Raw genomic sequence first — 228,738 nt, forward strand, 5'->3', positions numbered from 1 at the left:
AAGGGCAGCTACTACGGCGGCACCGTGTCCGGCCCGGTCTTCGCCAAGGTGATGGAAGGTGCGCTGCGCCTGCTCGACGTGCCGCCGGACAATATCGGCCGCTGGTATGTCGGCGGTCCGCTGCAGAGCCCGGACGGACTGGTCGGCAGCAAGCCGCCGGTGGATGCGCCGATCGACGATGCGCCCGTGGACGAGGACACGCCATGAACACCGGCCACCTCGACCAGTTGTTGCTGGGTATCGCCGACGCGCAACTGGCAGCGATGCCGGAAGTCGCGCGCATGACGGTCTCCGGCCTGAGTCTGGATTCGCGCAGTGTGCAGCGCGGTGACGCGTTCTTCGCGCTGCATGGAACCCGCGCCCATGGCATCAGCTTTGCGCCTGCCGCCGTGCAGCGCGGCGCGCGCATCGTGCTGGCCGAGGCCCCGGCGACAGGCGAATCGCTTGCCCCGCTTGCGGGGGAAGCTGGCGAAGGCGGAAGGGGTGAGTTGCCGCAGGCAGTCGGCGAGGTGCCGGTGCTGTGGATCGACGACCTGCACGCGCAGGTCGGCGAGATCGCCGCGCGCTTCCACCAGCGACCCAGCGAGTCGCTGCGTCTGATCGGCGTGACCGGCACCAACGGCAAGACGTCGTGCGTGCAGCTGCTGGCCCAGGCGCTGACCCTGCTGGGTCATCGCGCCGCCTCGATCGGCACGCTCGGCGCCGGGGTGCACGGCCAGCTGCATGAGGGCGAGCGCACCACCCCCGACGCGATCAGCGTGCAGGCGCAGCTGGCGGCGTTCCGCGACGACCGCGTCAGCCATGTCGCGATGGAGGTTTCTTCGCACGCGCTGGTGCAGGGGCGCGTGGCCGCGGTCGACTTCGAAGTGGCGGCGTTCACCAACCTCACCCGCGACCACCTCGACTATCACGGCAGCATGGAAGCCTACGGCGCCGCCAAGGCCATGCTGTTCGCGTGGCCGGGACTGCGCAGCGCGGTAATCAACATCGACGACGCGTTCGGCCGCGAGCTGACGAGTCAGCTGTCCGACGGTTTGCAGTTGCTGCGCTTCAGTGCGACCGGCGACGACGAGGCGGAAGTTGCCGCCAGCGACATCGTCACCTCGGCCGAAGGTCTGGCCTTCCATCTGCGGACCCCGTGGGGCAGCCGCGTGATCCGCAGCCAGCTGATCGGTCGTTTCAACGTGGCCAACCTGCTGGCCGTGGTTGCCAGCCTCGGCGCGCTGGGCGAACCGTTCGCGCGCATCGTCGAGGTGGCCGCCCAGCTGCAGCCGGTGAACGGCCGGATGAGCCGGATCGGCGGCGTGCACGGCCAGCCGCTGGTGGTGGTCGACTACGCGCACACCCCGGATGCGCTGGAGCAGGCGCTGAATGCCGTGCGCACCCACTGCGCCGGCAAGCTGATCTGCGTGTTCGGTTGCGGCGGCGAGCGCGACGCCGGCAAGCGTCCGTTGATGGGCGAGATCGCCGCCAGGCTGGCCGACGTGGCCATCGTCACCGACGACAACCCGCGCGGCGAAGACGGCGATGCCATCGTGGCGCAGATCGTGGCCGGCATGACTGCCGCGCCGGCGATGGCGGTCGAGCGCGATCGCGCGGTGGCGATCGCCGATGCGCTGGCGCTGGCCCGGCCGGGCGACGCGGTGCTGATCGCCGGCAAGGGACACGAGACCTATCAGGACGGCGCAACCGGCAAGCATCCGTTCGACGACCTGCTGGTGGCCCGTGCGGCGCTGGAGCAATGTCAACGGGAGCAGCGCGCATGATGGCGCTCGCCACCATTGCCGTGTGGACCGGCGGCCGCCTGCTCGCGGGTGATGCCGAGGTCACCGGCGTGGCCATCGATACGCGCAAGCTCAAGCCCGGCGACCTGTTCGTCGCGATCAAGGGCGAGCGAGCCGATGGCCATGACTACCTGGCCGAGGCTGCCGCGCGCGGCGCGGTGGCCGCGATGGTCACGCGCAAGGTCGACAGCGACTTGCCCCAGGTGCTGGTCAACGATGCAGGACTGGCGCTGGGCGACCTGGCCAGCGCGGTGCGTGCCCAGCGCGACGTGCGCGTGGTCGGCATCACCGGCTCCAACGGCAAGACCACGGTGAAGACCCTGGTCGCCTCGATCCTGTCGCGGCACGGCCGCACCCATGTCAGCGGCGGCAACTACAACAACGAACTGGGCCTGCCGCTGAGCCTGCTGGCGATGCCGGCCGACACCGAATACGCGGTGTTCGAGATGGGCGCAGGCAAGCCTGGCGACATCGCGTATCTGGCTGCCATCGCACGGCCCGATATCGGCCTCGTCACGCTCATCGCGCCGGCGCATCTTGCGCGCATGGGCAGCATCGAGGGCGTGGCCGAAACCAAGGGGGCGCTGTATCAGGCCCTGCCGGTGGACGGCACCGCGATCATCAATGCTGACGACGCGTTCGCCAGCTTCTTCGGCGGCCTGGCCGGTTCGCGCCAGGTGCTGCGTTTCGGCCTGGAGCACAAGGCCGACGTGGGCGCCGACATCATCGAGCAGCGCGTGGACGGTTCGCGCTTCGTGCTGAGCACGCCCCGGGGCGACGCCGAGGTGGCGCTGGCGCTGCCCGGTCGGCACAACATCGCCAACGCGTTGGCCGCGGCCGCGGTGGCGCTGGCGCTCGACGTGCCGCTGGACACCATCGTCGCCGGACTGGAGCAGGCCTCCGGCGTGGCCGGTCGCCTGCGTCGCGTGGTGGCTGCCGGCGGCTGGACCGTGATCGACGACAGCTACAACGCGAACCCCGGTTCGATGGCGGCGGCGATCGACACGCTGCTGCTGGCCGGCGGCGAGCGCTGGCTGGTGCTGGGCGACATGGCCGAACTGGGCGCCGACGCGCGCGCGCTGCATGCAGGCATCGGCGCGATGGCGCGCGAGCGCGGCGTCGAGCGTCTGTTTGCGGTGGGCCCGTTCGGTACGGCGACGGTCGAAGCCTTCGGCGCCGGCGCCACGCACTTCGACGACAAGGCGGCGCTGATCGCCGCGCTGCAGGCGCAGCTGCATGCGGGCGTCACCTGCCTGGTCAAGGGTTCGCGTTCGGCCGGCATGGAGCAGGTTGTGGCCGCCATCGACGGTGGCGCAGAAAAGAAGGGGGAGGCATTCCATGCTGCTTGAGCTGGCCGACTGGATGGCACGGCATTTCACCGCGCTGCACCTGTTCCAGTACATCACCTTCCGCACCATCATGGCCGCGCTCACCGCGCTGGCGATGTCGCTGCTGTGCGGGCCGTGGCTGATCAACCGGCTGGCTGCGCTGAAGGCGGGCCAGGTGGTGCGCAGCGACGGGCCGCAGACGCACCTGGTCAAGGCCGGCACGCCGACCATGGGCGGCGTGATGATCCTGCTGTCGGTCACCGTGGCCACCTTGCTGTGGGCCGACCTGCACAACCGCTACGTGTGGGTGGTGCTGGCGGTGCTGCTGAGCTTCGGTGCGATCGGTTTCTACGACGATTACCGCAAGCTGGTGCTGAAGGACAGCCGCGGCCTGGCCAGTCGCTGGAAGTATTTCTGGCAGTCGGTGTTCGGGCTGGGTGCGGCGCTGTTCCTCTACTACACCGCACCCCATGCCGCCGCGGCCGGGCCGGTGGCGGAAACGGCGTTGTACCTGCCGCTGTTCAAGCACGTGGTGCTGCCGCTGGGCGTGTTCTTCATCGCCATCACCTATTTCATGATCGTGGGCTTCTCCAACGCGGTGAACCTCACCGACGGACTGGATGGCCTGGCGATCATGCCGACCGTGCTGGTCTCCGGCGCGCTGGGCGTGTTCGCCTATCTCGCCGGCAACAAGGTGTTCTCCGAATACCTGGGGATTCCGTCGATTCCGGGCGCCGGCGAGCTGGCGATCTTCACCGGCGCGCTGGCCGGCGCGGGACTGGGTTTCCTGTGGTTCAACACGTACCCGGCGCAGGTGTTCATGGGTGACGTGGGCGCGCTGGCGATGGGCGCGGCGCTCGGCTGCGTCGCGGTGATCGTGCGCCAGGAGATCGTGCTGCTGGTGATGGGCGGCGTGTTCGTGATGGAAACCGCCTCGGTGATGATCCAGGTCGCCAGCTTCAAGCTCACCGGCAAACGCGTGTTCCGGATGGCGCCGATCCACCATCACTTCGAATTGAAGGGCTGGCCCGAGCCCCGCGTGATCGTGCGCTTCTGGATCATCAGCGTCGTGCTGGTGCTGATCGGCCTCGCCACGTTGAAGGTACGGTGATGATGAAAGCCGGGAATCGGGCATCGGGAATCGGGAATCGGAAGGGCGTGCGTCTGTGCGCTTTTGCCCATTCCTTATTTCCCATTCCCTATTCCCGTGCCTCCAAAGGAGGCACCCATGTTTGACGCCTCGCAAGCCAGACGCCGGACCGGGCCGCGCGGCAGCTACGACCTGTGGCTGCTGGTCGCGCTGGTCGGGCTGGCCAGCGTGGGCGTGGTGATGGTGACGTCCAGTTCGATCGCGGTGGCGGACAGCCAGCACATCGGCGCGTTCTATTTCCTGAAGAAGCACCTGCTGTTCCTCAGCCTGGGCCTGTTCGCGGCGGCGCTGGCCATGCGCACCGAACTGAAGCTGCTGGAGAAATATGCGTTCCCGCTGCTGGCGCTGGCCTTCCTGATGCTGTTGGCGGTGTTCGTGCCGCACTTCGGCATGCGCATCAACGGCGCGCGGCGCTGGCTCAACCTGCTGGTGACCACGTTCCAGCCGGTCGAGGCGGTAAAGCTGATCCTGGTGATCTACGTGGCCAGCTATCTGGTGCGCCACCGCGACAGCGTGGAGACGAAGTTCCTCGGCCTGTTCAAGCCGGTGCTGGTGGCTGGCCTGATCGTGCTGCTGCTGCTGGCGCAGCCGGACTTCGGCTCGGCCACGCTGGTGATCGCGGTGACCATCGCGATGGTCTGGCTGGGTGGCGCGCGGCCGATCTTCCTGTTCCTGATGGGTCTGCCGCTGATGCCGCTGCTTTATATCGCGGCGACCGGCGAGAGCTACCGCATGAAGCGGCTGACCTCGTTCATGGACCCGTGGAAGGATCCGTTCAACGACGGCTTCCAGCTGACCCAGTCGCTGATGGCGATCGGTCGCGGCGAGTGGACCGGCGTGGGCCTGGGTTCCAGCGTGCTGAAGCTGTCCTACCTGCCCGAAGCGCATACCGATTTCATCTTCGCAGTGATCGGCGAGGAGCTGGGCCTGGCCGGCGTGATCCTGGTGATCAGCCTGTTCGGACTGGCGGTGGGCCGCGGCCTGTACATCGGCCTGAAAGGCGTCGAGGTGGGCCAGCGCTTCGCCGGCTACGTCGCGTTCGGCATCTCGCTGATGCTGGCGATGCAGGCCTTCGTGTCGGTCGGCGTGAACCTCGGTGCGTTGCCGACCAAGGGACTGACCCTGCCGCTGATCAGCTACGGCGGATCGTCGATGGCGCTGACCTGCGCCATGGCCGGTGTGCTGCTGCGCGCCACCTACGAGATCAACCGCGCGCTGGACGCGCGGCAGATGGCCACCCGGATGCCGGCAGCCGTCGCTGCCGTCGACGCGAGCGCCGCGGCGAAGCCGCGCGAGGCGGTGGCAGCATGACCGCGCAGCGTCCCGTGCTGATCATGGCCGGCGGCACCGGCGGCCATATCTTCCCCGGACTGGCGGTGGCCGAATGCCTGCGGGCGCAGGGCGTGCCGGTGGTGTGGCTGGGTGCGGACGGCGGGATGGAAACGAACGTGGTGCCGGCGCAGCGGATCGAGCTGCACACGGTGGCCGTCGGCGGTCTGCGCGGCAAGGGTTGGAAGACCCGGTTGCTGGCGCCGCTGATGCTGTTGCGTTCGCTGCTTGCTTCGCTGGCCGTACTGCGCCGGGTCAATCCGCGCAGCGTGCTGTCGATGGGTGGTTACGTGGCCGGCCCCGGCGGCGTGGCTGCCTGGCTGTTGCGCCGACCGTTGCTGGTGCACGAGCAGAATCGGGTGGCCGGCTTCACCAATCGCAAGCTGGCCGCGCTGGCGAAGCGCGTGCTGGCCGGTTTCGCCGATGCCTTGCCGCAGGCCGAATGGGTCGGCAATCCGGTGCGCGACGCGATCGCCGCGCTGCCGCCGCCGGCGCAGCGCATGGCCGGGCGCGAGGGCAGGCCGCGCCTGCTGGTGCTGGGCGGCAGTCTGGGTGCGCGCGCACTGAATCTCGCGCTGCCGCAGGCGCTGGCCCTGCTGACGGCGGAGCAACGGCCTGAGGTGCTGCACCAGTGCGGCAACCGCGGTCTGGACGAGGCCCGCGCCGCGTATGCGAAGGCCGGCGTCGAGGCGCAGGTGGTGCCGTTCATCGACGACATGGCGACCAGCTACGGCCGCGCCGACCTGGCCGTCTGCCGCGCCGGCGCGCTGACCCTGGCCGAGCTGGCTGCGGCCGGACTGGGCGCGGTGCTGGTGCCGTTCCCGTACGCGGTGGACGACCACCAGACGCGCAACGGTGAAGTGCTGGTGGCGGCCGGAGCCGCCGAACTGATGCAGGAGAACGAGCTGGACGTACAGATTCTGGCGCAGCGACTGGAGTCGCTGCTGGGTGACCGCAGCCGCCTGCTGGCGATGGCCGAGGCCGCGCGCACGCTGGCGAAACCCGACGCGGCGCAGGTCATCGCCCGCGCATGCCTGGAGGTGGCCGCATGACGCCGCGCCGCCTGCATGCGCACGAAGATCCGATGAGCACGTTCCGCCGGGTGCACTTCATCGGCATCGGCGGCGTCGGCATGAGCGGCATCGCCGAGGTGCTGCACAACCTGGGTTACGCGGTGTCCGGCTCCGATCGGGCCAACTCGCCGACGGCACAACGGCTGCAGCAGCTGGGCATCGTGGTGCACGTGGGCCATGCGGTGGAAAACATCGGCGACGCCGACGTGGTGGTGACATCCAGCGCGATCAAGCAGGACAACCCCGAGCTGGTCGCCGCCCGTGCCGGCCGCATCCCGGTGATCCCCCGCGCGGAAATGCTGGGCGAACTGATGCGTTTCCGCCGCGGCGTGGCGATCGCCGGCACCCACGGCAAGACCACCACCACCAGCCTCACCGCCAGCGTGCTGGCCGAGGCCGGTTACGACCCGACCTTCGTGATCGGTGGCCAGCTCAACGCGGCCGGCGCCAATGCGCGGCTGGGCACCGGCCAGTACCTGGTGGCGGAAGCGGACGAATCGGACGGCTCGTTCCTGATGCTGTCGCCGGTGATCGCGGCGGTGACCAACATCGACGCCGATCACCTGGAGAACTACCACGGCGACTTCGCCGAGGTGAAGCAGGCGTTCGACGACTTCCTGCACCGGCTGCCGTTCTACGGCCTGGCCGTGCTGTGCGTGGACGACCCGGAAGTGGCGGTGCTGGCGAAGTCCACCACGCGGCGGGTGATGACCTACGGCATCGACAGCGCGGACGCCGACGTGCGCGCGCTGAAGGTGAGCCAGCACGGCTTCGAGATGCACTTCGACCTGCAACTGCCGGGGCGCGACGAGGTGCTGCCGGTGAAGCTCAATCTGCCGGGTCGGCACAACGTGCTCAATGCGCTGGCCGCGGCGGCGATCGGCTGGCAGCTCGGCGTCGAGGCTGATGCGCTGGCCCGTGCGCTGGAGAATTTCCAGGGCGTCGGCCGGCGTTTCCACCGGCGCGGGGAACTCGCGCTGGACCACGGCAGCGTGCTGCTGGTGGACGACTACGGCCACCACCCCCGCGAACTGGCCGCGGTGTTCGCCGCCGCCCGCGGCGGCTGGCCCGATCGGCGCCTGGTGGTGGGTTTCCAGCCGCACCGCTACAGCCGCACACGCGACCTGCTGGACGACTTCGCCAACGTGCTGGCCGAGGCCGACGTGCTGGTGCTGACCGATGTCTATCCCGCCGGCGAAGCGCCGATCGCCGGCGCCGACGGTCGCGCCCTGGCGCGCGCCGTGCGGGCGCGCGGCAAGGTCGATCCGGTGCTGGTCGAGCATCCGCGTGATCTGAAAGAGAGCCTGCCGGCGCTGCTGCGCGATGGCGACCTGCTGCTGCTGCTCGGCGCGGGCGACATCGGCGCGGCGGCGGTGGAGCTGGCCCAAGCGGGCAACCTGAGGACAAGCAAGTGAGCATGATGATCAAGGACCCTGCCCAGTTCGGACGCGTCGCCGTGGTGATGGGCGGCAGCTCGGCCGAGCGCGAGGTGTCGCTGGATTCCGGCCGCAACGTGCTCGATGCACTGCGCGCGCGCGGCATCGATGCCCATGCCATCGACGGCATCCCGGCTCTGCTCGATGCGTTGCGCGCCGGGCACTTCGCCCGGGTGTTCAACATCCTGCATGGCCAGCACGGCGGTGGCGAGGATGGCGTGCTGCAGGGCGCGCTGGAATCGCTCAACGTGCCGTACACGGGTTCCGGCGTGCTCGGTTCGGCACTGTCGATGGACAAGACCCGCTCCAAGCGCGTGTGGCAATCGCTGGGCCTGCCGACGCCGAAGTTCGTGGCACTGCCGCGCGGCGCCGACGTGCATGCGGCGGCGAAACAGGTCGGCTTTCCGCTGATCGTGAAGCCGGCCTGTGAAGGTTCCAGCGTGGGCGTCACCCGCGTGTTCGACGAATCCCAACTGGACCAGGCGGTGGAGCTGGCCGCGAAGTATCCCGGCGACCTGCTGATGGAAACCCTGATCGAGGGTGACGAACTGACCGTCGCGATCCTCGGGCGCCAGGTGCTGCCGTCCATCCACATCGTGCCAAAGGGCGCGTTCTACGACTACAACGCGAAGTACATCGCCGAAGACACCTTGTACCTGTGCCCCGGCCAGGAAGGCGAGGCCGAGGCGGAACTGCGCGCGCTGGCGCTGCAGGCGTTCGACGCGCTGGGCTGCGCCGGCTGGGGTCGGGTCGACGTGATGCGCGATCGCGTCGGTCGCAACTGGCTGCTGGAAGTGAACACCGCGCCGGGCATGACCTCGCATTCGCTGGTGCCGAAGGCCGCCGCGGTGGACGGCATCGACTACCAGGAGCTGTGCTGGCGCGTGCTGGAAACCAGTTTCCGGGAGGGCCTGTGAAGGGAGCCGTCCGCCTCGTCGCCTGGTGCTTGGCCATCGCCCTGGTCGCGCTGCCGATCGTCGGCGTGCTGCGCGGCTGGTTTGCGGCCGGGCGCTGGCCGGTGACCCGGTTGACGGTGCAGGCCGAGTTCAAGCACGTCAGCGAAAGCGACCTGCGCGCCGCGGTGCGGCCGCGGCTGGGCAAGGGCTTCTTCGCGCTGGATCTGGACGCGGTGCAGAAAGCCGTGGCCGCGCTGCCGTGGGTGGAATCGGTCGAGGCGCGCAAGCGCTGGCCCGACACGCTGCAGTTGCGCATCTACGAACGCCAGCCGTTCGCGCGCTGGAACGACAGGCAGCTGATCAGCCGCCAGGGCCTGGTGTTCGATGCGCCCGGCATGAATGACCTCGGCGACCTGCCGGAGCTGCATGGCCCGGATGCCAGGCTGGCCGAGGTGGTGAGCTTCTACGCCGAGACGCAGAAGGCCTTCGCCGGCACGCACCTGCGCATCACCGGCGTGGCGCTGACCGAGCGCGGCAGCTGGAGCATCGGCACCGCTGGCGGTGCGCAGATCGTGATCGGCGATCGCGAGCAGGCGGGTCGTCGCCTGCGCCGTTTCCTCGACGTCTATCCGCAACTGATCGCCGGACACACCGACGGTTTTGCCTACGCCGACCTTCGCTACACCAACGGATTCGCCGTGCGCTGGCCCGATGCGGCCGCCGCCAACGCTGGGGGTTCGCCTCGCACATGAGCATTTCTCTATGAAGCCGCGCAACGACAAGCAACTGGTGGTGGGGCTCGACATCGGCACCTCGAAAGTGGTGGCGATCGTGGGCGAGTACGAGCCGGGCGAGCCGATCACCGTGATCGGCATCGGCACCCACGTCTCGCGCGGCATGAAGCGCGGCTCGGTGGTCGACATCGAATCGACCGTGCACTCGATCCAGCGCGCGGTGGAGGAAGCCGAGCTGATGGCCGGCTGCGACATCCGTTCGGTCTACGCCTCGATTTCCGGCAGCCACCTGGAAACCCGCAACTCGCACGGCAACGCGGCGATCCGCGACCGCGAGGTCACCGCGGCTGACTTGGAGCAGGTGCTGGAGGCGGCCAGCGCAGTGGCGATCCCGGCCGATCGCAAGGTGCTCTACAAGGAGTCGCAGGAATACCGCATCGACGGCCAGGACGGCATCCGTGCTCCGGTCGGCATGAGCGGCGTGCGGCTGGAGGCCAACGTGCACCTGGTCACCGGCGCGGCCGCGGCGGTGCAGAACATCTCCAAGTGCATCCAGCGCTGCGGCCTCACCGTCGACGAACTGGTGCCGTCGGCGCTGGCCAGCGCCAAGGCGGTGCTCACCGACGACGAGCGCGAGCTGGGCGTGTGCCTGGTCGACATCGGCGCCGGCACCACCGACATCGCGATCTACACCCAGGGCTCGATCCGCTACACCGCCTCGCTGCCGGTCGGCGGTGACCAGGTCACCAGCGACATCGCCTACGGCGTGCACACGCCGACCGCCCACGCGGAGGAGATCAAGATCAAGTACGCCTGCGCCCAGACCGGGCTGGCGCACGCGGAGGAAACCATCCAGGTGCCCAGCGTGGGCGATCGCCCGCCGCGCCGGCTCGCGCGGCAGTCGCTGGCGCAGAGCGTGCAGGCGCGCTACGAGGAAATCTTCGAGATGGTGCAGGACCAGCTGCGCCGCTCCGGCTACGAGAGCCTGGTCGCGGCCGGCGTGGTGCTGACCGGCGGCGCCTCGAAGATGGAAGGCGCGCTGGAGCTGGCCGAGGAGATCTTCCACAAGATGGTGCGCATCGGCGTGCCGCAGCAGATCGACGGCCTCGGCGAAGTGGTTTCCAGTCCGCTGCACGCCACCGGCGTGGGCCTGCTGCTGCACGGTGCGCGGGCAGGCGGCATGCGCGTGGGCGGGCCGGTCGGCGGCAGCGTCGGTGGCCTGGTCGGAAAAGTGCGTGGCTGGCTGACCCGGAATTTCTGAAAACACGGTTGCGGATGACGCAGGACGCGTCATCCAGGGTGGAGGGACATCCACCCATCACCATGGACCGACAGGAGTCGTCATCCATGGTTAAAACGACAACAACTCTACGGAGGACGGGAAATGTTTGAACTGATCGATAAACTCGCACCCAATGCAGTCATCAAGGTGATCGGCGTGGGCGGCGGCGGTGGCAATGCCGTGGCGCACATGCTCAACGCCAACATCGAAGGCGTCGACTTCGTCGTCGCCAACACCGACGCCCAGGCGATGACCAGCTGCGGCTCGCGTACCCACCTGCAGCTCGGTGGCAACGTGACCAAAGGTCTCGGCGCCGGCGCGAACCCCGAGGTCGGCCGGCAGGCCGCGCTGGAGGATCGCGAACGGATCGAGGCGATGCTGGAAGGCGCCGACATGGTGTTCATCACCGCCGGCATGGGCGGCGGCACCGGTACCGGCGCCGCGCCGGTGGTGGCGCAGCTGGCCAAGGAGAAGGGCATCCTGACCGTGGCCGTGGTCACCAAACCGTTCCCGTTCGAGGGCCGCCGGCGCATGCAGGTCGCCCTGAAGGGCATCGAGGACCTGTCCCAGCACGTCGACTCGCTGATCACCGTGCCGAACGAGAAGCTGCTCAGCGTGCTCGGCCGCGAGGTCACCCTGCTCAATGCGTTCAAGGCCGCCAACGACGTGCTGCAGGGCGCCGTGCAGGGCATCGCCGACCTGATCACGGCCCCGGGCCTGATCAACGTCGACTTTGCCGACGTGCGCACCGTGATGTCGGAGATGGGCCTGGCGATGATGGGCTCGGGCACCGCCCGCGGCGACGATCGCGCCCAGGCCGCGGCCGAGGCGGCGATCAAGAACCCGCTGCTGGAAGACGTCAACCTCAACGGCGCCTGCGGCATCCTGGTCAACGTCACCGCCGGCCCGAACCTCACCATGCGCGAGTTCGACGAGATCGGCCGCATCATCCACGACTTCGCCAGCGAAGACGCCACCGTGGTGATGGGCACCTCGCTCGACCCGGAAATGAAGGACGACGTGCGTGTCACCGTGGTCGCCACCGGCCTCAACCGGGCGATGGCCTCGCGCCAGCAGCCGCCGATCCGCATGGTGGAAACCAGCCAGCAGGTGCAGATGCGTCCGCGCCCGGTGGTTCTGCGCACCGGCACCGGCAATGAGGTGGTCGACTATGCCCAGCCGGACGTGGTGCATTCGAACCAGGGCAGGACGGAATCCTCGGCACCGGCGAAGCATGCCGAGCCCGGCTTCGACTACCTGGACATTCCGGCGTTCCTGCGCCGCCAGGCTGACTGAAGAGGTGACTTCCGGCAGGCTGACTTCCGACAGGTTCAAACTGTCCGGGGAGATGCGAAAGTATTGAACAAATCCGCGTTGGGCCGGTCACTGCAGGACTCACCGGACTCGTCGCCTGCCGATGGCAGGGCGGCGGATCCGGGTGTCCCGGCCGGTACACGCAGGTCTGGGCACGCTGCCGATAGTGCGCCGTGATACCGCAACAAGACTGTGCATCAGGACGATGCACGGCCTGTCACCAGGGCTTTGCCGTGATGGCCGGTCCGATGTCCCGTGCCGGATTCCCGTCCCAGGCACGGGGCGTCGTGTCGTCGTCGTTCTCCTCGGGAAATCAGATGGATACCCGTCGCTTCAGGGATGAAGGAACCATGAAGGCATAATCAGACTGTACGGTACGGTTTGCTTTTACCACAGGTTAAAACTGTGTTAGCATCCGCCCCTGATTGGCTGCTGCCTACACAGGTACCAACAAAAATGATCAAGCAGCGTACCCTCAAGAACATCATCCGGGCGACCGGTGTCGGCCTGCATACCGGCGACAAGGTCTACATGACCTTGCGTCCCGCAGCGCCCAATACCGGCATCGTGTTTCGACGAACGGATCTCGATCCGCCGGTCGACATCCGCGCGCGCGAGGATCATGTCGGCGACACCCGCCTGTCGACCACCCTGGTCAATGGCGACGTGCGCGTCTCCACGGTCGAGCATCTGCTGTCGGCGATGGCCGGACTGGGCATCGACAATGCCTATGTCGACCTGTCCGCGCCGGAAGTGCCGATCATGGACGGCAGCGCCGGTCCCTTCGTGTTCCTGCTGCAGTCCGCCGGCATCGAAGAGCAGAATGTGGCCAAGCGCTTCATCCGCATCAAGAAGCCGGTGAAGGTGCAGGAAGGCGACAAGTGGGCCAGCTTCGAGCCGTTCGAAGGCTTCAAGGTGGGCTTCTCGATCGACTTCAACCATCCGATCATCAGCCAGCGCACCTCGCGTGCCGAGATCGACTTCTCCACCACCTCCTTCGTCAAGGAAGTGAGCCGCGCCCGCACGTTCGGCTTCATGCGCGACATCGAGATGCTGCGCGAACACAACCTGGCGCTGGGCGGCTCGATGGACAACGCCGTGGTGCTGGACGATTACCGCGTGCTCAACGAGGACGGCCTGCGTTACGAGGACGAGTTCGTCAAGCACAAGATCCTCGATGCGATCGGCGACCTGTACCTCCTCGGCCACAGCCTGATCGGCGCGTATCACGCGCACAAGTCGGGTCATGAGCTGAACAACAAGCTGCTGCGCACGCTGATGGCCGATGCCTCGGCGTGGGAAGAGGTCAGCTACCAGGACGATCCGGCCACCTCGCCGATCTCCTACGCTCATCCCGCCCAAGCGATCTGAGCCGACGCCGCGGCAGCGGCGCTCCTGTCAAGACGAATGGCCGTGTCTCGCGACACGGCCGTTTTTTGTGATGGGCGTCACATTTTATTCGCGGGCCGCTTCACGCCCCGACGACATCCCGGCTTATTCCTTAACAAAGTGCATGCTATAAACCTCACACCGAATTGACGGACGACGACTTCAGTCCGCGTCGGCAACAGGGGAATCAGCGGTTTCGGCGAAGGACGCCAGCTCAAGGAACAGTGCCCGCAATTCGGGGTCTGTGAATGACGCGGCGGCCGCCACGAGGTGGGCGGCGGCGGCAGGCGAAAGCGGTTTTGACCGATCCGGTGGCGTTGCGGCCGGTGGTTGGGGGACCACTTTCACGGTGACTGAACTGGCGCGCGTGCCGATGGCATGTGCGGCGGCAAGGATCTGTGTCTGCATCAAGCGCAGGCGCGATGCCCAGCCCGGTGAAGACGCCAGGAAGACGAGGCGGTCGTGGCGCAGGTTGGCGAATCTCACCTGCTCGCGCAACGGCGATGGCAACGTCTGGCGCAATGCGCGATCCAGCGCTTCCAGCGACTCGGCCTTCTGGGCCAGGGTCGCGAAGGAGCCGCAATCGACAAGTGACTTCGGTCCGTTGTCGCGGCGGCGGGAAGTGGCCGGGGTAACGCGTTGCATGGTGCCGGAAATCGATCTTGGAAAGACATGCAAATCATACTCGTATCACGTGCCCGGAAATTGCCGCAAACCCTTGACCTGGCGAACCGGCGCCTGCGCTGGAAGCTCTTCGCCGTGGCTTCGGTGGCGGTGCTGGCCTGCATGAGCGCCGGCGTGGCGCTGGCCCTGCTGGTGGCCAGTCCGCGGGATCGTTCGTTGGCCGAGATCCACGCCTTGCAGCAGGAGATCGGGCAACAGAAGGTCCAGTTGGGCACCGTGCGCGAGGACGCCCGACGCGGGCTGGACGCGCTGGCCGTGAAGCTGGGTCAGCTGCAGGCCCAGTCGACCCGCCTGAACGCGCTGGGCGAACGCCTGGCCGAGGTCGGCAAGCTGGACAGCGGCGAGTTCAACTTCGACCAGCAACCCGCGGTGGGTGGTGTCGAGGATGCCAGCGGCACGGCATACGCGCTGCCGCCCTCGCTGGACAGCGGCATCAACCAGCTGGCCGGCCAGTTCGATCGCCAGCAGGCCCAGTTGTCGGCGTTGCAGAGCCTGCTGCTGGACGCCAAGATCGAATCGAATCTGAAACCCACCGGCATGCCGGTGCCCGGCTACATCTCCTCGTACTTCGGCGTGCGTGCCGACCCGTTCGATGGCCATTCGGCGCGACACACCGGCATCGACATCTCGACGCCCCTGGGTACCGCCGTGCACACCGTGGCCGAAGGCATGGTGACCTTTGCCGGCGTGCGCAGCGGCTATGGCAAGGTGATCGAGATCGACCACGGCAACGGCTACATGACCCGCTACGCCCACAACAGCGCGCTGGAAGCCCGTCCGGGCCAGCACGTGCAGGTCGGCGACGTGATCGCCAGGGCCGGCTCCACCGGTCGCTCCACCGGCTCGCACGTGCATTTCGAAGTCTGGTACGACGGCCGCGTGGTCAACCCGCTGGCCTTCGTGCGCAATCACCGCTGAGTCTTTTCCGGCGGTTCCCGCCACTTGAATCGGGCGCCCGCCGGCGCCATTCAGGATGGCGGGTGCGGCATCCGCTGCTGCCCGCATCCCCTCCAGTCCGGCCTGACGGGCAGTGCCGAGCGGGCATGTAGTAACATGCCCGATTGGCCCGCGCCTGTGGCGGGCGTTTCAACTCTCCAACCCGGAAAATCGATGTTCAATCGTGCCCTGACGAGCCTGTTTGGTAGCCGCAACGAACGCGTGCTGCGCCAGATGTCCAAGAGCGTCAACCGCATCAATGCGCTGGAGCCGGAGTTCGAGAAACTGAGCGACGACGAGCTCCGCGGCAAGACCGACGAGTTCAAGCAGCGCGTCGCCGCCGGTGAATCGCTGGACAAGCTGCTGCCGGAAGCTTTCGCGGTGGTGCGCGAGGCGGCCAAGCGCACGCTGGGCATGCGCCATTACGACGTGCAGATGATCGGCGGCATGGTGCTGCACCAGGGCAAGATCGCCGAGATGCGCACCGGCGAAGGCAAGACCCTGGTCGGCACGCTGCCGGTGTACCTCAATGCGCTGGCCGGCATGGGCGTGCACGTGGTCACCGTCAACGACTACCTGGCACGGCGCGACTCGGCCCAGATGGGCAAGCTGTACAACTTCCTCGGCCTGGCCGTGGACGTCGTGTATCCGGGCATGGACCACGCCGACAAGTACGCCGCCTACCGCGCCGACATCACCTACGGCACCAACAACGAATTCGGTTTCGACTACCTGCGCGACAACATGGCGCTGAGCAAGGAGCAGCGCTACCAGCGCGGCCTGCATTACGCCATCGTCGACGAAGTCGACTCAATCCTGATCGACGAGGCGCGCACGCCGCTGATCATTTCCGGCCCGGCCGAGGACTCCCCGCAGCTGTACCTGGCGGTGAACAGGATCGTGCCGCAGATGATCCGGCAGGCCGAAGAGAACGGCAGCGGTGACTATTGGGTCGACGAGAAGCAGAAGCAGGTCCACTTGTCCGAAGAGGGCATGCAGCACGCCGACGAGCTGCTGCGCGCGGCCGGCGTGATCGACCAGGACAGCGGCCTGTACGACTCCAAGAACCTGGCGGTAGTGCACCACCTCAACGCCGCGCTGCGCGCCAACGGCATCTACCAGCGCGACGTGGACTACATCGTGCGCGACGGCGAGGTGATCATCGTCGACGAATTCACCGGCCGTACGCTGGCCGGCCGGCGCTGGTCCGACGGCCTGCACCAGGCGGTCGAGGCGAAGGAAGGCGTGCCGATCCAGCGCGAGAACCAGACGCTGGCCACGGTGACGTTCCAGAACCTGTTCCGCATGTACAAGAAGCTGGCCGGCATGACCGGCACGGCCGACACCGAGGCGTTCGAGTTCCAGAGCATCTACGGCCTGGAGGTGGTGGTGATCCCCACCCACAAGCCGATGATCCGCAAGGATAACCCGGACATGATCTTCCTGTCGCAGACGCCGAAGTACAACTCGGTGATCGAGGACATCAAGGATTGCCACAAGCGCGGCCAGCCGGTACTGGTCGGCACCACCTCGATCGAGGTGTCCGAGCTGCTGTCCGGGCTGCTCAACAAGGCCGGCGTGACGCACGAAGTGCTGAACGCCAAGCAGCACGAGCGCGAAGCGCACATCGTGGCTCAGGCCGGTGCGCCGGGGCAGGTCACCATCGCCACCAACATGGCCGGTCGCGGTACCGACATCGTGCTTGGCGGCAGCCTCGAGGCTGCGCTGGCGGGCTTGCCGGAAGGCGCCAGCGAAGTCGATCGTGCCCGCGTCAAGGCCGAATGGAAGAAGCTGCACGAGCAGGTGCTCGCCGCCGGCGGCTTGCACATCATCGGCACCGAACGCCACGAATCGCGGCGCATCGACAACCAGCTGCGTGGCCGTTCCGGCCGCCAGGGCGACCCGGGTTCCTCTCGCTTCTACCTGTCGCTGGAAGACAACCTGCTGCGCATCTTCGGCGGCGAAGGCCTGGTGCGCTGGATGAAGCGCTTCGGCATGAAGGACGACGACGCGCTGGAAGATCGCATGATCAGCCGGCAGATCGAGAAGGCGCAGCGCAAGGTCGAGCAACACAACTTCGACATCCGCAAGCACCTGCTGGAATTCGACGACGTCGCCAACGACCAGCGCAAGGTGATCTATCGCCAGCGCGACGAGTTGCTGGATGGCGAGGAAGTGCAGGCGACCGTTGCCGACATCCGCGAGGACGTGGTGCAGTCGATGGTGCGTGCCTACGTGCCGGACGAGAGCATCGACGACCAGTGGGACCTGGCTGGGCTGGATCGCGAGCTGGAAAGCGAACTGGGCCTGTCGCTCGACCTGAAGTCGTGGATCGAGCAGCAGCACGAGGTTGACGCGAAGATGATCCTCGAGCACGTCCGTGGCGCGGTGAACGAGCTGTTCCAGGCCAAGGAAGCGCAGATCGGTGCCGAAACCATGCGCCAGCTCGAGAAGCACATCATGCTGACCGTGGTGGACAACGCCTGGAAGGATCACCTGGCCAGCATGGATTACCTGCGCCAGGGCATCTACTTGGTGGGCTACGCGCAGCAGGACCCGAAGCAGGCGTTCAAGCGCGAGTCGTTCAAGCTGTTCTCCGGCATGCTCGAACGGATCAAGGGCGAAGTGATCCAGATGCTGGCGCGCATCCGTATCCGCAGCGAGGAGGAAGTGGCGGCGATGGAGGCCGAGCAGCAGCGTCTGGCTGACCGCCTGCAGCAGCAGATGCTGGCCACGGGCGGCGGCGCGCCGCCGGCCGGTGCCTTCGGCGGCGACTCTGCTGACGATTCCGCCGTCGGTGCCGGAATCCGCATGGCGCCGCAGGCGGATGGCCCCAAGGTCGGTCGCAACGAACCCTGCCCCTGTGGCTCGGGCAAGAAGTACAAGCACTGCCACGGCCAGCTCGCCTGAGCTGCCGCGACAGTCCCCATGAAAAACCCCGCCGCGGCGGGGTTTTTTCTTGGCTGGAGGCGGTCGCGAATCAGTCCTCGCCGCCGGGTGGGCGCTTCCGGTGCGGTTCCGCGTCGACCGTGATGTAGCGGGGTTCGTCGCCGTCCAGCTGCAGCGCGGTGAGTTGTCCGCCCCAGACGCAGCCGGTGTCGATCGCGTGCACGCCCAGTCCGGCGAAGCGACCCAGTGCCGACCAGTGACCGCAGACGATGCGGGTATCGCGCTTGCGCATGCCGGGCACCGAGAACCAAGGATACAGGCCCGGCTTCTGCGTGCCGGGAACGCCCTTGGCATCGAAGTCGATGCGGCCGTTGACGTCGCAATAGCGCATCCGGGTGGTGGTGTTGATGGTGGCGCGCTGGCGATCCAGTCCCTGCAGGCGCGCCGACCACACCGCCGGCCGATTGCCGAACAGGTTGCGCAGCAGGCGCGGGTGACGCGGGCTGGACAGTTCGCGCTCCACGTCCTGGGCGGCCCGCAATGCCTGGCGCAAGGTCCACATCGGGGCCAGCCCGGCATGCACCATGGTCCAGTTGAGCCGTTCATCGTGGTGCACCAGCTTCTGCGAGCGCAGCCATTCGAACAGTACGGGCGCGTCGTCGGCGAACAGCACTTCGCGCAACTCGGGATTGACCCGCGCCTGCGCGTCCGGGCGGCGCTGCGAGATCGCCAGCAGGCTGAGGTCGTGGTTGCCCAGGGTGATGATGCTGGACTCGCGCAGGCCGTGAATCAGCCGCAGCGTGTCCAGCGACTGCCCGCCGCGGTTGACCAGGTCGCCGCAGAACCACAGTTGGTCCTGCGCCGGATCGAAGCGCAGCTTTTCCAGCAGGCGTTGCAATTCGGGATAGCAGCCCTGCACGTCGCCGATTGCGTACGTCGCCATGTCAGTCCTTGACCATCAATGCAGCGTACGCGGAATGGACAGGGTGAAAGTCGGGATCGGCGCCTCGAATTCCGTGCCGTCGTCGGCGAGCATCTGGTAGCTGCCGCCCATGGTGCCCACCGGCGTTTCCAGCACCGCGCCGGAGGTGTATTCGAAATCGTCGCCCGGGCGCATCCACGGCTGTTCACCGACCACGCCTTCACCGCTGACTTCCTCGACCTTGCCGTTGGCGTCGGTGATCATCCAGCGTCGGGCGAGCAGGCGTGCCGGCATCGCGCCGGCATTGCGCAGGGTGATGGTGTAGGCGAAAACGTAGCGATTGTCACCCGGCTTGGACTGGTCCGGAACAAAGCGGGTCTGGACCTGCACGTCGATCGTGTAGGAAGGTTTTTCAGTCATGTCGCGATTGTACGGCCTGCCGCCGTGATTGGGTGGCGTTGCCTCGGGTGAGTCGATCAGCGATCGCCGTAGACCTTGGCCAGGCGCACGAAATCCGCCGGCGCCAGCGTCTCGGCGCGGGCGCGCGGATCGACGTCGGCGCGGCGGATCGCATCGGCATCGAGCAACTGCGCCAGGGCATTGGACAAGGTCTTGCGGCGTTGTCCGAACGCCGCCTTGACCACGCTGTAGACGTGTTCGGGTCGCGCATCGTGCAGCTCTTCCGCAGGCAGCGGCAGCAGGCGTACCACCGCCGAGTCCACCTTCGGTGGCGGCCGGAACGCTTCCGGCGGCACCTCGAACAACGGCTCCACGCGGCACACCAGCTGCAGCATCACCGACAGTCGTCCATACGTCTTGCTGCCGGGCTCGGCCGCCATGCGGTCGACCACTTCCTTCTGCAGCATGAAGTGCATGTCCTGGATGGCGGCGGCATGTTCCACGCAGTGGAACAGGATCGGGCTGGAGATGTAGTAGGGCAGGTTGCCGGCGATGCGCAGACGGGAGACGCCGTGGCTGTGCGCCATCGCGGTGAAGTCCACCTTGAGCACGTCGGCATGGACGATGTGCAATTCACCCGCGCTGGCGGCGCGGGCCTGCAGGCCGGGGATCAGGTCGGTGTCCAGTTCGATCGCGGTAAGCCTGCGGGCAGCGGCGAGCAACGGCAGGGTCAGCGCTCCCTCGCCCGGCCCGATCTCGACCACGAAATCCTCGGCGCGCGGCTTGATCGCGCTGACGATGCGATCGATATAGCGACCGTCGTGCAGGAAGTGCTGGCCGAAGCTTTTCTTGGGGCGCGCGTTCATCAGGCGGATGCTTCCGGGGAAAGTGGCCCCTCGCCGCGCTCTTCGCCACGCGGGGAAGCGGAGGGACGAGCGGCGCTGCGCGCCACCAGTTCCATCGCCATCTTCGCCGCGGCGATCAGGCTGGACGGGTCGGCCCTGCCGCTGCCGGCCAGATCCAGCGCGGTGCCGTGGTCGACGGAGGTGCGGATGAACGGCAGGCCGAGGGTGAGGTTGACAGTGCGGTCGAACGCTTCGCTCTTCAGCACCGGCAGCGCCTGGTCGTGATACATCGCCAGCACCGCGTCATAGCCCTGGCGTTGCGCCGGCACGAACGCGGTGTCGGCCGGCAGCGGCCCGATCAGTCGCATGCCTTCGCGGCGCAAGGCGTCGATCACGGGGATCAGCGTGTCGATCTCCTCGTGGCCGAGGTGGCCGGCTTCGCCCGCATGCGGGTTGAGGCCGAGCACGGCGATGCGCGGCGAGGCCAGGCCGAATTTCGTCTGCAACTCCGCATGCACGATGCGCAGCGTGCGGGTGAGCGTGGCCGGCGTGATCGCGGCAGGCACGGCCGCCAGCGGCAGATGGGTGGTTGCCAGCGCCACCCGCAGTTCCGGGCTGGCCAGCATCATCACCACGTCGGCCTGGGCGCGCTCGGCAAAGAACTCGGTGTGTCCGCTGAAGCGGATGCCGGCGTCGTTGATCGAGGCCTTCTGCAGCGGCGCGGTGACCACGGCGGCATAGCGCCCCGCCATGCAGCCGTCTGCCGCTTCGCCAAGCGTGTCCAGCACGTGGCGGGCGTTGCGTGGATCGGGTCGACCCGGCACTTCGTCGACCGCCAGCGGCACATGCCGCACGCGCAATGTGCCGGGTTGGCGTTCGGTGGCGTCCGAACCATCGTCATCGATCAGCGTGATCGGGACCGCGCAGCGCAAGGCCGCACGCCGCAGCAGGCTGCTGTCGGTGATGGCGACGAGGTTGGCCGGCAGGGACGTGGCGGCCAGCCGGATCAGCAGTTCGGGGCCGATGCCTGCCGGCTCTCCGGCGGTGACCGCGAGCCGGGGCAACGGCACGGCGTCCAACTGCGCTTACGGCGACTTGGCGGACTGGTCGTCCGCGCTGCGCAGCTCGGGTACCAGCACGTTGATGTAGGCGTTGGAACGCAGGTCACGCAGATAGTCTTCGTATGTCTGCTCGGACTTGCGGGTACCGATCGCCTGGCGTGCCTGGTCGCGGGCGAGCTGTACGGTCTGGTCGCTTTGGCGCTCACCCAGTTTCTGCAGGATGTGCCAGCCAGCCTGGCTCTGGAACGGCTTGGACACTTCGTTGTCTTTCAACTGGTCCAGCTGGTTGGCGATGGTCTTGCCCCAGGCCTCCTTGGGGAACCAGCCCATGTCGCCGCCGACGTTGGCCGACGTATCGTCCTTCGAGTATTCCTTTGCCAGGGTGGCGAAGTCCTCGTGCTTGTCGACGATGCGCTGGTACAGGTCGCGGGCCTTCTGCTCGGCCTGCTCCGGCGTCACCAGCTCGCTGGGGCGGATCAGGATCTGCCGGGCATGCAGTTCGGTGACCATCTTGCGGCTGCTGTCGCGCTGACCAACGAGCTTGAGGATGTGGAAGCCGGTCGGGCCGCGCAGGGCGGGACTGACGTCACCCGGCTTCATCGTGGCGATGGAATCGGCAAACGCGGGCGGAATCTCGTCCAGCCGGCGCCAGCCAAGGTCGCCGCCCTCCAGCGCGTCCGATGCGTCGGAATAACGGATCGCAGCTGCGTTGAAATCCATGCCGCCCTTGATCGCGGCCAGTGCCGCCCCGGCCTTGGCCTGGCTGGCCTGGATGGCCGCGGCGTCACCGCCGGCCGGAATGCTGATCTGGATATGCGCCAAGTGCACTTCGCCGGACTTGTAGGTCGGGCTGCTGAGCAGGTTGTCGATCTCGCTGTCGCTGATCGTGACCGCGTCCTGCACCACGTTCTGGTGCAGTCGCTGCACGGTGATCTGGTCGCCGATCTGCTCGCGGAAGGCCGCGAAGCTGCTGCCGCTGCGTTCGACCTCGGTACGCAACTGGTCGATGCTGAGATTGTTCTGCTGCGCCACGCCCTGAATGGCCTGGTCGATGTCGGCGTCGGACACGCGAATGCCCTGATCCTGTGCTTTCTGGATCTGCAGCCGCATCAGCACCAGCCGGTTGAGCACCTGCTGCTGCAGCACGTTCATCGGCGGCAGTTGCTCGGTGTGGCCGGCATACTGCTGCTGCACCGAGAGCACGGCGTCGTTCAGCTGGCTCTGCAGGATCACGTCGTCGTTGACGACGGCCACGATCCGGTCCAGCGGCTCGCTGGCCGGGGCTCCCGGGGTCAGCAACTGGGCGTGAGCGGGCAGGATGATCGCAAGCGCGAGCAGGAGGGATGCGAAGGTTTGCTTCATCAGTGGAAAGCCTGGTCGCCGCAGCGATTGTGTTTATTGATAGCCGAGAATATCACGGCGCAGCAGGGGGTCGATCTGGCCACCGGTGGAACCCAGGCCCTTGAACACCACTTCGAACATCACCGCGTTGTCCCGCCGATCGAGCCTGCCGGCCGTCGCGATCGGGCCAAAACCGTAATACGCCTGGTTGACGTAGCTGCGCCCGACCAGGCGCAGCGACACGCAGCAGCTGTCGTATTCCACGCCGGCCAGCGCGTCGATGCTCTGGCGATCCTTCACCGAATACGTCCACGCGCCCACCAGCCGCCAGCGCTCGGACACCGGGTAGACCACGGAGGCGTTGTATTGTTCCAGCAGCCCGCGACGGTAGCGGTAGGAGAAGTTGAAGATGCCGTCCGTGCCGATCCGGCGCTGCAGTTCCAGCACCCCCATGTCGGTGAGCCGGCTGTTCGGGCTCCACTGGTACGAGCTGGCGAGGCGCCAGCGGTCATTCAGGCGGATGTCGAGCTGGGCCACGTAGTCCGAGCGGGTCCAGTCGGTGGGGGGCACCACGCTGTTCTGGCCATTCGGCAGCTGTACCCGTTGCGGGCTGAAGTAGTGGATCTGGCCAAGACTGGCGGACAGCCGCTCCACGCCGCCCTCGTCGAGCAGGCGCGTGGTGAGGGCCGCGGTGAGGTTGTTCGCATCCATCTGCCGGTCGGCACCGGAGAAGCGGTTCGGCGAGAACAGCTGCCAGTAGTCGAACGTCATCGCGTTGGTGTTGAACAGCGGCAGGTTGTCCTGGTTGCGATACGGCACGTACAGGTAGTACAGCCGCGGCTCCAGGGTCTGCGTATAGCTGTTGCCGAACAGCGAGGCAGCCCGATCGAACACCAGCCCCGAGTCCAGACTGACCACCGGCAGCGAGCGGCTCGGCGACTTGTCGGTGAACGGCGTGCCGACGCCGCTGCCCAGCAGGCCGGCATAACCGTAATCCTGGTAATCGCCGTCGAGCTGGTAGGCGGTGTAGCGCCAGGCCACCTTCGGCCGCACGAACCAGGCCGAGCTGCCGAAGTCGGCAGCGAGATAGGGATAGAGATCCTCGCGCTGGCCCTCGACATAACCGGTCTTGCGGAAGGCGACTGCCTCGCTGTCCAGGCCGAGCTCCAGCCAGCGCGACAGCGGCACGTCCATGCTGAAACGGGCGTAGGGTAGTTGCCGGTACGGCAGGCCACGGTCGGTGATGAACGGATTGACGTTCTGGTAGATCGTGCCGCCGACCGAGGCGTCCCACCACTTGCCGGAACCCACCAGGGCGGCGTTGGAGGACAGTGTATAGATCGCGCTGTGACTCAGGCTGTCGCCGAAGTCATACAGGTAGCTGGCGTCCGAGGCGTGGTTGTACGAGCTGACGAACTGCCAGCCCTTCCACAATTGCGTGCGATCGGAGAACTGCACCAGATAGCGTGAATCACCCCGGGTGTCGGCCAGCCCGTCGCTCTCGCCGTGATCCCTGGGCACGTACTGCGCGTTGAGCTGGCCGGTGCTGCCGGGCACCAGGTAGCGGAACTCGCCACCCAGCATCGCGCCCCGCGAGCTGTAGTAGCGCGGGTCGAGCGTGGCGTCGTAGTTCGGCGCCAGGTTGAGGTAGTACGGCGTGCTGATTTCGTAGCCGGAGCGTCCGCTGTGGCCGATGGTCGGATACAGGAAGCCGCTCTTGCGCCGGTCATCGATCGGAAAGCTGAAATACGGCAGATATAGGAACGGCACCTTGCCCACGCGCATGGTGGCGTTGCGCGCCACGCCGACGCCGTTGACCTTGTCGATGGTGATCGACTTGGCGCGGAATTCCCACACGTGATGACCCACGTCGCAGGTGGAATAGGTGGCCTGCGAATAGCGCGTGTGCTGCGCGTCCAGCATCTGGCCCTGGCTGGCGGTACCGTTGCCGCGCGCGTCGAGCATCTGGTAGCGCACGTCGTTGGCGACGCCGTGGCTGGCCTCGGTGTTGCCGCGCATGTGCGAGGCGGCCAGCAGCTGTCCCGCGTCCTGATAGCGCACGTTGCCGTTCGCGTCGTAATCGGTGCTGCCGTTGTTGTAGTCGATGCGGTCGGCGCGCAACAACTGGTCGGCGCGCTCCAGCCGCACGTCGCCGCTCAGGTGGTAGACCGACTGGTTGGAGCTGTCCACGTGACGTGCCTGCACCTGGGTCGGGCTGGTGTCGCGCAGGCTGCTGTCCCGCATCAGGCTGGGGTCGTAGAACTCCAGCAGGGCATTCGGGCGGCACATCGCGTAGTTGAGCGGACGCGGGGCGCAGTGGAACGAGCCCAGCGGACAGGCCAGGTCGGCCGCTCCGGATGCATCGCTGGTGGCCGGGCTCTGGCTGCTGCTGGCGTCGGCCTGACCGCCGATCAGGGCGAGTGCGGCGGCAACCGCCAACAGGCGGCGTGGAGGTAGCTTGCGCGTCACGGGAAATCTGCCGGCTTCGAAGGCTCGTTAAGCTAACAGAAAGCCCCCCTCGGCGGCAGATGCTGACGTTGCCGGAAGCGGTCGGGATTCAGCGTGTGAAGGTCGGCCATCGGGATGGTGGAGGCTTTCAATCCATCAGCGCTGCGACGTGTGCACTGCTGCTGGCAGCCAGCGCCGCCAGGTCATAGCCGCCTTCCAGCGAGGAAACCAGCCGCCCGCCGGCATGCGTGTCGGCCAGCGCGACCAGTCGCTCGGTGATCCAGGCATAGTCCTCGCTGCCCAGCCGGATGTCGGCCAGCGGATCGTTGCGATGGGCGTCGAAGCCGGCCGAGATCAGCACCAACTGCGGCTTGAACGCATGCAGTCGTGGCAGCAGCACGCCGTCCCACAGTTCGCGGAATTCGTGCGAGCCGGCGCCGGGCGAAAGCGTGCCGTTGACGATGTTGCCGACGCCGCGCTCGTCCTCGTAACCACTGTCCGGATACAGCGGCGACTGGTGGCTGGAGGCGAACAGCACGCGCGGCTCGCGCTCGAAGATGTCCTGGCTGCCGTTGCCGTGGTGCACGTCGAAATCGGCGATCGCCACCCGTTTCAGCTTGTGCGCGGCCAGCGCGTGGGCCGCGCCCACCGCGATGTTGTTGAACAGGCAGAAGCCCATCGAGCGGTCGGCGGTAGCGTGATGGCCCGGCGGGCGCACCGCGCAGAACGCGCGCCGGGTCGTGCCGCCCAGCACAGCGTCGACCGCCGCCACCACCGCGCCGGCCGCGCGCAACGCGGCCTCGGTCGAGCCGGCGCCCATCACCGTGTCCTGGTCCAGCGCCAGCATTTCGCCGGGCGGCGGGCCGGCCAGGATTTCCGCGACGTGGGCGGCACCATGCACGCGCAGCAGCTGTTCACGGGTGACCGGCGGTGCCTCGATGCGATCGAGCGCGGCGAAGCGGTCATGGTCCAGCGCCTGCAACACCGCGCGCAGCCGCGACGGCCGCTCGACGTGGCCCGGGCCGGGGTCGTGCTGCAGGCAGGCGGGGTGCGTGTACAGCCGCAGCATGCGGCAATTCAGGCGGACGGCTTGGGCTTGCGCCGACGCTCGTGCTGCCACAGCACTTCGCCGTGGCCGCTGGCACGCGCCAGCACGCGCGAGATCACGAACAGCAGGTCGGACAGCCGGTTCAGGTAGCGCTGCGGCTGGCTGCGGACCTCTTCCACCCGGGCCAGCGCGATCACCTCGCGCTCGGCGCGGCGGCACACCGTGCGCGCCAGATGGCCGCAGGCCGCGGCCATGCCGCCGCCGGGCAGGATGAATTCCTTCAGCGGCGGCAGCGGTTCGTTGAGTTCATCCAGGATCGACTCCAGCCGGCTGATGTCGCTGTCCTCGACCATCGCCATGCCGGGAATGCACAACTCGCCACCCAGATCGAACAGGTCGTGCTGCACCTGGGTCAGCGCCTCGCGCACCTCGTCGGTGACGCCTTCGGCGGCCAGCAGCATGCCGATCGTGCTGTTGAGTTCGTCCACCGTGCCGTAGGCGGTGACCCGCTGCGAATCCTTGCCGACCCGCGAACCGTCGCCGAGGCCGGTGGAGCCGTCATCGCCGGTGCGGGTGTAGATCTTCGAAAGACGGTTGCCCATGCGGGGAGATCAGTGGCTCAGGCCGGTCCGGTCCGACTGGCGCAGCGTGCGCGCCAGCAGCGTCACGCCCACGTGCAGCACGGCACCGATGCCGACATACAAGGCGGTGGTGGCCAGGAACGGCAGGTCCCAGTCGCCCAGGTTGGCGAACCAGCTGCCGAAGCTGCGCGGCAGCGGCACGCTGTGGCTGAGCCAATAGAAGCTGCCGTTGGAAATCAGGTAGCAAAGCGTTTCGCTGACCATCAGCGACACCGCGGCCAGGCCGAGCGTGGTCAGGCTCAGGCCGGACTGGTGGCGGGCCAGCCAGCTGCCGCCCATCCACAGCGCGGCGAAATACACCGGCATGAACCAGTACGCCGGCGATACGCAGTAGTGGCTCCAGAAATCGAGCCCGCTGCTGGTGATCGCGAAAAAGTCGACCAGTACCGCGGTGGCGATCAGCAGCGGGAAGGCCCAGCGGGCGGAGCCGCGCAGCCAGAAACCGGCCAGGAAGAAGACGCCCCACGAGGCGTCGGGCAGCGCGCCGAAATGATGCAGGCGGGTAGCCACCATCACCAGGGCCAGCAGCAGGAAGATGCCGATGCGTTGGTTCTGCGTCTTGGCCATGGGGGACTCCGTGTAGGCGACTGGACAGACCGCTAGTCTAGCCGAACGTGCTGCGCCGCAGACAGCACCTGCGGGTATCATCGACCAATGGATGTCTCCGAAATTTCCTCCGGCAGCGAAACCGGCGTGCTGATCATCGGCGGCGGCCTGGTCGGCGCCAGCCTGGCGATCGCGCTGGATGCGGCCGGCATCGCCGCCACCCTGGTCGAGACGGCGGCGCCGCGCGCCGACGCGCAGCCCAGCTACGACGAACGCAACCTCGCGCTGGCCAGGGCCACCGTCAACGGGCTCGACGCGATCGGCGTCTGGCGTCACGCCGCCGCCCGCGCCACGCCGATCCGGCACATCCGGGTCAGTCGCGCCGGCGAGTTCGGCAGCGCCCGCATCGACGCCGACAAGCAAGGCGTCGATGCGCTGGGCTGGACCCTGCCGGCACGCGAGCTGGGCATGGCCCTGCTGCGACGGCTCGACGAATGCACCCGGCTGACCCGGCTCGCTCCCGCGACCCTGTCCGCGCTGGAGCCGTTGGCCGATGGCTGGCGCGCCCACATCGACATGGCAGACGGTCCGCGCAACATCGACACGCCGCTGCTGGTCGGCGCCGACGGCTCGCATTCATTCGTGCGCGCCCGGCTCGGCATCGAGGCCGAGCATCACGATTACCTGCAAAGCCTGTTCGTGTGCACGGTCACGCCCGAACGCGAGCACGCGAACCGCGCCTTCGAGCGTTTTTCCGATGACGGCCCGATCGCGTTGCTGCCGCTGGCCGAGCGCCGCTGCGGATTGGTGCTCACCGTTTCGGCGGACGAAGCCGACGCGGTGGCCGCGCTGGACGATGCCGGCTTCCTCGACCTGGCCCAGCGTCGCTTCGGCTGGCGGCTGGGTCGCCTGACGCGGCCGGGCAAGCGCCATCCTTACGCGATCCATCGCGTGGCCGCCACGCAGCTCGTCGCGCCGCATGCGGTGCTGGTCGGCAATGCCGCGCAGACCGTGCATCCGATCGGCGCGCAAGGTTTCAACCTGGGCTTGCGCGACGCGTTGACCCTGGCCGAGCTGGTGACGGCGGCGACCGATCCGGGCGATTCCGCCCTGCTTGCGGCCTACGCGGCGCGGCGCGCACCGGATCGCGAGGGCACCATGGCGATGAGCCACGGCCTGGTCCGGCTCGCCTGCCTGGAGCAACCGCTGCTGGCGCCGTTGCGCTCGCTGGCGCTGCTGGCCTGCGACCGACTGCCGCCGTTGCAACGGGCGCTGGCGCGGCGCGGCATGGGTTTTCGCGGTGAGCCGCCACGGGCGGTGCTGGAGCGCCTGCCATGAATGCATCGGTCCAGGAAACGACGTCTCGGCGTCGTCCACCCACGCTGGACGTGGCGGTGGTCGGCGGCGGCATGGCCGGTGCCGCCACGGCGCTGGCGCTGGCCCGCGCAGGCTTCGGTACGGCCCTGCTGGAGGCGCGCGCGCCGGCGGCGTGGGATGCGCAGGCCGAGGTGGACCTGCGCGTGGTCGGGCTGGCGCCGTCCTCGGTGGCCCTGCTGGATGATCTGGACGTCTGGACGTCCATTCGCGAAGCGCGCGCGGCGCCGTACGTCCACATGCACGTCTGGGACGCGGAAAGCGGTGCGACGATCGACTTCGACGCCGCCAGCGAAGGACGCGACCTGCTCGGCCATATCGTCGAGAACTCGCTGGTGCAGTGGACGCTGTGGCAGGCCCTGCAGTCGGCCGGCGTACGCGTGATGTGCCCTGCCGAGGTGACGGCGTTCGAGGCGCGCGAGGATCGCATCCAACTGGAGTTGGCCGGTGGGGACACCCTGTCGGCGGCCCTGCTGGTGGCCGCCGATGGCGCTGCTTCGCCGCTGCGCCGGCTCGCCGGCATCGGCACCCGTGGCCGCGATTACGCGCAGCGCGCGGTGGTGGCGCACGTGACGACGGAACGACCGCACCAGGCCACCGCGTGGCAGCGTTTCCTGCCCGGCGGCCCGCTGGCCCTGTTGCCGTTGGCCGACGGTCGCAGCTCGATCGTGTGGTCGCTGCCGGAAGCCGAGGCCCGGCGGGTGCTGGCGCTGGACGAGCCCGCGTTCCTCGATGAACTGGGCGTGGCCAGCGACTTCCGGCTGGGCCGGATCATCGCCAGCACGCCGCGCGCCGGATTCCCGCTGAAACTGCAGCTGGCCGAACGCTACCAGGCCGAGCGCCTCGTGCTGCTCGGCGATGCGGCGCACACGGTGCATCCGCTGGCCGGGCAGGGCGTGAACCTGGGCCTGCGCGACGTGGCCGAACTGCGCGACGTGCTGGTCGACGCCCGCGCCGCCGGTCGCGACATCGGCGCGGTTCACGTGTTGCGCCGCTACGCACGCCGCCGGCGCAGCGCCGACACGCTGGACGCGCTGGGCTTCGACGCACTGGCGCGGGTCTATGCGTGGCAATCGCCGGCGCTGGTGGCCGCGCGAGGACTCGGCGTGCGTGTGCTGGATCGCCTTGCGCCGTTGAAGCGGCGACTTTCGGAACACGCTGCCGGGTATTGAAACCTTGCTCCTCCCCCTGCTCGCAGGGGAGGGGTCAATCAACCCGCGTCAATCAACCCACGCCAATCAACCCACGGAGAATCATCATGCGCATCTCCCGACTCTGCTGCCTGCTGGTGCTTGCCGGTTCGAGCTTCGCCCTGCAGGCGAAGATGGTGCATCGTCCGGTGGAGTGGACCCAGGACGGCACCCGCTTCCACAGCGTGCTGGTGTACGACGATGCCTCGACCGCGCAGCGGCCAGGCCTGGTGATGGTGCCGAACTGGTACGGCATCAACGATGTGGCCGTAAAGAAGGCCGAAATGATCGCCGGCAGGGACTACGTGATCCTGCTCACCGACATGTACGGCGCCAGCGTGCGCCCCCAGGTGGGCAATGCGGCGCAGGCGCAGGCCGCGGTGAAGCCGCTGTACGGCGACCGCGCGCTGATGCGCAAGCGGATCAACGTGGCGCTGGACCAGTTGAAGGCGCAGGCGGCGAGCGCACCGATCGACCTGAAGAAGCTGGGTGCGATCGGTTTCTGCTTCGGCGGTTCGGCCGTGCTCGACCTGGCCCGCAGCGGTGCCGATGTCGCCGCGGTGGTGTCGTTCCACGGCGGGCTGGACACCGACAACCCGGCGCTGGCGAAGAACATCAAGGCCCGCGTGCTGGCGATGAACGGCGCCGACGACAAGGGCACCATGCCGGACGCGGACAAGTTCATGGAGGAGATGCGCATGAGCCCGGCCGACTGGCAGTTCGTGGTGATCGGCCACGCCGTGCACTGCTTCACCGAGGTCGGCGAGAACTCGCCCGGCTGCCGCTACGACGAACGCGCCGCCACCCGCAGCTACCGCCTGATGCATGACTGGCTGCGCACCGCGTTCGCGGGCACGCCGTAGGGGTTTCTGGCGCTTGCTGAAAGACCTTTGGAGCGGAAAGCATCAGGAGCCAGAGCTTTCGTCTGCCTACGGCAGCCGAGCCACCTTTCTCTGAGTGGCCAGAGAAACGTGGTCCAAAGAGAGGCCACCCCGCTTCCGCGCCTTGCGGACATCCTGTCCGCAAGGTTCGCGGTCGGGTTACGGGGTTTGTCGACAGGGCATCCTGCCCTGACGCCAAACTGACCGGCATCCATGCCGGTCACCCTTCGGGCTGATCCTCCACCCGCCCGCCGCTGCAGNTTGTCGACAGGGCATCCTGCCCTGACGCCAAACTGACCGGCATCCATGCCGGTCACCCTTCGGGCTGATCCTCCACCCGCCCGCCGCTGCAGAGGGGCCCCGGGTAGAGCAGCGGGCCATCGTGGCCCGCACTTTTCAGAAGAGCCGGATCAAGAGCAGAGCTGCGGCGACCCGGAGCTTTTGCTTTTGCTTTTCAGCTTCATCACCGAGTGCGGGCCACGATGGCCCGCTGCTCTACCGGGTCCCTTGTGCGGCGGTGAGGCGGGGTCGACAGGCCGCGCAGCGGGCGTTGCCAGGGATGGCAACGCCTTTTCGCGCGGGCAGGAGCCCGCTCGAAAAGCCCGGCCCCGGCTCACGGACTTGTTGGGCAGGATGCCCAACAAGCGCCAAGCGGGGTGGCCTTCTCTTTTGGTTACTTTTCTCTTGGCCACGCAAGAGAAAAGTGACTCGGTCGCCGAAGGCGATCGACCGCTCTGCACTTGAGCTTCTCTTTCAAGTCATGGGGGGTTCAACTGCAGCACACACCGTGCGCGGCACCTCAATCCGCGCGCTCGTGTACCGCTTCCATCGTCAACGCGGCCAGCTGGCGCAGGCGGTTGCCGCCGGCGTCGGCGAGCAGTTCCTTGAGGCGGGCGCCCGCATCGTCCTGGTCCAGGCTGTGCCGCTCAGCCAGCGAGGCCGCCAGCGCGCGGCCCATCGAGTCGAAGATCAGCGCGTAGGCGAACGCGTGCAGCACGCCACCGCCCAGCGTGCCCAGGCCGGGGAACGCCTTCAGCGCGTTGCCGGCCACGGCCAGCACGATCGAGCTGCCGCTGCGCAGGGTGAGCTTCGCCTGCTGCACGAAATCCTCGATCTGCACCTCGCTGACTTTCACGCCGTAGAGTTCGGCCAGCGCGCGGGTGAGGCCGGTGGCCAGCACGCCCTGGATCACCAGGTCGCTGCCCGGCGCCACCGCGGCCAGCGCGCCGACGATGGCGCGGCGCGCGTACTTGCGCACGATGCGCTCGGCGGCTTCGGCCCGGGTCTGTGCTTCGAGCATGCCGGTGCGCTGGTGCAGGCCGGCCAGTACGGCGTTCTCGCGCAGGTCTTCCAGGCCCTCGGCACCCGGTGCGGTGAGCCGGGCCAGTGCCTGCAGCAGCGGTTCGATCGCCGGCTTGCGCTGGCGTTCCACCGACTCGGTGCTGCCATCGGCCAGCTGGCGCTGGTAGCACTCGCTGCCGCCGGCGCTGATCGCCAGTACCGTGCTGGCGATGCCGCTCGCATGCCGGCGCAGGCGCTCCAGCAACATCTCCCGCTCGGCGTCGCTCCACTGGTCGGCCTTGTTCAATACCAGCAGCAGGGGTTTGCCGAAATCGGCGAGCCAGCGCAGTTCGTCGGCCTGGCCCCGGTTGAGGTCGCCGGCGCACAGGTAGATCACCGCGTGCGCCCGCAGCGCCTCTTCGCGAGCCAGCGTTTCGTGCGTCTCGCCGCCGCTTTCGCGGCTGCCCGGCACGTCGGCCAGCACCAGGCTGCGACCGTCGTCGAGCGTGCCGTCGTAGTGGCCCACGGCGCGGGTGGTGCCGCCGCGCGCGTCGCTGGCGACCTGCGCCTGCGGGGCCAGCGCGCGGATCAGGCTGGATTTGCCGGTGGAGATTTCGCCGAACAGCGCCACGTAGACGCGTGCGCTGGCGCGGCGGCGATCGAGTTCGCCCAGTTCGGACGCCAGCGCGCCGGTATCCGCGCCGTGCTGGCGCAACTGGCCGATGCGCTGTTCCAGGCTGCCGCGATCGGGTACCGGCAGCGGCCGGCGCTTGCGCCGGGGACGCAGCAGCCACCACAGCACGCTGAGGCTCGCGGCGGCGAACACCAGCAACACGCCGCCCAGGGTCCACTGCAGCCAGGTCGGCAGCTCGAGGAAACGCTGGGCCAGCGCCAGCGCACGTTCGGCGGCGGCGAACAGCAGCCACAGCAGTGCGGCCAGGGTCAGGGCGGTGAACAGCAATCGCAGGCGTCGTGACATGGGGACATTCTAGCCAGCTTGCGTTCGCGCGCCGGCGGGAGCTTCGGCTCGCGCTGGCAGCCCGGTTTTGGCACTATCGGACGGGGCGATCGGGTCGTTGATGGCGCCGGCATGTTGCCGTGCGACTTCGCCAAGGGGAATTATGGGGAGCGGAACGAGATGGTTGGCCAGGATGGCGCTGGCGCTCGCCTGGTTGCTGTCCGGGCTGGCGGCAGCCGCGGTCGCCCCGTCGGCGGCCGCGGGGGCGCGCCCGTCCGATCCGCTGCCGACGCCGCAGTTCCGCCGCTATCAGACCTCCGATGGACTGCCGGGCAGCACGGTGTATGCGGTGGCGCAGGATCACCAGGGCGCGATGTGGTTTGGCGTCGGCGTCGACCTGGTGCGTTTCGACGGCGTGGACTTCCGCGTGTTCGGCCACCACTCGGATGATCCGGCCTCGCTGCCCGAAGGTACGGTGTACAGCCTGTTCGTCGACCGCGCCGGTGAGCTGTGGGTGGGCGGCTTCGGTTCGGGACTGAACCGCTACCGGCGCGACACCGCCGACTTTGCGCATTGGCGGCACGATCCGGCCGACCCGCGCAGCCTGGCCAGCGACAACGTCTGGTCGACGACGCAGACCGTGGATGGCACGCTGTGGGTGGCTACCGATGCCGGACTGGACCGGATGCTTCCCGATGGCCGGCATTTCGAGCATGTCGGCAATCCGCTGGAGAAGGACCCCGCCACAGGATTCGGTGCCGTGCGCGCCCTGCTGGCGCGGCCGGACGGAAGCTTGTGGATCGGTTCCAGCCAGGGCCTGTTCGTGCGCGGGGCGGATGGCCGCGTGCGCCAGGTGACGATCGATCCGCACCTGCAGAATCTCAAGATCTGGCGCATCCAGGCCGATGGCGACGACGTGCGCATCGCCGTGCGTGGCGGTCTGCTGCGAATGGATGCCAGCGGCGCGGCGATGCTGTACCAGCCCGCGCAGATCCCCGCCACCGACGTGTACAGCAGCACGCTGGACCAGGCGGGCAACCTGTGGATCAGCACGCGCAGCGGGCTCTATCTGGACGACGGCCGGGCGCAGATCCACGCCATCGCCGGCCAGCCCTTGCTGCTGGGCAGCCTGCCGGCGCAGCAGGTATGGCAGTCGCTGTGCGACAGCGAAGGCGGGCTGTGGTTCGTGATGGGCGATGGCGGCATTGCCTACCTGGCGCCGGGCTGGAACCAGTTCACCCGCTTCACCCACGTGCCGGATGATCCGCACAGCCTGCGCGACAACATGGCGTCGTCGGTGCTGGCTGGCGCGGATGGCTGGTTATGGGTGGGCGGACACGAACTGGTCGACCAGCTCGACCCGGTCACCGGCGACGTGCGTCACGTGGTCTCGGGCCTGCAGGGCAACGTGCTGGACATGGTGGAGGACGCGCGCCAGCGGCTGTGGATCGTCAGCGAAGGCGGCGTCTATCGCTATGCCGGCGGCAAGTTGCAGCAGGTGGATCTGGCTGCCGCGGGCGCCACCCATCCGCGTCGCGTGGCCGTGGGGCCGGACCAGCGCATGTACCTGGTGTCCAATCGGGATGGCCTGTTCCGCATCGATCCGGACACCATGGCGGTCGATCCGCAGCCGGTGGCGCCCGCCGACGAAACCGGCTTCGTCGGCAACCGGCTGACCCGCTGGAACAGCCTGGGCTGGTACGTCGACAAGGGCACGCTGCTGCGCTGGCAGGCGGCTGCCGGCAAGCTCGAACCGGTCGCCGGCCTGTCGGACGAAGGTTATGTCTACGCGCTCGAGGTCACCGCCGATGGGTTCTGGGCAGCGCGCAACAAGATGTTCGAGCGCTACCGGCTGGACGGCGACAAGGTGGTGCGCGAACAGCTGGTGCCGATTCCGCCGAGCTGGCCGTCGATGGTGCTGATCGCCCTGCACGTCGACCACGAAGGACGTTTCTGGCTGTTCTGCAAGAACGGCCTGTGGCGGTTCGACCCGGCCAGCGGCGAGCTGAAATCCTTCGGCCTGCGCAATGGCCTGGTCAATGGCGAGGTGCGCGGCGACTCGCCGGCGATGATGCCCGACGGCACCATCTACGTGGCCAGCCTGGGTGGCGTGTTCGGTTTCCAGCCGGACCGCGTGCCTGCCATCGCCGGCCCGGCGGGCGTGGTGATCACCGCGGCCAGCGTGCGCCGCGACGGCGCGATCCATGAGCTGCCGATCCAGGCGGCGCCGATCCAGCTTGCCTGGAGCGACCGCGAGCTGCGCTTCGAGGCGCGCTCCAGTTCGTACGTGGACCCGGGTGCCAATCGCTATCGTTTCCGCTTGCGGGGGTTCGACCGCAACTGGGTCGACACCGGCAACCACGGCGAGCGCGAGTTCGCCGGCCTGGGCGCGGGCGACTACACGCTGGAAGTGCAGGCCGCCGGCGCCAATGGGCGCTGGGCCGACCTGCAGCAGCCGCTGCGCATCCACGTCGAAGCGCCGCCGTGGCAGCGCTGGTGGGCGTGGCTGGCCTACCTGTTGCTGCTGGCGGTCCTGGTCGGCGTGATCCTGCGCGGTTGGCGCCGGCGCCTGGCGCAGCGTCATCACATGCAATTGGTCGACCAGCAGCGGCAGATGGCCGAGGCGGCCAGCGCGGCGAAGACCCAGTTCCTGGCTACGCTGAGCCACGAGATCCGCACGCCGATGACCGGCGTGATGGGCATGGCCGAACTGCTGCTGAGCACGCCGCTCAACCCGCTGCAGCACGACTACACCCAAGCCATGCAGCGCTCCGGCACGATGCTGCTGAAGCTGCTCAACGACGCGCTGGACCTGGCCCGCATCGAGGCCGGCCGGCTGGAGCTGGAGCCGGTGGCGTTCGAACCGCGGCAGCTGCTGGAAGAGGTGGCGCAACTGGAGCAGGGGCTGGCGCATGCGCGGGGCCTGCGCTTCGTGCTGGACGCCGCCGCCGACCTGCCGCCGCAGTTGCTCGGCGATGCGCTGCGGATCAAGCAGGTGCTGCTGAACCTGGCCAACAACGCGCTGAAATTCACCGAGCAGGGCAGCGTCACCCTGCGTGCGCAACGGATCGATGGCGGCCTGCAATTCAGCATCATCGACACCGGCCCGGGCATTCCCGAGGCGAGCCAGGCGCGCCTGTTCCAGCGCTTCGAGCAGGTCGAGGGTCCGCAGCGCCGGGCGGGCAGCGGTCTGGGCCTGGCGATCTGTCGCGAGCTGGTGGACATGATGGGCGGCAGCATCGAGCTGGAATCGCGGCTCGCCCACGGCAGCACGTTCCGCGTGCGGCTGCCGCTGGCCGAGCCGCCGGCGCCGCTGCCCACGGCGGTACCGTCTTCCGACCGGTGCTACCGCCTGCTGCTGGTGGAGGACGACACCATCGTGGCGGCGGTGATCCGCGGCCTGCTGGAACGCGAACGGCACGCGGTGGTGCACGTGGTGAACGGCCTGGCCGCGCTGGCCGAACTGGCCCAGTCCAGCTTCGATGCCGTGTTGCTGGATCTGGACCTGCCGGGCGTGGACGGTTTCCAGATCGCCCGGTTGATCCGCCAGCGCGAACACCGGCAACAGCACCTGCCGATCATTGCGGTCACCGCGCGCTCGGGCAACAAGGACGAGGCGATGGCCCGCGACGCGGGCATGGACGGTTTCCTGCACAAGCCGCTGACCGGCGAGCAGTTGAGCCAGGCGCTGGCGCGGGTGATCGGATTGACGTCGACCGCCCCCGTTGTGCCGCAGGAGACGGACTGATGCTGGCGGCCGCCTTGCTGGGCATGGCGCTGGCCCTGGGCGCGGCGGTGCCCGGCACGCCGGAGGTCGCCGCGGCCGTCGCGCCCGTGGCGAACCTGCCGGTGAACGGACTGTTGCCTACGCCGCAATTCCGCCGCTACGCCACTACCGACGGCCTGCCCAGCAGCAGCGTGTACGCCGTGGTGCAGGATCGCGACGGCGCGATCTGGTTCGGCACCAAGGGCGGCATCGCCCGTTACGACGGCGTCGACTTCAAGGTGTTCCGGCACGCCGTCGACGACCCCGGTTCGCTGTATGACAACGGCATCGCCAGCCTGCTGTTCGATCGCGACGGCACGCTGTGGGCGGCCGGTCTGGAGGCGGGGCTGAACCGCTACGACGCCGCCAGCGGCCACTTCACGCATTGGGGCAACGATCCGCATGATCCAGCCAGCCTCAGCAGCGACAAGGTCTGGTCGATGGTTGCCGACGCCGACGGCAACCTGTGGATCGGCACGGTGCGGGGGCTGGACCGCATGCGGCCGGATCATCGCGGTTTCGAGCACGTGACCAATCCCCTGCTGGGCACCGACCCGGCCGCGTTCGGCCTGGTCGCTGCGCTCTACGTTGACGCCCGCCAGCAGTTGTGGATCGGCAGCAGCCGCGGCCTGTTCCGTCGCGACATCGCCGGCAGCATGCATCGGGTTTCGCAGGCCGGCACGGCCTTGCCGATCGATGCCTGGCATATCGATGGCGACGCCGGCGAGATCCGCGTCGAAAGCACCCATGGCCTGCTGCTGGTGGGCAGCGACGACGTGGCGCGCCCGCTGGCCAGCGCAGGCGCACCCGACGGCAACGTGTTCGCCAGCGCCCGTGACCGCAGCGGGCGCCTGTGGATCGGCACCCAGCACGGACTGTTCGTGCAGATGCAGCCGTCGGCGCCGATGCTGGCGGTGACCGACCAGCCGGTGCTGCACGGCGACCTGCCCGGCACCTGGGTGTGGTCGATGCTGGTCGACCACGAGGGCGGGCTGTGGGTGACGATGCTGGACGGCGGCGTGGGCTACCTCGCGCCCGGCTGGAACGACACCAGCCGCTTCACCCATATTCCGGACGACCCGACCAGCCTGCGCGATTCGATCGTCACGGCGATGGCGCGCGGACACGATGGTCGTGTCTGGGTCGGCGAACGCTCCGGCCGCGTGGACAAGCTCGATCCGCACACCGGCAAGGTCGAGCATGTGCTGTCCGGTCTTGGCGGCGACGTGCTGGGCATGACCCAGGACCCGCAGGAGCGCCTGTGGATCGCGGTGCGTGGCGCACTCTATCGCGACACCCTCGGCCAGCCGCCGCAGCGCATCGACCCGGAAGGCCACTGGCTCAAGCATCCGCTGGAAGTGGAGCCCGGCCCGGATGGGCGCATGTACGCGCGCACGTTCGGCGAAGGTCTGTTCCGCATCGATCAGGACACCCTGGCGGTGACCCGGGTGGCGATGGACCAGCCGAACCAGCGCGTCTTGTGGGGCAGCCAGCTCACCCTGCATGGCGGCTACTTCTGGTACGCCAGCGATGGCGGCATGTTGCGCATGAGCCCCGATCGCGACCGCTTCGAGGTGATCCCCGGGGTCACCAACGACCGGGCGGTGAACGCGTTCGATTTCGACGACGGCGGCATCTGGATGGTTCGCCCCGAAGCTCTCGAACACTATCACTACCGGGACGACGCACTGGTGCTCGATCGCACCGTCGACGCCTCGCAGGGCTGGCCGTCCATCAACGTGGTCGACCTGCAGATCGATGCCATGCAGCGGATCTGGATGCTCGGTCACGACGGCTTGTGGCGGTTCGATCCGCGCACCGGCCGGTTCCGTTCATTCGGCCTGCAGAACGGCCTGGCCAACGGCGAATTCTCCCGCGGCTACGCCGTCATGCCCGACGGCAACCTGTATGCGCCGACGCTGGGCGGCGTGGCCGGCTTCAACCCCGACCGCATCCGTGACGACACCACCGTGTCACCGCTGGCGGTCACCCAGGTCAGCGTGCGTCGCGACGGCAAGCTGCAGCCACTGGCGCCGCAGCAGCAGACGATAACCCTGGGCTGGAAGGATCGCGGCCTGAACGTCGCGACGCGGCTTTTCTCCTACGTCGATCCGGCGGCGAACCACTATCGGTTCCGCCTGCGTGGTTTCGACAGCACATGGATCGACAACGGCAACCACGGCGAGCGTGAGTTCACCGGACTCGGCGCGGGCGACTACACGCTGGAAGTGCAGGCCGCCGGCGCCAACGGCCAGTGGGTGCACCTGGCTCATCCGCTGCAGATCCAGGTACAGGCACCGCCCTGGCAGCGCTGGTGGGCGTGGCTGGGTTACGTGCTGATCGCGTTGTTGGGCATCTGGTTCGGCCTGTGGATCTGGCGGCGCCGTCTGGCGCGACGACACCACGTGGCGATGGTGGAGCAGCAGCGGCAGATGGCCGAGGCCGCCAGCGCGGCGAAGAGCCAGTTCCTGGCCACGCTGAGTCACGAGATCCGCACGCCGATGACCGGCGTGATGGGCATGGCCGAACTGCTGCTGAGTACGCCGCTCAACCCGTTGCAGCACGACTACACCCAGGCCATGCAACGCTCCGGCGGTATGCTGCTGAAGCTGCTCAACGATGCGCTGGACCTCGCCCGCATCGAGGCCGGCCGGCTCGAACTGGAACCCTCGCCATTCGATCCGCGCCAGCTGCTTTCCGAAGTGGCGCAGCTGGAGCAGGGCCTGGCCCACGCGAAGGGCCTGCGCTTCGTCCTGGAGATGTCCGACGACCTGCCGGCGCAATGGCTGGGCGATGCGCTGCGCATCAAGCAGGTGCTGCTGAACCTGGCCAACAATGCGCTGAAGTTCACCGAGCATGGCGAAGTGATCCTGCGCGCGCGGCGATCCGCCGACGGCCTGCTGTGCAGCGTCAGCGACACCGGCCCGGGCATTTCCGAGGCCAGCCAGGCGCGGCTGTTCCAGCGCTTCGAGCAGGCCGACAGTCCGCAGCGCCGGGTCGGCAGCGGGCTGGGCCTGGCGATCTGTCGCGAACTGGTCGACATGATGGGCGGCTCGATCGAACTGGAGTCGCAGCTCGGTCATGGCAGCACCTTCCATGTGCACATGCCGCTGGCCGAGCCGGCGGTGGCGATGCCGGTGGACGAGTTCGCCAGCGGCCGGCACTACCGCCTGCTGCTGGTGGAGGACGATCCGATCGTGGCCACGGTGATCTGCGGCCTGCTGGAACGCGAAGGCCACAAGGTCAAGCACGTCGGCAACGGCCTGGCGGCGCTGGGCGAACTGGCCCATGCGCCGTTCGACGCCGCGTTGCTGGATCTGGACCTGCCGGGCGTGGACGGTTTCCAGATCGCCCGGCTGATCCGCCAGCGCGAGCACGCGGGCCAGCACCTGCCGCTGCTGGCGGTCACCGCCCGTTCGGGCAACGGCGACGAGGCGAAGGCGCGCGAGTCGGGCATGGACGGGTTCCTGCGCAAGCCGGTCAGCGGCGAGCAGCTGATCACGGCGTTGGCGCGCGTGGTGCCGGGCACCGTGGCCAGCGAGGAATTGCCCGCCTGAACTACATGTCGTGCTTGCGCACCTCGAAGCCGAGGCGCTGGTATTCGCGCCAGCGCGCCCGCGAACCCTCGCGCGCGTCCGGGTCGGCGGCCACCACTTCCAGCACGCGCTGGTAGTTGCCGGGGGCGCAGGCCTCGCGCAGGTTGATCACCAGCGGACGGTCCGCCGTGTCCACGCCCGGCGGCACGATCAGCACGGCGGTGTGTTCGTCGTCGTCATCGCCGGCCAGCTGGTGCGGGATCATCGCGTCGTCGTCGAATGCCCACAGCAACTCGTCGAGTTCCTCGGCTTCGCTGAAATCGCGGGTGAGGATCAGCGTGGGCTGCTGCGCCGCGAACGCCTTCTTCGCCAGCTCGCAGGCCAGCAACAGCGGCTGTTCGCGGAAGCGCGGCTTGTCGATCAGGTAGAAGTCGGCACGCATGGAAGCCGGGAATCGGGAATGGGGAGTCGGGAATAGTAAAGGCAAAAGCCGCGCTGCGTTCCTGGCTTTTCCGATTCCCTATTCTCGATTCCCTATTCCCTGTCCAGCAGCCACTGCGCCAGCAGCGCCACCGGGCGGCCGGTGGCCAGGCCCTTGCGGCCTTCGTCCCAGGCGGTGCCGGCGATGTCCAGGTGGGCCCAGCGCTGGCCGTCGGTGAAGCGCGACAGGAAGCAGGCGGCGGTGATCGCACCGGCGCTCTTGCCGCCGATGTTGGCGACGTCGGCGAAGCCGGAGTCGAGCTGGGCCTGGTAGTCGTCCCACAGCGGCAGGCGCCAGGCGCGGTCGAGCGTCTCCTCGCCGGCGGCGAGCAGTTCGGCGGCGAGGTCGTCGTGTTTGCTCATCAGGCCGCTGGCGTGCTTGCCCAGCGCGATCACGCAGGCGCCGGTGAGCGTGGCTGCATCGATCAGCGCCTGCGGCTGGTACGTCTGCGCGGTGTACGTCAGCGCGTCGCACAGGATCAGCCGGCCTTCGGCGTCGGTGTTGAGCACTTCGATGGTGAGCCCGGACAGGCTGGTCAGCACGTCGCTGGGGCGGTAGCTGTCGCCGTCGGGCATGTTCTCCACGGCCGGCACCACGCAGACCAGGTTGAGCTTCAGGCCCATCTTCACCGCGGCCACGAACGCGCCCAGCACGCCGGCGGCGCCGCCCATGTCGAACTTCATCTCTTCCATGCCGGCGCCGGGCTTCAGGCTGATGCCGCCGGAGTCGAAGGTGACGCCCTTGCCGACGAAGGCATACGGCTTGTCGCCGTCGTTGCCGCCCTTGTATTCCAGCGCGATCAGGCGCGGCTTGTTGACCGAGCCGCGGCCCACGGCGAGCAGCGAGCCGAAGCCCAGCTTCTCCATCGCCACTTCGTCGAGCACGGTGCAGCTGACCTTGTCGTGGCCGTCGGCGAAGGCCTGCGCCTGCGCCGCGATGTGGGCCGGGTTGCAGATGTTCGGCGGCAGGTTGGCCAGCTCGCGGGCGAAGCGCACGCCCTCGGCGATCGCCACGGCCTGCGCCAGTCCGCTGGCCGCTTCGTCGCCGCCGGCGAAGGTCAGCCGGGCCAGTTCGACCTGCTTGCTCCGGTCGCGGGGCTTGAAGGTGGCGGTGTAGCGATAGGCCGCGTAGTCGCTGGCCAGCGCCGCGATGCGCACGCGCCACGCGCTGTCGCGGCCGGGCACGTCGACACCGCTGAGGCAGGAGACGGCATCGGCCACCGGCAGCCGACCCAGTGCGCGCGCAGCCTCGATGTTCACCTTCTGGTAGCGCGCCGCGTCGAACGACTTCTGCGCACCCAGGCCGACCACCAGCACGCGCCGTGCGGCGATGCCGGCCGGCGCGAACAACATCGTGGTCGAGCCGGCCTTGCCGCTGATGTCGCCGCTTTCGATCTGGCGCCTGATGGCGCCGCCGCTGGCGTCGTCCAGCTGGGCAGCCGCGCTGGTCAGCACGCCCTGTTCGTACACGCCGACCATCACGCAGGCACTGTCGACGGTGGCGGGGGCGATGCTGGCGAGGCTGAACTGAAGTGTCATCGGAGGGTTCCTGCATGAGCCCGGCAATGGCCGGACAGGCTAGACTTGCGGTTTGCCGGCGCTGCTGCCGGGCCGGTTCAAGCGGACAAGTTTATCGCATGCTGAGCATCCTCGACCGCTATTTCCTGCGCGAGCTGGCGCAGACCGTGGCCGCCACCGTGGTGGTGCTGCTGGTGATCGTGGCCGGCAGTGCGTTCGCCCGCGTGCTGCAGCAGGTCGCCAACGGCAGCTTCCCCGCCAGCGTGATGTTCCAGGTGCTGGGCCTGCGCACGCTCGACGGCCTCACCAACATGATGCCGCTGGCCAGCTTCATCGGCATCCTGCTCGGTCTCGGGCGGATGTATCGCGAAAGCGAGATGCACGTGCTGTCGTCGTCGGGCATGGGGCCGCGCGGGCTGCTGCGGCCGGTGCTGATCCTGGGCGCCGTGCTGGTCGCGATCACCGCCGTGGTCTCGCTGTGGGTGGGACCGTGGGCCGTGCGCACCAGCGACGCGATGGTCGCCGCGGCGAACCGTTCGGTGATTGCCGCCGGCCTCGATGCGGGACGCTTCACCGAACTGCCCGGCAAGGGCGGCATCATCTTCGTCGACACCCTCAGCCGCGACGGCAGCAAGCTGGGCCGTACCTTCGTGGCGACCCAGAGCGACAGCAAGGACGGCCCGGCGCATCTGAAACTGGTCAGCGCCACCAGCGGCGAGCTGTACCAGGAGAGCAACGGCGACGGCCGCTTCATCGCCTTCAAGGACGGCTGGCAATACGACATCCCGCTGGGCGCCAACAACTGGCGGCAGATGCAGTACCAGCGCAACGACACCTCGCTGTCCGAGGTGCGGGCCGACGAGGATGACGATCCCGCGCATTCCAAGAGCAGTTGGGCGCTGTTCCAGTCCGATGATCCGGACGATCGCGCCGAATTCGCCTGGCGCGCCAACGCGCCGCCGCTGACCCTGGTGCTGCTGCTGCTGGCGCTGCCGCTGTCGCGGCAGAGTCCGCGTGAACCGAGGTACGGCCGGCTGCTGCTGGCGGTGGTCACGTTCTACCTCTACTACACCTTGCTGGCGCTGGGCCGCGCCCAGATCGGCAAGGACCACTGGCACAACCAGGCGCCGCTGTGGGCCCTGCACGCGCTGGTGCTGGGCATGGCCGGCTGGATGCTGTGGAAACAGTATTCCCCGCGCAAGCTGCGGACGCCGCCCACCGGTGTGGCGGCATGAGCGTGTTCAACATCAAGCGGGTCGACCGCCTGGTCGCGCTGAGCGTGCTCGGCTCGATGCTGATGGTGTGGCTGGTGCTGACCGGTTTCGACGCGGTCACCCAGCTGCTGCGCCAGCTCGGCAACGTGGGCAAGCACGGCTATACGCTGAGCAATGCGATTGCCTACGTGCTGGTGACATTCCCGCGCCGTGCCTACGAGATGTTCGGCAATGCCGCGCTGATCGGCGGCCTGTTGGGCCTGGGCGGCCTGGCCGGCACCGGCGAACTCACCGCCTTGCGCGCCGCCGGAATGTCGCGGTTGCGCATCGCCGGTTCGGCGGTGGGCGTGGTCGCGGTGCTGATCGTGGGCGTGGTGATCATGGGCGAGACGCTGGCGCCGTGGGGCGACCAGCAGGCACAGGTGATGCAGGCACGGATGAAGTCCGGCAACCTCGGCATGACCACCAGCAGCGGACTGTGGGCGCGCGACGGCGATGACGTGATCAATGCGCGCGGCACCTCGCTGAAGCAGCGTGACGGCTTGGCCACCGTGCAGCTCAGCGACGTGCGCATCTTCAACTTCAGCAAGGACGGCCAGCTGCATCGCTTCACCTGGGCCAGGACCGCCCAGCACGACGGCAGGCAGTGGATGCTGCACGACGTGCGCATCACCACGCTGGACGAGGCCGGTACGCATGCCGGTACCGAGGCGGAGTTGCCGTGGAAGTCCACGCTGAATCCGCAGGTGCTGGCGCAGTCGGTGATCCAGCCGCAGTACCTGTCGATGCGCGACCTGCGCCGCAACATGGATTACCTGGAAGGCAACGGGCAGAGTCCCGGCAGCTACGCGGTGGCGTTCTGGGGACGCGCGCTGTATCCGCTCAACGTGCTGGTGCTGGTGTTGTGCGCGATGCCGTTCGCGTTCGGGTCGCTGCGTTCGGGCGGCCTCGGCAAGCGCATGTTCATCGGCATCCTGCTCGCGCTGGGCTGGTATTTCCTGCAGCAGGCGATGGTGAACTTCGGCACGGTCTACGGCATGCCGCCGCTGCTGGCCAACCTGCTGCCGGCGGTGATCCTGGTGCTCGTCGCCTGGTTGTACTTCCGGCGACGGGTCTGATCGCCGCAGCTGTTTTTCCCCGGCAATGTGACCGCGTTCTCAGCATCGTCGACCCGCAAGCCCCCACTATCGAATGGACGCCGAAGCAACACCCGCCGCGCGTCATCGCAGGGCGGAAGCTGCTTGCTTCCGCCATCACCAACTCTCGGGGGGGAGTCATGTCTAAGCCTTTCTGGCACAAGGATGCCTGCGGATTCTGGTTGATCGCCTGTATTCAGCTGAGTGCTTCGGCCGGCTGGGCGATGGTGCATTACCAGCTGCTGCAGTAGTCGGATCAACTTGCCGGCGATGCCGGATCGGGCCAAGCTGTCGGCTTTGCCGACAGCAGGGGTGAGCCGTGGAATGGGTTGATCTGCGCAGCGATACGGTGACGCGGCCGACGGCCGCGATGCGCGAAGCGATGCTCGGCGCCGAGGTCGGCGACGACGTCTACGGCGAAGATCCCACCGTCAACGCGCTGCAGCGGCGGCTGGCCGATGAGCTCGGTTTCGACGCCGGCCTGTTCGTGCCCAGCGGCACGCAATCCAACCTGCTGGCCCTGCTGGCGCATTGCGAGCGCGGCGACGAATACCTGGTCGGCATGGACGCGCATACCTACAAGTTCGAGGGCGGCGGCGCCGCGGTGCTGGGCTCGATCCAGCCGCAGCCGATCGTGCACGCCGACGACGGCACGTTGCCGCTGGCGCGCATCGAGGCGGCGATCAAGCCGGTCGATCCGCACTTCGCGCGAACCCGCCTGCTGGCGCTGGAAAACACCTGGCACGGCCGCACATTGCCGCTGGATTACCTGGTTGCCGCGCACGACGTGGCGCGCTCGCATGGCCTCGGCCTGCACCTCGATGGCGCACGCCTGTTCAACGCCGCCGTGGCGTGCGGCGTGCCGGCGCGCGAGATCGCGCGGCATTTCGACACCGTCTCGATCTGCCTGTCGAAAGGCCTCGGCGCGCCGGTGGGTTCGGTGCTGGTCGGCTCGCACGCCCTGATCGACAAGGCGCGCCGCTGGCGCAAGGTCACCGGCGGCGGCTGGCGCCAGGCCGGCATGCTCGCCGCAGCGGGCATGCACGCGCTGGATCATCATGTGGCGCGGCTGGCGCAGGATCATCATCGCGCCGAATATCTGGCCGGCCGCCTGCGTGAGGTCGCTGGCATTGACCTGCTGGGCCAGTACACCAACATGGTATTCATCGACGTGCCGGCCGAACGCCTGCGCGATCTGGACGTCCATTTGCACGCGGCCGGCATCCGCATCAGCATCGGCTACCTGCCCACGCTGCGCCTGGTGACGCATCTGGATGTCGACGATGACGGCATCGAACGCACGGCAACCGCGTTCCGCGAGTTTTTCGCGCGGCATTGATTGTCCGCTTCTCGTCGGCTTGCTGAGCAGGCCGCTTTTGCCTGCCCTTGCGCATCAGAACGAAAAGCTTTCGTCTGCCTGCGGCAGCCGAGCCACCTTTCTCTGAGTGGCCAGAGAAACGTGGCCCAAAGAGAGGCCACCCCGCTTCCGCGCTTTCCGGGCATCCTGCCCGGAAAGTCCGCGAGCCGGGGCCGGGCTTTTCGAACGGACATCCTGTCCGTGCGAAAAGGAGCCGACATCCCTGTCGGCTCCCGCTGCGCGGCCTGTCGACCCCGCCTCGCCGCTGCAGAGGGGCCCCGGGTAGAGCAGCGGGCCATCGTGGCCCGCACTTTTCAGAAGAGCCGGATCAAGAGCAAAGCGGCGACCCGGAGCTTTGCTTTTGCTTTTCAGCTTCATCACCGAGTGCGCGCTGGGAGCGCGCTGCTCTACCCGGGGCCCCTATGGCGCGGCGGGCGGGCGGAGGAAAGGCCCCGCAGGGGTGGCTGGCAGGGATGCCGGCCAGTTCGACGTCAGTCCAGGGATGGACTGTCGGCGAACCCCCGGAGCCCGTCCGCGCACCCGCAGGGCAGGATGCCCGGAGGGCGCGCCATCGGGGTGGCCTTTCTCTTGGGTTACTTTCTCTTTGGCCACGCAAAGAGAAAGTGACTCGGTCGCCGAAGGCGATCGACCGCTCTGCACTTGAGCGCTTGCTTCTAAGCGCATCGGGGCAAACGCGAGAAAAGAATTTGCCCTCCGAAGGAGGACGAAAACCCATCACTCTGAAAGCAACGAAACGCGCCGCGCAGCGGATAACCCGCCAGCGCTACTTCGCCACCTGATCAAACTTGCGGATGAAATCCCGCACCTGCGGGTACACCGTTTCGCGCCAGCGGCGGCCGCTGAAGATGCCGTAGTGGCCAGCGCCTTCGATCACCCGGTGGGCGCGGCGTTTGGCCGGGATGCTGCTGCACAGATCGTGCGCCGCTTCGGTCTGGCCCAGGCCGGAGATGTCGTCCAGCTCGCCCTCGATGGTGAGCAGGGCGCTGCGCCTGATCGCCGAGGGATCGACCCGTTCGCCGGCCACGTCCCACAGGCCGCGCGGCAGCAGGAACTGTTGGAACACCTTCTCGATGGTGTCGAGGTAGAACGCCGCCGGCATGTCCAGCACGGCGTTGTACTCGTCGTAGAACTTGCGGTGCGCTTCGGCATCGTCCTGGTCGCCGCGCAGCAGGTCCTGGTAGAAATCCCAGTGCGAGGTCATGTGGCGGCCGGGATTCATCGCGATGAAGCCGGCGTGCTGCAGGAAGCCGGGATAGACCTCGCGTCCGCGGCCGGGGTAATTCGGCGGCACGGTGTGGATCACGTTGCCCTTGAACCATGACAGCGGTCGCTGGGTGGCCAGGTTGTCGACGCTGGTGGGGCTGCGCCGGGGGTCGATCGGGCCGCCCATCATGGTCAGGCTGCGCGGGGTGTCCTCGCCGCGTGCGGCCATCAGCGACACCGCCGCCAGCACCGGCACGGTGGGCTGGCAGACCGAGATCACATGCACGCTGGAGGCGCCGATGTGACGGATGAAGTCCTCCACACAGGCGACATAGTCGTCCAGCCCGAACGTGCCTTCGGCGGCCGGCACCATGCGTGCGTCGACCCAGTCGGTGATGTACACCTTGTGGTCGCGCAGCAGGGTGCGCACGGTGTCGCGCAGCAGCGTGGAGTGATGGCCGGACAGCGGAGCCACCACCAGCACCACCGGATCGTTCTTCATCTTCTCGATGGTCGACGGATCGTCGCTGAAACGCTTGAAGCGCTTGAGCTGGCAGAACGGCTTGGCCAGCGCGACCCGCTCGATCACCGCGATCTCGTGGTCATGCGCGGTGACGCTGTGGATGCCGAACTCCGGCTTCTCGTAATCCTTGCCCAGCCGGTGCATCAGCTCGTAACCGGCGGCCAGCCGCTGCGCGCCCGGCACCTGGGCGAACGGGCTGCTGGTGTCGTTGAGCATGTTCGCGCTGGCCTGCGCGAAGTGGCTCAGCGGGCCGAGGAACGCGCGTTGCCATTCGTGGATCTGATAGAGCATCGAAGGGGGATTGCCGGAACGAAAGCCGCCATCTTAGCGCCGTTTTGGCGGTGCGTGTTGCGATGCCGCAGCGGCGGCTCCCAATCCAATCAGTGGCTTGGCGCTGCCGCTGGCCGATACGTGCAGCGCAGCAGCACCTCGTCGACGCCATCGGTATCGCCCAGTCCCGCGTGCCATCGCAGCGGTTTCTGGAAGCGCAGCCCGATCGGCATGAAGACCCGGTTGTACCACCACATCGCGCGTTCGCGCTGGTGCGTGAGGTACCACTGGCCCAGCGCCAGCAGGCGTGAGGAGCCTGGTTGCATGCCGTAGACCGCGCTTTGTTCCAGGACGAAACCGTGGGTAGCCAGCCGGACCAGGATTTCCGTCGGTTCGTAGCGCCGGTAATGGCCCACGAACTCGTCGAAGGCGGTCCACGCCTGCGGATGCAGCGGCACCGACAGCAGCACGCTGGCGCCCGGTGCGGCGACGCGGGCCAGTTCGGCCAGCGCGCCGTCGTCATCGGCGACGTGTTCGAGGATGTCGAGCGCGCAGATCAGGTCGAAACTGGCGTCGGCGCAGGGCAGCTGGCCGATCATCCCGTGGATGGCGTTGCCGCCGCCGGCGCGCAGCCGGCGCAGCGCGGCGTGGCTGAGATCGACGAAACAGGTGCCGGCCAGCGGCAGTCGCGGGCGCAGGCCCGGCGCCACTTCCAGCCGGCGCGGCGCGGCGTCGGCCAGCTCGCGCGACAGCGGCCAGGTATTGAAACGTTCCGGCCCGATCAGCCTGGCCGCGGACCACAGCGATTCGTAGAAGCCGCGGTTGATGCGGACCAGGTCGGCATCGCTGCGGCTGGTGTCGGCTTGGCTTCGGGTCATCGGCGGATTGAACCTTTCCCGGGCTGAGCAAGGCGTGAAGCCGGACGCTGCTGCCTCAATCGAGCCGACGCACTTCGGTGCCGGCCGCAAAATCGTGCACGGCGCGCCGGCGGCGATCGAACAGCGCCACGGCAAACCAGCCTGCCCACACCACCAGCAGCGTCCACAGCGTGGTGCGCAGGCCGAACGCGGGCGCCAGCAGCAGCAGCACCATCGGCGCGCCGGCCACCAGCAGGCGGATCACCGCCTGCTGCAGGGTCACCGTGCCGCCATCGTCGCGGGTCACCCGGATGCGCCACGGGCGCATGCCCACGGTCTGCCCGCCGCGCCGCCACGAGCTGATGAAGTACGCCGCCACCACCAGGCCCTGCAGGCACTGGTACCAGAGCGGCACCACGGTTCTCGCGCCGGTGGTGATCAGCTTGCCGCCGGTGGCGAGCTGGCACAGCAGGCCCACCACCATCACGATCGCCACCACGATCAGCAGGTCGTAGACCAGCGCCAGCAGGCGGCGCCACAGCGGGCAGGGAGCGGGGGTGGCGGTGGAATCTGCGGGCATCGTGTCCGGTCGCTTGCGTCGGGCGCGCGCAATGGCCAGCATCGTGCGCATGGAGAAGGAAATGATCCGCGACAGTATCGCCGAAGCCGACCGCCGCAGCATCGCTGCGTTCGTCGAGCGGGTGTGGTCGGAGGACGGCCTGGCCGATCGCACGCTGGAAGCGTATCGGCGCGACCTGGAATCGCTGGCCGCATGGCTGGCCAGCCACGGTCGCGAGCTGGCCACGGCGCGACGCGAGGACATTTCCGCCTATCACGGCAGCCAGGCGGTGGCGGTGCGATCGCTGGCGCGGCGGCAGTCGGCGTTCCGCCGCTACTACGCGTTCCGGGTCCGCAACGAGCCTGGCTTCGCCGATCCCACCTTGCTGATCGAACGTCCGAAACTGCCGCGCAGCCTGCCCAAGGCGCTGGCCGAGCGCGAGATCGACGGCCTGCTGCAGGCGCCGGACAGCTCCACCATGCTGGGCCTGCGCGATCGCGCGATGCTGGAACTGATGTACGCCTCCGGCCTGCGCGTATCCGAGCTGGTCGAATTGCCGCTGGCCGCGCTGAACCCGCGCCAGGGCGTGCTGCGGGTGACCGGCAAGGGCGGCAAGGACCGCCTGGTGCCGGTCGGCGAAGAGGCGCTGGCACACATCGGCAAGTACCTGGCCGATGTCCGTCCGGCACTGGCGAAGGGGCGACAGCCCGCGGCGCTGTTCCTCAGCCAGCGCGGCGAGGGCATGACCCGGCAGATGTTCTGGACCCTGGTGAAGCGCTACGCGCTGCGCATCGGCATCAACCCGAAACGCATCTCGCCCCACGTGCTGCGCCACTCCTTCGCCACCCACCTGCTCAACCACGGCGCCGACCTGCGCGCCCTGCAGATGCTGCTGGGCCACAGCTCGCTCAGCACCACCCAGATCTACACACTGGTGGCGAAGGAGGGGTTGAAGCGGCTGCATGCGCAGCATCACCCGCGGGGGTGATGGCGGGGTGGGTGAGAGGCCCTGGTCGGTAGGGTGCAATGGCGGCGCGCCGGCGTGGCTGGCTGCCGGGAAAATCCCGGCTCAACCCCGGCCCTGGCATTCCGTCGCACATCCCCGGACGAGCCCTCGGCCTGTGCGAGAATGGGCGATACCGTCGATCCCCGCGACGGATCGATGAACGAGGCTGGTGATGCTGAAGAATCTTGTGTTGGCGCTGTGCCTGGGTGGTCTTTCGCTGAGTGCCTGCGCCGTGCAGAACGAGCCGGCGGCGGCCGCCACCGCCGCGGTGACGCCGGCCGTGCGCGACATGGTGCAGAAGGCGATCCGCAGTCTGGCGCCGAACATCAACGTGGACGTGATCGAGCCGGCGCCGATGCCGGGCTTCTACCAGGTGATCGCCTCGGGCCAGATGCTCTACATCAGCGCCGATGGCAAGTACATGATGCACGGCGACCTGATCGACCTGGGCCGCAAGCAGAATGCCAGCGACGACGCCTGGGCGCGCTTCCGCAAGGCCGAGCTGGCCAAGGTGCCGGAATCCGAGCGCATCGTCTATGCGCCGGCCAACCCGAAGTACACGATCTCCGTGTTCACCGACGTCAATTGCGGCTTCTGCCGTGCGCTGCATGAACACATCGCGGACTTCAACAAGGAAGGCATCGCGGTGGAATACCTGGCCTGGCCGCGCGAAGGCCTGGTGACCACGGCCGGTGGCCCCACGCCGACCTATACCGAAATGGTGTCGGTGTGGTGCGCCAAGGATCGCAAGGCCGCGTTCACCGCGGCCAAGCAGGGGCGCCCGCCCGCGCCGACGACCTGCGTCAACCCGGTCAAGGACCAGTTCAACCTGGGCGTGAGGCTGGGTGTCAACGGCACCCCGGCGATCTACGGCCCGGACGGCCGCACCCTGGGCGGCTACGTGACGCCCGAACAGTTGCTGCAGGCGTTGAAGCAGGGCGGCTGATACTCGCCTTGCCCCCTCCTCTGCAAGACAGGGAGGAGCGAATCTGTGATTCCCTGCCTTGCTCCCTCCCTTGCGCAGCAGGGGAGGGCTGGGGTGGGGTGCTCTTTGCGGCAGGATCAAGAGCGACCCCCTCCCAACCTCCCCCTGCTAGCAGGGGAAGGGGCGAATGTGTCTTCGGCGTAGCCGAAGACGGCTTTAGCTGGAAGGGGTGTCTTCGGCGTAGCCGAAGACGGCTTGAGCTAGAATGGGCAATTCCCTCGCATAGCTTCGTTCCCCGCATGATCGCACTCGACGGGCAGAACGCCCTCTCGCCGTTCCGCCTCGAACGCCTCAATGCCCACCTTGATGCCCTGCATCATGGCGTGCGCGTGCAGGCGTCGTGGTTCGTCCATTTCATCGATGCCGACACCGCGCCCGCCGGCGAGCTGCGCCAGCGGCTGCTGGCCGTGCTGGAGGCGAAGGACGCCGCGCCGGAGCCGGCCACGCTGTGGGTGGTGCCGCGGCTGGGCACGATTTCGCCGTGGTCGAGCAAGGCCACCGACATCCTGCATGGCGCCGGTTTCGACGTGCCTGGCTTCAAACTGCGTCGGGTGGAACGGGGGCAGGCCTGGCTGGTCGCCGGGCTGCCACCAGAGGACGCGCCGGATCACGCCGCGATCCTGGCGGTGCTGCATGACGCGATGACGCAGTCGGTGCTGACCCGCATCGACGACGCGCAGGGCCTGTTCCTGGCCGGGACGCCCGGCGACCTGGTGCACGTCACGCTCGGTGCCGATCCGCAGGCGGCGCTGGCCGAGGCGAACCGGCGGCTGGGCCTGGCGCTGGCCGACGACGAGATCGAGTACCTGGTCGATCGCTACGCCGAGCTGGGTCGCGATCCCACCGACGCCGAACTTTTCATGTTTGCCCAGGCCAACTCCGAGCATTGCCGGCACAAGGTGTTCAACGCCAGCTGGACGGTGGATGGCGAGGAACAGGACAAGAGCCTGTTCGGCATGATCAAGCACACCCATCAGCAGTCGCCCGCGCATACGCTGTCCGCCTATTCGGACAACGCCGCGGTGATCGAAGGCAGCACCGGCCGCCGCTTCTTCGCCGATCCGGCTGATCGCGTGTGGCGCGGTCACGAGGAACGCATCGACTTCGCGATCAAGGTGGAAACGCACAACCATCCCACCGCGATCGCGCCCTGGCCCGGTGCCGCCACCGGCGCCGGTGGCGAGATCCGCGACGAGGGCGCGACCGGCCGCGGCGGCAAGCCGAAGGCCGGCCTCACCGGTTTTTCGGTTTCCGACCTGCGCATTCCCGGCCATCCGCAGCCGTGGGAAGTGCAGCGGCCGCTGCCGCCGCGCATGGCCAGCGCGTTCGAGATCATGCGCGACGGCCCGCTGGGCGCGGCCGCGTTCAACAACGAGTTTGGCCGTCCCTGTCTGGGCGGCTATTTCCGCAGCTATGAAGCCGAGCTGCCCGGCCAGCCCGGCTTCCGCCGCGGCTACGACAAGCCGATCATGCTTGCCGGTGGCCTGGCCAACCTGCGCGCGGGCCACGTGCTGAAGCGCCCGGTGCAGCCGGGCAACAAGGTGATCGTGCTGGGCGGCCCGGCGATGCTGATCGGCCTGGGCGGCGGCGCGGCCTCTTCGGTGGCCGGCGGCGCATCGAGCGCGGAGCTGGACTTCGCCTCGGTGCAGCGCGACAACGCCGAGATGGAGCGGCGCTGCCAGGAAGTGATCGACGCCTGCTGCGCCCGCGGCGACGCCAACCCGATCGTCAGCGTGCATGACGTGGGCGCCGGCGGCCTGTCCAACGCGATCCCCGAGCTGCTCAACGATGCCAGCGTCGGCGGCGTGATCGACCTGTCGAAGATCCCCTGCGACGACCCCTCGCTGTCGCCGATGCAGGTGTGGAGCAACGAGTCGCAGGAACGCTACGTGCTCGCCATCGCGCCGGAGAACCTCGCGGAATTCGAGGCCATGTGCCAGCGCGAACGCTGCCCGTACGCCGTCGTCGGTGACGCCACTGCCGAGCGCCAGCTGGTGCTGACCGATCCGCGGCGCGAGCTGACCGTGATCGATCTGCCGATGGACGTGCTGTTCGGCAAGCCGCCGCGGATGCATCGCGATGCGAAGCGGGTCAAGCCGCGCGTCGACCTGGTGCCGGACCTGTCCGGCGTGGGCATGGACGAGGCCCTGTTGCGCGTGTTGCGCCTGCCCACCGTGGGCAGCAAGAGCTTCCTGATCAACATCGGCGACCGCACCGTCGGCGGCCTCAATCATCGTGACCCGATGGTCGGTCCGTGGCAGGTGCCGGTGGCCGATTGCGCGGTGACCATGGCCGACTTCGACGGCTACTCCGGCGAGGCGATGGCGATGGCCGAACGCGCGCCGGTGGCCGTGTTGAACAGCGCCGATGCGGCGCGGCTGGCGGTGGGCGAGGCGATCACCAACCTCGCCGCCGCGTCGATCGCCAACCTCGGCGACATTCGCCTGTCGGCGAACTGGATGGCCGCGGTGAATCATCCGGGCGAAGACGCCGCGCTGTTCGACGCGGTCAAGGCAGTGGGCATGGAACTGTGCCCGGCGCTGGACATCTCGATCCCGGTGGGCAAGGACTCGCTGTCGATGCAGACCGTGTGGCACGACGGCCAGACCGACCAGCGCACGGTGTCGCCGGTGTCGCTGGTGATCACCGGCTTCGCCCGCGTCACCGACGTGCGCCGCACGCTCACGCCGCAACTGCGGCTGGATCGCGGCCATTCGGAATTGTGGCTGATCGATCTGGGCGCGGGCCGCGATCGCCTCGGCGGTTCCTGCCTGACCCAGGTGTTCAACCGTTCCGGTGGCGTGCCGCCGGACCTGGATGATCCGAAACGCCTCAAGGCATTGTTCGAGCTGATCCAGGAAGCGAACGCCGCCGGCATTCTGCTGGCCTATCACGACCGTTCCGACGGTGGCGTCATCACCACCCTGATGGAGATGGCCTTCGCCGGCCACTGCGGCCTGGAAATCCATCTGGACGGCTGGGCCGAGGCGACCCTGCGCGCGCTGTTCAACGAGGAGCTCGGCGCGGTGGTGCAAGTGGCCGAGGCCAACCGCGAGGCGTTCGAGGCGCTGCTGGTGAAGTACGGCCTGGCCGGCATCAGCTATCGCATCGGGCGGCCCAAGGAAAAGCTGGGCATCAAGCTGTTCCTCGGCGGCGACACCCTGTTCAAGTGGAACTGGAGCACGCTGTTCAAGGCGTGGAACGAGACCAGTCACGCGATGCAGCGCCAGCGCGACAACCCGCAAAGCGCGGACGCCGAGCTCGAATGGCGGATGGACGATGCCGATCCGGGCATCAGCCCGAAGCTCGGCTTCGATCCGGCGCAGAACGTGGCAGCGCCGTTCATCGCCAGCGGCGAGCGTCCGCGCATCGCGATCCTGCGCGAGCAGGGCGTCAACGGCCAGGTGGAAATGTCGGCGGCTTTCACCCGCGCCGGCTTCGACGCGGTGGACGTGCACATGTCCGACCTGGCCAGCGGGCGGGTGAAGCTGGCGGACTTCCGCGGCTTCGCGGCCTGCGGCGGTTTCTCCTACGGCGACGTGCTCGGTGCCGGTCGCGGCTGGGCCACCTCGATCCTCTACAACGAGATGCTGCGCGAGCAGTTCAGCGCGTTCTTCGCCGACCCGACCAAGTTCGCGCTGGGCGTGTGCAACGGTTGCCAGATGCTGTCGCAGCTGAAGGAGATCATCCCCGGCGCCCAGCACTGGCCGAAGTTCCTGCGCAACGCGTCGGAACAGTACGAGTCGCGCCTGGTCACGCTGGAGATCCTCGACACGCCGAGCCTGTTCTTCAAGGGCATGGCCGGTTCGCGGATTCCGGTGGCGGTGGCGCACGGCGAAGGCCGGGTCAGTTTCCCGCACGCCTGCAGTCCGTCCAAGTCGAACGGCGCGGTGCGCTTCGTCGACAACCGCGGCAAGCCGACCGAGAGCTTCCCGCTCAACACCAACGGTTCGCCCGGTGGCCTGGCCGGCTTCACCGCCGCCGATGGCCGCGTGACGATCATGATGCCGCACCCCGAGCGCGTGTTCCGCACGGCACAGCTGAGCTGGCATCCGGACGGCTGGGGCGAGGATTCCCCGTGGATGCGCATGTTCCGCAACGCGCGCGCGTGGTGCGGCTGAACCTCCTGCGGTTGACGAGGCGCTGAGCGATGGCCCGGCGCCGCTGGCCCGCGTCGCGTGCGTTGCTGTCGGTCGCGGCATGGATGGCGTTGCTGGCGGTGTTGCCGTGGTGGCTGGGCCTGCCGTTGCTGCTGTCGCTCGCCGCCTCGACGGTGTTGCTGCAACATCGCCTGACCGGTACGCACGCCGCGATGATCCGTCGCGCGTTGCGCTGGGGACTGCCCGGCATGTTGTTCGCGCTGCAGCGCAGCCTGGGTGGCGACGTGCTGGCCTGGGGCGCGGCCCTGCTCGGCGCACTGGCCGGCTACACCCTGCTGGCGGGGCTCGAGGCCTGGCTCGATCGCGAGCTGCGGCGTGCGCCGCCGGCGCCGCCATCGCCCGAATGGCCGGAACTGGCGCTGGCGCCCAGCGGACCGCCGGCGCGGATCATCGAGTTGCAGCCGGTGCGCTGGCAGGCCGTCGTCGATCGTCCCTCCGATCCGCTGGGCGGCAACGTGGTGTGCAGCGATGGCCACTGCCGGCTCGCCACCGGCGAGTGCATCGATGACGTGGGCGACGCGATCGCCTTCAGCGTGTCCGGTCGCTGGCTGGTGGCGCGCCTGCGCGACGAACGCTCGCTGCTGTTGTGGGATCGCCAGCGCGATCGGCGATACCGGTTGCGGCGCTGGCAACTGGCTGGCTGGGACGGCGAGCAGCCCTGGCTGAGCCGCGGCGACGACGCGATGCCACTGGCCTTGCCCGCCGTGCTCGGCAGGGACGACGACGAAGGCTGAGGTCGGAGTCGCGCGATGTCGACGCTTCGAGGTTTTACGTTCACGCGTCACCGCGCATACTTGCCGAATGGATACCCCTGCATTCCATCGCTCGCCGTTCACGCTGCCGCTCAGCGTGGTCGTGGTATCCGCCGACAGCGGTCCGGCCCTGCGCGAATGCGTGCGCAGCATCCTGGCCAGTTCGCAGGCGCTGGAGCTGCTGCTGATCGACAACGATTCGCACGACGGCGTGCCCGAGGCGATCGAGCGCGCCCATGCGCACGACAACCGGCTCAAGGTGATCTACAACCACCGCAACCTCGGCTTCGGCCCCGCGGTGAACCTCGCCTCGCAACAGGCGCAGGGCGATGCGCTGCTGGTGCTCAATCCCGACTGCATGCTGCGCGACGGCGACCTGCAGCGACTGGTCGGCCTGCTGGCCGGCAAGCCGAAGGTGGGGCTGATCGGCGCGGTGGTCTGTGATGCCGAGGGTCGCGCCGATCCGGCGTCCTGGCGGCGTGATCCGCTGCTGCAGCGCTCGCTCAACAGCCTGCTCAACCGGGCCGGCGAGAAGGTCAACGTGGACGAGGAGATCCCGCCCCGGCTGATCGAGGCCGAAGCGGTGTCCGGCGCGCTGATGCTGATGCCGCGCGCGCTGTTCCGCCGCATGGGCGGTTTCGACGAAGACTACTTCCTGCACTGCGAGGACCTGGACCTGTGCCGGCGCGTGCGCGACATCGGCTACCAGGTGCTGCTGGCCGGCGACATCCGGATACACCACGGCAAGGGCAGCTCCAGCCGGCACCGTCCGGTGTTCGTCAGCCGGCACAAGCACCGGGGCATGTGGCAGTGGTTCCGCAAGCACGACCCGGCGGCCGACAACCGGCTGGTTTCGGTGACCGTGTGGCTGGGTATCTGGACCCACTTCCTGCTGCAGATTCCCGGGCAGCTGTGGCGGTTGCTGCTGCTGAAGGCCCGCCGCCGGCCGCCGCCGGTCGACAACGAGTAGGCCGCGACACCGCGCGTCGGTTGCGCTAACTTGCCCGCCTCACTGCCCGGCCGCCTTCCCGATGTCCGTCTCCCACCGCCGCCTCACCACGCTGGCCACGCTCGGCCTCATCGCGATGACCGCCGTGTGGGGCTCGACCTTCGTGCTGATCAAGGACGTGGTCGGGCGCATGCCGGTGGCGGACTTCCTGGCCGTGCGTTTCGCCATCGCCGCGGCGGCGATGCTGGTGCTGTTCGCCCGGCCGGTGTGGCGGCTGGGTCGACGCCAGGTGCTGCGCGGCCTGCTGCTGGGCCTGGTCTACGGTTGCGGCCAGCTGCTGCAGACCTGGGGCCTGTCGCTGATCGCGCCAAGTGTAAGCGGCTTTGCCACCGGCATGTATGTGGTGTTCACGCCGATCCTGGCGATGCTGCTGCTGGGCCAGCGCATGGCCGGCATCGTGTGGCTGGCGGTGGCGTTGTCCACGCTGGGCCTTGGCCTGCTGTCGTTGAACGGCGTGGCGGTGGATCTCGGCGTGTGGCTGACCCTGGCCTCGGCCGCGCTGTACGCGCTGCATATCGTGCTGCTCGGCCAGTGGTCGCGACCGGGCGAGGCGTTCGGCCTGTCGGCGGTGCAGATGGTCGCGATCGCGGTGGTCTGCCTGCTCGCCACCGCGCCGCACGGGCCGGTGCTGCCACCCGATCGCGGCGCGTGGCTGGCCATCCTGTACATGGCGCTGATCGCCGGCGCCGGCGCGATGCTGATGCAGACCTGGGCGCAGTCGCACCTGCCGGCTGCCCGCGCCGCGATCGTGATGACCACCGAGCCGGTGTTCGCCGCCGCGTTCGCGGTGTTGCTGGGTGTCGACGCGCTCAGCTGGCGCATGGCCGTCGGCGGCGGGCTGATCCTGGCCGCGATGTACCTGGTGGAGCTGATGCCGCGGCGGCAGGGCGAGGCGCTGCCAGCCGAGGCGGTCCATCACGAGGTGTGAGGGGTGGTTGGATCGGGCCGATCACAGCGTCTTGGTATTTTTGGATCAGGAGCGTTTCGTCCACCTTCGGTGGCCGAGTTACTTCTCTTGAATCGCCAAGAGAAGTAACCAAGAGAAGGCGACCCTCCTCGGCGCTTGCCGGGCTGCGCCCGGCAAGTCCGTGAGTCGCGGCCGGGCTTTTCGACAGGACTCCTGTCCTGGCGAAAAGGCGCCGGCATCCATGCCGACGCCCCTGCGGGCCTTTCGTCCGCGACTCACCGCCTCACAAGGGGGTGATCAGAGCAAGAGCAACAAGCGATGCCACAAGCTCTTTGTCTGACGAGTGTTCGCTGCTGATCAACCAATTTACCTGCCTCCGCTCCTTTTTCCAGTTGGCTTCTGCCGTGTGTTCGTCGACACTTCCGACGACGATTCGATGAACGGGCATGTCACCCGCCAGGGTGCGGTAAGGTGCCAAGACAGTGCCACCGATCATCAGCGGCTGCGGGGAGATCGCCGCGGGCTCCTTGGTCGCCGGTTGTTCACGCGCAAGAGGCGACAGCGCATGCCCATTTCTTTTGCGTTCGATGGGGACGACGTGATGTGGACTCAGCAGTTCGTGAGTCCAGCGGTCTATTTGGACACGTTTGCCATTCGGGCGATCTCCGAGAGTGACGAACTGTCAATGCGGTTTGCCCAAGGCATCCGGGGCCGAAACGGAACCTGGCTCCTGGCGGCCCTTTCCATGGGTGAGTTCGCCCGCTTCGCTGATCCCCGTCATGTCGACCGAGCCGAGTGGTTGCTGGCGCAAGTGGTTCCCTACATTTACCTCTGCCTGTCCGAGCCGGTTGCGGCACGGGCGGCGACGGGAGAAACCACCACAGCGGCGCGACCACTTCCACCAGCCGACCACCGCAATATGGACTTCTTTTCTCGCCGTTGGGCTCAAGCCCAATCCTTCCAGGAAACGTTCCGAGGGATGTTTCAAATAGTCCATGAGAATCGAGACAAGATGGTGGAAACCTTGGACGAGGTTGCATCAACGCTTGTAGCCTCGTTGGGCATCTACCGCCAAAGGGAGCCTTACCGGCGTAAGGCCAAGGCCGCTCGACTAGACGACGGACGCACGCGGCAGCAGATCATTTCGGGCGAATTGTTGCGAGAGCTCATCCTCGATACCAACGCGCCGATCACCAACAACGAGGCGTTGGATTTGATGCACGCGGTGGATGCAGTGGACTGCTGCGACCTGGTGCTTCTGGACAAGGCTTGGGAGCGCAGGGCGAAGGCATTGCATAAACGTATCGCTGAGACGAATACCGATATGCCGATCGCGCAATGCTTCTCCATGAGAAACGGTGGCATCGAGGAGTTCTTGGCCGCGCTTGAGCGCTGGCCAGTATCGTCCCCGTTACCCACCCATTTGGCCTAATGGAGCTCAAGCAAAAGGCGACGGAGGCAATTGAATTGGCTGATCGACTGCCGGCGCTCGCCAGACGAAGCGCCTTTCCCTTCGGCTGTTGCAATTGATCTTGGTCTTCACCCCCTTGTGAGGCGGTGAGTCGTGGCCGACAGGCCCGAAGGGGGATCGGCACGATGCCGATCCCTTTTCGGCAGCACAGGGATGTGCTGTCGAAAAGCCCGGCCGCGACTCACGGACTTGCCGGGTGCAACCCGGCAAGCGCCGAGGAGGGTCGCCTTCTCTTGGTTACTTCTCTTGGCGACTCAAGAGAAGTAACTCGTCCTCCGCAGGAGGTCGAAACGCTTCTATTCGAATCAAACAATGAAACATTTGTCGGGCAGTACTAAAGAACTGCCTGGCCAGATCGCCGTACTACCTCCGCGGCTGCCGCGCGATGCGCACCAGGTAGATGATGATCACCACGTTGCCGAGCAGGGTGGCCAGCTTCAGCCAGCCGAAGTGGTACAGCGTTTCGTACAGTTCCAGCGGAATCAGCGAGCCGGTGGCGATCACGGTGAACCATTCGGCCCAGTGCTTGCCCAGCCACAGGCCCACGCCCTCGATCGCGAACAGCACCGCGTAGCCCAGCGCCACCGCGCCGACCGCCACGAACCTGCTGGGGCCGAAATCCTGCAGCACCTCCACCAGCTTCCAGCGCAGGCCATTGCTGTCGGCCAGCGAAAGATGCTCCAGCCAGTGCACCAGCCGGTCGAAATTCTGCTCGTGGTAGAAATGGAAGGCGGCCATCGCCACCAGCAGCAGGCAGACGGTCTTGACCATCTCGTAGATGGCGATGATGCGCAGGCCGGCGTGATGCTGTGACGGCGTGGCGGAAGGCGAGGGATGCTTGCGTGGGAACATGGAGGCCAGGCGGTACAGGCAATCCGCCCATTGTCCTCGCCTGGGCCGGGATCGCCAGTGCGCTTTGGCACGGCGATCACCGGAGCATCAGGATTGCGGCGGAATCAGCAGCAGCGCCCGCCGCCACCCTTGTAGCGGGCTTCCTGCCGTTCGCGGAAGAACTCGCCGTAGCTGGGCACCTTGCGCTCGGGATGATGCTCGCGCAGATGCTTCACGTAGACGTCGTAGTCGGGCACGCCGCAGCACAGGCGGGCGGTTTGCACCGCCCACTTGCGCACGGACCGGAAGGTCGCGTTCATCTCAGCCGGCCACGCTGGTCAGCGCCACGTACGGTTCCTCGTGCGCGGTCGGGTGATTCGCCTTCCAGCCCCTGACCAGCGCGCGCAGGCAGAACGCCACCATCGCCACGATCAGCAGCATGAACAGGCCGGTCAGCGCCATGTCCACGTAGTTGTTGGTGACGATCTGCTGCATCTCGGCCGGGCTCTTCGCCGGAGCCAGCAACTGGCCCTGCTGCATCGCGGCCGAATACTTGTTGGCGGCGGCGGTGAAGCTGATCGGGCCGCTGAGTTTCTGCCAGCCCGCGGTGAGCGTGCAGATGATCAGCCAGATCGCGGGGATGCCCGGCACCCACACGTAGCGCTCGCGCTTCAGTTTCACCACCACCACGGTGGCCAGCATCAGCGCGATCGCGGCCAGCATCTGGTTGGCGATGCCGAACAGCGGCCACAAGGTGTTGATGCCGCCCAGCGGATCGACCGCACCCTGGTACAGGAAGTAGCCCCAGATGAACACGCAGATCGCGGTGGCCAGCAGGTTGCCGGTCCACGAGTCGGTTTCCTGCAGCGGCTTGTGGATCAGGCCGGCGATCTCCTGGATCATGAAGCGGCCCACGCGAGTACCGGCGTCCACCGTGGTGAGGATGAACAGCGCCTCGAACAGGATGGCGTAGTGGTACCAGAACGCCATCATGCCGCCGCCGGGGATGATGTTGTGCAGCAGCTGGGCCATGCCCACGGCCAGCGTGGGTGCGCCGCCGGCGCGGCTGAGGATGCTGTTCTCGCCGATGTTCTTTGCCGTCTGGATCAATTCGTCCGGGGTCACCACGAAGCCCCACTGGCTGATCGTGGTGGCGGCGTCCTGCACGGTGGTGCCGATGATCGCGCCTGGCGCGTTCATCGCGAAGTAAACGCCCGGGTGCAGCGAGGCGGCGGCGACCAGCGCCATGATCGCCACGAACGCCTCCATCAGCATGCCGCCGTAGCCGACCATGCGCGCCTGGCTTTCGTTGGCCAGCAGCTTGGGCGTGGTGCCCGAGGCGATGATCGAGTGCCAGCCCGATACCGCGCCGCAGGCAATCGTGATGAACAGGAACGGGAACAGGTTGCCGGCGAACACCGGGCCGCTGCCGTCGATGAAACGCGTCACCGCCGGCATCTGCAGCATCGGCGCGGACAGGAAGATCGCCAGCGCCAGCAGCGCGATGGTGCCGATCTTGAGGAAGGTGGACAGATAATCGCGCGGCGCCAGCAGCAGCCACACCGGCAGCACCGAGGCGCAGAAACCGTAGCCGATCAGCCACCAGGCCAGCGCCTTGGCGTCGAAGTCGAACAGCGGCGCCAACGTGGCCGACTCGGCCACGAAGCGGCCGGCCCAGATCGACGCCAGCAGCAACAGCAGGCCGATGATCGACACTTCGAGAATCCTTCCCGGCCGGAACCAGCGCAGATAGACGCCCATCAGCAACGCGATCGGAATGGTGGCGGCCACGGTGAAGGTGCCCCACGGGCTGTGCGTGAGCGCCTTGACCACCACCAGGGCCAGCACCGCCAGCACGATCATCATCAGCACCAGCACGCCGATCATCGCCACCAGGCCGGGTACCGGGCCCAGTTCCTCGCGCAACATGTGGCCCAGCGAGCGGGCATCGCGGCGCAGCGACAGGCCGAGGATCATGAAGTCCTGCACCGCGCCGGCAAATACCACGCCGAACAGGATCCACAAGGTGCCGGGCAGGTAACCCATCTGCGCGGCCAGCACCGGACCCACCAGTGGACCGGCGCCGGCGATGGCGGCGAAGTGGTGGCCGAACACCACCCATTTGTCGGTGGGCACGTAGTCGAGGCCGTCATTGCGCAGCACCGAGGGTGGCGCGCGGGTCGGGTCCAGCTTCAGCACCGAGTGCTCGACGAACTTGCCGTAGAAGCGGTAGCCGATCACGAAGATCGCGATCGATGCGGCGACCAGCCAGATCGCGTTGATAGGCTCGCCTCGTCGCAGCGCCACCACGCCCAGGCAGAACGCACCCACGATGGCGATGGCGACCCACAATATCTTGCTGGCCGGGCTGGGCTTGGGCATGACGGTGGCTTGCATGGCTGGGCTCTCCTCGGTGGTCGTCCAAGGGTCTGCCCGTCGGGCGGCGGGGTCAATCCCAAAACCCGCAAAGCGGCATTAGCCATTGGTCGAATGGCGCGGCGAAGCCGGTCACGCCATGGGCGGCACGGCAGGGCTACACTGGCCGTCCTGCCGACCACAAAGGAATTCGTCATGCGTATCGCCATTCGCCACGGCGTGCTCGGACTGGCTCTCGCCGCAGCGGTGGTGCCGCTGACGGCGATGGGATCCGGCCAGTTCAAGGACCTTCTGAACAAGGTCAAGCAGTCGACGCACACCTCGAACTCGTCGCAGCTGGGCAGCAACCTGCCGAGCAGCGACATCGCCGCCGGCCTCAAGGAAGCGCTGGCCAAGGGCACCACCAATGCGATCAACAGCCTGGGCCGCGACGGTGGCTTCTGGAACAACAACAAGGTGCGCATCCCGTTGCCGGGCAAGCTCGAACAAGCCGGCAAGCTGGCCCGTCAGTTGGGGCAGGGCGCCAAGGTCGACGCGTTCGAGCTGAGCATGAACCGCGCGGCGGAGAAGGCGGTACCGCAGGTGGCGCAGATCTTCGGCGACGCGATCCGCAAGATGACGCTGAGCGACGCGCGCGGCATCCTCACCGGCGGCGACCACGCAGCCACCGACTTCTTCCGTCGCGTCGCCGGCGACGCGCTGACCGCGCGCATCCACCCGATCGTGGCCAACGCCACGGACAGCGTCGGCGTCACCCAGAAGTACAAGTCGTTCACCTCCGGTGGCACAGGTGGCGAGCTGGGCGGGCTGCTCGGTTCGCTCGGTGGCGGCAAGTCGAACAAGGGTGGCAATGCACTGAACCTGGACGATTACGTCACGACGAAAACCCTGGACGGCCTGTTCACCACCATCGGCGAACAGGAACAGTCGATACGGCACAACCCCGGCGCGCGCACCACCGACCTGCTGAAGAAGGTCTTCGGCGGCTGAAGCCGCTTGCGGCTTCAGCAAATCGGTACGGGCTTTGCCTGGCTTTTTGCTATTGAAGCATCGGCATCGCCGCTTGCATCGACATCGCATCGACCACAAATCATCCAGTAACAGCGTTCAAGGCGAGGCTCCCATGATTCGCGAAATCCTGAAAATGGGCGATCCGCGCCTGCTGCGCGTCGCGCCGATCGTGCCCGCCGCGATGATCGGCACGGCCGAACTCGATGCGCTGATCGTCGACATGTTCGACACCATGCATGCCGCCGACGGTGTGGGGCTGGCCGCGCCGCAGATCGGTGTCGACCTGCAGCTGGTGATCTTCGGTTTCGACAACAACGAACGCTACCCCGAGGCGCCGGCGGTGCCGCGCACGATCCTGCTCAATCCGGTGATCACGCCGTTGTCGCAGGACATGGAGGAAGGGTGGGAAGGCTGCCTGTCGGTGCCGGGCCTGCGTGGCGCGGTGAACCGCTACAGCCTGATCCGTTACCAGGGCGTCGACCCCCAGGGCGAACGCATCGACCGCCGTGCCGAAGGCTTCCACGCCCGCGTGGTGCAGCATGAATGCGACCACCTGATCGGTCGGCTGTATCCGTCGCGCATCACCGACTTCAGCCGCTTCGGCTACACCGACGTGCTGTTCCCCGGGCAGGAGCTGGGAGACGACTGATGAGAGCCATCTGGAACGACGCCGTGCTGGCCGAAACCGACGATACCGTCGTGGTCGAAGGCAATCACTACTTTCCCGCTGCGTCGTTGCAGCATGAATACTTTCGCGAGAGCGATCATCACAGCGTCTGCCCCTGGAAGGGCACGGCCAGCTACTACGACGTGATCGTCGGTGACGCGGTCAATGCGCAGGCCGCATGGTACTACCCGAACCCGAAGGAAGCCGCCGCGCAGATCGCGGGGCGCGTCGCCTTCTGGAAAGGGATACGCGTCATCGACTGAGGTGCAGTTGCCGAGGCCTCGGCGCTCGTCGATGATGCGGCATCGTCTCGATGCGGCTTCATCCATGCAGACCGTGCCAGCCTCTTCCGGAAACGCCGTCGCGGCGACCGGCGCCCGCAACCCCGGCATCGACCTGTTGCGCGGGCTGGCGATCGTTCTGGTGGTGCTCAACCACCTGGGCTTGCGCATTCCGTTGAAGCAGAGTGCGCTGGCCGACGTGCTGCCGGCATGGTTGCTGAGCCGCCTGAACTACAACGGCTACGAGGCCGTGTTCGTGTTCTTCGTGATTTCCGGCTTCCTGATCGCGGGCAATGCGTTGCGCCGCTGGGGCAGCCTGGAGCGGATCGACCTGCGCGCGTTCTACACGCGGCGCTTCGCCCGCATCGTGCCCTGCCTGCTGGCGCTGATCTTGGTGCTCAGCGTGCTGCACCTGCTGGGCCTGCAGGATTACGTGATCCATCGCGAGGGCCAGTCGCTGCCGCGGGCGATCTTCGCCGCGCTCGGCCTGCATCTGAATTGGTACGAAGGCCGGACCGGTTACCTGCCCGGCAACTGGGACGTGCTGTGGTCGTTGTCGATCGAGGAAGTGTTCTACATCGGCTTCCCGCTGGTCTGCCTGGCGACGCGCCGGCGTGGGGTGCTGGTGCTGTTGCTGAGCGTACTGGCGCTGTCGATGCCGTGGACGCATGCCGCCTTGCGCGGCAACGAGATCTGGCAGGAGAAGGCGTACCTGCCCGGCATGTCGGCGATCGCCATCGGTGTGCTGGGTGCGCTGCTGGCAGCGCATTGGCGTTTGCCGCCACGGCGCACCAGCGGGTTGCTGGGCTGGCTCGGCGCGGTCGGCCTGATCGCGGCAACGATCTTCGGGGCCGCGATGTGGCACCTGCTTCGCGACGGGTACATGCTGCTGTTGGCGGTGTCGGCGCTGTGCCTGCTGCTGGCCTGCGAGCAGCGCCAGCAGCGCGGCCCGTGGCAACCGTGGCGCGGGCTGGACTGGCTGCGTTCGTGGGGGCGGCTCAGTTACGAGATCTATCTGAGCCACATGTTCGTGGTGTTCGCCGTGGTGCGGATTTTCCGGTTGACTGGCGACGATCCGCGTTGGGGGTGCCTGTGGTACCTGCTGGCGTTGCCGTCATGCTGGCTGCTTGGCAAGGCGGTGGAGCGCTGGCTGTCGCTGCCGTGTGAACGCTGGTTGCGTGCACGGCTGCTGCACCCACACGCGGCTGCAGGCGCCCCGGTGGCGATGGCGGTCGACTGAGCACTTGTCGGACGCCGGCATGCGAACTTCATGATCCGGGCCGCGCCAAGCTGGCGTCATGCGGCGTGGCCGCGGCGGGAAACGCGTTCTTTTTACCGCATCGCGCCCGTGGCTGTTCAGGTGCGCGCGGGTGTGGACGCCTTCTTGACCACGCCCCCTGTAGCTTCGGGAAGTGCAGCGCTTGCCGCCGCGGACAGGTTGCGCCCGACCCGACGCTGCATGGCACGAAGAACGCTCCCGGGCGAGCTGCAGGACGTCCGGCCGGAAGAAAGAGAGGTCTGGAACATCGGCAACATGAACCATGCCAAGCCACCACCGTCACGCCACGTAGTCGATTGGGATCATCCCGATCTGAAGCCCCTGCTCGACAGGACGGCGGGATGGGGTCTGGACCATCGGGGCGTGTTCGAGCCCGTTCAGTGCGAACTGCACGTGGGCTGGGGGGCGGCGGTTGGCCGTCCCGCGTCGTTGATGTACGAAGGCGATGGCGTGCTGGTGATCGCGGCGAACTTCGCCATTGCTCCGGCGGAGAATGTCCGGATCGACTACCTGCAGGCCGGCCGCATGCGCTCGCGTTGGGGTGTCGTGGTCGAAGGCCGCGCCGGGCGTCGCGCCGAAGATGCCGAAAACGGCACCCGGGTGTACTGGGTGCACATGCGCTGAGCTTGCGGCGAGGACGCGCGAAGCTCGGGTGGCGAATCTGCGAGCCGTCCATGGCCCGCCTGTCGCGTTGTTCAGTGCTTTTCGCCGTGCGCGGCCTGTTCCTTCTCCGCGGCAGCCTTCGCCGATGCGGCATCATCGAACTGCCACGCCGGCTTGTTGGCGTCATCGAGGTTCAGTTGTGCGCGCGCAAGTCCATCCGTGCCGTTGAACTGGACATGGGCGGTTTTGGCATCGGTACCCATTTCAAAGGCTGGTCCCCGGGCCTTGGGGTCGCCGTAGTTGATGTACATCCCGGCGAAATTGTCCTCGTCGTCCACCATCAGGCCGATGGCCTCGTACGGGGGCGTGGCGCGATCGAGCGCAATGCCGACGCGTCCGGTGCCCATCGAAGCCATGCCACCGCGCTCGCTGCCCTTGGTGTCGTAAAGCGTCATGCCGTAGTTGTTGTCGTCGCCCCGGCGTTTGTAGGTCTTGCCATCGATATGCAGGGTCGGCGTTTGCCCGACCGCGAGACGGTCGGCGCCGGTCTTGCCGAGGAAGATGATGCCGTCCGAAGCATCGTCCTTGCGGGTGCGGTCCTTGCTGGCCGGCACCGGTGCGCCGATCAGGATGCGGTCGTGGCCCTGGGCATCGGTGATCACCAGGCCTTGCGTGCGGATGATCGCGTCGGGCTTGGTCGGCGCCTCCGGTTTGCGCAGCAGGGACATGGCGGCCAGGGCAATCACCGCCAGCAGGGCGACGATCACCAGTACACGCAAACGGGCCACTTCATGTTGCAGGCGATTCCAGTCTTCCATGCGGATGTCGTTCCGGTCGGACATGCGTTGTGTTCCTTGTGGGTAAGGGGGCTGCGCGGTGGGGCGACAGGTGGCCGGCCATCGGCAGATGCCAAGACTACAGCGCTCGCGAACCCCGGGCGCCATCGGAAAACATCGCAGGAAGATGCGATGGCGTAGAGTGGGTCGGGGGCGGAATCCCGCCCGGGAGAATTCTGGTGAAGAAAGAAGATGAAACACACATGCAGATCGTGTCTGCGGACATCAGTTCGGAGTCGCTGACCGGCATGGTGATCTTCCGGCCGCATTGCGTGTCGCGCGCGGGACGCAATCTGGCCGAGGTGGGCAAGAGTGGCAACTGGTATGCCTTGCGGCCGGCCGAGGTGCGCAGCTTTGCGCGCGCGCTGCTTGATGCGGCGGACGCGCTCGACCTGAAGACGAAGATGCAGCACGCGGCGAAGTCCGCCGCGGTGTGACGCATGCGCCGGCTACGCGCCGGCGCATGCCTCATTCAATCGTGCCGATGACGATTGATGGTGTCGCGCAGTTCGCTGGCGGCGGCACGCGCGGCGAGCGCGAAGTCCTCGCCATCTCCCGCATACAGGATCGCCCGCGACGAGCTGATCATCAGACCCGCGCCATCGCCCGTGCGGCCATGGCGCAGCACCGCTTCCACGTCGCCGCCCTGGGCGCCGATGCCCGGTACCAGCAGCGGCATGTCGCCGACCGCCGCACGCACCTTGCCCAGTTCTTCCGGCCAGGTGGCGCCGGTGACCAGGGCGCAGTTGCCGTTCGCGTTCCAGTCGCGGGCGATGGTCTCGGCCACGCGCAGATAGAGCGGTTGCCCACTGCAATCCAGCGCCTGGAAATCCGCGCCGCCTGGATTGGAAGTGCGACAGAGCAGGATCACGCCCTTGTCGGCGCGGTCGAGAAACGGCTGGATCGAATCGCGACCCATGTACGGGTTCAAGGTCACCGCGTCGGCACCGAAGCGCTCGAAGGCTTCGCTGACGTAATGCTGCGCGGTGCTGCCGATGTCGCCGCGCTTGGCGTCGAGGATCACCGGCACGCCGGAATGCTTCGCGTGGATATGCGCGATCAGCCGTTCCAGCGCGTCCTCGGCGCGCAGCGCGGCGAAGTGCGCGATCTGGGGCTTGAACGCGCAGACCAGGTCGGCGGTGGCGTCGACGATGCTCCGGCAAAATTCGAACACTGCGTCAGGCGTGTCGCGCAGGTGTGCGGGAAATTTCGTCGGTTCCGGATCGATGCCCACGCAGACCAAGGTGCCATGTTCGTCCCAGCGCCGCCGCAGGGTGTCTTGGAAGCGCATGGCGTGGATCTCCGGTGAAAAGTGGTCGTGTAGTTTAGCGAAGCGCATTCGGTCACGTGCGTCGCCTTCGCGTTCCCTGTCGTGTCGACGCCTCGCGCAAATCATGGACATCGCTTCGCGCCGGGCGGTGGCGTGCATGTGTACGGCGTTGCCCTGGCTGGCGTTGCGCAGGCGTAAGAGGGGCTCGGGTGCCAGCGGGATCCGGCAGAACAGGCGCCGGAGCGCTCATCCTGTGCGAAACCGATGCCCGAGCGACTTGCGGTGGCCGTCTCCTCGAGATGCCGCCTACCCGGCTTGCTCATGGCTTTTTTGCGCCGCAGCGTGACATCTCGCGTCTTCGGCGCACTAATTTGTCGCAAGGGACTTAGATCGATCCAAATCAAGTGATTCCAGGTCATGTCGCGGTGCGAATGATCCGGACGAATTGATCGGATCAAGGCAGGGAGGAGCAGCGGCGGACAATCGTGCCGAGCCGTCCCTGTTCCAGGCAAACAGCGACGTGCCGCTTTGGCGGCACACGATCCGGGCACTCTCGAAAGTGCGTCCAAGACCTTGAAAGCGCAGGCCACCGTCAAGTCGACAACCCGTTTTGATGGTCAAAATTTAGATCGATCCAATTTCGACAGGGATGGAAAGAACACAACTGCAAATCACGCATCCGGCAGCACGTGATCAACCGGGGGGAATCACCGCTGACTCCAGAAGGACGCACATCAAATGGGGATCAAGAAATGACTCATCTGCCTCACGTCTCTAACCGCAAGCCGTTGTATGCCGCGCTCGCTCTGGTGACCTTGTCGTTTGGCGGGTCCCTGGGGCTGTCCGGGGTTGCCGATGCTGCACAGGTATCGCCGCCGTCCGGAAGCGCGCCAGCGACACCGCCGTCCGGGCAAGCTGCAGACAACGCAAAGGCAACCAGGTCAGGCAAGAAAAAGGCCGCGGAGAAAACAAACCCCACCAATCTGCAAGCGGTCGTCGTTACCAGCTACACGCAGTCGATCGACCAGAACATGCTGGAAAAACGCGATGCGAATTCCATTGTCGAGGTGATCAATGCGCAGAACATCGCGCAGTTCCCCGCCAAGAACATCGCCGATGCCCTTGCGCACGTGCCGGGCGTGGTCATCAGCCGTGAGTCCGGCGAAGGCAAGACGGTCAGCATCCGCGGCCTTTCGCCCGAACTGACACTGACGGAATTGAACGGCAACTACGTAGCCTCGGCCGATACCTCCGCCGGCCTCACGCGCTCGTTCAACTACACGCTGATGCCGTCCAACATGTTCTCGGACATCAAGCTCTACAAGAGCCTGGAAGCGCGCCTGGACGAAGGCGGCATCGGCGGCAACGTGGACCTGCGCACGCGCCGCCCGCTTGAGATGAAGGCGAACGACGGTTTCGTGTCCCTCAACGGGGCGGGCTCCGACAACAGCAGCAGGATCACTCCCCAGGTGTCGGCGCTGTGGTCCTGGAAGAACAAGGACGAGACCTTCGGCGTCCTGGTCGCCGGCACGTACCATAAGCGCCACGATGTCGACTACACGGCCAACGCGTCGAGCTGGCACTGGTGGAGCAACGACTGCACCGACCACGCCTCGTGTACCGCGCCGCCCACAGACGTGCATGGCAATCCGTACGGCGCCGATGTGGCACCGAACATCGATCTGTGGTCCGGCGGCGGCGTGGTCGACCAGGCCGGCAACGGCTACAACGGTTACTGGATGCCGCAGCAGTTCAGCACCAGCCGGAATCAGCTGGACCTGAAGACCAAGGGCATCCAGGCCACCATGCAGTTCAAGCCCGGCGATCATTTCCTGCTGACGGGCAACTACTTCCGCTTCCAGCGCCAGCAGACCCAGATCACCAACACGCTCGAGATTCCCGAGTGGGGCCTGCCCAGCAACAGCAACTTCACGGACCAGCAGGGCCGGCTGCTTGCGGCCAATGGCCTGACGTTCGATCCGTCGCACACCATCGTCACCGGTGCGAATTACGTGCTTCCGCCCGCGGGCCAGGGCTGCAACGCGCTGACCAACCCCAGCACCGGTGCGGTGCGCCAGCCGGTGGATGTCTGCTCGACCGAGATCCCGTGGCTCAACGGCAACTATTCCGTCGAGAAGGCCACCTCGCAGACACTCAACCTCGAAGGCGAGTGGGACAACGGCGGCGCCCTCAGCGGCACGTTCAACATCGGCCGCACCTGGGCGACGGGCGGCCCGTCGATCGAGCTGGGCATGGCGGCCAAGCCGCGCAACTTCGTCAACGGCCAGTGGGTGGACGGCAGCAACGGCGCCGCGTGGACGCTGGACGGCAAGCCGACCATCACCGCCTCGCCGGACGTGCTGCAGAACATGCTGGCAGGTGCGGGACAGGTGGATCTCGGCTCGACCGGCTCCAACATGGTCAACACCGACACCTCGCAGAATTTCGCCCAGGCGGACTTCACGCTGGCTCTCGGTTCCAGCTGGATGCAATCGCTGCAATTCGGCGTCAAGTATCGCGACAACCACGCCGAACAACAGAGCAACGAGGTCCGCTGGTACTGCAAGGGCACCACGGAGCAGTTCCAGACCTGCGATCCCAATGCCGGCCAGCTGCCGGCCAGCTTCCTCCTGCCGAACCCGCTCGACGGCAACAACGAGGCCTACAACGACAACACCTTCCCGGCGATCAATTTCCCCGCCTACTACAACTACCTCAATTCGACCTATGACCGGGTGATCTACAACAAGCCCCAGAACAAGTCGTCGATCCAGGAAAAGATCTCCGCGGCCTATGTCCAGGCGAATTTCGACACCGGCACGCTGCGCGGCAACGTGGGCCTGCGTTTCGTCAGCACGGAGCAGAACCTCACCGTTGCCGACGAGGTCACCACCAACAACGCGGTGTATTACCACGACGCGGCGGGCAACATCCTGATCTGCCCGGCCTCCGGCGTGAATGCCGGAGGCGGCGCCTGCGCACCGGGCGACTTCCAATACCTTCCGCGCGAGCAGGCGGTCGTCGAGGCCTACACCAACGCCTCTACCCGCAAGCGCTACAACAAGCTGCTGCCGAGCTTCAACATCGCATGGACCTTCGCCGATGACTTCGTGCTGCGCGCCGCCGGCTCGCAGGCGATGGCCCGCGCCAACTACACCGACCTGGCCCAGCTCGGCAGCCTGACCAACAACACCGTGGACTATTACAACGACCGCAAGCAGTTCGGCGCCCCGCCGCCGGGCTGGTACGGCAGCGGCGCGAATGCGGACCTGAAGCCGTTCACGGCCACCCAGTTCGACCTGGCGGGCGAGTGGTATTACGCGCCGCACTCGGTCGTCGGCATCGACCTGTTCCAGAAGAAGGTGAAGAATTTCGTCGTGCCGGTCACCGTCAACAACATCACGGTGGATGTCGGCGGCACGCAGGAGAATTTCCTGCAGTACAGCACCAACGCCAACGGCCGCTCGGGCACGTCCAAGGGCATCGAGCTCTATACGCAGCACACCTTCGACTCGGGCTTTGGCTACATCGCCAACTACACACTCAACAAGACCAACGAAACCCCCGTTTCGCTGGGCGATACCCAGGTCGGCAAGTCGGAGCTGATCGGCAGCGCCAAGTACGCCGCCAACGTGTCGCTGTTCTATGAAAAGCATGGGCTGTTGTTGCGTGCCAGCGACAACTGGACCGGCCGCACCATGCAGGGCCTGGCCGCGGGGCTGCCCATCTACTCGCAGCCGTACCACCAGATCGATCTGAACGGCGACTACGAGTTCAACAAGCACCTGATGGTGACCGCGTCGATCATCAACCTGACCAAGTCGACGCCCCATTCGTACCTGGGCTCGGACACCCGGGCACGGTTGAACTCCCTGGAGTATGCCGGCCGCCAGTATTACGTGGGCCTGACGTACAAATTCGGCGATGGCGGTTAAGCAGGAAGTACGCGTGGAGCCGGGCCTTGTCGCCCGGCCCCAATACCGCCCCTCGTTCTGGAAGCCCCATGTTCCCCTCTCGCGCACGTTCCCGCGCACCGTTCCGCAACGGGCGCACCATCCTTGCCGTGATGCTGGCGACCTTCGCGGTCCCATGCATCGCCGCAAGCCATCCAGTCCATGGCGGCAGGTCTGCGCAGGAAAAATCAGCTGTCGATGAAGCCAATCCGCTGGTCGGCACCGCACCATTGGACCGGCAGGTGTTGATCGGAAACGCGCCGCCGCCAGGCGAGCCGCTTTACACGGGCATGACCACGCCGGGCGCGAGCCTGCCGGAAAGCGCGACGGAAGCGGCCCCGGTGAACATCAATGCCGATCTCGGCTTCGCCACGGGCGTGCCCGTGGCCTATGACTACCGCCGCCCGGCGATGGTCGGCTTCACCGGCGGCGGTTCGACCTATGGCGCGCGCGGTGAACCTATGGTCATGCCGGTGGTGGGCGACTGGACCGTGCCGCCGGACTACGCGACGTCGTACTACGACAAGGCGACCGAGAAGGCATCACCCGGTTACTACGCGGTCGACCTCGCGACGTTCCACACACGCGCCGAACTCACGGCGACGCAGTGGACCAGCCTGATGCGCTTCACGTTCCCCGAGAGCCACCGCTCGAATGTCGTGGTGAACCTGCGGCGCGGAGGCGGCGACGTCGAGGTGGTCGGTGACCACACGCTGCGCGGTGTCGCCACCGCCGGGCGCCGGGACAGGGACGCGGATGGCCCGTTCTTCGTGGCCGAGTTCTCGCGGCCCTTCACCCGCTTTGGCACCTTCCGCGCCGAGATCACCGACAAGGACGAAGGGCTGGGCAGGGAAGATGTGCAGGCTGGCCGCCGCAAGATCTCGGGTGATTATGCGGGCGCCTATCTCACCTTCGACACCAGGGCAGGCGAGCAGGTGGTGGTGCGCATCGCCCACGGCCATAGCGCCGAAGAAGCCGAGCAGCGGCTAAGGGCGCAGGACAGCGACGCGGATTTCGATCGCGTGCACGCCAGGGCGCGTGCGGCGTGGGCGCAACTGTTCGATCGTGTCGAGGTGACCGGGGGCACGCCGAAGCAGCGCATGCTGTTCTACTCCACGCTCTACCACTCCTTTGCCAGCCCGCGCATGATCGCCCGCAAGGGCGAGCACTACACGGACGCCGATGGCCATGACCAGGTCGCGGACTACGACCACTACGGGCCGGTGCCGTTCTGGGATACGGGGCGTAACCAGATCGTCCTGCTGATGTTGCTCCAGTCGAATGTCGTGAAAGACATCATGCGTTCCGAGCTGGACCGCGCCCGCGAGCGCGGCTACATGAACACCTCGTTCCATGGCGACCACGCGGTGTTCCTCTACGACGGTGCGTGGCAGCGCGGCATCGATTTCGATTACGCCGGCGCCTACGAGTACCTGCGCAAGAACGCCACCGATCCGAAGGGGCCGCGTGGCTACCTGGCCGAGTATGCAAAGCAGGGCTGGATCTCCGACGTCGTGCCGGACGGAAACCCCAGCCCGCCTTACGCCGGTGGCAAGGCGGGCGTCGCCACCACGCTTGAATACGCGTGGGATGACCATGCACTGGCGGATTTCGCTCGACGGCTCGGCAAGACGGAGGATGCGGCGATGTTCGAGCGCCGCGCTTCGAACTACCGCAACGTATTCGATCCGTCGGTCGGCTTCATGCGCGGCAGGACCGCCGACGGCAAGTGGATCTCGCCGTTCGATCCGGCCGAGCCGTACTACAACTTCATGATGAAGGAAGCGTCGGGGTGGTCCACGCTGTGGCTGGTGCCACATGACGTGCAGGGTTTGATCGATCTGCTCGGCGGACGCGACGCGTTCAATGCCAAGCTCGATGCCTTCTTCTCCACGCCTTACCAGCCCAAGGGCATCTGCCGCGACTGCACGGGCGTGATCGGCCAGTACGTGCAGGGCAACCAGCCGGACCAGCAGGCGGCCTATCTCTATGCCTGGAGCGGCCAGCCCTGGAAGACGCAGGCGCTGACGCGCCGCATCCTCGCCGACTTGTATGGCAGCGATGCCACCGGCTACGGCTACCCCGGCATGGACGACCAGGGCTCCACCTCATCCTGGTACGTGCTCAGCGCGATGGGCTTCTATCCGGTCGACCCCTCCAGCCCCGACTACATCCTCGGCAGCCCGATCTTCGACCGGGTCCGCCTGCACATGGGCAACGGCAAGGTGCTCGAGATCGACGCGCGCAACAATTCGGCGAAGAACATCTACATCCAGTCCGCGACGCTCAACGGCAAGCCGTGGACCAGGCCCTGGTTCAGCCATGCGGACATCGCCAACGGCGCCACCCTGGTGCTCACGATGGGTCCCGAGCCGAACAAGGCCTGGGGCGCCGGCCCGCACGATGCGCCGCCTTCCATGACGGCGCGGGGCGAGACTCACGAGGAATAGCAGATGACGTGGAGCATCAAGACATGGCGTGCGCGCGCCTGGATCGGCATGACCGTGGCCATGGGTTTTGCGTCGATGGCGATGGCGGCGGACAAGCCTGCCACGTGGAGCGGCAAGGTGGCGCCGCTGGCGACACCGTGGACGGCCGAAGTGTCGCCCGGCAACGCGTTGCCCGACTATCCGCGGCCGCAGCTGGCGCGCCCGTCACTGGAACATCCCCGGTGGATGAGCCTGAACGGCCTGTGGCAGTACGCGGCGGTTGACGGTCGCACGGCGCCGCCGTTCGGCCAGGCGCTTAAGGACTCGGTGCTGGTGCCGTATCCGATCGAATCGGTGCTCTCGGGCGTGCAGATGCATGCGGACTTCATGTTCTACCGGCGACTGGTGGACGTCCCGGCGGACTTCACGGCGCACGGCCAGCATGTGCGGCTGAACTTCGGCGCGGTGGCCCAGGACGCCACGGTGTATGTCAACGGCAAGCAGGTGGTCCGGCATACGGGCGGCTATACGTCCTTCGGCGCGGACATCACGCAGGCGCTTCGCCCGCAAGGCCCGCAGGAGATCGTCGTCGCGGTGCATGCGCCGGTGGACGGCGCCAATGTGATGGTCGGCAAGCAGCGGCTGAAACCCGAAGGCATCTTCTACACCGCGGCCTCGGGCATCTGGCAGTCGGTGTGGCTGGAACCGGTGCCGGCGACCAGCCTGGCGCAACTGACCTTCACGCCGGCGCGCAGCCTGGACGCCTTCACGGTGACTGCGAAGCTGCAAGGCGGTGGCGAGGACGCCACGCTGCATGTCGTCGCCTACGCGAATGGCAAGGCGGTGGGCGAGGCGAGCGGACCGGCCGGCAAGCCGCTGCGCCTGGCCATCGGTCATCCGCGCCCGTGGAGCCCGGCGGATCCCTTCCTGTACATCTTCAAGGCCACCCTCGCCAAGGGCGATCAACGCGATGAAGTGACCAGCTATGCCGGCTTGCGCACGATTGCCGTGGAGAAGGTGGGTGGGCGCAACCGCATCGTGCTGAACGGCAAGCCGACCTTCCTGCTGGCCACACTGGACCAGGGCTACTGGCCGGACGGCATCTACACCGCGCCCACCGACGCGGCGCTCAGGTTCGACATCCGCAAGACCAAAGACTTGGGCTTCAACACCATCCGCAAGCACATCAAGGTGGAGCCGGCACGCTGGTACTACTGGGCCGACCGCATCGGCATCATGGTGTGGCAGGACCTGCCGGCGCTGCCGACCGGGAGCAACGACAAACTCAGCGATGCCGACAAGGCCGGTTTCCGCGCCGACGTCTCGGCGATCATCGAGCAACTCAAGGGCGAAACCTCGATCATCGGCTGGATTCCGTTCAACGAGGGCTGGGGTCAGTGGAGCATCCCGGCCGCCGCCGAGCTGGCAGCGCAGATCAGGCAGCTCGACTCCTCTCGTCTGGTCGATGCGCGTAGCGGCGCCAATTGCTGCGACACCAAGGGAGATCCGCACGCCGGCGACGTCTACGACGTGCATGACTACCAGGGCCCCGGCCTGCCCAGCCCGGACGCGACGCGCGCCTCCATGGACGGTGAGCATGGTGGCCTGACCCTGGGCGTGCCCGGTCATGTCTGGCCCAACACGGCCATCAACCCGTATGGCGATGTGAAAGACAGCGCGGCGCTGACCGCCGGCTACGTCGCCAATACCGCCGTGCTGCGCGACAAGGGTCCGGCCATCGGTGTGTCCGGCAGCGTCTATACGCAGATCACCGACGTCGAAGGCGAGCACAACGGCTTGTTCACCTACGACCGCAAGGTCGAGAAGGTGGACGCTGCCAAGGTGCGTGCGATCAACGCGGAGACGATACGCGCCAATGGGCAACCTTGAGACTCGCGTGCGGCAGGTCCCGGTCCCTTTGCCTGTCTGCCGCCACGGCTGAGCCGACGGGCGCGAGAGCGCCCGACCCGGTCAGGACGCCAGCAGGGTTTCAAACGATCTTCCCGCCGTTCGACATCCGGCGGGTTCGCGATTTTCCGACAGGCGGGCGAGGGTGCCGCCAGTTCAGGCAGGCGATCAGGCCAGCTTCTTGTACTTCACCCGGTGCGGCCGCGCGCCTTCGTCGCCGAGGCGGCGCTTCTTGTCGGCTTCGTACTCGTTGTAGTTGCCGGGGAAGAACTCGACGTGCGAGTCGCCTTCGAACGCGATGATGTGGGTGGCGATGCGGTCGAGGAACCAGCGGTCATGCGAGATCACGATCGCGCTGCCGGGGAATTCCAGCAACGCGTCTTCCAGCGCGCGCAGGGTTTCCACGTCCAGGTCGTTGGACGGTTCGTCGAGCAGCAGCACGTTGCCGCCCTGCAGCAGGGTCTTGGCCATGTGCAGGCGGCCGCGCTCGCCGCCGGACAGGCTGCCGACGATCTTCTGCTGGTCGGTGCCCTTGAAGTTGAAGCGGCCGATGTAGGCGCGCGACTGGATCTCGAAATTGCCGATGGTGAGAATGTCCGAACCGCCGGACACTTCCTGCCACACGTTGTTCTTCGGATCGAGCGCGTCGCGCGACTGGTCGACGTAGGCCAGCTTGGTGGTGTGGCCCAGCTTCACTTCGCCCGTGTCCGGCGTCTCCTTGCCCATGATCATCTTCATCAGGGTGGACTTGCCGGCGCCGTTCGGGCCGATCACGCCGATGATCGCGCCCGGCGGCACCTTGAACGACAGGTCCTCGATCAGCACGCGGTCGCCGAACGACTTGGTGACGTTCTTGAACTCGATCACTTCCTGGCCCAGGCGCTCGCCCGGCGGGATGAAGATTTCATTGGTTTCGTTGCGGCGCTGGTAGTCGACCGAGTTCAGCTCCTCGAAGCGGGCCAGGCGAGCCTTGCCCTTGGACTGGCGGCCCTTGGCGGCCGAACGCACCCACTCCAGCTCCTTCGCGATCGCCTTCTGGCGCGACTTTTCCTGGTTTGCTTCCTGCTTCAGGCGGGCGTCCTTCTGCTCCAGCCACTCGGTGTAGTTGCCCTTCCACGGGATGCCGCGGCCGCGGTCGAGTTCGAGGATCCACTCGGCGGCGTTGTCGAGGAAGTAGCGGTCATGGGTGACCGCCACGACGGTGCCTGGATAGTCGTGCAGGAATTTTTCCAGCCAGTCGACCGACTCGGCGTCCAGATGGTTGGTCGGTTCGTCCAGCAGCAGCATGTCCGGCTTGGACAGCAGCAGGCGGCACAGCGCCACGCGGCGCTTCTCGCCGCCGGACAGCGGGCCGATGACGGCGTCCCAAGCGGGCAGGCGCAGCGCGTCGGCGGCCACTTCGAGCTGGCGTTCCAGCGCGTGCGCGTCGTTGGCGGCCAGCAGGTTTTCCAGCTGTTCCTGTTCCTTGGCCAGCTTGTCGAAATCCGCGCCGTCCTCGGCGTAGGCGGCGTAGACCTCTTCCAATCGCTTCTGCGCGTCGAGGATCACGGAGACGCCTTCCTCGACCACTTCACGCACGGTCTTCTCGGGATTCAGGTCCGGCTCCTGCGCCAGATAGCCGATCTTGGTGCCCGGCTGCGCGCGCGCTTCGCCCTGAAAATCGGTATCCACGCCGGCCATGATCTTCAGCACGGTGGACTTGCCCGCGCCGTTGACGCCGAGCAGGCCGATCTTCGCGCCGGGGAAGAAGCTGAGCGAGATGTCCTTGATGATCTGCCGCTTCGGCGGAACGATCTTGCTGACACCGTTCATGGTGTAGATGTACTGCGAGCTCATGCAACCTCCGAAAGCGGGCACCACGCCGCCGACAGGCGGGCGCGGAAAGGGAATTCACCAAACCGCGCATTATAGGCGAGGAGGGGTCAGAGTGCCTTTTCGTCAGGACGAAAAGGCACTCTGACCCCGCTCAGGCCTACCCGGCTATTTGCGCCGTCGTGGCGGAGCGGGCGCCGGGGCCAGGCCGGACAGCAGCAGGTCGAGCAGTTGGGCGAACGCCGCGTCCTCGCCGGGTTGACCCCAGAGGTGGGAAAGCCCCGGGTAGTGGAAGCGCGCCGTGGCATCGAACAGGGCTCGTGCGGTGGCGGCGGGATCGAGCTGGCGGAAATCGCCACTGGCCACGCCGGCGGCAAGGATCGAGGCGATCTGCTGCTGCATGCGTCCCTTGTGCTCGGCGATGGCCTCGCCCGCTTCCGCCGCCAGCGCGCTGTAGGTGGCGAACAGCTCGGGGTCGCCCAGCACGTTGTCACGCTTGGCCTGGCGCAGGGTGGAGAACCACTGGCGCAGGCGCGCCGGCGGCGGCGTGCGGCTGTTGGCGATCGCCTGCAACGGCGCCATCGACCGCGCCAGCCAGCCGCGCAGGACCGCCTCGCGCAGCGCCGCCTTGCTGGCGAAATGGCGGTACACGCTGCCGTGGCTGACCCCGAGCGCCTGCGCCACGTCGACCACGGTCGCCTTGCCGGGGCCATAGCGGCGCAGGACGTCCTCGGCGGCAGCGAGGATGCGTTCGGGGGTGAGGACGGAGTCGTTCATGCCGCCGATTCAAGCACATCGAGCGTGGCGCAGACGAGTTCGTCCGCCACGTAACCCAGCGGGATGCGGCCGCACACGTGTTCCGTCGAGCGCTTCTCGAAACCGATCCAGCCGCTGTTGAAGCCGTCCAGCATGGCGATGCGCGGTGCGGTGCGATCGGCCGGCATGCCTTCGTCCACGAAGCGCGCCGCCCATTGCTCGCGCGGTATCGCGATCGTCTCCACGTCGTGCTCCAGCACGGCGGCCAGCGACTGCGCCATGTCGAGCGGGCTGTAGCGTCGCGGACCCTCCACCTCGATCACCCGGCGACCGAACCAGGTTTCCTCGAGCGTGTTGGCGACGGTGCGGCCCACGTCGTCGGTGGAGACCATCGGTATCGGGCGGTCGAGCGGCTGCAGGTGGCTGGCAAGCCGCCCCTCGAATTGCGCCAGCGGCACATCCCAGCGCAGGTTCTCCATGAACCAGGCGGCGCGCACGTGGGCGCGCGGCATCGGCAGCGCGTCCAGCGCCTGTTCCAGCAGGTGCAGCTGGGTGATCAGGCCCAGGTCGCGTTCCTGCTGGGCGCCGATCGACGACAGCGCCACGATCTTCGGCGGCTGTGCCTTGCGCAGGGCGGCGGTCAGCGTGTCGATCAGGGCGCGCGGTTCGGCGAAGTCCGCATCGGGAGCGAAGTTGGCCGGCAGCATCACGAACACGCCTTCGACGCCGGTGAAGGCCGCAGCCAGTGCCTTCGCGTCCGACCAGTCGGCGACGGCGATCTCGGCGCCGCGTGCGGCCCACGCCGCGCCCCTGCTTCTGTTGCGCACGATGGCGCGCACGCGCTCGCCGCGCTCCAGCAGGTACTTCGCGGCGGCGCTGCCGACCTGCCCGGTGATGCCCATGATGGCGTACATGTGATGTCCTCGAAGAAGGGAGGGAGGTGCCCAGCGGTGTCGGGCTGGCTGTCGGGCGCCGCCGCGAGTGCAGGGGATGGCCGTTGCCGGTTGGCGGGTCGGCCCGAGGGCTGCGTTCGACGCGTGCCGATGTTAGACAATTGACTGACAGATTTCAATATCTGTCAGTCAATTATTCAAACCACGCCTGCGCCGGGACGCCATCAGTGGCCGGAAACGCCCGTCGGGGCTACACTTTCGAACTTCCCCGCCCGCCACTCACGAGGTCAGAATGTTCCCCAAGGACTGCACGATTGCCGGTTACGACGACGAACTGGCCAAGGCCATCGCCGATGAAGGCCGCCGCCAGGAAGATCATGTCGAGCTGATCGCCTCGGAGAACTACGCCAGCCCGCGAGTGATGGAAGCGCAGGGTTCCAAGCTGACCAACAAGTACGCCGAGGGTTACCCGGGCAAGCGCTACTACGGCGGCTGCGAGTACGTGGACGTGGCCGAGAAGCTGGCGATCGACCGGCTGAAGCAGCTGTTCGACTGCGACTACGCCAACGTGCAGCCGCATTCCGGCTCGCAGGCGAACCAGGCGGTGTACCTGGCGCTGCTGCAGCCGGGCGACACGATTCTCGGCATGTCGCTCGCCCATGGCGGCCATCTCACCCATGGCGCCAAGGTCAACATCAGCGGCAAGCTGTTCAACGCGGTGCAGTACGGTGTCGATGAAAATGGCCTGATCGACTACGACGAAGTGCAGCGCCTCGCCACCGAGCACCAGCCGAAGATGCTGGTCGGCGGCTTCAGCGCCTACTCGCAGGTGGTCGACTGGGCGCGCATGCGCCAGATCGCCGATTCGGTCGGCGCGCTGTTCTTCGTCGACATGGCCCACGTCGCCGGCCTGGTCGCCGCCGGCGTGTACCCGAGCCCGCTGCCGCACGCGCACGTGGTCACCTCGACCACCCACAAGACCCTGCGCGGTCCGCGCGGCGGCATCATCGTGAGCAAGGGCGCCGGCGAAGAGATCGAGAAGAAGCTGCAGTCGATCGTGTTCCCCGGCATCCAGGGCGGCCCGCTGATGCACGTGATCGCGGCCAAGGCGGTGGCGTTCAAGGAAGCGCTGGAGCCGGCGTTCAAGACTTACCAGGCCCAGGTGGTGAAGAACGCCAAGGCGATGGCGAAGACCTTCATCGAGCGCGGCTACAAGATCGTCTCCGGCGGCACCGAAAACCACCTGATGCTGGTCGACATGATCGGCAAGGAAGTCACCGGCAAGGCGGCCGAGGAAGCGCTGGGCAAGGCGCACATCACGGTCAACAAGAACGCCGTGCCGAACGATCCGCGCAAGCCCTTCGTCACCTCCGGCCTGCGCGTCGGCTCGCCCGCCGTCACCACCCGCGGCTACATGGAAGGGGACGTGATCGAACTGACGCAGTGGATCTGCGACGTGCTGGACGCGCCGGACGACGAGGCGGTGATCGCCCGCGTGCGTGAGGCGGTGACGGCGCAGTGCAAGAAGTTTCCGGTCTACGGCTGAGCCATCGGCATGCACGCGCTTCAGGTCGGGTTGATCGGTGACCACAACGATGAAGTGGTCGCCCATCGCGCCATTCCGGTGGCATTGGACATGGCGGCGGCCGCCTGCGGCGTGGCGGTCGAACCGATATGGGTACCGACCGAACAGGTCGGTGATGGCGCGTCGCTGGCGGAGTTCGATGGACTCTGGTGTGTGCCAGCCAGTCCGTACCGCAGCATGGACGGCGCGCTCGCGGCGATCCGGGTGGCGCGCGAGCGACATGTTCCGTTCCTGGGCACCTGCGGCGGTTTCCAGCACGCCATGATCGAATATGCGCGCAACGTACTCGGCTGGGCCGACGCCGAGCATGCCGAGACGGCGCCGCAGGCCCGGCGCCAGGTCATCGTGCCGCTGCTGTGCTCGCTGGTCGAGGTGACCGATGCCGTGCACCTGGTCGAGGGCTCCCGGCTGGCGCGGTCCTATGGCGTCAATGAGATTACCGAGGGCTATCACTGCAGCTACGGCTTGAGTCCCGATTTGCGTGAGGCGCTTGCGGACGGTCCGTTGCGGGTCTGTGCCGTGGACGATGCGGACGAAGTACGCGGGGTCGAACTGGACGGCCATCCGTTCTTCGTCGCCACCCTGTTCCAGCACGAGCGAGGCGCCTTGCAGGGACGGTTGCCGCCCGCCGTGCGTGCTTTCGTGCAGACGATGGCCGACATTTACTGACCATGCACTGCCCCTTCTGCCAGCACGAAGACACCCGAGTGATCGATTCGCGACTTACCGAGGATGGCAGCACCGTGCGTCGTCGGCGCGAGTGCCCGCAGTGCGGCGAGCGCTTCAATACGTACGAAACCGCCGAGCTGAAATTGCCGACGATCGTGAAGAGCGGCGAGCGGCGCGAGACGTTCGACGAGCGCAAGCTGCGGGTGAGTTTCGAGCGTGCGCTGCAGAAGCGGCCGGTGGCCAGCCACGACGTGGATGCCGCGGTGCGCGCGATCATCAACGACCTGCGCCGCAGCGGCGAGCGCGAGGTGCCCTCGCGCCAGCTCGGCGAGCTGGTGATGCGCGAACTGAAGAATCTCGACCAGGTCGCCTACGTGCGCTTCGCCTCGGTCTATCGCAAGTTCGAGGACGTGCACGCGTTCCGCGAGGAGATCGAGAAGCTGGAACGCGACCTGCCGGGCCTGTCCGATCTGCAGTTGCCGCTGCTCGGCGGCGGCAAGCGCAAATAGCCGGCGCATGACGTTCTCGGCGTTGGATCATGTCCTCATGGCGCAGGCCCTGCGCCTGGCCGAGCGCGGTTTGTACACCACCCAGCCGAATCCACGCGTGGGTTGCGTGATCGCGCATGGCGACGAGGTGGTCGGTACGGGTTTCCATCAGCGCGCCGGTGAGCCACATGCTGAGGTATACGCGTTGCGCGAGGCCGCTGCGCGCGCACGTGGTGCTACGGCCTACGTCACGCTGGAGCCGTGCGCGCATCACGGCCGTACACCGCCATGCGCGGAGGCGCTGGTTGCCGCCGGCGTGGCGCGCGTCGTGGTCGCGGCGGAGGATCCGTTTCCGCAAGTCGACGGCCGCGGCATCGAAAAGTTGCGCGCCGCCGGGATCATCGTCGACACCGGCCTGATGCGCGATGCGGCGCGCGAACTCAACGTCGGTTTCTTCAGCCGGATCGAACGCAGCCGTCCGTTCGTGCGGGTGAAGCTGGCGATGAGTCTGGACGGCCGTACCGCGCTGGCCAGCGGCGAGTCGAAATGGATCACCGGCGAGGCCGCCCGTGCCGACGTACAGCGCTGGCGTGCGCGCAGCTCGGCCATTCTCACCGGCAGCGGCACCGTGCTGGCCGACGATCCGCGGTTGACCGTACGCCTGCCGGACGACGAGCCGTTCATGCCGCCGCTGCGCGTGGTGCTCGATCGCCAGTTGCGCACGCCGGCCGGCAGCCACATGCTCGACGGCTCGACGCCGACCCTCGTATTGCATGGCACCGCGGCATCGTGCGCGGATGATCGCTTCGCCCGGGTCGAGCGCATGGCTGTGGCGACGCGGGATGGGATGATCGACCTGCACACCGTGCTGGGCTTGCTGGCTGGCAGCGGTTGCAACGAAGTGCATGTCGAGGCTGGTCCGACCCTGTGCGGCGCGCTGCTCACCGCCGGGCTGGTCGACGAACTGCTGTTGTACATCGCACCCTTGCTGCTGGGCGACAGCGCCCGGCCGCTGTTGCAACTGCCCACCATTGCCGACATGGCGCGACGCTGGCAGCTCAAGGTGCAGGATCAGCGCCAGCTGGGCGCGGACTGGCGGTTGCGGCTGCGTCCCACCTGACCGGCGCCGGTTTGTCTGCAGCAACCGGTTTTTCGTCGTGCGCGCCCGCGAACGGTGCATTCCACCCGGCAGCGTATGGCCCGCCGTCACCGCGGTGCTAGAATTCGCCGTCGGCCTCGGCCGGCAACCATGCACAGCGTCTTCAGGGCGGGGCGAAATTCCCCACCGGCGGTAGGTTCCTCGGAACGAGCCCGCGAGCGCTTCCGGCCAGGCCGGAAGGTCAGCAGATCCGGTCAGACTCCGGAGCCGACGGTTGGAAGCGGGCGACTGCTTCCTCACAGTCCGGATAAAGAGAAGACGGCACGACGCGCGCCCCTGCCGGTGCGCGTCTGGCCTGATGCCTTGTGGCGTACTCGCTTAACTTCATGCGGGATACGTTTCATGAAAGCCATTGCGTCCATGCGATCCACCGCCCTCCCGCCGGAGGCGCGCTGATGTTCACCGGCATCATCCAGACCGTGGGCCGCGTCGTGCGGCTCGAACCGCGCGGCGGCGACGTGCGCCTGCATGTCGACACCGCCGACCTCGACCTCGCCGATGTGCAGCTCGGCGATTCGATCGCCGTCTCCGGCGTCTGCCTCACCGCGATCACGCTGGAGCCGCGCGGCTTCAGTGCCGACGTCTCCAACGAGACCCTGTCGCTGACTTCGCTGGGCCAGCTGAAGGCCGGCGATCCGGTGAACCTGGAAAAGGCCTTGCGGCTGGCCGACCGCCTCGGCGGACATCTGGTGTCCGGCCACGTCGACGGGCTGGGCAAGGTGGTGTCGATCACCCCGGACGGCCGCTCGCAGCGCTGGACGTTCGAGGTGCCGGCGACGATCTCGCGCTACATCGCGGCCAAGGGTTCAGTCTGCATCGACGGCACCAGCCTCACCGTCAACGAAGTCGCCGGGTCACGATTTGGCGTCAACCTGATCCCGCACACGGTCGAGCACACCGCGTTCCACGCGCGCCGCGCCGGCGACGCGGTGAACATCGAGGTGGACGTGATCGCACGCTATGTCGAGCGGCTGCTGGCCAGCGGCGAGGCACCGCGGCTGGACGAAAATTTTCTGAAGCAACACGGTTTCGCCTGAAGACGAGAAGTGAGTGGAGAGGAGTGAGAAGTGAGAGAAAGCATCTCGATGCCGCGGCTCTCTCTCACCTCTCACTCCTCTTCACTCACTCCTTCATTTATCGCGATCAAATCAAACCTTCCCGGACCCCCCCCCATGCCCTTCAACACCATCCCCGAAATCCTCGAAGACATCCGCGCCGGTCGCATGGTGGTGATCCTCGACGACGAAGACCGCGAAAACGAGGGCGACCTGATCATGGCCGCGCAAATGGTGCGGCCCGAAGACATCAACTTCATGGTGCGCGAGGCGCGCGGACTGGTCTGCGTCACCCTGACCGAGCAGCGCACGCGCCAGCTGGGCCTGAAGCCGATGGTCAGCGACAACACCTCGTCCTACCACACCAACTTCACCGTCTCGATCGAGGCGGCCGAAGGCGTCACCACCGGCATCTCGGCGCATGACCGCGCGCGCACCATCCAGGTCGCGGTGAAGAACGACGCGAAGCCGCAGGACCTGGCCCAGCCCGGCCACATCTTCCCGCTCACCGCGCAACCCGGCGGCGTGCTGACCCGGGCCGGCCACACCGAGGCCGGTTGCGACCTGGCCGCGCTGGCCGGGCTGGAGCCGTCGGCGGTGCTGATCGAGATCCTGCACGAGGATGGTTCGATGGCACGCCGTCCCGAACTGGAAGTCTTTGCGGCCAAACATGGGTTGAAGATCGGCTCGATCGCCGACCTGATCCGCTACCGCCTGGAAACCGAGAAGACGGTGCAGCGGGTGCACGACGAAATGGTCGAGACCGAGTTCGGCATGTTCCGGCTGATCGCCTATCGCGACGTGATCCGCCGCGGCCTGCACTACGCGCTGGTGCGCGGCACCGTCGATGACGGCGCGCCGGTGCTGTCGCGCGTGCACGTGCGCAACACCTTGTCCGACGTGCTGCATCTCAAGCGCGACGACCTCGGCCTCACCGTGACCTCGGCCTTGCGCCGGATCGCCGACGAGGATCGCGGCGTACTGCTGGTGCTGTCCGGCGAGGACACGCCGGAGGCCTTGCTGGCAAGGTTGCAGCGCCAGCCCAGCACGCAGGCCCCGGAAGATGCGCAGCAGCAGGAGTGGCGCCAGCTGGGCCTGGGCGCGCAGATCATGGGCGATCTCGGCGTGCGCCGGCTGCGCGTGCTGGGCACGCCGCGCAAGCTGGTCGGCCTGGCCGGCTTCGACCTGGAAGTCGTCGAATACGTGTAGGAAAAGCGCCGAGCATTGCCACGCAATGCCCATGCCACGACCGCATAATCCAGCTTTCCGTCATCGACCATGCCCATGTCCGCAACCCGCATCCGCCTGATCGCCCCTTCCGGCTACCCGCACGATCGCGCCGCGATGACGCGTGGCGTGGAACGCCTGCAGGCCGCAGGTTGCACGGTGGACGGACTGGAAGTGCTCGATCGCACCGAGCAACGCTACGCAGGCAGCGACGCCGAGCGCGCTGCCGACCTCAATGCGCTGGCGACGCTGGACGTGCTGCCCGACATCGCGCTGGCGATCCGTGGCGGTTACGGCGCCACGCGTCTGCTGGCGGGGCTGGATTACGACGCGCTGCGCGAGCGCCTGCAGGGCAGCAACACCTTGCTGGTCGGCTACAGCGATTTCACCGCCGTGCAGCTGGCGCTGTACGCGCGCAGCGGGCTGTGCACGTTCAGCGGGCCGATGCTGGGCGCCGATTTCGGCGCGGCGACGCCCAGCGATTTCACCTGGCGGCATTTCTGGGACACCGTGCGTGCGCCCAGGGCGCAGCTCGAGTGGAACACGGCGCCCGACGCCGAACTCGACGTGGAGGGCCCGCTGTGGGGCGGCAACCTGGCGGTGCTGTGCAGCCTGGTCGGCACGCCATATTTCCCGGACATCGACGGCGGCATCCTGTTCGTCGAGGATGTTGGCGAGCCGCCGTTCCGCATCGAACGCCTGCTGTACCAGCTGCACCTGTCCGGGGTGCTGGGGCGACAACGGGCGCTGGTGCTGGGCGACTTCAGCCAGTGCCGTCCCAGCGGCTACGACAACGGTTACGGCCTGGCCGAAAGTTTCGAACAGATCCGCCGGGCCAGCGGCGTGGCCGTGATCGGAGGCCTGCCGACCGGCCACGAGCCGGACAAATTCACCTTGCCCTTTGGCGCGGCGGCGCGGTTGCGCGTCTCGGGCGGCAAGGCCCGGCTCAACTTCGGCGGCTATCCGCATCTGCCGCCCGGCGTCTGAGCGCTTTGCTCCTCCCCCTGCATGCAGGGGGAGGTTGGGAGGGGGTAAGGCTTTTGACATTCAGATCAAGAGCGGACCCCACCCCAACCCCCTGCGCAGCAGGGGAGGGAGCCAAACGGGCAGGATCGTCGGCAAACCCGTAAAATGCCCGGTCTGCCTGGGCCGCGCGTCCAACCAAGGAAATCTGCAATGAAGATCATCGAAGGCGATTTCGCCACGCCCAAGGGCCGTTTCGCCATCGTCGCCGGCCGTTTCAACGGCTTCGTGGTGGAACCACTGGTGGCCGGCGCCCGTGATGCGCTGGTGCGCCACGGCGTCAAGGACGATGCGATCGACCTGATCCGCGTGCCGGGCGCGTGGGAAATCGCGCTGGCCGCGCACAAGCTGGCCAACTCCGGCAAGTACGCGGCGGTGATCGCGCTGGGCGCGGTGATCCGCGGTTCCACTCCGCACTTCGACTATGTCGCCGGCGAATGCGCCAAGGGCCTGGCCCAGGCCGCGTACAGCTCCGGGGTGCCGGTGGCGTTCGGCGTGCTGACCACCGACAGCATCGAGCAGGCGATCGAGCGCTCGGGCACCAAGGCCGGCAACAAGGGCGCCGACGCCGCGATCGCCGCGCTGGAGATGGTCAACCTGTACGGGAACCTCGGATGAACCAGGGCATCGACATGCAGGCGCGCTCGCGCGCCCGCCGCCGCGCGCTTCAGGCGTTGTACGCGTGGCAGCTCAGCGGCAGCCACATGAATGCGGTGATCGACCAGTTCCGCCACGAGCAGGACATGGAAGTGGCCGACCTGGAGTATTTCGAGGACTTGCTGCACGGCGTGGAGAAGAACGTCGACGCGCTCGACGAAGTCCTGCGGCCGCACATCGACCGCGAGGTGGCCCAGGTCGATCCGATCGAGCGCGCGGCCCTGCGCCTGGCCGCGTATGAACTGAAGTTCCGCCCCGACGTGCCATACCGGGTGGTCATCAACGAGGCGATCGAGGTGACCAAGCGCTTCGGTGCCGACCACGGCCACAGCTACGTCAACGGCGTGCTGGACAAGCTGGCCGGCGAGTTGCGCGTGGTCGAGAAGCAGCACGGCCGCTGACCACCGACCGGGGCCGGCCGATGGAATTCCGACTGATCGAACGCATCCGCGAACTCACCGCCCAGGCGCGTGACGACGTGCAGCTGGGCATCGGCGACGACGCCGCGCTGCTGCTGCCGCCGGTCGGACAGCATCTGGCGGTCGCGCTGGACACCCTGGTCGAGGGCGTGCATTTCCCCCGCGGCACGGCTGCCGCCGACATCGGCTGGAAGGCGCTGGCGGTGAATCTTTCCGACCTTGCCGCGATGGGTGCCAGCCCGGCGTGGGCCTTGCTGGGGCTGACCCTGCCCAAGGCGGATGCCGACTTCGTCGAAGGTTTTGCCGAAGGCTTCGGCAAACTGGCCAGGCCGCATCGACTCGCCTTGGTCGGCGGCGACACGACGCGCGGTCCGCTGGCGATCAGCGTAACCGTGCATGGCTTCGTGCCGCCGGGCAAGGCATTGATCCGGGGTGGCGCGCGCGTCGGCGACGCGGTGCTGGTGACCGGCACGCTGGGCGATGCCGCGGCGGGTTTGCAGGCGCTGCAGCAACCGCTGTCCGATGACGACACCCGCGCCGGCCTGCGTGCCTTCCTGATCGAACGGCTCAACCGACCCACACCACGCCTGTCCGCCGGCGTCGCCCTGCGCGGCCAAGCCAGCGCCTGCGTCGACGTCTCCGACGGCCTGGTCGCCGACCTCGGCCACATCTGCAACAGTAGCGGCGTAGCCGCGGAAATCGACGCGGCACTGCTGCCGCGATCCTCGGCACTGATGGCGCTGTACGACGAAGCGGCTGCGCTGCAGTGCGCGCTGGGCGGCGGCGACGATTACGAACTCTGCTTCACCGTGCCGGCGGCACGGGTGGCCGACGTGCAGGCCGACCTGTCACGGCTGGGCTGTGGCGCGACCCGGATCGGGCGCATCGTCGAAGGCGCCGGCGTGCGCGTGCGCGGCCTCGATGGCGAGTGGATGAACACGGATCGGCCCGGCTGGGAGCATTTCGCGTGAGCGCAAAGAAGACCTTGAGCGCCGAGCAACGTCGCGCCTTGCTGGCCACGCCCGCCGGCTGGCTGGCCTCCGGTTTCGGCTCGGGCCTGGCGCCGGTGGCGCAAGGCACGTTCGGCTCGCTGGCCGCACTGCTGCCGTGGTTGTGGTTGCGCGAACTGTCGCTGCCGATCTACGTGGTGATCCTGCTGGCGGGTTTCGCGCTCGGCGTATGGGCATGCACCGCGGCTGGCCGCGCGCTCGGCGTCGACGATCACCGCAGCCTGGTCTGGGACGAATTCATCGGCCAGTGGATCGCGCTGTTGCCGTTGCTGGTGCTGCCTGCACCGTGGTGGTGGATCATCATCGGCTTCGCCCTGTTCCGCCTGTTCGACGTGTGGAAACCCTGGCCGATCCGCTGGCTGGACCGCCGCGTGAAAGGCGGCTTCGGCGTGATGATCGACGACGTGATCGCCGGCGTGTTTGCGGCCATTGTGCTGGCGCTGGCCATCCGCTTCCTGTAGGACGGGCGCTGGGGCCGCGGCCACGTTTCCATACGAAAGCGGCGCCCTTTCCGCGCCGCCGCAGGGCGTTCCGAGGCCGAATGTCATTCCGCAGGCGCGGCTTCGACTTCCTCGCTCCCCAAAGCTGCGACCATCCTTGGTCGCTCTCCACGTGCGCACCTGCAACGCTACGCTCAGCCCGAACGGGGTTCGGGTTCACGCCCGTGATGCGCGATCCGCCGCACCCCGATCTCCTTGGGCATAGCCGCGCGGCGGCGGAGTGGAAGGGACCGTTGTCGCCGCGCGGCGAGCAACCGCCCGTCACGTGCCCAAGGCGTAGACTTTCAGTTCCCCGTTCAGGAGTTCTCCCATGCAATACCGCCGCCTCGGTACGTCCGGCCTGCAACTTTCCGCGCTGTCGTTCGGCGCCTGGGTCACCTTCGGCAAGCAGGTGGGGCGCGGGGAGGCGCGCGAGCTGCTGGCGCTGGCGCACGATCGCGGGGTGAATTTCTTCGACAACGCGGAGACCTACAACAACGGCGTGGCCGAGCAGGTGATGGGCGACGTGCTGGCTGACCTGCGCTTTCCACGCGATAGTTACTGCGTGTCCAGCAAGGTGTTCTTCGGCGCGGTGGACAAGCCGCTGCCGACCCAGCGCGGGCTGTCGCGCAAGCACGTGATGGAAGCCTGCACGCAGGCGCTGCAGCGCTTGCGCGTGGATTACCTGGATCTGTACTTCTGCCATCGCCCCGATCCGGATACGCCGATCGCCGAGACGGTGATGGCGATGGACACGCTGGTGCGCCAGGGCAAGGTGCTGTATTGGGGCACCAGCGAATGGCCGGCCGAGGCGATCCACGAGGCGCACCGGATCGCCCGCGAGAACCACCTGTACGCTCCGGTGATGGAGCAGCCGCAATACAACCTGCTGCACCGCGAGCGGGTGGAACAGGAGTACGCGCCGCTGTACGCGGCGTACGGCATGGGCACCACGATCTGGTCGCCGCTGGGCTCGGGCCTGCTCAGCGGCAAGTACAACGATGGCGTGCCGGCGGACTCGCGCCTGGCGCAGCCGGATTACGCGTGGTTGCGCGAAAGCGTGCTGGGCAAGGGTGACGATCGGCTGCGCAAGGTGCGCGCCCTGCAGCCGATCGCCGATGAGCTGGGTGGCAGCCTGGCGCAACTGTCGATCGCCTGGTGCCTGCTCAATCCGCATGTGTCCACGGTGATGCTGGGCGCGAGCCGGCGTGAGCAGCTGGAACAGAATCTGGGCGCGCTGGAAGTGTTGCCGAAGCTGGACGCAACGCTGGCGCAGCGGATCAGGACGATCGTCGAAGCCGCCTGAGTGCACGCGGGCGGGCAGGGCGGTTGACAGGCTAATGAGAATCATTATCATTAAAGCCGTCACTCTTCTTTCGTGGATCTGCCCATGTCCGTCCTGTCACCGAGCCACTCCATGCCGTCCCGGTCGATCCAGCGGCCGGTGCTGGCGTTGCCCGCCACGTCGCCGGTGGCTGCGCGACGCGTTTCCAGCCACACGCTGCTGGAAGGCGAGCGCGAGCTGGTGATCCAGCACCAGGGCAGCGAGTACCACCTGCGCCTCACCCGCAACGACAAGCTGATCCTGACCAAATAGCCCTGCGTCGTCCGCGTCCGGGTGAGCGGCGCATATCTCCCAGCCTCAGCCAGCGCGTCGCTTGCGGCGCCCGCCGGGCCATTCCGCCCGAGGTGATCGATGTTCGTTCCGCCAGTCCATCGGCTGCAGGATCTGCGGCGGGCCAGGCCGGCCCCGGCCATCCATTGGCGCTGCCTGCGCACGATGCCGGCGCAGCTGGTCGAGCGCCTGCCCGAGCTGGGCAGCGTGCTCTACGTGCCGATGCGGCCCGACGGCACGCTGCTGCGCGAATGGCCCCGCGGCCTGCTGGTCGACATGATGCAGCTGGCGCCGCTGCTGCAGACCCGCAGCCTGGCCGCCGCCGGCACGATCACCAGCGAAGGTCCGCGCGAGTGGATCGAATGCCTGGATCGCGAAGGCCGCGGTTGTGCCCGCCTGCATCTGTTGCCGGACACCGACTACCTGGCGTGGGATCGATTGCTCGATCACGGCCGGGCGGTGCCGGGAACTCGACCTTCGCGCCGGCTGCGCCAGCCGCGTCCGGTGTACGCGAAGGTGCTGCGCTTCCACGCCCGCAGGCTGGGCGGCCTCGTCGTGCTGGGCGCCGAACCGTGCCTGCCGATCTCGCCGCTGGGCCGGCAAGTCGCCGGCCAGATCGCACAAGCCGAGGCAGTGCCGCTGCAACTGGCCAACAGCGACTAGCTCCCGAAAGCCGCGGGTCCCGCATGTTCGTCCGACCGTCCGTCGAGTGTCCGCGGACACCGGAGACGGCCGCGCGGTGTTGCGGAAGTCATTGAAGAACTTCGAATATTTCTGCATGCCGATGGTGGCACGCGGATTGCATCGACCTGCCTGCAACCGCGCTGTCCGCGGTCAGGAACGGCATGATGATTCGCGACACTTCTGCGCAGGACAAACTGGTCCAGGTCAAATCCCATCCCAAACGCCGGCTGATCCTGGCGGGCGCCGGCGTGCTGGTGCTGGCCCTGCTGGCCTGGCTGGCGCCGGGGATCAGCCGGATGTTCTCGGCCTCCGCGTCGGTGAGCAGTTCGCGGCTGGCGTTCGCCACCGTCGAACGCGGCCCGTTCGTGCGCGACATCGCCGCCGAAGGCAAGGTGGTCGCGGCGGTCAGCCCGACCCTGTACGCCACTTCCGGTGGTGCGGTCACACTGAAGGTGCACGCCGGCGACACGGTAAAGATCGGCCAGGTGTTGGCGACCATCGTCAGCCCCGAGCTGACCAACAAGCTGGCGCAGGAACAGAGCAACGCCGACGCGATGGAAGTGGATTACCAGCGCGCGCAGATCGACGCGCGCAAGAAGCGCGGCGAACTGCAGAAGGCGTTCGACAACGGCAGGATCGACGAGCAGGCCGCCGAGCGCGATCTCGACCGCAACCAGAAAGCGTTCGCCAAGGGTGCCGTGCCGGGGATGGACGTGGACCGCGCCAAGGACGCGCTGCAGAAGGCGAAGATCACCCTGCAGCATGCGCAGGCGGACCTGGGCATGGACAACGCCAGCCTCAACTTCGACATCCAGTCGAAGAAGCTTGCGCACGAGCGCCAGCTGCTGCTGGTGAAGGATCTGCAGCGTCAGGTTGACGACCTCAACGTGAAGTCGCCGGTGGACGGCCAGGTCGGCCAGCTGTTCATCGCCGAGCGCGCCACCGTGGCGAAAGACGCCCAGCTGCTCAGCGTGATCGACCTGTCCGCGCTGCAGGTGGAGATGCAGGTGCCGGAAAGCTTTGCCCGCGACCTGGGCATCGGCATGGCCGGCGAGATCAGTGGCAACGGCCACACCTGGAAGGGCCTGGTCAGCGCGATCTCGCCCGAAGTGGTCAACGGCCAGGTCGCCGCGCGGCTGCGCTTCGAGGGCGAGACGCCGAAGCAGCTGCGCCAGAACCAGCGCCTGTCGGTACGCGTGCTGCTGGACAAGCGCGACAACGTGCTGACCGTGCAGCGTGGCTCCTTCGTCGACGAATCCGGCGGCAGCTACGCCTACCTGGTGCGCGACGGCATCGCCAAGAAAACCCCGATCCGCGTCGGTGCCTCCAGCATCGACAAGGTGGAGATCCTCGAAGGCCTGAAGGAAGGCGACCGCATCGTGATCTCCGGCACCGACAGCTTCAAGAGCGCGGCCACGGTCGCGATAAGCAACTAAAGACTTTCTCCCTCCCCTGCGTGCAGGGGAGGGCAAAACAACACCACCACCAAAGGACGTAACCATGCTGAAGATGACCCACCTGTCCAAGGTCTACCGCACCGAAGTGGTGGAGACCTATGCGCTGCGCGATTTCAACATCGACGTGAAGGAGGGCGAGTTTGTCGCCGTCACCGGTCCGTCCGGCTCGGGCAAGACCACCTTCCTGACCATCGCCGGCCTGCTGGAAACCTTCACCGGCGGCGAGTACCACCTCGACGGCATTGAGGTGAGCAACCTCAACGACAACGCCCGTTCGAAGATCCGCAACGAGAAGATCGGCTTCATCTTCCAGGCGTTCAACCTGATCCCCGACCTCAATGTGTTCGACAACATCGAGGTGCCGCTGCGCTACCGCGGCATGAAGGCGGCAGAGCGCAAGCAGCGGATCATGGAGTCGCTGGAGCGCGTCGGCCTCGCCTCGCGCGCCAAGCACTACCCGGCCGAACTCTCCGGCGGCCAGCAGCAGCGCGTGGCGATCGCCCGTGCGCTGGCCGGCTCGCCGCGCCTGCTGCTGGCCGACGAACCTACCGGCAACCTGGACACCCAGATGGCCCGCGGCGTGCTCGAACTGCTCGAGGAAATCCACCGCGACGGCGCCACCATCGTGATGGTCACGCACGACCCGGAGCTGGCCGCCCGTGCCCAGCGCAACGTGCACATCATCGACGGCCAGGTGGTCGAGTTGTCCGAGGACCCGCGCTTCCACAGCGTGCACGCGGCCGCCGACGGGGCGCATGGCTGAGAGACAGGAAATGGGGAGTTGGGAATAGGGAATCGTTGAGAGCAAATGCTCGCGAGGCCACCGCTTTCCCACTCCCGATTCCCCATCCCCCCATCCCGGAACTCGACATGTTCGCTTACTACCTTCAACTCGGCCTGCGCAGTTTGCGGCGCAACCCCATGCTCACGGCGCTGATGGTGATGGCAGTGGGTTTTGGGGTGGCCGCGTCGATGATCACCTGGTCGGTGTTCCGCGCGGTGTCGGGTGATCCGATCCCGGCCAAGTCCTCGCAGCTGTACACGGTGCTGATCGACAACCGCGGTCCGCAGTACAACGACAATGGCGAGCCGCCCGAGGCACTCACCTATACCGACGCCACCGCCTTGGTCGCGGCGCACAAGGCCACGCACCAGACACTGTTCTACAACGTGGCGCCGTCGGTGCTGCCCGAGGGCAACCAGAGCCTGCCGTTCATCGCCGACGGCTACGCCACCAACGCCGACTTCTTCAACATGTTCGACGTGCCGTTCGAGTACGGCGGCGCCTGGCATGCCGGCGACGACGATGGCCGCGCTGCCGTGGCGGTGATCAGCCACGAGCTCAACCAGCAGCTTTTCAACGGCGCCAACAGCGTGGGCCGAGAGATCACCATGGATCGGCACAGCTATCGCATCGTCGGGGTGACCGCGCACTGGGATCCGAAGCCGCGCTTCTACGACCTGTTCAGCAGCAATGCCTTCGGCGATCCGGTGCAGTTGTACCTGCCGTTCACCCGGGCGATCGATGTGGCGATGGACACCGCCGGGCGCAACAATTGCGGCAGCAATACGGATTTCGGTGTCGGCCGCGAAGCCTGGCTGCACGGCGAATGCGTGTGGATCCCGGTGTGGGTGGAACTGGCCGATCCGGCCGCCGCGAACAGCTACCGCGAATTCCTGACCCACTATGCTGCCGACCAGCAGCGTGCCGGCCGCTTCCACTGGGCGCCGAACGTGCGTCTGCGCGACGTCAATGACTGGCTCGACTACAAGCAGGTGGTGCCGCCGGAAAGCCGCATCTCGCTGATGGTGGCACTGGGCTTCTTCGCGATCTGCCTGGTCAACACCATCGGCCTGCTGCTGGCCAAGTTCATGCGCCGCGCTGCCGAGATCGGCGTGCGCCGCGCGCTGGGTGCGCCGCGGCGCGAGATCTACCACCAGTTCCTGATCGAGGCCGGCGCCGTGGGTCTGGCCGGTGGCGTGCTCGGCTTGCTGCTCACTGCACTGGGCATGTTCGGCGTCGGCCTGCTGTTCGAGCCGGAGATCGCCCGGCTTGCGCATCTCGACCTGTCGCTGGTGGCGATGACCCTGCTGGTGGCGATCGCGGCCACCGTGCTGGCCGCGTTCTATCCCACCTGGCGCGCCGCGCAGGTGCAGCCGGCGTGGCAGCTGAAATCCAACTGAGGAGGGCCAGACCATCATGCAGATCAAACCCATCCTCGCCGCGATGCGCCACCACAAGGCGGGCACCGTGCTGATCGCGCTGCAGATCGCGCTGACCCTGGCGATCGTCTGCAACGCGCTGTTCATCATCCAGCAGCGCATCACGCGGATGTCGCGTCCCAGCGGAGTGAGCGAGAACAACCTGTTCGTGATCCGCAGCGACTGGGCCGACAAGTCCGACACGCAGCGCATCGACGCGCAGATGCAGGCCGACCTGATCGCCCTGCGCCAGCTCGGCAGCGTGCAGGACGCCGCCTCGACCAACAGCTTCCCGCTGCGCGGCACCGGCTGGGACAATTTCATCAAACTGCAGCCCGACCAGGTCAAGATGACCACCGACTCGGCGATCTTCTTTTCCGATGAGCACACCCTGGCGACGCTGGGCACGCGCCTGATCGCGGGGCGCAATTTCACCGCCAGCGAAATCGCCGCGCAGAAACCCCGCGACGCGATGCACTCCGCCCAGGTGATCATCAGCAAGGACCTGGCGCAGCGGTTGTTCCCGCAGGGATCGGCGCTGGGCAAGACCATCTATGTGTCGATGGGCCAGGCGCCATCCACCATCATCGGCATCACCGACACCTTGCAGGCGCACATGACCGGCAGCTGGGCCGGGCCGTATGCGTACAACGCGGTGCTGATCCCTGCGCGCCTGTTGAATGACTACACCTACTACCTGGTGCGGGCGAAGCCCGGCCAGCTCGACGCCGCGATGCGTGACGCGCCGAAGGCGCTGTTCGCGCAGAGCCGCATGCGCATCATCGACCACAAGGATGGCGTGATGAGCTTCGCCCAGGTGCGCCAGCGGGCTTACGAACGTGACGTGGGCATGGCGATCCTGATGGGCATCATCAGCGTCGTGCTGCTGGCGATCACCGCCGCCGGCATCGTGGGCCTGACCAGCTTCTGGGTCGGCCAGCGGCGCAAGCAGATCGGCGTGCGTCGTGCGCTGGGCGCCACCCGCGGCGACATCCTCAGCTACTTCCTCACCGAAAACCTGCTGATCGGGATCGGCGGCGTGCTGGCGGGTGCGGTGCTGGCGATCGGCATCAACCTGTGGATGGTGACCCAGTTCGAAATGGCGCGGTTGTCGCTGGCCTATGTGGTGGCCGGGGTGGCGGCGCTGCTGGTGTTGGGCCAGGGCGCGGTGCTGGCACCAGCGCTGCGTGCTTCGCGCGTGTCGCCGGTGGAGGCGACACGGAGCGTGTGAGTTCTCATTTCATCCCTGCAGGGCAGGGGAGAAGACAAACCTCGGAGTGAACGGAATGCTTGCCTACTACCTCGAACTGGCCTTGCGCAGCCTGAAACGAAGTCCCGGCCTGACCGCGCTGATGGTGCTGGCGATCGGCTTCGGCGTGGCCGCGTCGATGACCACCTGGTCGGTGTTCCGCGCCGTGTCGGGCGATCCGATCCCGTGGAAGTCGTCGCAGCTGTTCGTGCCGCAGATCGACGCATGGGGGCCGAAGGGGCACCGCGGCGGCGACGACAACGAGCCGCAGGATGCGATGAACTACACCGACGCGATGGCGCTGATGCGCGACCACCGGGCCAAGCGGCAATCGGCGATGTACCAGATCTCGCCTTCGGTGGTGCCGGCGCAGGCCGGCAAGCATCCGCTCAACGTGGGCGGCCACGCCGTCTACAGCGAGTTCTTCCCGATGCTCGACGCGCCGTTCCTGTACGGCAGCGGCTGGGATGCGCAGGACGATGCGCAGCGCGCAGCGGTGGTGGTGATCAGCAGCAAGCTCAACGAAAAGCTGTTCGGCGCGGTCAACAGCGTGGGCAAGACGGTGAACATCGAAGGCAAGGACTACCGCGTGTCCGGCGTGCTGGACAACTGGAATCCACAGCCCCGCTTCTACGACGTGGTCAACACCGGCGGCTTCAGCGAGCAGGTCGAGGACGTGTTCATTCCCTTCGAGCGTGCCATCGCCGTGGGCATCCCCAACGACGGCAACACCAACTGCAGCGAAACGCCGAAGGAGTCGGGCTTCGTCGGCCTGCAGCAATCCAGCTGCATCTGGATCGCCTATATGGCCGAGCTGGAAGACGCTGCCGCGGTGACCGCCTATCGCCAGTATCTGGACGGCTATGCGCGTGCGCAGCAGACAGCCGGCCGGTTCACCTGGGCACCGAACAACAAGCTGCGCGACCTGCCGGCCTTCCTCGACCATGAGCAGGTCGTGCCCAGCGACACCAAGGTGTCGCTGCTGGTGGCGCTGGGCCTGCTGCTGGTCTGCCTGGTGAATACGGTGGGCCTGTTGCTGGCCAAGTTCCTGCGCCGCAGCGGCGAGATCGGCGTGCGTCGCGCGCTGGGTGCGCCACGCAAGGCGATCTATCTGCAGTTCCTCACCGAGGCTGGCGTGGTCGGCCTGACCGGTGGCGTGCTGGGCCTGCTGCTGACCGGTGTCGGCGTGGCCAGCGTGGGCATGGTGTTGCCCAAGAGCATTTCCGATCTGGCGCGGCTGGACCTGTCCCTGCTCGTCGTCACCCTGGTGGTCGCCGTGCTGGCCACCCTGCTGGCCGGGCTCTACCCCACGTTCCGTGCATCACGCGTGCAACCCGCGTGGCAACTGAAGAGCAATTGAGGATTATGCCCATGACCATGCATCCCATCCTCGCGGCACTGCGCAAGCACAAGGCCGGCGTGGTGTTGATCGCACTGCAGATCGCGCTGACGTTGGCGATCGTCTGCAACGCGGTGTTCATCATCGGCCAGCGCATCGAACGGGTGAACCGGCCGACCGGCCTGGACGAGAGCAACCTGATGCTGGTCAGCCAGCAATGGGTGGGCGCGCCGAGCGGCGACGACGCCGCCAGCGTGGAAAAGCTCGACAGCCTGCAACTGACCGACCTGGTCGCCCTGCGCGCGATGCCGGGCGTGGCGTCGGTGGCGCCGATCAACTCGCTGCCGTTGCTCAATTCGTCGTGGAACGGCGCGGTCGACCACAAGCCCGGGGACACCAACCAGGGCAGTTTCCATGGCACCCGCACCACCTACTACTTCAGCGACGATCAGGCGCTCTCCACCTTGGGCCTGCGCCTGGTGGCAGGGCGCAACTTCACCGCCGCCGACGTGGGGCACCAGGGCTTCCGCGACAACAGCGAGCCGTCAGTGGTGATCCTGACCAAGGCACTGGCCGACAAACTGTTCCCGAAGGGCGACGCGCTGGGCAAGGTGATCTATCTCAACGGGTCGACCAAACCCACCACCGTCGTTGGCATGGTCGAGCGCATGCAGGTACCCGGTACCGGCACCTGGACCAACAGCTTCGTGTGGAACGCGACGCTGGTGCCGACCCGTCTGGACGCGAACTTCTCGCGTTACGCGATACGTGCCAAACCCGGCCAGCTGGACGCGGTGATGCGCGCGGTGACGCCGGTGTTGTACAAGGTCAACCCCATGCGCGTGCTGGATGACGACAGCGTTCGCTCGTTCGCCCAGATCCGCGACAAGGCCTACCAGGCCGATCGCGGCATGGCGATCCTGATGGGCGTGGTCGCGCTGATCCTGCTGTGCGTCACCGCCGCCGGCATCGTCGGTCTCACCAGCTTCTGGGTGGGCCAGCGCCATCGGCAGATCGGCGTGCGGCGCGCGCTGGGAGCCCGCAAGATCGACATCCTGCACTACTTCCAGATCGAGAACCTGCTGATCGCCGGCACCGGCGTGGTGATCGGCGTGCTGCTGGCGCTGAGTCTGAACATGTGGCTGATGAGCCACTACGAGATGACCCGCATCCCGGTGCTGTACGTGCTGACCGGTGTGCTGGCGATGCTGGCGATCGGCCAGGCCGCGGTGTTCGTGCCGGCCCGCCGCGCGTCCAACGTGCCGCCGGTGGTGGCGACGCGGGCAGTGTGATCAACAAGGGGGAATGGGGAACAGGGAATCGGTAGAGCAACAGCCGCCCGCCTTGGCCTTTCCCATTCCCCATTCTCCATTCCCACTTCGAAGGAGACACCGAAGGTGTTTACCTACTACCTCGACCTGGCCCTGCGCAGCCTCAAGCGCAACAAGGCGCTCACCGCACTGATGGTGCTGGCGCTGGCGCTGGGCATCGGCGCCAGCATGACCACGCTGACCGTGTTGCACGTGCTGTCGGGCGATCCCTTGCCCGGCAAGAGTCATCAGCTGTTCTATCCGCAACTCGATCCGCAGGACATGGACGGCTACAAGCCGCAGGACGAGCCACCGGAGCAGGTCAGCTGGATCGACGGCATGGCCCTGCTGAAGGCCAGACGCGCCCATTTCCAGGCCTTGATGACCGGCGGCGCGGTGCCGATCCAGCCGGCGCAATCCTCGATCGATCCGTTCTTCGAGGATGCGCGCTATACCACGGCCGATTTCTTTCCGATGTTCGACGTGCCGTTTCTCTACGGGCAGGGCTGGAACGCGAGCGACGACGAGGCCAGCGCCCATGTGGCCGTGCTCACCCGCGAACTCAACGACAAGCTGTTCGGCGGCAAGGACAGCACCGGCCAGACCCTGCGCATGAACGACGTGGCGTTTCGCATCGTCGGCGTGCTGGACAGCTGGCGGCCGACGCCACATTTCTACGATCTCAACACCGGCAGCTACTCCGCCGATGAAGGCGTGTTCGTGCCGCTGGCCACCGCCACCGACCTGAAGTTCGCCCGCAACGGTTCCACCGATTGCTGGGACAAGGGATCGAGCGAGAACATGAAAACCGCCACCTGCACCTGGCTGCAATTCTGGGTGCAGCTGGACACGCCGGCCGAGGCCGCCGCGTATCGGGAATTCCTGCTGAACTATTCGCGGGAGCAGAAGGCTCTGGGTCATTTCCAGCGACCGCCCAATGTGCGCCTGCGCGACGTGATGGGCTGGCTGGACTACAACAAGGTGGTGCCCAGCGACGTGCATCTGCAGGTGTGGCTGGCGTTCGGTTTCCTGCTGGTGTGCCTGGTCAACACCGTGGGCCTGATGCTGGCCAAGTTCCTGCGCCGCGCGGGCGAGCTCGGCGTTCGTCGTGCGCTCGGCGCCTCGCGCCGATCGCTGTTTGCCCAGTTGCTGGTCGAAGCCGGTGCGGTGGGCCTGGTCGGCGGCGTCGGCGGCCTGCTGCTGGCCTTGCTCGGCCTGTGGCTGGTGCGCAGGCAGCCCTCGGATTACGCCGCGCTGGCGCACCTGGATCTGCCGATGCTGCTGGTCACCTTCGTCGCTGCCGTCATGGCCAGCCTGCTGGCCGGCCTGCTGCCGGCCTGGCGCGCCTGCCTGACTCCTCCCGCGCTGCAACTGAAGAGCAACTGACATGGACATCCTGCCCATCTTCTCGACCCTGCGCCGGCACAAGATCACGGCGCTGCTGCTGGTGCTGGAGATCGCGCTGACCTGCGCGATCGTCTGCAACGCCGTGTTCCTGATCAGCCAGCGCCTGCAGCGCACCGAAATGGCCAGCGGCGTGGCCGAGCACGAACTGCTGCAGGTGCAGGTCGCCAACATCGGCAAGCCCGCCAATGGCAAGGCGCGCGCCCAGGAAGACCTGGCGCTGCTGCGGCAGATTCCCGGCGTGACCGCGGCAGCCCTGCTCAACCAGGTGCCGTTCACCAACAGCTCGTCGAACACCAGCATCAAGCTCGATCCCGCGCAGAAGCTGCCCACGCTCAACGCCACCATGTACATGGGCGAGGGCCTGATCGCGAGCTTCGGCGCCCGGCTGGTGGCGGGGCGGGATTTCAGCGCCGACGAATACCTGGACTACGACGACATGCGCAGCAACCCCGAGCTGCAGAACAAGGTCGGCTCGGTGGTGATCACCCAGGCGCTGGGCGAGCGCCTGTGGCCCGGGCAGAGCGCGCTGGGCAGGAACATCTACCTGGGCGACACCTCCGTGCGCGTGATCGGCGTGGTGCAGTCGCTGATCCGGCCGTCGCTGTTCATGGGCGACGATGCGGCGCAGTGGACGATGATCTTCCCCCTGCGATTGAGCGCGGCCAGCGCGTCGCGCTACGTGCTGCGCACGGCGCCCGACCAGCGCCAGCAGGTGCTTTCGGAAGCGGCAAAGGTGCTGCGCAAGGCCGACCCGCATCGCATCGTCCTCAAGAAGGACACGCTGGACGACATCCGCGGCGCGTTCTTCCAGAACGATCGGGCGATGGCCGGCATCCTGGTCGGCGTCATCGCCGCGCTGCTGATCGTCACCGCGCTGGGCATCGTCGGCCTGGCCAGTTTCTGGGTGGCGCAACGCCGCCGCACCATCGGCGTGCGCCGTGCACTGGGTGCGACCCGTCGCAACATCCTCAACTACTTCCAGACCGAAAACTTCCTGCTGGCCACCATCGGCATCGTGCTGGGCATGGTGCTGGCCTACGGCATCAACCTGTTCCTGATGACCCGCTACGAGTTGCCGCGCCTGCCGGGCATGTACTTCCCGATGGGCGCGATCGCGTTGTGGCTGATCGGACAACTGGCCGTGCTGGGACCGGCCCTGCGCGCGGCAGCCGTGCCGCCGGTGGTGGCGACGCGTTCGGTGTGACGTTTTCTCCCTCCCCTGCAAGGCAGGGGAGGGTTGGGGAGGGGTGCTCCTGATCTTCATGTCAGGAGCCCTCCCGACCTCCTCCGGTTTTGCAGGAGGAGTCCAGATCCAGGAGCACCAGGAATGTTCGGCTACTACCTCGACCTCGCGCTGCGCAGCCTCAGGCGCAACCGCATGCTCACCGCGCTGATGGTGCTGGCGATCGCCGTCGGCATTGGTGCCAGCATGACCACGCTGACGGTGACGCATCTGCTGTCCGGTGATCCGTTGCCGGGTCGCAGCCAGCACATCTTCTATCCGCAGGTGGATGCCTCGCCGGCCGGTTACGCCAAGGGCGGGCCGCTGGACATGCTCGACTACCGCTCGGCGGTGGACCTGTGGAGCGCGCATCGCGCGGATCGGCAGGCCTTGATGGCGGGCAGCGACGTCAAGGTACGTGCGCCGGATGCCAAGCTGCCGCCCTTGATGGTGCCGATGCTGGCCACGACCTCCGACTTCTTTGCAATGTTCCAGGTGCCGTTCCAGTACGGCAGCGCCTGGACAGCAGCCGACGCCGCCGGCCGTGCGCGCGTGGCGGTGATTTCCTCCGACCTCAACGACCGCCTGTTCGGCGGCGCCGACAGCGTGGGCAAGACCCTGCGCCTGAAGGACAGCGACGTGCGAATCGTCGGCGTGATGAAGAAGTGGCGACCCTCGCCGCTCTTCTACGATGTGCGCGCCGGGCGCTTCGCCGAAGGCCAGACAGCATCGTTCTACGGCAAGCCGGAAGATGTGTTCATGCCGTTTTTCAGCGGGCTTGACGTCAACGACGGCAACTTCTGGCAGTTCACCTGCTGGGGTTCCGTTCCCAGGCCGGGGCACCTGCAGGATGCGCCGTGCGTCTGGGTCGGCTTGTGGGTGCAACTGGATGACGCCGCCAAGGTGGCGGACTACCGCGCCTTCATCGCGAACTATGCGCAGCAGCAAAAGCAGCTCGGGCGTTTCGCCACGACCCAGACCCGCATGCCGGGCCTGATGGAGTGGCTGGTGTTCAACCACGTGGTGCCCAGCGACGTGAAGCTGCAGACGTGGCTGGCCTTTGCGTTCCTTGCCATCTGCCTGTTCAACATGATCGGCCTGCTGCTGGCCAAGTTCCTGCGTCGCAGCAGCGAAATCGGCGTGCGTCGCGCGCTGGGCGCCAGTCGTGGCGCGGTGTTCGCCCAGTGCCTGGTGGAGGCGGGCATGGTGGGCCTCGTCGGCGGCATCGGCGGCTGGCTGCTGACCTTGCTGGGTCTGTGGCTGGTGCGGCGGCAGCCCGTGGAATATGCCGATCTCGCCCACCTCGACCTCGGCATGTTCGGGCTGACCTTTGCGCTCGCCGTCGCCGCCAGCCTGCTGGCAGGCCTGTTGCCCGCCTTGCGGGCCAGCCGGATTGCGCCCGCGCTGCAGTTGAAGACGCTGTGAGGATCGGAACCATGCAGATCAAGCCCATACTCTCCGCGCTGCGCAAGCACCGCCTGTCCACGATCCTGATCGCGCTGGAAATCGCGCTGGCGTGCGCGGTGCTGTGCAACGCCTGCTTCATCATTTCCCAGCGCGTCTCGGCGATGCACATCGTCAGTGGCGCGGATGAAGCGGCGCTGGCGTCGGTGCAGCTGACCGGCTACGACTCCGCTCAGGCAGCCGACGTGGACGCACGGGCGCTCGCCGCGTTGCGCGCCGTACCCGGCGTGGAGTCGGTGTCGCCGATCAATTCCATACCGTTCGGCAGTCGCCGCGGTACCGCTGGAATTTCGACCGATGCGGCCGGCGAACATTTTGGCGGCGTGATCGAGTTCTATGTGGGCGGTCCCGGCAGCCTTGAGGCACTCGGCGCCAAGGTCGTCGCCGGGCGCGCGCCGCAACCCGACGATTTTCGGGCCTTCAGCGGCTTCATGCCCGACGGCGGCAGCGTCCAGATCACCCGGGCGCTGGCCGAGCATTTGTGGCCGGGCGCCGATCCGCTGGGCAAGGAGTTCTGGTCGCTGAAGTCGCACTACCGCGTCGTCGGCGTGTTGAAGGATCTGGTCCGCCCCGATCCCACCGGGTGGACGCCGGAGCAACGCCAGTGGTCGGTATTCCTGCCGGCGCAGCCGGGTCCGTACCTGACCGGCAGCTACCTGTTGCGGGCCAACCCGGGCGACATGCCGCGAGTCATGCGCGACGCACTCGCGGCGGTGGCCAAGGCGGTGCCGGAGGTGGTGATCGATCGGGAAGCCAGCCAGAGCGTGTCCGACCTGCGCCACGACGTCTTCAAGAACGACCGCGTGATGGCCGCAATGCTGGTCGGCGTGATCTTCGCGATGCTGATGGTCACCGCGCTGGGCATCGTCGGCCTGGCCAGTTTCTGGGTACAGCAGCGCCGTCGGCAGATCGGCATCCGCCGCGCCATCGGCGCCACCCGTCGCGACATCCTGCATTACTTCCAGACCGAGAATTTCCTGATCGTCGGCGGCGGGATCGCGCTGGGCATGGTGCTGGCATTCGCGCTGAACCTGGTGCTGATGAAGCACTACGAACTGCCGCGCCTGCCGCTGTACTACCTGCCGATCGGCGCGCTGGTGCTGTGGGGGTTGGGTCAGTTGGCGGTGTTGGGTCCGGCGCTGCGTGCAGCGGCGGTGCCACCGGTCGTGGCGACAAGATCATGACGAAGACCTGCGGGAGCCCGCTGACTCCTGTTCGGGCTTCGTCAAGGGACAAGACGTCGCCCGCCAGCGGGCTTTTCGCGGAAAGCGTGTTGAAGAAGGGGAACGGAATGTTCGGTTACTACATGGATCTCGCGCTGCGCAGCCTGAAGCGCAACCCGGTGCTCACCGCGCTGATGGTGCTGGCGATCGGGCTGGGCATCGGCGCCAGCATGACGATGCTGACCCTGCTGCACGTGATGACCGCCGATCCGATACCCGATCGCAGTGCCCAGCTGTTCTATCCGCAACTGGATCCGCAGAGCATGGAAGACTACAAGGCAGGCGAGGACCCGCCCGACCAGCTGACCTGGACCGATGCCATGAACCTGTTGCACGCAGGACGGGGCGTGCGCCAGGTGGCGATGACCGGTGGCCAGGTGACGGTACGTCCGGAAGGAGGCAAGGCGCGTGCGTTCTTCGCGGACGCGCGCTACACCTCGGCCGACTTCTTCGGTCTGTTCGATGTGCCGTTCGCTTACGGCAACGGCTGGACCGCGGCGGACGACGAGAAGCAGGCGCGGGTGGCCGTGCTCTCGCGCAAGCTGGCCGACAAGCTGTACGGTGCCGATCGCGCGGTGGGGCAGTCGCTGCAACTGGGCAAGTATGGTTTTCGCGTCATCGGCGTGATCGATGCGTGGGATCCGGTGCCGCACTACTACGACCTGACGCACGGCGGCTATGCCCGCTCCGAGGAAATTTTCCTGCCGCTGGAGACGGCGATTGCGCTCAAGCAGGGCACCTCCGGAAGCATCAGTTGCTGGGGCCTCATGCCCGAGGATGGCGACATGCGCAATTCCGACTGCGTGTGGACGCAATTCTGGGTCCAGCTGGATACGCCGGCGCAGGTTGCCGGCTATCGCGAGTTCCTGACCCACTACTCGCAGGAGCAGAAGGCGCTGGGTCGGTTCGTGCGACCGCCCAACACGCGCCTGCGCGACGTGATGGGCTGGCTGGATTACAACCACGTGGTGCCCGGCAGCGTGCAGCTGCAGGGCCTGCTGGCGCTGGGTTTCATGCTGGTCTGCCTGCTCAATACCGTGGCGCTGCTGCTGGTGAAGTTTCTGCGCCGCGGCGGCGAGTTGAGCGTGCGCCGGGCGATGGGGGCTTCGCGGCGGGCGGTGTTCGCCCAGTTGCTGGTGGAGGCCTCGCTGGTGGGCTTGAGCGGTGGCGGGGCCGGTTTGCTGTTGGCCGCGTTCGGCTTGTGGATCGTGCGGCAGCAGCCGGCGCAATACGCCGTCCTGGCACACCTGGACACGACGATGCTGCTGACGACCTTCGTGCTGGCCGTCTGCGCGACGGTGCTGGCCGCGGTGTTTCCGGCGTGGCGCGCCTGCCGCCTGGCGCCGGCCCGCCTGTTGAAGATCCAGTGAGGGCATGACCATGCATCCGATCGTTGCCGCACTGAAACACCACAAGACCACCGTGATCCTGGTCGTGCTGGAGATCGCGCTGACCTGCGCCATCGTCACCAATGCCCTGTTCCTGATCGGCGATCGCCTGGGCACCATGCAGCTGACCACGGGCGTGGCCGACAACGAACTGGTATGGGCCAGAAGCAGCGGCATCGACGATGACGCCACCCCCGCCAGCCGTGCCAGCCAGACGGCCGCCGACCTTGCTGCCCTGCGCGGCATGCCGGGAGTCAAGGCGGTGGCGATGGTCAATTCGCTGCCGCTCAGCCGCAACTACTGGAGCACCTGCCTCGGCATCCGCCCGGGTGGCGACAAGGCGGCCCGGGTCTGCAACCTCGTGGAGTACCTTGGCACGCCGGGCTACGTTGGCACGCTGGGGATGCAGCTCTCGGCCGGGCGCGATTTCCTGCCGGCGGAATATGTCGACTACAAGGGCTCCAACGACCCGCCGCCGCCGGTCATGATCGTTACGCAGGCGCTGGCCGGGCGGTTGTGGCCAGGCCAGTCACCGATCGGAAAGGCGATCTTTCTCGGCGACAAGGGCCAGCATGCCGTGCATGTCGTCGGCGTGGTCGCGCATCTGCTCAACCCGAGCATCACCAAATACCAGGGCGTCGAGTCGGGCTTCCTGTGGCCGGTACGTTCGCTTGCCGGTGGCATGTACGTGCTGCGCACCACGCCCGAGGCGCGCGACGCCGTGCAGCGCGACCTGCCCAGGGTGCTGGATGGCGTGGACGACCAGCGCGTCCTCACCGACAACCACAGCTACGTGGATACCGTGAAGGATTACTTCCACGATGATCGCGCGCTGATCTGGCTGCTGCTGGTGGTGATCGGCTGCCTGCTGGCGCTGACCGCGCTGGGCGTGGTCGGACTGTCCAGTTTCTGGGTGCAGCAGCGCACGCACCAGATCGGCATCCGTCGCGCCATCGGCGCCACCCGGCGCGACATCCTCCACTACTTCCAGATCGAGAATTTCCTGATCGTCACGGGCGGCATCGCGCTCGGCTTGCTGTTGGCCGTTGCGCTGAACCTGTTGCTGATGAAGCACTACGAGCTGCCCCGGTTGCCATGGTTCTACCTGCCGATCGCGGCGCTGGTGCTGTGGGCATTGGGCCAGCTGTCCGTGCTGGGGCCGGCGCTGCGCGCGGCGGCGGTGCCGCCGGTCGTGGCGACGCGGAGCGTGTGACCGTGAGCCTGTCTTCGCACGCCGCCATCACGGCGCCGCTCGGCGGCGATCGACCGTATTCAACCTTTTTCCGACGTGGAGTTTCGATGAGCATGTTCCGCACCGCATTCCTTCTCGTGGCGATGGCCGTGCTGGGCACGCTGTGGCGCGATGCATCGGCTGCCCAGGCGACGGCCGCTTCGTCCGCCGCGCCTGTCGCGTCCTCCGGCGCTGCAGCGGAGATGATTTCGCGCGCCGAAGTCACCCGCATCATCGACAACACGCGCAGGATCGTCTCGCCGAACGGGGTGGACGAACGCATCAAGCTGCGCATCGGCGGCATCGACCAGTGGCTGTCGATCCGCGGCCGCGACCGGCGCAATCCGATCCTGCTGTTTCTCCACGGTGGCCCGGCCGCGGTGACGATGCCGGCCAGCTACACCTTCCAGTCGCCGTGGGAGGACTTCTTCACCGTCGTGCAATGGGACCAGCGCGGGGCGGGCAAGACCTACGCCGCCAACACCGAGCAGCAGATGTCGCCGGGCATGACGATCGAAGGCATGACCGACGATGCGGCGCAGGTCGTGCAGTACCTGCGCCAGCATTACGGCAAGCAGAAGATCTTCCTGCTCGGCCATTCCTGGGGCACGGTGCTGGGCACGCGACTGGCCCGGCAGCATCCGGACTGGTTCCACGCCTACATCGGCGTGGGCCAGGTGGTGAATGTGCGCAGGAACGAGGAGATCGGCTTCGCCTTCGCCCTGCGTGCGGCAAAAGCCGACCACAACCCGCAGGCCGTGCGTGAGCTGGAGGCGCTGATGCCTTATCCGGGCACGGTGCCGATGACGCTGCAGCGCATCGGCACGCGCAGCAGGTGGGAGACCTACTACGGCGGTCTCACTCATGGCCGCAAGGATTTCTCCTACTACGCCGATGCCGAGGGTCTCTCGCCCGACTACGACCAGGCCGAGCTCGACGCGATCGGCAAGGGCAGCGTGTACACGCTCAACCACCTGTTGCAGCCGCTGCTCGGCGTGGATCTCGATGACATGACGGACTTCGGTTGCCCGGTGCTCCTGTTCGTCGGGCAGCACGACTACACCACCTCGCACGAATTGGCCGAGCAATGGTTCGAGCGCATCCGCGCACCATCGAAGCACCTGGTGCTGTTCGCCGACTCGGCGCACATGGTGATGCAGGAGCAGCCGGGCCGGTTCCTGATGCACCTGGTGACGGACGCGCTGCCGCTGGCGCAGAAGGCCGGCGATGCGGCACCGGCAGAAGTCACACGCGGCGATTGATCGGGTTGCGGGAAACGGCTTATGCCAGCCGGCATGAGTCGGGGGAAATTCGGGGAATGGAATGATTGGTTATTACCTTGATCTGGCGCTGCGCAGCTTGAAGCGCAACCCTGTGCTCACCGCGCTGATGGTGCTGGCGATCGGACTGGGTATCGGCGCCAGCATGACCATGATCACGGTGCTGCACGTGATGACCGATGACCCGATGCCGGGGCGCAGCGGGCAGCTGTTCTATCCGCACCTCGATCCGTTGCCGCTGGACTATCGGCAGAACAGCGACGGGCCCGACGCGGCCGACAACCTGACCTGGCCCGACGCAATGGCATTGCTCGACGCACGTCGCGGCACGCGGCAGGCGGTGATGGCGGGCGGGCAATTGCTGGTGCGACCGAAACGGACGGATCTGCGGCCGTTCACCGTCGATGGCCGGTATGCCACGGCGGATTTCTTCGCGATGTTCGGCGTGCCGTTCGAACAAGGACAGGGCTGGTCGGCAGCGGACGATGCGGCGCGGGCTCACGTGGTGGTGCTGGGCGACACGCTCAACCGCAAACTGTTCGGCCACGGCGACAGCCTCGGGCGCACGGTGCGGCTGGGCGAGACGGATTTCCGCGTGGTGGGCGTGGCGGCGGACTGGCGGCCACAACCCATGTTCTATGCGGATGCTTCGGCCACGCGCTTCGGCGATGCCGACCAGTTTTTCCTGCCGTTGTCGGTAGCGATGGATCTGGGACTGGACGTGAATGGCAATTTCACCGGGTGGGGCGAGGATCACGCCGCGACGCGGATGGTCAGCGCCACCACCAGCTGGCTGCAGTTCTGGGTGCAGTTGGACAACCCGGCGCAGGTCGCCGGCTACCGACAGTTCCTGCATGACTACTCGGCGCAGCAAAAGGTACTGGGCAGGTTCCAGCGTCCACCGGAAAACGCGCAGCTGTACGGCCTGATGGCGTGGCTGCAGCATCAGAACCTGGTGCCGAGCGACGTGCGCCTGCAACTGTGGCTGGCGCTGGGTTTCCTGCTGGTATGCATGACCAACATCGTGGCCTTGTTGTTGGCCAAGTTCCTGCGCCGCAGCGGCGAGATCAGCGTGCGCCGCGCGTTGGGCGCGCGGCGGCGCGACATTTTCCTGCAGCTCGGCATCGAATCGGCGGTGATCGGTGTGGGCGGCGGCGTGCTGGGCCTGCTGATCGCCCAGCTCGGCCTGTGGAGCGTGCGGCATCGCCCGGACGACTATGCACAACTGGCGCAGATGGACGTGTCCATGCTGCTGGGTACGTTGGTGCTGGCCATCGCCGCCAGCATTCTGGCCGGGTTGTTGCCGGCGTGGCGTGCATGCCGCGTGGCGCCGGTGTTGCAACTGAAAACCCTGTGAGGGAAAGGATGCCGTGATGAACTTGCGACCGATACTTTCCAGCCTGCGCCACCACAAGCTCACCGCCTTCCTTCTGGTGCTGCAGGTGGCCCTTACCTGCGCCATCGTCTGCAACGTGGCATTCATGATCGCCAACCGCGTGGGCCAGCTGACGCTGCCCAGCGGCCTGGCCGAGGACGAGCTGTCGATGGTGCACGTCGTGGGCATCGACAAGGACGACAACCCGCAGGTCCGGCATGCGACAGACCTGGCCGCCCTGCGCGCGATACAGGGGGTGCATGCCGCGGTGGCGGTCGATTCGCTGCCGCTGAGCCGCAGCGATTCCAGCTACGGCACCTGCGGCAGCCGCGAATCGCTCGACCAGGCCATGGCGGCACGCTCGATGCAGGGCAGCAGTGGCTGCGTGCAGCCCAGCGTCTACAGCGGTTCCGAGGGCGAACTGGCGGCGCTGGGACTGAAGCTGGTGGCCGGGCGCGATTTCCTCCCCGACGAGTACGTACCAGCGGCGCCGGGCTGGGTGGCGGCGAACGTGCCCAGCGCCATCATCACCCGCGCACTGGCCGAACGGCTTTACCACGGAGATGCGCTCGGTCGCGACCTGTACATGGGCGGCCGGCCACCCATGCGTGTCGTGGGCGTGGTGGACAACCTGTTGCGTCCGCGCCTGCGCGCGCCCTCGGTGAACCAGTACAGCGTGCTGCTGCCCTCGGTGCCAGGCGACAGCGAGGTGACCTACGTGCTGCGCAGCGCGCCGCGCGACCGCCAACCGGTGCTCGACGCTGCGGTGGATATCCTGGGCCGGCTCGAACCGAGCCGGCTGATCCCGCCGTCGAGTACGCGCACGTTCGCCCAGCTGCGCCAGAAGTATTTCCAGCGTGACACCACCATGATCGGCCTGCTGCTGGCTTCGGCCCTGGGCCTGCTGTTCGTCACCGCGCTGGGCATCACCGGACTGGCCAATTTCTGGGTGCAGCAGCGCACGCGCAGCATCGGCATCCGCCGCGCCATCGGCGCCACGCGCGGCGACATCCTGCGCTACTTCCAGACCGAGAATTTCCTGATCGTCGGCGCCGGCATCGTGCTGGGCATGCTGCTGGCCTTCCTGTTGAACGCGGAGCTGATGCAGCACTACGAGCTGGCGCGCCTGCCGCTGTTCTATCTGCCGATGGGGGCGCTGGTGCTGTGGGGCCTGGGCCAGCTGGCGGTGCTGGGGCCGGCGTTGCGCGCCGCGGCGGTGCCGCCCGTCGTGGCGACACGATCGACATGAGCATGGATGGATTAACGATGGCGATGCCACGAAAAGCGCCTTGCATGCGGGGGATCGGCTGATGTTCCGTTACTACCTTGACCTGGCCTGGCGGCGTTGCTGGCAGGGGCCGGCGATGGTCCTGCTGCTGGTCCTGACCATGGCGATCGGGATCGCCTCGTGCATGACGGCGCTGACCATCTTCGGCGCGCTGTCCGGCGAGCCGTTGCCGGGCATCAGTCCGTACCTGCACGTGGTGACGATGGATGCCCGCGAGGCGGTCGACGCCAACAACAACGATTACGACAAGCCGGACGGCTATCTCAAACTGACGGATGCGAAGGCGCTGGTCGATGCACAGCGGGCGCGCCAGCAGGTGGCGCTGGCGCAGAGCTATACGCTGGTCGGTCGCCCCGACGGCAAGCAGTCCGACCAGGTGCAGGGGCTGATGGCCCATGGCCCGGTGCTGGCCATGTTTGGCGTGCCGCTGCGCCATGGCCGGTCATGGACCGCCGAGGAGCAGGCGGCCCAGGCACCGGTGGTGGTGATCGACAGCGCGCTGGCGCAAAAGCTGTTCGGCACGGAGGACGCGGTGGGCCGCAGCGTGTCGCTGGGCAGCGGCAGTTTCCGCGTGGTCGGGGTCAGCGCGCCGTGGAAGCCGCGCACGCAGTTCCTCGACGTACCGCGCAACCAGGGCAACGTGCTGGGCCAGCCGGAACAGTTCTTCGTGCCGGCGCAGGCGGCGCTGGCCGCGGGCGTGGGCCCGCTGACCGCAGGGGAATGCGGCAAGGGCGCGGCGGTCGTCAGCTTCCAGTCGGCCGAGGTGGACAAGTGCCGCTGGCTGGAGGTGTGGGTGGCGCTGGATACGCCGGCGACGGTGGCTGCGTATGCCCGGTTCGTCGCGGGCTACGCGGATGCGCAGCATGCGGCCGGGCGTTTCGTGTATCCGCCGCAGGCCGCGCTGTACGGCGTGCCATCGTGGATGAGCATGAACCACGTGGTGCCCGACGACGTCGGCCTCAACCTGGCGCTGGCCGGCGCCTTCCTGCTGCTGTGCCTGGTCAACGTGGCCGGCCTGCTGGCGGCGCGCTTCCTGCGCCGGCAGGCGGACGTGACGATTCGCCGTGCGCTGGGCGCGTCGCGGCGCAACGTGTTCGCGCAACACCTGGTCGAGACCGGCGTGCTCGGCCTGATCGGCGGCGCGCTGGCGCTGCCGCTGACCTGGCTGGGGTTGTGGATCGTGCGCATGCAACCGGTGGCCTATGCCGACGCGGCGCACTTCAGTGTTTCGGCATTCGCCGCGCTGCTGCTGTTGTCGCTGGTCGTCGGCCTGGTGGTGGGCATCCTGCCGGCCTGGCGCGTGTGCCGCCAGCCGCCGGCCATGCAGATCAAGCTGGGCTAGGGGGCGCGATCATCATGCGACACATCATCCAACCGCTCTTTCGTCATCGCCTGATGCCGCTGCTGGTGCTGCTGCAGGTGGCGCTGGCCTGTGCGATCGCCTGCAACGCGCTGTTCCTGCTGCAGCAGCGACTGGTGCCGATCCTGGCGCCGGACGGCATCGGCCAGCCGGAGAAGCTGGTCGTGGCGTGGAACATCGCCTCGCGCGGCAAGCCGTGGCCGCCGAGCCGGCTGCGCGAGGTGCAGGCGTCGCTGCGTGCCATAGCCGGAGTCGCCGCGGTGGGTCTGGCCGGTTCGCTGCCGATGGAGACCAGTGCCCAGATGAACGGTGACGTGATCGGCGAGGGGACCGGCATCCAGGCCGATGCGGCGGTCTACATCGGCGATCACCTGCGCGAGGCGCTGGATCTGCAACTGGTTGCCGGCCGCGATTTCAGCGCGACCGAGCAGGGCATCGACTACCAGGACGTGGGCATCAACCAGAGCGGCCCGGCGATCATCACGCGAGCGTTGGCCGATCGCCTGTTCCCCGATGGCCATGCACTCGGAAAGGTGGTGCGGATTGGCCGGGACGCGGATGCGGCGCGGCGCACCGTGGTCGGCGTGGTCGAGCACCTGATGCGCAACAAGCTGGAGCAGGACAACCGCAGCAACATCGACTACAGCATGCTTTTCCCCGGCGTACCCGGGCAGTGGCCGATGCCGGTGTTCGCCGTGCGGGCGGGGGCGGAAGGCGATGCCGAGCGCGTGCGCCAGGCCGTCAAGGCCACCATCACGCGCGAGCTGGGCGTGGAGATGATCCAGGGCTTCGAGCCCACCTACCAGATGTACGCCGACATGCGCGCGAACATGCTGGCCAAGTCGAAGGCGGCGGTGTGGCTGCTGTCCGGGGTCAGCCTGGTGGTGCTGATCGTGGCCCTGGTGGGCATCATGGGGCTGACCGGCTACTGGGTGCAGCAGCGCACGCGGCAGATCGGCATCCGGCGCGCACTGGGCGCGCGCCGCGTCGACATCCTGCGCCACGTGCAGATCGAGAACCTGCTGGTGGTGGGTGCCGGCATCGTGCTCGGCATGCTGCTGGCCTATGCGGTGAACCTGTGGCTGATGCGCCACTACGAGTTGTCGCGCCTGCCGTGGATCTACCTGCCGTTCGGCGCCGCGCTGATGCTGGTGCTGGGCCAGCTGGCGGTGCTGGCGCCCGCGCGTCGCGCCGCCGCGGTGCCGCCGGTGGTGGCGACGCGCTCGGCATGAATAACCGGTCCCGGGTGTACGCATGACCATGGTCATGGCAACCTTTATCGCTGGAGCGGCATCCATGTCCGCATGTGCAGAAAAAAGATGACCCGTACCGTACTGATCATCGACGACAACCCGGCCGTGGGCGAGGCGCTGTCGCTGGCGTTGTCGTTGCACGAGATCCGCGCGCTGGTGGCGCTGACCCCGGACGAGGGGCTGGCGCTGCTGCAGCGCGAAGCGGTCGACGTGGTGATCCAGGACATGAACTTCACCGCCGACACCACCTCGGGCGAAGAGGGCGTGGAGCTGTTCCGTGCGATTCGCGAGCAGCATTCCGACTTGCCGGTGATCCTGCTGACCGCGTGGACGCACCTGGAAACCGCGGTGGAACTGGTCAAGGCCGGCGCCGCCGATTACCTGGCCAAGCCGTGGGATGACAACAAGCTGCTGGCCACAGTGGAAAACCTGCTGGAACTGTCCGAGTCCACCCGCGAGGTGAACCGGGGCCGCCGCGAGCGGCGCCAGCGACGCGAGATGCTGCAGAAGAAATACGACCTGGACAGCCTGGTGTTCGCCTCCGAGGCGATGGCCCGCACGCTGGATCTGGCCTGCCAGGTGGCGCGTTCGGATGTGTCGGTGCTGATCACCGGTCCGAACGGCACCGGCAAGGAGCGCATCGCGGCGATCATGCATGCGAACTCGGCGGTGAAGCGCGGCCCGTTCGTGGCGGTGAATTGCGGTGCGTTGCCGGGCGAGCTGATCGAGGCCGAGCTGTTCGGCGCCGAGGCCGGTGCGTACACCGGCGCCAACAAGGCGCGCGAAGGGCGTTTCGAACTGGCCGATGGCGGCACCCTGTTCCTCGACGAGATCGGCAACCTGCCGCTGCCGGGCCAGATGAAACTGCTGCGCGTGCTGGAGACCGGCCAGTTCGAGCGGCTCGGTTCGGGCAAGACGCGGCAGGCGAAGGTGCGCGTGCTGTCGGCGACCAACGCCGATCTCAAGGCGATGATCCAGGCCGGCACGTTCCGCGAGGATCTGTACTACCGGCTCAACGTGATCGAGGTAAACCTGCCGCCGCTCTCCGAGCGCAACGACGACATCCTGCCGCTGGCCGAATTCTTCCTGGACGGCCGCGCCGAACTGGGCGAGGCGGCGCGTGATGCCTTGCTGGGCTATCCGTGGCCGGGCAACGTGCGCGAACTGAAGAACGCGATCGAGCGCGCCGCCCTGCTGGCCGGTGGCAACGTGATCACGCCGGAGCTGCTCAACCTGCCGCAGCACGTGACCGCCGCCGCGGCACGCAATCTCGACGAGCCCAGCCGCGAGACGGTGGAGGCGGCCCTGCACAAGGCCGGCGGCGTGGTCAGTCGCGCCGCGCAGAACCTGGGCCTGTCGCGCCAGGCGCTGTACCGGCGCATGGAGCGCTACGGTCTGGCGACCACGGCCTGAGCGGACTCGCGATGGAAGAAAACCACGGGAAGTGGTTTTCTTCACCGACTCCGAGCGCTGTTCTGTGATCGGCATGCTTGCTCTTGACCATGAGGCGTAGAAAGATGGCGATCGGTATCCAGTGGGGGGAACGTCATGCGATATCGCCTGATCATTTTCTTGTCGGCCGCGCTGATCGGCGGGACGGCGATGGCGCAGACGCCACCCGCGCTGCGCAGCGACCTCAGCCTGCTGCCTGCGTCCAGCAGCAGTTCGTCGGACTATCGAGCCGGCTCGCTGGCGGTGCCGGGCGACGGCAACAGCAGCCCGTTCCGCTTCAGCGACGGTCGCGAGGGCGAGGCGTGGAACAAGGCGCCGCCGCGGCCGATGGATCGCGACGCGGTGCTCGGCACCGAGCGCGCCTGGCTGGGCGGACGCCCGCCGCTGGACTGCGCGATGACTCCCCACGACGCCAGGTGTCATTGATCGGGCGCTTTTCCCGCGAGGAGAACGGCCGATGTGGCGTCGCCTGAACTCGCTGCGCGGTCGGCTGACCCTGCTGCTGGCGGTGGCCGCCTTCGCCGGCGCGGCGATCTACGCGGGCGTGACCCAGTGGCCGCTGCCACAACTGCTGGTGTGGATGCGCAAGGACCTGGCCCTGTCCATCCGTGCGCCGATGCAACTGGGCATCTATGGCGGCCTGCTGGCCAGCGCGCTGGTGCTGTTGCCACTGGCGTTCTGGCTGGCCGGTCGGGTGATGGCGCCGGTCAGCCGCCTGTTGCGTGCGCTGGAAGGCGCGGTGGCCAGCTATCGCGACGGGGATTTCAGCTTCTCCATCGCGATCAATCGGCGCGACGAGCTGGGTGAGCTGATCCGCATGCACAACGCGCTGGGACAGACCCTGCGCGAACAGCGCCAGCATCTGGTGCAGCGCGAGTTGCTGCTGGACACGGTGGTGCAGAACACCCCGGTGGCCCTGGTGCTGACCGATTCGTCCGGTCGCGTCGCCTACGCCAACATCGCCTCGCGGCATCTGTTCAACGAAGGCCGCAGCCTGCACGGACTGGATTTCGCCGCGTTGCTGGTGGACGCCCCGGAGGCCCTGCGCAAGGCCGTGGAGACCGGCGAGGACGCCCTGCTCAGCGTGGAGATGGAAGGCAGCGAGGAAATCTTCCACCTGTCGCAGCGTGCGTTTCGTCTGCAGGGGCGCCCGCATCGGCTGCACCTGTTCCGGCGAATGACGCGCGAATTGTCGCGGCAGGAAGTGGCGACGTGGAAACGGGTGATCCGGGTGATCAGCCACGAGCTCAACAATTCGCTGGCGCCGATCACCTCGCTGTCGCACTCCGGAGCGGAACTGGCCCGGCGCGGCCAGCTCGACCGGCTGCCCGGCGTATTCGCCACCATCGGCGAACGCGCGCTGCACCTGCATCGTTTCATCGCCGGCTACGCCAGCTTCGCCAAGCTGCCCACGCCGCAACCGGTGAGCGTGGTGTGGCAGCCGTTCCTGGATGGCCTGGCGCTGCATTGCCAGTACCGCCTGGCCACCGCCGTGCCCGAGCAACCCGGGCATTTCGACGCGGTGCAGATCGAACAGGTGCTGATCAACCTGATCAAGAACGCGCACGAGTCCGGCGGCCCGGAAGACGAAGTCACGCTGTCGCTGCTGGAAGTCGGCAACGAGCTGCGCATCGAGGTGGCCGATCGCGGCCCCGGCATGAGCGAGACGGTGCTGGCCCAGGCACTGCTGCCGTTCTACTCGACCAAGCGTTCCGGCACCGGCCTGGGCCTGGCGCTGGCCCGCGAGATCGCCGAAGCGCACGGCGGCCGCGTGCTGCTGGCCAACCGCGAGGGCGGTGGCCTGCGGGTGAGCCTGCGCCTGCCGCAGTCCCGATAAGCATCCGCTCGCCTATACTCAAGCCTTCTTCAGGGACAAGGGGTGGGCAATGGGAATCGGACAGCTGCTTGCGCTGGTCATCGTGGTCGTCGTCATCATCGGCGTGGCCAAGCTGGTGCGCATCGTGCCGCAGGGCTTCGAGTGGACGGTGGAAACGTTCGGCAAGTACACCCGCACGCTGAGTCCCGGGCTGCATTTCCTGATCCCGATCTATCAGGCGGTCGGGCGCAAGATCAACATGATGGAGCAGGTGCTGGACGTGCCGTCGCAGGACGTCATCACCAAGGACAACGCGGTGGTGCGCGTCGACGGCGTGGTGTTCTACCAGGTGCTGGACGCGTCCAAGGCCGCGTATGAGGTCTCCAATCTGGAGCAGGCCTCGCTGGCGCTGATCATGACCAACATCCGCACCGTGCTGGGCTCGATGGACCTGGATGAAAGCCTGAGCCAGCGCGACGCGATCAACGCCAAGTTGCTCAAGGTCGTCGACGAGGCGACTCATCCGTGGGGCGTCAAGGTCAACCGCATCGAGATCAAGGACATTGCGCCGCCGCGCGACCTGGTCGACGCGATGGCGCGGCAGATGAAGGCCGAGCGCGAGAAGCGCGCCAACATCCTCGACGCCGAGGGTTTCCGCCAGGCCGCGATCCTCAAGGCCGAGGGCGAGAAGCAGTCGGTGATCCTGGCCGCCGAAGGCGAGAAGGAGGCTGCCTTCCGTGCCGCCGAGGCGCGCGAGCGTTCGGCCGAGGCCGAGGCGAAGGCCACCTCGATGGTGTCCGAGTCGATCGCCAACGGCAACGTCAATGCGCTGAATTATTTCGTCGCCAACAACTACGTCGACGCGCTGAAGGAAATGGCCAAGTCGCCGAACCAGAAGATGCTGCTGTTGCCGATCGAGGCCACCGGCATCCTGGGCTCGCTGGCCGGCATTGCCGAGCTGGCGAAGGAATCGCTGGGCCAGCAACAGAAGCCCGGCGTCATCCAGCCGCCGCTGCGCTGAGGGCACGACCATGTGGGAACTGTCGACGCATTACCTGTGGTGGATCCTCGCGCTGCTGCTGATCGCGGGCGAGCTGCTGTTGCCGGGCTATTTCCTGCTGTGGATCGGCCTGGCCGCCGCCGCGATGGGTGTGGTGCTGTGGGCGGATCCGACGCTGGGCCTGCTGGCCCAGGCGATCCTGTTCGGGCTGCTGGCGTTCGCCTTCTGCGTCAGCTACGCGCGCTGGCTGCGACCGCGGCTGGAGCGTCGCGTGTCCGGTGGCGAGCGGCTCAACCGGCGCGCGGAGCAGTTGATCGGCCAGCGTTATCCGTTGATCGAGCCGATCGTCAACGGTCGCGGCAAGGCCCGCGTCGGCGACGGCCAGTGGCTGGTCAGCGGCCCTGACCTGCCGGCAGGCGCGGTGGTGGAAGTGGTGGCGGTCGATGGCACCACCTTGCAGGTACGCGCGACGGCATGAGCGCGGGCGACGTCATCAGCCAGCAGCAGTTCGCCACCACGGCCATCACCACGCGCATCGCGTTCGCGCTGGAACTGGCGCGGCGGCTGCACCAGTACGGCACCACCGCGCCGCGGCTGGAGATGGCCGTGGCCGGGGTGGCGCAGCGCCTGGGGCTATCCGTCGATGTGTGGTCCAGTCCCACCGCCATCATCATTTCCTTCTCCGACCTGGCCCAGGGCGGCGAGGAAGGCGTGGCGCAGACCACCCAGGTGATGCGGCTGGCGCCGGGCGAGGTGAACCTGGAGCGGCTGTGCCGGGCCGACGACATCGCCGATCGGGCGATCGCCGGCGAGCTGGACCTGCGCGAGGGCTTTCGCCTGATGCGCGAGCTGGGGCGGCCGGACACACGGCGCGAGAAGATCGGCTCGATCGTCAGTTACGGCCTGTCGGCGGCCAGCATCGCGGCGCTGTTCCTGCACAGTTCCTGGGTCGACCTGGTGGTGGCGGCGGTGATCGGCGTGATCATCGGCTGCATCACCCTGCTGGCCGGCAGCCGGCCGCAACTGGCGGTGGCCAGCGACGCCATCTGCGCCCTGGTGGCGACCACGGTGGCGATCGTGGTGAGCGCCTTCGTGGTGCCGCTGGCGATCAAGTCGGTGGTGCTGGCCAGCCTGATCATTCTGGTGCCGGGCATGTCGCTGACCACCGCGGTGCGCGAGATCTCCAGCCAGCACCTGGTCTCCGGCATGGCGCGCATGGGCGGCGCGATGTCGACCCTGCTCAAGCTGACCTTCGGCACCATCGCGGCGACCCAGTTGTGCGCCGCGTTCGGCATCAAGGCACGCGACTTCGCCTTGCCGGCGCTGCCGACGTGGACCGATTACCCGGCCCTGCTGGTGGCGGCGATCGCCTTCGCGATCCTGTTCCGGGCGGCCAAACGCGACTGGCCGGTGGTGATCGTGGCGGTGGTGGTCGGCTATCTGGCCACGCGCTGGGGCGGCCAGATCTCCAGCTCGCTGTCCGGCGCGCCGGTGGGCGTATTCCTGGGTGGCCTGCTGCTGGGCGCGATGGCGAACGTCTACGCCCGTTACGCGCAGCGGCCGGGCGCGGTCATCCGCGAGCCCGGCATCCTGTTGCTGGTACCCGGCAGCGTGGGCTTCCGCAGCGTGTCGTTCCTGATGGAACGCGATACCACGCTGAGCCTCGACACCGGCCTGTTGCTGATCACCCTGCTGGTATCGCTGGTGGCGGGACTGATGTTCGGCGACCTGCTGATCTCGCCAAGACGCTCCCTATAAATAAAAAGTCGCCGAAGTCGCAAACATCGAAATTCCTGCGACCGACCCCGAAGACAAACCCACACGGCACGATCGCCTCCTCCCCTGCAAGGCAGGGGAGGATTGAGGTGGGGTTGCTCTTGCTGGTTCAAGCAAGATCAAGAGCACCCCCTCCTGACCTCCCCCTGCGTTGCAGGGGGAGGAACCGCGGATATGCCTCGCGTGATGAATCGACACCGCATTGTTCAGCACAAAAAAACGCCGACCCAAGGCCGGCGTTTTTGATTACCCGATGAAACCGGCGATCAGATCGCCAGATCCTTTTCCTTCTTGCCGGCCTTCAGCGCGTCGTTGAACCAGTGCGGACGCTTGCCACGACCGGACCAAGTCTGCGCCGGATTGGCCGGGTTGCGATACTTCGGAGCCACCGTGCCGGTGCTGCGCTTGGCCTTGCCGCGGGTGCTGCCGAAAATGTCCTCGAAGGCATAACCCTCGGCCTTGATCAGCGCGTGCACTTTCTCGCGCAGCTTGACCACCTTTTCCTTGCGCAGCTCGTTCTGGCGGACCTGCGCCTTGGAGATGAGGTCATTCAGCTGGTTGTGATTGAGGTTCTTGATATCGACGGCCATGAGTGACTCCCGGTTGAGCTTGTGAATAATGATCTGGTTATGTGCCGAAGACATTATGGGGAATGCATCGGCGTGACTTGAAATTGTTGCAATTCTTATTCTCGCTTATTCGCCGAATCCTTGTAAAGCGCGCGGGTTTGTGAAACGTTCTTCACATTAACCGGTTAATCGCGCCGCATTCCAATAAGCGATTTGCGACCCGCTTCGCCGTTGCGCACAAGGAAACGGCCGCACAAGGCGGCCGTTCCGGTCGGTATACCAGTGCCGTGGTCAGGCGAGCAGGGCAAACAGTTCGTCTTCGCCCAGCGAACGGCTTTCGCTGTCCTCGCGGCCGCGATATTCCAGCGTGCCGGCCGCCAGTCCACGTTCGCTGACGACCACCCGATGCGGAATGCCGATCAGCTCCATGTCGGCAAACATGCTGCCGGCGCGCACGCCGCGATCGTCGAGCACGGCCTCGATGCCGCGTTCGCCCAGCGCCTGGTACAGCGCTTCGGCGGCCGCGCTGACGGCGGGCGAATGCTTCGGGTTGATCACGCAGACGGCGACGCGCCACGGCGCCATCGCCTCGGGCCAGACGATGCCGGCGTCGTCGTGGCGCTGCTCGATCGCCGCGGCGACGATGCGGCTGACGCCGATGCCGTAGCAGCCCATGGTCATCACCTGCAGCTTGCCGGTTTCATCGACCACGCTGGCATCCAGCGCCTCGGCGTACTTCGTGCCCAGCTGGAACACGTGGCCGACCTCGATGCCGCGGGCGATGTGCAGCACGCCATGACCGTCGGGCGACAGGTCGCCTTCGACCACGTTGCGCAGGTCGGCGATGCGGGTGATGCGGGCATCGCGTTCCCAGTTGGCGCCGCTGTAATGCGTGCGATCGGCATTGCCGCCGCAAACGAAGTCGGCGAGCACGGCGGCGTCGCGATCGACGATGACGGGGATGGATTCGGGCAGGCCGACCGGGCCGATGAAGCCGGGGCGCGTACCGGTGGCGGCGAGGATTTCCTCCTCGCTGGCCAGCACGGACTCATCGGGCAGCTCGGCCAGCTTGCCGGCCTTGACCTCGTTGATCTCGTGATCGCCGCGCAGGCACAGCGCGACCAGCCCGTCGCGACCGCGCACCAGCAAGGTCTTCACGCATTGCTGCGGGCTGACCTTGAGGAAGGCGGAGACGTCGTCGATGGTCTTCTGGGTGGGCGTGTCCACGCGCTGCAGCGTGGCCGCGGCAGCAGGGCGCGCGGCGGCGGGCGCCAGCGCCTCGGCCTTCTCCAGGTTGGCCGCGTAATCGGAGCCGTCGGAAAACGCGATGGCATCCTCGCCCGAATCGGCCAGCACCTGGAATTCATGGCTGGCGTTGCCGCCGATCGCACCGGTATCGGCCTGCACCGCGCGGAAGGTCAGGCCGAGGCGGGTGAACACGCGCGAATACGCCTGGTACATCGCCGCGTAGGTTTCGGCCAGCGACTCCTGGGTGAGGTGGAAGGAGTAGGCGTCCTTCATCAGGAATTCGCGGGCGCGCATCACGCCGAAACGGGGGCGGATCTCGTCGCGGAACTTGGTCTGGATCTGGTAGAAGTTCACCGGCAGCTGCTTGTAGCTTTTCAGCTCGTTGCGGGCGTAATCGGTGATCACTTCCTCGGCGGTGGGCGCGTAGCAGAATTCCTGTTCCTTGCGATCCCTGATCTTCAGCAACTGCGGACCGAACTTCGCCCAGCGGCCGGTTTCTTCCCACAGCTCGCGGGGCTGGATGGTCGGCATCAGCAATTCGAGCGCCCCGGCGCGATCCATTTCCTCGCGCACGATGCGCTCGACCTTGCGCAGCACGCGCAGACCCAGCGGGCTCCAGGTGTACAGGCCGGAGGCGAGCTTGCGGATCATGCCGGCGCGCAGCATCAGCTGGTGGCTGGCGATTTCGGCGTCGGCAGGGACTTCCTTGACGGTGGCCAGATGGAATTGGCTGAGGCGCATGACGGGTGGTTCCGGCGTGGTGGAAACGCCTAGTGTAGCGGCCGGCCGCCAGTCACGCCCGAGGCGTCATGCCGGCCCGGCCGCCGATTCGCGGCGCCGGGCCGACCGCGGCTTAGCGGGCCTGCTGGCAGAACTGGTCGTACTGCGCCTGGGCCGAGGCGACCTGCTGCTTGCGCTGGGCATCGTCCAGCGCCACCGACTTGCCGTTCTGCTGCATCACCACCGGGCCGCCGCCCTGCAGTGCGCCGATGTTGGATTTCAGCGTGGCGCACAGGTTGGCCCGGTTTTCCGGGGTATCGGCCACCGGCTGGGCGGGCTGCGCTGGGGCTTCGCGCGTACCGGGCGTTTCGCTGGTCGGTGGCGGAGCCAGCGGCTGCGCGGTGCCGGTGGTGGTCACCTTTTCGAACTTGGTGCCCTGCGCCGGTGGCGCTTCGGAGTAATGCACGGTGCCGCTGGCATCGGTCCATTTGTAGACCTGAGCGGTGGCCAGTGGTGCCAGCAGCAACAGCGCCACGGCAATCAGCGAACGACGCATGGTGTTCTCCATTTCCAGGGAATAATCAGGTTTACCTTGTTAACACTCCACCGGTCCGGACTCAAGCACCCGATGGTTTACACTGCGCGCATCCTGTCACGGTCCTGATTCATGAGCGAGCTTTCGCCCGTCCGGCCACCCCGCCACCGGGGTATTTACCTGCTGCCGAACCTGTTCACCACCGGGGCGATGTTCGCGGGTTTCTACGCGATCATCGCCAGCATCGGCGGTCGTTACACCGAGGCTGCCGTCGCCGTGTTCGTCGCCGCGCTGCTGGATGGCCTGGACGGCCGCGTGGCGCGGATGACCGGCACCCAGACCGAGTTTGGCGTGCAGTACGACTCGCTGTCCGACCTGGTCAGCTTCGGACTGGCGCCTTCGCTGGTGATGTATACGTGGTCGCTGTCGGCGCTGCGCGAGTTTGGCCCGCTGTGGGGCAAGCTGGGCTGGGCCGCGGCGTTCGTGTACGCCGCCTGCGCTGCGCTGCGGCTGGCCCGTTTCAATACCCAGGTTGGCGTGGCCGACAAGCGCTATTTCCAGGGGCTGGCCAGTCCGGCTGCGGCAGCGGTGTGCATGTCCTTCGTGTGGAGCGTGGACAAGTTCGGCCTGGCTGGCAGCGATTTCTGTTTTGTCACGCCGGTGATCGCGATCGTGGTCGGCCTGCTGATGGTCAGCCGGTTCCGCTATTTCAGCTTCAAGTCGCTGCCGATGGGCAAGCACCAGCTGGTGCCGTTCGCCTGGATGGTGGCTGCCGTGCTGCTGATTGCCCTGCTGATCCTGGACACGGCGCGCGTGCTGTTTGCCGGCTTCACGATCTACTTGTTGTCGGGCCCGGTGTGGACGATCTGGGGACTGGCCACGCATCGCCGACGCGCAAGGCGCAACGCGGCATGAATACCGCGGCGCAGATGCCGGTCGACGCCGGTCACCGCGACCGCGTGCTGCGGGCGCTGGGCGTGACACATTGGGTGCGCAAGGCGATGCCTGCGGCAGCCGTGTCGATGCCCGAAGCGGCGCAGGCGCTTTCCACGGCCGGTCCGGTGGCGTGCGTGGTGATCCTGCCCCAGGGCTGCGACACGCGCGAGCTGGACCTGATCGGGCGCGCGCTGAATACCTGCGGCGCCGTACTGGGGCGGGCCGCGCGCCTGGTCGTCAGCGACGGGCAACTCGCCGCGGACGTACCCGAGGCGCAGGCCTATCTGGTATTCGGCGAGGCGCAGGCGCATGCGCTGGGACGGGCGTTGCCCGCCGCGGTGATGAATCGCGCGCAGATCGTGCTGGCGGACGAACCGGCCCTGGTGCTGGGCCGTGCCGACGCGAAACGCCGGCTGTGGAATGCGCTGCGCAGCGTGCGCCGCGCGCTGGCCATGGCGGAGCACTGATCGTGGTGGCGGTGATCAAGCCGGCGATCCAGGTGCGCGGCATGCGCCTGGACGACCTGGACACGGTCAGCGCGCTGGAACAGGCCTCCTACGAATTCCCCTGGTCGCCGGGCATCTTCGGCGACTGCGTCAAGGCCGGCCACCCGTGCTGGGTGTTGTGTGTGGACGGGGTGATTGCCGGCTACGGCATCCTGTCGATGGGCGCCGGCGAGGCGCACGTGCTGAACCTCTGCATCGGCCCGGACTGGCGCGGCCGCGGACTGGGTCGGCATCTGCTGGGTCGGCTGCTGGACATCGCCCGCTGGAACGGTGCCGAGCGGGTCTTCCTGGAAGTGCGGCCGTCCAATCCGCTGGCCAAGACGCTGTACGAATCGGTGGGCTTCAGCGAGATCGGCCGGCGCCCGCGCTATTACCCGGCCCGCGACGGGCGCGAGGATGCGATCGTGATGGCACTCGAGATTGCCGCAGGCAATCTCGAGAAATAAGGCAAGAACCCGATCGCCAGGACGCACGAAGCCGCGTTGGGCTGGCAGCGCCCGCCGCTTCTCCGATCCGTCAGCGCAGACGCCGCTCTCCCTGGCGACTCATTTCTGCAGCTTCCCCGCCTGCTCGCGCAACGCCCCCAGCGTGGTGTTCCAGTCGGCGATGCGCTGGCGCTCCTGCGCCACCACCTCGGCCGGCGCGTTGGCGACGAAGCTGGCGTTGCCGAGCTTGCCTTCGCACTTTTTGATCTCGACCTCGATGCGGGCGATCTCCTTGGTCAGGCGGGCCTTTTCCGCGGCCACGTCGATCAGCCCGGCCAGCGGGATCATCACCCGCAGCGTGCCGACCACGGCCGCGGCCGCCGCCGGTTCGTCGGCGCCGGCTTCGATCCACTGCGGCGTTTCGGTGCGGGCCAGGAAGCTGATCTGCGCAGCGAACTTGGCCACCCGCGCGCGATCGCCCGCATCGCCATCGGCGAACAGCAGCGGGATGACCTTGGCCGGCGAGATGTTCATTTCCGAGCGGATCCGGCGGATGCCGGACAGCACGTTCTTGAACCACTCGATCTCGGCGGTGGCTGCCTCGTCGGCGACGATGTCGGATGCATTCGGCCACGGCCGATGCATCAGGCCTTCTTCGGTCAGGCCAAGTTTCGGCCCCACCGATGCCCAGATCTCCTCGGTGATGAAGGGGATCACCGGATGCAGTGCGCGCAGCACGCTTTCGAGCACCACCAGCAGCGTGCGGCGGGTCGACGCCGCCGCGACCGCATCGTCGCCATTGAGCGCCGGCTTCGACAACTCCAGGAACCAGTCGCAATACTCGTTCCACACGAACTCGTACAAGGCCTGCGCCAGGTGGTCGAAACGGTAGCTGACGAAGTGCTGCTCGACCTCGGCCAGCGTCTGCTTCAGGCGCGTCAGGATCCACCGCTCCGCCTCGGTCACCGGCTTTTGATCTTCCCGATTCCCGATTCCCGATTCCCCATTCCCCGTATTCAAGAGCACGAACCGCGCCGCATTCCACAACTTGTTGCAGAACGCCTTGTAGCCTTCGGCGCGCTTGAGGTCGAAGTTGATCGTGCGGCTGTAGCTGGCCAGCGCGGCGAAGGTGAAGCGTAGTGCGTCGGTGCCGATCGCGGGAATGCCGTCGGGGTAGTCCTTGCGGATGCGCTTCTCGACCTTGGCGCGCACCTGCGGAATCAGCAGGGACCTGGTGGACTTCTCCACCAGCGGTTCCAGCGCGATGCCGTCGATCAGGTCCAGCGGGTCCAGCGTGTTGCCCTTGGACTTGGACATCTTCTGGCCTTCCGCATCACGCACGATCGCATTGATGTAGACCTCGCGGAACGGAATCTGCCCGGTGAAATACTTGGTCGCCATCACCATGCGGGCGACCCAGAAGAAGATGATGTCGAAGCCGGTGACCAGCACCGCGCTGGGCAGGAAGATCTTGTCCTGCTCCCAGTTGGCGACGACTTCGCCGCGCTCATTCTTCACCGGACCGTTGGCCGGCCAGCCCAGGGTGGAGAACGGCCACAGCGCGGAGGAGAACCAGGTGTCCAGCACGTCGTCGTCCTGGCGCAGCGCACCGACCGGCGCGGTGGTGGCGCTGGCGCGCGCGTCGGCCTCGTCCTCGCCCACGAAGATGTTGCCGGCCTCGTCGTACCACGCCGGAATGCGATGGCCCCACCACAGCTGGCGGCTGATGCACCAGTCCTGGATGTTGTCCAGCCACTGCGTGTAGGTAGTCGCCCAATTCTCCGGCACGAACCGGATCTCGCCCGAGCGCACGGCATCCAGCGCCGGCTCGGTGATCGCCTTGCGGCCGCCGGGACGTCCATCCGTCTGGACATCCGACGTGAGATCGACGAACCACTGGTCGGTCAGCATCGGCTCGATCACCGCATCCGAACGCTGGCTCACCGGCACCTGCAGCTTGTGCGGTTTGGTTTCGACCAGCAGACCGGACGCTTCGAGGTCGGCCAGCACGGCCTTGCGCGCGTCGTAGCGATCCATGCCCCGATACTTCTCCGGGGCGTTGTCGTTGACCTTGGCATCCAGCGTGAAGATGGTGATCGGCGCCAGCTTGTGGCGCTGGCCGATCGCGTAGTCGTTGAAGTCGTGCGCCGGGGTGATCTTCACGCAGCCGGTGCCGAAGTCGCGGTCGACGTAATCGTCGGCGATCACCGGGATCTGCCGGCCGGTCAACGGCAGGTGCAGCAGCTGGCCGATCAGGTGCGCGTAGCGTTCGTCCTCCGGATGCACCGCCACGGCCACGTCGCCCAGCATGGTTTCCGGACGCGTGGTGGCGACCACGAGGGAGGCTGCGCCGTCGGCGGTCATGTAGCGGATCGACCACATGTGGCCGTCGCGCTCGACGTTGTTCACTTCGAGGTCCGACACCGCCGTGCCCAGCACCGGGTCCCAGTTCACCAGCCGGTTGCCGCGGTAGATCAGTCCCGCGCGATACCAGTCGATGAACACCTTGCGCACGGCGGCAGAAAGGCCTTCGTCCATGGTGAAGCGTTCGCGCGACCAGTCGGCGGCGGCGCCGATGCGGCGCATCTGGTTGGTGATGGTGGAACCGGATTCCTCCTTCCACTTCCATACCCGCTCGACGAACGCATCGCGGCCCAGGTCGTGCCGCGTCTTTTCCTCGACGGCGAGCTGGTTCTCCACGATCTTCTGGGTGGCGATGCCGGCGTGGTCGGTGCCGACCTGCCACAGCGTGTTCATCCCGCGCATGCGCTGGTAGCGCACCAGCATGTCCATCACCGTCTGCTGGAACGCATGGCCCATGTGCAGCGTGCCGGTGACGTTCGGCGGCGGCAGCAGGATGCAGTACGGCTCGCCCCGATTTTGATCGTCATGGCCCGACGGCTTGAACGCGCCGCTGGCTTCCCAGCGGGCATACCAGGTGGACTCGATCTGGGCGGGTTCGAAGCTCTTTTCCATGGGGGCTCGCGATGGCGCGCCACGGGCGCGCGCAGTGTGAATGGACTACGGACGGGCCATTGTACGGGCGCGAGCCGGATGGCCCAAGCGCGTTCGGGCGCCCCGTTACAGCAGTTCGATCCCGAACCGCCGTACCAGCAGCGCGAACAGCCAGAAGCACACCAGCGTGATCACCACGCAGGCCAGCAGCGTCGGCCAGAAGCCGATCCGCGGCAGCAGGACGGGGAAGGCCAGGAACATCGGCAGGGTCGGCACCACGTACCAGAACGTGTACCAGGCATGGTTGGCGATCTTCACCTGCGGCTGGCGCTCCACCTGCAGCCAGATCAGCGCCAGCACGGTGACCAGCGGCAGCGCGGCGATCAGGCCGCCGAGGCGGTCGCTGCGCTTGGCGACTTCGGAGACGAGCACGACGACGGCTGCGGTGATCAGGTATTTCGTGACGAGCCAGAGCATCCGTCCACCCCCTGGAACATGAATCAGCTTTCGCGCAGCGCGCGGCCGTACGCGTGCACTTCGTCCACCAGCACCTTCACGTGCTCCGGATTCACCTCCGGCGTGATGCCGTGGCCGAGGTTGAACACGTGGCCGGGGTGGTTGCCGTAGTTGTCCAGCACGGCGCGGGCCTCGCGGCGGATCACCTCGGGACTGGCGCGCAGGATCGCGGGATCGAGGTTGCCCTGCAGGGCGACCTTGCCGGCCACGGCGCGGCGGGCGTCGGCCAGATCCATCGTCCAGTCGACGCCGAGCGCAGCGCAGCCGCTGTCGGCCATCTCGGCCAGATGCATGCCGGCGCCCTTGGAGAACAGGATCACCGGGAGCTCGCGCGCGGCCGGGTCGGCTTTCAGCGCGGCCACGATCTGCGTCATGTAGCGCAGCGAGAATTCGCGGAACGGCGCGGGGCCGAGCAGGCCGCCCCAGGTGTCGAAGATCATCAGCGCCTGGGCGCCGGCCTCGGCCTGGGCGATCAGGTAGGCGGCGACGGAGCGGGCCAGCGTGTCGAGCAGCTGGTGCGCGAGCTGTGGTTCGTTCCAGCACATCGCCTTCAGCGTGGCGAAATCGCGAGAGCCGTGGCCTTCGACCATGTAGCAGGCCAGTGTCCACGGACTGCCGGAGAAGCCGATCAGCGGCACGCGGCCGTGCAGCTCCCGGCGGATCAGCCGCAGCGCATCCATCACGTAGCGCAGTTCGCCGTCCATGTCGGGCACGGCGAGCTTAGCGATGTCGGCGGCCGTGCGCAGCGGCCGCGCGAACTGCGGGCCTTCGCCCTGGGCGAACGACAGACCCAGACCCATTGCATCGGGGATGGTGAGGATGTCGGAGAACAGGATCGCGGCGTCGAGCTCGAAACGCTCCAGCGGCTGCAGTGTCACTTCGCAGGCGTATTCGGGGTTCTGCGCCAGGCCCATGAAGCTGCCGGCGCGTTCGCGGGTGGCGCGGTATTCGGGCAGGTAGCGGCCGGCCTGGCGCATCACCCAGATCGGCGTGGTGTCGGTGGCTTCCCGGCGCAGTGCGCGCAGGAAGCGGTCGTTCTTCAACTCGGTCATTTCAACGTCCGTAAGGGCCTTCGAGGCCCTGGGCAAACATCAGGCGGAAACCGCGCTTGAGCTGGGCATCGCGCGCTTTCTCGAAGGCGCTCACGGCCTCGTCGCGCTCCAGGAACTGCTCGCGTTTCATGGTCGCGCGGCCGCCCTGGGTGCCGGACTCGCGATACAGCGTCCAGCCGCCGAGCAGGTCCTGCTCCAGCGTGATCTGGACGTAGCGGGGTGCTTCGGCAGCGCCGGGCACGGTTTGCAGGTAGAGGCGCATGGGTTCCAGGGGTGCAACACGAACGGGCGCGTAGCCGGACGGCACAGTTTATAGGATTTGCGCCCGGGGACCCGCCGGATGGCCGGGGCATGTCGTCACACGCGGCGGCGGACGGCGTCTGCCCTAAGTGGCTTCGGTCAGGATCGCCATGACGTCGGCTTCGTCCACGCCGCCGACGATCTCGGCCCGGCCGATGCCACGCCACAGGATCAGGCGCAGGCTGCCGGCGCTGTTCTTCTTGTCCAGCCGCATCAGCGGCAGCAGCTGTTGAGGGTCCATGCCGGGCGGAATCGTCACCGGCAGCCCGAGGGTTTCCAGCAGGCGCAGCATGCGGCGGGTGTCGTAGGCGTCGCTCATGCCCAGCCGTTCGGACAAGCGGGCGGCCAGAAGCATGCCGACCGCCACGCCTTCGCCATGCAGCAAGGTGGTGTAGTGGCCGGCGGTTTCCAGCGCATGGCCGAAGGTGTGGCCGAGGTTGAGCAGGGCGCGTTCGCCCTGTTCGGTTTCGTCGCGGGCGACCACGCCGGCCTTGTAGGCGACCTTGCGCGCGATCGCCTCCTGCACGGTGGCGGGATCGCGGGCGGCCAGCGCATCGGCGTGCTGTTCCAGCCAGGCGAAGAACGGCTCGTCGCCGATCGCCGCGCCCTTGATCACCTCGGCCAGGCCGGCGCGGTATTCGCGGTCGGGCAGGGTGGCCAGGGTGTCGATGTCGGCGATCACCGCGCGGGGCTGGTGGAAGGCGCCAGCCAGGTTCTTGCCGACCGGCAGGTTCACGCCGGTCTTGCCGCCGACCGAGGAGTCGACCATCGCCAGCAAGGTGGTCGGCATCTGGATGAAGTCGATGCCGCGCATCCAGCACGCGGCGCTGAAGCCGGCCAGGTCGCCGACCACGCCGCCGCCCAGCGCGATCACGCAGGCATCGCGGGTGGCGCCGAGCTGGCCCAGCGCTTCCAGCGCGCGGCCGACGTTGGCGAAGGTCTTGTGCGCCTCGCCGTCGTCGAGCAGGAAGGACGACCAGTGCAGGCCGTCCAGCCCCGCTTCGATCCGCGGCAGGTACAGCGGCGCCACCGTGGTGTTGCTGATCACCAGCGCGTGCCGGCCGCGCAGCATCGCGCGCCAGCGCGCGTGGTCGTCGAGCAGGCCGGCGCCGATCCACACCGGATAGCTGCGCTGGCCCAGCGCGACGTGGAGATGCTGGATTGCCGGGTTCATGCGGTCTGCCTGGGGAATGCGGAAGGACGTTGCCAGTGCTGGTCGATCAGCGCGATGCAGCGTTCGCTGGCGCTGGCGACGCTGCCATGTTCGCCGGGAACGGCCAGGTCGGCCAGTTCGCGGTAGAGCGGTTCACGCACCCGGGCCATCGCCTGCAGCCGCTCGTGGCGGTCGGGCACGGCCAGCAACGGACGGCGATGGTCGCGTTCGAGCCGTTCGAGTTGCTGCGCGATGGTGGTCTGCAGCCAGACCACGTAGCCGCGCCCGCCGAGGCATCGACGATTGCTTTCGGCCAGCACCGCGCCGGCGCCGGTGGCCAGCAACAGGTCATGCTGGCCGCTGATTTCCTCCAGCAGCGTGCTTTCGCGCTGGCGGAATCCCGCCTCGCCCTCGATCTCGAAAACCGTGTTCACATCGACGCCGCAATGCCGTTCGATTTCCTGGTCGAGATCGATGAAAGTCAGGCCATAATGCGCGGCAAGCCGTCGCCCGATCGAGGTCTTGCCGGCGCCGGTCGGTCCGATGATGAAAAGGTTGTGCGACGGATTCATGAGCGAATGCTAGCAGGGCCGATCGGCCGGGTCCGACCCGCCCGCAGCCGTCAATTTGCGATACTCGGCGTGCAAGCGCGGGCGTGATCCAGTCAGCCCGATCGATTCATCCCGACAGATCCATGGGAGGGTAGTGGTGAGCGAACGTATCCTGCTGGCCGGATGCGGTGACCTGGGCGAACGCGTGGCGCAGCTTCTGCGCGCGCGCGGTGACGACGTCTGGGCGTTGCGGCGGCATCCACCGGCGCGCGACGCGTCGGGCATCCACTGGCTGGGCGGCGACCTGACTGATCCCGCCAGCCTCGGCGCATTGCCCCACGGCATCACCCGCGTGATCTATCTGCCGGCGCCGGACGGGCGGGACAAGGCCAGCTATCGCGCGGTTTTCGTGGACGGCCTGCGTCATCTGCTGGAAGCGCTGGACGGCAGTCGCCTGCAGCGATGCCTGTTCGTGTCATCCAGCGCGGTGTACGGCGAGCACGATGGCGACTGGGTGGAGGAAACCACCTCGGTCGGTCCGCTCGGCTTCAATGGTGCGGTGCTGCGCGAGGCCGAGCAGTGGCTGGCTGAGCAGCCGGTGCCCGGCGTGGTGCTGCGCCTGGCGGGCCTGTACGGGCCCGGGCGCCTGCAACTGGTGGAAAAGCTGCGCGCGGGACAGCTGCGGGTACCCCGCGAAGTGCCGCACTGGGCCAACCGCATCCACGTCGACGATGCCGCCGCGGCCATCGTCCACCTGCTGCAGGTGGAGGCGCCGCAAGCGCTGTACCTGGGCGTCGACGACACGCCGATGCCGCTGGACGAGTTGTACGATTTCCTGGCCGCGCTGATCGACGCCCCGCCGCCGCCAGAAGGTGCCGCGCCGGTGGGCGTTGGCAGCAAGCGGCTGAGCAATGCCCGCCTGCGCGCCAGCGGCTGGGCGCCGCAGTGGCCGGATTCGCGCGAAGGCTATGCTGCACTGATCGACAGCTGATTCCACGGAGCACCATCATGGCCAGAACCGTTCCACACCATCAGGTCAGTACCGCCAACGAGATCCCCGGCTGCCGCATCGTCCGTTCGCTGGGCATCGTGCGGGGCATCACCGTGCGTTCGCGCAGCGTGGTGGGCAATCTCGGCGCGGCGCTGCAGACCATCGTCGGCGGCAACATCTCGATCTATACCGAGCTGTGCGAGAAGGCCCGCGAGGAAGCGTTCGAGCTGATGCTGCAGCACGCCGCGGCGATGGGCGCCAATGGTGTGGTGGCGATGCGCTACGACGCCAACGAAGTGGCCCAGGGCGTGACCGAGGTGCTCGCCTACGGCACGGCCGTGCAGGTCGAGGCGTCAACGTGACGTGATTTTGCAGTGCGGCTTGTCCCTTCCGACAACGGCAGTCCAGACTGGCGCTTCGAACAGGGGAAGCGCATCGTGCCGCTCGCACGGACTCCATGGGAGAGTGACGTCATGTCAGTAGCCAAGGTCATCGAAATCAACGCCTCGTCCGCCAAGGGCGTCGAAGACGCCGTGCAGCACGGCCTGAAGAAAGCCGCCGAGTCGGTGAAGAACATCAAGGGCGCCTGGGTCAACGAGATCAAGGTGGTCACCGGAGACGACGGCACGGTGACCGAGTGGCGCGTCAACATGAAGATCAACTTCGTGGTGGATTGACAGACGGGAACGGGGAACAGGGAACAAAAGCCTGAAGCTGCGGAGCTTTCGCTGTTCCCCGTTCCCCGTTCCCCGCCTCAGCCGTGACTGAGCCCCGTCACGTGGCGGTCGTCGTCGTACTCCACGCAGGTATCGGACAGCACCGGCAGGGTGGCCAGCGCGTGCCGGCTCAGTCGTTCGAAGTGGGCGAGGAACCGCTCCATCGCCGCGGCGTCCATCGCCAGGGGCGCGTGGCGCGCCAAGAGATCCTGCTCCTGCTCGCCACGCCAGCGCCGCACGATTTCCCAGCCCGGAGCCTGCAGCACGATCAGGGCATCGAACTTGCGCCACAGCGGCTGGTAGCCGCGCAGCTGCTTGTTGACCCAGTGCCGCCAGCTGCCGTCGGGGTCCTCGCAGCGCTCCAGTTCGTTGACCGGCTTGGCCAGCGCAGCCTGCAACTGCGGACGGATGCCCAGTGCCCAGCCCTCCACGATCACCAGCTTCGGCGGCCGGGTGATCCGCGGCCAGCGTGACGGTGGAAAGCGGGTGTCGCGGCCCTTGTCGAAACGCGGGTGCAGCACCGGCAACCGTTCCGAGGCATGCGGCAGGGCGGCCAGCACCGACATCAGCAGTTCGATCTCGTGGGTGCCCGGCACGCCGCGCGTGCGCAGCAGCGGATGGACTTCGCGCGCCAGCGTCTCGCGTTCGCTGCGGGCATAGTAGAAGTCGTCCAGCGACAGCACCTCGGTGGCCCAGCCGCGAGCCTCGGCCTGCATCTTCATCACCCGCGCCAGCGTACTCTTGCCACTGCCCTGCAGGCCGGAAAGGCCAAGGATGTAGGGGCGGCGCGAGCGGGCGATGCGCCCTGCGTACTGGTCGAGCAGATGGCCGGCGAGGGCTTCGTTGTGCAGGTCGGCGTGAGACATCATCCGCAAGATACCTTGGTTCCCGGAGGCACTTCCGCCACAGGCAGGCGGTGATCGCCCAGTATCCCCCAAACGGGCGCGTCCCTGCCTGCTTCACGCCGGGCAGGGCAGGATGGCGCCGTCAGCCGGGCCGGAAAGCTACTGGGGGAACAGGACATTGCACTATCATCGCTCAGGTTCATCCGCGCCATGATGGCGCGTGTCGGCCACGATGCAAAAGGAAAGTTTCGACATCATGCTCAAACCCGAGATTCTGGACACCTTCCTGAGCCTGCTGGACGAAGCCAGGGCCAGCGGCGACCGCGAGCCGACGGCGATGAACCTTTCCACCGTCGACGCTTCCGGCCGGGTCGCCTCGCGCATCGTGCTGCTCAAGGGCGCCGACGAGCGTGGCTTCCGCTTCTACACCAACTACCAGAGCGACAAGGGCAGCCAGCTGGACGCCCACCCGCAGGTGGCGCTGTGTTTCCACTGGAAGCAATTGCGCGAAGGCGTGCAGGTCCGCGTCGAAGGCGCCGCCCGCAAGCTGCAGGACGAGGAGTCCGATGCCTATTTCGCCAGCCGCCCGCGTGGCAGCCAGATCGGCGCCTGGGCTTCGCTGCAATCGCAGACCCTGCCCGATCGCGACACCTTCGAGCAGCGCGTGGCGCGCTACGAGCAGCAGTTCGACGGTCGCGAGGTGAGCCGGCCGCCGCACTGGGGCGGCTTCGTGGTCGAACCGGACATGCTGGAGTTCTGGTACGGCGCCGAGTTCCGCCTGCACGAGCGGGTGCGCTGGGATCGCCACGGCCAGACCTGGACCAGCCGGATGCTGTACCCGTGATCCGGCCGCTGCCCGCGCAGCACGTGGCGCAGGGTGGCTTCATCGTGCATACCCGCGGGCGCGGTTTCAGCGACATCACCGCGCAGGTGGCGGATGCGCTGGCGGCCAGCCATGTCCAGCTCGGCATGGCCCATGTCTTCACTGCCCACACCAGTTGCTCCTTGCTGCTCGGCGAGAACGCCGACCCGGCGGTGGGCCGCGACCTGGAGCGCTGGTTCGCCCGCGCGGTGCCCGATGGCGACCCGCTCTTCGAACACGACGCCGAAGGGCCCGACGACATGCCGGCGCATGTCCGCTCGATCCTCACCGGGGTCAGCCTGGTCGTGCCGGTGCACGGCGGCAAGTTGCAACTCGGCACCTGGCAAGGCATCTACCTGTGGGAGCACCGACTCGACCCGCACCAGCGCAAGGTCACCGTGACCGTGCTGGGGCATTGAGCGGATGGATCACCGCGTGGCCGACTACTTCCCCCAGCGCATCGTCTGCCTCACCGAGGAGCCGACCGAGGTGCTGTACGCACTGGGCGAAGAGCACCGCATCGTCGGCATCTCCGGCTTCACCGTGCGGCCGCCGCGCGCACGCAAGGAGAAGCCGAAGGTCTCCGCGTTCACCAGCGCGAAGATCGGCGAGATCATGAAACTGGGGCCCGATCTGGCGATCGGCTTCTCCGACATCCAGGCCGACATCGCGCGCGAGCTGATCAAGTGCGGCGTGGAGGTATGGGTCAGCAACCATCGCAGCGTCGACGGCATCCTCGCCTACATCCGGCGGCTGGGCGCGATGGTCGGCGCGCATGAGAAGGCCGAGGCGTACGCGCAACGCGCCGAGCGGCACATTGCCGGCATTCGCGCCGCCGTGGCGCAATTGCCGCGACGGCCGAAAGTGTATTTCGAGGAATGGGACGAGCCGATCATCACCGGCATCCGCTGGGTCGCCGAGATCATCGGCATCGCCGGCGGCGACGACTGTTTCCCCGAACTGGCCCGCGAACCGCTGGCCAAGCAGCGCATCCTGCCGAACGGCGACGAGGTGGTGCGGCGCGCGCCGGACATCATCCTGGGCTCCTGGTGCGGCAAGCGCTTCCGCCCCGAGAAGGTCGCGGCGCGACCGGGCTGGGACGCGATCCCCGCGGTGCGCCACGGTGACCTCCACGAGATCAAGTCGCCGATCATCCTGCAGCCGGGACCGGCGGCGCTGTTCGATGGGCTGGACGATATCCATCGAATCATCGCCGCGTGGGCGCTGCGCTGAGCTTTTCGCCGTTTGCTGGCTATTGTGCCGGCGACCTCCAGCCCCGCTCGTCATGCCAGCGAAGGCCAGAAGAGCTTTAAAGCAGCGAAGCTGGCCATCGCACTTGCTGTTGCACCTGACGCTTTGCCGGCTCCTGTGCATCAGAGCAAAGGCCACCTTTCTCTGTGTGGCCAGAGAAACGTGGCCCAAAGAGAGGCCACCCCGCTTCCGCGCTTTCCGGGCTTCCTGCCCGGAAAGTTCGCGAGCCGGGGCCGGGCTTTTCGACAGCACATCCATGTGCTGGCGAAAAGGCATCGGCATCCATGCCGATGCCCGCTACGCGGCCTGTCGACCCCGCCTCGCCGCTGCAGAGGGGCCCCGGATAGAGCGACGCGCATCCTGCGCGTACTTTTCAGAAGAGCCGGATCAAGAGCAGAGCTGCGGCGACCCGGGGCTTTTGCTTTGGCTCTGGCATTGCCTTTCAGCTCCATCATCGAGTGCGGGCCACGATGGCCCGCTGCTTTACCGGGGTCCCTTGTGCGGCGGTGAGCCGGGGTCGACAGGCCGCGCAGCGGGCGTTGCCAGGGATGGCAACGCCTTTTCGCACGGGCAGGCGACGGCATGGATGCCGGAGTTGAGGCAACGCAGGAGCAGTTGCCCGATGCCCGTTCGAAAAGCCCGGCCCCGGCTCACGGACTTGCCGGACAGGAGTCGCCAAGCGGGGTGGCCTTCTCTTTTGGTTACTTTTCTCTTGGCCACGCAAGAGAAAAGTGACTCGGTCGCCGAAGGCGATCGACCGCTCTGCACTTGAAGCTTTTGAAGCTTTTGCTTCTAGGCACATCGAAGCAAGAGGCAGAAAGTGACTCTCCCTCCGGGGGAGGGCGAAAGCCCTTGCTTCAAGAGACCAGAGGCGCCGCGTACAAGAGAAATCTCAGGCGCCCAGTGCCAACCGCGCCCCCAGATCCAGCAGCGGTGCGGCGATCAGCAGGCGGGCCAGCAGCAACACGATCATCACCACCATCGGGCCGAAGTCGATCTGCCCGGCGACCAGCCTGCCGCGCAGCGGGCGCAGCAGCGGGGCCACCAGGGCGCCGGCCAGCTTGAGCAGGGGATGGCGCTGGTCCACCGAGAACATGCTCAGCAGGGACCAGCCGAAGATCAGCACCAGATAGAACAGCAGGGCGAAGTCGAGCAGTTCGGCCAGTGCCAGCACGATCAGTCCCAGCGGATTCGGCATCACCCCGAGCAGGGCGAACAGCAGCAGGCGCTTGAGCAGCATCGCCAGCCAGGCCAGCAGCAGGGCGGCCAAGTTGATCCGGCGCCAGTTCGGCAGCACGCGGCGGATCGGCGCCAGCACCGGGTTGGTGTAGCGGTAGATGAACTGGCTCAGCGGGTTGTGGAAGTCGGCGCGGCAGGCTTCGGCGGCCACGCGCAACAGCAGCAGGGTGACGGCCGCCTCGAAGACCAGCTCGATCAGCATGGAGAGGGCGTTCAGCAGGTAGCTCACGACAGCTTGTCCAGTTCGTTGGCCAGTTCCGCTCCGCGACGGGTGGCGGCGTGGACCGCACGGGCCACGATGTGCGGCAGCCCGTCGGCGGCAAGACTTTCCAGCGCGGCCTGGGTGGTGCCGTTGGGCGAGGTGACGCGCTGGCGCAGCAGCGCGGGGTCTTCGCCGCCTTCGACCAGCATGCGGCCGGCGCCGAGGCAGGTCTGCGCGGCCAGCGCGCGGGCGGTGTCGCGGGGCAGGCCCTGGGCCACGGCGGCCGCTTCCAGCGCCTCGACCAGGGCGAAGAAGTAGGCCGGGCCGGAACCGGACAAGGCGGTGACCGTATCCATCAGCGCCTCGTCGTCGATCCAGCGGGTGATCCCGGCGGCGTCCAGGATGTGCTGGGCCTGGGCCTTCTGCGCCGGGCTGACCCGGCTGTTGGCGCACAGGCCGGTGGCGCCGGCGCCGATCAGGGCCGGCGTGTTGGGCATGCAGCGCACGATCGGCAGGCCGCTGCCGAACCAGCGTTCCAGCTGGTCCAGCCGCACGCCGGCGGCGATCGAGATCAGCAGCGGGTGATTGCGTTGCAGGGTGTCGCGCAGTTCGGCGTGGATCGCCGGCATGATCTGCGGCTTGACCGCCAGCACGATGACCTCGGCTTCCGCCGCGGCAAGCCGGTTCTCGGCGTAGCAGGCGATGCCGAATTCGCGGCCCAGCGCCTGGCGCGCTTCGGCCAGCGGCTCGGCCACGCTCACCGTGGCTGGCGCCACGCCGGTCTTCAGCAGGCCGCCGATCAGGCTGCGCGCCATGTTGCCGCCGCCGATGAAGGCAAGTCGTGTCATGCAGGGTTCCTCGGATGGGTCAGGTGGATCGTCCAGACCGCGTACCTTACCGGAGCCGTCGCACTGCGGGCCGATTCCGTGGTGGGTGCGTCCGGCGACGGTCGCCATCGATCCGCCGGCGAAGGTCGGATCGCGGTTTTACGACAGACCGCGCAAACCGGGTCGACACTTTGCGCGCTGGCGGCTGGAAAGACTGGCCGCACAGCCGCTTGCGCGAGTAGTATCGACCCGGCTGCAAGGGGATTGGAACGGCTCGTCCGGGCTGCGAGGTGGCGCCAGGCAACATGCGTTGCGGCGCACCACGCCTGCGGACGATCGACGGTCCCGATTGCAGCGCCCGAATTCATGCCATCCAGACGCTCGGTTTAGGGGAAACGACTTCATGGACATTGCCGAACTGCTTGCCTTCTCGGTAAAGAACAAGGCCTCGGACTTGCATCTGTCCGCCGGGCTGCCGCCGATGATCCGCGTTGATGGCGATGTCCGCCGCATCAACATCCCTGCGCTGGAACACAAGCAGGTGCACTCGCTGATCTACGACATCATGTCGGACAAGCAGCGGCGCGACTACGAAGAGTTCTACGAGACCGACTTCTCGTTCGAGATTCCCGGGCTGGCCCGTTTCCGCGTCAACGCGTTCAACCAGAATCGCGGCGCTGGCGCGGTGTTCCGTACCATTCCGTCCGAAGTGCTGACCCTGGAAGACCTGGGTTGTCCCCGGGTGTTCAAGGAACTGATCGAACAGCCGCAGGGCCTGATCCTGGTGACCGGCCCGACCGGCTCGGGCAAGTCGACCACGCTGGCGGCGATGGTCGACCACATCAACAAGAACGAATACGGTCACATGCTCTCGGTCGAGGACCCGATCGAGTTCGTGCATACCTCGCAGAAGTGCCTGATCAACCAGCGCGAAGTGCATCGCGACACGCACGGCTTCAACGAGGCGTTGCGCTCGGCATTGCGCGAGGATCCGGACTACATCCTGGTCGGCGAGTTGCGCGACCTGGAAACCATCCGCCTGGCGCTGACCGCCGCGGAAACCGGCCACCTGGTGTTCGCCACCGTGCACACCAGCTCGGCGGCGAAGACCATCGACCGCATCATCGACGTGTTCCCCGCCGGCGAGAAGCCGATGGTGCGCTCGATGCTGTCCGAGTCGCTGCGCGCGGTCATCTCGCAGTCGCTGCTGAAGAAGGTCGGCGGGGGCCGCATCGCGGCGCACGAGATCATGGTCGGCATCCCGGCGATCCGCAACCTGATCCGCGAGGACAAGGTCGCGCAGATGTATTCGTCGATCCAGACCGGCCAGCAGTTCGGCATGCAGACGCTGGACCAGTGCCTGCAGGACCTGGTCAAGCGTGGCCTGGTGACCCGTCAGGAAGCCTCGATGTACGCCAAGAACAAGGACAGCTTCAAGTGAAGCGGGGATTCGGGAATGGGGAATCGGAAATCGTTGAAAAGTCGCGCGCCTTGTGCGGCTGCGGTTTGAACACTCGCCTCCCTGCAACCGACTTGCGCCGGACATCAGCTTTCCGATTCCCTATTCCCCATTCCCTATTCCCGGGGTTAGAGCCATGAGCGATTTTGATTTCACCTCCTTCCTGAAGCTGATGGTGCACAAGAAGGCGTCCGACCTGTTCATCACCGCGGGCGTGGCGCCGTCGATGAAGGTGCAGGGCCGCATCGTGCCGATCACGCAGAGCCCGCTCAGCGTGCAGCAGTCGCGTGACATGGTGCTCAACGTGATGACGCCGGGCCAGCGCGAGGAGTTCGAGAAGACCCACGAATGCCAGTTCGCGATCTCCGCCCAGGGCGTGGGTCGGTTCCGCGTCTCGTGCTTCTACCAGCGCAACTGCGTCGGCATGGTGCTGCGCCGTATCGAGTCGAAGATTCCGTCGATCGAGGAGCTGACCCTGCCGCCGGTACTCAAGCAGCTGGCGATGACCAAGCGCGGCATCATCGTCTTCGTGGGCGCCACCGGCTCGGGCAAATCGACCTCGCTGGCGGCGATGATCGGCTACCGCAACCAGAATTCGACCGGCCACATCATCACTATCGAGGACCCGATCGAATACGTGCACAAGCACGAGGGCTGCATCATCACCCAGCGCGAAGTCGGCATCGACACCGACACCTGGGATAACGCCCTGAAGAACACCCTGCGCCAGGCGCCGGACGTGATCATGATCGGCGAGGTGCGCACCCGCGAGGGCATGGACCACGCGATTGCCTTCGCCGAAACGGGCCATCTGGTGCTGTGCACCCTGCACGCGAACAACGCAAACCAGGCCATGGATCGCATCCTGCACTTCTTCCCGGAAGACCGTCGCCAGCAGCTGCTGATGGACCTTTCGCTGAACCTGAAGGGCATCGTGGCGCAGATGCTGATCCCCACTCCGGACGGCAAGGCGCGCCGCGTGGCGGTGGAAGTGCTGCTGGGCACGCCGCTGGTGCAGGACTACATCCGCCAGGGCGAGATCCACAAGCTGAAGGAAGTGATGAAGGAATCCACCCTCTTGGGCATGAAGACGTTCGACCAGGCCCTGGTCGAGCTCTATCACGCCGGCGAGATCAGCTACGAGGACGCGTTGCGTTACGCCGACAGTTCCAACGAGGTACGCCTGCGCATCAAGCTGGCGCAGGGCGGCGATGCGCATACCCTATCGCAGGGTCTGGACGGCGTGGAACTGGAAGAGACGCGCGATGGGAACAATCTTGGTGGTGCGAATTTCCTCAATCGCTGAGGCGCCTGCCGGATGAAGAAAAAGGCGCCCTGGGGCGCCTTTTTCGTTTCAGCAAGGTGGCATCGCCACCGTCATGCCGTGATCATTTTTCGGCCACGCCGACGGTGAGGCCGCTGGTGTCGACACTCTTGACGCCCTTGACGCTCCGGGCCACGCGCTCGGCGCTGTCTTTCTCCGCGGCGCTGGAAACGGTACCGCTGAGGGTCACCACGCCATCGTTGGTCGACACCGAGATGTCGGTGGCGGAAACGCCCTTGGTGGTGCCGAACTCGGACTTCACCTTGGTGGTGATCCAGGCATCGGCGGCCTTGTCGGGAACCGTCTGGTTGTCCGACGCCTTCTGCATCTGGCCGGCGTTGTCCTGGGCCATCACCTGGCCGAACGGAATGGCCGCGAAGCCGAACATCATGGCGGTGGCATAAAGGCTGGTGCGGATCTTGGAATTGCGCATATTGATCTCCCTGACTGGCGGTGAGGGCCTGCCGGTGGCAGGCGGGATGCCATGCAGCGGCTTCCTTGGGACATGGCACCAGCCGGAGGGTGAAAGGCATGTCGCCGCGACGCGCCCGGTTCAGTCCCCGATCACGGATGCGAACGGGATGTCATCGGCATGTTCGACATCTGTTTGTTGCGGGCACAAAAAAAGCCGGGACGCGACGGCGCCCCGGCTTCCGGTCCCGACGAGCGGGCTACTTCAGCACGGTCTGGCTGGTGATCACCATGCCGCTCTGGTCGACGTGCATCTCGGCATCGATGCTGTCGACCCGTTCGGCCTGGGCCTTCATCGCGGCGAACTGCGCCCTGGAACGGGCCAGTTCGTCGGCGGCGCTGGTGGCGTCGCTGCCGTCGTCGATCGACGGCTCGTCACTCTTGCCCAGCGTCGCGGTGGCAGCAGCCAGCGCGTCCAGTTTCTGTTCCATCAATTGCAGCCAGCTGACGTACATGGCGCCGCTGATGTGCATCCTCGTCATCTGGCCGACGTCGCCGCCGGGTTCCTTGAGCGTGTCGGCCAGGTGGCTGTCTTCGCCGGCACCGACGCCGAGCGCGAGCGCTTTCTCACTCATCGCCACCCATGCGGGCTGGCCCAGCATGCTGACCATGTCCTTGGGCAGCGCCTGCGGCGTGCCGTCGTGGCCCAGCTTCAGCTGGGACAGCGCGGGCACCATCATCTGGCCCATCGCCAGCAGTCCTTCGGGATTGCTGGTGCCGAGCACCAGGCGCCCGGTGAACGAAGGCATCGCGGAATCCTTGCCGGCGCTCAGCGAATCCAGCGCGAGGCGCACTCCCAACATGTCGCCGAACGGCGGAATCGCCGCCTTCTGCATGGCCGGGCCCAGCTTGGCGAAGCTGTCGTTGAGGTCGGTCAGCGAGGCACAGGTGAACGGCTTGGCGGCGACCGCGTCAGCCTGCGCCATCCAGAAGCCGCGCATGCTGGCGATCGGCAGCGCGATGCTGAGGTCGAACGGCGCGCTGCCGGCCTTGCCCAACCCGGGCAAGGCCACTTTCAGGCCGGCGAAGGCCTGGCTGATGTCGTCCGCCAGGGCGATGTCGACGCGGGCGTCCTGGTGCTTCGCATCGAGCTGCGTGTAGCCGAAGCTGATGGTGGGCACGCGGGCGGCGATGCGCGCCGCGTCCGCACTGCAGCTGGGCGAGGTCTGCAATTGGGTGGCCACCGGCTCGCCGGTCTTGGCCGACACCGCCTGGGCGCGGGCCTTCTGGATCGCATTCACCAGCGGGTCCTTGCCGCTCACCGCCAGCGGCAGCGCGCGGGTGAGGTCGAACTGGCCGACCAGCCACTTCTGGTAACCCTTGGCCTTGGCCAGGGTGGCCAGGCGACCGTCGTCCTGCAGGCTCTTCTGCGGACGGTCCAGTCCCAGTGCCTGGCGCAACAGCGCCGGCGAGGCATCGCCGGGCAGCAGCGCAGCGACCGCCTGCTTGCCGACGGTGGCCAGGATCATCTGCGTGCCCGAGGCGGCGGAAGTGAAGCGGCGATAGGACTGCTTGTCGAGGCTGGCAACTTCCAGCTTCTTGCCGTAAGCGGTTTCCAGCCGGCCGACGAAGGCGTCGAACGCGGCGGGGTCACTCAGGTCGAAGCGCGCGACCGGGGCCAGGCCCAGGCCATAGAACGCGGAATAGCCCTTGAGATTGATGCCTGCGCCTTCGGCGAAGGTTTCGATGGTCTTGCCCTTGAACTCGGCGTGCAGCGCGCGCAGCAGGCGTGCACCCTCCGGGTCCTTCGCGGCCAGCCGGTCGGCGGCGGCATCCAGTTGTGCCAGCTGGGATGGCAGTTGCGCATCGGCCTGCGCGAGCAGGGCGCCACGGGTGCTGTCGTCCATGGTGTCGAGATTGGCCATCACGTACGGCGTGTCCGCCGGAACGTAAGCCAGTGGTGCATCCTTGTCCTTGTGCCCGCAGGCCGCCAGCATGATGCCGGCGAAGCCCAGCGCGATGTATCGCGTCGTCGATCGCATGATGATCCCCAGTGTGGTGAATGCTGCGCGGGACATTATGCCCGCTTGCCCGGGGCCGTGCTGCGGTGCCGTAATCGCTGCGCTTCAGCGTGCCAGCACTTCGTTCAGCACGGCCATGCGCACGAACACGCCATTGCCCACCTGTTCCAGGATGCGCGACTGCGCGCCGTCGGCGACGTCGGAGGCGATTTCGATGCCGCGGTTGATCGGTCCCGGGTGCATCACCAGGCAGCCGGGGGCGGCCCGCGCCAGGCGCCGCCGGTCCAGGCCGTAGTGGGCGAAGTAGGCGGCCTCGTCGGGCAGCTCGATGCTGGCCATGCGCTCTTTTTGCAGGCGCAGCATGATCACCGCGTCGGCGCCTTCGATGGCCTCGTCGAAATCCTCATGGCGCGAGCCTTTGGGCACCTCGTTGGCATCAGGCATCAGCTCGGCGGGTGCGCACAGGCGGATCTCCTTCACGCCGAGCGCGTTCAAGGCGCTGATGTCCGAGCGCGCCACGCGCGAGTGCTTGATGTCGCCGCAGATCACGACGCGCAGGTTCTCCAGGTCTGGCCGATGCTGGCGGATGGTCAGTGCGTCCAGCAGGCCCTGGGTGGGATGGGCCCGGTTGCCGTCACCCGCATTGATCACCGACACCCCGCTCATGGCGTGGCGAACCAGCTCGTCCGGCGTGCCGGACTGCTTGTGCCGCACGATGATGGCGTCCAGGTGCATCGCTTCCAGCGTATGCAGCGTGTCGAACAGTTCCTCGCCCTTGCTGGTCGAGGACAGCCCGATGTCGAAGTTGATCACGTCGGCGCCCAGCCGCCTCGCCGCCAGCTCGAACGAGGTGCGGGTGCGCGTGGAGGGTTCGAAGAACAGGTTCAGCACTGTGCGTCCGGCCAGCACGTCGAGCTTGCGGGTGCCGTGGGCGCAGGCGTCGCGCAGGGCCTCGGCGCGGTCGAGCAGGCGCTCGATGGTCTCGCGCGGCAGGTTTTCCAGGGTGGTGAGGTGGCGCAGGCGAGGACTCATGGCGGGCGGTCTGGAGGTGGGAGGGGTTCTAGTGATCGGCGTCTGGCGCGCTGCTCGTCGTGGCCATGCCGAGCCAGCGCTCCAGCACGACCGCGGCGGCTTCGGCGTCGATGGCTGCCGCGTCGCGGCGTCGCTTCAGGCCCAGCGCGCGGGCGCCGGCAAAACGCTGGGCGGCTTCCTGCGAGCTGTGTCGCTCGTCGACCAGCACCACGGGCAGCCCGTAGCGCTCCTGCAATTGCGCTGCGAAACGGCGGGCACGACGGCTGGCCGGCTGCTCGGCACCATCCAGGGTCAGCGGCAGGCCGACCACGAGGGTGTCCGGTTGCCATTCGCGGCGCAGCGTATCGAGCCGGTTCCAGTCCGGTGTGTCGTCATGCACGGCCAGCGTGGCCAGTGCGCGGGCGCTGGCGGTGAAGCTGTTGCCGATCGCCACGCCGGTGATCTTGCTGCCGACATCGAAGCCGAACGCGCAACTCATGCGTGGCCCGCGTAACCGGACAACTGGCGCGGATCGACGCCGACCAACCCGGCCGCGGCGCTCCAGCGCTCTTCCAGTGGCGTGTCGAACACCACCCGGTCGCTGGCTTCGGCGGTCAGCCAGGCATTGGCCATCAGTTCCTGTTCCAGCTGGCCGGCGTCCCAACCTGCGTAGCCGAGCACCATGATCGCCTGGCGCGGGCCTTCGCCGGCGGCCATGGCGACCAGGATGTCGCGCGAGGTGGTGACCGACCAGTGGTCGTTGATGCGGTAGCTGGAATCCCAGGGGCCGGGCTCGCGATGCAGCACGAAGCCGCGCTCCTGTTGCACTGGGCCGCCGATCAGGACCGGCGCGTCGGCCAGTTCGCTGTCCGCGCACTCCAGCTTCATCTGGGCCAGCACGTCACCGAAGCTGTACTCGGAAAGCTGGTTGACCAGCAGGCCGACCGCGCCGTCCTCGTCGTGCTGGCACAGCAGGGCGACGCCGCGCGAGAACGGCGGATCGGCCAGGTTGGGCATGGCGATCAGGAAGTGCCCGGTGAGTGTCGATGGCTGCACGGCGGTCATGTGCGCATTGTAAGCGCAGTGCGGGTCGTTCGCCGAACCGCGAGCCGCAAGGTTCAGCGAGTCTGCAGCACGTTGTTCGGCTGGAAGCGCCAGGTGCGGGTGATGTTGAGCTGGTCGATGCGTTCGGCGCTTTTCGGGGCCGGCGGGAACGGGGCCGCCAGGCGCACGATGCGCTCGGCGGCGGCATCGAGCACTTTCTGGCCGGAGCTCTGGATGACTTCGATGGTCTTGATGCTGCCATCGAGGTTGAGCACCACGGTGAGCAGCACGTCGCCGTGCAAGCCCTGGCGGCGCGCCTCTTCGGGGTAGTTGAGGTTGCCCACCCGCTCCACCCGGTCGGACCAGCCCCGCATGTAGGCGGCGTAGGCGTATTCGCGGGTGCTGGCGGTGAGGTACTTCACCTTGGGCCGCTTGGCGTAGTCGACCTTCTTCTTGCGCAGTTCGGCGGCCAGTTGCGCGATGGCCTCGCGGCGCTTCAGTTCTTCCGCCGTCGGGGTCAGCTGGGGGTCCACCTGATCCCGGGCGGTGTCGCTGGTCACCTGGAAGTCGCTGGCGCTGCTGGTGGTGACCATGCGGGTCGGGGTGGCCTCGCGTGGCTGCGGCGTGGTGGCGTCGACGGGTTGCGCCGCAATCCCGGGGTCGGGCTTGGGGATCGCGCCGGAAAAAGGCGCCGACGGGCGCGCGGCGCGATCGTTCTGGCCGCCGCCGGTGTTGTTGGCCTGGGCCAGGAAGTCCGCCTTGTCCGGCGCCTGCCGGTTGGCCACGTTGACCAGGGTGACGTCCAGCGTGGGCAGGCTCGGCGAGGGCTTCACGAAGTGGAAGGTGATGCCCAGCAGCAACACGCCATGCAGCAGCAGCGAAAACAGGAAAGTGGCGCCGATCGGATCGGGCGGGGAGTTGACGCTTGCAGTGTGGCTCACGCGGCGCGGTTTCCGGAAACGTGCTGCTCGATGACGTCGAACAGCTGACCGGCAATGTTAAGCCCGAACTGGGCGTCGAGTTCACGTACACAGGTCGGGGATGTGATGTTGATCTCGGTCAGGTAATCGCCGATCACGTCGAGGCCGACGAACAGCAGGCCGCGCCGGCGCAGTTCGGGCGCCACCTGTTCGACGATCCAGCGGTCGCGATCGGACAGCGGAACCCCTTCGCCGCGCCCGCCGGCAGCGAGGTTGCCGCGGAACTCGTTGCCCTGGGGGATTCGCGCCAGGGCGTAGGGGACCGGTTCGCCATCGATCACCAGGATGCGCTTGTCGCCCGCGGTGATTTCCGGGATGTACTTCTGGGCGATCGCGAACTGGCGCCCTTCGCCGTGGGCGTCACCACCCAGCAGCGTCTCCAGCATCGAGTTGAGGTTGCTGTCGCCCGCCCGCGCCCGGAAGATGCCGCGGCCACCCATGCCATCCAGCGGCTTCAGCACCACTTCGCCGTGCTCGGCGGCGAATCGGCGCAGTTCGCCGGCATCGCGCGCCACCAGGGTCGGCGCGATGCATTGCCCGAATTGCAGGGCAAACAGCTTTTCATTGCAGTCGCGCAGCGAGCGCGGGTCGTTGACCACGGCCACGCCGCCCTGCTGGGCGACTTCCAGCACCATGGTGTCGTAGATGAACTGCGCATCGACCGGCGGGTCCTTGCGCATCAGCACCACGTCGAGCTGGCGCAGGTCACGCCATTGCGGCGTGCCCAGGGTATGCCAGTGGCCCGGATCATCACGGACCTCGAGCGTGGCCATGCGCCCCCACGGATCGCCGTTGCGCAGCGCCAGGTCGCCCTGTTCGAGGTAGTGCAGCGAATGGCCGCGGCGCTGCGCTTCCAGCAGCATCGCGAAGCTGCTGTCCTTTGCCACCTTGATTGCGCCGATGGGGTCCATCAGCACGCCGATCGCGAGGCTCATCGTGATTCTCCGGAATGGGCCGCCACGCGGAGGGGAGCGGGACAGCAGGCCGCTATATTAAGATGGAAGACCGCGGAGGCCATCACGTCACGACGCGGACGGCAGCGGTCGAGGCTGTCGTCGGTGGCCAGATGGTGCCACTATGGGTCACCTTGTGCAGTCCTCAGACAACACGGGTGATTATTGCTTGACAGTCTCGGCGGGCAGGCAGTAAACAGCAAAGCCATCGGAATCACCGTCCCAGAGCGGTTGCCGATGGCTCGTCAAGAATAAACTTTGCATGCGCACCGTCCGGCATGGACGTTGCATGTCGTGGTGCCTATCCTGAGCTCGGGGCGGGCCGCAGGGGGAGTGAGTGAATTTGAACGTGAGTGCTAACGATTTGGCTGGTCTCAAGGTCATGGTGATCGATGACTCGAAGACCATCCGCCGCACGGCCGAGACCCTTCTGAAGAAAGAGGGCTGCGACGTGCTGACTGCGGTCGACGGGTTCGAGGCTCTGGCCAAGATCTCCGACCAGAAGCCGGCGATCATCTTCGTCGACATCATGATGCCGCGGCTGGACGGCTATCAGACCTGCGCGCTGATCAAGAACAACCCCCAGTTCCGCGCCACGCCGGTGATCATGCTGTCCTCCAAGGACGGCCTCTTCGACAAGGCTCGTGGCCGCATCGTGGGTGCCGAACAGTATCTGACCAAGCCGTTCACGCGTGACGAGCTGCTTGGTGCCATCCATCGCCATGTCAGCACGGTATCGAGCCACTGACTGCAGATTCTGAGGGGGACCTGTGGCCAATATTCTCATCATCGACGACTCGCCGACCGACGTGCGCGTGTTCACCACCCTGCTTGAACGTGCGGGACACCAGGTGGCGGCGGTGAATACCGCCGAAGAGGGCATCGAGCGCGTGCGCAGCGATCTGCCCGACCTCGTCATCATGGACGTCATCATGCCCGGCATGAACGGCTTCCAGGCAACGCGCACGCTTACCCGCGATCCGAAGACCCAGAACGTCCCGATCGTGATGATCACCACCAAGTCGATGGAAACCGATCGCGTGTGGGGATTGCGCCAGGGTGCGCGGGCCTTCATCACCAAGCCGGTGAACGAAAAAGAACTGCTGGCCTGCATCAACGAATTGTTGCCGAGCGAGAAATGAACCAGTCCGTCAACCGCACCCCTTTCGAGATCCTTGCCCAGTACGAGCGGCTGTCGCTGGCTCACGCGTCGGACACGCAGGAAAAGTTCGAGGCGCCGGGACTGTGGCGCGGCATCGGTTTCCGGGTGGGTTCGCGCCTGCTGGTCAGCGGCATCGACGAGATCAACGAGCTGCTGGCCGTGCCCGTGCTCACCGCCGTGCCGGGCACCCAGCCCTGGCTGCTCGGCGTGGCCAATGTGCGCGGCAACCTGGTGCCGGTGATCGACTTCGGCCGATTCCTGTTCGGCGAGCGCACGCAGCACACCGACCGGACCCGCTTGCTGGTGGTGCGTCAGGGTGGCGGCAACGTGGCCCTGCTGGTGGACGAGGTGTTCGGCCAGCGTACGGTCGACGAGGAGCAGCGACGTGATGCCGGGCGCGAAGATGATCCGCGACTGGTGCGTTTCGCCGAAAGCCGGGTGGGCGAGCAACAGATGGCCATTTTCAGCATGAACCGGCTGGTGCGAGCGCCGGATTTCCGCCAGGCCGCCGCCTGAGCACACGCAGGCGGAAGTGGCATGGAGGGCCGGCGCCGGAACGGGCCGGAAACTTGGGACAATATTCCCTGGCCGGTATCCGCTGTGCGGGGCCGGCAATGCAGACAGTTAGACGGATGAGGTGAACATGAGCACTACAGGGGGCGTCAGCAGGGAACGCGGTTACACCGCACTCATTGTCCTGCTGCTGATTGCGATCGGTTTCGCGGCACTGGATTTCTTCCTGCTCAACCAGAAGAACAGTGAAGATCGCCAGGCGATCGCGCTGACCACGCAGATCCAGGTGCTGTCACAGCAGACGGCGAAGTTCGCGCTGGAATCGGCCGATGGCAACACCGACTCCTTCAAGGAGCTCGAGTCCACCCGCAACGCGATTGATTCCGCGGTGCAGCGGCTGAACAAGGGTGATCCCAAGGGCGGCATGCAGCCGTATGCGGACAACAACGTCACCCCCGCGGGTCGCGCCGTCAATGCGCTGGATGCTTCCTGGAGACAGCTCGACGCCGACATCGGCAAGATCCTGTCGAACAAGGCCGTGGTGCTCGACTCCGGACAGCGCGCCGCCACGCTTTCGCAGCAGATGCCCCTGCTCAACTCGAGCATGGAGCAGGTGGTCAACATCCTGCAGCAGCGCAACGGCAGCTCCGAACAGATGCTGGGTACCTCCCGCCAGATGCTGTCGGCTGACCGAATCATCCGCCGCGTGCAGGAAGTGCTGCAGGGTGGTGACAGCGCCCAGTCTGCCGCCGACGGCCTGTTCCGCGACGCGCAGTTGTACGGCAACGTGCTCAAGGGCCTGATCGAAGGCAACCCCGACAGCGGCGTGAAGCCGATCAACGACTCCAACGCCCGCAAGATCCTGACCGACATGGACGCCAGCTGGAACCAGCTGGCCGACCCGGTTTCCAAGCTGGTCGCCGCCGCCGGCAACATCGCCGACGTGAAGCGCGCCGGCAACCAGGCTTCGCTGGATTCGCAGACCGTGCTGCTGCGTGCAAACGACCTGTCCGAGCAGATCGGCAAGCTGCCGCTGCGTCGGCTGTTCCCGAACGTGTGGTGGGGCCTGCTCGGCGCGATCGCCGCGGTGGCCTTCGCCCTGTTGCTGGTCATCACCCTGGTGCGCGACCAGCGCAAGCGGTTCGCCCAGAGTACCGAGCTGAACCAGCGCAACCAGGAGGCGATCATGCGCCTGCTGGACGAGATGGGCTCGCTGGCGGAAGGCGACCTGACCGTGAAGACCACGGTGTCCGAAGACATCACCGGCGCCATCGCCGACTCGGTGAACTACGCCATCGACGAGCTGCGTTCACTGGTGACCACGATCAACGAGACCTCCGAGCAGGTCTCCTCGTCGGCGCAGGAAACCCAGACCACCGCCCGCCATCTGGCCAACGCGGCGGAACAGCAGGCACAGCAGATCAGCTCGGCCACCTCGGCCATCAACCAGATCGTGACCTCGATGGACACGGTGTCCAGGGATTCGGCCGAATCGGCCGACGTGGCGGAACGATCGGTGAAGATCGCCTCGCACGGCGCCGAAGTGGTGCGCGAGACGATCTCCGGCATGGACTCGATCCGCGACCAGATCCAGGAGACCTCCAAGCGCATCAAGCGGCTGGGCGAATCCTCGCAGGAGATCGGCTCGATCGTCGAACTGATCAACGACATCGCCGAGCAGACCAACATCCTGGCGTTGAACGCGGCGATCCAGGCGGCCTCGGCCGGTGAGGCGGGCCGCGGTTTCGCGGTCGTGGCGGACGAAGTGCAGCGACTGGCCGAACGCTCGACCAGCGCCACCAAGCGTATCGAAACGCTGGTGCAGACGATTCAGTCCGATACCAACGAGGCGGTGAACTCGATGGAACAGACCACCGCCGAGGTGGTCGCCGGTGCACGCCTGGCGGAGGATGCCGGTAGCGCACTGGGTGACATCGAACGCGTTTCGCACGATCTGTCCGCGCTGATTCAGAACATCTCGACCGCAGCACGCGAGCAGTCCGCGGCGGCGACGGATGTCTCCGTCTCGATGAACGCGATTCAGGAAATTACTTCGCAGACCTCGCAAGGTGCCAGCCAGACGGCCGACTCGATCGGTACGCTGGCACAGCTGGCGAGCGATCTGCGGCGTTCGGTGGCTCACTTCAAGCTGCCGGGTTGACATCGGCCGTGCCGCTTTCCGGCGCGATTGAGAAAAGCACAAGACAGGGGGCAGTCTCGATGGTTGCAGGATGCTGGCGTTGTGCAACCATTGAGAGAGGCGCATGAGACTTCAAGACCACATCGATTTCACGACGCTGCAATGGGTCAAGCCGGAGCTCGACGACACCTTGTCGATCGCCCGCGAGGCACTGGAGTCCTACGTCGACAATCCGGGCAAGCGCGATTTCATGCGCACCTGTGCCGACCATCTGCATCAGGTGCAGGGCACCTTGCAGATGGTCGAGCTGTACGGCGCGGCCATGGTCACCGCAGAGATGGAGGCCCTCGCCATCGCCCTGCTGGAGGACCACGTCGCCCAGCGCGAGGAAGCGTATGCCGCGCTGATGCGCGGCCTGATGCAGTTGCCCGACTACCTCGAGCGGCTTTCCAGTGGGCACCGCGACGTGCCGGTGGTGCTGCTGCCGCTGCTCAACGACCTGCGCGCCAGCCGTGGCCAGGAAGCATTGCCCGAATCGGCGATGTTCCACCCCAATCTCGACGCTTTCCTGCCCGAGCAGGCCCCGGCGGCGATGAGCGAGGCCTATGCCGAGGCGCATCGCGCCGAGCTGGTCGACCTGCGCCTGCGCTTCCAGCAGCAACTGCTCGGCTGGTTTCGCGGCCAGAACGCAGCGGTGCAGCTGGTCAACATGCGCAAGACCCTGCTGGCGATCACTGCCCGCTGCTATCACGTGCACGGGCGACGCCTCTGGTGGATCGCCGCCGGTGTTCTCGAGGGCCTCGAACAGGGTGCATTGAAGGGTTTCGCGGGCGAAGTACGCCAGTTGATCGGCAAGGTCGACCGCAACATCCGCCTGCTGATCGAGCAGGGCGAACACAGCCTGCGCGGTGGCGAGGCGGACGATGTCGCCTGCAAACTGCTGTACATCGTGGCCCAGGCCAAGCAGCGCAGCCCGCAGATGGAGCTGCTGCGCAGCACCTATGGTCTGGACGCCCTGTTGCCGGATGCCGGCGAACTCGAGCACGCGCGCGGCTCGATGGCGGGACATAATCGTGCCCTGCTCGATTCCGTTTCCCGTGCGTTGAAGGACGACCTGCTGCGCGTCAAGGAAGCGCTGGACCTGTTCCTGCGCCAGCAGAATGGCGACCCCGCCCAGCTGGCCGTGCAGGGCGAGGTGCTCGAGCGCGTCGGCGATACCCTGGGCATGCTGGCGCTGGCCGTGCCGCGCCGTGTGGTCACCGAACAGCGTCGGGTGCTCGACGAGATTGCCAACCGGCTGCGCGCCGCCGATGAAGAGACCCTGCTCGATGTCGCCGGGGCCCTGCTTTACGTCGAGGCCTCGCTGGACGATCACATCGAAAGCCTCGGTTCCGACGGCGAACCGGGCGCTGGCGATGCCATGCACGCGCTGCCACGCAGCGAGGCACTCGGCGTCGTCACCACGCTGATGCAGGAAGCCATCGCCAACACCGGTCGGGTCAAGGACGCGATCGTCGCGTTCGTCGAATCCGGCTGGGAGCACGATCGACTCGCCGGCGCACCGCTGCAGATGGATGAAGTGGCGGGCGCCATGCGCATGCTGTCTTCGCCCCGTCCGGCGGAACTTGCGCAGGGCGTGGGTCGCTTCGTCGATTACGAACTGTTGCAGGATCGGCGCGTGCCCAGCGGCACCCAGATGGATCATCTGGCCGATGCCCTGGCTGCCCTGGAGTATTACCTCGAGGCGGCCCGCGAGCATCGTGGCGGGCTGGAACACATCCTCGACGTGGCCGAGCACAGCCTCGGCCTGCTGGGTTACTGGCCGGTTCCCGCCCAGCGCGAAGTCAGCACCGCCCCTGTCGCAGCAGACGCCATGGCGCCGGCGGCGGGCCTCGCTGGCGTCGATGCGGAACATCCGGAACTGTCCGAATCGGTCAGCCTGCTGCCGGGCGTGGACCTCACCGGCCTGTTCGTGGGCGACAGCGGTGCTGCCGCGGCCCCGGCGCACGATCTCGACGGTCTGCGCCTGGCCCAGACCGAGGCGCCGGCACCAAACATGCTGGTGGGCGGTGACGCCCATGACGAGGATGGCGACTGGGTCGAGGTCGAGGAGGAAGTGGTCGAGCAGGTGCCGGTGCGCGATGCGCTGGCCGACAACACCCACTTCAACATCGACGCCGAAGGCATCGATGACGATATCCGCGACATCTTCCTGGAAGAGATGCAGGAGGAGATCGACAACCTGCTCGGCGCCGAGAAGACCTGGCTGGCTGATCCTGCGCAGACGTCTTCGCTGGTCAGCATTCGTCGTTCGTTCCACACCCTGAAGGGTTCGGGTCGCCTGGTCGGTGCCGGCGTGCTGGGCGAGTTCGCCTGGAAAGTCGAGGACATGCTCAACCGCGTGCTCGACAACAGCATCCAGCCCGATGCCAACGTGCAGGCGCTGGTGCGGCATGCCATCGCCGCGCTGCCCGGATTGCTCGCCGCCCTCAAGGGCGAAGGGCAGCCGAGCGCTCCGCTCAGCGCGATCATGCACACCGCCGAGCAACTGGCGGCGGGCAACCCGGCACGCCTGGAAGACCATGTGTCGACGGCTACCGAAACGGTCCGTCGCACCGTTCGTCGGCGGGTGCCGCGTCTCGACTCGACCGCGGCTTCGGTGCCGACGGCGGGCCTGGCCGGCATGGCTGGCGCGCTTGTCGAAGACGAGCCTGCCGCTCCGGACCACGCCATCGCGATGCCGGTGATGCCGCCGGTCGATCCGGTGCTGCTGGAAATCCTGCGCAGCGAGGTGGCCCAGTATCTGCAGACCATTCGTGGCGCGATCCAGCGTTGCGAGGGTGAACTGCCGGTCAGCGAGGAACTGTTGCGCGCCGTGCACACGCTGCACGGTGCGATTGCGATGGTCGACATCCCCTTGCTGACGCAGTTGCTGTCGCCGCTGGAGTCGCTGTTCAAGCGCCTGCGTGCCGCCAATCTGCCGCTGACCGCCGAGGGCGTCCGCCTGCTTGGGCAGTCCGTCGATGTGGTCGACCACGTCATGGGCCAGTTCGATGCCGCCGAGCCGCAACTGCCGAACGCGGACGTGCTCACCGCGCAGATCGTCCACATGCGCGACGATTATCCCGAGTCGCGCGTGGCGCACGTCGTGTTCGAGCCACAGATCGACGAGCTCGAGCCGGTGCAGCCGGCAACCCCGACCGATCATGCGTTTGTGGATCATGCGGGTGTCGACGAGGCGATCATGGCCGCTTCCCTGGAAGCCGGCATGGCCGAGGCCGCCGCTGCACAGGCGGCCGCGGAAGCCGAGGCCCGGTCGGCGGGGAATGATGCGCAGGACGTCCATCCGGATGATGCGCATCACGCCGAGGTGACCGCCGAGCTGGCGGCCGCGCTCGACGCGTTTGCCCCCGAGGAGGTGGCTGCCGAGCGCGCCGCAGCAGAACAGGCTGCCGCCGAGAAACTGGCTGCCGAGCAGGTTGCCGCGGAACGCGCTGCCGCCGAGAGGCTGGCCGCCGAGCAGGCCGCCGCGGAACGCATTGCCGCCGAGAAGCTGGCTGCCGAGCAGGCTGCCGCGGAACGCGCTGCTGCCGAGAAACTGGCCGCCGAGCAGGCCGCCGCGGAACGCGCTGCTGCCGAGAAACTGGCCGCCGAGCAGGCTGCCGCGGAACGTGCTGCCGCCGAGAAGCTGGTTGCCGAGCAGGCTGCCGCGGAACGCGCTGCCGCCGAGAAACTGGCTGCCGAGCAGGCTGCCGCGGAACGCGCTGCTGCCGAGAAGCTGGCTGCCGAACAGGCTGCCGCGAAGCGGGCCGAATCCGAGGCCGTGGCGAAGGTCGATGCCGCACCGGCGCCGGAGACCGCTCACGCCCTGGCAAGCCTCGGCCACATCGATGCCGACCTGCTGGAAGTCTTCATCGACGAGGCCCGCGAGATTCTGGACCACGCCGATGGCGTCCTGGCCCAGTGGCACGCCGATTCGGCCGACCTGTCGCACGTGGCCGAACTGCAGCGTGACCTGCACACCCTCAAGGGTGGTGCGCGCATCGCGGGTCTGATGGCGGTGGGCGATCTCAGCCACGCCATCGAAACCCTGCTCGAGAAGCCGATCCGCGACACGGCCAAGACCGCGCCGCTGATTTCCGCGCTGGAAGCGAGCTTTGACCAGTTGCACTCGATGGTGCAGCAGGTTTCGCAGGGTCAGGTGTCCGACTATCCGCAGGGCATGATCGATCATCTGCTGGCGCTGGCCGGTGAAACCACGTTCGCCGACGATGCCTCGCTGACCGCTGCGGTCATGGCGACTCCGGCCGTCGCAGCCGTGGCGCCTGCACCGCGTCAGGTCGCCGCCGACTCCGACCTGCCCGAGCTGATGCCCGAGGCCGAGGAAGAGGTGCGGTCGTCGCAGGAACAGATCCGCGTTCGCGCCGACCTGCTCGACAGCCTGGTCAACCATGCCGGCGAAGTGGCGATCTACCGTTCGCGACTGGAACAGCAGGTTGCCGGTTACCGCTTCAACCTGGTCGAGCTGGAACAGACGGTGGCCCGTCTGCGCAGCCAGCTGCGCATGCTGGAAATCGAAACCGAGGCGCAAATCATCGCGCGCTTCCAGCGCGAGCATCGCGAAGCGGGCCTCACCGTGTTCGATCCGCTCGAGCTCGACCGCTACTCGCAGCTGCAGCAGTATTCGCGTGCGCTGGCCGAGTCGGTATCCGACTTGGTGTCCATCCAGAACATGCTGGACGAACTGACACGCCAGGCCGAGACCCTGCTGATCCAGCAGTCGCGGGTCAGTACCGAGCTGCAGGACGGTTTGCTGCGCACCCGCATGCTGCCGTTCGACACGATGGTGCCGAACCTGCGCCGCACCCTGCGTCAGGCGGCGCAGGAAGAGCACAAGCAGGCCCAGCTGTACGTGGACGGTGCCCACGGCGAAATGGACCGCAACCTGCTGGATCGCATCAAGGCCCCGTTCGAGCACATGCTGCGCAACGCGATCGCCCACGGCATCGAGAGCCCGGCGGATCGCCGCAAGGCCGGCAAGCCGGTCGAAGGTTCGGTGCACATCACGGTGGCCCGCGAGGCGACCGAGGTGGTGGTGCGGGTCAGCGACGACGGTCGCGGCCTGAACCGCGAAGCCATCCGCAAGCGCGGCATCGAGCGCGGCCTGCTGCGTGCCGAGACCAAGCCGACCGACAACCAGTTGCTCTCACTGATCACCCAGCCCGGCTTCTCCACCGCAAGCACGGTGACCCAGCTGGCTGGCCGTGGCGTCGGCATGGACGTGGTCGCCAACGAGATCAAGCAGCTCGGCGGTTCACTGTCGATCGAGTCGGAAGAAGGCCAGGGCAGCACCTTCATCCTGCGCCTGCCGTTCACGCTCGCGGTGACCCAGGCCATCCTGGTGCGCATCGGCGAAGCGACCTTCGCGATCCCGATGACCTCGGTGCAGGGCGTGGCCCGGGTCAATCCGGAAGAGCTGACCGCCCTGATGGCGCAGGACGAGCCGTCGTTCAACTACGGCAACGAGGCGTTCGGCATTCATGATCTGGCCGAGTTGCTCGGTCTGCCGCCGGGTCTGCCGGCCGAAGACGAACAGCAGCCGCTGTTGCTGACCCGCGCAGGCGACCTGCGCGCGGCGATCCGCATCGACGCGGTGCTGGGTTCGCGCGAGATCGTGGTGAAGTCGGTGGGCCCGCAGATCAGTTCGGTGCCCGGCCTGCTCGGCGCCACGATCATGGGCGACGGCTCGGTGCTGATCATTCTCGATCTGGCGCCGCTGGTGCGTCATGGCATGATCCGCCGCGACCAGCGCCTGTCCGAAGGCCTCAGCGCGGTGCAGGCGCCGGTGGTCGAGGAAGTCCAGGTGCGTCCGCTGGTGATGGTGGTCGACGACTCCATCACCATGCGCAAGGTCACCGGGCGCGTGCTGGAACGCCACGAGTACGAGGTCAGCACGGCAAAGGACGGTGTCGATGCGCTGGAGAAGCTGCATGAGCGCGTGCCCGACCTGATGCTGCTCGACATCGAAATGCCGCGCATGGACGGTTACGAGCTGGCGACCCACATGAAGGCCGACCCGCGACTGCGCGACGTGCCGATCATCATGATCACCTCGCGCAGCGGCGACAAGCATCGCCAGCGAGCGTTCGACATCGGCGTGGATCGTTACCTCGGCAAGCCGTACCAGGAAGCGGAGCTGCTGGTGCAGATCGGCGAAGTATTGGAGCAGCGAGCAACGGAGCCTGTTCATGACTGAAATGGCGCCGGCGGTTGCCCTGCTGTTTGACGATACCGAACTGGTTGGCCAGCTGCGCGAGGCGCTGCAGGAACGTGGTGCACGCATCGTGCACGAGGGCGGGGTTTCCAGCCTGAGTCGTGAACTGCTGCGGCAGGTGGGCGCCGACGTGCTGGTCATCAACCTGGACGACAGCGCCGACGATGCGCTCGATCACCTGTACGACGTGATCGACGACGAACGCCCCCGGGTGGTCTTCAATGATGCGCAGGCCAGCCGCTCGCTGGCCGGCTGGGATCGCGACCGCTGGGCGCGACATCTGGCCGTCAAGGTGCTGGCGGCCGGTGATGTGGACCCGCCGCGCCCGGACGGTCCACACCTCGTCGACACGCCAGCTGCCGTGGCTTCGCCGCCGACCGTGACGCCGACTCCCGTCGCTGCCGCCGAGCCCGTCGAACCGGCTGCAGCGCCGGAGCCGGTGGTCGATGAAGTGATGGATGCCGCCCCGGCGATGGTGGAAGCGGAACCCGACGCGGACGATTTCCTGCCCGTGCACGACGACGCGGATGGCCAGCACGAACAGATCGCCACCGCCGAATCGGAGAACCTGGCGGCAGAGCTTGAGGCCTTGCTGGCCTCCGGTGATTTGCCCGCCGAAGACGAGGTCGGCTCGGGCCCCGGCCTGCGTTTCGTGGATGACCTCGAGCCGCCGCCCCTCCACGATGGCAATTTCCATAATGCAGGCGCGGCCGGGCCGGCAGCGGACTTTGACGTGGTGGCGACCGTTGACGCGCCGCCAGCGGAAGCAGCGCCGGTGCTGGCCAGCGTGACGCCGCCGACGTTCCAGATCGATCATCTCGAGCTGTCTGCGCTGGTCGATACCGACGTGGCGACGACGCCAGCTTTGGCGCCGCATCCGCTCATGGCCGATAACGCGCCGGGCGTACGCGCGCCGGATGCATGGAGCTTGGTCGATGAAGACGCGGAACCCGCGCCAGCGGCACCCGAGAAACCCGATGCCGGCATGTTCGGCATCGAGAAGATGAGCGCGGCCGATTTCCTTGCGCCCGACGCCGACGCGGTCGCGGCGGACATCGAGCCGGTGATGAGCCTCGAGCTGGTTTCGATGGAAGAGGCCGTCGCGCCGCAGCCGTACGAGCGCGTGCCCGACCACGCGATGGTGCTGGACGAACTGGGCAGCGCCCTGAGCCGGGTGGTGGTGCTTGGCGCCGCCACCGATGGCGTCGACTCGGTCTGTGCCTTCCTGGCGGCGTTGCCTGTGACCACGCGGCTGACCTTCCTGCATACCCAGCACGTGGGCGAACAGTCCGATGTGGCGCTGGCGGAGAAGTTCAAGGCGCATTGCGCGTTGCCCGTGCGACTGGCCGAACAGGGCCGTCGCGCCGGATCGGGTGAGGTGTTGATGGTGCCGGCGGGCCAGCAGGTGCGCCTGCGCCGTGACGGCAGCATCGAGCTGCAGGCCACCGGTGGCGAGTCCGCCGAAGCACCGTCGATCGACGCCAGCCTGACCATGGCGGCGAGCGTGTTTGGCCGTGATGCGCTGGCGATCGTTTTCGCGGGGCGCGGCAACGATGCGGTGGCCGGCGCGCAGGCGGTCCACGATCGTGGCGGCCAGGTCTGGGTAGAGTCGTCGTCCGGGGAACATTTCGCTGACATGGTCAGCGGGATCTTCGCCGAGCGGCTGGTCAGTTTTTCCGGCACGCCGACCGAGTTGGCGGCGCGCCTGATCGAGGTGTTTCCATGAGTGATCCGCTGCCGCGTGAAATCCGCTGCGTCCTGGTGCCGGTAGGCAACCAGCGCCTGCTGTTGCCCAACGCCAACATCGCCGAAGTGATCACCCAGAGCACGCCCGAGCCGCTGCCCGGCGCCCCCGCTTGGATGCTGGGACGGATCCAGTGGCGTGGCTGGCGCGTGCCGCTGGTGTCGTTTGCCGAACTGGCCGGCACCGAGGCGGGCGACGCCGACCTGAGCGTGCGCGTGGCCGTGTTGAAGGCGCTTGGCGGCAACCCGAAGCTGCCGTTCATCGCGGTGCTGACCCAGGGCTTTCCGCGCCTGACCACGTTGAACGCCGAGCTGATCATTCCCACTCATGATGGCAAGCCCTTGCAGCCGGGCGTGCGCGCCCATGTGCTGGTGCGCGATGACGTGGCGATGATTCCCGACCTGGAATGGATCGAAGCCACCTTGCTCGACCTGTACGACGATTCCGGCGTGATGGACGTCGTCGAGACGGTGGAAGACGGCTCGATCGACGCCGACGACTGAGCTGTCGCGGCTTTTTCAAGTTTCCGGGACGAGTCTCGTGGCGGTGATTTCGCGACGGTGAATCAGCCGTCGCCGTGCAGCGCCTGCAGGGCTGCCATGGCAGCCAGTCCCGCCGTCTCCGTGCGCAGGATGCGCGGGCCCAGTCGCAATCCCTCGAAACCGGCGCGGGTGAGCGCGTTGATGTCGCGCTCGCCCAGGCCGCCTTCCGGGCCGATCACCAGCAGGCCGCCGGCGGCGCCGAAGCGCAGCTCGCGGGCCGAACGGGCGCCCTCCGGCAGCAGGGCAAGACGCAACGCACCGTCATCGGCGAGCCCGGCCAGCCAGCCGGCCAGCGGCTGTGCCGGGGTGATCTCGGGCAATCGCGCGCGTCCGCATTGTTCGCAGGCGCTGGCCGCGACCGCACGCCAGTGGGCCAGCCGCTTTTCGGCACGTGCAGGGTCCAGCTTCACTTCCGAACGCTCGGTGAGCAGCGGCACGATGCGGACGGCGCCAAGCTCGGTGGCCTTCTGCACGATCAAGTCCATCTTCTCGCCCCGCGCCACGCCCTGGGCCAGGGTCAGCGGCAGGGGCGACTCGTTCTGCACGGGCAGCTTCGCGTCGATCCGTACTCGCAGGTCGCGCTTGCCCAGCGCCACGATGGTCGCGTCGTAGTCGCTGCCGTCGCCGTTGAACACGGTGAGCGGGTCGCCCGCATTCATGCGAAGCACCCGGCCGACGTGCTCGGCGGCCTGGGCCGGCAAGGCGATTTCCGCCGAGACGCTGAGTGGCTGGTCGAGGTGGATACGGATCGTGCGCATGGGAACCGGGTGGCATGGAGCGGTCGCCCAGCATAGCGCGGGCGCGTGCCCTGGACAGGCCTCGCGCCTCGTTCAGTGGCAGACGGCGCGCTCGATTCCGGCAATGGCCGTGTCGACCAGCAGGTCGATTTCCGCCATGCTGACCACGTAGGGCGGCATGAAATAGATCACGTCACCCAGCGGTCGCAACAGCACACCGTGCTCCAGGCCGTGCAGGTAGACGCGCAAGCCCCGACGCTGCTGCGCCGGGAACGGTCGCCGGCTGGCCTTGTCGGCGACCAGTTCCACCGCCGCGATCATGCCGGTCTGGCGCACGTCGGCGACATGCGGGTGATCGCGCAGGGCCTCCAGCCGGCGACCCAGATGGACGGCCAAATGGCGGTTGCGTTCCAGCACCGGTTCGTCGCGGAAGATCGCCAGCGTCTCCAGCGCCACGCGGCAGGCCAGCGGATTGCCGGTGTAGCTGTGCGAGTGCAGGAATGCCTTGCCGGCACTGTGTTCGGCGTAGAACGCCTGGTAGATCGCCTCGCTGGTCAGCACGGCCGACAGGGGCAGGAAGCCGCCGGTCAGTCCCTTCGACAGGCACATGAAATCCGGTGACACGCCGCCGCTGCGCCCGGATGCTGCAGGGGCCTGTTCGCAGGCGAACAGCGTGCCGGTACGGCCGAAGCCCACGGCGATCTCGTCGGCGATGAAGTGCACGGCGAACTCGTCGCACAGCGCGCGCAGGCCGGTGAGATACGCCGGGTGATACATGCGCATGCCGCCGGCGCATTGCACCAGCGGCTCGACGATCACCGCGCAGGTTTCGTGCGCGTGCTGCTCGAGCAGCACGCGCAGGGCGGCGAGGGCACGCGCGGCCGCCTGTTCGGGCGATTCGCCGGGTTCGGCCTGATAAGTATCCGCCGACGGCGCCAGGAACGGCGTCAGCAGCAGCGGCGCGTAGGTCTTGCGGTACAGCGCGACATCGCTGACCGACAGCGCGCCCAGGGTCTCGCCGTGATAGCTGCCGGTCAGCGCGATGAAGCGGGTCTTCTCGCCGTGGCCCTGGTTGAGCCAGTAGTGGAAGCTCATCTTCAGCGCCACTTCGATCGCCGCCGAGCCATTGTCGGCGTAGAACACCCGATCCAGTCCGGGCGGCGTGATCCTTGCCAGCTCTTCGGCCAGCGCGATGGCCGGTTCGTGGGTGAAACCGGCGAAGATCACGTGTTCGAGCGTGCGCGCCTGCTCGGCCAGGGCTGCGGCGATGCGTGGATTGGCGTGGCCGAACAGGTTGGTCCACCACGAACTGATGCCGTCCAGGTAGCGCTTGCCGTTGGCATCGACGAGCCAGGCACCCTCGCCCCGCACGATCGGCAGCATCGGCACGCTGTTCGAGCCCGTTGGGTCGTGGTCGTGCATCTGGGTGCAGGGGTGCCAGACATGGCGCAGGTCGCGCGCTGCGAGCGCGCTGTTGCCGTTTGCGAGGTTGGTCATCCGGCTATCATCGGTGCAGCGCGACGGTCGCTCAAGCCCGCGCATCGTCCCACCTGGAATTCCACGCTTGAAGTCATTGCGAACGTGCCTGATCGGTTTCGTCCTGTTGCTGGTGCTGGCCGCCGCGCTGCTGTGGTTCCTGCCCGCGCGCTGGGCGCTGCCGTGGATCGAGCCGTCGCTGCACGGCATCCGTCTGCAGCAGGTCAGCGGCAGCATGTGGAACGGCCATGCCGGCGCGGTGGTGACGGCGGAGGGGCGGACCCGCGGCCAGTTGCAATGGCAGCTGTCACGACGCGCCTTGCTGGGGCAGCCGCGTCTGCACTTGGATTTCGATGGGCCGCAGCTGCAGCTTTCGGGCGGGCTGGAACGCCTGCCCGGTGATGAAGTGGAAGTGCGCGACGCGAACGTCCGGGCAAGCTCGACGGCGATCTGTCAGGAACTCGCCACGCCCTGGGGGAAACCGCGGGGCGAATTGCAGCTGCAGGTTCCCCACGCGCGGCTGCGCGCAGGCTGGCCGATGCAAATGGACGCGCAGGCGAGCTGGCACGACGCGGTCATGCGGACGCCGCAGGGCGACGTCGCACTGGGTGAATTGCAGGCCACCGCATGGGCGCACGGCGGGGTGATCGACGTGCAGTTGCGCGACTCCGGCAACGGCCCGCTGCAGCTTGCCGGCGAGCTGCAGCTCAGCCCGCTGGGCTGGCGACTGGACGCCACGCTGCGCGCCCGACAGACTGATCCGATACTGCGTCGCTGGCTGGCCACGCTGGCGGCACCGGCGGCGGACGGCAGCACGCACATCCGGCGCCATGGCGGACTGGCCGCCAATGCGCCGCCAGCGCCTACCCACTGAAGGAACGAGACCCGCATGACTCCCGATATCGCCGCAACAGCCCTGGCAGCCGCCCGCGACGCGGCAGCGGCGGCCGCCGAGGTGATCCGCCACTATTGGCGTCGTGGCGTCGAGGTGGAACTGAAGTCCGACGCCACGCCGGTCACCGTGGCCGATCGCGAGGCCGAACAGGCGATCCGGAAGATCCTGCAGGCCGCGTTGCCGCAGGCGTCGATCTACGGCGAGGAGTTCGGCCTGGACGGCGAGCGTGGCGGCCTGCTGTGGCTGGTCGATCCGCTGGACGGCACCAAGAGCTTCGTGCGCCGCACGCCGTTCTTCTCCACCCAGATCGCCCTGATGGACGGCGACGACCTGGTGCTCGGCGTGTCGAGCGCTCCGGTCTACGGCGAGACGATGTGGGCCAGCGCCGGCGAAGGTGCCTGGCTGGACGGCGAACGTGTACGCGTGGCGTCGACCGGCGAAATGAGCGCGGCCTCGATTTCCACCGGCAACATCCGGACCCTCACCGGCGACTCCCGCTGGGATGCGCTGGGCGCGCTGATCCGCGACAGCAACCGGATCCGCGGCTACGGTGACTTCTGCCACTACCACCTGCTGGCGCGCGGCAGCCTCGATCTGGTGATCGAGTCGGACGTGAACATCCTCGACGTGGCGGCACTGGCGGTGATCGTGCGCGAGGCCGGCGGCGTGTTCACCGACCTGGACGGCGCTGCGCCGGGGCTGGACACGCGCAGCGTGCTGGCCGGCACGCCCGCGATCCACGCGCAGGCGTTGCAGCGCCTGCGGCGCTGAGCCACGCGAGCTAGAATGGCCGGATGCGCAAACTACCGATCATCCACGCGACCCGCGACGTCACCGACAGCCATTTCCTGCACGTGGAGCAGGTCGACCTGGAGTTTTCCAACGGCGAGCGCCGCACCTACGAGCGGCTGAAGGGAAGCGGCCTGGGTGCGGTCATCATCGTGCCGATGCTGGATGACGAGACGGTGCTGCTGGTGCGCGAATACGGCGGTGGCGTGGGACGCTACGAGCTCGGTCTGCCCAAGGGGCGGCTGGACCAGGACGAGACCGCCGAACAGGGCGCCGAGCGCGAGCTGAAGGAGGAGATCGGCTACGGCGCGCACAAGCTGAAGATCCTGCACAACCTGTCGCTGTCGCCGTCGTACATGACGCACATGGCGCACGTGGTGCTGGCCCAGGACCTGTATCCCGAGAAACTGGTCGGCGACGAACCGGAAGAACTCGAAGTGGTGCCGTGGAAGATGTCCGAACTGCACACCTTGCTCGGCCGTGACGACGTCACCGAAGGGCGCTCGATCGCCGCGCTGTTCATGGCCCGCGAATATCTTGCCGGAAGGTTCCGGAAATCATGAGCATGCCGCCCGAACTGGCAAGGAAGATCGGCGTCATCGCACGCGCGGCGGGGGTGGCCATCCTGGATGTCTACCACGGCGATTTCACGGTACAGATGAAGGACGATGCCTCGCCGCTGACCGCCGCCGACCTTGCCGCCCAGCAGGCCATCATGGCGGGCCTGTCTGCGCTCGATGAGCAATGGCCGGTGCTGTCGGAGGAAGCCAGCGCGCGGCCGTGGTCCGAGCGCCAGCAATGGTCGCGCTACTGGCTGGTCGATCCGCTCGACGGCACTCGCGAGTTCGTCAAGCGCAACGGCGAATTCACCGTCAACATCGCCCTGATCGACGACCGCCGCAGCGTGCTCGGCGTCGTGCTGGCGCCGGTGACCGGCGAGCTGTACGTCGCCGCGCAGGGCCAGGGCGCCTGGCTGCAGACACAAGCGGACGGCGCGTGGCAACGCATCCATGCACGGGCGCTGGCGCAACCGCCGACGGTGGCAGGCAGCCGCTCGCACGGTGGTGCGCAGGGCGAGGTGCTGCAACGCCTGATCGGCGACGACTACCGGATGGTGCCGCTGGGCTCGTCGCTGAAATTCTGCCTGATCGCGCGCGGTGATGCGGACGTCTATCTGCGCCTGGGCCCCACCAGCGAATGGGACACCGCGGCGGCACAATGCGTGCTCGACGAGGCCGGCGGCGCCGTGCTGGATCTGGCCGGCCAGCCGTTCCGCTACAACCGGGGCGAATCGCTGCTGAATCCGGAGTTCATCGCGGTGGGCGATCGCAGCATCGACTGGGTCGCACGGCTGCTCAAAGGCGAGGAGTGAGTGAAAAGGAGCGAGTAGCGAGAGGGCTCACGCTCCATCCCGCTCCCTCACGCCGGCTTCCTGGCTTTCTCTCACTCCTCACTCCTCTCCACTCACTTTTCATCTCATGACCAAACACCGCCTCGATGATCTGCTAGCCATCATGGCGCGCCTGCGCGATCCGCAGAACGGTTGTCCGTGGGATGTGCAACAGGACTTTTCCTCGATCGCGGCCTATACCATCGAGGAGGCCTACGAGGTCGCCGATGCGATCGATCGGCAGGACTGGACCGACCTTTGCGACGAACTCGGCGACCTGCTGCTGCAGGTGGTTTTCCACGCGCAGATGGCCTCCGAGCGCGGCCTGTTCGAGTTCGCCGACGTGGCCCACGCGATCAGCGCGAAGATGCTGCGCCGCCACCCCCACGTGTTCGGCGACACGCGCTACGCCGACCTCACCGAGCAGATGCAGGCGTGGGAGCAGATCAAGTCGGCCGAGCGTGCGGCGAAAGGCGCGTCGATGGACGACAGTGCGCTGGCCGGCATCTCGACGGGCCTGCCGGAGTGGAAGCGGGCGTACAAGCTTCAGCAGCGCGCTGCCGCCACCGGCTTCGAATGGCCGGGCCCCGAGCCGGTGCTGGAGAAGCTGGCCGAGGAAGTGGAGGAGGTGCGGGTCGAATTCGCCGACGGCGCCGATCCTGCGCGCCTGCAGGATGAAATCGGCGACGTGCTGTTCGTGATGGTGAACTTGGCACGCCACGCCGGCGTCGACTTCTCGCAGGCGCTGCGGCATGCCAACGCGAAGTTCGAGCGCCGTTTCCGGCAGATGGAACAGCTGGCCGCGGCCGAGGGCACGGCGTTCGCCGAGCGCACGCTCGATGAACAGGAGCAACTGTGGCAGCGCGCCAAGCAGGCCGAGCGGGCATCCTGAAACGGCGCGATGGCCGGAGCCATCGCGTCGCCCGTTCTTCGCCTCGGCGGAACCTACTTGGCCGCGGGGGCAGCCTGGCCGGCACGCTGCTGCCAGGCGGCGCGCATCTTCTCGTGCTCGGCACGCATCTTCGCCTCGTTGGCCAGGTTTTCATCCAGCCCCTTGCGCAGGGTGGCGATCGCCTGATCCACGTTCGCCGGCTGCGCCTGCAGGCGAGCCAGGCGCTGGTAGACGTAGTCACGCACCTGCGGGTCCTGCGACTTGGTCAGTACGTCGTTGTAGACCGCGGCCATCTCCTTGCCGCGGCCGGCCTGCGTGTACAGCCGTTCCAGCGCATGCAGGTCGCCGATCACTCCGTCGTGCCCGCGGCCGTGCCCGCGATCGAAGTCGTGCGAGCGCATGCGCATGCGCATCGCATCGCCATGGTCGCCCGGGAGGATGTGCATGGACTTGCCCTTTTTGGCGGGCGGTGCAGGCGGCGGCGTATTCTGGGCCATCACGAAGGTGGCCGATCCGGCGATCATCAGGGCCAGCGTGGAAGCGAGCAGGGTCTTGCGATGCATGGTCTGTCTCCGTGATGGGTACACAGCAGGAACGCGGCGGGGCGGCACGGGTTGACCGGCGCGCTCGTGTCGCCCGCTTGCAACCCTTTGGCGGGCAGCGGCATCCCAACCGGTGTCGACCCACCGCGTCCATCCCTCAAGGAGAGTTCCATGCGCCGTATTCTCACCGCAGCCCTGCTGCTCGCCCCGTTCGCCTGCTTCGCCGCCAGCCCCTGCAAATATGAGGCGCCGCGCAACCTGCAGCTGGACCTGGCCGGCGTGCACGGCGTCCAGATCGACGTGCACAGCCAGGATCTGCACCTGACCGGCAGCGATGGCAGCAAGGGACTGACCCTGACCGGCCGCGCCTGTGCATCGAGCCAGGCGGTGCTGGACAAGTTGCAGGTCACCCAGCGTCGCGACGGCGACCAGCTGCTCATCGACATCGGTGGCGATGGCGGCGGCTTCACCCTCAACCTGTTCGGCGGCGACTCCTACGCCAGCCTCGAAGTCACCATGCAGTTGCCCGCCAACCTGCCGGTGACCTTGCGCGTCGGCTCCGGCGACGCCGACGTGACCGGCGTGCAACAGCTGCAGGCCAGCGTGGGATCGGGCGACCTGCACGTGCGCCAGCTGTCGGGCAAGCTCGGCGCCAGCGTGGGTTCGGGCGATGTCGACGCCACCGACATCGGCAGCCTCGACCTGGGCTCGGTCGGCTCCGGCGATTTCAAGGCCGAGGGCGTCAAGGGCGATGCCCGCATCGGCAGCATCGGTTCGGGCGACGTCACCCTGCGCCAGGTCGGTGGCAGCGTGCGCGCCGACACGCTGGGCTCCGGCGATCTCGACGTCAGCGACGTGGGTGGCGATTTCAACCTGGGCGCCAAGGGCAGTGGCGACGTCAATCACTCGGGCGTGAAGGGCAAGGTCAGCGTGCCGCACGACAACGACGACGACTGATCGGGCCGGTCAGCCCAGCCAGCGCCACGCCAGGTAGGCCAGCGGCGCACAGACCAGCAGAAACGGTATCGAGACCCGGTGCAGCAGCCGCAGCCCCTGCGGCTGCTTCGCCAGGCGCAGGGCGATCAGGTTGGCCAGCGAACCGATCGCCACGCCAAAGCCGCCCACGTTCACCGCGACCGCCAGCGCGATCGGGTCCGGCGTACGTTCGAGCAGCAGCACCGTCGCCGGCACGTTGCTGATCAGCTGGGCGGCGACGATGCCGCTGGCATACAGGGTCAGCGGATGATCGAGGTCGAGCCGGTCCAGCGCCTGCTGCACCAGCGGCAGGCTGGAAAAATGGCCGAGCCCGACGAAGATCGCGGCGAAGGTGGCCAGCAGCAGCCAGTCGATCCGTGCCAGGCTCGGCCGCGCCAGCAGCGCATACGACAGCAGCAACAGCCCGGCCCCCAGCGGCGCCTGGCCGTATTCCATGGCGAGCACCATGCCGACCAGGGCGGCCATCGACCATGCGCCCAGCCGCGCCGATGCCACGGCGCCGTCGATCCGGTGCGGGTTCAACGCCACGCGGTCGCGCGGCAGCCACAGCCAGGCGAATCCGGCGACCAGCACCAGCATCACCATCGCCGCCGGCAGCATCGCCGCGGCGAAGTGCAGGAACGGCAGCTTCGAGTGCTGCCACAACAGCAGGTTCTGCGGATTGCCGATCGGGCTCAGGGTGGAGCCCGCGTTCACCGCCAGGGCTTCCAGCACCACCATGCGCAGCACCGGCAAATTCGAAACGCTGCCGATCGCCAGGGTCAGCGGCACGATCAGGAACAGGCTCACGTCATTGGTGAGCACCATCGACAGCAGCGCCGTCGCCACCACCAGCAACAGGCCCAGGCTGCGCAGCGAATGCGCGCGCGCCACCACGGCCACGGCGGCATGCTGCACCAGGCCGCTGTCGCGGATGCCCTGGATCGCGATCAGCAGGCCGGTGAGGCCCGCCAGCGTGGGCAGCTGCAGCCAATGCCGATAGCTGCCCGGTGGCTGCGGATCGAAGATCGCCAGCGCGATGGCCAGCACCGCGAACAGGCACAGCAGCCACTCATCCGCGAGGCGCTGGCGCAGGGTTGCAGTCGTCGGCGGCGTCGGGCGGGAGGGCATCGGCGCAACTCTATCAGTCGCGCCGGGCGTTCCGTTCAGAGCCTGTGGGGAAAACCACCTCCGGTGGTTTCTTCCATCGCACGTCCGGTCCATGTCCGGCCTCAGAGGTTGAAAGACTCACAACCGCTCACCCCTCGCGCAGCAGGCGCATCGGTGGCGTGCGGCTGACTTTGCGGGTGCCGGCCAGCCCCAGCAGCATCACCACGAAGGCTGCGAGCAGCGCCGCCAGTGCCAGTGGTGTGAACGGCGGCACGAAGCCGTCGATATGGAACACGGCCTGGCCCAGCCACAGGCCCGCTCCCGCTGCGCCGAACGCGGCGGTCAGCCCGGCCACCAGGCCGAGCAAGGCGAATTCGCAGGCGGCCGCCACGCGCAATTGCCCCCGACGGGCGCCCAGCGTGCGCAGCAGCGCGGCTTCGTGGCGTCTTTCCGCCGCGCTGGAGGCGAGCGCCGCGATCAGCACCAGCGCGCCGGCGAGCAGGCTGAAGCCGAGAATCCAGCGCACCGCATTGCCGACCCGCTCGATGATCTCGCGCACCCGATCGAGCAGCGCATCGACGTCGACCAGGCTGAGGTTCGGATAGTCGCGCGACAGCTGCGCCAACTGCGTGGCATGGCCGCGGGCAAGGTGGAAGCTGGCCAGCCAGCTGTGCGGCAGGTCGCCCGCGTGGGCCGGATCGAGCAGCAGGAAGAAGTTGACCCGGAACGAACTCCAGTCCACCTTGCGCACGCTGCTGACGGTGGCGTCGATGCGGCCTTCGCCCACGTCGAAACTCATCGTGTCGCCCGGCTTCAGGGCGAACATGTCGCGCCACATGGTGTCGACCGAGACCTCGGCCCGCGCCGGATGCGCGCCTTGCCAATGGCCGGCAACCACTTCGTTCGCGGGTGGCAGCTCGGCCGACCAGGACAGGCGCAGCTGGCGGTCGACCCATTCCTTCGCGCGCGGGTCCTCGAAGTGCAACTGGTCAATCGGCCGTCCGTTGATCGCGGTGAGCTTGCCCACGGCCAGCGGCAGCATGTTCAGCTGGTCGCCGCCCGTCGCGGCCAGCGATTGCGCGAAACCCGGGCGCTGGTCGTCCTGCAGGTTCAGCGCGAACCAGTTCGGTGCGTCCGCCGGCAGCTCCTGACGCCAGCCCTGCAGCAGCGAGGGTGCCACCACGGCCAGCAACAGCAGCGCGCACAGCCCGAGGCTGAGCGCGGTGGCCTGGATCACGCTCAACGCGGGGCGTCGCGCCAGCGCGGCCAGACCCAGGCGCAAGGCCGGATGCGCGCCGGGCGCAATGCGGCGGGCCAGCCACAGCAGCGCGCCGGAAAGCAGCGCCGCGATCAGCGCCACGCCGAGCAGGCTGGCGGCGAGGATGCCGGCCAGCTGCAGCGAGCTGCTCTGGCTCCAGATCAGGCCCAGCGCCACCAGCAGCGGAATCAGGTACAGCGCATCGAAGCGGCGCACCCGTCGCTGCAGGCTCTGGCGGAACACCGCCACCGGCGGCACCTCGGCCAGCCGCGCCAGCGGTGGCAGGGCGAAGCCGACCAGCACGGCGATCCCCATCGCCGCGGCGGCGAATGCCGGCAGCAGCGGCAGCAGGGTCGGCACGTTGCCGAACAGCTGGCTGGCCAGCAGCCAGGCCAGCTGCGACAGCCCCAGCGCCAGCACGATGCCCAACGAAGTTGCCGGCACGGCCAGGGCGGCGAGCGTGCCCAGCAGCAGTGCCAGCACGCGCCGTCGCGGCGTGCCCAGGGCGCGCAGCAGGGCGACTTCGGCGGTCTTGCGACGAGCGTAGCGCTGCGCCGACAGCGCGATCGCGATGCCCGCCAGCAGCGCCGAGAGCAGGGCGGTCAGGCGCAGGAAGGCACCGGCACGGTCGAAGGCGCTGCGCATGCGTTCCTGGGTCTGCTCGGGCGTGATCAGTTGCGCGCCCTGCGGCAGGCCGGTCGACTGCGTCCAGTCACGCCAGCGTTGCACGGCCGTGGGCGTGCCGGCCAGCAACAGGCGATGACGGGCGCGACTGCCGACGCCGAGCAGGCCGGCCTGTTCGGCATCGGCCAGGTTCATCAGGGCGCGTGGCGCCAGCGCCAGCAGCTCGCCGCCATCGGGCTGGCGGATCAGTTCGGCGGCGATGGTCAGTTCACGGCCGCCCAGCTGCAGCGGCTGGCCGACCTTCAGATTCAGTGCGACCAGCGCACGATGGTCGAGATAGACCTCGCCACTGGCCGGTCCGCCGCTGCGGCGTTCCGCGGTGCCGCCCAGTTCCAGCGTGCCTCGCAGGGGATAGGCCGCATCGACCGCCTGCACGTCGAGCAGTTGGGCCTGTTCGTGGGCGAACGCCACGCTGGGAAAACTGGCGGTGCGGGACAGCGACAGGCCGTCTGCACGCGCCTGCTTGGCGTAGGTCGCCGGCAAGGCCTGTGGCGAAGAAATGCCCAGGTCGCCGCCGATCAGTTCGGCGGCGCTGGCCAGCATGCCGCGTTCGATCCGCGTGGCAAGGGTGGCGACCACGCCGAGCGCGACCACGGCCAGCACCAGCGACGCGGCCAGCGTGCGCAGTTCCGGCAGATGCCATTCGCGGCGCAGGCTGCGCAGGGACAGGCGCCACAGGTTCACGCTTGCTCCCCCTGCGCCGGCAGCACGCGCCCTTCTTCCAGCTCGATGCGCCGATCGCAGCGCGCGGCCAGGGTGGCGTCATGGGTGACCAGCACCAGGGTGGTGTGGTGGTCGCGGTTCAGGGCGAACAGCAGGTCGCAGATGTGGTGGCCGGTGCGCTGGTCGAGGTTGCCGGTGGGTTCGTCGGCGAACAGCACGCGGGGGCGGTGGACGAAGGCGCGGGCGATCGCCACGCGCTGCTGCTCGCCGCCGGAGAGCTGGGCCGGGTAGTGCCGGCGGCGCGAGCCCAGTCCCACCGCTTCCAGCGCGTCGCGGGCGCGGGCACGCGCGTCGCTGCTGCCCTCCAGCTCCAGTGGCAGCATCACGTTTTCCTCGGCGGTCAGCGCCGGCAGCAGATGAAACGACTGGAACACGAAGCCGACCAGCCGCCGGCGCAGGTCGGCGCGGGCCTCCTCGTCCAGCGTCTGCAGCGCATAGCCGTCCAGCACGATGCCGCCGCTGTTCGGCGTATCCAGGCCGGCCAGCAGGCCGAGCAGGGTGGTCTTGCCGGAACCGGAGGCGCCCACGATGGCGAAACTTTCGCCGGGGCGGATCTGCAGGCTGACCTTGTCGAGGATGTCCAGCCTTCCCTCGGGGCCATCGACCGACTTGCTAACATCGTGGGCTTCAAGCAGCGGTCGGGAAGAATCACTCATGCGTCGAAGCCTTTGTTGGTGGTTGTGCGGCGGGTTGTTGTTCGGTTGGCTGGGCACGGCGCAGGCCGCCACGCCGAACACCGTGCTGGTCCTGGGTGATTCGCTGTCTGCCGCGCACAACATCCCGGTCGAGTCCGGCTGGGTGCATCTGCTGGATGCGCGTCTGTCCACCATGGTGCCGAAATGGACCGCGGTCAATGCCAGCATCAGCGGCGAGACGTCGTTGAGCGGACGCAACCGCCTGCCGACCCTGCTGAAGAAGTACCACCCCGCCGTGCTGGTGCTGGAGTTGGGCGCCAATGACGGCCTGCGTGGCCTGCCGTTGCCCGCGCTGCGCGCCAATCTCGACGCGATGATCGTGGCGGCACAACAGGCGAAAGTGCCCGTGCTGCTGGTCGGCATCGAGCTGCCGGTGAACTACGGCCCGCAGTATCGCGATGGCCTGCGGGCGATCTATGCCGACCTTGCCCGCAGCCGCGGCACGGCGCTGGTGCCCTTCCTGCTGCAAGGCATTGCGCTCGACCCGGCGAAGATGCAGGCCGACGGCATGCATCCGGTCGCGGCGGCCCAGCCGCAGGTACTCGACACCGTGTGGCAGCAGCTGCAACCCCTGTTGGGCCGGGGAGCCAAACCCAACGGTCTCTGAATCGTCGCTGGTCGTTTCACATTCCCCTCACCTTGGCGCCGCTTTCATCTTCACTTATGTGAAATCACGGATGGGATTGACGACATGACCGTACACGACGAGCAAGCAGGCCTGATTCTGTTGGTGGAAGACAACCGCCAGATCGCCGAGATGGTGGGCGAATTTCTCGAACGCCGTGGCTATTCCGTCGATTACGCGGCCGATGGGGTCAGCGGCCTGCACCTGGCGGTGTCCAACAGCTATGACGTACTGGTGCTGGACCTGATGCTGCCGGGACTGGACGGACTGGAGGTCTGCCGCAAGCTGCGCAAGGAGGCCAAGAAGTCCACCCCGGTGCTGATGCTGACCGCGCGCGACACGCTGGAAGACAAGCTGGCCGGGCTGGAAGCCGGTGCGGACGATTACCTGGTCAAGCCGTTCGAGGTGCGCGAGCTGGAAGCCAGGGTGCGTGCCCTGATCCGCCGCGACCGTCGCCAGGTCTCCACCGAGGTGCTCACGGTGGGCGACATGACGCTGGATACCGCCACCCTGCAACTGACCCGCGAGGGCCAGGAGCTGACCGTCTCGCCGATCGGCCTGAAACTGCTGGCGATCCTGATGCGCGAGTCGCCCCGCGTGGTCAGCCGACGCGACATCGAGCGCGAGATCTGGGGCGACACGCTGCCCGACTCCGACACCTTGCGCTCGCATCTGTACAACCTGCGTCGGGTCATCGACAAACCCTTCGCACGACCCCTGCTACACACCATCCATTCGGCAGGTTATCGACTCGCGGATCTGGAATCCGAAGTCGCTTCCTCGCCCGAGACGGCGTGACCCGCGGTGACCGTGACAGAGATGGCCATGACCGAGATGACAAGTACAGGAAATGGATAGCCGGGTCACCATAGCCGCATCACCGACGGGTGCGTTCCGTCGACGCATTGCCATGGTTTTCGCGTTGCAGTTCGTGACGGTGGTCTTCGTCTGCGTGCTGGGCATGTACAACGTGATTCCCACGCCCCTGGTGATTGCGGTGATCGTGGTGATCACGGCGCTGGCATGGTTCATCACCCGGCGGGAATGGCGCCCGGTACGGGCGCTGGCACGCGTGGTCAACCGCTGGGACGGCCAGTCGCCGGACCCCGGACTGCTGCGGGTCGAACAGTTGTCGGCGCATACCGATGCGGACGTGGCCTCGCTCACCCGCGGATTGCACGGCTTCGCCGTGCGCCTGGCCAACTACAACCAGCGTGAGCGCAACTTCACCCGTGACGCCAGCCACGAATTGCGCAGCCCGCTCACCGTGATCAAGATGTCGGTCGACATGCTGGCCGAGGAAGACGGGCTCAGCGACTTCGGCAACCGCTCGGTGCGCCGCATCAAGCGCGCCACGCGCGAGATGGAAGTCCTGGTGGAGGCCCTGCTGGTACTGGCGCGCGAAGCGGACAGCCCGATGGACGATCGCCATTTCATCGTCAACGATGTGCTGCAGGAAGAACTGGAGGCCGCCCGCGAGATGCTGTCGGGTCGGCCGATCGAGTTGCTGCTGGAAGAGCCTGCGCGGTTTGCCCTGCAGGGCTCTCCGCAGGCATTGTCGGTGCTGTGCTGGCAGCTGATCCGCAACGCGTCCCAGCAGACCGAGCAGGGACGGGTGGTGATCAGCGTGCTGCCGGGGATGATCAGCGTACGCAATCATGCCGAGGTGCTGGAAACGGGGTCCGCCCATTCCCCGCCGGTGGGAAACGTGGACCGGCACGGTTTCGAGCTGGCGATCGCCCAACGGATCAGCGACCGTTTCGCCTGGTCGCTGGAACTGCAGACCCTGCCCGGCAGGGAGAACGTGGCAAGCATCCACTTTCCGCATCCGCTGCCCGCCGAGGTGGTGGAAGCCGGCTTGTAAAGCGGACATCGTCTGCCGGCACGTCCGCTTCAGAAGCGAGGCGGGCCGTGCCCGCCGCGCTTGAGCGTCACGGGGTCGGCAGTGCCACGTCGAACGCGCAGCCGGTCTTCGCCTTCACGTCGTCCAGACTCACGCCTTCGTTGAGTTCGAGCAGGGTCAGACCCTTGCCTTTCTCGACCGCGAACACGCACAGGTCGGTGATGATCAGGTCGACCACCTGCTTGCCGGTCAGCGGCAGGTCGCACTGCTCCTTGATCTTCGGCGAACCGTCCTTCGCGCAATGCTCCATCAGCACCACCACGCGCTTGACGCCGCTGACCAGGTCCATCGCCCCGCCCGGGCCCTTGACCATCTTGCCTGGCACCATCCAGTTGGCCAGGTCGCCGTGCGCGGAGACTTCCAGGCCGCCCAGGATCGACAGGTCGATGTGGCCGCCGCGGATCATCGCGAACGAATCGGCGCTGGAGAAGAAGCTGGAGCCGGGCAGGGTGGTGATGGTCTGCTTGCCGGCATTGATCAGGTCGGGATCGAGCTGGTCCTCGGTCGGGAACGGGCCGATGCCGAGCAGGCCGTTCTCCGATTGCAGGGTGACGCTGACGCCCTCGGGGATGTAGTTCGCCACCATGGTGGGAATGCCGATGCCCAGGTTCACGTAGAAGCCATCCCGCAGTTCCTGCGCGGCGCGCTTGGCCATCGCCACGCGGATCGGGCTTTCCTTCGCGCCGACCACGCCGGCGAGGGTGCGGAACTCGATGCGCTTCTCGTACTTCGCGCCCTGCACGATGCGGTCGACGTAGATGCCCGGCACGTGGATGTTGTTCGGGTCCAGTTCGCCCACCGGCACCAGGTGCTCGACCTCGGCCACGCAGGCCTTGCCGCAGGTGGCGATCATCGGGTTGAAGTTGCGCGCGGTCTCGCGGAACACCAGGTTGCCGTGCGCGTCGCCCTTCCACGCCTTCACGATCGACAGGTCGGCGGTGATCGATTCCTCCAGCACGTATTCCTTGCCGCCGAAGACCTTGGTCTCCTTGCCCTCGGCCAATTTGGTGCCGAAGCCGGTGCGCGTGTAGAAACCGGGGATGCCGGCGCCGCCGGCGCGCAGCTTCTCGGCCAGCGTGCCCTGCGGGGTCAGGTGCAGTTCGAGTTCGCCGGCCAGCGTCTGCCGCTCGAATTCCTTGTTCTCGCCGACGTACGATGCGTAGACCCGCTTCACCTGATGCGTCTTCAGCAGCGGACCCATGCCGAAATCGTCCACGCCGGCGTTGTTGCCGACGATGGTCAGATCCTTCGTGCCGGCTTCGAGCAACGCGCCGATCAGGTTCTCGGGGATGCCACACAAGCCGAAACCGCCAGCCGCGATGGTCATGCCATCGGCCAACAGACCATCAAGGGCCTTCGCGGCGCTGGGATAAACCTTGTCCATTGCTGTGCCTTCCTGCAGGGAGAGTCAGCTGACAAGGATACGACGGATTGCACCGGATCGACCTTGTACCAAGGTCCGAGGCCTGCGTGTCCACTTAGGAGTCACGTCGTTCCGACGACCCCTGCATCGGGTTCCGGCGCTGCGGCGAAACGGTTCCTGCCCACGCGAAAGAGGCTTGACGCAGTCAATTACACGTGTAAACATCATTCCACTTACACATGTAAACGGTGCCCCATGGCAATCAGTGAAGCCGAAGCCGTCGTGATGGACGTGTTGTGGCGCGAAGCGCCGCGTACCGCCGAAGAAATCCTCGCCGAGGTCGGCCCGGCGCAAAACTGGCAGGAAGGCACGGTCAAGTCCCTGCTCAACCGCCTGCTGCGCAAGAAGGCCGTGCACGCCGAGCGCGACGGCCGCCGCTACCTCTACACGCCGCTGCTGACCCGCGAGCAGTACGTGCAGCAGGAGAGCAAGGGCCTGCTCGACCGCCTGTTCGGCGGTCGCGTGGCGCCGCTGGTGGCGCACTTCTCCGAGCAGCGCAAACTGTCGAAGAAGGACATCGCCGAGCTGCGCAAGCTGCTGAAGGAGCTCGACGATGAGCAGTGAGGCCGCGATCGACTGGCTCGGGCGCGGCTGGTTGCTGGTGCTGGCCTTCACCGCTGCCGTGCTGGTGGTGGCCCTGCTGCGCCGGCCATGCCGCCGGCTGTTCGGCGCCGAGCGGGCATTCCAGCTGTGGCTGTTGCCGCCATTGGCGATGCTGGCCAGCCAGTTGCCGCATGTGGCTGAAGCGCCGGTCGTGGTGCTGTCGCCGGTGGTGATCGCGATCACCTCGGCCGCCGCTGCATTGCCGGTGCATGCGGCGGCATCAGGTGCCATCGACTGGCGCGTCCTTGCGATGCTGGCCTGGGTCGCCGGCAGCGTGTGCAGTCTGGTGCTGGCCGCGCTGGTGCAGCAGCGCTACCGGCGCTGCCTGCGCGGAGCCACCGCCATGCCCGTCTCTTTGTCGCGCTGGCCGGTGTTGCGTGCCGTCGGCACGGATGTCGGCCCGGCCCTTGTCGGCGCCTGGCGCACGCGCATCGTGCTGCCGGCGGATTTCGAGCAGCGCTACGACGCCAGCGAACGCATGCTGATCCTCGCACATGAGACGGCGCATGCGCGCCGCCACGACGGCTGGTGGTGCCTGTGCGCCCAGCTGACGGTCGCGCTGTTCTGGTTTCACCCGCTGGCCTGGTGGGCGCTTGCCGCACTTCGCCACGACCAGGAACTGGCCTGCGACGCCGCCGTGCTGCGCGAACACGGCGAGCAGCGACGCAGCTATGCGAACGCGATGTTGAAGACCCAGTCGGCCGCATTCGCGCTGCCGGTGGGTTGCACCTGGTCCCCTCGTCATCCACTCACGGAGCGCATTGCCATGTTGAAACTGCAACAGCCCGATATCTCGCGCCAGCGCACTGGCCGTGTTTTCCTCGCCATCTTCGCCCTCGGCATGACTGCAGCCGTCTACGCCGCGACACCCTCGCCGCAGGCAAGGAACGGCGCCGGTACTGGCGATCGGTACACGTTGAAGATCGACATCGCCATGGGTGGCCACCCGGAGTCGATGCATTTCACCCGTTGCGTGAAACCGGGCGAATACACCGAGTTGAGTGGAACCGACACCAGCCAGTTGTCGTGGCAGGGCCGCTTCTCTGTATCACCTGCTGTGTCACCTGCAGCCGCTGGCCAGCTTGAGATCAGTGCGGAGGTCGACACCCGCTTCGATCGTGGTGGCGGCAAGGTGCGGACCCAGTCGGCCAAACCCATCGTGCGAACCATGCCCGGTCAGCAGGCCAGCATCGTGTTTGGCCAGATCATCGACGGCAAGCAAGTTGAAAACGGGAAACTGGAGGACAATACGATCAAGCTCCGTGTGACGCCGAGCAACGGCTGCAGCGGATCGCTTTCGTCACTCGGCAATTCCACGAAAATCGACCAGCGGACAAAGGGTAGGTCGGCGCGGGCACTGGGCGAATCGGTGGCGGCCAAGGCCGGCTTCGTGCTCGTCAATCCGGAGGCTCTGGACAATCGGCTGGTGGCGTCGAACCTTGAACAAGTGCCAGCTACCTCGGCCTTGCAGCTGATTGCGGACGTTGATGGGATGCGCGCCGTGTTCCATGACAACAAGGTGAATTTCGAACCGAAATGATCGCCATGGCTATACTCGCCCGGTTACCGTCCGGGAGAGTGTCGTGAAATCGCGTCATCTGTTTGCCGCCCTTGCAGCCATCGGAATCACCGCCATGAGCCATGCCGCCGTGTCACCCGTCCTGGTGATCCACGGCGGCGCTGGCGTGATCAAGCGCGACATGACGCCGGCCAGGGAGCAGGCGGTACGCGCGGCGATGACGCAGGCTTTGCAGAACGGCTACGCCGAGCTCAAGGCGGGCAAGCCGGCGCTGGACGCGGTGGCCGCCGCGCTTGCCGTGCTGGAGGACGATCCGAATTTCAACGCCGGCAAGGGCGCGGTGTTCACCCATGACGGCAGGAACGAGCTGGATGCGGCGATCATGGACGGCTATACGCTGCGTGCCGGCGCGGTGGCCGGGGTGCAGCGGGTGAAGAATCCGATCCTGCTGGCCCGCGCGGTGATGGAGCATTCGCCCCACGTGATGCTTTCCGGTGACGGTGCCGAGGCGTTTGCGAAGGAGCAGGGCATCACCCTGGTCGATCCCGCGTATTTCCGCACCGAGGAGCGCTGGCAGCAGTTGCAGAAGGCGTTGAAGGAGGACGCAGCGAAGCAGCCCCATGCGGACGTCGAGACGGCCAGACATTTCGGCACCGTGGGCGCGGTGGCGCTGGATGCGCAGGGCCACCTGGCTGCCGGCACGTCCACCGGCGGCATGACCGACAAGCGCTGGGGCCGCATCGGCGATTCGCCGATCATCGGCGCCGGCACTTATGCCAACTCGGGCTGCGCGGTGTCGGGTACGGGCTGGGGCGAGTTCTACATCCGCACCGTGGCCGCGCACGAGATCTGCATGAAGGTGACCCAGATGCGCGTGCCGCTGAAGCGCGCCGCGGCCGAAGTGATCAACCAGGAAATCCCGTCGATGGGTGGCAACGGCGGCGCGATCGCGCTGGATGCGGAAGGCCACATCTCGATCCCGTTCAACACCGATGGCATGTACCGCGGCTGGATCGGCGCCGACGGCGTACCACACGTGGCGCTGTACGGTGACGAGGACGATGGCACCACCGAGATCCCCGAGCCGGCGCCGGCCGAGAGCGTCGCCCAGCCGTAAGCGCGCGGTGCCCTACAGGAGCTTGCGCAGCTGCGCGGGCGTCAGCGCGCCGCTGATGCCGAGCCGGCTGCCGTCGGCGCGGATCATCAGCACGCGCGGTGTCTCGCCGCCCCAGTGCGGGTCGAGCAGGAAGTTGATGCGTTCGGGCGACGCTTCGGCGTAGGCGCGGTTCGGATAGCCGTCCATCTTCATGCCGCGCAGGCGCGCCTCGATCGTCGCGGCCTGCTCGATGCCGTCGGTGGTCACGAGCACCAGCTCGATCTCGTCGGGATGCTGGCCTTGCAGTCTGGCCAGCGCCTGCAGGTTCGGTTCGCAGTAGGCGCAATCGAGCGCCCACAGCGCGATGATGCGTTCGCCGTGCGCCGGTGGCTTGAGCAGGGCGGCCACGTCATCGGCGGCCAGCGGTTGCAGCGAACCGGCGCAGGCCAGTGCTGGCAGCAGCAGGAACAGCAGCGGCAGCAGGCGCTTCATGGCGCTGTCCCGATCAGGCGAAATCCCTGCGCCGTATTCCAGGCCACGAAGGCCTGGCCCGACTTCGTCAGCAACTGCGGTGAGCCGACCGCGCCGCCGCTGTGCGCGATGGCGCGTTCCGCGTCGAAGTGCGCGCCGTTGTCGGTCGAGCGGCGCAGCATCAGCGTGTAGCCATCCGCGCCAACCTGGTTCCACACCACCCACACGGTGTGGCCGTGCACGGCCACGTCGGCGTGGCTGGCGCCGGCGGCGGCGATCGTCGTTGCGTGCTGGGGCGGGTGGCCGGGATCGAGCTGGCCGTAGTGGATCGTGGGCGCGCTCTTCGCCTCGTACCACACCGCGTGGCGGACACCGTCAGCGCCGATCGCCAGGCCGGGGCCGTGGTGCGGGCAGCCGGCGATATGCCATTCGCTGAAGGTGGCGCGCCGGACCGTGCTGTCCTGGCCGTCGGTGCGCAACACGGCATAGGCGTGGTCGCGGATGTTGTCGCCGTAGATGCTGCGGAAGAACGCCGCGACGTGCCCGTCGGTCGTGCGCGCCAGCGCGATGCGGCAGCATTCGCAACTCTGGTCGACCAGCTTGCGCTCGGGCACGAAGCTGGCGCCGCCGTCCTCCGACCAGCTGTAGTAGACCGCGGCGCCGAGGTAGGGCTTGTTCGCGCCGTCGGCAGCGACCAGGTCGCGCTTGTCGATCCAGGCGATCACGATGCGGCCCTTGCCGTCCACCGCCAGCGCGTCGAAGCGATGGGTGATCTCGGCATGGTCATGATGCACGGTGAGCGGTTCGCTGAAATGCTCGCCGCGATCCGTCGAACGGGCGAAGCGCACGAAACCGGTCCACGGTGCGGTGCGCGGCTGCGACCAGCTCACGTAGATCTCGTCGTGGGGACCGAAGGCGAGCTTCGGCCGGTTCTCGCCTTCGGCGTAGATGCGTTCCGCCACGGCGTTCACCTCGACCGGCGCGCTCAGCGTGCGGCCGCCGTCATCGGAGTGGCGCAGCCGCACGTGACCGTCCGCCGCGTCCACCACGTACAGCCGGCCGTGACTGTCGAACGCGGCGCTGGCGCCAAGTTCGGGGCCCTTGGGCATGTCCATGTGCATGCCGTCGTGGGCGAGCACGGCAACGGGAAGCAGGCAGAGCAGGGTGATCAACAGACGACGCATCACAACTCCCAGCGCAGCTCGCCGAACCAGGTGCGGCCAGCGTAGGGATGGTAGACCCAGTAACGTTCGTTGGTCAGGTTGTCGACGCCGAGCGCGACGGTCCAGCCGGGCGCGAAGGACCAGCGCAGCCGGGCGTCGGCTACGGTGAAGCGGCTTACCGCGCCGTAGCTGTCGACGTGGTCGCTGTTGTCCAGCGTGCCGTACTGACGGCCGGAATGGCGGATGCCCAGCGAGGCGTCCCATTGCGGCGCGAAGCGGTAATCGGCGAACACGCTGGCGCGGATTTTCGGGATGCGCGGGAACAGCTTGCCGTTGGCCAGCGGATACTGGCTGTCGTCCAGCGTGCGGGCGTTGTTGAAGGCCACGCTGGCCTGCACGTCGAGTCCGTCCAGCCACAGGTTGGTGAGGGCGATCTCGCCCTCGAGCCCGCGGCTGCGCATGCGGTCGATGTTCTGCACGCTGGTGACGGTGGGGGTGACGGTGATGTCGGTCTGCGAGTACAGCGAATCGGCGATGCGGTCCTGGTACAGCGAAATGCGCCAGTGGCCGTTTTCCAGGTGGTGGTTCAGCGTGAGGTCGGTGGATTCGTCGATCTCGGGCCGAAGGTCCGGGTTGTTGTTGACGATCGCATTGGCCGACAGGCTGCCCTGGAACAGTTCGTTCACGGTCGGGTAGCGCACTGCCTTGCCATGGGCCAGGCGCAGTTCCCAGTCTTCGGCGAAGTCCCAGCTCAGCGCGGCCTTGGGCGAGAAGTCGGTGCGTCGGCGGTCGGCATAGCGCAGCGTGGTGTTGCCGTTGCCGCGCAGGCCGTCGTAGGCCCGCCATTGTTCCAGCCGGCCGCCCAGGGTCAGCGCCCATGCGTCGGCGAAACTCCATACATCCTGCAGGTACAGCGCGCGGGTCTGGCTGCGGCCACCGAACGCGCTGAGCAGCGCGCCGTCGGCATCACCCAGCCAGTGGCTGGCGTTGCGCAGCTGGCTGTCCAGCACGTAGCGATCGGCATGGATGCCGGCGTACAGCATGTGACGATCACCGATGGGACCGGAACTGCGCAGGTCGAGAGTGTCCCAGCCCGAGCCGGCTTTGTTGGCGACCGTGCCCGGGCCGTTGACGGGCCGACCCGGTTCGGCGTTGTTTGCGCTGCCGGCCAGCGAGCGCAGGAAGTCGTAGTGGCTGGCCACCGCGGTCCAGCGCCAGCCGTTGTCGAGATGGCCGTTCAGCTCGATGCCGTACAGCATGTGCGTGTCGCTGGCCGAGGAAGGCGCCAGGCCGCTGGCCGGCAGCGTCCAGGCCTGCCCGTCTGCGCTGATGACGCCGCCATTGACCCGGTTGCCGTCGCCGTCGCGGATCAGGCTGCGGGTGAAGTCCTCGGCGCGGTTGTGCCACCAGCCCACGGTGAACAGCGCGGCGACGTGCTCGCTCAGGTCGACGCCCATTTTCAGCTTGGCCTGGTCCTGCACGGTGTGTTCGATGCTGTTGGCGCCGTAGACCAGCCGTGCGCTGCCGTTCGGGTTGCGGTCGGCGGTGGCGCCGGTCACCGGCACGGCCAGGGCGGGGTCGCTGCCGGCCCGGGCCGTGGCGTACTGCATCGGCTGGCCGCGGTTGTCTAGTCGGCTGTATTCGAGCAGCCAGCTCCAGCGGCCCTGCTTGTTGCCCAGCGTGGCGGCGGCCTGGTGACCGTTGTAGTGGCCGCCGGCGCCGTACGCGTCACGGTAGTCCTGGCTGAAGAACTGGGTGCTCACGCTGGCGGTCAGCCGCTGCGGCAGCACGGTGTGGATCAGCACGGTGCTGCCCAGCGAATTGCCCGGATACAGCGCGGAATAGGGGCCGTACAGGATGTCGACGGCGCCGATTTCCTGCGGCGCCACCATGCCCCAGCGCGGTGCGCCGTCCCAGCCGTTGGTCATCAGGTTGGACAGCAGCAGGCCGTCGGCATAGACCAGGCTGCGTGCGCTTTGCAGGGTGCCGGCGTTGCGGCCGCTGATCACCGCGTTCGGATCGCCAATGTAGCGCTTGCGCACCATCATGTTCGGCGCGTACTTCAGCGCATCGGCGCTCTCGGTGACGTTCTGCTGCTGCAGTTGCGCCCGCTTTACCCGCACCTGCACGCTGGGTGTCTCCATCACCATGGTGTCGCTGGCGTGCACCGAGACCGGTGTGAGGGTGGTGGTCTGCAAGGCGGTATCGGCGGCCGGCAACGGGTTGGAAGACACCGCGAGTGCGACAGCGCAAAGGCCGAGCGGGAGGGCGTTCAAGCGATACTCTGGATGGGGGTCTAGGGTTGCAAGGATAGTCCGCTGCCATGCGCACGACAGATGGCGTGTTGTCGCAGCGGGGGACGGCCATGGGATGCACGGGCGCGGCGAAAGGTGCCGACGGCACGCGGGGCGGGCACTGCCCGTCGGCTCTTGTGGTTCCGGGAAAGCGGCGGGCAATGCCCGCTCAGCGATCAGTCTTCCCGGTCGGGACGTTCGCGCACCGGGTGCTTGCTCAGCTTGCGCTGCAGGGTGCGGCGGTGCATGCCGAGGCGGCGGGCGGTTTCGGAGATGTTGCCGTCGCATTCGGTCAGCACGCGCTGGATGTGTTCCCACTCCAGTCGGCGCAGGGCAAGCGGCTGTTCCGGTGTGTCGGGCAGGTCGGCGTCGTCGGTTTCGCTGTCGCCATCGAGCAGGGCGCGCACCACGGCGTCGGCGTCGACCGGCTTGGCCAGGTAGTCGTGTGCACCGCGCTTGATCGCCTCCACCGCAGTGGCGATCGAGGCGTAGCCGGTCAGCAGCAGCACGCGCAGGTCGGGCACCAGGGTGTGCAGTTCGGGGATCAGGCGCAGGCCGTTTTCTTCGCCCAGCTTGAGGTCGAGCACGCAGTAGCGCGGATGGTGCCGGCGCGTCAGTGCGCGGGCCTCGTCGAAATTGCTGGCGGTGATCACCTCGAAGCCGCGCGAGCCCAGCGCACGCGCCAGTACGCGCAGGAAGGTGGCATCGTCGTCGACCAGCAGCAGCGGTCGCGCCGTGGCAGCTTGGGGCAACTCGGTCATCGCGGGGGGCCTGATGGTGATCCAGCGTCCATTCTTGCCGGAAGCGGCGCGACTTGCACGCGCGCCGGGCTATTTTTCGGCGATCACCGCCAGCGGCAGGCGCAGGCAGACCCTGGCGCCGCGTCCGGTATTGCCGGCAACCAGCTCGCCATTGAGGCGCTCCGCCGTGGCTTCGGCCAACGCCAGGCCGATGCCCAGGCCGGCCTGCTTGTGCGAATGACCCAGCGCGGTGATCTCCGGGTCATCATCGAAGCCCGGACCGTGATCGCGCACGCACAACTGCAGCCACGGCCCGTCGCGCGAAACCTCCAGGGCGATGGCGTCGGATTGATTGGCGGCCGAAGCGTCGACCGCGTTGTTGAGCAGGTTGATCAGTGCATGGCGAAGCCCCGGTGGCGTGCGCAGGACAGTGCTCGCCAGCTCCGGATCGAGCGTCACCGTCAGCTCGGCTTCCGGCCGCAGCAGCTGGAAGCGCTCCAGGCAGCCGTGGATGAACTGGTCCAGCCGCAGTCGCTCCGGTTCCTGCGACAACTGCGCCTTGCCGAACGCGACCATCTCGCGAAGTATCGTGCGGCAGCGATCGACCTGGCTTTCGAGCAGCTCCAGGTCTTCGGACAGCGTGGCCTCGCCGGCGTGCTCGCGGCGCAGCTCCGGCAGCAGGGTGCGCATCGTCGACAGCGGCGTGTTGAGTTCGTGCGCCGCGCCGGCGGCCTGGGTGGCGATGGCCAGGATGCCTTCGTCGCGCAATGCGCGTTCGCGTATCCGCTGCACTTCGAGTTGCTGCAGACGCAGGACGCGGGCCAGCCGGCTGATGAAAAACCCCAGCAGCACCGCGCTGATCACGAAGTTCACGCCCATCCCCGCGACGTGCAACGAGAAGCGGTTCGGTGAATCCCCGTGCATCGACACCGGCAGAGGTACATGCTGGTAAAGCAGGAGCACGTAGGCGATGCCCGCCAGTGCTGCCACGGCCAGGACCGCCCGCGCCGACAGCGCCGCGGCGCTCAAGGCGATCGGCACCAGCAGCAGGGTGATGAACGGGTTGCTGGCGCCGCCGCTGAAATACAGCAAGTAGCCGAGTACCAGGGTATCGAAGGCGATGTGTCCCACCGCCTCCCACTCGCCGAGCGGCCACGGCTGGGTCAGCCGCCAGGCGGCGAATACCGAAAACACCGCCAGCACGCCGATGCCGATCAGCAGGGGCAGCAGCGGCACGTTCAGTCGCATCCACCAGGCGCAGACCAGTACCGCCGTGCTCTGTCCGGCGATGGCGCAGATCCGCAGCCAGGCCAGCGTCCGCGTCAGTGCAAACGGACCGATGCGTTGGGCGGATCGGTGAGGCATGGTGATCTTCCTGGCTTGCTGGACGGGCGAAGCCCGCCGCGACATGCACGGCGGGCTTCGGTGGACCACTTACGGCGTGTTGAATTCCTCGCTGCGCACCGGCGGCAGGGGCTTGTTGTTGGTCGCCGCATCGGAGTGGCTGGCCGACAGCTTGCTCATCAGCGGCAGCATCGCAATGGCGATCACCGTGCAACCCACGCCGGCGAGGCCGAGCTTGTTGAACAGCGCGGTATAGATCGGCAGCGACACCAGGGGGTCCTTGATGTCGGTGGGGATGCTGGCGAAGTTCGCCACCACGCTGCCCAGGTATTGCGAGATGCCCGAGGCCACGTAGTAGGCGCCCATCATGAATCCGCCCATGCGCGCCGGCACGTAGCGGGCGATCATCGCCAGGCCCAGGCCGCTGACCAGCAGCTCGCCCAGCGAGTACAGGCCGTAGCCCCACACCATGATCCACGACGACACCTGGCCGTTCACCGCGAAGCGGGCGCCCACGCCGTAGATGAAGAAGCCGATCGCCACCGCGGCGAAACCCCAGGCGAACTTCGCGGCCACCGAAGGATTCTTGCCGACCTTGCCCATGCTGTTGTAGATGAAGACCAGCACCGGGCTCAGCAGCACGATCCAGATCGCGTTGAGCGACTGGAACTGCTCGGGAATCCAGTTGAACAGGTGCCAGCCGAACAGGTCGAACGAGAGGTCGACGTTGCGCTGCGCGAACAGGTTCAGCGAGGTCGACATCTGCTGGTAGAAGATGAAGAAGAAGATCGTCTGCGCGACCAGTACCAGGGCGGCGACCAGGCCGGCCCGCTCATGGTGTTCGCTGCTGCGGATCAGGTGGATGAAGATGCCCAGGATCACCACGCCGGCGGCATACACGCAGATCCGCGCCACCATTTCATTCTGCAGGATGAAGGCCGACACGAAGACCATGCCGATGGCCGCCAGCGCCAGCAGCCCCAGCTTCCTCAAGTCGACCCGCTCGTCGTCGGCCGGCGAGCCGATGTGCTGCAGCGTGCGGTACATCAGCGAGTAGTTGATCAGGCCCAGCACCAGGCCGATCGCGCAGACGCCGAAGGCGGTGTGCCAGCCCCAGGCGTCGCCGTACTTCGCGCCAACGTAATCGCGGATCCACGGCGTCAGCAGCATCGAGATGGTCGAGCCGATGTTCACCGCCATGTAGTAGATGGTGAAGGCGCTGTCGATCTTGGTGTCGTCACCCTCGTAGATCTTGCGCACGAGGTTGCCGGCGTTCGGCTTGAAGAAGCCGTTGCCGACGATGATCACGCCCAGCGCCACGTACAGGAAGTAGGCGTTGTTGGTCGGGATCCACAACATCGCGTAGCCCAGCGCAAGCACGACGGCACCGATCAGCATCGTGCGGCGCGTGCCGATCAGCTTGTCGCCCACCCAGCCACCGATGGCCGGCGTCGCATAGATCAGCGCCGCGGCGGCGCCCCAGATCAGGTTGGCCTTGCTGTCGACGAAGCCGAGCTTCTTCACCATGTAGGTGACCATCAACACCTGCATGCCGTAGAAGCCGAAGCGCTCCCACATTTCGATCAGGAAGACGGTACTGAAGGACTTCGTCTGCGAGACGGGCGGGTTCTGGGTTGCCATAGATTTTCCGTGCGGGTTTCAGACCATGGCGGCGTGCTGGCACGCGCCTTCGGCATGTGATCCTGAACGGACCACAACCGACGAAGCCTAACCCATCCGCCGGCAGGGTGTAGCTGCACTGCGACATGACAGGTATGCGCCGCAGGTGCTTGGAAAGGTGGCGCGAGCCGTGTGCGGACGGCTGCTTGTGGCATCATCAGGCGCCTGCCATCACCGCTTCCCGGAGCCCGGCCCACCATGCCCCAACCCGATTCCACCCTGTCACCACAGCGACCACCGGCCGGACGGCGGGGCCGCTGATGGCCGCCGAAGGTTTTCGTGGTCCGAAGCAGGTCTGGAACGCATTCCGTTGGTCGATGAAGGGCTTGCGCGCTGGCTGGAAGCACGAGGCATCCTTTCGCCTGGAAGCCTGCCTGGCCATCGTGATGGTGCCGCTGGGCCTGTGGCTGGGCCATGGCGGGCTGGAAAAGTTCGCGCTGATCCTGGCCCCGTTGCTGGTGCTGTCGGCCGAGCTGCTGAACTCGGCGATCGAGGCGGTGGTCGACAAGGTCAGCCCCGAATTCAACGAACTGGCCGGGCGCGCCAAGGACATGGGCTCGGCCGCGGTGTTCGTGCTGCTGATGCTGGTGGTGCTGAGCTGGACGCTGATCCTGGGGCCACGCCTGCTCGGCTAGCTGACCCTTCACTCCGTGCCGACACGATGGCGGTGTCACGCATGGGATGATCGAATGAATCCTGCAACGGACCGGAGCCATCCATGAAGACCCTGCGCCATCTCGTATTGCTGTTGCTCGTGGTCATGCTGTCGGGCTGCGGCTACAACGCCATCCAGAAGCAGGACGAGGCGGTCAAGGCCGCCTGGTCCGAAGTGCTCAATCAGTACCAGCGGCGTGCCGACCTGGTGCCCAACCTGGTCAACACGGTCAAGGGCTATGCCCAGCACGAGGAGAAGGTCTTCGTCGAGGTGACCGAGGCCCGTGCCAAGGTGGGCAGCCTGCAGGTCAACGCCGACTCGCTCAACGACCCGCAGAAGCTGCAGCAGTTCCAGGCCGCCCAGGGCGAGCTGGGCAATGCGCTGTCGCGGCTGATGGTGGTCAGCGAGAACTACCCGCAGCTGAAGGCCGACGGCCTGTTCCAGAACCTGCAGGCGCAGCTGGAAGGCACCGAGAACCGGGTTGCCGTGGCACGCAACCGCTACGTGCAGTCGGTGCAGGAATACAACAGCATGATCCGCACCTTTCCCAACAACATGACCGCGAAGATCTTCGGCTACCAGGTCAAGCCGAACTTCAGCGTGCAGAACGAACAGGCCATCTCCACGGCACCGAAGGTCGACTTCGGCACCACCGCACCGGCGCCAGCGGCGACGCACTGATGACGGCCGGGCGCCGGTCGCGCCACTGGCTGCTGGCGCTGCTCCTGCTGCTGCAGACCGGGCTGTACGCGGCGGATGCCGTGCCGAAACTGGCGCGGCATGTCACCGACCTCACCGGCACGCTGACCGCCGGGCAGGTTAACCAGCTCGACGCGCAGTTGGAGGCGCTGGAGAAAGCCAAGGGCGCCCAGCTGGTGGTGCTGATGGTCGGCAGCACCGGCGACCAGGACATCGAGGGCTACTCGCTGGCCGTGGCCGAGGCCAACAGGATCGGCCGCAAGGGCACCGATGACGGCGTGCTGCTGCTGATCGCCAAGAACGATCGCAGCGTGCGCATCGAAGTGGGCTACGGCCTCGAGGGCGCGATCCCGGACGCGGCCACGGCGCGGATCATCCGCGAATACATCGCGCCGAAATTTCGCGGCAACGATTATTTCGGCGGCATCAGCGACGCGGTCGGCGCGCTGACCCAGCTGATCGACGGCGAACCGCTGCCGCTGCCGGTCCGCGGTTCGCCCGCGGGCGAACATGGCGGCCTCGACCTGCAGACCGGCTTGATGATCGCCGTGTTCGCGGCACTGTTCCTGCGCGGGATCTTCGGACGCGCCCCGGCGTGGCTGCGTGCGTCGCTGGGTGCGCTGGCGATCGGCGGCCTGCTGTGGCTGCTGATCTCGATGGGTGCCGGCCTGATCGGTGCGCTGATCGGTGGCGTCCTGATGCTGCTACCCGCCGGCGCCGGCCGTTCGATCGGCGGTGGCGGTTGGGGCGGCCTTGGTGGCGGCGGAGGCTGGGGCGGGGGACGCTCCGGTGGCGGTTTTGGCGGCGGCGGCTTCAGCGGTGGCGGCGGCAGCTTCGGCGGCGGCGGTTCTTCGGGGAGCTGGTGATGGAGCGCATGCGACGGCTGTGGGTGAATCTGTTCGGCGACTGGTTTCGCCTGTCGCGCCGCTTTTCGCCAGCCTTGCTGGACGAGATGGCCGCGGCGATCGCGGCGGGCGAACGCACCCACCTGGGCGAGATCCGTTTTGCGGTCGAGTCGCGGCTGGCGCCGGCGGACGTGCTGGGCGGGCTCGACGCGCCGACCCGCGCGCGGCAGCTGTTCACGCAACTGCGTGTATGGGACACCGAACACAATTCCGGCGTGCTGCTCTACGTGCTGATGGCCGAGCATCGCATCGAGGTCGTCGCCGATCGCGGCATCGCGGCGAAGGTCCCGGCCGAAGCGTGGAGCGCGATCTGCGCGCGCATGCGCGAGTGCTATGCCGGTGGCGAGTGGCGTGCGGGCAGCCTGGCCGGCATCGCTGCGGCGAGTGCATTGCTGGAACGTCATTTCCCCGGCGACGGACGTGCCAACCCCGACGAATTGCCGGATCGCCCCGTGCTGTTGTGACGGGTGCGCGCGGCGGGTGTCTGCGTGGTCCACTTGTTTCGTTGACAGGCGGTGGCCTGATCTTCGGTTGCGAACGGTGCACAAAAAAACGCAGCCCTTTCGGGCTGCGTTTTCATTGCTTCACACCGTTGCCGGCTTAGAACTTCTGGTTGTAGCGCAAGTAGAAGAAACGACCGATGTCATAGGCCGGATTGTACGAGTACTGGCTGTCCGACAAGTTGGCCGGGCCGCTGTAGAACGCAGCGCCCTCGCGGTTGAACACGTTGTTCGCGCCCACCGAGAAGGTGCCCTTCCACGGAGCCGTCCAGCGTACCTGCAGGTCGTTGTACACGATGCCGCCGACGGTACGCATCGGAGTCACGCCCACGCCCGGGGTGTAATGGTTCGGCAGGTCGCAAAGCGGACCGCCAGCCTTGTCGTAAGCGCAGGCTTCCTTCAGGTTGGAATAGGCGCGAACGCCCCAGTTCACGCCGAAGTTGCCCAGGCTCCAGTCCAGGTTGGCATTGGTGCGGTTGCGCCAGATGGAGTAGTTGCCCGCATTGAACTCGGTCGGCGCACCGGAACCGGCATTCGAGTTGTACTTGACCAGGTAGTTCGAATCCAGATGTACCACGAACTGGCCGATGCTGAACTTCGGCAGGCGGTAGTTCAACGTGAAGTCGTAGCCTTCCGTTTCCAGCCAGCCCTTGTTGGCCAGCGTGTGCGAAAGGTTGACGACCTGGCCGTCGGCGTCGCGCTGGAACAGGCCGCAGGAGGCCGCGACGCCACGCAGGTAGCAGTCATCCAGCACGTTGTCGGAGCTGACGCCGCTGATCAGGTTCTTGATGCGGATGTTGTACCAGTCCAGCGACAGGTCCAGGCCCTGCACGAAGTGCGGGCTGTAGACCAGGCCCAGCGACTTGCTGGCCGAGGTTTCCGGCTGCAGATTCACGTTGGAGCCCGACAGGAACGGCGTGGTCGACTGCGCACCCGGACCATCGACCGGCTTGCCGGCGGCGTCGGTCTGGTGGAAGTTCGCACCCAGGCCAGCAGCGGCACAGTTGGCTGCCACGGCGGGGTTGGTGCTGGCCGAGCCGAAGGTGACGTCGCACGGATCGGTGTAGTTGTCGAACGTCTGGGACTGGCCGCCGTACAGATCGTTGATCGTCGGTGCGCGGAAGCCTTCGGCGTAGCTACCGCGAACCAGCAGGTCGTTGACGGGTTTCCAGGTCAGGCCGAACTTGCTGTTGGTGGTGCTGCCGAAGTTGCTGTAACGCGAGTAACGGCTGGCGATGTCGACCGACAACTGCCTGGCGAACGCCATGTCGGCCAGCAGCGGGATATTCAACTCCGCGTAGACTTCCTTGGTGTTGTAGCTGCCCGACGACGGATCAGCGGCCAGGTCGGTGGAGTTGCCCGTCTGGGAATAGCCGTCCGGCCTCTGGTAGCCCGACTCGCGGCGATATTCCGCACCGGCAGCGAACTGCATCGTGCCGGCCGGCAGCTGTACCAGGTCACCGCTGATGTTGGCGGTGAAACCGGTGGTCTTGGAGCCATAGGTGCCGTTGGTCGGGCGACCGATGTAGTCCAGCATGTCACGGGTCCAGCCACCGTCGCCGGCGAGGGCGTTCAGCGGCGTGCAGCCGGTGATGACGGCACCCGGGGTGCCGCACTTGACCACGCCGTCGGTGTCCTTGAACGACGGTCCCAGTGCCTGCTGCATCTTCACCAGGTCGTAGTTGCCGGTGCCGAAGATATGGCCGGTGTTCTTGTTGATGAAGGCACTGACGTCCCAGGTGAAATAGTGCTCGCCTGCGCTGAATGCACCGTCGATGCCGCCACCCAGTCGATAGGTCTTGACCGTGTTCTTGGTGAGGCGCGGGTTCTCCGTGCCGCGACGCAGGAACTCGACGTCCTGCGGAGTCGCATAGCCGCTCTGCACGCCCAGCGGGTTGTAGTAGCTGTTCTTGTCCAGCACCAGGCCGGTGGTGGCGGTGCCGACCGGGTAGCCGGCAACCTGGATGTTCGCCGTGCGCTCGTTGTAGAGCGCGTCGCCATGCAGGTTCAGGTTGTCGCCGAACTTGTAGGCGGCCTTGGCGAAGATCGACTTACGCTTGCTGCCGCTGGCCAGCATCATCTGCTGGTCGGCGTTGTAGTTGTCGGCGGCGCCAAGGTAGCTGTGATAGTCGCTGAACTTGGTGGGGTCGCCGCCTTCGTTGAGCTTGTAGGCGTCGCCGCCGGGACCGTTGCTGATCAGACCGCCCGGGCCGAAGGACGAAAGACCTTCGGTGGGGTGCAGCACGCCCTTCGGATACAGCGCGTAGTCGCGATCGCGCGCCCACACCGGATCGGTCTCGGCATAGGTGCCGCCAACCATGAACGAGGCATTGCCCACCGACTTGCCGGCAGTGAAATCGTATTGCTGGTTGGTGCCGTCACCCTGGCCGTTCTTGCCGAAGTAGACGTTCGCTTCGGCACCGTTGTAGTCGGTACGGGTGATGATGTTGACCACGCCGGCGATCGCGTCGGAGCCGTAGATGGCCGAGGCGCCGTCCTTCAGGACTTCGATGCGCTCGATGATCGAGGACGGAATCGTGTCCAGATCGGTGAAGCCATCGGTGTTGGTGCCCCAGCGACGACCGTCCACCAGCACCAGCGTGCGGGACAAGCCCAGGCTGCGCAGATCGACATAGGAACCGCCGGCGTAATCGTTGGAGACCAGCACGGTGGACTTGTTGACGCCAGCCGAGCCGGCATTGGTCATGTGCGACAGGATGTCGCCGACCGTCACGTAGCCCTGCTTCTGGATTTCGGCGCGGTCGAGGGTGAACAACGGCTGGGCGGTTTCCATGTCCACGCTGCGAATGCGCGAACCGGTAACCGTGACCGTCTCAAGCTGCTTGGCCTGATCGGTGTTGCCCTGGGTGGTGGAGGAGGTGTCCTGCGCGAAAACTGTCCACGTAGGCAGAGTCAGGGCTGTCGCAATGGCGACAGCCAACAAGGTCTTCTGTTTCATTTTTAGGGTAAAACTCCGAACAAAAACGACCGGTGACCAGCTGCAAGGCTGGTCATTCGGGGTACTCGAGACAGCGCGTCTCACCTGGGGAAGGGTTACGCGCCACGGCATCGTCGTGCGTGGGGAAGGACGATGTAATGCCGACGTTAAGTCAAAACGCAGCCAAACTGCAAGAACATGTGGCGTGAAGCCATGGCATGGCTTTTCGGCTCATGAAAGTGCGGGCGATGCAAGAAGAAATTGCGTCGCCGCGACATTGTTCGCCGCCGCGGCGGGTTTGCCGTGTCGCAAGAAATTGAAGGGGAAGGGCGTTAGCGGCCGGCGCATCAACGCCGCGGCCCTTTGCCTGATCAGCGCGGGTTTGCACTTGAACGCATTGCATGCGCGAAAGCGGCGAAACGGATGTGGCGCGATCGCGGGTCGCGCGCGAAGTGAGCGTCGGCTCCGCACGATCGCCCACGTCATCTGTTCGCTCGAATCCGCAGAATGATGCTGCCGAAGGTCCGTCACCGGATGCTTCGGCAGGTGGCCCTGTCCTGGCCCCGACTTATCGTCCGGATGGCGCTCCCGGACCGATGTTCTTTTCCAGGAAGGCCTGCAACGTGTTGTAGAACTCGACGTTGTTCTTCTCGGTATAGAAGCCGTGGCCTTCGCCGGGCTTGCTCAGCCATTCGTACGGCTTGTGGGCGGCATCGAGCGCGGCGCGCATGGCCTTGGCCTGGGCAAAGGGCGCCCGCTGGTCGGCCTCGCCGTGAACGAGCAACACCGGTGCGCTGATCTTGTCGGCCAACTGAGCGGGCGAGTTCGCGTCGAGGTCGGCATCGTCCTTGCCGATGACGGTCGTCAGGTAGCTGATGCCGGACTTGCGTTCGCGGATGTCTCCCTTCTTGTACATCATCTTCAGGTCGTAGATGCCGGCGTAACCGACAGCGCACTTGAACAGGCCCGGTGCCCGGATGGTGGTCATCATGGCGGAATAGCCTCCGAAGCTGCCGCCATAGACGCAGACGCGTTTGGCGTCGGCGTAACCTTTCTCGATGGCCCACTTCACGCCGTCAATCAGGTCCTGCTGGACGCGGGTTCCCCATTTCAGGTACGCGGCTTCCTCGAAGTCGGCGCCACGGCCACTGGACCCGCGATAGTTCACCTGGAGCACGAGGTACCCGCGGTTGGCCAGGAACTGGGCGTCGTTGTCGTAGAACCAGTCGTCCTGTACGCCGATGGGCCCGCCATGGGGCAGCAAGACCATCGGCAGGTTCGTTTCAGGCCGGCCCTTGGGCAGGGTCAGGATAGCTTCCAGCTCCGTGCCGTCGCTGGCCTTGAATCGCAGCGGCCGGCGTTCCGCCATGTCTTTCGGATTGATCCACGGTGCCGTGGCAAACAGCTTGATGACTTGATAGTTGTGCGTGTCGATCAGGAAATACGTGCCCGGATCGCGGTCGCTGTCGACGGAGAACAGCAGCTTGCTGCCATCCTCGCTGAAATTGATGAAGTGTACATAGCTGCCGGGAAACTTCATGCTCAACGCGCGATGCAGTTTGGCAGTCGGCGCGTTCATGTCGATGTAGCTGAACTCCGGCTTGCCGGTGGCCGGCACGGTGGCGAACGGCGCGTATGGCCAGGCCGTCCACTCGATGATGCCGACGCTGGAGAAATCGTCGCTGGACAGCACCTTGCGTGACGCGCCATTTTCGTCCTGTTCGACCAGCGAGGTCGGGCCGCCGCCAATGGCATAGCGGGCATAAATGCGCTGCTGGTCGGGTGAAAAGTGGATGGGAACAAAACTTCCGCCAACCTGGGCCGAGGTCATCTTTGTCCAGCCGCCGGGCTGCTGGTGATACACCACGTAGTCCCAGTTGTCGTTGCGACCATACGCGTAATGCGCCTTGCCATCGACGCCGACCATGAAGCTCATGTCGGCGACGCGAATGTCCCCGATCAGGTGCTTGCTGCCCTTGTCGGCATTGACGTCGTAAAGCGAACTGGTGTTCTTGCTGTCCCAACTCTGCGCGGCCATGTAGAAGTGCCCGTTGGCAGGCATCGGCAGACCGTCGACCGAGCCCCAGCCCGTGGTGCGCGAACCCATCTGGCTCTGGTAACCGTACAGATAGTCCTGGCGCTTGCCGTCGATGTCGGTGGCAATCACCTCGCCCGTCGCCATGGGTTTGTCGATCGAGCCGAACTGCTTGGCTTTTTCCACCACCAGTCGGGTGTCGCTTACCCAAGTGATGCCGGCCGGGCGCTCATACTTCGGCAGGCGCAGCATGCTGATCGGCTGCTTGGTATCGTTCACGCTATAGATGACCAGCGCATACGAGTCGCCGCTGGCGTCGGCCATGCTGACGGCAAGATGTTGCCCGTTCGGCGACAGTGTCGGCATGGACAGTTGCGCATGACGCGCGAAGGCCTCGACCGGGATCAGGTCGGTAGCCGCAACCGCGGCGGGCAACAGCAGACAGACAGCAGACAGCACGGTCCGCGCAAGGCAACGAGACATCGGTTTTCTCCCCTGTGGCTCCGTGGAACAAATTCGACCGTCCGGAGCGAGACGGTAAAGTCGTTGTGCCCCTTTTCGGCGGCGTTTGACGGCATGCCTCGTCCAGACTCCCCAGTACGGACGATGACACGGCGATTCTAGTTCTTGAGGAAGCCCGGGCGAAAGCCTTGGATGGGGCGGGACTCGCCAGCTCGAGAGTCCCTGCCGCAGGGTCATGTCCGACCTCTCCGGCACTGCCTCCCGCCATCTGGCCAAAGGCGGGCAGGGACAGGAGTGGCGGAAGCCGTCTGCCACGTTGTACCGCTACACTTGGTCTTTGCTCGCCGCCCGGTTGCCATGTCCCAGCCCTACATCGTCGATATCAATCCCGTCGCGTTCCATCTCGGCCCGGTGCAGGTGCACTGGTACGGCCTGATGTATCTGCTGGGCTTCTTTTTCGTGGCCGTGCTGGGCGAATACCGGCGCCGGCGCGGGCGCCTGCCGGTCACCCGCGATGCGCTGGGGGACCTGCTGTTCTACGGCATGCTCGGCGTGATCGCGGGCGGGCGCATCTGGTACATGCTGTTCTATGCCGACATCGACTGGATCTGGACCGCACCGCTGACCCTGTTCAAGGTGTGGGACGGCGGGATGAGCTTCCACGGCGGCCTGCTCGGCGTGCTGGCGGCTGGCTGGTGGTGGTCGCGGCGGCAGAAGCTGCACTTCTTCGACACCATCGATTTCGTGGCGCCGCTGGTGCCGATCGGGCTGGGGCTGGGTCGGCTGGGCAACTTCATCAATGGCGAGCTGTGGGGCAAGCCGAGCGACGTGTCGTGGGCGATGATCTTCCCCCAGGCGCCGGACCGGCTGCCGCGGCATCCCTCGCAGTTGTACGAGATGCTGCTGGAAGGCCTGGTGATGTTCGTGGTGTTGTGGCTGGTCTCGCTGAAGCCGCGGCCGCGCTACCTGGTGTCGGGCCTGTTCGCGCTGCTGTACGGCTGCTTCCGTTTCGCGGTGGAATTCGTGCGCGTGCCCGACGCGCAACTGGGCTACTTGTTCGGCACGTCGTGGGTGACGATGGGGCAGATGCAGTCGTTGCCGTTGATCGCCGTCGGGCTGGTGCTGATCGCGATGTCGCGCCGGGCGCCGACGCTGCCGCTGGCTTCCGCTCCGTAGGGCGGGCACGGCCCGCCCTGCGGAACGCAGTCACTCAGAAATTCCGGTCGCCGCCCAGGATGTCGCCCAACCCGCCGAGGATCGATCCCTCGCCACGACGCTGGCCACCGCCTTGCGGTGCCGCGGCCAGCATGCGGCCGGCCATGCGCGAGAACGGCAGCGATTGCAGCCACACCGTGCCCTGTCCGGTGAGCGTGGCGAGGAACACGCCTTCGCCGCCGAACAGCATGCTCTTGATGCCGCCGACCGGCTTGACGTCCATGTTCACCGTGTCGTGGAAGGCGACCACGCAGCCGGTATCCACGTCGAGCCGTTCGCCGGCCTTCAGCTCGCGCTGCACCACGGTGCCGCCGGCGTGCACGAACACCCAGCCGTCGCCTTCGAGCTTCTGCATGATGAAACCCTCGCCGCCGAACAGGCCGGTCAGGATCTTGCGCTGGAAGAAGATGCCCAACTGCACGCCGCGGGCGCCGGCCAGGAACGCATCCTTCTGGCAGATCAGCCGGCCGCCGTGGTCGGACAGCTTCATCGCCATTACCGTGCCGGGGTAGGGCGCGGCGAACGCGACCTTCGCCTTGCCTTGGCCGGTGTGCGTGAACACGGTGGTGAACAGGCTTTCACCGGTGATCACCCGTTTGCCGGCGGACATCAGCTTGTCCATCAGGCCGCCACCGCTCTGGCCGCCGCTGGAGCCGTCACCGAACACGGTGTCCATCTGCACGGCGGCTTCCTTGTACATCAGCGCGCCGGCCTCGGCGATCGCGCTTTCGCCCGGGTCCAGCTCGATCTCGACGAACTGCATGTCGGTGCCGACGATGCGGTAGTCGATCTCGTCGGCGCGGCCGCCGCCCATCGACGCCGGCATCGGTGGCGGCGCCAGCGGCGTGCCGCCCAGCTCGGCCACGCTGCGGATTGGCTTCCATTCGGTGAAGCCTTCGCTCCAGCAATAGCCGTCGGGCTGTCGCCGGGCCTGTTCCCGCGCCGCGGCGTCATCGAGCGGGCCGATCCGGTCGGTGTTCTTGCCGTAGCTGAAAAACCACTGGGCCATGTTCGGTCTCCTTGCTGGAAAAGCCCGAGTCTATGTCGTGCCAGCGCGCGGCGGCAGTGACCGTTGTCATGCCCCTCGGGCTAGAATCGGCGGATGCGCGCTTACCTCGACCTGCTTCGCCACGTCCTCGACCATGGCACCGAAAAGACCGACCGCACCGGCACCGGCACGCGCAGCGTGTTCGGCTGGCAGATGCGCTTCGATCTCAACCGGGGCTTCCCGCTGGTCACCACCAAGAAGCTGCATCTGAAGTCGATCGTGCACGAGCTGATCTGGTTCCTGCGCGGCGACACCAACATCGGTTACCTGAAAGAACATGGCGTGCGGATCTGGGACGAGTGGGCCGACGAAAACGGCGACCTCGGTCCGGTTTACGGCGAGCAGTGGCGCGCCTGGCGCAGCGCCGACGGTGGCGTGGTCGACCAGATCGCCTGGGTGATCGACGAGATCGGGCGCAACCCCGATTCGCGGCGACTCATCGTCAATGCCTGGAACGTGGGCGAGTTGCCGAAGATGGCGCTGCTGCCGTGTCACACGATGTTCCAGTTCTACGTGGCGGACGGAAAGCTCAGCTGCCAGCTGTACCAGCGCTCGGGCGACATCTTCCTGGGCGTGCCGTTCAACATCGCCAGCTACGCGCTGCTGACCCACATGGTGGCGCAGGTCTGCGGGCTGGGTGTGGGTGATTTCGTGCACACGCTGGGTGACGCCCATCTGTACAACAACCATCTGGAACAGGCGCGGCTGCAGCTGAGCCGCGACGAGCTGCCGTTGCCGCAGCTGAAGCTCGATCCGACGGTGCGCTCGATCTTCGATTTCCGCTACGAGGACATCACCATCGAAGGCTACCGGTCGCACCCGGCGATCAAGGCCGCGGTCGCGGTCTAGGCCTGCGGCTGGAGCCTGCCGAGGCCGGCCGGGAAGGGTGGAATGTCGTCGCAGCCCTGGCGCGGCCTGTTAATATCCAGAGCGATTCGGCGGCATCTTCCCCGGGTGCCGTTCGCCCTAATGAACCAGCCTTACAAGGATTCGCCATGGCCATCTCGCTGATTGCTGCACTCGACGAAAACTTCGCGATCGGCCGCAAGGGACAGCTGCCCTGGCACCTGCCCGATGACCTGCGCTGGTTCAAGCAGCTGACCACCGGCAAGAACGTGTTGATGGGTTACAACACGGCGTTGTCGATCGGCCGCGCGTTGCCGGACCGGGTCAACCTGGTGCTCAGCCGTCGCCACGAGGCGCCGTATCCGGGACAGATCACCGTGCGCTCCATCGAAGAGGCGCAGGCGCGCTGCGACAACACCGGGCTGATGGTGATCGGCGGCGGCATGGTGTTTCGCGAGGCATTGCAGCGCGCGCGCCGCATGTATCTCACCTGGGTCAGCGCCGCCGTCGACGGCGCCGACACGTTCTTCCCGGGCGTGCATTTCAGCGAGTGGACCGAGGTGTCGCGCGTACACCACAAGGCCGATGCGGACCATGCCTACGATTTCGACATGGTCGAGTACCTGCGCAACAACTGACGACCATGCCGGTCGAGCCCAAACCGGTCATGCACGTGATGGCCGCGGTCATGCTCGACGCGCTGGGTCGCGTGCTGCTGGCGCAGCGACCGCCGGGCAAGCACCTGGCGGGCCTGTGGGAGTTTCCCGGCGGCAAGCTGGAGGCGGGCGAAACGCCCTTCGAGGCGCTGGCGCGCGAGTTGCGCGAGGAGATCGGCGTCATCCTGCTGCGGGCCGAGCCGCTGATCCGCGTGCCTTGCCACTATCCCGACCGCGAGCTGTTGCTCGATACCTGGCAGACCGCGCAGTGGGAAGGCGAACCGCAATCGCTGGAGGGACAGGCCTTGCAATGGCTGCCGCCGGAGCAGGTCGATCCCTCCATGCTGACCCGGGCCGACCGCACGATCCTGCGGGCCTTGCGCCTGCCCTCCCGCTACGCCATCACCCCGGCCGACGTGCCGCCGGAGCAGGCTGGCGCGTGGTTCGAGCGCATCGGCCAGGCGATCGAACGCAGCGCGCAACTGGTGCAGTTGCAGTTGCCGCTATGGCCGCGCGAGATGGTGCGCGAACTGGCCACCGGCCTGCTGCCACTGGCCCGGCGCCATGGTTCGCAACTGCTGCTGCACGGTGACATCGATGGTGCGCGGTTGCTGGGTATCGGCGTGCAGTTGCGCAGTCGCGAGCTGGAGGCGCTGGGCGAACGCCCCCTGCCGCTGTCGCAGCTGATCGGTGCCAGTTGCCATGATGCGGCCGACCTTGCCCGGGCCGAGCAACTGGGCGTGGATTTCGCCACCCTGGCACCGGTCGCCGCCACGCCCACCTATCTGCAGACTCCGCCCTTGGGCTGGACCTGCTTCCAGTCGCTGGCAGAAGCCGCTGCATTGCCCGTCTACGCCCTGGGCGGCCTGGCGCCAGCGCACATCGCCCAGGCCCGGACCCATAGCGGTCAGGGCGTCGCGGGAACCCGCGAGTTCTGGTCGTGACGTAGCGATCGCGGGCACCGCCCGCCGGTTTTGCGCCGCATCACGAAGCGCGGCGTGCCAGCTCCAGATAGCGCTGGTGCAGATGGGCAACTGCCTGGTCGAGGGCGGCTTCGTCACCGCTGTTGTCGATGACGTCGTGGGCGATGGCCAGGCGTGCTTCGCGCCGGGCCTGATTGGCCAGCATGCGGCGGGCCAGCGTCTCGTCGATGCCGTCTCGCGCCGTCAGGCGGGCAAGTTGCGTTGCTTCCGGCGCATCGACCAGCAGGACGCGATCGATCCAGCGGTAGTGTTCGATGTTCTCGACCAGCAGCGGAATGGCCAGCAGGCAATAAGGGCCCGCTTCGGCCATCGCGCGATCGTGCAGCCACTGCCGCACGCGCGGATGGATGATGGCCTCCAGCGTGCGGCGCGCGCCCGGGTCGGCGAAGACGCGTTGGCGCATGGCGGCGCGATCCAGGCGACCGGCATCGTCCAGCACGTCGGCCCCGAATGCCGCGACCACTTCGGCCAGGCCCGACGTGCCGGGTTCGATCACGTCGCGGGCTGCCACGTCGGCGTCATGCACGTGCACGCCCAGCACCTCGAAGCGCCGCGTCACTGCGGTCTTGCCGGCGGCGACGCCACCGGTGAGCCCGATCACCAGCGCCGGTCGATGTCCGGTCATCGCATGCCGGTCAGATGCAGGTAGCCGTCCAGCAGATCCGGGCCGGCCACGAACCAGACCCAGCCCGCGGCGGCGATGAACGGACCGAACGGCATCGGGATCTCGCGCTCATGCTTGCGCAGGCCGATCAGGCTGCCGCCCACCAACGCGCCGATCAGCGAGGACAGCAGCACGATCGGCAGCAGCGCGACCGGGCCCATCCACGCGCCCAGGGCCGCCAGCAACTTGAAGTCGCCGTAGCCCATGCCTTCCTTGCCGGTCAGCAGCTTGAACCCCCAGTACACGCTCCACAGGCTGAGGTAGCCGATCGCCGCGGCGAGAATCGCGCTGGGGGCGCTGACGAACATCGGCAGCAGCGACAGCAACAGACCAAGCCACAGCAGCGGCAAGGTCAGCTGGTCGGGCAGCAGTTGGGTGCGGAAGTCGATGCCGGCCAGGGCAACCAGGGTCCAGGTAAAGATCAGTCCGGCCAGCCCCATCCAGGTCGGCCCGAACTTCCAAACGATCACCGCGCTCAGGATGCCGCTGAGCAACTCCACCAGCGGGTACTGGATCGAGATCTTCGTCTGGCAATAGCGGCAGCGTCCGCGCAGCAGCAGCCAGCCGAACAGCGGAATGTTGTCCAGCGCCGACAGCGGATGCTTGCATTGCGGACAGTGCGACGGTTCGCGCACGATGCCCGGCGGCATGGGCTCGGCATCGCCCTCGATCTCCAGCACATCACGGGCCTCGTGGCGCCAGGCCGCGGCCATGCGCTCGGGCAGGCGCAGGATCACCACGTTGAGAAAGCTGCCCACCAGCAAGCCGAGTACGGCAGCCAAGGCAATCCAGAGGGCGAAGGGAAGATCGGGCATGCGTCAGCCTTGCTTTTAAGGCCCCTCTCCCTGCGGGAGAGGGGGTGGGGAGAGGGTACGGCCCCGAGCGAAGTTCAAAATCGCCTCAAGCACCACCTCGGTTTCCTGCAAAACCTGATTGTCCCAGAATCTCAGCACCACGAGGCCTTGTCGCTCCAGCGCACGTGTACGGATGCTGTCCGTTTCCTCGTTGTGTTGCGAACCATCGATCTCGACGACCAGCCTGAGTTCTTCGCAGAAGAAGTCGGCGATATACGGCGGGATGGGGTGCTGACGGCGGAACTTGAGCCCGGCGAGGCGTTTGGAGCGCAGGTGATACCAGAGTTTGAGTTCGGCGTCGGTGCTGGCGGTGCGCAGCAACTTTGCGGTAGTCAACGTTCTGGTGGGCAGAGGCGGTTTGTGGCGCATCGCTTGAACCGTACCCTCTCCCCAACCCCTCTCACCCGCAAGGGGACTCCCTCAGGGTCGCCGAAGGGAGAGGGGCTCTTCGGTCAGACCGTACCGGCGAGCTTGAAGATCGGCAAGTACAGCGCCACCACCATGCCGCCCACGATACCGCCCAGCACCACCATGATGATCGGCTCGAGCAGGGTGGACAGGGTGTCGACCGCGTTCTCCACTTCTTCCTCGTAGAACTCGGCCACCTTGAACAGCATGTTGTCCAGTGCGCCGGATTCTTCGCCGATGGCGGTCATCTGCACCACCATGTTCGGGAACAGGCCGGTCTGCTTCATCGCCAGCTGCAGCTGATGACCGACCGAGATGTCGTCGCGCATCTGTTTCACGGCGTCGCCGTAGACAATGCTGCCGGTGGCGCCCGAAACGGCCTCCAGCGCCTCGACCAGCGGCACGCCGGCGCGGAAGGTCACGCCCAGCGTGCGCGAGAAGCGGGCGATCGCCGAGTTGCGTACGATATTGCCCATCACTGGCAACTTCAGCGACAGCCGGTCCAGGAAGTGGGCGAATTTCAGCGAGCGCTTCTTGGCGAAGACTATCGCGGTGATGCCGCCCACGATAATGCCGATCACCAGCCACCAGTAGCTCTGCATGAATTCCGACATGCTCACCAGAACCTGGGTCGGCGCGGGCAGGTCGGCACCGGCATCCTGGAAGGTCTTGGAGAACACCGGCACCACGAACAGCAGCATGATCAGCATGACCAGGAACACCACGGCCAGCACCATCATCGGGTAGAACAGTGCCTTCTTGATCTTCTTCTTGATCGCCTCGGTGCGTTCCTTGTAGGTCGCCACGGTGTCCAGCACGGTGTCCAGCACGCCGGAGGCTTCGCCGGCGTGGACCAGGTTGCAGTAGAGCTCGTCGAACTGTACGGGGTAGCGGCCCAGCGCTTCATGCAGGGACGCGCCGCCCTCGATGTTCTGCTTCACGTCCAGCAGGATGTTCTTGAAGCGGACGTTCTTCTGGCCATCGGCAATGATGTCGAAGGCCTGCACCATCGGCACGCCGGACGCCATCATGGTGGCGATCTGGCGGCTGAAGACGGCCACGTCGCCCGGCTTCACCGTGCTGCCGGTGGAACCGAACAGGGGCTTGGAGCGCTCGCGAACCGTCTGCGGGTTCATGCCCTGGCGACGCAGTTCGGCCTTCACCAGAGAGGCGTTCTTCGCCGGCATGTCCCCCTTCATGCGCTTGCCGCGCTTGTCCAGCGCCACCCACTCGTAGGTGGTCAGCTTGCTGACTTCGGCACGTTGGGCGCCGAGCGCGCGCGCCTTGTCGATATTCGTTGCGGTAGCCGTGGCCATGCGCATCTTCCCCCAGTGGTCCAGTCCCGGCGCCGTCCCCGCGGGCGGCAAACAAGATATTCGTGAAGCTTATGTCATTTTTGCCCCGCCAAACCGTGGCGCCGGACGCAACTTCGGTGCGGCGGCGGTCGCGATTCGTCGCTTATTCCTTGGTTACGCGGTCGATCTCGATCAGGCTGGTCAGGCCCTGCTTCACCTTCAGCAGGGCCGAGGCGCGCAGGTCGTTCACCCCGGCGGCCTTGGCCGCCGCCGCGATCTCCATGGTGTTGCCGCCCTGCAGGATGATCTTCTGGATCTCCTCCAGCATCGGCATCACCTGGTAAATGCCCACGCGGCCCTTGTAGCCGTCATTGCAGCCGTCGCAGCCGCCGGCCTCGTAGATCGTCATCCCCTCGTCGATATCGGCCTGGCTGAAGCCGGCCGCCAGCAGCACCTGCGGCGGCAGATCCATCGGCTTCTTGCAATCATGCAGGCGCCGCGCCAGGCGCTGGGCGATGATCAGGGTGACCGACGAGGTGATGTTGTACGGGGCGATGCCCATGTTCATCAGGCGCGAAACCGTCTGCGCCGCGTCGTTGGTGTGCAGGGTGGACAGCACCATGTGGCCGGTCTGCGCGGCCTTGATCGCGATTTCGGCGGTTTCCAGGTCGCGGATTTCGCCGACCATGATCACGTCCGGATCCTGGCGCAGGAACGAGCGCAGGGCGCTGGCGAAGGTCATGCCGCGCTTGACGTTCTGCTGCACCTGGTTGATGCCTTCCACGCGGATTTCCACCGGGTCTTCCACGGTGGAGATATTGCGTTCGGGCGTGTTGAGCATGTTCAGGCCGGTGTACAGCGACACCGTCTTGCCCGAGCCGGTGGGGCCGGTGACCAGCACCAGGCCGTACGGCTTGTGGATCGCGTCGATGTAGAGCTTCTGCTGATTCGGCTCGTAGCCCAGCTTTTCGATGCCGATCTTGGCCGAGGAGCCGTCCAGGATACGCATCACGATCTTCTCGCCGAACAGCGTGGGCAGCACGCTGACGCGGAAGTCGACTGCACGGGTCTTGGACAGGTTGAGCTTGATGCGGCCGTCCTGCGGCACGCGCTTTTCGGCGATGTCCAGCTGCGACATCACCTTGATGCGCGACGAGATGCGGTTGGCCATCTTCATCGGCGGGTTGGCCACCGTGCTGAGGATGCCGTCCATGCGCACGCGCACCCGGTACTGCGTCTCGAACGGCTCGAAATGGATGTCCGAGGCGCCACGGCGGATCGCATCGACCAGCACCTTGTTGACGAACTTCACCACCGGCGCGTCGTCGTTGGCATTCGCATCGACGCCGCTGCTCGACTCGCCCTCGCCGTCGCCGGCCTCGATGTCGAGCTCGTCGAGGTCGCCGCCACCCATGTCCGGCATGGTGTTGCGCAGGTTGTTCAGCAGGCTTTCGATCACCTTTTGCAGCGAGTTGCGCTCCACCAGGATCGGCTCGACCATGCAGTTGGAGTGGAACTTGATCTCGTCCAGCGCATGCGACTGCATCGGGTCGGCAATGCCCACGTAAAGGCGCTTGCCGCGCCGGAACAGCGGCAGCGCCTGGTGCTTGGTGATCAAGGCCTCGCTGATCAGGTCCAGCGGCATCGTGGCCGGGTTCAACGAGGCCACGTCCATCATCGGCATGCCGAACTCGACCGACGCCACCCGCGTCAGCTCCGCGCTGTCGACCAGACTGTGATCCAGCAACCAGGTACCCAGCGCGGCCTTCTGCTGCCCGCTGTCCGCCATGGCCTTGCGGACCACGTCCTCCGCCATCACGCCTTCGGACACCAGCCGGCGCGCCATGCCGGACAGACCCGTAAGCGACGGTTGCAATTGAGATGACATAAACGGCTCGACCTTGCCCCTGTATGTTGTTGAATCTACCGCAGTCCGCCCCGCAGGTCACCCACTGAATGCAATTCCCCGCGGGTCACCGCCGGATAGCTCGACGCAGCGCACAAACGCACGGCGCAGCCGCCTCTCCAGGGTTACCTGGAAGTCGCAGGGTAGATTCCTCCCCCTGCTTGCAGGGGGAGGGCAGGAGGGGGTCAAGCTCTTGATCCAATCCCCAATATCCTCGCGCTGCCAACTCCCCGCCTGACCCCATCTCCCCTTCACGCTATGATCCCCCAGCCACCCCGGGGGAACCACCTGTTGAATCGCCTCAGCATCATCCTGCCCGCCAAGAATGAAGCGCCCGCCTTGGCCGCCCTGCTGCCGCGCCTGCGCGCCGCCCATCCCGACGCCGAAATCATCGTGGTCGACGACGGCTCCATCGACGACACCCGCAGCATCTGCAAGGGCAACGAGATCACCTGTCTCAGCGCGCCGTACTCCATGGGCAACGGAGCGGCGATCAAGCGTGGCGCCCGCGCCGCCACCGGGGACGTCCTGGTGTTCATGGACGGTGACGGCCAGCACGACCCCGCCGACATCAAGCGCCTGCTCGACCAGCTGAACCGCGGCTACGACATGGTCGTCGGCGCCCGTGACTGGGACAGCCAGGCCGGGGTCGGCCGCGGCCTGGCCAACACCTTGTACAACTGGCTGGCCACCCGCATGACCGGCCACCCGGTGCTCGACCTCACTTCGGGCTTCCGCGCCGTTCGCGCGGACAAGTTCCGCGAATTCCTGCACCTGCTGCCCAACGGTTTCAGCTACCCCACCACCAGCACCATGGCCTTCTTCCGCAGCGCCTACGCCGTGGCCTACATCCCGATCAAGGCCGCCCAGCGCGTCGGCAAAAGCCACATCAAGCCCCTGCGCGACGGCCTGCGCTTCCTGCTGATCATCTTCAAGATCGCCACGCTGTACTCGCCGCTGAAGCTGTTCGTGCCGGCGAGCGCCATGTTTTTCTTGCTGGGGTGCGCGAACTATGCCTGGACCTTCATCCACGATGGTCGACTAACCAACATGAGCACGCTGTTGTGGAGCGCGGCTGTGATCGTGTTTCTGATCGGACTGGTATCCGAGCAGATCACAGGTTTGACCTATACACGCCCAGATCGCTGATGGCTATGCTTCGCAAATGGATGAAGTTGCTGGCTCGTACGCCATTGCATCCCCAATGGCTGTTGGGACGTAGGCGATTTCCCGCAGGTATCGCAGGGGTGTGTGGTTCATTGTTGGATATTGGCGCAGCCAATCGCTGGATTGAGCACTATCTCCCAGACGGAGTCGACTATGTAGCTCTAGATTACCCTCCTACTGGGCAAGATTTGTACGGGGCGCGGCCACATGTTTTTGCTGATGCTGCGCGACTTCCTTTTCTAGAAGGACATTTCGACGGCGTGGTTTGCCTTGAAGTGCTGGAGCACGTCCCTGATCCCGCCGCTGTAATGAAAGAGATTGCACGGGTGCTAAGACAAGGCGGACATGCTTGGGTGTCCATGCCGTTTCTCTATCCTTTGCACGACGCACCTTTCGATTTTCAGCGTTACACGAAATATGGTTTGCAGCGTGATGTTGAGCAGGTGGGCTTGAAGATCGTCAGCCTGAAGAAATCAGGCCATGCGATGCGAACTGCAGGTTTGTTGATGTGCCTTGCCATCGCTGGCGGTGTGCATGCTCAACGTGGACTGCTCAGGCTTGCGTTGTTGCCTATTGCGCTGATCGCAGTCATCACTATCAACGTGGTCGTATGGCTGTCGAGTTTAGTCATGCCGGACTGGAGCCACATGGCCATGGGGCACGAGCTTGAGGTGCGCAAGCCTTGAGTATCCCAGCCATCGTTCTCGTTACTACGTCTTTTCCGATTGCCAATGACGGTAGCGAAGCGGCAGGGTCGTTTGTCAGCGATCTGGTCGAAGAGTTGGCAAAGTGCGTGCTGGTGCGAGTGGTTGCCCCGGGACTTTCATCCGCGATTGAGACATGGGCACCGAACATAGAAGTGTTCCGCTACGCGGCGACGGCCAAACCACTTTCGACGCTCAAGCCTTGGCATCCCTCGGACGCAATCGAAATAGCTCGCGTGTTGAGACTTGGCATGAGTGTCACGCGCGAGGCGATCAAAGCGGGCCCTACAGCACACGTGCTTGCGTTGTGGGCGTTGCCGTCGGGCGAATGGGTGCGCCGCGCTGCACGCGAACAGGGCATCGATTATTCCGTCTGGATGCTCGGTAGTGATGTATGGTCGCTTGGGCGAGTGCCAGTGCTGCGCGGGATGCTGGCTCGCGTCATCCGCAAAGCGACCCATGCCTATGCGGATGGTTATCAACTGGCGGTAGATGCTCAACGCATTGCTGGTATTCCGGTCGCTTTTCTCCCCAGCACGCGCAGGGTCGGCTTGTGCGATCCGTTGCTACCGCGTGCGAAGCCACCTTATCGATTGCTGTTTCTTGGACGATGGCATCCGAACAAGGGTATCGACCTGCTGCTGGAAGCACTCGAGATGTTGAATGGTGATGATTGGAAGCATATCGAGTGCGTAGAGATTCAGGGCGGTGGCCCATTGGAATCGTTGGTAAAGGAACGTGTCGCAGCGCTGCGAGCCGCGAACCGTCCGATCGAACTTGGTGGTTTTTTGGCCAAGCAGGAAGCTGAGGCTGCAATATCCCGCGCTGACTGGGTGCTGATACCCTCCCGTATTGAAAGTATCCCGGTGGTTTTTTCTGATGCGATGAAACTGGGCCGGCCGGTAATTGCGAGTCCCGTCGGCGATTTACCGCGCCTGTTCGCGGATGCGTGTTGCGGCGAACTTGCTGAGGAAGCGTCTGCTTTGATGTTCAGTCGCGCCATCCAGAAGGCATTGGTGACATCGCCACGTTCACTTGACGTGGCCGTGCGCAGTCAGGCTGCACATTTTGATCTCGCTACAATAGCGGCAGATATCCGTCATGAGGTGCTTGGCGATGGCTGAGCAGGCTCTCACTAAAAGTGATCCCCGTTGGGGGCAAAAGGGTCGTGATCGCAAGGCTGAAGCCATTCTTGCCACCCTTACGCGGCATTGCCGACGCGATTTGACGCATGGTCTGTGGCTCGATGTTGGTTGCGGCAGCGGTGGGGTTGCCGCCACGCTCGCGGGGAATGTAGCGCAGATCATTGGCATTGATCCGGAACCGTGGGAGCGTTGGCAAGCTTTTCGATGCGAGCATCCCAATCTCATTTTCTACACTGGCTTCTATAGCAATCTTGAGACGCTGTTGGGCGCCGGGTCCGTGGATGTAGTAGTTTGCAACCAAGTCTATGAACACGTGGATGATCCGGCTGCGTTACTAAAGTCAATCCACCGAGTTCTGAAGCCGACGGGTGTGTGCTATTTCGCGGGACCGAACTTGCTGTGGCCAATTGAGCCGCACGTGTTCTGGCCATTTGTACACTGGTTGCCTCGACAACTTTCCATACGGTTGATGACTTTCTTCCGTGCGAAGCGTGTTCATTATCTCGATGCGTGGTCGATGCATTATTGGGCATTGAAGAAAATGTTCAGACATGCCGGCTTTGTTGCATCAAATGCAATCTACGATCGTATTCACGCTCAGGCACAATGCACCGATAGCACGATCATGCGTGCAGTGAGATGGATTCCGCGGTCAGTTATTTCGGCGCTCACACCGGTTGCGCCGGGGTTTATATTTGTGTTGACGAAGTCGTCCATGAACGGTGTGGACGATTGATGAACGATACTTCGTGGCGAAAGCATCGGCGTTGGTTGTGTGTCTTTCTATCAGCATTGGCACTTGCGTGGACAGTGGCACTGTTGTGGCGTGCATGGCCCGAGTTGCGTGCGAACTTGCCGCGCATGCATGCAGGCTGGTTGCTGGTGGCGCTGGTCGGTAACGTGATTTCTGGATACTTGGGGTTCGAGGCTTTTCGCGCGCTGTTCCGTCTCATGAAGCCCGAAGCGTATGGGCGTTTGCATCTGGCGCACCTGTACTTCACCGCGCAATTGATGAAGCACCTGCCCGGGCGCGTCTGGGGGGTCGCCTATCAATCCAGTACCGGTGATCGGGCATCGCTAGCTGAGTGGGTGAGCATCACCGTGGCCTATATGGTGCTCACCACCTGCTTTGCGGTATGGGTTGCTGCGATCGTACTTGGGTTTATGCGGGCAATTGGATGGGGCTGGTTCGCATCTATCTTGGGGCTGTCCATATACCTAATGGGTTGGCACCGGCGTGTGCTGAATGCGTTGTTTGCACTGTTCCGAAAACTTCCGGGGCGTGCATTTAATCGCTTGGGAGACGCGCTGCTGCCGTTTGTTAATGTCGAGACGAACTACAAGATGCGCGTATTGGTGTTGTTTGCAGCAAATTGGTTGGTTTACCTGGTGTCATGGGCCGGTTACGGTTTGGCATGGCCCGACTTGACCGCTACTGACGGGATTCAGCTCTGCGCTATCTACACGGTCGCATGGCTGGTGGGCTACCTGAGTCTCGTTTCACCGTCTGGTGTCGGGGTTCGCGAGCTGGTTTTTGTGCTGCTCGCGCATCGATTTCCAACAGATGTCGTCGCTGGGTTGGCGGTATTCGGACGTGTAGCTCTGCTAGCGTCGGATGTATTGCTAGGTATGCTTTTCAGTCCCTTCCGTCCAGCACGGATCAAATCGACCGACATGCATGGCAATCGGTAGTTGCCTCACTAGTGACACTCTAATCGACAGATCAATTGGCGCGCTCAACGAAAATGATTTTTTTAATGCGTGCAGGTACTCCGGCGACAAGAACGCCGGGTGGCACGTCTAAGGTGACGACGCTACCAGCCGCAACAGCAGCGAAGTCACCGATTTTTACCCCGGCAAGCACAGTTACGTTTGCGCCAAGCCAACAGTTACTTCCAATGGTTACACCATGTACAAAAGCCGGATAAATATTGGCAAGTGCTGCGTGATGTGAGCTCCCGGGATCTGCATGGGTAAGGATAGTGACTCCAGGGGAAAGCGTTGTTTGCGGGCCAATTGTTAAACACCCTTCCAAGTCGAGCAGGCAACCAGGGCCGATATATACATCGTCGGCAACGTGCAAGTTCCTGAAACCATCCTTTAGATTGAACAGGTGGACTTCGCAGATTCGGGTATTTGTGCCTGTCGTGGCGCCGAAAGTCCTGAGTAGGCGGCTACGCAGTCGCGGACTCACGCTCCAGCGGAACAATTTTTCAAGAAGAACGTAGCTTCCGTGCTTTAGTGCGGGAGGCATGATTGAGCGACGATAGTGCGCGGCGGGCGATGCAGCTTCAGTCATGAGTTATGCCCCCTCCGCATCAGTGCCTTGCGCGCACCGTTCACCAATTTCGTTTTCTAGCCGATGCGTATCCATTGAGCGCGAACCTTTGCTCAGGAGAGCTTTCGCGATGTGCTACTGCCGCTGACCACAACTTGACGCACTGCTTGTATTACCCGGCCCACGTCTCCGTCGCTAAGTTTTGGTGACAACGGCAGACTCACCGTCTGCCTGCCTATCCGCATGGCGTTCGGCGACTGCTCTGGTTTCCAGCCGTAACGCTGCTGATAATAGGGGTGTTCGGGCACGGACAGGTAATGCACGCCGGTGCCGATTTTGCGACTGTTCATGGCATCCAGGAAAGCGTCACGCGAGACGCCGCAGCGAGCTTCGTCGATCATGATGGTGAACAGGTGGTAGGCGTGTTTCGTATCAGGTGCGGGCGCAGTAGGCAGGCCAATCGGCAGATCAGCGAAGGCCTCCATGTAGCGATTCCAGACGGTTTCGCGTCTTGCCCAAGTTCGTTCTACACGGGCGAGCTGGTGGATACCGATGGCAGCTTGCAGATCCATCATGTTGTATTTGAAACCGGCCTCGACCACTTGGTAATGCTTGTAGCCCTGGTCGCCGAACCGATGCCAGGCATCCTTGCTCATTCCATGTAGAGCGAGCACCTTGGCCCTGGCCATGTTCGCCTCGCTCCGGCCGACAATCATTCCTCCTTCGCCGGTAACGACATTTTTGGTCGCGTAGAAACTGAAGCAACCGAAATCGCCGAAAGTTCCAGCCTTGCGACCGCGGTATGTGGTCTCGATTGCATGCGCGCAGTCTTCGATGACAACCAGGTTGTGCTTATGGGCGATTGCCATGATCGCATCCATGTCGCATGGGCGCCCTGCGAAATGAACAGGCAGGATGGCGCGGGTGCGGGGTGTTATTGCGGCCTCAATGGCTGACGGATCAATGTTCTGGGTCGACGGATCGACGTCCGCCAGTACCGGTGTGAGTCCGGCATGGATGATTGCGTTGACGCTTGCGCAGAAGGTCATTGGCGTCGTGATGACTTCCGCCCCCGGCTCCAGGCCGGCGGCCACCATGCTGACGTGCAGTGCGGCGGTGCATGAGTTTACCGCTGCTACCTGCGCGGGCGATATTCCCTGGTATGCCGCGAAATCGCTTTCGAACTTGGCAACGCGGGGGCCGGTGCCGAGCCACGCCGAGTTCATGCATGCCACGACTTCGTCGATCTCTTCTTGTTCAATCAAGGGGGAACCAAAAATCAAGAACGGGTCATCGTGGGGGTTGCTTTGCGAACTCATTGCGAGGTTCCGCCATGGTGGTGATCGTGAAGTGGATGCATTTGTCCTGCAATCATGTCATGGCAGAAAGCCGTCTGAAACATGTTGCGATTACGGCCCCGCTTTAACAGCCAGTGAAGATTCCAGTTCTGCAATGCTGAGGTTGAGTCGGCCCCCAATATTCAGGGTTTCAAGCTGTTGCAGCGCTCGGCGTGCGTCGGCCTTGCGTCCCAGCGCTATCAACATGCGTATGAGCGTGATCTGGTAGGCGGACTCATTGGGGGCAGAGCGTACGGCTTCAGCAGTGAGGGTTTCCCCCAGTTGCCGATTGTCCAGCACGTTCCATGCGTAATCACCGTAAGTTGCGAGCAGCCGCGCGCTCGGCAGCGGGTGCGAACGTGCGGCTTCGAAGGCACTCGTCATGCGTTGGGTCGGTAGCATGCAGTGCCCATCCCGGGCGCACTGGGTCAATGCGCTCAGCGAGCTTTCGTCCTGAACGCCAGGCGGATGCGCTTTGAGCTTGCCGATCATGCTGTTCCACCACGCGTCCTTCAGTGGCAGCCCCATGCGCGCGTTCATGAAAATCAGCGCCTGCTCCGGCAGGATCGAGGAATCGGGTAGTCGGGCGGCGGCTTCCAGCGGTGCATACGCGAGGCGCGTAAACGGTGAGCTTGGATCGTAGTGGGAATAGATGATGTAAGTGCGGCCCAGTTCGTACTGCGCGCGAGGAGAACGAGGTGCTCGACTTGCCAGATCTTCAGCCAATCGAAGTGGGTTACCCCAGGCATAGGCTGTGAACGCGGTCAGTGCAGTCCAGCACAACATCAGCCCGGCCAGAAGGGCGTTGCGAGGCAAGGCTAGCGGCCTTGAACGCGGCGCCGCCAACACAGGCACTGTCGCAAGCAGTAGTCCGAAGCTGGCGAAATAGTTGCGATGCTCATAGACGAGCTCAAGCGGCAGGATGGTGCCGGTCAGTAGATGGCAACCCAGGAACAACGCCAAACCAAGCGCGGCCAGCGGCTGGCGTCGACGCAACGATGGCAGTACGGCGACCAGTCCTGCCAGAAAGAGGACGCTGGCCAGCGTGGTTCGTGGCGCCAGCAGACCGGTCGAAACCCGGAAGTCATCGTGATAGAACGATAGTGCACTTGGCGTGGGAAATAGTGTCCAGCCAATGTAGCCGGTGACGATACGTGCCTCGCTGAGCAGGCGCGTACCCAAGGTGAAGTCGCGGGTGGCCCAGGCAGAAGGTTTGAACAATCCGGGCAGTAGCCACGCAAGCCCGATGGCCATGGGCAAGGCCAGCACCAGCACAAACAGCGTGACGATGCGCCAGTCGGGGCGGCCAGCTTTGTCATCATCCTGTGGTTGGCCGAAACGGAACAACACCCATTCGATCAGCAGCGCATAGAGCGGCAGCATGACGGCCGTTTCCTTGGCCAGCAGCCCGAGCGCAGTGGCTACGATGACGCTGATGATGCAGAGCATGAGGCCGCCCCGGTCAGTACCTTGACGACGCGCAGCAGCAAGCATGTTCCGACGCCCGATCACATAGCCGAGCAGGCCGGTCAGTACGAACAGATTGGCTATGCTCTCCATGCGTTGCACCACGTACAGTACGGCGCTGAGGTTGATCGGCAGCAACATCCAGGCGCCGGCGATCAACGCTGCGAGGATGCCCGCTCGCTTTGCCGTAGGGATGCACCTTGTTCGCGATGCTTTCGCGACGGCTTTATCGGGAGCATCGCGCACTGGGTGTGCTCCTACAGAAACTGCCAGCAGCAACCCACGCGTCAGCAGAAAAACCAGCACCCCATTCATCAGATGGATGATCAGGTTGGTTAATTTCCAGCTGTACGGATCGAGGCCGCTGACCAGATAGTTCGCGGCGAAACTCAACGAAGCCAGAGGGCGCTTGAACTCGCTGGCCGGGGAGGAAAGCGCGGCGCGCACCAGACTGGCAATACTGGCATCGACAGGATGTACTCCCTGATTGTCGACGATGTTGGGATAGTCGTCGAAAAGCCAGCCGCCACGGAGGCCGGTGCTGTAGACAAGTGCCACCAGAAGCAGGGTGGAGATCAGTATCCAGCAGCCGAGATTGCGGACTTTGGGTATCACACCCATCGTTGGCCTCGGCATGAGCGCGAGATGTCACCAGGGTTGCTTGGTCGTGGCAAAGTCATGGGGATTCGCGGGAGCGTCAGGCGGGCTACTTTTACACAAGTTTTGGGTTATGGGCGAATGGGTGCCTCTGTGAGCCACGCTGCTGCCGATGCTGACTCTCCTTGGTTGTGGATGACATCCCCGTCGCGACCCACAAACAATTACTTGGAAAGCGTTCCGCACCCCATCTGATTGTGTTTGCGCCTATCAACTTCAGGGGTGCTTTTCCGTCTGGATGACGGTGACTTTCTTCTGTGCGGCCTGAAGTTTCATCCGCAACGCATGCCAACTTTTGTCCCGCGCCATCGACGGCTCCATCTTCTCCGTGAAATCCATGACCCCTGCGGCTTCCTGGAGACGGTGGGCATCAATGAGATAGCCTGCGATTTGCTTCTCATAGGCCAAGTCTCCTCGTATGAGGATAAGTGCCTGTTGCCATTGTTGGATTGCGAGTTCGGGATCGTGAAGGCTATGGCTCGCTAGCTCGGCATAGTTGATATACAGACCCGGTGACCACGGCAATTGCTTCAATGCCAATGCACAGGCTTCCTGCAAACGATGTACATCCACGTCGGCATCGTTGTTGATACGGGCGCTCATAAGCGCTCGTAGCGCGTTGGCTTCCTGCGGGCCGAAGGGGCGGGTTTTTAGCTTGTGCAGCAGGCTGTCCCACCAGGCCTGTTGTAGCTGCACCTTCCCCACGGCGGCGAGCAAGAGCAGTGCTTGTTCTGGCAGCGGCGAGGAGTTTGGCAAGGCCATCCCGCGCTCCAGTTCGCTCACGGCCTTGTTCAGTAGAGCTGGTCGCGTACCTTTCATGGACAGCTGCATGTAAAGATTGGCCAGATCGTAACTGGCGCGCGGTGACCCGGGATTTTCTTCCGCCAGCGTCACCGCCAGTTGCACGGGTTTACCCCATGTGGCTGCGCGAAGTACGGTGAGGAATCCGAACGAAACGAGACAGATGGTGGCAAGCAGTGCAGGGAGCTTGGGGTTTGCTCGCCGCGTGGCCATCCAGATCAGGTCGGTCAGCGCCAGAAGGATGCCGAACAGAGCGGGGTAGTTGCGGTGTTCGAACGCCAGCTCCAGCGGAATCGGGCTGCTGGTCAGCAAGTGCGCCATGAAGAACCAGCCGATGCCCAGCGCGAGCAGCGGGCGGCGTTTGCGTGCGGCAAAGGCCATGATCACAAGCGACAGCAGGAACAAGCCGCCAGCCAAGGTGGTGTTGGGACTCAGCCAGCCGGTGGATACGGCGTAGTTGTCGTAATAGAACCGCATCGTGCCGGTGAGTGGAACGACGCACCAGCCTATGTACAGCGAAAGAACCCGCAACTGGGTCAAGGTGCGTTCCCACGCGGTATATCCGCGCAGGGCATACGCCTGCTCAGACGTGTAATGCGGTATGAGGTAGAACATGAACAGCAGGGCCGCCAGAACGCATCCCAACGCGTAGAAAAATTTCCAGTTGCGTCGTGTGCTCTGTTGGTCTGCCTGGAAGTGCAGCAGTGTTATTTCCAGCAAAAGGGCGTAGCCCGGGATCAGTATGCAGGTCTCTTTCGCCCCATAGCCCACGGCCATCGCGACTACGCTGAGGGCAAGGTAGGGCCATGCTCGCCCGCCGGCGATTTGGCGTTGCCTTGCGCTCCAGTACGCCCGCAGTGCCAGCAGGGTGAACGTGAATCCGAGCAGTTCCATGCGCTGGACCACGTACATCACGGCGGAAACTTGCAGGGGATGCAGTGCCCATGCGGTAGCAAGAATCAGCGCCCACGTCGCGACACGTCCTGAGTCCAGTGACTCCTTGTCAGGAGATGCCTTCCATCCAATGGTCAGCAATCGCTTGGAGAACATTGCCAGCAGGACGGTATTGATCAAGTGGATGACGAGGTTCGCTGCTTTGAACCCGAATGTGCTTCCACCCAAAGCGTAATTTAGTGCATAGCTGAACATCGCCAATGGCCGGTTGATGCTTTCCTGCGACCATACCCAGACTTGGTGCCAAGATTGCCAGTCCCACGAATGCACGTGCATGGCGGGGGCGTCAACGAAATTGGCGAAGTCGTCAAAGATGAATCCGCCCGACAGACCAGGCCACATCGCCGCGCTTATCGCAACAAGGCAGGCGATTACCTTTGCGATGAATAGGGCTTTACCATGGTGCGGGCTGGTATGCCCAATGGGCTGGAGCATGGGTCGTCTCGGGAGGTGGACGGGCAAAAAAAAGAGGGGCCAAAAGCCCCTCTTTTTCCCGACTGGGCGCCATTGGCCCGCTCAGCGGTGTAGTAACAAATCAGCTGTCTTTGCAGCCCTTCGGAGCGAACTGGCCCAGACCTTTGGTCGTGCAGTCCCAAGCACCGCTGGAATTACGGCCCCAGCTGACGGACTTGCCGGCGACTTTCGGGTTGCCCTTCAGCGTGCAGGTGACCAAGGGCTCGGCAACACCGGAGGCGTCCGGCGCCGCCAGCGTCATTTTGCAACGCTCAGTCGACTGCTGAATGCCGATCAAAGCGTAGCCAGCGGCATCATTCGTGATGGAGGCGCCCTTGGCATTGTTGATCATTTCTTCCGCTGCAGTTTTTGCCGGCGTGATTTCGGCCAAGCCGGACGTAGCCTGCGAACGGGCCACATAGTTCTGGTATTGCGGCAGCGCGATAGCGGCCAGGATCGCGATGATCGCAACCACAATCATCAATTCGATCAGGGTGAAACCTTTCTGCATGCTCTTCATGGTGTTTCCTCTGTTTTGGTTAGCTAACCGTTGATGCCCCCTGAGCCCCGGTCCCGAATTCCCCCTAGGCGGGAACGGTACCCCTTACTCGCGGTCAGGAACGACCAGGAAGCTCACGGCAGTTCAAGCAGGTTGTATGCCATCACTACCGCCGTGATATTTCCGCATGGTTGAGGGTTCACTGATTGTGCACACAGTCACGAATCTCCACAAGCGATGCCGGAATGATGAATTGAAGAGGTGTGCCCTACAAAGTGGTGTGCGGATTTGGCTTGTCGTGCCGTGTCATCTATTGACGCTGCACGTCAGTTTCTGGCGCGAAGACGTGTTAGGCGTGGTCACCCCAGAACCTGTAGGTAGCATAAGGGCGAGGTAGCGGTGGGCACAAAGCATGCTTAAAGCTATGGATAGCACCCTTTCGGGGTTTGGCGTGTCGCAAGAGTAGTCTGGCATTTCCAGTTACCCGAACTGTTGCGAGCCAGCGTGATCTTCCTGTCCTTGACCTCGGGATTTCCCTTGATCTGACAGATGATCTCGCCCACACCGTTAACCGGCGCAGTAACTGTGACGTGGCAACGTTCCGTGTCCTGCTGCATGCCCAGGTTGTCGACGGTGGTGTAAAGCGTGGCGTCACTGTCCCCATTGTTGGCGCGCTCCTCGTATGCGGTGCGGCCCGAGGTGATCTCATCCAGCGCTGCCACTGCCTGCGAGCGCGCTACATAGTCGCTGTAAAGCGGCAATGCGATGGCCGCCAGGATGGCGATGATGGCCACGACGATCATCAACTCGATCAATGTAAAACCGGCGGAACGGCGCTGGCGCGACATGGTGGACTCCCCTGTGAGTCCCACCTGACAGGCACGTTTTGTACCAAATGTGAAGGCCGATCGTGCGCGCCGTCACAGTGCCCCGCGGTCTGTTGGATGTGGGTTCGTGCTCCGGGGGGGGGCGGGCTCACAGGCGGGGGTTGCTTGCGCGTCAGCTACCCCCGTTTTAACGTCGTGGCCTTTACTGAAGCCAAGGAACCCCCCATGAAACCTCTGATAGCCGCGCTGCTTCTGGCGCTGGTCGCCGCCCCCGCGATGGCGAGTGACGCCGTGGATACCACCTTCGTCAAGGCGCAGGGGGAGCACGCGTTCAATGTGCGCGACCTGGTGATGATGGATCGGGTGGGTGATCCGCAGTTGTCGCCGGATGGTCGGTATGCGGCGTTTGGCGTGCGCAGCACGGATTACGCGGCGAACAAGGGGGTGGGCGCGATTTATGTGCTGGATCTGTCGGTGGCGGGTGCGCAGCCGGTGAAGGTGGTCGACAAGGGCGGTTCGGCGCGCTGGTCGGCGGATGGGCGCAGCCTGTATTTCGTGGCGCCGGCGAAGGATGTGGCGCAGTTGTGGCGGCTGGATCTGGGCGGCAAGACCGGCCTGAACCCGGGCAGGCATGCGGCGCCTGTCCAAGTCAGCCATGGTGCGCTGGATCTGGGCGGCTACAAGCTGTCGCCGGACGGCAAGCAGGTGTTGCTGTCGTATGAGGTGTTCACCGATTGCGCCACGCTGGCGTGCACGCAGCAGCGCGTCGACGCACGCGACAAGGACAAGGCCAGCGGCACGATCTACAAGAAGCTGTTCGTGCGGCATTGGGATACCTGGGCCAATGGTCGGCGCAATCAATTGTTCGTGGGGCAGTTCGATGGCAAGGGCCAGTTGGCGGCCGAGCCGAAGCTGCTCAGCCGTGGCATCGACGGCGACGTTCCGAGCAAGCCGTTCGGTGACGAGGGCGAGTTCAGCTTCTCGCCCGATGGCAAGACCGTGTATTTCGACGTGCGCATCGCCGGAACCAGCGAGCCGTGGTCGACCAATTTCGACGTGTACAGCGTGCCGGCGGATGGCTCGGCGGCACCCAGGAACCTGACCGCAGAAAACAAGGCGTGGGATGCATCCCCGGTGGCGTCGCCGGACGGCAAGACGCTGTATTACCTGGCGATGAAGAAGCCGGGCTTCGAGGCGGACCGCTTCGCGATCATGGCGCTGGATCTGGCCACGGGAGCACGCCACGAGGTCGATCCGCAGTGGGATCGCTCGCCCGGCGGGCTGGCGATTTCGGCCGACGGCAAGACCTTGTACGCCACCGCCGACGACAACGGCCAGCACCCGCTGTTCGCGATCGATGCGGCCAGCGGCAAGGTCGGCCAGCTGGTGGGCGAGGGCACGGTGGGCGGCTTCTCGCTGGCCGCCGGCAAGCTGCTGCTGACCCGCGACGACCTGAAGCGGCCGGCGGATGTATACGTGGCCGGCGCTGATGGCAGCGACCTGAAGCAGGTCACCCATTTCAACGCGGCGGACCTGAAGAGCGCGAAGATGGGTGATGCGGAGTTCTTCACCTTCAAGGGCTGGAACAACGAAACCGTGCAGGGCTACGTGGTGAAGCCGGTCGACTACCAGGCCGGGCAGACCTATCCGGTGGCCTTCATCATCCACGGCGGCCCGCAAGGCGCGATGAGCAACGGCTGGAGCTATCGCTGGAACCCGCAGACCTATGCCGGTCAGGGCTTCGCGGTGGTGACGGTGAACTTCCACGGCTCCACCGGCTATGGCCAGGCGTTCACCGATTCGATTTCCGGCGACTGGGGCGGCAAGCCGCTGGAGGACCTGAAGCTGGGCTGGAAGGCCGCGCTGGACAAGTACAGCTTCCTCGACGGCGACCGTGCCTGCGCGCTGGGCGCCAGTTATGGCGGCTACATGGTGTACTGGATGGCCGGCGTGTGGAACCAGCCATGGAAGTGTTTTGTCGACCACGACGGCGTGTTCGACGCGCGCGCGATGTACTACGACACCGAGGAGCTGTGGTTCGAGGAATACGAGAACGGCGGCACGCCGTTCGACCACCCCGAGAACTACGAGAAGTTCAATCCGGTCAACCACGTCAAGGACTGGCGCGTGCCGATGATGGTGGTGCACTCGGCGAAGGACTTCCGCATTCCCGACACCCAGGGCCTGGGTGCGTTCACTGCGCTGCAGCGCCGTGGGATTCCCAGCGAGCTGCTGCACTTCCCGGACGAGAACCACTGGGTGCTGAAGCCGCACAACAGCGTGCAATGGCACGACGCGGTGAACGCGTGGCTGAAGCAGTGGACGGCGAAGGATGCAGCGAAAGCCGGTTCGCACTGAGCTGGTTGGTGGTGATGAAAACGGCGGCCTTCGGGTCGCCGTTTTTCTTTCCGTTCGGCTAGAACCTCCCCCTGCGGGCAGGGGGGAGGTCAGGAGGGGGAGCCGCGGGTCGCGGGAAAGATCAAGAGCGAACCCCACCCCGGCCCTCCCCTGCGAGCAGGGGAGGGAGCGAGGCGCGTAGTTTCGATCTGGCTCCTCCCCCTGCGCGCAGGGGGAGGCGGGGAGGGGGTGACGCGCTTGATCTGCTTTCAGCGCAGCAATGCGCGCAGGCGGCTGCGGGTGAAGGCGCCCATGCGGAGCTGTTCGCACAGGGCTTCGAGTTGTTCGGCCGGGCGGCTCTGGCGTTGCAGGGCCTCGATGCTGCTGGCGCCGGGGGCGTCCAGGGCGATGCGGGTGAGGCGGCGGTAGATGCGCGCCTGTTCGGCGTGTTCGCGCAGTTTGGCGGCGCAGGCGGCGGCACCGCGCAGGCGCAGGAAGGCGACTTCGTCGATGCGCTCGAGCAGGATGTCTAGGCTGCCGAAGTGGCTGAGCAGGGCGGCGGCGGTCTTGGCGCCGACACCGGGGACGCCCGGGATGTTGTCAACGCTGTCGCCGCACAGGGCCAGGTAGTCGGCGACCTGGTGCGGGTGTACGCCGAGCTTTTCGTGCACGCCGGCCGGCCCCCAGCGCAGGCCGCGGCCGTAGTCCCACTGCTCGTCGTGCTCGCCCAGCAACTGGCCGAAGTCCTTGTCGGCGGAGACGATCACGCTGCGCCAGCCCTGGGCGCGCAGGTTCCACACGGTGCTGCCGATGAGGTCGTCGGCTTCGTAGCTGTGGTCGATCATCAGGCACAGGCCGAGCGCCTCGGTGATCGCGCGGCACTGCACGAACTGCCGCTCGAGATCCGGCGGCGGCAGCTCGCGGTTGGCCTTGTATGGCGGATAGATCGCGTTGCGGAACGAGCTGGTCAGCGAGGCGTCGAAGGCTACCGCGATGTGTTCGGGCTGCACGCGTTCGAGCAGCTCGCACAGGAAACGGGTATAGCCATGCACGGCATTGACCGGGTGGCCGTCGACGTCGTGGAACTCGTCCGGCATCGAGTGCCAGGCACGGAACACGTACAGGCTTCCATCAATCAGATGGACGGCTGGACGGCCATTTTCGGTGGCGTTCACGGGGTCCAGCTGCTGAGCAGGTCGCCCAGCGCCGGGCGATCGCGATCGGGCACGTCGGTTTGTGGCGTGCCCAGGTGGACGAAGCCGATCACCTGCTCGTTGTCGGCCAAGCCAAGGAGCGCCGCCACTTCGCGGTCGTAGGCGGCCCAGCCGGTGAGCCACTGGGCGCCGTAGCCCAGCGCGAAGGCGCCCAGCAGGATGTTGTGGGCCACCGTGCCGGCGGACAGTTTCTGCTCGATTTCCGGCACCTTGCTGAGGGCGTCCAGGCGGGCGATCACCGCGATCACCAGGGGCGCGAAGGTGTAGCGCAGGCGATCCTTCTCCAGCTTGGCGTCGGACATGTCGGGGTGGTTCTTCTGCGCGATCTCCGCCACGCGCCGGCCGAAGACCAGCTTGGCGTCGCCCTGCAGGCGGATCAGCCGGAACGGCACCAGCTTGCCGTGGTCGGGCACCCGGATGGCGGCCTCCAGCAGCTCGTGCAGGGTGGCCTCGTCCGGCGCGGGTTCGCCGAGCTGGCGCGAGGGAACGGAATGGCGTTGCTGCAACAGGGAAAGATCGAAGGGCATGGAAGGGTTTCGATGAGGGGGAATCAGGCCGGCATCGGCAACTGGAACGAGCCCGGCAGCAGCGCGGCCACGCTGGTCTGTTCGGTGTCGCCGTGCAGGTTGCCCAGCAGCACGGGCATGGCGTCGTGGCACAGCTCGGACATCACCTGGCGGCAGGCGCCGCAGGGACTGACCGGGTTCGGCGTATCGGCGATCACCGCCAGCGCCAGGAAGTCGCCACGCTGGCAACCGGCCGCGATCGCGCTGAACAGGGCGGTTCTTTCGGCGCAGTTGCACAGGCCGTAAGCGGCGTTTTCCACGTTGCAACCGCTGAAGCGCCGGCCATCGCGGGTCAGCACGGCGGCGCCCACCAGGAAACGGGAATACGGCGCGTAGGCCAGTTCGCGCGCGCTGCGTGCCAGCGACATCAGGTCATGGAGCGAGGAGGAATCGAAAGCGGCGGATGTTGCGGGCATCGGGATCTCCGGTGATGACCCCGGGACGGACGAACCGCGTTGGCCGGCGGGTCAGCTTACTCTTTCGGGCCCGCCCGGATCAAAGCCTCTCCATGCCTTAAGATGACCCGACCATTGCCGAGGGGGTTGCACCATGGGGATCACCGTAGCCGCATTGCGCGAGACCGCCGCCGGCGAGCGTCGGGTAGCGATCACGCCGGAGATGGCGAAGAAGCTGCGGGGCAAGGGCCTGCGCGTATTGCTCGAACACGACGCCGGGCGCGCGGCCGGTTTTCCCGACGCCAGCTATGCGGATGTGGAGTTTGCCGATGCCACGACGGTGCTCGGCCAGGCTGACCTGCTGGCCTGCGTGCTGCCGCCGGACGATGTGGTGTTTGCCGGGATGCGCGAGGGCAGCGTGGTGGTTGGCCAGTTGCGTCCCTACGGTGCGGCCGGGCGGATCGCGGCGTTGAATGCGCGCAAGCTCACCGCGTTCTCGCTGGAGTTGCTGCCGCGCACGACCCGCGCCCAGGCGATGGACGTGCTGAGTTCGCAGGCAGCGGTGGCCGGCTACCGCGCGATGCTGATCGCCGCCGAGGCTTCGCCGAAATTCTTCCCGATGCTGACCACGGCCGCCGGCACCATCCGGCCGTCCAGGGTGCTGGTGATCGGTGCCGGCGTGGCCGGCCTGCAGGCGATCGCCACCGCGCGGCGGCTGGGCGCGCAGATCGAAGGCTATGACGTGCGTCCGGAAACGCGCGAGCAGGTCGAATCGCTGGGTGCGAAGTTCCTCGACCTGGGCGTCAGTGCGGCCGGCAGCGGTGGTTACGCGCGGGAGCTGTCCGCCGAGGAACGCGCGGCGCAGCAGCAGGCGCTGGCCGATCACCTGAAGGTGTTCGATGTGGTGGTCAGCACGGCGGCGGTGCCGGGACGGCCGGCGCCGAAGATCCTCACCACGGCGATGGTCGAGGGCATGAAGCCGGGGGCGCTGATCGTGGATCTTGCCGCCGAGGGTGGCGGCAATTGCGAGCTGACCCGACCGGGCGAGCGGGTCGAGCATGGCGGCGTGGTGATCCTGGGGCCGCTGAACCTGCCGGCGGGTGCGCCGCTGCATGCCTCGGAAATGTACGCCCGCAACGTGTTCAACTTCGTCGAGTTGCTGGTGCACGAAGCTGCCCTGAAGCCGGACTTCGACGACGAGCTGGTGGCGAAAAGCTGCCTGAGCCACGCCGGCGAGACGCGCTTCGCCGGCTGAGCGCGACTCAGCTCTGGCCGTTCTGGCCGGGTGGCGGCGGGGGCGGCTGGTTGCCGGATGACGGCGGAGGTGGACGATCGTGTCCGCCATGCGGGCTGTGCCAGCGGCGCTGGTCCGGTGGCAGCTGCCGCCAGCGTCGAAGCAATTCCTCGCGCTGCGCCGGCGGCAGTTTCTGGAAGCGTTCGAAGGTGGTGTGCAGCTGCTCGCGCTGCTGCTCCGGCATCTGGTGGAACTTGCGCATGTTCTCGCGCGCCTGCTTGCGCTCGGCGGGGGTCATCTGTTGCCAGCGGGCGATGTGCTGGCGGACTTCCTCGCGCTTTTCCGGCGGCAGGGTGACCCAGCGTTCGGACCGATGAAGCATCCGCGCCTGCTTGCGCGGCGACATGGCGTCCCAGTCATTTTTCAGCGGCGCCAGCACTTCGCGCTGGGCCGGGCCGAGGCTGCTCCACGGACGCACCGGCGGCGCCGCCTCGTCCCGCGACGGCGGTGGCGCGTCCTGTGCGTGCAGTGGCGCCACCGCCACGCCGCCGAGCAGGGTGGCGAGCAACAGGGGCAGGATCGGGCGAAGGATTCGATTCATGGCTCAGCGTTTCGTGGACGGGCTGTCGGTGCTGGCCAGCCAGTCGTAGAACTCCAGGTTCTGGTAGAGGTTGGGGTCGGTCTTGTCGGCATCCGGCGGCAGATCCGCGTCGGCATCGTCGAGGGTGTTCGCCGGATGGATGGCCGCCTGGGTGTGTTGCCGCGGCAGTGGCTGCCACACCATCAGCGCCGCCAGCGCGATCACGGCGAACGCGCCTGAGGGGATCAGCCAGCGGACCGTGCGCTGCGCCGATGCGGCCGGTGCCTGCAGCGCCTCGCGCCGGGCCGCACGCAGCCGCCCGGCGGTCACCGGGTCGATGCGCTGCGCGGCCTCGTGCCAGAGCCCGCGTGCACGCTGCTCCAGGTTTTCGCCGGGCCGGTTGTCGTCCAGCCTGTCTTTGTCCAGCGACGTCATCGCCAGTCCTCCAGTTGGTCGCGCAAATGATGCATGGCGCGCGACAGATGGGTTTTCACGCTGCCTTCGGAGCAGCCCATGGCACGGGCGGTTTCGGCCACGTCGAGTCCTTCCAGCATGCGCAACATGAAAGCTTCGCGCTGGCGTTGCGGCAGTTGCCGCACCGCGGCGGCCAGGTCGGCGTACGACTGCACATCGTGCAGCCGGCCCAGCGGGTCCTGGCCGGGATCGGCCGGCTCCCACACGGGCAGTTCGCCGCCGTCGCCATCGTGGCCGCCGCCCAGCCAGCCGACCACGATCGAGCGCACCTTGCGGCGCCGCTGCAGGTCCACCACGCGCCGGCGCAGGATGCCCCAGAACAGCGGCGCCCATTCCGTCGCGGGCTTGTCGCGGTAGTGCCTGACCAGCCGCAGCATGGCGTCCTGCACCGCGTCCATCGCGTCCTCGCGATGGCGCAGCTGCAGTTCGGCCATGCGGAACGCACGCCGTTCGACCTGGGCCAGGAACGCATCCAGGGTGGCGGGTGTTTCGCGGACCTCGCTCAGCAGATCCGCGTCGAGGGTGCCGATCGCGCTGTTCACGGCGACCGCGTCCCCGTCTTCGATTGGATCATCTGCGGGCTCCGGCGGTGTGCTCCCGGAGTTCAACGCGGCAGGCTCGCACGGGTTGACCGGCACCCGTATGATGCAGGCTCAACGGTGTTCCGACGGGGTGGGGTCATGATCGACGGGTTCCTGGCGCTGTACATCTTCATGCTGGCCGCGTTTACCGGTTATGAAATCATCGCGCGGGTGCCGGTGATCCTGCATACGCCGCTGATGTCCGGTTCGAACTTCGTGCACGGCATTGTGCTGGTTGGCGCCATGATCGCGCTAGGCCGGGCCGACACGCCGTTCGAGATCGCCATCGGCTTCATCGGCGTGCTGCTGGGCGCCGGCAACGCCGCCGGCGGCTACGTGGTGACCGAGCGGATGCTGGAGATGTTCAAGTCCAGCAAGCCGGGCGCCGGCAAGGAGGCCAAGTGATGAGCTGGCTGCCCACCGTCATCAAGGCCTGCTATTTCATCGCCGCGCTGCTGTTCATCCTGGGCCTGAAACGCATGAGCTCGCCGCGCACCGCACGCGGCGGCATCGTCTGGGCCGGCTACGGCATGTTGCTGGCGGTGCTGGCCACCTTCTTCCTGCCCGACATGCACAACCGCGGGCTGATCGTCGCCGCGGTGCTGATCGGCGTGAGCGCCGCCTGGTGGACCGGTCGCCGCGTGGCGATGACCGCGATGCCGCAGATGGTGGCGCTGTACAACGGCATGGGTGGCGGCGCGGCAGCGGCGATCGGCGCGGTCGAGCTGATCGGCTACGCGCGCGGCCTGGGCATGCTCCATGCGGTGCCGGACACCTCGCCGCTGCGTCCGGAAGCGTGGGCGGTGAATGCGTTGCCGCCGGCACTCTCGCCGGTCGAACTGACCTTGGGCGTGCTCGGCGCGCTGATCGGCGCGGTGAGTTTTTCCGGCTCGCTGGTGGCGTTCGCCAAGTTGCAGGGCTGGATGGACAAGCGCTTCGTGTTTGCCGGCCAGCGCGCGGTGAACATGCTGCTGCTGGCCGCCGCCGTCGTGACCGGTTTCATGCTGGTGCTGGGTCAGGCCAGCCTGCCGCTGATCCTGGTGTTCTTCGCGCTGGCGCTGCTGTTCGGCCTGATGATGACGCTGCCGATCGGCGGCGCCGACATGCCGGTGGTGATCTCGCTGTACAACGCGTTCACCGGCTTGGCGGTGTCGTTCGAGGGTTTCGTGCTGGGCAACGAGGCGATGATCATCGCCGGCATGGTGGTCGGCGCCGCCGGCACCTTGCTGACCCAGCTGATGGCCAAGGCGATGAACCGCTCGATCGGCAACGTGCTGTTCGGCAGCTTCGGCGCGGCCGGCGGCGAGGCGCAGGCGATCACCGGCGCGCAGAAACCCATCGACGGCGCCGACGCGGCGGTGATGATGGCCTACGCCGAACGCGTGGTGATCGTGCCCGGCTACGGCCTGGCCGTGGCGCAGGCGCAGCACAAGGTATGGGAGTTCGCCCAGTTGCTGATCAAGCGCGGGGTGAAGGTGAAGTTCGCGATCCACCCGGTGGCTGGCCGCATGCCCGGCCACATGAACGTGCTGCTGGCCGAGGCCGGCGTGCCGTACGACCTGATCGCCGACATGGACGACATCAATCCCGAATTCGCCACCACCGACGTGGCGCTGGTGATCGGCGCCAACGACGTGGTCAACCCGCTGGCCAAGACCGACCCGGCCTCGCCGATCTACGGCATGCCGATTCTCGACGTGAGCAACGCGAAGCAGGTGATCGTGATCAAGCGGGGCAGGGGCACCGGCTTCGCCGGCATCGAGAACGCCCTGTTCTACGCCGACAACACCCGCATGCTGTATGGCGACGGCCAGGCGGCGGTGGGCGAACTGGTGACGGCGCTGAAGGACGTGGACGGCTGAGGAGCAGTCCGGGCGCTGCTGCGCTCAGCCCCGGCGACGTCGCCACCAGGCCAGCCATGCTGCCACCAGCATGCCCAGGCCGGTCCAGGCGAAATCGGCGGGTGACAAGGCCATGCGGGCCAGTTGCCACAGCATGCCGACACCGGCGGTGCGCATCGCCTCGATCAGGCCCAGCCCCATGTTGCCCGCGATCAGCACGCCGGCGATCAACACGTTCACGTAGAACGTGGCAAGCAGGGTGGCGGCGGCGGCCATCAGCGCCGCGCCGGTGCCGGCCGGGCGCACGCAGGTGCGGATGGTCAGCGCCAGCAGGGCGCCGATGGGCAGGGCCAACCATGGCGCGGAGTGGCGCAGATACATCGAGACGACCATCCATACCGCGCCGCCGGCCAGTCCCAGCATGGCGGCGCTGAACAGCGAAAAGGCATACAGCAAGACGGCGCGCGTGCTCATCGGTGGTGCCGGTTCAGTGGGGCGGGAAGCATGCGTCGTCCATCGGGCAAAGCGGCCATCATAGCGTGCCGCCGGGCCGCGGGCCCTTGAGTTCGGCCGCCGAGGCCTGATCTGGGACAAGCGGCCGCACGCGGCGGCCGGCATAATAGGCAACCCGGGTTCGACGCACGTGCGCGCCCATCGAGACAGGATTGGCGTTGGCATGAGTGGTTTCAGTCTGAGCAGCGAACCGTTCACCCTGGTGCGCGACTGCAAGGCCGTGATGGTGCCGCAGGGCGAGCAGGTGACGCTTCCCGCGGGCCAGATCGGCTACATCACCCAGGCGCTGGGTGGCAGCTTCACCGTCTACGTGGAAGGCAATCTGTTCCGCATTGCCGGCGACGACGCCGACGCGCTGGGCAAGCCGCGACCCGAACCCATCCAGGTGCCGGCGAACGCCACCAACGAGGATGTGGAGAAGCTCGCCTGGGAGCAGTTGCGTACCGTGTTCGATCCGGAAATCCCGGTGAACGTGGTCGAGCTGGGGCTGGTCTACGACCTCAGCCTGGAACAGATCGCATCCGGCGAGCGCAAGGTCTACGTGAAACTCACGCTGACGGCTCCCGGTTGCGGCATGGGCGACATCCTGGTCGACGATGCGCGCACCAAGCTGGAGATGATTCCCACGATCAGCGAGGCCGAGGTGGACCTGGTGTTCGATCCGCCGTGGTCGCACTCGATGATG

At 66.6% G+C, this 228,738-nt stretch carries 200 protein-coding genes and 1 riboswitch (2 of these 201 running past the window's edge); of the genes, 123 read left to right on the forward strand and 77 right to left on the reverse strand.

The features are described 5' to 3' along the window. The 12 genes from ASD55_RS04125 to lpxC form a co-directional block, all read left to right on the forward strand. Positions 1-207: the 3' portion of a penicillin-binding protein 2 gene (locus ASD55_RS04125; RefSeq protein ID WP_056763916.1), read on the forward strand. Its footprint begins 1,608 nt before the window's first position; the window shows 207 of its 1,815 coding nt (coding positions 1,609-1,815); its start codon lies beyond the left edge, outside the window; it ends in the stop codon at positions 205-207. Then, entirely contained in the window at positions 204-1,766 is a 1,563-nt protein-coding gene (locus ASD55_RS04130) for a UDP-N-acetylmuramoyl-L-alanyl-D-glutamate--2,6-diaminopimelate ligase (protein ID WP_056763918.1), read from the forward strand. Before ASD55_RS04125 ends, ASD55_RS04130 begins: the two co-directional genes overlap by 4 nt. Beyond that, positions 1,763-3,133 carry a UDP-N-acetylmuramoyl-tripeptide--D-alanyl-D-alanine ligase gene (gene murF, locus ASD55_RS04135; protein WP_056763920.1) on the forward strand — a complete coding sequence of 457 codons (1,371 nt, stop codon included), beginning with the start codon at positions 1,763-1,765 and terminating at the stop codon, positions 3,131-3,133. The genes ASD55_RS04130 and murF overlap by 4 nt, the downstream gene beginning before the upstream one ends. After that, complete coding sequence (gene mraY, locus ASD55_RS04140) at positions 3,123-4,223, forward strand: phospho-N-acetylmuramoyl-pentapeptide-transferase (RefSeq protein WP_056716833.1); 1,101 nt, start codon at positions 3,123-3,125, stop codon at positions 4,221-4,223. The genes murF and mraY overlap by 11 nt, the downstream gene beginning before the upstream one ends. A gap of 117 nt (positions 4,224-4,340) precedes the next feature. Further along, positions 4,341-5,573, forward strand: a complete 1,233-nt coding sequence (ftsW, locus tag ASD55_RS04145; protein WP_056716831.1) for a putative lipid II flippase FtsW — start codon at positions 4,341-4,343, stop codon at positions 5,571-5,573. Beyond that, complete coding sequence (gene murG / locus ASD55_RS04150; protein ID WP_056763922.1) at positions 5,570-6,643, forward strand: undecaprenyldiphospho-muramoylpentapeptide beta-N-acetylglucosaminyltransferase; 1,074 nt, start codon at positions 5,570-5,572, stop codon at positions 6,641-6,643. Before ftsW ends, murG begins: the two co-directional genes overlap by 4 nt. Continuing rightward, positions 6,640-8,079 (forward strand): UDP-N-acetylmuramate--L-alanine ligase, encoded by a 1,440-nt coding sequence (murC, locus tag ASD55_RS04155; RefSeq protein ID WP_056763924.1) that lies wholly within the window; start codon positions 6,640-6,642, stop codon positions 8,077-8,079. The genes murG and murC overlap by 4 nt, the downstream gene beginning before the upstream one ends. Further along, positions 8,076-9,017, forward strand: a complete 942-nt coding sequence (locus tag ASD55_RS04160) for a D-alanine--D-alanine ligase (RefSeq protein ID WP_056716826.1) — start codon at positions 8,076-8,078, stop codon at positions 9,015-9,017. The genes murC and ASD55_RS04160 overlap by 4 nt, the downstream gene beginning before the upstream one ends. After that, on the forward strand, positions 9,014-9,748 hold the full coding sequence (locus ASD55_RS04165; RefSeq protein WP_056716824.1) for a cell division protein FtsQ/DivIB: 735 nt from the start codon (positions 9,014-9,016) through the stop codon (positions 9,746-9,748). The genes ASD55_RS04160 and ASD55_RS04165 overlap by 4 nt, the downstream gene beginning before the upstream one ends. Positions 9,749-9,758: 10 nt before the next feature. Further along, on the forward strand, positions 9,759-10,991 hold the full coding sequence (gene ftsA / locus ASD55_RS04170; protein ID WP_007809407.1) for a cell division protein FtsA: 1,233 nt from the start codon (positions 9,759-9,761) through the stop codon (positions 10,989-10,991). Positions 10,992-11,114: 123 nt separating this feature from the next. Continuing rightward, positions 11,115-12,308, forward strand: coding sequence for a cell division protein FtsZ (gene ftsZ / locus ASD55_RS04175; RefSeq protein WP_056763926.1), 1,194 nt, complete (start codon positions 11,115-11,117; stop codon positions 12,306-12,308). Between the two features lie 474 nt (positions 12,309-12,782). After that, the gene (lpxC, locus tag ASD55_RS04180; protein WP_056716819.1) at positions 12,783-13,697 is read left to right on the forward strand and encodes a UDP-3-O-acyl-N-acetylglucosamine deacetylase; all 915 of its coding nucleotides are present in this window, start codon (positions 12,783-12,785) and stop codon (positions 13,695-13,697) included. Between the two features lie 180 nt (positions 13,698-13,877). Here lpxC and ASD55_RS04185 read toward each other — a convergent pair whose 3' ends face one another. Further along, positions 13,878-14,360 (reverse strand): DUF721 domain-containing protein, encoded by a 483-nt coding sequence (locus ASD55_RS04185; RefSeq protein ID WP_056716817.1) that lies wholly within the window; start codon positions 14,358-14,360, stop codon positions 13,878-13,880. 27 nt (positions 14,361-14,387) lie between these two features. On the opposite strand from ASD55_RS04185, the gene ASD55_RS04190 reads away from it, so the two are divergent. Further along, the gene (locus tag ASD55_RS04190) at positions 14,388-15,317 is read left to right on the forward strand and encodes a M23 family metallopeptidase (RefSeq protein ID WP_056763928.1); all 930 of its coding nucleotides are present in this window, start codon (positions 14,388-14,390) and stop codon (positions 15,315-15,317) included. Between the two features lie 192 nt (positions 15,318-15,509). Next, positions 15,510-18,245, forward strand: a complete 2,736-nt coding sequence (gene secA / locus ASD55_RS04195; RefSeq protein WP_056763930.1) for a preprotein translocase subunit SecA — start codon at positions 15,510-15,512, stop codon at positions 18,243-18,245. A gap of 70 nt (positions 18,246-18,315) precedes the next feature. Here secA and ASD55_RS04200 read toward each other — a convergent pair whose 3' ends face one another. The 9 genes from ASD55_RS04200 to ASD55_RS04240 all read right to left on the reverse strand — a co-directional run bounded on the left by ASD55_RS04200 (position 18,316) and on the right by ASD55_RS04240 (position 27,496). Next, entirely contained in the window at positions 18,316-19,167 is an 852-nt protein-coding gene (locus ASD55_RS04200; protein WP_056763931.1) for a symmetrical bis(5'-nucleosyl)-tetraphosphatase, read from the reverse strand. A gap of 15 nt (positions 19,168-19,182) precedes the next feature. After that, on the reverse strand, positions 19,183-19,566 hold the full coding sequence (gene apaG, locus ASD55_RS04205; protein ID WP_007809417.1) for a Co2+/Mg2+ efflux protein ApaG: 384 nt from the start codon (positions 19,564-19,566) through the stop codon (positions 19,183-19,185). Positions 19,567-19,622: 56 nt separating this feature from the next. Then, entirely contained in the window at positions 19,623-20,411 is a 789-nt protein-coding gene (gene rsmA, locus ASD55_RS04210) for a 16S rRNA (adenine(1518)-N(6)/adenine(1519)-N(6))-dimethyltransferase RsmA (RefSeq protein ID WP_056763933.1), read from the reverse strand. Continuing rightward, positions 20,411-21,460, reverse strand: coding sequence for a 4-hydroxythreonine-4-phosphate dehydrogenase PdxA (gene pdxA / locus ASD55_RS04215; RefSeq protein WP_056764479.1), 1,050 nt, complete (start codon positions 21,458-21,460; stop codon positions 20,411-20,413). The genes rsmA and pdxA overlap by 1 nt, the downstream gene beginning before the upstream one ends. A gap of 15 nt (positions 21,461-21,475) precedes the next feature. Then, positions 21,476-22,813 carry a peptidylprolyl isomerase gene (locus ASD55_RS04220; RefSeq protein ID WP_056763934.1) on the reverse strand — a complete coding sequence of 446 codons (1,338 nt, stop codon included), beginning with the start codon at positions 22,811-22,813 and terminating at the stop codon, positions 21,476-21,478. Positions 22,814-22,846: 33 nt separating this feature from the next. Continuing rightward, positions 22,847-25,261 (reverse strand): LPS assembly protein LptD, encoded by a 2,415-nt coding sequence (gene lptD, locus ASD55_RS04225; RefSeq protein WP_056763936.1) that lies wholly within the window; start codon positions 25,259-25,261, stop codon positions 22,847-22,849. A gap of 127 nt (positions 25,262-25,388) precedes the next feature. Further along, the gene (locus ASD55_RS04230; protein ID WP_056716807.1) at positions 25,389-26,309 is read right to left on the reverse strand and encodes a histone deacetylase family protein; all 921 of its coding nucleotides are present in this window, start codon (positions 26,307-26,309) and stop codon (positions 25,389-25,391) included. A gap of 8 nt (positions 26,310-26,317) precedes the next feature. Continuing rightward, complete coding sequence (locus ASD55_RS04235; protein ID WP_056716804.1) at positions 26,318-26,890, reverse strand: cob(I)yrinic acid a,c-diamide adenosyltransferase; 573 nt, start codon at positions 26,888-26,890, stop codon at positions 26,318-26,320. A 9-nt stretch (positions 26,891-26,899) separates the two neighbouring features. Then, positions 26,900-27,496: a hypothetical protein gene (locus ASD55_RS04240; RefSeq protein WP_056763938.1), complete on the reverse strand. Its 597-nt coding sequence runs from the start codon at positions 27,494-27,496 to the stop codon at positions 26,900-26,902. Positions 27,497-27,583: 87 nt separating this feature from the next. Between ASD55_RS04240 and ubiH the strand changes: the two genes are divergently transcribed. From ubiH to ASD55_RS04255, 3 genes are all read left to right on the forward strand, one after another. Further along, a complete protein-coding gene (gene ubiH, locus ASD55_RS04245; RefSeq protein ID WP_056763939.1) occupies positions 27,584-28,813 on the forward strand; it encodes a 2-octaprenyl-6-methoxyphenyl hydroxylase in 1,230 nt (409 codons plus the stop codon). Then, positions 28,810-30,021, forward strand: a complete 1,212-nt coding sequence (locus tag ASD55_RS04250; RefSeq protein ID WP_056763941.1) for a UbiH/UbiF/VisC/COQ6 family ubiquinone biosynthesis hydroxylase — start codon at positions 28,810-28,812, stop codon at positions 30,019-30,021. The genes ubiH and ASD55_RS04250 overlap by 4 nt, the downstream gene beginning before the upstream one ends. A gap of 86 nt (positions 30,022-30,107) precedes the next feature. Next, positions 30,108-30,902 (forward strand): dienelactone hydrolase family protein, encoded by a 795-nt coding sequence (locus ASD55_RS04255; RefSeq protein WP_056763942.1) that lies wholly within the window; start codon positions 30,108-30,110, stop codon positions 30,900-30,902. 817 nt (positions 30,903-31,719) lie between these two features. Here the strand turns inward: ASD55_RS04255 and ASD55_RS04260 are convergent. Next, the gene (locus ASD55_RS04260) at positions 31,720-33,180 is read right to left on the reverse strand and encodes a GTPase (protein WP_056763944.1); all 1,461 of its coding nucleotides are present in this window, start codon (positions 33,178-33,180) and stop codon (positions 31,720-31,722) included. A gap of 172 nt (positions 33,181-33,352) precedes the next feature. Between ASD55_RS04260 and ASD55_RS04265 the strand changes: the two genes are divergently transcribed. Both ASD55_RS04265 and ASD55_RS04270 read left to right on the forward strand, forming a co-directional pair. Beyond that, positions 33,353-36,907: a hybrid sensor histidine kinase/response regulator gene (locus tag ASD55_RS04265; protein ID WP_056763946.1), complete on the forward strand. Its 3,555-nt coding sequence runs from the start codon at positions 33,353-33,355 to the stop codon at positions 36,905-36,907. Continuing rightward, the gene (locus tag ASD55_RS04270) at positions 36,907-40,482 is read left to right on the forward strand and encodes a hybrid sensor histidine kinase/response regulator (protein WP_056763947.1); all 3,576 of its coding nucleotides are present in this window, start codon (positions 36,907-36,909) and stop codon (positions 40,480-40,482) included. Before ASD55_RS04265 ends, ASD55_RS04270 begins: the two co-directional genes overlap by 1 nt. 1 nt (position 40,483) lies before the next feature. Here the strand turns inward: ASD55_RS04270 and ASD55_RS04275 are convergent, their stop codons facing one another. Together ASD55_RS04275 and ASD55_RS04280 are read right to left on the reverse strand one after the other, a co-directional pair. Beyond that, complete coding sequence (locus ASD55_RS04275) at positions 40,484-40,903, reverse strand: DNA polymerase III subunit chi (protein ID WP_056713677.1); 420 nt, start codon at positions 40,901-40,903, stop codon at positions 40,484-40,486. Positions 40,904-40,995: 92 nt separating this feature from the next. After that, positions 40,996-42,480, reverse strand: coding sequence for a leucyl aminopeptidase (locus ASD55_RS04280; RefSeq protein ID WP_056713679.1), 1,485 nt, complete (start codon positions 42,478-42,480; stop codon positions 40,996-40,998). A gap of 98 nt (positions 42,481-42,578) precedes the next feature. Here ASD55_RS04280 and lptF point away from each other — a divergent pair, with 98 nt between their 5' ends. The 3 genes from lptF to ltaE all read left to right on the forward strand — a co-directional run bounded on the left by lptF (position 42,579) and on the right by ltaE (position 46,148). Next, positions 42,579-43,694 (forward strand): LPS export ABC transporter permease LptF, encoded by a 1,116-nt coding sequence (lptF, locus tag ASD55_RS04285; protein WP_056763949.1) that lies wholly within the window; start codon positions 42,579-42,581, stop codon positions 43,692-43,694. Continuing rightward, the gene (lptG, locus tag ASD55_RS04290) at positions 43,691-44,791 is read left to right on the forward strand and encodes an LPS export ABC transporter permease LptG (protein WP_056713685.1); all 1,101 of its coding nucleotides are present in this window, start codon (positions 43,691-43,693) and stop codon (positions 44,789-44,791) included. Before lptF ends, lptG begins: the two co-directional genes overlap by 4 nt. A gap of 337 nt (positions 44,792-45,128) precedes the next feature. After that, positions 45,129-46,148 (forward strand): low-specificity L-threonine aldolase, encoded by a 1,020-nt coding sequence (ltaE, locus tag ASD55_RS04295; protein ID WP_056763950.1) that lies wholly within the window; start codon positions 45,129-45,131, stop codon positions 46,146-46,148. Positions 46,149-46,950: 802 nt separating this feature from the next. Here ltaE and phaZ read toward each other — a convergent pair. From phaZ to ASD55_RS04310, 3 genes are all read right to left on the reverse strand, one after another. After that, a complete protein-coding gene (gene phaZ, locus ASD55_RS04300) occupies positions 46,951-48,204 on the reverse strand; it encodes a polyhydroxyalkanoate depolymerase (RefSeq protein WP_056763952.1) in 1,254 nt (417 codons plus the stop codon). Positions 48,205-48,293: 89 nt separating this feature from the next. Continuing rightward, a complete protein-coding gene (locus ASD55_RS04305; RefSeq protein ID WP_056717463.1) occupies positions 48,294-49,061 on the reverse strand; it encodes a methyltransferase domain-containing protein in 768 nt (255 codons plus the stop codon). Positions 49,062-49,116: 55 nt separating this feature from the next. Then, positions 49,117-49,620 (reverse strand): RDD family protein, encoded by a 504-nt coding sequence (locus ASD55_RS04310; protein WP_056717534.1) that lies wholly within the window; start codon positions 49,618-49,620, stop codon positions 49,117-49,119. Positions 49,621-49,669: 49 nt separating this feature from the next. Between ASD55_RS04310 and xerD the strand changes: the two genes are divergently transcribed. From xerD to ASD55_RS04345, 7 genes are all read left to right on the forward strand, one after another. Beyond that, positions 49,670-50,587: a site-specific tyrosine recombinase XerD gene (gene xerD, locus ASD55_RS04315; RefSeq protein WP_056717535.1), complete on the forward strand. Its 918-nt coding sequence runs from the start codon at positions 49,670-49,672 to the stop codon at positions 50,585-50,587. Between the two features lie 193 nt (positions 50,588-50,780). Continuing rightward, positions 50,781-51,551, forward strand: coding sequence for a DsbC family protein (locus ASD55_RS04320; protein ID WP_200946076.1), 771 nt, complete (start codon positions 50,781-50,783; stop codon positions 51,549-51,551). A gap of 278 nt (positions 51,552-51,829) precedes the next feature. Next, on the forward strand, positions 51,830-55,711 hold the full coding sequence (purL, locus tag ASD55_RS04325) for a phosphoribosylformylglycinamidine synthase (protein ID WP_056763955.1): 3,882 nt from the start codon (positions 51,830-51,832) through the stop codon (positions 55,709-55,711). A gap of 29 nt (positions 55,712-55,740) precedes the next feature. Further along, positions 55,741-56,484 carry a hypothetical protein gene (locus tag ASD55_RS04330; RefSeq protein ID WP_056763956.1) on the forward strand — a complete coding sequence of 248 codons (744 nt, stop codon included), beginning with the start codon at positions 55,741-55,743 and terminating at the stop codon, positions 56,482-56,484. Between the two features lie 67 nt (positions 56,485-56,551). Next, complete coding sequence (locus ASD55_RS04335; RefSeq protein WP_056717467.1) at positions 56,552-57,472, forward strand: glycosyltransferase family 2 protein; 921 nt, start codon at positions 56,552-56,554, stop codon at positions 57,470-57,472. A 61-nt stretch (positions 57,473-57,533) separates the two neighbouring features. After that, on the forward strand, positions 57,534-58,439 hold the full coding sequence (locus tag ASD55_RS04340) for a DMT family transporter (protein ID WP_056763958.1): 906 nt from the start codon (positions 57,534-57,536) through the stop codon (positions 58,437-58,439). A 544-nt stretch (positions 58,440-58,983) separates the two neighbouring features. After that, on the forward strand, positions 58,984-59,850 hold the full coding sequence (locus ASD55_RS04345; RefSeq protein WP_157598787.1) for a hypothetical protein: 867 nt from the start codon (positions 58,984-58,986) through the stop codon (positions 59,848-59,850). Between the two features lie 402 nt (positions 59,851-60,252). Here ASD55_RS04345 and ASD55_RS04350 read toward each other — a convergent pair whose 3' ends face one another. The 3 genes from ASD55_RS04350 to ASD55_RS04360 all read right to left on the reverse strand — a co-directional run bounded on the left by ASD55_RS04350 (position 60,253) and on the right by ASD55_RS04360 (position 63,117). Further along, positions 60,253-60,741, reverse strand: coding sequence for a DUF2127 domain-containing protein (locus ASD55_RS04350; RefSeq protein WP_056763962.1), 489 nt, complete (start codon positions 60,739-60,741; stop codon positions 60,253-60,255). A gap of 104 nt (positions 60,742-60,845) precedes the next feature. Then, a complete protein-coding gene (locus ASD55_RS04355) occupies positions 60,846-61,040 on the reverse strand; it encodes a YbdD/YjiX family protein (protein WP_056717469.1) in 195 nt (64 codons plus the stop codon). 1 nt (position 61,041) lies between these two features. Further along, the gene (locus ASD55_RS04360; RefSeq protein ID WP_056763964.1) at positions 61,042-63,117 is read right to left on the reverse strand and encodes a carbon starvation CstA family protein; all 2,076 of its coding nucleotides are present in this window, start codon (positions 63,115-63,117) and stop codon (positions 61,042-61,044) included. A gap of 174 nt (positions 63,118-63,291) precedes the next feature. Between ASD55_RS04360 and ASD55_RS04365 the strand changes: the two genes are divergently transcribed. The 5 genes from ASD55_RS04365 to ASD55_RS04385 all read left to right on the forward strand — a co-directional run bounded on the left by ASD55_RS04365 (position 63,292) and on the right by ASD55_RS04385 (position 66,958). Next, positions 63,292-64,086: a DUF4197 domain-containing protein gene (locus ASD55_RS04365; protein WP_056717471.1), complete on the forward strand. Its 795-nt coding sequence runs from the start codon at positions 63,292-63,294 to the stop codon at positions 64,084-64,086. 133 nt (positions 64,087-64,219) lie between these two features. Then, positions 64,220-64,756, forward strand: a complete 537-nt coding sequence (gene def / locus ASD55_RS04370; protein WP_056763965.1) for a peptide deformylase — start codon at positions 64,220-64,222, stop codon at positions 64,754-64,756. Then, on the forward strand, positions 64,756-65,037 hold the full coding sequence (locus ASD55_RS04375; RefSeq protein ID WP_157598789.1) for a DUF427 domain-containing protein: 282 nt from the start codon (positions 64,756-64,758) through the stop codon (positions 65,035-65,037). The genes def and ASD55_RS04375 overlap by 1 nt, the downstream gene beginning before the upstream one ends. A gap of 64 nt (positions 65,038-65,101) precedes the next feature. Further along, a complete protein-coding gene (locus ASD55_RS04380; protein WP_056763967.1) occupies positions 65,102-66,295 on the forward strand; it encodes an acyltransferase in 1,194 nt (397 codons plus the stop codon). Positions 66,296-66,589: 294 nt separating this feature from the next. Further along, the gene (locus tag ASD55_RS04385) at positions 66,590-66,958 is read left to right on the forward strand and encodes a hypothetical protein (protein WP_056763969.1); all 369 of its coding nucleotides are present in this window, start codon (positions 66,590-66,592) and stop codon (positions 66,956-66,958) included. A gap of 71 nt (positions 66,959-67,029) precedes the next feature. Here ASD55_RS04385 and ASD55_RS04390 read toward each other — a convergent pair whose 3' ends face one another. Next, positions 67,030-67,779 (reverse strand): hypothetical protein, encoded by a 750-nt coding sequence (locus tag ASD55_RS04390; protein WP_056763971.1) that lies wholly within the window; start codon positions 67,777-67,779, stop codon positions 67,030-67,032. A 197-nt stretch (positions 67,780-67,976) separates the two neighbouring features. On the opposite strand from ASD55_RS04390, the gene ASD55_RS04395 reads away from it, so the two are divergent. After that, a complete protein-coding gene (locus ASD55_RS04395) occupies positions 67,977-68,210 on the forward strand; it encodes a hypothetical protein (protein WP_056717476.1) in 234 nt (77 codons plus the stop codon). A 35-nt stretch (positions 68,211-68,245) separates the two neighbouring features. Here ASD55_RS04395 and pyrF read toward each other — a convergent pair whose 3' ends face one another. Continuing rightward, on the reverse strand, positions 68,246-69,064 hold the full coding sequence (pyrF, locus tag ASD55_RS04400; protein ID WP_056763972.1) for an orotidine-5'-phosphate decarboxylase: 819 nt from the start codon (positions 69,062-69,064) through the stop codon (positions 68,246-68,248). 731 nt (positions 69,065-69,795) lie between these two features. Here pyrF and ASD55_RS04405 point away from each other — a divergent pair. The 3 genes from ASD55_RS04405 to ASD55_RS04415 all read left to right on the forward strand — a co-directional run bounded on the left by ASD55_RS04405 (position 69,796) and on the right by ASD55_RS04415 (position 77,315). After that, positions 69,796-72,978 (forward strand): TonB-dependent receptor, encoded by a 3,183-nt coding sequence (locus ASD55_RS04405; protein WP_056763974.1) that lies wholly within the window; start codon positions 69,796-69,798, stop codon positions 72,976-72,978. Between the two features lie 68 nt (positions 72,979-73,046). After that, the gene (locus tag ASD55_RS04410; protein ID WP_235577717.1) at positions 73,047-75,446 is read left to right on the forward strand and encodes a GH92 family glycosyl hydrolase; all 2,400 of its coding nucleotides are present in this window, start codon (positions 73,047-73,049) and stop codon (positions 75,444-75,446) included. Positions 75,447-75,449: 3 nt separating this feature from the next. Beyond that, the gene (locus ASD55_RS04415; RefSeq protein WP_056763978.1) at positions 75,450-77,315 is read left to right on the forward strand and encodes a sugar-binding domain-containing protein; all 1,866 of its coding nucleotides are present in this window, start codon (positions 75,450-75,452) and stop codon (positions 77,313-77,315) included. Positions 77,316-77,501: 186 nt separating this feature from the next. On the opposite strand, the gene ettA is transcribed toward ASD55_RS04415, so the two are convergent. The 3 genes from ettA to ASD55_RS04430 all read right to left on the reverse strand — a co-directional run bounded on the left by ettA (position 77,502) and on the right by ASD55_RS04430 (position 80,815). Then, positions 77,502-79,169, reverse strand: coding sequence for an energy-dependent translational throttle protein EttA (gene ettA, locus ASD55_RS04420; protein WP_056717481.1), 1,668 nt, complete (start codon positions 79,167-79,169; stop codon positions 77,502-77,504). A 144-nt stretch (positions 79,170-79,313) separates the two neighbouring features. Further along, positions 79,314-79,922 carry a TetR family transcriptional regulator gene (locus ASD55_RS04425; RefSeq protein ID WP_056763980.1) on the reverse strand — a complete coding sequence of 203 codons (609 nt, stop codon included), beginning with the start codon at positions 79,920-79,922 and terminating at the stop codon, positions 79,314-79,316. Next, a complete protein-coding gene (locus ASD55_RS04430; protein WP_056763982.1) occupies positions 79,919-80,815 on the reverse strand; it encodes an NAD(P)H-binding protein in 897 nt (298 codons plus the stop codon). The genes ASD55_RS04425 and ASD55_RS04430 overlap by 4 nt, the downstream gene beginning before the upstream one ends. 271 nt (positions 80,816-81,086) lie before the next feature. Here ASD55_RS04430 and glyA point away from each other — a divergent pair, with 271 nt between their 5' ends. From glyA to ASD55_RS04615, 37 genes are all read left to right on the forward strand, one after another. Further along, positions 81,087-82,340 carry a serine hydroxymethyltransferase gene (glyA, locus tag ASD55_RS04435; protein WP_056717484.1) on the forward strand — a complete coding sequence of 418 codons (1,254 nt, stop codon included), beginning with the start codon at positions 81,087-81,089 and terminating at the stop codon, positions 82,338-82,340. Between the two features lie 9 nt (positions 82,341-82,349). Next, a complete protein-coding gene (locus tag ASD55_RS04440; protein ID WP_056763983.1) occupies positions 82,350-83,048 on the forward strand; it encodes a CTP synthase in 699 nt (232 codons plus the stop codon). A gap of 2 nt (positions 83,049-83,050) precedes the next feature. Next, a complete protein-coding gene (nrdR, locus tag ASD55_RS04445; protein ID WP_056763985.1) occupies positions 83,051-83,557 on the forward strand; it encodes a transcriptional regulator NrdR in 507 nt (168 codons plus the stop codon). A gap of 37 nt (positions 83,558-83,594) precedes the next feature. Next, positions 83,595-84,656, forward strand: a complete 1,062-nt coding sequence (gene ribD, locus ASD55_RS04450) for a bifunctional diaminohydroxyphosphoribosylaminopyrimidine deaminase/5-amino-6-(5-phosphoribosylamino)uracil reductase RibD (RefSeq protein WP_056763987.1) — start codon at positions 83,595-83,597, stop codon at positions 84,654-84,656. Positions 84,657-84,790: 134 nt separating this feature from the next. After that, a riboswitch (FMN riboswitch) is annotated at positions 84,791-84,959 on the forward strand. A 131-nt stretch (positions 84,960-85,090) separates the two neighbouring features. Continuing rightward, the gene (locus ASD55_RS04455; protein WP_056763988.1) at positions 85,091-85,732 is read left to right on the forward strand and encodes a riboflavin synthase; all 642 of its coding nucleotides are present in this window, start codon (positions 85,091-85,093) and stop codon (positions 85,730-85,732) included. A 135-nt stretch (positions 85,733-85,867) separates the two neighbouring features. Further along, positions 85,868-86,959 (forward strand): bifunctional 3,4-dihydroxy-2-butanone-4-phosphate synthase/GTP cyclohydrolase II, encoded by a 1,092-nt coding sequence (ribBA, locus tag ASD55_RS04460; protein WP_056763990.1) that lies wholly within the window; start codon positions 85,868-85,870, stop codon positions 86,957-86,959. Between the two features lie 75 nt (positions 86,960-87,034). After that, positions 87,035-87,964 carry a muramoyltetrapeptide carboxypeptidase gene (ldcA, locus tag ASD55_RS04465; protein ID WP_056763991.1) on the forward strand — a complete coding sequence of 310 codons (930 nt, stop codon included), beginning with the start codon at positions 87,035-87,037 and terminating at the stop codon, positions 87,962-87,964. A 189-nt stretch (positions 87,965-88,153) separates the two neighbouring features. Further along, entirely contained in the window at positions 88,154-88,618 is a 465-nt protein-coding gene (gene ribE, locus ASD55_RS04470; protein ID WP_056717491.1) for a 6,7-dimethyl-8-ribityllumazine synthase, read from the forward strand. Next, entirely contained in the window at positions 88,615-89,058 is a 444-nt protein-coding gene (gene nusB, locus ASD55_RS04475; protein WP_056763993.1) for a transcription antitermination factor NusB, read from the forward strand. The genes ribE and nusB overlap by 4 nt, the downstream gene beginning before the upstream one ends. Before the next feature lie 20 nt (positions 89,059-89,078). Then, complete coding sequence (gene thiL, locus ASD55_RS04480; RefSeq protein ID WP_056717493.1) at positions 89,079-90,047, forward strand: thiamine-phosphate kinase; 969 nt, start codon at positions 89,079-89,081, stop codon at positions 90,045-90,047. Beyond that, positions 90,044-90,547 carry a phosphatidylglycerophosphatase A gene (locus ASD55_RS04485; protein ID WP_056763995.1) on the forward strand — a complete coding sequence of 168 codons (504 nt, stop codon included), beginning with the start codon at positions 90,044-90,046 and terminating at the stop codon, positions 90,545-90,547. The genes thiL and ASD55_RS04485 overlap by 4 nt, the downstream gene beginning before the upstream one ends. A gap of 349 nt (positions 90,548-90,896) precedes the next feature. Next, a complete protein-coding gene (locus ASD55_RS04490) occupies positions 90,897-91,871 on the forward strand; it encodes an aldo/keto reductase (protein WP_056763997.1) in 975 nt (324 codons plus the stop codon). Between the two features lie 111 nt (positions 91,872-91,982). Continuing rightward, positions 91,983-92,162 carry a hemin uptake protein HemP gene (locus tag ASD55_RS04495; protein ID WP_200946078.1) on the forward strand — a complete coding sequence of 60 codons (180 nt, stop codon included), beginning with the start codon at positions 91,983-91,985 and terminating at the stop codon, positions 92,160-92,162. Between the two features lie 99 nt (positions 92,163-92,261). After that, positions 92,262-92,843: a hypothetical protein gene (locus tag ASD55_RS04500; protein WP_056764000.1), complete on the forward strand. Its 582-nt coding sequence runs from the start codon at positions 92,262-92,264 to the stop codon at positions 92,841-92,843. A 185-nt stretch (positions 92,844-93,028) separates the two neighbouring features. Next, the gene (locus tag ASD55_RS04505; RefSeq protein WP_056717538.1) at positions 93,029-94,300 is read left to right on the forward strand and encodes an efflux RND transporter periplasmic adaptor subunit; all 1,272 of its coding nucleotides are present in this window, start codon (positions 93,029-93,031) and stop codon (positions 94,298-94,300) included. Between the two features lie 64 nt (positions 94,301-94,364). Continuing rightward, positions 94,365-95,084 (forward strand): ABC transporter ATP-binding protein, encoded by a 720-nt coding sequence (locus ASD55_RS04510; RefSeq protein WP_056764002.1) that lies wholly within the window; start codon positions 94,365-94,367, stop codon positions 95,082-95,084. Positions 95,085-95,191: 107 nt separating this feature from the next. Next, complete coding sequence (locus tag ASD55_RS04515; protein WP_056764003.1) at positions 95,192-96,505, forward strand: ABC transporter permease; 1,314 nt, start codon at positions 95,192-95,194, stop codon at positions 96,503-96,505. Positions 96,506-96,521: 16 nt separating this feature from the next. After that, on the forward strand, positions 96,522-97,754 hold the full coding sequence (locus tag ASD55_RS04520) for an FtsX-like permease family protein (RefSeq protein ID WP_056764005.1): 1,233 nt from the start codon (positions 96,522-96,524) through the stop codon (positions 97,752-97,754). A gap of 55 nt (positions 97,755-97,809) precedes the next feature. Then, a complete protein-coding gene (locus tag ASD55_RS04525) occupies positions 97,810-99,132 on the forward strand; it encodes an ABC transporter permease (RefSeq protein WP_056764483.1) in 1,323 nt (440 codons plus the stop codon). Positions 99,133-99,143: 11 nt separating this feature from the next. Beyond that, positions 99,144-100,403, forward strand: coding sequence for an ABC transporter permease (locus ASD55_RS04530; RefSeq protein WP_056764006.1), 1,260 nt, complete (start codon positions 99,144-99,146; stop codon positions 100,401-100,403). 105 nt (positions 100,404-100,508) lie between these two features. After that, on the forward strand, positions 100,509-101,807 hold the full coding sequence (locus tag ASD55_RS04535; protein ID WP_056764008.1) for an ABC transporter permease: 1,299 nt from the start codon (positions 100,509-100,511) through the stop codon (positions 101,805-101,807). A gap of 1 nt (position 101,808) precedes the next feature. After that, positions 101,809-103,032 (forward strand): FtsX-like permease family protein, encoded by a 1,224-nt coding sequence (locus tag ASD55_RS04540; RefSeq protein ID WP_056764010.1) that lies wholly within the window; start codon positions 101,809-101,811, stop codon positions 103,030-103,032. 123 nt (positions 103,033-103,155) lie between these two features. Continuing rightward, positions 103,156-104,475, forward strand: a complete 1,320-nt coding sequence (locus tag ASD55_RS04545; protein WP_056764011.1) for an ABC transporter permease — start codon at positions 103,156-103,158, stop codon at positions 104,473-104,475. An 11-nt stretch (positions 104,476-104,486) separates the two neighbouring features. After that, positions 104,487-105,698: an FtsX-like permease family protein gene (locus tag ASD55_RS04550; protein ID WP_056764013.1), complete on the forward strand. Its 1,212-nt coding sequence runs from the start codon at positions 104,487-104,489 to the stop codon at positions 105,696-105,698. A 107-nt stretch (positions 105,699-105,805) separates the two neighbouring features. Next, the gene (locus ASD55_RS04555) at positions 105,806-107,107 is read left to right on the forward strand and encodes an ABC transporter permease (protein ID WP_056764015.1); all 1,302 of its coding nucleotides are present in this window, start codon (positions 105,806-105,808) and stop codon (positions 107,105-107,107) included. A gap of 10 nt (positions 107,108-107,117) precedes the next feature. Beyond that, the gene (locus ASD55_RS04560) at positions 107,118-108,338 is read left to right on the forward strand and encodes an FtsX-like permease family protein (RefSeq protein ID WP_056764485.1); all 1,221 of its coding nucleotides are present in this window, start codon (positions 107,118-107,120) and stop codon (positions 108,336-108,338) included. An 86-nt stretch (positions 108,339-108,424) separates the two neighbouring features. Continuing rightward, positions 108,425-109,618 (forward strand): alpha/beta hydrolase, encoded by a 1,194-nt coding sequence (locus ASD55_RS04565; RefSeq protein ID WP_056764016.1) that lies wholly within the window; start codon positions 108,425-108,427, stop codon positions 109,616-109,618. Between the two features lie 61 nt (positions 109,619-109,679). Then, on the forward strand, positions 109,680-110,993 hold the full coding sequence (locus tag ASD55_RS04570; protein ID WP_056764018.1) for an ABC transporter permease: 1,314 nt from the start codon (positions 109,680-109,682) through the stop codon (positions 110,991-110,993). Positions 110,994-111,009: 16 nt separating this feature from the next. Beyond that, positions 111,010-112,260, forward strand: coding sequence for an FtsX-like permease family protein (locus tag ASD55_RS04575; protein WP_056764020.1), 1,251 nt, complete (start codon positions 111,010-111,012; stop codon positions 112,258-112,260). A gap of 61 nt (positions 112,261-112,321) precedes the next feature. Beyond that, complete coding sequence (locus ASD55_RS04580; protein ID WP_056764022.1) at positions 112,322-113,641, forward strand: ABC transporter permease; 1,320 nt, start codon at positions 112,322-112,324, stop codon at positions 113,639-113,641. A gap of 14 nt (positions 113,642-113,655) precedes the next feature. Then, a complete protein-coding gene (locus tag ASD55_RS04585; protein WP_056764024.1) occupies positions 113,656-114,891 on the forward strand; it encodes an FtsX-like permease family protein in 1,236 nt (411 codons plus the stop codon). A gap of 87 nt (positions 114,892-114,978) precedes the next feature. Continuing rightward, the gene (locus tag ASD55_RS04590) at positions 114,979-116,325 is read left to right on the forward strand and encodes a sigma-54 dependent transcriptional regulator (RefSeq protein ID WP_056717512.1); all 1,347 of its coding nucleotides are present in this window, start codon (positions 114,979-114,981) and stop codon (positions 116,323-116,325) included. Between the two features lie 135 nt (positions 116,326-116,460). After that, entirely contained in the window at positions 116,461-116,790 is a 330-nt protein-coding gene (locus tag ASD55_RS04595) for a hypothetical protein (protein ID WP_056717513.1), read from the forward strand. Between the two features lie 31 nt (positions 116,791-116,821). Further along, positions 116,822-118,201, forward strand: a complete 1,380-nt coding sequence (locus ASD55_RS04600) for an ATP-binding protein (protein ID WP_056717514.1) — start codon at positions 116,822-116,824, stop codon at positions 118,199-118,201. Between the two features lie 49 nt (positions 118,202-118,250). Then, positions 118,251-119,201, forward strand: a complete 951-nt coding sequence (locus tag ASD55_RS04605; RefSeq protein WP_056717515.1) for an SPFH domain-containing protein — start codon at positions 118,251-118,253, stop codon at positions 119,199-119,201. Between the two features lie 10 nt (positions 119,202-119,211). After that, complete coding sequence (locus ASD55_RS04610; protein WP_056764025.1) at positions 119,212-119,658, forward strand: NfeD family protein; 447 nt, start codon at positions 119,212-119,214, stop codon at positions 119,656-119,658. Beyond that, a complete protein-coding gene (locus tag ASD55_RS04615; RefSeq protein WP_056764027.1) occupies positions 119,655-120,938 on the forward strand; it encodes a threonine/serine exporter family protein in 1,284 nt (427 codons plus the stop codon). Before ASD55_RS04610 ends, ASD55_RS04615 begins: the two co-directional genes overlap by 4 nt. A gap of 284 nt (positions 120,939-121,222) precedes the next feature. On the opposite strand, the gene ASD55_RS04620 is transcribed toward ASD55_RS04615, so the two are convergent. The 3 genes from ASD55_RS04620 to ASD55_RS04630 form a co-directional block, all read right to left on the reverse strand. Further along, complete coding sequence (locus ASD55_RS04620) at positions 121,223-121,546, reverse strand: H-NS histone family protein (protein ID WP_056717518.1); 324 nt, start codon at positions 121,544-121,546, stop codon at positions 121,223-121,225. A gap of 270 nt (positions 121,547-121,816) precedes the next feature. Then, positions 121,817-123,514, reverse strand: a complete 1,698-nt coding sequence (locus tag ASD55_RS04625) for a proline--tRNA ligase (RefSeq protein WP_056764028.1) — start codon at positions 123,512-123,514, stop codon at positions 121,817-121,819. A gap of 112 nt (positions 123,515-123,626) precedes the next feature. After that, positions 123,627-124,049: a DUF4124 domain-containing protein gene (locus tag ASD55_RS04630; RefSeq protein ID WP_235577718.1), complete on the reverse strand. Its 423-nt coding sequence runs from the start codon at positions 124,047-124,049 to the stop codon at positions 123,627-123,629. 111 nt (positions 124,050-124,160) lie between these two features. Here ASD55_RS04630 and ASD55_RS04635 point away from each other — a divergent pair, with 111 nt between their 5' ends. From ASD55_RS04635 to rimI, 3 genes are read left to right on the forward strand one after another with little or no spacing between them, the layout of a single operon-like run. Beyond that, positions 124,161-124,943: a phosphatidylcholine/phosphatidylserine synthase gene (locus ASD55_RS04635; RefSeq protein WP_056764032.1), complete on the forward strand. Its 783-nt coding sequence runs from the start codon at positions 124,161-124,163 to the stop codon at positions 124,941-124,943. Continuing rightward, positions 124,940-125,431, forward strand: a complete 492-nt coding sequence (locus tag ASD55_RS04640; RefSeq protein ID WP_056764034.1) for a hypothetical protein — start codon at positions 124,940-124,942, stop codon at positions 125,429-125,431. The genes ASD55_RS04635 and ASD55_RS04640 overlap by 4 nt, the downstream gene beginning before the upstream one ends. A 2-nt stretch (positions 125,432-125,433) precedes the next feature. Beyond that, positions 125,434-125,916 carry a ribosomal protein S18-alanine N-acetyltransferase gene (gene rimI / locus ASD55_RS04645; protein ID WP_056764036.1) on the forward strand — a complete coding sequence of 161 codons (483 nt, stop codon included), beginning with the start codon at positions 125,434-125,436 and terminating at the stop codon, positions 125,914-125,916. Between the two features lie 99 nt (positions 125,917-126,015). Here the strand turns inward: rimI and ASD55_RS04650 are convergent, their stop codons facing one another. The 6 genes from ASD55_RS04650 to ASD55_RS04675 all read right to left on the reverse strand — a co-directional run bounded on the left by ASD55_RS04650 (position 126,016) and on the right by ASD55_RS04675 (position 132,443). Beyond that, positions 126,016-128,871: a valine--tRNA ligase gene (locus tag ASD55_RS04650; RefSeq protein ID WP_056764038.1), complete on the reverse strand. Its 2,856-nt coding sequence runs from the start codon at positions 128,869-128,871 to the stop codon at positions 126,016-126,018. 105 nt (positions 128,872-128,976) lie between these two features. After that, positions 128,977-129,327 carry a DUF3147 family protein gene (locus tag ASD55_RS04655; RefSeq protein ID WP_056717525.1) on the reverse strand — a complete coding sequence of 117 codons (351 nt, stop codon included), beginning with the start codon at positions 129,325-129,327 and terminating at the stop codon, positions 128,977-128,979. Positions 129,328-129,350: 23 nt separating this feature from the next. Then, positions 129,351-130,418, reverse strand: a complete 1,068-nt coding sequence (gene hemE, locus ASD55_RS04660; RefSeq protein WP_056764040.1) for a uroporphyrinogen decarboxylase — start codon at positions 130,416-130,418, stop codon at positions 129,351-129,353. A gap of 1 nt (position 130,419) precedes the next feature. Continuing rightward, complete coding sequence (locus tag ASD55_RS04665; RefSeq protein WP_007810035.1) at positions 130,420-130,680, reverse strand: WGR domain-containing protein; 261 nt, start codon at positions 130,678-130,680, stop codon at positions 130,420-130,422. A 123-nt stretch (positions 130,681-130,803) separates the two neighbouring features. Continuing rightward, positions 130,804-131,892 (reverse strand): 3-dehydroquinate synthase, encoded by a 1,089-nt coding sequence (gene aroB, locus ASD55_RS04670; protein WP_056764042.1) that lies wholly within the window; start codon positions 131,890-131,892, stop codon positions 130,804-130,806. Then, positions 131,889-132,443 (reverse strand): shikimate kinase, encoded by a 555-nt coding sequence (locus ASD55_RS04675; protein ID WP_056717528.1) that lies wholly within the window; start codon positions 132,441-132,443, stop codon positions 131,889-131,891. The genes aroB and ASD55_RS04675 overlap by 4 nt, the downstream gene beginning before the upstream one ends. Before the next feature lie 136 nt (positions 132,444-132,579). Here ASD55_RS04675 and ASD55_RS04680 point away from each other — a divergent pair, with 136 nt between their 5' ends. The 3 genes from ASD55_RS04680 to ASD55_RS04690 all read left to right on the forward strand — a co-directional run bounded on the left by ASD55_RS04680 (position 132,580) and on the right by ASD55_RS04690 (position 134,090). Further along, entirely contained in the window at positions 132,580-133,413 is an 834-nt protein-coding gene (locus tag ASD55_RS04680) for an SDR family oxidoreductase (protein WP_056764487.1), read from the forward strand. A 17-nt stretch (positions 133,414-133,430) separates the two neighbouring features. Continuing rightward, positions 133,431-133,775, forward strand: a complete 345-nt coding sequence (locus ASD55_RS04685) for a YbjQ family protein (protein ID WP_056764044.1) — start codon at positions 133,431-133,433, stop codon at positions 133,773-133,775. 111 nt (positions 133,776-133,886) lie between these two features. Next, positions 133,887-134,090 carry a dodecin family protein gene (locus ASD55_RS04690; protein WP_056717530.1) on the forward strand — a complete coding sequence of 68 codons (204 nt, stop codon included), beginning with the start codon at positions 133,887-133,889 and terminating at the stop codon, positions 134,088-134,090. A 77-nt stretch (positions 134,091-134,167) separates the two neighbouring features. Here ASD55_RS04690 and ASD55_RS04695 read toward each other — a convergent pair whose 3' ends face one another. Continuing rightward, positions 134,168-134,998, reverse strand: coding sequence for a hypothetical protein (locus ASD55_RS04695; RefSeq protein WP_056764046.1), 831 nt, complete (start codon positions 134,996-134,998; stop codon positions 134,168-134,170). Between the two features lie 232 nt (positions 134,999-135,230). Here ASD55_RS04695 and pdxH point away from each other — a divergent pair, with 232 nt between their 5' ends. From pdxH to ASD55_RS04710, 3 genes are read left to right on the forward strand one after another with little or no spacing between them, the layout of a single operon-like run. Then, complete coding sequence (gene pdxH / locus ASD55_RS04700; protein ID WP_056764489.1) at positions 135,231-135,818, forward strand: pyridoxamine 5'-phosphate oxidase; 588 nt, start codon at positions 135,231-135,233, stop codon at positions 135,816-135,818. After that, positions 135,815-136,255 (forward strand): secondary thiamine-phosphate synthase enzyme YjbQ, encoded by a 441-nt coding sequence (locus ASD55_RS04705; RefSeq protein ID WP_056764048.1) that lies wholly within the window; start codon positions 135,815-135,817, stop codon positions 136,253-136,255. The genes pdxH and ASD55_RS04705 overlap by 4 nt, the downstream gene beginning before the upstream one ends. A 4-nt stretch (positions 136,256-136,259) precedes the next feature. Continuing rightward, the gene (locus ASD55_RS04710; RefSeq protein WP_056764050.1) at positions 136,260-137,069 is read left to right on the forward strand and encodes a cobalamin-binding protein; all 810 of its coding nucleotides are present in this window, start codon (positions 136,260-136,262) and stop codon (positions 137,067-137,069) included. A 910-nt stretch (positions 137,070-137,979) separates the two neighbouring features. Here the strand turns inward: ASD55_RS04710 and ASD55_RS04715 are convergent. Together ASD55_RS04715 and proC are read right to left on the reverse strand one after the other, a co-directional pair. Continuing rightward, the gene (locus tag ASD55_RS04715; protein WP_056764052.1) at positions 137,980-138,555 is read right to left on the reverse strand and encodes a YggT family protein; all 576 of its coding nucleotides are present in this window, start codon (positions 138,553-138,555) and stop codon (positions 137,980-137,982) included. Continuing rightward, complete coding sequence (gene proC / locus ASD55_RS04720; protein ID WP_056764053.1) at positions 138,552-139,376, reverse strand: pyrroline-5-carboxylate reductase; 825 nt, start codon at positions 139,374-139,376, stop codon at positions 138,552-138,554. The genes ASD55_RS04715 and proC overlap by 4 nt, the downstream gene beginning before the upstream one ends. A gap of 382 nt (positions 139,377-139,758) precedes the next feature. Between proC and ASD55_RS04725 the strand changes: the two genes are divergently transcribed. Both ASD55_RS04725 and ASD55_RS04730 read left to right on the forward strand, forming a co-directional pair. Further along, positions 139,759-140,796, forward strand: a complete 1,038-nt coding sequence (locus tag ASD55_RS04725; protein ID WP_056717809.1) for a type IV pilus twitching motility protein PilT — start codon at positions 139,759-139,761, stop codon at positions 140,794-140,796. A gap of 154 nt (positions 140,797-140,950) precedes the next feature. Next, on the forward strand, positions 140,951-142,120 hold the full coding sequence (locus tag ASD55_RS04730) for a PilT/PilU family type 4a pilus ATPase (RefSeq protein WP_056717810.1): 1,170 nt from the start codon (positions 140,951-140,953) through the stop codon (positions 142,118-142,120). 82 nt (positions 142,121-142,202) lie between these two features. Here the strand turns inward: ASD55_RS04730 and ASD55_RS04735 are convergent, their stop codons facing one another. The 7 genes from ASD55_RS04735 to gshB form a co-directional block, all read right to left on the reverse strand. Beyond that, the gene (locus tag ASD55_RS04735) at positions 142,203-142,571 is read right to left on the reverse strand and encodes a BON domain-containing protein (RefSeq protein WP_056717811.1); all 369 of its coding nucleotides are present in this window, start codon (positions 142,569-142,571) and stop codon (positions 142,203-142,205) included. 238 nt (positions 142,572-142,809) lie between these two features. Next, positions 142,810-144,591, reverse strand: a complete 1,782-nt coding sequence (locus ASD55_RS04740) for a hypothetical protein (protein WP_056764055.1) — start codon at positions 144,589-144,591, stop codon at positions 142,810-142,812. 84 nt (positions 144,592-144,675) lie between these two features. Continuing rightward, the gene (locus ASD55_RS04745; RefSeq protein WP_056764057.1) at positions 144,676-145,602 is read right to left on the reverse strand and encodes an aspartate carbamoyltransferase catalytic subunit; all 927 of its coding nucleotides are present in this window, start codon (positions 145,600-145,602) and stop codon (positions 144,676-144,678) included. Positions 145,603-145,630: 28 nt separating this feature from the next. Further along, a complete protein-coding gene (ruvX, locus tag ASD55_RS04750; protein WP_056717814.1) occupies positions 145,631-146,080 on the reverse strand; it encodes a Holliday junction resolvase RuvX in 450 nt (149 codons plus the stop codon). Continuing rightward, positions 146,077-146,646: a YqgE/AlgH family protein gene (locus ASD55_RS04755; protein WP_056717815.1), complete on the reverse strand. Its 570-nt coding sequence runs from the start codon at positions 146,644-146,646 to the stop codon at positions 146,077-146,079. Before ASD55_RS04755 ends, ruvX begins: the two co-directional genes overlap by 4 nt. A gap of 53 nt (positions 146,647-146,699) precedes the next feature. After that, positions 146,700-147,566 carry an energy transducer TonB gene (locus ASD55_RS04760; RefSeq protein ID WP_056764061.1) on the reverse strand — a complete coding sequence of 289 codons (867 nt, stop codon included), beginning with the start codon at positions 147,564-147,566 and terminating at the stop codon, positions 146,700-146,702. Further along, a complete protein-coding gene (gene gshB / locus ASD55_RS04765; RefSeq protein ID WP_056764063.1) occupies positions 147,563-148,540 on the reverse strand; it encodes a glutathione synthase in 978 nt (325 codons plus the stop codon). Before gshB ends, ASD55_RS04760 begins: the two co-directional genes overlap by 4 nt. A 355-nt stretch (positions 148,541-148,895) precedes the next feature. Here gshB and ASD55_RS04770 point away from each other — a divergent pair, with 355 nt between their 5' ends. The 7 genes from ASD55_RS04770 to ASD55_RS04800 all read left to right on the forward strand — a co-directional run bounded on the left by ASD55_RS04770 (position 148,896) and on the right by ASD55_RS04800 (position 160,894). Then, a complete protein-coding gene (locus ASD55_RS04770) occupies positions 148,896-149,306 on the forward strand; it encodes a response regulator (RefSeq protein ID WP_274378300.1) in 411 nt (136 codons plus the stop codon). Between the two features lie 22 nt (positions 149,307-149,328). Next, on the forward strand, positions 149,329-149,700 hold the full coding sequence (locus ASD55_RS04775; protein WP_056717818.1) for a response regulator: 372 nt from the start codon (positions 149,329-149,331) through the stop codon (positions 149,698-149,700). After that, entirely contained in the window at positions 149,697-150,236 is a 540-nt protein-coding gene (locus tag ASD55_RS04780) for a chemotaxis protein CheW (RefSeq protein WP_056717819.1), read from the forward strand. The genes ASD55_RS04775 and ASD55_RS04780 overlap by 4 nt, the downstream gene beginning before the upstream one ends. Positions 150,237-150,363: 127 nt before the next feature. Then, positions 150,364-152,394 (forward strand): methyl-accepting chemotaxis protein, encoded by a 2,031-nt coding sequence (locus ASD55_RS04785; RefSeq protein ID WP_056717820.1) that lies wholly within the window; start codon positions 150,364-150,366, stop codon positions 152,392-152,394. Between the two features lie 103 nt (positions 152,395-152,497). After that, the gene (locus ASD55_RS04790; RefSeq protein ID WP_056764065.1) at positions 152,498-158,629 is read left to right on the forward strand and encodes an Hpt domain-containing protein; all 6,132 of its coding nucleotides are present in this window, start codon (positions 152,498-152,500) and stop codon (positions 158,627-158,629) included. Next, on the forward strand, positions 158,622-160,373 hold the full coding sequence (locus ASD55_RS04795; RefSeq protein WP_056764067.1) for a chemotaxis protein CheB: 1,752 nt from the start codon (positions 158,622-158,624) through the stop codon (positions 160,371-160,373). The genes ASD55_RS04790 and ASD55_RS04795 overlap by 8 nt, the downstream gene beginning before the upstream one ends. Continuing rightward, complete coding sequence (locus ASD55_RS04800; RefSeq protein WP_056717823.1) at positions 160,370-160,894, forward strand: chemotaxis protein CheW; 525 nt, start codon at positions 160,370-160,372, stop codon at positions 160,892-160,894. Before ASD55_RS04795 ends, ASD55_RS04800 begins: the two co-directional genes overlap by 4 nt. Before the next feature lie 62 nt (positions 160,895-160,956). Here ASD55_RS04800 and ASD55_RS04805 read toward each other — a convergent pair whose 3' ends face one another. Together ASD55_RS04805 and ASD55_RS04810 are read right to left on the reverse strand one after the other, a co-directional pair. Continuing rightward, positions 160,957-161,691 carry a 16S rRNA (uracil(1498)-N(3))-methyltransferase gene (locus ASD55_RS04805; protein ID WP_056764069.1) on the reverse strand — a complete coding sequence of 245 codons (735 nt, stop codon included), beginning with the start codon at positions 161,689-161,691 and terminating at the stop codon, positions 160,957-160,959. A gap of 72 nt (positions 161,692-161,763) precedes the next feature. Continuing rightward, the gene (locus tag ASD55_RS04810) at positions 161,764-163,167 is read right to left on the reverse strand and encodes an adenosylmethionine--8-amino-7-oxononanoate transaminase (RefSeq protein WP_056764071.1); all 1,404 of its coding nucleotides are present in this window, start codon (positions 163,165-163,167) and stop codon (positions 161,764-161,766) included. 67 nt (positions 163,168-163,234) lie between these two features. Here ASD55_RS04810 and ASD55_RS04815 point away from each other — a divergent pair, with 67 nt between their 5' ends. The 5 genes from ASD55_RS04815 (at position 163,235) to mazG (ending at position 167,112) form a co-directional block, all read left to right on the forward strand. After that, positions 163,235-164,020 carry a type II secretion system protein N gene (locus tag ASD55_RS04815; RefSeq protein WP_056764073.1) on the forward strand — a complete coding sequence of 262 codons (786 nt, stop codon included), beginning with the start codon at positions 163,235-163,237 and terminating at the stop codon, positions 164,018-164,020. A 15-nt stretch (positions 164,021-164,035) separates the two neighbouring features. After that, on the forward strand, positions 164,036-164,812 hold the full coding sequence (locus ASD55_RS04820) for an inositol monophosphatase family protein (RefSeq protein WP_056764075.1): 777 nt from the start codon (positions 164,036-164,038) through the stop codon (positions 164,810-164,812). A gap of 23 nt (positions 164,813-164,835) precedes the next feature. Then, positions 164,836-165,393, forward strand: coding sequence for an ADP compounds hydrolase NudE (nudE, locus tag ASD55_RS04825; RefSeq protein ID WP_007809604.1), 558 nt, complete (start codon positions 164,836-164,838; stop codon positions 165,391-165,393). Then, entirely contained in the window at positions 165,390-166,202 is an 813-nt protein-coding gene (gene cysQ / locus ASD55_RS04830; protein ID WP_056764077.1) for a 3'(2'),5'-bisphosphate nucleotidase CysQ, read from the forward strand. Before nudE ends, cysQ begins: the two co-directional genes overlap by 4 nt. A gap of 106 nt (positions 166,203-166,308) precedes the next feature. Next, complete coding sequence (gene mazG / locus ASD55_RS04835) at positions 166,309-167,112, forward strand: nucleoside triphosphate pyrophosphohydrolase (protein ID WP_082542638.1); 804 nt, start codon at positions 166,309-166,311, stop codon at positions 167,110-167,112. A 53-nt stretch (positions 167,113-167,165) separates the two neighbouring features. Here the strand turns inward: mazG and ASD55_RS04840 are convergent, their stop codons facing one another. Continuing rightward, complete coding sequence (locus tag ASD55_RS04840) at positions 167,166-167,675, reverse strand: hypothetical protein (protein WP_056764079.1); 510 nt, start codon at positions 167,673-167,675, stop codon at positions 167,166-167,168. A gap of 150 nt (positions 167,676-167,825) precedes the next feature. On the opposite strand from ASD55_RS04840, the gene ASD55_RS04845 reads away from it, so the two are divergent. Further along, positions 167,826-168,611, forward strand: coding sequence for a DUF4097 family beta strand repeat-containing protein (locus ASD55_RS04845; RefSeq protein ID WP_056717831.1), 786 nt, complete (start codon positions 167,826-167,828; stop codon positions 168,609-168,611). Positions 168,612-168,620: 9 nt separating this feature from the next. On the opposite strand, the gene ASD55_RS04850 is transcribed toward ASD55_RS04845, so the two are convergent. From ASD55_RS04850 to ASD55_RS04860, 3 genes are all read right to left on the reverse strand, one after another. Next, positions 168,621-169,760, reverse strand: coding sequence for an SLC13 family permease (locus tag ASD55_RS04850; protein WP_056764081.1), 1,140 nt, complete (start codon positions 169,758-169,760; stop codon positions 168,621-168,623). Between the two features lie 127 nt (positions 169,761-169,887). After that, positions 169,888-172,365 carry an FtsX-like permease family protein gene (locus tag ASD55_RS04855; RefSeq protein WP_056764083.1) on the reverse strand — a complete coding sequence of 826 codons (2,478 nt, stop codon included), beginning with the start codon at positions 172,363-172,365 and terminating at the stop codon, positions 169,888-169,890. Beyond that, positions 172,362-173,060: an ATP-binding cassette domain-containing protein gene (locus ASD55_RS04860; protein ID WP_056764085.1), complete on the reverse strand. Its 699-nt coding sequence runs from the start codon at positions 173,058-173,060 to the stop codon at positions 172,362-172,364. The genes ASD55_RS04855 and ASD55_RS04860 overlap by 4 nt, the downstream gene beginning before the upstream one ends. Between ASD55_RS04860 and ASD55_RS04865 the strand changes: the two genes are divergently transcribed. From ASD55_RS04865 to ASD55_RS04875, 3 genes are all read left to right on the forward strand, one after another. Beyond that, positions 173,059-173,706 carry an arylesterase gene (locus tag ASD55_RS04865; RefSeq protein ID WP_056717835.1) on the forward strand — a complete coding sequence of 216 codons (648 nt, stop codon included), beginning with the start codon at positions 173,059-173,061 and terminating at the stop codon, positions 173,704-173,706. The genes ASD55_RS04860 and ASD55_RS04865 overlap by 2 nt on opposite strands. A gap of 84 nt (positions 173,707-173,790) precedes the next feature. Further along, on the forward strand, positions 173,791-174,522 hold the full coding sequence (locus ASD55_RS04870; protein ID WP_056717836.1) for a response regulator transcription factor: 732 nt from the start codon (positions 173,791-173,793) through the stop codon (positions 174,520-174,522). A 112-nt stretch (positions 174,523-174,634) separates the two neighbouring features. After that, on the forward strand, positions 174,635-175,588 hold the full coding sequence (locus ASD55_RS04875) for a HAMP domain-containing sensor histidine kinase (protein ID WP_235577719.1): 954 nt from the start codon (positions 174,635-174,637) through the stop codon (positions 175,586-175,588). Positions 175,589-175,655: 67 nt separating this feature from the next. On the opposite strand, the gene ASD55_RS18960 is transcribed toward ASD55_RS04875, so the two are convergent. Continuing rightward, on the reverse strand, positions 175,656-177,011 hold the full coding sequence (locus ASD55_RS18960) for a 3-oxoacid CoA-transferase (protein ID WP_056764087.1): 1,356 nt from the start codon (positions 177,009-177,011) through the stop codon (positions 175,656-175,658). A gap of 234 nt (positions 177,012-177,245) precedes the next feature. On the opposite strand from ASD55_RS18960, the gene ASD55_RS04885 reads away from it, so the two are divergent. The 3 genes from ASD55_RS04885 (at position 177,246) to ASD55_RS04895 (ending at position 180,289) form a co-directional block, all read left to right on the forward strand. Further along, the gene (locus ASD55_RS04885; RefSeq protein WP_056717839.1) at positions 177,246-177,614 is read left to right on the forward strand and encodes a BlaI/MecI/CopY family transcriptional regulator; all 369 of its coding nucleotides are present in this window, start codon (positions 177,246-177,248) and stop codon (positions 177,612-177,614) included. Next, entirely contained in the window at positions 177,604-179,193 is a 1,590-nt protein-coding gene (locus ASD55_RS04890) for a M56 family metallopeptidase (protein ID WP_056764089.1), read from the forward strand. The genes ASD55_RS04885 and ASD55_RS04890 overlap by 11 nt, the downstream gene beginning before the upstream one ends. A 94-nt stretch (positions 179,194-179,287) precedes the next feature. After that, on the forward strand, positions 179,288-180,289 hold the full coding sequence (locus ASD55_RS04895; protein ID WP_056764091.1) for an isoaspartyl peptidase/L-asparaginase: 1,002 nt from the start codon (positions 179,288-179,290) through the stop codon (positions 180,287-180,289). A gap of 12 nt (positions 180,290-180,301) precedes the next feature. Here ASD55_RS04895 and ASD55_RS04900 read toward each other — a convergent pair whose 3' ends face one another. The 6 genes from ASD55_RS04900 to ASD55_RS04925 all read right to left on the reverse strand — a co-directional run bounded on the left by ASD55_RS04900 (position 180,302) and on the right by ASD55_RS04925 (position 187,921). Further along, complete coding sequence (locus ASD55_RS04900) at positions 180,302-180,760, reverse strand: hypothetical protein (protein ID WP_056764093.1); 459 nt, start codon at positions 180,758-180,760, stop codon at positions 180,302-180,304. Beyond that, positions 180,757-181,923 carry a sialidase family protein gene (locus tag ASD55_RS04905; RefSeq protein ID WP_056764094.1) on the reverse strand — a complete coding sequence of 389 codons (1,167 nt, stop codon included), beginning with the start codon at positions 181,921-181,923 and terminating at the stop codon, positions 180,757-180,759. Before ASD55_RS04905 ends, ASD55_RS04900 begins: the two co-directional genes overlap by 4 nt. Further along, positions 181,923-184,178, reverse strand: a complete 2,256-nt coding sequence (locus ASD55_RS04910; protein WP_056764096.1) for a TonB-dependent receptor — start codon at positions 184,176-184,178, stop codon at positions 181,923-181,925. The genes ASD55_RS04905 and ASD55_RS04910 overlap by 1 nt, the downstream gene beginning before the upstream one ends. A 194-nt stretch (positions 184,179-184,372) precedes the next feature. After that, positions 184,373-184,957 carry a response regulator transcription factor gene (locus tag ASD55_RS04915; protein ID WP_056764097.1) on the reverse strand — a complete coding sequence of 195 codons (585 nt, stop codon included), beginning with the start codon at positions 184,955-184,957 and terminating at the stop codon, positions 184,373-184,375. A gap of 69 nt (positions 184,958-185,026) precedes the next feature. Then, the gene (locus ASD55_RS04920) at positions 185,027-186,301 is read right to left on the reverse strand and encodes an ATP-binding protein (protein WP_056764099.1); all 1,275 of its coding nucleotides are present in this window, start codon (positions 186,299-186,301) and stop codon (positions 185,027-185,029) included. Between the two features lie 69 nt (positions 186,302-186,370). Beyond that, the gene (locus ASD55_RS04925; RefSeq protein ID WP_056717847.1) at positions 186,371-187,921 is read right to left on the reverse strand and encodes an oligopeptide:H+ symporter; all 1,551 of its coding nucleotides are present in this window, start codon (positions 187,919-187,921) and stop codon (positions 186,371-186,373) included. Between the two features lie 299 nt (positions 187,922-188,220). Here ASD55_RS04925 and ASD55_RS04930 point away from each other — a divergent pair, with 299 nt between their 5' ends. The 4 genes from ASD55_RS04930 (at position 188,221) to ASD55_RS04945 (ending at position 190,683) form a co-directional block, all read left to right on the forward strand. Next, on the forward strand, positions 188,221-188,595 hold the full coding sequence (locus ASD55_RS04930) for a diacylglycerol kinase (protein WP_056717848.1): 375 nt from the start codon (positions 188,221-188,223) through the stop codon (positions 188,593-188,595). Positions 188,596-188,678: 83 nt separating this feature from the next. Further along, positions 188,679-189,296: a LemA family protein gene (locus ASD55_RS04935; RefSeq protein ID WP_056717849.1), complete on the forward strand. Its 618-nt coding sequence runs from the start codon at positions 188,679-188,681 to the stop codon at positions 189,294-189,296. After that, entirely contained in the window at positions 189,296-190,180 is an 885-nt protein-coding gene (locus tag ASD55_RS04940; RefSeq protein WP_056764101.1) for a TPM domain-containing protein, read from the forward strand. Before ASD55_RS04935 ends, ASD55_RS04940 begins: the two co-directional genes overlap by 1 nt. Continuing rightward, entirely contained in the window at positions 190,180-190,683 is a 504-nt protein-coding gene (locus tag ASD55_RS04945; RefSeq protein WP_056764102.1) for a TPM domain-containing protein, read from the forward strand. The genes ASD55_RS04940 and ASD55_RS04945 overlap by 1 nt, the downstream gene beginning before the upstream one ends. Positions 190,684-190,819: 136 nt before the next feature. Here ASD55_RS04945 and ASD55_RS04950 read toward each other — a convergent pair whose 3' ends face one another. Beyond that, the gene (locus tag ASD55_RS04950) at positions 190,820-193,660 is read right to left on the reverse strand and encodes a TonB-dependent receptor (RefSeq protein WP_235577720.1); all 2,841 of its coding nucleotides are present in this window, start codon (positions 193,658-193,660) and stop codon (positions 190,820-190,822) included. A 565-nt stretch (positions 193,661-194,225) separates the two neighbouring features. Next, positions 194,226-196,391: a S9 family peptidase gene (locus ASD55_RS04955; protein WP_235577721.1), complete on the reverse strand. Its 2,166-nt coding sequence runs from the start codon at positions 196,389-196,391 to the stop codon at positions 194,226-194,228. Between the two features lie 120 nt (positions 196,392-196,511). On the opposite strand from ASD55_RS04955, the gene lgt reads away from it, so the two are divergent. Then, positions 196,512-197,330 carry a prolipoprotein diacylglyceryl transferase gene (gene lgt, locus ASD55_RS04960; RefSeq protein WP_056717854.1) on the forward strand — a complete coding sequence of 273 codons (819 nt, stop codon included), beginning with the start codon at positions 196,512-196,514 and terminating at the stop codon, positions 197,328-197,330. Between the two features lie 34 nt (positions 197,331-197,364). Here lgt and ASD55_RS04965 read toward each other — a convergent pair whose 3' ends face one another. After that, on the reverse strand, positions 197,365-198,378 hold the full coding sequence (locus ASD55_RS04965; protein ID WP_056764106.1) for a TIGR00266 family protein: 1,014 nt from the start codon (positions 198,376-198,378) through the stop codon (positions 197,365-197,367). A gap of 93 nt (positions 198,379-198,471) precedes the next feature. Between ASD55_RS04965 and ASD55_RS04970 the strand changes: the two genes are divergently transcribed. The 3 genes from ASD55_RS04970 to ASD55_RS04980 all read left to right on the forward strand — a co-directional run bounded on the left by ASD55_RS04970 (position 198,472) and on the right by ASD55_RS04980 (position 200,863). Further along, positions 198,472-199,266 (forward strand): thymidylate synthase, encoded by a 795-nt coding sequence (locus tag ASD55_RS04970; RefSeq protein ID WP_056764109.1) that lies wholly within the window; start codon positions 198,472-198,474, stop codon positions 199,264-199,266. Positions 199,267-199,412: 146 nt separating this feature from the next. After that, positions 199,413-199,901 (forward strand): dihydrofolate reductase, encoded by a 489-nt coding sequence (locus ASD55_RS04975; protein WP_056764110.1) that lies wholly within the window; start codon positions 199,413-199,415, stop codon positions 199,899-199,901. 5 nt (positions 199,902-199,906) lie between these two features. After that, a complete protein-coding gene (locus tag ASD55_RS04980; RefSeq protein WP_235577722.1) occupies positions 199,907-200,863 on the forward strand; it encodes a Nudix family hydrolase in 957 nt (318 codons plus the stop codon). Positions 200,864-200,903: 40 nt separating this feature from the next. On the opposite strand, the gene coaE is transcribed toward ASD55_RS04980, so the two are convergent. The 5 genes from coaE to pilB form a co-directional block, all read right to left on the reverse strand. Then, complete coding sequence (gene coaE / locus ASD55_RS04985) at positions 200,904-201,527, reverse strand: dephospho-CoA kinase (RefSeq protein ID WP_056764114.1); 624 nt, start codon at positions 201,525-201,527, stop codon at positions 200,904-200,906. Further along, positions 201,524-202,381, reverse strand: coding sequence for an A24 family peptidase (locus ASD55_RS04990; protein WP_056764115.1), 858 nt, complete (start codon positions 202,379-202,381; stop codon positions 201,524-201,526). Before ASD55_RS04990 ends, coaE begins: the two co-directional genes overlap by 4 nt. A 15-nt stretch (positions 202,382-202,396) precedes the next feature. Continuing rightward, positions 202,397-202,789: an endonuclease domain-containing protein gene (locus ASD55_RS04995; protein ID WP_056764117.1), complete on the reverse strand. Its 393-nt coding sequence runs from the start codon at positions 202,787-202,789 to the stop codon at positions 202,397-202,399. A gap of 83 nt (positions 202,790-202,872) precedes the next feature. Continuing rightward, positions 202,873-204,144, reverse strand: coding sequence for a type II secretion system F family protein (locus ASD55_RS05000; protein ID WP_056764119.1), 1,272 nt, complete (start codon positions 204,142-204,144; stop codon positions 202,873-202,875). A gap of 142 nt (positions 204,145-204,286) precedes the next feature. Beyond that, complete coding sequence (pilB, locus tag ASD55_RS05005) at positions 204,287-206,011, reverse strand: type IV-A pilus assembly ATPase PilB (protein ID WP_056764121.1); 1,725 nt, start codon at positions 206,009-206,011, stop codon at positions 204,287-204,289. 309 nt (positions 206,012-206,320) lie between these two features. On the opposite strand from pilB, the gene ASD55_RS05010 reads away from it, so the two are divergent. The 5 genes from ASD55_RS05010 to ASD55_RS05025 are packed head-to-tail and all read left to right on the forward strand — an operon-like array spanning position 206,321 to position 210,737. Continuing rightward, positions 206,321-207,178 (forward strand): glycosyltransferase family 2 protein, encoded by an 858-nt coding sequence (locus ASD55_RS05010; RefSeq protein WP_056764123.1) that lies wholly within the window; start codon positions 206,321-206,323, stop codon positions 207,176-207,178. Further along, the gene (locus ASD55_RS17935) at positions 207,178-207,882 is read left to right on the forward strand and encodes a class I SAM-dependent methyltransferase (protein ID WP_082542640.1); all 705 of its coding nucleotides are present in this window, start codon (positions 207,178-207,180) and stop codon (positions 207,880-207,882) included. Before ASD55_RS05010 ends, ASD55_RS17935 begins: the two co-directional genes overlap by 1 nt. Further along, positions 207,879-209,024 (forward strand): glycosyltransferase, encoded by a 1,146-nt coding sequence (locus ASD55_RS17940; RefSeq protein ID WP_157598794.1) that lies wholly within the window; start codon positions 207,879-207,881, stop codon positions 209,022-209,024. Before ASD55_RS17935 ends, ASD55_RS17940 begins: the two co-directional genes overlap by 4 nt. Next, positions 209,017-209,781: a class I SAM-dependent methyltransferase gene (locus tag ASD55_RS17945; protein WP_162248777.1), complete on the forward strand. Its 765-nt coding sequence runs from the start codon at positions 209,017-209,019 to the stop codon at positions 209,779-209,781. Before ASD55_RS17940 ends, ASD55_RS17945 begins: the two co-directional genes overlap by 8 nt. Beyond that, the gene (locus tag ASD55_RS05025; RefSeq protein WP_157598796.1) at positions 209,781-210,737 is read left to right on the forward strand and encodes a hypothetical protein; all 957 of its coding nucleotides are present in this window, start codon (positions 209,781-209,783) and stop codon (positions 210,735-210,737) included. The genes ASD55_RS17945 and ASD55_RS05025 overlap by 1 nt, the downstream gene beginning before the upstream one ends. A gap of 31 nt (positions 210,738-210,768) precedes the next feature. Here ASD55_RS05025 and ASD55_RS17950 read toward each other — a convergent pair whose 3' ends face one another. From ASD55_RS17950 to ASD55_RS05050, 6 genes are all read right to left on the reverse strand, one after another. Next, entirely contained in the window at positions 210,769-211,344 is a 576-nt protein-coding gene (locus ASD55_RS17950) for a DapH/DapD/GlmU-related protein (RefSeq protein ID WP_082542643.1), read from the reverse strand. Positions 211,345-211,436: 92 nt separating this feature from the next. Next, complete coding sequence (locus tag ASD55_RS05030) at positions 211,437-212,642, reverse strand: DegT/DnrJ/EryC1/StrS family aminotransferase (RefSeq protein ID WP_056764132.1); 1,206 nt, start codon at positions 212,640-212,642, stop codon at positions 211,437-211,439. A 90-nt stretch (positions 212,643-212,732) separates the two neighbouring features. Next, positions 212,733-214,748 (reverse strand): hypothetical protein, encoded by a 2,016-nt coding sequence (locus ASD55_RS05035; protein WP_056764134.1) that lies wholly within the window; start codon positions 214,746-214,748, stop codon positions 212,733-212,735. Between the two features lie 252 nt (positions 214,749-215,000). Then, positions 215,001-216,974: a hypothetical protein gene (locus ASD55_RS05040; RefSeq protein WP_056764136.1), complete on the reverse strand. Its 1,974-nt coding sequence runs from the start codon at positions 216,972-216,974 to the stop codon at positions 215,001-215,003. 100 nt (positions 216,975-217,074) lie between these two features. Continuing rightward, on the reverse strand, positions 217,075-217,512 hold the full coding sequence (locus ASD55_RS05045) for a pilin (RefSeq protein WP_056764138.1): 438 nt from the start codon (positions 217,510-217,512) through the stop codon (positions 217,075-217,077). A gap of 401 nt (positions 217,513-217,913) precedes the next feature. Next, a complete protein-coding gene (locus tag ASD55_RS05050; RefSeq protein ID WP_056764494.1) occupies positions 217,914-218,339 on the reverse strand; it encodes a pilin in 426 nt (141 codons plus the stop codon). Between the two features lie 204 nt (positions 218,340-218,543). Between ASD55_RS05050 and ASD55_RS05055 the strand changes: the two genes are divergently transcribed. Continuing rightward, positions 218,544-220,676 carry a S9 family peptidase gene (locus tag ASD55_RS05055; RefSeq protein WP_056764139.1) on the forward strand — a complete coding sequence of 711 codons (2,133 nt, stop codon included), beginning with the start codon at positions 218,544-218,546 and terminating at the stop codon, positions 220,674-220,676. Positions 220,677-220,924: 248 nt separating this feature from the next. Here ASD55_RS05055 and ASD55_RS05060 read toward each other — a convergent pair whose 3' ends face one another. From ASD55_RS05060 to cdd, 3 genes are read right to left on the reverse strand one after another with little or no spacing between them, the layout of a single operon-like run. Beyond that, a complete protein-coding gene (locus tag ASD55_RS05060) occupies positions 220,925-221,830 on the reverse strand; it encodes a 5'-3' exonuclease H3TH domain-containing protein (RefSeq protein ID WP_082542644.1) in 906 nt (301 codons plus the stop codon). Beyond that, positions 221,827-222,396 (reverse strand): nitroreductase, encoded by a 570-nt coding sequence (locus ASD55_RS05065; protein WP_056764141.1) that lies wholly within the window; start codon positions 222,394-222,396, stop codon positions 221,827-221,829. The genes ASD55_RS05060 and ASD55_RS05065 overlap by 4 nt, the downstream gene beginning before the upstream one ends. Positions 222,397-222,419: 23 nt before the next feature. After that, the gene (gene cdd / locus ASD55_RS05070) at positions 222,420-222,851 is read right to left on the reverse strand and encodes a cytidine deaminase (RefSeq protein ID WP_056764143.1); all 432 of its coding nucleotides are present in this window, start codon (positions 222,849-222,851) and stop codon (positions 222,420-222,422) included. A gap of 133 nt (positions 222,852-222,984) precedes the next feature. On the opposite strand from cdd, the gene ASD55_RS05075 reads away from it, so the two are divergent. After that, positions 222,985-224,085, forward strand: coding sequence for an NAD(P) transhydrogenase subunit alpha (locus ASD55_RS05075; RefSeq protein WP_056764144.1), 1,101 nt, complete (start codon positions 222,985-222,987; stop codon positions 224,083-224,085). 7 nt (positions 224,086-224,092) lie between these two features. Here the strand turns inward: ASD55_RS05075 and ASD55_RS05080 are convergent, their stop codons facing one another. From ASD55_RS05080 to ASD55_RS05090, 3 genes are read right to left on the reverse strand one after another with little or no spacing between them, the layout of a single operon-like run. Further along, positions 224,093-224,665, reverse strand: a complete 573-nt coding sequence (locus ASD55_RS05080) for a DUF3106 domain-containing protein (RefSeq protein ID WP_056764146.1) — start codon at positions 224,663-224,665, stop codon at positions 224,093-224,095. 3 nt (positions 224,666-224,668) lie between these two features. Further along, positions 224,669-225,079: a hypothetical protein gene (locus ASD55_RS05085; protein WP_056764148.1), complete on the reverse strand. Its 411-nt coding sequence runs from the start codon at positions 225,077-225,079 to the stop codon at positions 224,669-224,671. Further along, entirely contained in the window at positions 225,076-225,660 is a 585-nt protein-coding gene (locus tag ASD55_RS05090) for an RNA polymerase sigma factor (protein WP_056764150.1), read from the reverse strand. Before ASD55_RS05090 ends, ASD55_RS05085 begins: the two co-directional genes overlap by 4 nt. 138 nt (positions 225,661-225,798) lie before the next feature. Here ASD55_RS05090 and ASD55_RS05095 point away from each other — a divergent pair, with 138 nt between their 5' ends. Both ASD55_RS05095 and ASD55_RS05100 read left to right on the forward strand, forming a co-directional pair. Beyond that, positions 225,799-226,104, forward strand: a complete 306-nt coding sequence (locus ASD55_RS05095; RefSeq protein WP_007809479.1) for an NAD(P) transhydrogenase subunit alpha — start codon at positions 225,799-225,801, stop codon at positions 226,102-226,104. Continuing rightward, positions 226,104-227,561, forward strand: a complete 1,458-nt coding sequence (locus ASD55_RS05100; RefSeq protein ID WP_056764152.1) for an NAD(P)(+) transhydrogenase (Re/Si-specific) subunit beta — start codon at positions 226,104-226,106, stop codon at positions 227,559-227,561. The genes ASD55_RS05095 and ASD55_RS05100 overlap by 1 nt, the downstream gene beginning before the upstream one ends. Positions 227,562-227,585: 24 nt before the next feature. Here the strand turns inward: ASD55_RS05100 and ASD55_RS05105 are convergent, their stop codons facing one another. Continuing rightward, positions 227,586-228,014, reverse strand: coding sequence for a hypothetical protein (locus ASD55_RS05105; RefSeq protein ID WP_056764153.1), 429 nt, complete (start codon positions 228,012-228,014; stop codon positions 227,586-227,588). A 202-nt stretch (positions 228,015-228,216) separates the two neighbouring features. Here ASD55_RS05105 and sufT point away from each other — a divergent pair, with 202 nt between their 5' ends. Then, positions 228,217-228,738 carry the 5' portion of a putative Fe-S cluster assembly protein SufT gene (gene sufT / locus ASD55_RS05110; protein ID WP_056764155.1) on the forward strand. 36 nt of this gene lie beyond the right edge of the window, so only the first 522 of its 558 coding nucleotides appear in the window; it begins with the start codon at positions 228,217-228,219; the stop codon falls past the right edge of the window.

Source organism: Rhodanobacter sp. Root561 (assembly GCF_001427365.1).
Lineage (GTDB): Bacteria > Pseudomonadota > Gammaproteobacteria > Xanthomonadales > Rhodanobacteraceae > Rhodanobacter.

What these genes read in the sequence shown, in the direction of transcription:
- ASD55_RS04130 (WP_056763918.1), top strand. Translation starts at nt 204, where the DNA reads ATGAACACCGGCCACCTCGACCAGTTGTTGCTGGGTATCGCCGACGCG.
- murF (WP_056763920.1), top strand. Translation starts at nt 1,763, where the DNA reads ATGATGGCGCTCGCCACCATTGCCGTGTGGACCGGCGGCCGCCTGCTC.
- mraY (WP_056716833.1), top strand. Translation starts at nt 3,123, where the DNA reads ATGCTGCTTGAGCTGGCCGACTGGATGGCACGGCATTTCACCGCGCTG.
- ftsW (WP_056716831.1), top strand. Translation starts at nt 4,341, where the DNA reads ATGTTTGACGCCTCGCAAGCCAGACGCCGGACCGGGCCGCGCGGCAGC.
- murG (WP_056763922.1), top strand. Translation starts at nt 5,570, where the DNA reads ATGACCGCGCAGCGTCCCGTGCTGATCATGGCCGGCGGCACCGGCGGC.
- murC (WP_056763924.1), top strand. Translation starts at nt 6,640, where the DNA reads ATGACGCCGCGCCGCCTGCATGCGCACGAAGATCCGATGAGCACGTTC.
- ftsA (WP_007809407.1), top strand. Translation starts at nt 9,759, where the DNA reads ATGAAGCCGCGCAACGACAAGCAACTGGTGGTGGGGCTCGACATCGGC.
- ftsZ (WP_056763926.1), top strand. Translation starts at nt 11,115, where the DNA reads ATGTTTGAACTGATCGATAAACTCGCACCCAATGCAGTCATCAAGGTG.
- lpxC (WP_056716819.1), top strand. Translation starts at nt 12,783, where the DNA reads ATGATCAAGCAGCGTACCCTCAAGAACATCATCCGGGCGACCGGTGTC.
- ASD55_RS04185 (WP_056716817.1), bottom strand. Translation starts at nt 14,360, where the DNA reads ATGCAACGCGTTACCCCGGCCACTTCCCGCCGCCGCGACAACGGACCG.
- ASD55_RS04190 (WP_056763928.1), top strand. Translation starts at nt 14,388, where the DNA reads ATGCAAATCATACTCGTATCACGTGCCCGGAAATTGCCGCAAACCCTT.
- secA (WP_056763930.1), top strand. Translation starts at nt 15,510, where the DNA reads ATGTTCAATCGTGCCCTGACGAGCCTGTTTGGTAGCCGCAACGAACGC.
- ASD55_RS04200 (WP_056763931.1), bottom strand. Translation starts at nt 19,167, where the DNA reads ATGGCGACGTACGCAATCGGCGACGTGCAGGGCTGCTATCCCGAATTG.
- apaG (WP_007809417.1), bottom strand. Translation starts at nt 19,566, where the DNA reads ATGACTGAAAAACCTTCCTACACGATCGACGTGCAGGTCCAGACCCGC.
- rsmA (WP_056763933.1), bottom strand. Translation starts at nt 20,411, where the DNA reads ATGAACGCGCGCCCCAAGAAAAGCTTCGGCCAGCACTTCCTGCACGAC.
- ASD55_RS04220 (WP_056763934.1), bottom strand. Translation starts at nt 22,813, where the DNA reads ATGAAGCAAACCTTCGCATCCCTCCTGCTCGCGCTTGCGATCATCCTG.
- ASD55_RS04230 (WP_056716807.1), bottom strand. Translation starts at nt 26,309, where the DNA reads ATGCTGCGGCTGTACACGCACCCCGCCTGCCTGCAGCACGACCCCGGC.
- ASD55_RS04235 (WP_056716804.1), bottom strand. Translation starts at nt 26,890, where the DNA reads ATGGGCAACCGTCTTTCGAAGATCTACACCCGCACCGGCGATGACGGC.
- ASD55_RS04240 (WP_056763938.1), bottom strand. Translation starts at nt 27,496, where the DNA reads ATGGCCAAGACGCAGAACCAACGCATCGGCATCTTCCTGCTGCTGGCC.
- ubiH (WP_056763939.1), top strand. Translation starts at nt 27,584, where the DNA reads ATGGATGTCTCCGAAATTTCCTCCGGCAGCGAAACCGGCGTGCTGATC.
- ASD55_RS04250 (WP_056763941.1), top strand. Translation starts at nt 28,810, where the DNA reads ATGAATGCATCGGTCCAGGAAACGACGTCTCGGCGTCGTCCACCCACG.
- ASD55_RS04255 (WP_056763942.1), top strand. Translation starts at nt 30,108, where the DNA reads ATGCGCATCTCCCGACTCTGCTGCCTGCTGGTGCTTGCCGGTTCGAGC.
- ASD55_RS04260 (WP_056763944.1), bottom strand. Translation starts at nt 33,180, where the DNA reads ATGTCACGACGCCTGCGATTGCTGTTCACCGCCCTGACCCTGGCCGCA.
- ASD55_RS04265 (WP_056763946.1), top strand. Translation starts at nt 33,353, where the DNA reads ATGGCGCTGGCGCTCGCCTGGTTGCTGTCCGGGCTGGCGGCAGCCGCG.
- ASD55_RS04270 (WP_056763947.1), top strand. Translation starts at nt 36,907, where the DNA reads ATGCTGGCGGCCGCCTTGCTGGGCATGGCGCTGGCCCTGGGCGCGGCG.
- ASD55_RS04275 (WP_056713677.1), bottom strand. Translation starts at nt 40,903, where the DNA reads ATGCGTGCCGACTTCTACCTGATCGACAAGCCGCGCTTCCGCGAACAG.
- ASD55_RS04280 (WP_056713679.1), bottom strand. Translation starts at nt 42,480, where the DNA reads ATGACACTTCAGTTCAGCCTCGCCAGCATCGCCCCCGCCACCGTCGAC.
- lptF (WP_056763949.1), top strand. Translation starts at nt 42,579, where the DNA reads ATGCTGAGCATCCTCGACCGCTATTTCCTGCGCGAGCTGGCGCAGACC.
- lptG (WP_056713685.1), top strand. Translation starts at nt 43,691, where the DNA reads ATGAGCGTGTTCAACATCAAGCGGGTCGACCGCCTGGTCGCGCTGAGC.
- phaZ (WP_056763952.1), bottom strand. Translation starts at nt 48,204, where the DNA reads ATGCTCTATCAGATCCACGAATGGCAACGCGCGTTCCTCGGCCCGCTG.
- ASD55_RS04305 (WP_056717463.1), bottom strand. Translation starts at nt 49,061, where the DNA reads ATGACCCGAAGCCAAGCCGACACCAGCCGCAGCGATGCCGACCTGGTC.
- ASD55_RS04310 (WP_056717534.1), bottom strand. Translation starts at nt 49,620, where the DNA reads ATGCCCGCAGATTCCACCGCCACCCCCGCTCCCTGCCCGCTGTGGCGC.
- xerD (WP_056717535.1), top strand. Translation starts at nt 49,670, where the DNA reads ATGGAGAAGGAAATGATCCGCGACAGTATCGCCGAAGCCGACCGCCGC.
- purL (WP_056763955.1), top strand. Translation starts at nt 51,830, where the DNA reads ATGATCGCACTCGACGGGCAGAACGCCCTCTCGCCGTTCCGCCTCGAA.
- ASD55_RS04330 (WP_056763956.1), top strand. Translation starts at nt 55,741, where the DNA reads ATGGCCCGGCGCCGCTGGCCCGCGTCGCGTGCGTTGCTGTCGGTCGCG.
- ASD55_RS04335 (WP_056717467.1), top strand. Translation starts at nt 56,552, where the DNA reads ATGGATACCCCTGCATTCCATCGCTCGCCGTTCACGCTGCCGCTCAGC.
- ASD55_RS04340 (WP_056763958.1), top strand. Translation starts at nt 57,534, where the DNA reads ATGTCCGTCTCCCACCGCCGCCTCACCACGCTGGCCACGCTCGGCCTC.
- ASD55_RS04345 (WP_157598787.1), top strand. Translation starts at nt 58,984, where the DNA reads ATGCCCATTTCTTTTGCGTTCGATGGGGACGACGTGATGTGGACTCAG.
- ASD55_RS04350 (WP_056763962.1), bottom strand. Translation starts at nt 60,741, where the DNA reads ATGTTCCCACGCAAGCATCCCTCGCCTTCCGCCACGCCGTCACAGCAT.
- ASD55_RS04355 (WP_056717469.1), bottom strand. Translation starts at nt 61,040, where the DNA reads ATGAACGCGACCTTCCGGTCCGTGCGCAAGTGGGCGGTGCAAACCGCC.
- ASD55_RS04360 (WP_056763964.1), bottom strand. Translation starts at nt 63,117, where the DNA reads ATGCAAGCCACCGTCATGCCCAAGCCCAGCCCGGCCAGCAAGATATTG.
- ASD55_RS04365 (WP_056717471.1), top strand. Translation starts at nt 63,292, where the DNA reads ATGCGTATCGCCATTCGCCACGGCGTGCTCGGACTGGCTCTCGCCGCA.
- def (WP_056763965.1), top strand. Translation starts at nt 64,220, where the DNA reads ATGATTCGCGAAATCCTGAAAATGGGCGATCCGCGCCTGCTGCGCGTC.
- ASD55_RS04375 (WP_157598789.1), top strand. Translation starts at nt 64,756, where the DNA reads ATGAGAGCCATCTGGAACGACGCCGTGCTGGCCGAAACCGACGATACC.
- ASD55_RS04380 (WP_056763967.1), top strand. Translation starts at nt 65,102, where the DNA reads ATGCAGACCGTGCCAGCCTCTTCCGGAAACGCCGTCGCGGCGACCGGC.
- ASD55_RS04385 (WP_056763969.1), top strand. Translation starts at nt 66,590, where the DNA reads ATGAACCATGCCAAGCCACCACCGTCACGCCACGTAGTCGATTGGGAT.
- ASD55_RS04390 (WP_056763971.1), bottom strand. Translation starts at nt 67,779, where the DNA reads ATGTCCGACCGGAACGACATCCGCATGGAAGACTGGAATCGCCTGCAA.
- ASD55_RS04395 (WP_056717476.1), top strand. Translation starts at nt 67,977, where the DNA reads ATGCAGATCGTGTCTGCGGACATCAGTTCGGAGTCGCTGACCGGCATG.
- pyrF (WP_056763972.1), bottom strand. Translation starts at nt 69,064, where the DNA reads ATGCGCTTCCAAGACACCCTGCGGCGGCGCTGGGACGAACATGGCACC.
- ASD55_RS04405 (WP_056763974.1), top strand. Translation starts at nt 69,796, where the DNA reads ATGACTCATCTGCCTCACGTCTCTAACCGCAAGCCGTTGTATGCCGCG.
- ASD55_RS04410 (WP_235577717.1), top strand. Translation starts at nt 73,047, where the DNA reads ATGTTCCCCTCTCGCGCACGTTCCCGCGCACCGTTCCGCAACGGGCGC.
- ASD55_RS04415 (WP_056763978.1), top strand. Translation starts at nt 75,450, where the DNA reads ATGACGTGGAGCATCAAGACATGGCGTGCGCGCGCCTGGATCGGCATG.
- ettA (WP_056717481.1), bottom strand. Translation starts at nt 79,169, where the DNA reads ATGAGCTCGCAGTACATCTACACCATGAACGGTGTCAGCAAGATCGTT.
- ASD55_RS04425 (WP_056763980.1), bottom strand. Translation starts at nt 79,922, where the DNA reads ATGAACGACTCCGTCCTCACCCCCGAACGCATCCTCGCTGCCGCCGAG.
- ASD55_RS04430 (WP_056763982.1), bottom strand. Translation starts at nt 80,815, where the DNA reads ATGTACGCCATCATGGGCATCACCGGGCAGGTCGGCAGCGCCGCCGCG.
- glyA (WP_056717484.1), top strand. Translation starts at nt 81,087, where the DNA reads ATGTTCCCCAAGGACTGCACGATTGCCGGTTACGACGACGAACTGGCC.
- ASD55_RS04440 (WP_056763983.1), top strand. Translation starts at nt 82,350, where the DNA reads ATGCACGCGCTTCAGGTCGGGTTGATCGGTGACCACAACGATGAAGTG.
- nrdR (WP_056763985.1), top strand. Translation starts at nt 83,051, where the DNA reads ATGCACTGCCCCTTCTGCCAGCACGAAGACACCCGAGTGATCGATTCG.
- ribD (WP_056763987.1), top strand. Translation starts at nt 83,595, where the DNA reads ATGGCGCAGGCCCTGCGCCTGGCCGAGCGCGGTTTGTACACCACCCAG.
- ASD55_RS04455 (WP_056763988.1), top strand. Translation starts at nt 85,091, where the DNA reads ATGTTCACCGGCATCATCCAGACCGTGGGCCGCGTCGTGCGGCTCGAA.
- ribBA (WP_056763990.1), top strand. Translation starts at nt 85,868, where the DNA reads ATGCCCTTCAACACCATCCCCGAAATCCTCGAAGACATCCGCGCCGGT.
- ldcA (WP_056763991.1), top strand. Translation starts at nt 87,035, where the DNA reads ATGTCCGCAACCCGCATCCGCCTGATCGCCCCTTCCGGCTACCCGCAC.
- ribE (WP_056717491.1), top strand. Translation starts at nt 88,154, where the DNA reads ATGAAGATCATCGAAGGCGATTTCGCCACGCCCAAGGGCCGTTTCGCC.
- nusB (WP_056763993.1), top strand. Translation starts at nt 88,615, where the DNA reads ATGAACCAGGGCATCGACATGCAGGCGCGCTCGCGCGCCCGCCGCCGC.
- thiL (WP_056717493.1), top strand. Translation starts at nt 89,079, where the DNA reads ATGGAATTCCGACTGATCGAACGCATCCGCGAACTCACCGCCCAGGCG.
- ASD55_RS04490 (WP_056763997.1), top strand. Translation starts at nt 90,897, where the DNA reads ATGCAATACCGCCGCCTCGGTACGTCCGGCCTGCAACTTTCCGCGCTG.
- ASD55_RS04495 (WP_200946078.1), top strand. Translation starts at nt 91,983, where the DNA reads ATGCCGTCCCGGTCGATCCAGCGGCCGGTGCTGGCGTTGCCCGCCACG.
- ASD55_RS04500 (WP_056764000.1), top strand. Translation starts at nt 92,262, where the DNA reads ATGTTCGTTCCGCCAGTCCATCGGCTGCAGGATCTGCGGCGGGCCAGG.
- ASD55_RS04505 (WP_056717538.1), top strand. Translation starts at nt 93,029, where the DNA reads ATGATTCGCGACACTTCTGCGCAGGACAAACTGGTCCAGGTCAAATCC.
- ASD55_RS04510 (WP_056764002.1), top strand. Translation starts at nt 94,365, where the DNA reads ATGCTGAAGATGACCCACCTGTCCAAGGTCTACCGCACCGAAGTGGTG.
- ASD55_RS04515 (WP_056764003.1), top strand. Translation starts at nt 95,192, where the DNA reads ATGTTCGCTTACTACCTTCAACTCGGCCTGCGCAGTTTGCGGCGCAAC.
- ASD55_RS04520 (WP_056764005.1), top strand. Translation starts at nt 96,522, where the DNA reads ATGCAGATCAAACCCATCCTCGCCGCGATGCGCCACCACAAGGCGGGC.
- ASD55_RS04525 (WP_056764483.1), top strand. Translation starts at nt 97,810, where the DNA reads ATGCTTGCCTACTACCTCGAACTGGCCTTGCGCAGCCTGAAACGAAGT.
- ASD55_RS04530 (WP_056764006.1), top strand. Translation starts at nt 99,144, where the DNA reads ATGACCATGCATCCCATCCTCGCGGCACTGCGCAAGCACAAGGCCGGC.
- ASD55_RS04540 (WP_056764010.1), top strand. Translation starts at nt 101,809, where the DNA reads ATGGACATCCTGCCCATCTTCTCGACCCTGCGCCGGCACAAGATCACG.
- ASD55_RS04545 (WP_056764011.1), top strand. Translation starts at nt 103,156, where the DNA reads ATGTTCGGCTACTACCTCGACCTCGCGCTGCGCAGCCTCAGGCGCAAC.
- ASD55_RS04550 (WP_056764013.1), top strand. Translation starts at nt 104,487, where the DNA reads ATGCAGATCAAGCCCATACTCTCCGCGCTGCGCAAGCACCGCCTGTCC.
- ASD55_RS04555 (WP_056764015.1), top strand. Translation starts at nt 105,806, where the DNA reads ATGTTCGGTTACTACATGGATCTCGCGCTGCGCAGCCTGAAGCGCAAC.
- ASD55_RS04560 (WP_056764485.1), top strand. Translation starts at nt 107,118, where the DNA reads ATGCATCCGATCGTTGCCGCACTGAAACACCACAAGACCACCGTGATC.
- ASD55_RS04565 (WP_056764016.1), top strand. Translation starts at nt 108,425, where the DNA reads ATGAGCATGTTCCGCACCGCATTCCTTCTCGTGGCGATGGCCGTGCTG.
- ASD55_RS04570 (WP_056764018.1), top strand. Translation starts at nt 109,680, where the DNA reads ATGATTGGTTATTACCTTGATCTGGCGCTGCGCAGCTTGAAGCGCAAC.
- ASD55_RS04575 (WP_056764020.1), top strand. Translation starts at nt 111,010, where the DNA reads ATGAACTTGCGACCGATACTTTCCAGCCTGCGCCACCACAAGCTCACC.
- ASD55_RS04580 (WP_056764022.1), top strand. Translation starts at nt 112,322, where the DNA reads ATGTTCCGTTACTACCTTGACCTGGCCTGGCGGCGTTGCTGGCAGGGG.
- ASD55_RS04585 (WP_056764024.1), top strand. Translation starts at nt 113,656, where the DNA reads ATGCGACACATCATCCAACCGCTCTTTCGTCATCGCCTGATGCCGCTG.
- ASD55_RS04590 (WP_056717512.1), top strand. Translation starts at nt 114,979, where the DNA reads ATGACCCGTACCGTACTGATCATCGACGACAACCCGGCCGTGGGCGAG.
- ASD55_RS04595 (WP_056717513.1), top strand. Translation starts at nt 116,461, where the DNA reads ATGCGATATCGCCTGATCATTTTCTTGTCGGCCGCGCTGATCGGCGGG.
- ASD55_RS04600 (WP_056717514.1), top strand. Translation starts at nt 116,822, where the DNA reads ATGTGGCGTCGCCTGAACTCGCTGCGCGGTCGGCTGACCCTGCTGCTG.
- ASD55_RS04605 (WP_056717515.1), top strand. Translation starts at nt 118,251, where the DNA reads ATGGGAATCGGACAGCTGCTTGCGCTGGTCATCGTGGTCGTCGTCATC.
- ASD55_RS04610 (WP_056764025.1), top strand. Translation starts at nt 119,212, where the DNA reads ATGTGGGAACTGTCGACGCATTACCTGTGGTGGATCCTCGCGCTGCTG.
- ASD55_RS04615 (WP_056764027.1), top strand. Translation starts at nt 119,655, where the DNA reads ATGAGCGCGGGCGACGTCATCAGCCAGCAGCAGTTCGCCACCACGGCC.
- ASD55_RS04620 (WP_056717518.1), bottom strand. Translation starts at nt 121,546, where the DNA reads ATGGCCGTCGATATCAAGAACCTCAATCACAACCAGCTGAATGACCTC.
- ASD55_RS04625 (WP_056764028.1), bottom strand. Translation starts at nt 123,514, where the DNA reads ATGCGCCTCAGCCAATTCCATCTGGCCACCGTCAAGGAAGTCCCTGCC.
- ASD55_RS04630 (WP_235577718.1), bottom strand. Translation starts at nt 124,049, where the DNA reads ATGCGTCGTTCGCTGATTGCCGTGGCGCTGTTGCTGCTGGCACCACTG.
- ASD55_RS04635 (WP_056764032.1), top strand. Translation starts at nt 124,161, where the DNA reads ATGAGCGAGCTTTCGCCCGTCCGGCCACCCCGCCACCGGGGTATTTAC.
- ASD55_RS04640 (WP_056764034.1), top strand. Translation starts at nt 124,940, where the DNA reads ATGAATACCGCGGCGCAGATGCCGGTCGACGCCGGTCACCGCGACCGC.
- ASD55_RS04650 (WP_056764038.1), bottom strand. Translation starts at nt 128,871, where the DNA reads ATGGAAAAGAGCTTCGAACCCGCCCAGATCGAGTCCACCTGGTATGCC.
- ASD55_RS04655 (WP_056717525.1), bottom strand. Translation starts at nt 129,327, where the DNA reads ATGCTCTGGCTCGTCACGAAATACCTGATCACCGCAGCCGTCGTCGTG.
- hemE (WP_056764040.1), bottom strand. Translation starts at nt 130,418, where the DNA reads ATGACCGAGTTGAAGAACGACCGCTTCCTGCGCGCACTGCGCCGGGAA.
- ASD55_RS04665 (WP_007810035.1), bottom strand. Translation starts at nt 130,680, where the DNA reads ATGCGCCTCTACCTGCAAACCGTGCCCGGCGCTGCCGAAGCACCCCGC.
- aroB (WP_056764042.1), bottom strand. Translation starts at nt 131,892, where the DNA reads ATGAACCCGGCAATCCAGCATCTCCACGTCGCGCTGGGCCAGCGCAGC.
- ASD55_RS04675 (WP_056717528.1), bottom strand. Translation starts at nt 132,443, where the DNA reads ATGAATCCGTCGCACAACCTTTTCATCATCGGACCGACCGGCGCCGGC.
- ASD55_RS04685 (WP_056764044.1), top strand. Translation starts at nt 133,431, where the DNA reads ATGGCCAGAACCGTTCCACACCATCAGGTCAGTACCGCCAACGAGATC.
- ASD55_RS04690 (WP_056717530.1), top strand. Translation starts at nt 133,887, where the DNA reads ATGTCAGTAGCCAAGGTCATCGAAATCAACGCCTCGTCCGCCAAGGGC.
- ASD55_RS04695 (WP_056764046.1), bottom strand. Translation starts at nt 134,998, where the DNA reads ATGATGTCTCACGCCGACCTGCACAACGAAGCCCTCGCCGGCCATCTG.
- pdxH (WP_056764489.1), top strand. Translation starts at nt 135,231, where the DNA reads ATGCTCAAACCCGAGATTCTGGACACCTTCCTGAGCCTGCTGGACGAA.
- ASD55_RS04710 (WP_056764050.1), top strand. Translation starts at nt 136,260, where the DNA reads ATGGATCACCGCGTGGCCGACTACTTCCCCCAGCGCATCGTCTGCCTC.
- proC (WP_056764053.1), bottom strand. Translation starts at nt 139,376, where the DNA reads ATGACACGACTTGCCTTCATCGGCGGCGGCAACATGGCGCGCAGCCTG.
- ASD55_RS04725 (WP_056717809.1), top strand. Translation starts at nt 139,759, where the DNA reads ATGGACATTGCCGAACTGCTTGCCTTCTCGGTAAAGAACAAGGCCTCG.
- ASD55_RS04730 (WP_056717810.1), top strand. Translation starts at nt 140,951, where the DNA reads ATGAGCGATTTTGATTTCACCTCCTTCCTGAAGCTGATGGTGCACAAG.
- ASD55_RS04735 (WP_056717811.1), bottom strand. Translation starts at nt 142,571, where the DNA reads ATGCGCAATTCCAAGATCCGCACCAGCCTTTATGCCACCGCCATGATG.
- ASD55_RS04740 (WP_056764055.1), bottom strand. Translation starts at nt 144,591, where the DNA reads ATGCGATCGACGACGCGATACATCGCGCTGGGCTTCGCCGGCATCATG.
- ASD55_RS04745 (WP_056764057.1), bottom strand. Translation starts at nt 145,602, where the DNA reads ATGAGTCCTCGCCTGCGCCACCTCACCACCCTGGAAAACCTGCCGCGC.
- ruvX (WP_056717814.1), bottom strand. Translation starts at nt 146,080, where the DNA reads ATGAGTTGCGCGTTCGGCTTCGATGTCGGCAGCAAGATCACCGGCGTG.
- ASD55_RS04755 (WP_056717815.1), bottom strand. Translation starts at nt 146,646, where the DNA reads ATGACCGCCGTGCAGCCATCGACACTCACCGGGCACTTCCTGATCGCC.
- gshB (WP_056764063.1), bottom strand. Translation starts at nt 148,540, where the DNA reads ATGAGCCTCGCGATCGGCGTGCTGATGGACCCCATCGGCGCAATCAAG.
- ASD55_RS04780 (WP_056717819.1), top strand. Translation starts at nt 149,697, where the DNA reads ATGAACCAGTCCGTCAACCGCACCCCTTTCGAGATCCTTGCCCAGTAC.
- ASD55_RS04785 (WP_056717820.1), top strand. Translation starts at nt 150,364, where the DNA reads ATGAGCACTACAGGGGGCGTCAGCAGGGAACGCGGTTACACCGCACTC.
- ASD55_RS04790 (WP_056764065.1), top strand. Translation starts at nt 152,498, where the DNA reads ATGAGACTTCAAGACCACATCGATTTCACGACGCTGCAATGGGTCAAG.
- ASD55_RS04795 (WP_056764067.1), top strand. Translation starts at nt 158,622, where the DNA reads ATGACTGAAATGGCGCCGGCGGTTGCCCTGCTGTTTGACGATACCGAA.
- ASD55_RS04800 (WP_056717823.1), top strand. Translation starts at nt 160,370, where the DNA reads ATGAGTGATCCGCTGCCGCGTGAAATCCGCTGCGTCCTGGTGCCGGTA.
- ASD55_RS04805 (WP_056764069.1), bottom strand. Translation starts at nt 161,691, where the DNA reads ATGCGCACGATCCGTATCCACCTCGACCAGCCACTCAGCGTCTCGGCG.
- ASD55_RS04810 (WP_056764071.1), bottom strand. Translation starts at nt 163,167, where the DNA reads ATGACCAACCTCGCAAACGGCAACAGCGCGCTCGCAGCGCGCGACCTG.
- ASD55_RS04820 (WP_056764075.1), top strand. Translation starts at nt 164,036, where the DNA reads ATGACTCCCGATATCGCCGCAACAGCCCTGGCAGCCGCCCGCGACGCG.
- nudE (WP_007809604.1), top strand. Translation starts at nt 164,836, where the DNA reads ATGCGCAAACTACCGATCATCCACGCGACCCGCGACGTCACCGACAGC.
- cysQ (WP_056764077.1), top strand. Translation starts at nt 165,390, where the DNA reads ATGAGCATGCCGCCCGAACTGGCAAGGAAGATCGGCGTCATCGCACGC.
- mazG (WP_082542638.1), top strand. Translation starts at nt 166,309, where the DNA reads ATGACCAAACACCGCCTCGATGATCTGCTAGCCATCATGGCGCGCCTG.
- ASD55_RS04840 (WP_056764079.1), bottom strand. Translation starts at nt 167,675, where the DNA reads ATGCATCGCAAGACCCTGCTCGCTTCCACGCTGGCCCTGATGATCGCC.
- ASD55_RS04845 (WP_056717831.1), top strand. Translation starts at nt 167,826, where the DNA reads ATGCGCCGTATTCTCACCGCAGCCCTGCTGCTCGCCCCGTTCGCCTGC.
- ASD55_RS04850 (WP_056764081.1), bottom strand. Translation starts at nt 169,760, where the DNA reads ATGCCCTCCCGCCCGACGCCGCCGACGACTGCAACCCTGCGCCAGCGC.
- ASD55_RS04865 (WP_056717835.1), top strand. Translation starts at nt 173,059, where the DNA reads ATGCGTCGAAGCCTTTGTTGGTGGTTGTGCGGCGGGTTGTTGTTCGGT.
- ASD55_RS04860 (WP_056764085.1), bottom strand. Translation starts at nt 173,060, where the DNA reads ATGAGTGATTCTTCCCGACCGCTGCTTGAAGCCCACGATGTTAGCAAG.
- ASD55_RS04870 (WP_056717836.1), top strand. Translation starts at nt 173,791, where the DNA reads ATGACCGTACACGACGAGCAAGCAGGCCTGATTCTGTTGGTGGAAGAC.
- ASD55_RS04875 (WP_235577719.1), top strand. Translation starts at nt 174,635, where the DNA reads ATGGTTTTCGCGTTGCAGTTCGTGACGGTGGTCTTCGTCTGCGTGCTG.
- ASD55_RS18960 (WP_056764087.1), bottom strand. Translation starts at nt 177,011, where the DNA reads ATGGACAAGGTTTATCCCAGCGCCGCGAAGGCCCTTGATGGTCTGTTG.
- ASD55_RS04885 (WP_056717839.1), top strand. Translation starts at nt 177,246, where the DNA reads ATGGCAATCAGTGAAGCCGAAGCCGTCGTGATGGACGTGTTGTGGCGC.
- ASD55_RS04890 (WP_056764089.1), top strand. Translation starts at nt 177,604, where the DNA reads ATGAGCAGTGAGGCCGCGATCGACTGGCTCGGGCGCGGCTGGTTGCTG.
- ASD55_RS04895 (WP_056764091.1), top strand. Translation starts at nt 179,288, where the DNA reads ATGAGCCATGCCGCCGTGTCACCCGTCCTGGTGATCCACGGCGGCGCT.
- ASD55_RS04900 (WP_056764093.1), bottom strand. Translation starts at nt 180,760, where the DNA reads ATGAAGCGCCTGCTGCCGCTGCTGTTCCTGCTGCTGCCAGCACTGGCC.
- ASD55_RS04905 (WP_056764094.1), bottom strand. Translation starts at nt 181,923, where the DNA reads ATGCGTCGTCTGTTGATCACCCTGCTCTGCCTGCTTCCCGTTGCCGTG.
- ASD55_RS04915 (WP_056764097.1), bottom strand. Translation starts at nt 184,957, where the DNA reads ATGACCGAGTTGCCCCAAGCTGCCACGGCGCGACCGCTGCTGCTGGTC.
- ASD55_RS04920 (WP_056764099.1), bottom strand. Translation starts at nt 186,301, where the DNA reads ATGCCTCACCGATCCGCCCAACGCATCGGTCCGTTTGCACTGACGCGG.
- ASD55_RS04925 (WP_056717847.1), bottom strand. Translation starts at nt 187,921, where the DNA reads ATGGCAACCCAGAACCCGCCCGTCTCGCAGACGAAGTCCTTCAGTACC.
- ASD55_RS04930 (WP_056717848.1), top strand. Translation starts at nt 188,221, where the DNA reads ATGGCCGCCGAAGGTTTTCGTGGTCCGAAGCAGGTCTGGAACGCATTC.
- ASD55_RS04935 (WP_056717849.1), top strand. Translation starts at nt 188,679, where the DNA reads ATGAAGACCCTGCGCCATCTCGTATTGCTGTTGCTCGTGGTCATGCTG.
- ASD55_RS04940 (WP_056764101.1), top strand. Translation starts at nt 189,296, where the DNA reads ATGACGGCCGGGCGCCGGTCGCGCCACTGGCTGCTGGCGCTGCTCCTG.
- ASD55_RS04945 (WP_056764102.1), top strand. Translation starts at nt 190,180, where the DNA reads ATGGAGCGCATGCGACGGCTGTGGGTGAATCTGTTCGGCGACTGGTTT.
- ASD55_RS04955 (WP_235577721.1), bottom strand. Translation starts at nt 196,391, where the DNA reads ATGACCCTGCGGCAGGGACTCTCGAGCTGGCGAGTCCCGCCCCATCCA.
- lgt (WP_056717854.1), top strand. Translation starts at nt 196,512, where the DNA reads ATGTCCCAGCCCTACATCGTCGATATCAATCCCGTCGCGTTCCATCTC.
- ASD55_RS04965 (WP_056764106.1), bottom strand. Translation starts at nt 198,378, where the DNA reads ATGGCCCAGTGGTTTTTCAGCTACGGCAAGAACACCGACCGGATCGGC.
- ASD55_RS04970 (WP_056764109.1), top strand. Translation starts at nt 198,472, where the DNA reads ATGCGCGCTTACCTCGACCTGCTTCGCCACGTCCTCGACCATGGCACC.
- ASD55_RS04975 (WP_056764110.1), top strand. Translation starts at nt 199,413, where the DNA reads ATGGCCATCTCGCTGATTGCTGCACTCGACGAAAACTTCGCGATCGGC.
- ASD55_RS04980 (WP_235577722.1), top strand. Translation starts at nt 199,907, where the DNA reads ATGCCGGTCGAGCCCAAACCGGTCATGCACGTGATGGCCGCGGTCATG.
- coaE (WP_056764114.1), bottom strand. Translation starts at nt 201,527, where the DNA reads ATGACCGGACATCGACCGGCGCTGGTGATCGGGCTCACCGGTGGCGTC.
- ASD55_RS04990 (WP_056764115.1), bottom strand. Translation starts at nt 202,381, where the DNA reads ATGCCCGATCTTCCCTTCGCCCTCTGGATTGCCTTGGCTGCCGTACTC.
- ASD55_RS04995 (WP_056764117.1), bottom strand. Translation starts at nt 202,789, where the DNA reads ATGCGCCACAAACCGCCTCTGCCCACCAGAACGTTGACTACCGCAAAG.
- ASD55_RS05000 (WP_056764119.1), bottom strand. Translation starts at nt 204,144, where the DNA reads ATGGCCACGGCTACCGCAACGAATATCGACAAGGCGCGCGCGCTCGGC.
- pilB (WP_056764121.1), bottom strand. Translation starts at nt 206,011, where the DNA reads ATGTCATCTCAATTGCAACCGTCGCTTACGGGTCTGTCCGGCATGGCG.
- ASD55_RS17935 (WP_082542640.1), top strand. Translation starts at nt 207,178, where the DNA reads ATGGCTATGCTTCGCAAATGGATGAAGTTGCTGGCTCGTACGCCATTG.
- ASD55_RS17945 (WP_162248777.1), top strand. Translation starts at nt 209,017, where the DNA reads ATGGCTGAGCAGGCTCTCACTAAAAGTGATCCCCGTTGGGGGCAAAAG.
- ASD55_RS05025 (WP_157598796.1), top strand. Translation starts at nt 209,781, where the DNA reads ATGAACGATACTTCGTGGCGAAAGCATCGGCGTTGGTTGTGTGTCTTT.
- ASD55_RS17950 (WP_082542643.1), bottom strand. Translation starts at nt 211,344, where the DNA reads ATGACTGAAGCTGCATCGCCCGCCGCGCACTATCGTCGCTCAATCATG.
- ASD55_RS05030 (WP_056764132.1), bottom strand. Translation starts at nt 212,642, where the DNA reads ATGAGTTCGCAAAGCAACCCCCACGATGACCCGTTCTTGATTTTTGGT.
- ASD55_RS05035 (WP_056764134.1), bottom strand. Translation starts at nt 214,748, where the DNA reads ATGGGTGTGATACCCAAAGTCCGCAATCTCGGCTGCTGGATACTGATC.
- ASD55_RS05040 (WP_056764136.1), bottom strand. Translation starts at nt 216,974, where the DNA reads ATGCTCCAGCCCATTGGGCATACCAGCCCGCACCATGGTAAAGCCCTA.
- ASD55_RS05045 (WP_056764138.1), bottom strand. Translation starts at nt 217,512, where the DNA reads ATGAAGAGCATGCAGAAAGGTTTCACCCTGATCGAATTGATGATTGTG.
- ASD55_RS05050 (WP_056764494.1), bottom strand. Translation starts at nt 218,339, where the DNA reads ATGTCGCGCCAGCGCCGTTCCGCCGGTTTTACATTGATCGAGTTGATG.
- ASD55_RS05055 (WP_056764139.1), top strand. Translation starts at nt 218,544, where the DNA reads ATGAAACCTCTGATAGCCGCGCTGCTTCTGGCGCTGGTCGCCGCCCCC.
- ASD55_RS05065 (WP_056764141.1), bottom strand. Translation starts at nt 222,396, where the DNA reads ATGCCCTTCGATCTTTCCCTGTTGCAGCAACGCCATTCCGTTCCCTCG.
- cdd (WP_056764143.1), bottom strand. Translation starts at nt 222,851, where the DNA reads ATGCCCGCAACATCCGCCGCTTTCGATTCCTCCTCGCTCCATGACCTG.
- ASD55_RS05075 (WP_056764144.1), top strand. Translation starts at nt 222,985, where the DNA reads ATGGGGATCACCGTAGCCGCATTGCGCGAGACCGCCGCCGGCGAGCGT.
- ASD55_RS05080 (WP_056764146.1), bottom strand. Translation starts at nt 224,665, where the DNA reads ATGAATCGAATCCTTCGCCCGATCCTGCCCCTGTTGCTCGCCACCCTG.
- ASD55_RS05085 (WP_056764148.1), bottom strand. Translation starts at nt 225,079, where the DNA reads ATGACGTCGCTGGACAAAGACAGGCTGGACGACAACCGGCCCGGCGAA.
- ASD55_RS05095 (WP_007809479.1), top strand. Translation starts at nt 225,799, where the DNA reads ATGATCGACGGGTTCCTGGCGCTGTACATCTTCATGCTGGCCGCGTTT.
- ASD55_RS05100 (WP_056764152.1), top strand. Translation starts at nt 226,104, where the DNA reads ATGAGCTGGCTGCCCACCGTCATCAAGGCCTGCTATTTCATCGCCGCG.
- ASD55_RS05105 (WP_056764153.1), bottom strand. Translation starts at nt 228,014, where the DNA reads ATGAGCACGCGCGCCGTCTTGCTGTATGCCTTTTCGCTGTTCAGCGCC.